The sequence below is a fragment of the Streptomyces sp. NPDC001407 genome (assembly GCF_042895325.1).
GTDB lineage: Bacteria > Actinomycetota > Actinomycetes > Streptomycetales > Streptomycetaceae > Streptomyces.
Window position 1 is genome coordinate 229,597 of the sequence record NZ_JBIAWF010000003.1, and the last position, 230,686, is coordinate 460,282.

Here is a 230,686-nt window from a genome sequence, read left to right on the forward strand (position 1 = left end):
GCGCCCCTGGAGACGATCGTGCTCGACGACCGCCGGGTGCTGCACGGTGTCTCGCCCGTACGCCCCGCGCCCGGCACGGACCGCGGCGTCCGCGACATGCTGCTCGTCGACTTCTTCCCGGGGGCCGGGCAGGAAGCCGTGTGAAGGCCGGGCGGCGGCATTCCGCCGCCGCCCGGGAAAGCGCCGTTCAGTCGACGGTCTGGGCTATGACGTCCTCGATCCGGGGGGAGCGGATGACGTGCAGGACGCCGATGTCGCTGTAGCGGCCGCTGATGTTGCTCCAGTGGTAATTCCCCCGCATGCACGCACGGTTGGCGTCGAGGAAGCGGTGGGTGTTCTCGCGCTCCTCGCCGGAGAGACCGAAGGCGTCGCACAGCCGGTCGACCTCGTCGACCAGCTGCTGGAAGCGGCGGGTACGCCGGCGCACCATCTCCTGGAGCCTGGCGATGGCCTCGTCCTGTGAGCAGGAGTGCTCCCTGCTCAGCAGCAGGACCGCGTTGTTCGGGTCGCCGTTGGCCTGGTCCTTCTCCAGGGAGTGGAGGTCGTTGGTGAGGGTGACGACCTCGGCGGTGATGTCGCGTGCCTCCAGCATGCACATGCTCTGGTGGATCTCCGGCGGCGCCTCGAAGTGCCCGCAGCGCTCGGAGACGTCCAGGACCACCTGGCTGCCGATCCCGTCGCGGCGCAGCTTCATGTACGAGTCCATGCCGAGCGCGGTGCCGCTCTTGCGGTTGACGGCCTCCGAGACGTAGGTCAGGAAGTATTCCTCCCAGTGCCGGACGGTGCGGGCCCGCCAGGCGGCCGACATCCCCTGCTGGGCCCGGGCCCACAGGCTCGACCACACCCGGGCCAGGGGGAAGGTCGGCACGACGGCGGGCTTGCCGGAGCCGGATCCCTGCCGTGCGAGGGCCGCCATCTCGTGGCAGATCTCGTACGTGGCCGCGGGGTTGTGGCCCAGGGCGCCGTCGAAGAGGTCGTCGAAAAAGAAGAAGAAGCTCTGCACGGCGAGGCCGAAGGTCAGTTCCCGTTCGGAGACGTCGGGCAGGAATCCCGCCGCGAGCAGGGCGATGTTCCACGACCGGTAGCGCTCGATGTTCTGCTGGCTGCTGAGCAGACCCGCTGATATCAGCCATCGCTCATTGCGAGCGGCCACGGCGTCCACGCGCGGATGCGTCTTGGTGGGGAACGGTATGTCCAGGGCGATGTCCTGTGGCATCTGGGGCCGGCCTCCTTCGGGCCAATCCGAGCCGAACTCGACGTTGCGGTACGGGGTGCTCGGGCCGGGCGAAGCCCGTCTGGGTGTGCGGTTGGTGCCCTCGGCGGAGCGGAAGCCGACCCTCCGACGGGTCGGCGCGAAGAAGGAGGGGAACGCCCTGCACGCGTTCCCTCGTGGCGCGGTGCCCGCGCCGTGTCCCCCTGGAGGGTCGCTTCCAGGATGGAATCACTGCCCTCCCCCTCGTCCCCCCGTGGCGGGCCGTGCGTCCGGGCCCCGTCTCCTCCCCGGTCGGGGCCTGGCAAGAGGGTGCCCTCTAGACGCGAGCGTAAAAACGAAAACCATACATTCGATAGATGTATTGGGGCACACGGCGCACTCGCTCCGTGCTGCATAGGCAAACGTCCTGGTCCGTGCGCCACGCGCCCCCTGATGCGGCTCAACTGCGGTGCGGGGCAACAGCGTAGTGATCCGGACGCCGCGGGGAGGGGGTACCGTGAACGTAGGGCCGGGCTTCGCGAGCCACCCGCGACACGCCCGGCACTCAGGAACGCAGCAGCGCCAGTGGGCGCCGGTACGGACCTGGCTACGCGTCCAACGGCATATGGTGACGGCATATCGGAGTGACCAGAATCCGTACCCTCGCACAGCCGTCGAGCCCCCTCATGGGAGAGCCGCGCGCGTTCGTTCGCTCACCTGCCCGAGCCGCACACCGCCTCGGCGCCGTCCCCGACCGGCTTCGCATCGCCGGCTCCTGCCGCGAAGGCGCCGCCTCTTGGGAGGGCCAGGGCGAGCAGGCCCAGCAGCGCGCCGAAGAACAGGAAGACGGCCGCGTCGGGCCAGCTGTCCAGCAGCGCGCCGGCCAGCGCCGAGCCGAGCGGTGGCGTGGCCATGAACAGCAGCCCGATCACGCTGTTCGCCCTGCCCTGCAGCCGTTCCGGGGTGCGCAGCAGGCGGGCCACCGTCAGCACCGAGCCGGACACCGACACGGCCAGGGCGCAGCCCGCCAGCAGCAGCGCGCGGGGCGCGGCGCCGCCGGCGAGCGCCATCGCGCCGACGAGCAGGGCGCAGACCACCTCGGTGACGAGCAGCACCCGGGCCGGGGGGACGCGCTCCCCCACCCGGGGCGCCAGCAGCACCCCGGCCGTCGCGCCCACCGCCGAGGTGGCCGTGAGCGCGCCGACGGACAGTCCCGGCGCGCCCTGCCGCGCGCAGCTGACGACGACCGCGAGGTAGACCCCGTCGAGGACGAAGTTCTGGGCGGACGCGAGCAGCGTCAGCTGCCGCAGGAGCCGTTCGCGCCACAGGAAGCGCAGCCCCGTGGTGAACGACCGCCACCACCCGTCGTGTTGCCCCGCCGGGGTGTACAGCGCGGGGCCCAGGGCGAGGACACAGGCCGCGGAGACGACGAAGGACGCGGCGTCCAGCCAGAACGGCGCGCTCGGTGACGCCTGGAAGAGCAGACCTCCGATCAACGGTCCGAGCAGATAGGCCAGTTGGCCGCGCACCTGGTTGACGGCGAGCGCCGTGCTCAGCTTGTGTTCCGGCACGACTTGCCGGACCGACGCGAGCCCGGCGGCGTTGAACGGCGCGGTCAGGAAGCCGAGGAGCACGCCCGCGGCCAGCAGGAGGGCCGGCGTGGCGCGGCCGGTGAGGACCACCGCCGCCAGGGCCGCGCTGGTCAGGGCGCGGCCCGTTTCGCAGGTCAGCAGGACCGTACGGCGGTCGAGGCGGTCGACGAGCGGCCCGGCGGGCAGGCACGCGAGCGCGAGGGCGCCGGTCCAGGCGGCCTCCACCGCGCCGGTCCACAAGGGCGAGTGCGTCAGGCGCAGCACGAGCAAGGGCAGTGCGATGCCGGAGGCACCGGTGCCGAGCATGGACAGTCCCTGTCCTGCGCACAGGAGTTGGAACCGGCGGTTGTGGCGCAGGCTCCCCTCCCGCCCGGCCTCGCCGCTCCCCCTCATGGGCCCGTGTCCAGCAGCGGCAGCGCCGCCCGGCGGCCGGAGCCGTCGCCCAGCGCGGCGTGGAGGGCGAGCAGGACACCGGCTGTGCCGGTCACGAGGTCCGTCGAGAGCCGGAGCAGACCGTCCAGGGCGAAGGCCCGCCCGCCGGAGTGGCGGACCGCGTGGAGTCCCAGACTCCGCAGGTGCGCGTTCACTGCGGAGTCCGGGCCGCCGAGGTGGGCGAGGCCGTACAGCAGCCCCGCCTGGCCGGTGAACAGGCCGGGGGAAAGCAGGAGTTCGGTGTCGAGCCCGGTCCGGATCCGGTCGCGCGCCAGGGCGAGGAGTGGGGCGTCGCGGTGCCGGAGGTATTCGTGCAGGGCGATGCCGATGCCCGCGCTGCCGCCGTCGAGGGCCGACAGCCGCCTTGCCCCGTCCTTGACGTGCAGCCGCTCGCCGCCCGGGGTGCCGCAGTGCGCGAGGTCGCGTCCGAGAGCGGTCCGGGCGTGCCGGAGGTGCCGCGAGTCCGCGGTGGCGCGGAAGAGGTGGGTGAAGAGCAGCGCCGGGCCCGACCAGCCGTGCAGCAGCCCGGCCCGGTCCCCGCCGGGCAGTCCGTCGCCGTCCAGGGCGCGTACGAGACGGTCGGCCAGCCGCAGCGCGGTGTCCGGGCGGCCGAGGCGCAGAGCGGCCAGGGCGATCCCGGACAGCCCGCCGAACAGGCCCGCCCCGCAGCCCCGCAGGTCGAAGGCGGCCAGCCGGTCGAGGGTCCCGCGCGCCTCCTCGGGCCGGCCCAGCGCGTCGAGGACGTACGCGATCCCGGCGAGCCCGTCGTAGAGGCCCGGCCGTGGCCAGCGGGTCTTCCCCGCCGCCCGGACCAGCCACTCGACGTGTGCGCCGAAGCCGGGCCCGTCGGCGCGCCCGGTGGCGTGCAGGGCGTGGAGCACGCCCGCCGCGCCGAACGCCAGGCTCGCCCCCTGGTCGTCGAACTGCCGCACGTCGCCGGGGAACAGCCGGTCGTCCCGCTCCGGTGTCGCGCTGCGCAGGATCGCGTCCCGCAGGGAGTCGAGGACGGCACCGGCGTGGGCCGTGCGGTCCCGGGGCCAGTCGTCGGGCACGGTGCCGCCCCCGGACGTGGGTGGTGCGAGTTCCCGGCGCAGCCGGTCGCCGAAGCCGGGCGGCAGGGGAAAGCGGGCCTCGGTCCAGGCGATGAGCTCTTCGTGCTTCCGGTCGTCGAAGCGCAGCAGCGGCGTGAGCGGGCAGAACAGCGCGAGCGCCAGGCAGCCGAGCGCGTACGCGTCGACGGCCGGGCCCGAGCGGGCCCAGGAGGCCGCGAAACCCGGGGTCGCCAGGGCGGGGGCGCGGCCCTCCGCGGCGGGGCGGGCCGTTTCGAAGTCGACGAGGCAGACGCTGCCGTCCGGGCGGACCATCACGTTTCCCGGCTGGAGGTCGCCGAAGACCACGCCCCGGCCGTGCAGGGCGCCGATCGCCGCCTCGACGCGGGCGAGCACGTCGCACGCCCAGCGCGTGTACGCGGCGAGACGGTCCTCGTCCGGGTCCGGCCGCAGGAGGGGGTGCCGGCGGCCGACCGCCTCCTGGAGGGTCTCCCCCTCGACGAACTCCTCCACGAGATAGTGGTGCTCCCAGTGCCGGGTGCGGGTGAACAGCCTTGGCACGCACGGCAGTCCGGCGAGCAGGCCGAGCGCGGTGTGCTCGCGTTCCAGCCGGGCGACGGCGTCCGCTCCGCTGTCGTCGAGCCCGGCGTGCGGCCGGGCCTCGCGGAGCACCACGCGCCGCCCGGTGCCCCGCTCGACGGCGCGGTAGACCCCGCCGCCGTTGGAGAAGTGCAGGGCCTTCTCCACGCGGTACGGGAACGCCGTGGCGCCGCCCGCGCGGGCGGCGCGGATCCGCGCGTCGAGGAACGGCGGGACCGTCACCCAGGGCGGCACCTTGAAGCCCGTCCCCCGCACATCGGGGACGAGCCGGCCGTCCGGCCCTTCCATGGCGGGCACGTACTCGCCCGCCGGGGAGAAGCAGTACGCGACGTCGAAGGCGCCGTAGCGCACGTACAGCGGGCCCTCGTCCCAGCGCAGGTCGCTCAGGATGTACGGGCCCTCGATGCCGCGCAGCAGTTCCGCGAGGGCGGTCAGGGTCCGCTCCAGCTCGCCCTCGTCGGCGGGGTAGACGGTGACGAGCTTGCCGCTGGCCGCCCTGGGGGCCTGTTTGCTGTTCATCAGCCGGTGCACGGCGGCGCTGCGCAGGAACTTGAAACACAGGCCGTGCCGGACGCAGTGGTCCCAGACCGTGCCGATCACCTTGTCCGCCGCGTCCGGGGTGGCCGACGCGTGGATCTTCCACCCCTGGCGGGGCAGCCGGGCGGTGGGGTCGTGGAGGTGGATCCACCCGCCCCGCTCCGTGCGGAGGCGCCCCGGCGGCGCGGGGACCCCGGTGTGGGTGAAGCGGCTGTCGGCGTCGTCGAGGCGGTCGAGCGTGTCGACGAAGTGGTCGGACATGCGGGCTCCTTGTGTGCGGCTTCGACTGCGGTGGCGGGGCCGGGGCCCGGGCCGGGCCCGCACTGCCGGCCGCCGGTGCTGGAACCGGCGGCCGGCAGTCCCCCGTGCGTGTGACCGGCCGTCAGACCACGCCGCGCGCGCTCTCGTAGCTGTTCGCGCAGGGCCACAGGGCCGGGGCCTCCTCCTCCATCTCCTGGAGCTCGAGGATCTCTGCCATGTCGTTCACCTCCTCTCTCCTTCCGTGCCGGACAGGGTCCGCGGGTCGAGGTAGGGCAGGACCGGGCCGGTCCCCTCGAACGCGGAGCTCAGGGCGAGCAGGACGCCCGCCGACCCGGTGGCCAGGTCCGCCGCGAGGCGGGCCGACCGGAAGCCGGGGAAGGCCAGATGGCCGCGGTAGGAGCGGGCGTGCCAGGCCAGGCGGTGGATCTGGGTGCGGACCGCCGCGGCGTCCCCGGGCCCGCCGAGTGCCGCGAGCGCCGCGATGCCTCCGGCGCGGCCCCGGACCAGCCCGGAGTTGCGTACATACAGCGCCCGGCAGGTGTGCAGGAGCGTGCGGAGCGTGGCCGCCCGCTCCGGGTCGGGACGGTGCGCGAGGAGGTGGCGCAGCGCGAAGGCGAGACCGATGCTGCCGCCGTGCAGATAGGGCAGCCGGTGGGTGCCGTCGAAGAGGGTGAGGTGGCCGTCGGCGCCCACGGCGCACCGGTCGAGGTCGTGGCCGAGCGCGATGCCGGCGGCGTCCAGCCAGTGCGGGGCGCGGGTCTCCTCGTACAGGCGCAGGAAGAGCAGGGCGATGCCCGCGCCTCCGTGCAGCAGGCCGTACGGCGCGGGCTCGCCGGGCCGTGCGGCGGGCGGTCCGGCCGCGACGCGGTCGGCCAGCTTCTCCGCCGCCCGGACCGCCTCGTCGCGCAGCGACGCGTCTGCCGTGACCCGGGCGAAGCGCAGCTGGTTCAGGGCGATGCCCGCGGCGCCGTTCGCGAGGCCGGGGCAGGTGACCTCGGCGGCGGCCGCGCGAACGCGGTCCAGAAGCTCCAAGGCGTGCTCGCGATGCCCCAGTTGATCGAGGGTCAGGGCGATGCCGTGCAGGCCGTCGTGGAGGCCGGGGCGCGGCGCCGGGTCCCGGCGGGCGGCCGCGATCAGCCACGCGGTGTACTCCTCGGGGACCTCGGCGCCCACCCGGTGCAGCGAGTGGAGGACTCCGGCCGCGCCGTAGGCGAGGGCGGGGCCGCCGATGGCCGCCGGGCCGGTGGGTGTGCCGGGGAAGAGGCGGTCGGCACGGCCGGGTGTGGCCATGGCGTGGATGCCGGCGACGAGCGAGTCGCGGATCGCCGGCCAGTGGGGTTCCGGCGCTGTGAGGAGGTCCGCGGGGTGGTCGTGCGGGCCGGTCCGGCCCGCCGGGCTCAGGCCGGTGAACAGGGCCGTGCCGAAGCCCGGGGGCAGCGGGTAGGTCCGGTCGACGGCCGTGGTGAGGGTGCGCAGCCCCGCCGGGCCGTCGTACGGGAGGGGCAGGAACAGCCACAGGCGCAGGAGGTTCAGCAGGTGCGCGGTGGCGTCGGCGCCGCGAAGGCCGTCGGGTGCGGTGTGGCCGGGGCCGCCCAGGGCGGGCGCGCGGTCGTCGGTGAGGCCGGTGGCGGTGGTGAGGGCGATGAGGACGAGGCGGCCGTCGGGGCGGACGATCACGTCCTTGGGGTCGAGTTCCCCCAGGCGCAGTCCCCTGGTGTGGAGTCGGCGCAGTGCCCGGCCGAGGTCGTCCAGGACCGCGAGGGCCCAGGTCGCGTACGCGGGGGCTTCCTTCTCGGCGCGTTCCTCCGAGGTCAGCGGGAGGGCGCGGGCGGCGGCCTCGGCCAGGCTGGTGCCCGCGATGTGCTCGACGGCGAGGAAGTGGTGCTCCCCGAGGACGTGGTGGCCGAGGAGGCGGGGTACGCAGTCCAGGCCCGCGAGCCGGGCCAGGGCCGCGCGTTCCCGGACGAGCCGGGTGACGGCGTCCTCGCCGTGCCGGTCGAGGGCGGCGTGGGGGCGGGCCTCGCGGAGCACGACGCGCGCGCCGGTCTCCCGGTCGGTGGCGAGGTAGGTGCCGCCGCCGTTGGTGAGCCGCAGCGCGCGCCGTACGTGGAAGGGGAGTTCACCCGTCGGCGGGGCGTGCAGGGCGGCCAGGGCGGGGCGCAGCACGTCGGGCAGCGGCAGCCAGTCGGGGCAGCGGAAGAGGGGGCGGCGGTCCTCCGGGACGAGGGTGCCGGCGGGGGTCCGCAGCGTGCGGTCGGTGCGGTCCGGCGTGGCCGAGGCGGCGTACCGCACGTGGAGCGGGCCCGAGCGGTGCCGCAGGGCGCCGAGGACGTAGGGGCCGGGGGTGCCGTCGAGCAGGGCGGTGAGCTCGTCGAGGGACCGGGCCAGCGCGGTGTCGTCCGTCGGGTGGAGGATGAGGAGATCGCCGCTGGTGAGCCGGTCGGCGCGGACGCCGTTGAGGGCGCGCGCGGCGGCCACGCTGCGGATGAGGTCGACGGTCATGCCGTGCCGCAGGGCGTGGTCCCGGACGGCTTCGGCGGCCCGTGGCAGGTCGGCCGGGGTCACCGAGACGTGGATCTTCCAGCCCTGTCCGGGCAGGCCGGTGCCGTCCGGCCGCAGGCGGACCCACCAGCCGTGTGCGGTGCGGGTCCAGCCCGGTGGCGGTTCCCGGGTGACCGCGGCGAGCCGTTCGCCGTCGTCGGGGAGGTTCTCCGGGAGCTCGAAGAGGACGGGGTCGGCCAGGGAGAAGCGGTCGTGGTCGTGGAGTGTCGTCATGGCGGGCGCCCTCTGCCGGATTCCGGTGGGATGTCGGTCACTTCACGGTGGTGAGGAATTCCGGTGGGTCGAGCCGTACGGTGCGCCGGTCCAGGCGGGCCCGGTCCTCGGGCGAGGCGAAGTGGCGGTCCATCTTCCGTACGGCTTCCGCCCATTCCTCGACGGTGTGGACCGCCGAGAGCGTCTCGACCACGAAGGGGTCTTCCAGCCGGGCGAGCGCGCGTTTCCACAATTCCCTCGCCGGGACGTCGAGGAGATTGCCCACGGTGCCTTCGTAGGCGGGTATTCCGCGTACCGCGCCGTCCGGTTCCACCTGCATCACCTGGGTGTCGACGCGCTGGGCGACGCGTTGCGGATTCATGACGAGGTTGAAATTGTCGGTGGTGAACACCGTCACGGTCGGCGGGGCGAGTTCCCGTAGCCGCCGGAGTTGTTCCTCGCTCGTCAGGTGGACGACCTGGGCGTGGTCGAGCAGTTCGTTCCGGCAGAATTCCGGGCGGCTGGCGAGTCCTTCGGGCACGGCGGCGTTGAAGGCGAGGGTGTGGAGTTCGGGGAACCTGGGGGCGATGTCCGAGGCGAACCGCTCCAGTTGGCCGATGTTGGAGCGGATCACCACGCAGTCGATTCCGAAACGCAGTCGCCGGGCGCCCTCGGTCCGGCGCCGGCGTGCCACGTCGTCGAGCTTGCCGAGGGCGGCCATGGCCCGGGCGAAGGAGCCCGCCCGGCCGCGGATGCGGTCGTGCGTCGCGGCCGTGGCGCCGTCGAGGCTGACGACGACCTCGTCGAACGCGTCGGCCAGGCGTTCGGCGACCGACCGGCTCATCACCCACCCGCTGGTGTTGACTGAGGTCTTCACCCCGGCCCGCCGCAGCCGCTCCGCGACCTCGAAGACGCCCGGCACGACGAGCGGTTCGCCGCCGGAGAGCGCGACGACCCGCGGCCCCAGGGAGATCAGGGCGTCGGTCACCCGCAGCATGTCCGGGAGGCGCAATTGCCGCGTCGGACGCCGCCCGGATTCCGAATAACAGTGCGAGCATCGCAAGGGACACGCATAAGTGGTGTCCCAGATGACCACCTCGGGACCGGCGGAAAGACTCATCGAAACCACCCGCTCTCGGAAATCCCACTCGCCTCACCGAAATCACCTTCCCGGGCCCGCCGGGCGGGAAGGAGACCACTCGAGTCTGCGGCGCCGGGCGTTTTCGGGGGAGCCGGGCCGCCCCCCATCTCCCTGGAGGTTTTCCGCCACCCGGAACGGAGGCCCTCTTCCTGGACGGCCGCGGCGCGGCCCGCCGATAATGCGAGGGTGACGGCCAGGAACGGGTGGATGCGGGTGGCCGCGTGGGGCGGGGCTCCCTGCCTGCTCTGGGCGACCGTCATCGGAACGACCCAGTTGCAGAACCGCTATACGCTGCCGTGGATTCTCGGATCCGTACTGCCGTGTTATTTCGCGGGCCTGTTCAGCTGGTGGCACGCGCCGGCCAGTCCGATCGCACGGCGCCTGCTGCTGATCGGGGTGGGCCTTTCGGCGACCATCGCCCTTCGTTATACCGAGACGCTGCTGACCATGACGTTCGGCTGGCGCCTGCACCCCCGCACCGGCCACCCCTCCCTCGTGGGGTATCTCTGCCTGGTCTCCGGCCAGTTGGACGACATGGCGGTCAGCCTCCTCATCGTCCGGCTGCTGGCCCTGCTGCCCGACGGCAACCCCCGCTTCGCCTACGAACGCCCTCTCCTGCGCGCCTTCTGGGCCCTGCTGGCCCTGCCGCTGGTGCTGCCGCTCAGCCCGGTGTCCGACCGCGTCGCCCACGGCCTGGTCTTCTACTACCCGGAGGCGTGGCTGCCCGCGGTGGGCGCGGTACTGCTCGTGGTCCGGTGTCTGCGCGCCAGGGCGGCCGGGCGGCGTGACGTCGCCGCGCTGCTGCCCTTCGCCGTGCCGGGCGCGGCCGTGCTCCTGGCGCGCGCGGCGTCCAGGCTGTTCCGCACCTGGCAGGGCGACCACGGCTACCTCTACTTCATCGGCGCGCTCCTGGGCGCGCTGCCCTACGTCCTGATCTCCCTCCTCGTCGTCTACGCCGCGTTCCGGCACCGGCTGCTCGGAGTGGACATCCCCGTCAGCCGCACGGCCGTGCACGGGGCGCTCTGGCTCATTGTCAACAGCTGGTACCTCGGGATGGCGATGACGCTCGGCCTCACCGCCGGGCAGTACCTCCCGATCGGGCTGGCCGTGCTGATCGCCGTCACCGCGACGGCCCTCTTCCAGCCGCTGCGGACCCGGCTGAACCGCCTGGTCGAGCGGCACGTCCTCGGCAAGCGCCTCACCAGCTTCGAGCTGCTCGTGCAGTTCGGCAGCACCCTGGAGCACGCGTACGACCTCGACCGGCTCGCCCCGCGGCTCGCCGCCGGGCTGCGGGACGGCCTCAGCCTGCGCTGGGTGCGCGTGCGCCTGGGCGGCGACGGGCTGCCCGTCTCCCTCGCCGAGGCGGGCGACCCCTCGGGCGGGCCGCCGGACGGCTCGTTCCCCCTCCGGCACGGCGACGAGGTCCAGGGGCTGATCGAGTACGGGCCCAAGCTGGCGGGCCGGTTCACCCCGGAGGACCACGACGTCGTGGAGACCCTCGCCGGTCCGGCCGCGCTGGCCGTGCACAACGTGCGGCTGGCCGCCGCGCTGTCCGCGAAGGTGGCGGAGGTCCAGCGGCAGGCCGCCGAGCTCGACGCCTCCCGCGCCCGCATCGTGCACGCCCAGGACAGCGAGCGGCGCCGGATCGAGCGGCGGCTGCACGACGGGATCCAGCAGGAGCTCGTCGCGCTCGTCGCCCGGCTGGCACTCGCCCGCAACCGCCTGCACCGGGGCGCCGACATCGACGCGGCACTCGTCGCGATACAGGACGACGCCTGCCGGGTCATCGACGAACTCCGCGAATTCGCCCACGGCATCCACCCGCCCGTCCTCACCGACCAGGGGCTGGTGGCGGCCGTGACCTCCTGCGCGCGCCGGATGCCGCTCCCCGTCACCGTGCACAGCGGCGACGGGGTCGAGGCCGTACGGTTCGCGCTGGACGTCGAGGAGTCCGCGTTCTATCTGGTCTCCGAGGCCCTCACGAATGTGCTCAAGCACGCCCATGCCCGCCATGTGACGATCCGCCTCGCGCGCGAGGACGGCTGGCTGCTGGTCGAGGTGCGCGACGACGGGACGGGCTTCCCCGTCGACGCAACCCGCGGGTCGGGCCTGACCGGCATGCGGGACCGCATCGAGGCGGTCGGCGGCGAACTGGGGATCACCGCGGGACCGGACGGCACCACCATCCGCGCCCGGCTGCGGGAGCACGTCAGAGAGGAAGCCCGTGCCTGAGACCCTGCGCGTCGTCATCGCCGAGGACCACTACCTGGTCCGCGAGGGCACGCGCCGCCTGCTGGAGGACACCGGGGAGGCCGAGGTCGTCGCCGCCGTGGGAACCGCGGAGGAACTCCTCACCGCCGTCGGCCGGCTGCGGCCCGAAGTCGTCATCGCGGACATCCGGATGCCGCCCGGCCACCACACCGAGGGGATCGCCGCGGCGCACGAGATCCGCGCCGCCCACCCCGGGATCGGCGTCGTGATGCTCTCCCAGCACGCCAACGAGCACTACGCCTTCGACCTCTTCCGCCGGGGCACGGACGGCCTCGCCTATCTGCTCAAGGAGCGCATCGGCGAGGTCGACGAACTCCTGCGCGCGCTGCGGGAGGTGGCCGCCGGGCGCTCGGTGGTCGACCCGCGCATCGTCGAGGTGCTGATGGGCAGCCACGTCCGCGCCTCGGACGCACCGCTGGCCGCACTCACCCGGCGCGAACTCGACGTCCTGCGGCACATGGCCGAGGGCAAGACGAACCGGGCGATCGCCGAATCCCTGACGCTGTCGGAGTCCACCATCGAGAAGCACGTCAACTCCACCTTCGCCAAGCTCGGCCTCGCCGAGGTCCCCCAGCTCCACCGCCGCGTCAGCGCCGTGCTCGCCTACCTCCGTCACGCCCCCTCGGGCCCGCCCGGCCCGGGAGGGACGCGGTGATGGCATCATCGGCGTGGCGGGGCCCGGTGGACCGGTCCCCGCACGCCACCTCGCACAAGGAGCAGCATGGACGTCGAACAGCGCACCGCCGGCCCGGCCCCGGTGGGCAAGCTGATCGAGAAGGTCGCGTGGATCCGGCTGGAGAACGGCCGGGTGCTCACCGCCCGGAGCCACGGCAAGCCCGCCTTCTACCTCCCCGGCGGCAAGCCGGAGGCCGGTGAGAGCCCACAGGAGGCCCTGGTCCGGGAGGTCACGGAGGAGCTCGGCGTCACGCTCGACCCCGCGACGATCGCGCACGCGGTGACCGTCGAGGCAGCGGCCGACGGCAAGGCCGCGGGCACGGTCGTGCGGATGGTCTGCTTCACGGCCGAGGGGTCGGGAGTCCCGGCACCGGCCGCCGAGATCGCCGAGGTGGCGTGGCTCGGGCCCGAGGACCGCGACCGGGTCAGCGCCGCCACGGCCATGGTCCTGGACGAGCTGGTGTCGGCGGGGCTGCTGTCCCGTGCGTGACGCCACGCGGCTCCACCGCGCGGCCCGCTAGCCGATGCTCTCCACCAGCTCCCGGTAGAAGCGGCCGGCCGCCCTCGACTCGTCCTCGTACGTCGCCACGACCCGCTCGCGGCCGCGCTCCGTCAGCGCGACCTCCCAGGTGCTCGAGGCGGCGCGGCGCAGGGAGTAGAACTCGGAGGCGGGTGCCGCGGGGTCGTGGACGTCACCGATGCGGTAGAAGTCGTCGGGGACGCCCGCCTCGCGGAGCTCGGCGCGGACGGAGTGGCGGTCCACGTCAGGCCGTGCCGCGGTGGGACGGGCGAGCGACGAGCGCTTCGCCGCGGCCTTGCGCGTGGTGGGGTTCTCCTCCAGGTACTTGTTGTCCAGGAGCCATTTGACGTTCACGTCCTTCGGGAGGTTCTTGTCGACCGCCGCGTCGAGCTTGAACTGCGTGCCCTTACCGGGCTGGCCGAACCAGGGGGCGATGGCGCCCTGGTACACACTGAACGCCTTCTTGACCGTGTAGACGTGGTAGTTGCAGGTCGCTCCGCCCGGGTAGGTGCGCAGGTTCGACGGCGGGATGGCCCGGGCGGCGTACGAGGCGTCCGTGGGGGCGAGGAAGGTGCCCGTGGGCTGACCGAAGCGGTCGACCTTGGTGCCCGCCTTGAGGAGGCCGGCCACCTTCTTGCCGTCGAAGCCGTCGTTGCCGGGCCACTTCCAGTCGTCGCCCTTCGGGGTTCGCCACTCCTTGAGGAAGACGTCGGGGGCCGGGCTGCCCTTGCCCGTGCGGACCCAGTTCTTCAGCAGGGGGCCGAGCGGTGCCTTGCCCGGCAGGTCGGCCGCGCCGAGCGTCCAGTTGCTCTGGAACGGGGTCGCGCAGGTGCCGTCGGCCGCCGGCTGCGGCGCGGCGGGGGTCTGCGCGTGCGCCGTGCCGGTGAGGGTGGTACCTGCCAGCACGGTGCCGCATATCGCCGCTGCTATTCGGGCCTTGGTCGTCATGGGACGCTCCGGGAGTTCGCTGAGTGACGGGAGTGGCAGTTGGCCACCACCGCACACTGCAACACCCGGCACAGCGGAGGAAGCAGGTATCAGGACGCCCTGTTCAGGCCGGAAATCGCAGGCAGGTCCGGCCGTTCACCCGGCACGGGACGATCAACTCGGTCCAGCCGCTCGGGAGCCGTGGGTAACACCCCGTCAGCCGTCGGCCTCGCCCGCCGCGCGGGCGGGCTCCGTGATCCGGCCGAAAACCGTTCAGCCCCGGATCAGGTCCGCGGCCTTCTCCGCGATCATGATGGTGGGGGCGTTGGTGTTGCCGCGCGGGATCACCGGCATGACCGAGGCGTCGCACACCCGCAGGCCCTCGACGCCGCGCACCCGGAGCGCGGCGTCGACCACCTCGCCCATGGCGCAGGTGCCGACCGGGTGGTAGACCGTCTCGGCGCGGGCGCGCGTCCAGCGCTCCAGCGCCGCGCGGTCCGTGCCCTCCAGCGCGTACAGCCCGGCGAGGTGGCCGGCGAGCGGGCGGCTCGCCCCGATCTCCAGCGCCAGCTCCAGGCCGTCGACGAGACGGGCGAGGTCGCCCTCCCCTGTGCCGTAGCACGGGTCGATCACGGGGGCGGCGGCCGGGTCGGCGGAGCGGAGCGTGATCCTCCCCCGGCTCGTGGGGGTCAGCAGGGACACCCCGATCGTGAAGCCGGGGCACGGCGGCGGGGTCAGGCCGTGGTTGTCGAAGAGCACGGGGGCGGCGTGCAGTTGCAGGTGCGGCGGGGCGCCACCGGCGGCGACGAAGGCGCCCGCCTCGACCACGTGCGAGGCCAGTGGTCCACGGCGCGCGAGGGCGTAGCGCAGCACGTTCGCCGGGCGCGGGGCGGATTCCAGGGTGCGGATGCCGCGTACCTCCCAGCCCGCGCCGATGGTCAGGTGGTCCTGGAGGCCGCGGCCCACCCGCGGGCTGTCGGCCACCACGGCGATGCCGAGCGCGGTGAGCTCGGCGGCGGGGCCGATGCCGGAGAGCAGGAGCAGCCGGGGCGAGCCGATCGCGCCGGCCGCCAGGATCACCTCACGCCGGGCACGGAACTCCCGTGGATTCCCGCCGAGTTCGGCGCTCACCCCGACCGCGCGCCCGCGCTCGACGAGGACGCGCCGCACGGTCGCCCGGGTGCGCACCGTCAGATTGCGGCGCCGCGCGGCGGGCCGGAGGAAGGCGCGCGCCGTGCCCGCGCGGCGGCCGCGCCGGACGGTGGCCTGGTAGAAGCCGACGCCGTCCTGCCAGGCACCGTTGAAGTCGGGGTTCGCGGCCAGCCCCGCCGTGCGTGCCGCCGCGTGGAACGCCTCGCTGAGCGGGTGCCGGTCGCGGAGGTCGGAGACGGCCAGTGGGCCGCCGGTGCCGTGATGGGCGTCGGCACCGCGTGAGTTGTCCTCCGAGCGGCGGAAGTACGGGAGGACGTCGCGGTGTCCCCAGCCTTCGAGGCCCCGCTCGCGCCAGCCGTCGTAGTCGGCGGCGTTCCCGCGTATGTACACCATGGCGTTGATCGAGGAGCCGCCGCCGAGGACCTTGCCCGCGGGCCAGTACAGCTGCCGGCCGTCGAGTTCGCGCTGGGCGCCCGTGCGGTGGTTCCAGTCGACCTCGGTGCGAAAGAGCGTGGAGAAGGCGGCGGGCACGGAGATCGCGCGGACGGCGTCGTCCCGGCCGGCCTCCAGGAGCAGGACGCTCGTGCCGGGGTCGGCGCTGAGCCGGGCGGCGAGGACGCAGCCGGCCGATCCGCCTCCGACGATCACATAGTCGTGCTCCGCCTGGTCGCGCACGCTCACTCCCGGTCGTGATGGCAGACGGCTTCGAGGAGGAAGCCGTGGGGGTCGGTCCAGAACGCGGCGTAGTACGGCGGCGGGTATTCGGGGAACTCCCTCGGTGCGTGCACGAGTTCACCGCCCCCGGCGACCGCGGCCGCGGCGGCCTCCCGGACCCGGGTGCGGGTGCGGACCATGAAGGCGAGATGCTGGAGGCCGGTGCGGTGGCGGGAGAAGGCGCCGGGCTCCGCGCTCGCGTACAGGAAGAGGTAGGTGCCTCGCTTGCCGTCCGCAGGCCGGTAGGCGTGCTGTGTCGCGTCGCCGAAGTAGGTCTCGAAGTCCAGCAGGGGCATGATCCGGTCGTAGTACGCCACGGCGGCCCGCAGGTCGGGGACGTTGAGGCCCAGGTGCCCGATCACGTGATGCCGCCTTTCGCGGGGGTGCGCGCGGGGCGCGGCATGGCGGCCAGCACCAGCACGGCCGCGACGAGGTCGCAGACGGCGGCGACGCCTATGGCGCTCTGGATGCTGTCCGCGAGCGCCCGGCCCGCCGGTTCCAGGATCGCGGTGCGTGCCGCGGGCGGCAGCCCGGAGACGTCGGGGCGGCCGCCCGAGGACAGGCGGTCGACGATGCGGGCGCGCCCGCCGTCCGGGAGCGCGAGGTGGGCCAGCGCGCCGGGCAGCTTGTCGCGGAAGTGCTGGATGACGACGGTGCCCAGGACGGCGACGCCCAGGACCCCGCCGATCTGCCGGGAGGTCTGGACGGCCCCGGCGCCCATGCCCGCCCGGTTGTCCATGACGGCGGCGAGCACCGCGATGGTCCCGGGCGTGACGGCCAGGGTCGTGCCGAAGCCGATGAGGACGAACGGGCCGGTGTATTCCAGGAATCCGTCGTCCATCGGCACCCTGGTCAGGGCGAGCAGGCCCAGCCCGGAGACGGCGCAGCCCGCGGCGAGCGGCAGGCGGGCGCCGTAGCGGCCGGTCACCCACCCGGCGACGGGCGCGGCCACGGCGGTCGCCGCGGTCAGCGGGAGGAAGCGCAGCCCCGTCTCGTAGGCGGAGAGTCCCTCGAAGGACTGGAAGTGGACGGAGAGGAACAGCAGGACGCCGAACATGCCGAAGAAGGTGACCATGCCCGCGAGGTTGGGCAGGGTGAAGGCCCGGTCGCGGAAGAGGGTCATCGGCAGGACGGGGGCGCGGGTGCGCAGTTCCCAGCCGGCGAAGCCCGCGAGGAGCAGCGCGGCCAGCACGAGGACGCCGAGGACGGCGGCGGAGGTCCAGCCCCAGTCGTTGCCCTGGATGAGACCGAGAGTCAGGGAGCCGACGCCCGCGGAGAAGAGCACCATGCCGACGGTGTCGATGCGGCGGCCGTCGTGACCGCGGCCCCCGGTGATGAACCGCAGGGCGGCGAGCGCGGCGAGGAGCCCGATCGGCACGTTGACCCAGAACACGCTGGCCCAGCCGAAGTGGGTCACGAGGAGGCCGCCGACCAGCGGGCCGCCCGCGAGCCCGAGGCTGCCGACGCCGGACCAGATGCCGACCGCGGCGGCCCGCACGCGCGGGGTGCCGCCCTGCGCGGTGATCAGGGACAGCGAGATCGGCATGATCACCGCCCCGGCGGCGCCCTGGAGGCCGCGGGCGGCCAGCAGTACGCCGATGTTCGGTGCGAGGGCGCACAGCGCCGAGGCGGCGGTGAAGCCCAGGATGCCCACGAGGAAGACCCGTTTGTGGCCGAACACGTCACCGAGGTCACCGGCCACGAGCATGAGGCAGGCGAACGTCAGGGTGTAGGCGTTGACGACCCATTGGAGGCCGGTGAAGGTCGTGCCGAGGGAGTCCTGGATGTCGGGCAGCGCGACGTTGACGATGGTCGTGTCGAGCCAGACCATGAACAGCCCGGTGCAGAGGATGACGAGCACCGGTGCCATGGACCGCAGCGTGACCGCGTTCCGGGCGGCCCCGGGCGCGTCCGGCCGGCTCAGCCTCTCCGCCTCCGTCATGCTCCACGCCTCCTCGGCCCCGGGGGCCTACCGGCTCACGGCTGAGATCCGGCAGTTCAGGTCGGCCGGTGCGGTGCGGCACCGGTGGGCGAACAGTTGCTCCCCGGGCGGGGCGGCGCTGGCCACGAGACGGTCGGGGCGCGAGCCCGCGAAGGCCTCGGGGGCGACGGCGTCCGGACCGAAGAGGGTGCGGGCGAGGTGGTGATGGGCGACGTCGACACTCTTCCACCGCCCGTCGTCGTCCCGGACGTCGAGCCAGGTGTGGTCGCAGACCTCCGGCCCCACGAGCCAGCCGGTGCGGCCACGGACCTCGTATCCCGCGGCGGTGAGCCGCCGCGCGAGCGCGAGCGTACCACTGACGCAGTCGACCAGCCCCCGCTGTGCCATCCACGCGGCGTCGGCGCGGACGGCGGCGGGCATGCGGACGTAGCGCAGTGGCCGGGCGAGTTCGTCGGCGGTCTCGGCGCGCAGCCGCGGGGACACCAGACGGGCGTGTACGCCGCGGGTCCGCACCCGGTGGCAAAGGGTGTGGACGGCCTCGGGGCCGGACCAGCACCGGGGCCCGGCGCCGGTGGCGGGTGTGTCGTACGGGACCGGTGGCCAGGCCCGCCAGTGTCCCTCCCCCTGGTGGCGTAGGCAGGTCAGGGTGGTCCGCAGCTCCCAGTCGCGCGTCCGTGACCAGTGACGGGGGTCCTGCCGGGCGAAGCGCAGGGCCAGCGACAGGGCGACTTCGGGTACGGAGGCGCGCGACCCGGAGTGGACGGCGAGATTGAACAGGTCACGGCTGTCGTAGCGTTCCCCGTCCGGCGCGGGCCGGCCCGGCAGCCCCCCGGCGGTGAGGTGCTCCCACACCGGGGGCGGGCAGCGCAGCAGGTGGCGGGCGCCGGCCGCGTCCAGTTCGGGCCGGGCGTGGGCGGCGGGCACGGGCACGAAGCCGTCGAGGGCCGCCCGCCAGCCCGCCTCCACGTCGGCGGGTCCGCTCATGTCTTCGCCACGAAACGGCCCACGACGGTCTCGAACTCCTCGGTCTCCTCGATGAAGGGCATGTGCCCCGCGCCCTCGATGACGTGGCCGGTGGCGTCGGGGATCAGGTCCGTGGCGTCCTTCAGGGTGGTACGGGACCACAGGTGGTCGCCGTCCCCGATCAGCAGCAGGACGGGCCGGGTGAGCCGTGCGAGCAGGGCGGGGTCGCCGGAGGCCTCGCGAAGTTCGGTCACGCACGCGCGGACCTGCGCCTCGGAGTTGAGGGCGAGGAAGTGTTCGCGCAGGGCGAGGTAGGTGGCGCGGCCGCCGCGTTCGATGGCCTTGTCGGTGAAGACCAGCGGATAGAGGTAGTCGAAGACGCCGGCCGCGTGCGTGGAGTCCAGGCGCTGGAGCCAGTCCCTGGCCATGAGCCGCATGCGCAGCGGGCCGTACGGGGAGAAGGCGGGGCCGGTGAGGACCATGCCGCGGACGCGTTCGGGGTGGCGGAGGGCGAAGTCGCGGCAGATGAGGGTGGAGGCGGAGGTGCCGATCAGGTGGACGGCGTCGTGGCCGAGGTGGTCGAGGAGGTCGCGCAGGTCCCCCACGTGGTCGTCGAAGTGGTGTTCGCCGGGGCCGGGGCTGGAGACGCCCTGGTTGCGCAGGTCGTAGGTGACGACGGTGTGGTCGCGGACGAGGCGTGAGGTGAAGTTCCGCCAGGCGGGGGCGACGATGAAGAAGTTGTTGAGGCAGACGACGGGCGGCCCGCTGCCGACGCTCTCGTAGTAGAGCTCGGCGCCGGTGGCCGTGGGGCAGCGGCCCTGGCCGCGGTAGCGCAGGTCGAGGGTGGTGGGATCGGCGAAGTCAAACACGGGCGGCCGCCTTCCGCAGGGCGCGGACCTGTTCGGCGGCACCGTCCTTGAGGTAGCGGGTGATGAATTCGCCGATGCGGGCGGGGCCGAGCGGGACGGTGAGGAGGTCCGCGCAGTAGCGCCGGGCCCTGGACGCGTCGAAGACCTTGTCCTGGAGCATGTAGGCGCCCTGGAAGTCGAGGCCCTTGTTGAACGCCGCGTCGATGGAGGTGAGTTCGGCACGGTCGCCGACCCAGCGCGGCGCGCGGATGCCGAGGGCGCCGGTCAGGGCGGCGAGGGCCTCGCCGAGGCGGGTGGGTTCGCTGTTGGTCAGGTGGTAGACGCCGCCGGGCGCCCCCACGGCGCCGAGGCGCACCGCCGCCGCGGCCACGGCGTCGACGGGGACGAGGTTGCCGCGGGTGGTGGGGTCGCCGAGGATCGCCACGGAGTAGTGGTCGAGGTAGTTGCCGAGCCGGGGCTCGATCAGGGCGCGGAAGGCGGTCAGTTCGTCGACGAAGCTGTAGAGGCCGAAGGTGGTGGGCGCGGCGAGGGTCTCGCTGTGGCCGATGACGATGCCGGGGCGCAGGATGCGTACGGTCTCCACCGGCACCCCGGCCACCAGGGCCTCGGCGGCCATCTTGGAGCTCTCGTAGGCGTTGTTGGCGCGGCGGTCGGCGGGGACGGGCTCCTCGGTGAGCAGTCCGGTGCGGTCGCCGACCACATAGGCGGTGCTGACGAGGTCGAAGGTGTGGGCGCCGAGCCGTACGGCCAGTTCGGCGACGTTGCGGGTGCCGGTCACGTTGTGCAGGTCGATCTCCGCGCGGTCGCGGTCGCGGAACTTCAGGGAGGCGGCGGCGTGCCACACCTCGCCGGCCGCCGGGGGCAGCAGGGCGTCGGGTATGCCGCAGCCGGGGGCGGTGACGTCGCCGGGCAGCACCCGGCAGCGGGTGGCGATCTGCCCGGCGACGTCGTCCATGCCGTAGTCGGCGGCCATGCGGGCGAGCAGCCGCGGGACCCGGCGGGCGGCGGGTTCGTGCCGGCTGTCGCGGGCCAGGCACAGGACGTCGGCGTCGGTGCGGCGCAGCAGTTCGAGGACGATCGCGCCGCCGACGAGGCCGGTGACGCCGGTGACGAGGGCGGGCGGTGCGCCGGACGGCGTCATGGAGCGTGCTCCCTGTGGGCGGGCCGGGTGGCCGGGGGTGCGGTGCGGTCGTCGATGTGGCGGGCGAGCGCCGTGAGGGTGGCGAAGGTCTGGGGCGGGGTGTCCTCGTCCCAGGTGAAGGCGAATTCGGTCTCGATGCGGACGAAGAAGTCCACCAGGACCATGGAGGGCAGCCCGAGGTCGCGCAGGGGCGCGGACGGGTCGAGGCGCGTGGTGTCGAGCGGCTCCGGGCCGAGGCGGGCGAGCAGGTGGACGAGCCGGCCGAGGGTGCCGGCGGGCGGTGCCGCGCTCAGCCTGCGGCAGAGGTCCTGGACGTCGCCGACGGTGAGGAGGGTGGTGAACTCCTCGACGGCGAAGCCCTCTTCGTCCGCGCCGATGTCCTCGCTGATCCGGGCGGCGAGCGCGACCTTGGCCAGCGAGTCGAGGCCCAGGTCCTCGCGCAGCCGGGCGGCGGGCACGATGGTGGCGCGGTCCGCCCAGGGCGGCAGGGTCTCGGCGATGAGGGCGACGGCCCGTGCTCCGGGGTCGTCCTCGGGTGTCCGCCGGGTCATGGCGTCTCTCCCGTCCTGGGTGCGGGTGTGGTCGTGGGGAGGGGCGCCGGGGTGAACAGGCGGTTCCCGAAGCGGGCGGCGATCGCGGCCCGGTCCGGCTTGAGGGTGCGGGTCAGCAGTCCTTCGGCGGCGGTGAACGCCTCCTCGGTGCAGAACAGACGGGCGATCCGGGCCGGTTCGGGCAGAGTGCGGTTGAGGTCCTCGACGGTGCGGTCGAGCAGGGTGCGCACCTTGTCGTCGGCCGGGCCCGACAGGGAGACGACGGCGGTCACCACATGGGCGTGCTCGCCGCCCAGCAGTACGGCGTGGGCGACCCCCGGCAGTCCGGCGAGGGCGCGCTCGGCCGGTTCGGGCTGGAGCTTGTAGCCGGACCGCGTGATGATGACGGCCTTCTTGCGCCCGGTGAGGTGCAGATACGGCCCGTCGAAGTGGCCTAGGTCGCCGGTGCCGGTCCAGCCGTCGGGGCGGTAGGTGCCGTCGTCGCGATCACCGTAATAGCCCACGCTGCGGGGCGGGTCGAAGCGGACGAGTATCTCGCCGTCCTCGGCGGTCCGCACGGTGCCGGGGAGCAGCGGCCGGCCCACGGAGCCGTGCCGGGTGCGGCCGAGCAGGTTCCAGGAGATGACGCCCACCTCGGTCATGCCGTAGAACTCGTGCAGCGCGAAGCCGAGTTGTTCCATGAGCCGCAGGGTGGCCGGCCGGGCGGGGGCCGAGCCGGTGAGCAGCAGCCGCGCCCGGCCGCCCAACTGGGCGTGGGCGTCGGCGAAGAGCCGTCGGCGCAGGCGCTGCCGGACGATGCGCAGGGGGATCAGGCCGGTCAGCCGCCGCAGCCGGTCGGCCCGGCGGCGCTCGGCGGGGGGCAGGGCCAGGTAGCGGTTCTCGACGGTCTCGAAGAAGGCCGGGGGGCCGACGATGACGGTGGGGGCCATCGCCTTGAGCGCCGGGTGCAGCCGGGGTACGTCGGCGAGCCGGATGTCGAAGCCGCGCCAGACGGCGAGGTAGACCATGAGCCGCTGCGGGAAGGCGGTGAGCGGCAGCACCACGAAGATCGCGTCGCTCGCGTCCAGGCGCAGCTGGACGGCGTACTCCTCCAGGGTCGCGACGGTGCCGGGAGCGCTCATCATGGCGCACTTGGGCCGGCCGCTGGACCCGGAGGAGAACACCAGGGTGAAGACGTCGGGTCCGGGGACCGCGTGGGCGCCGCCGGGTGCGACGGCGGCGGCGCCGAGGTCGTCCAGCGGTGCCGTCCAGGACGGGCCGGGCGCGCGCCGGGTGTGTTCGCTCCGGGACATCAGCAGCAGCCCGAGGCCGTACGCGGCGCGCAGTTCCTCCGGCGGGGTGTCCCGGTGCGTCTCGACGGGCAGGGCGACGGAGACGGCCCGCAGCCGGATCAGCGCGAGGTCGGCGACGATCCACTCGTAGCTGTTCCCACCGAGGATGCCCACGTGCGTTCCGGCGACGACACCGGCGCTCTCCAGCGCGGCGCAGGCGGCGAGGACGTCGGCGTGGACCCGGGCGTAGGAGTGGCGGACGATTTCACGCCCCCGGTAGCACCACAATTCGCGCCGGGGATATTCGGCGAGGTGATCGACCAGCGTATGGAATTCGGAATTCTCATTTCCGTCGCATGCTCCGGGCGGCTGCCCCTTACGGCCCGGAACGCGCATGGACGATCCCCCCGTCGACCCCGATGGTCCATGACCACTGGACGCAGTCGACTTTAGGAGCGCACCGTCTACGCGACGTCTACGGGGCGTCCGCCGGGCGCGGACCGATATGCCTGCCGAGCCGGTCAGGGAGTTGCTACTCTCACGTAAGCGCTCCCCGATACGCGGTGACCCCCGATCCGGCTCCGGTGCGAGTCTTCGCTTGATCGCCAAATGGCCGGTTCCCCGCCTCATCCGGAGTGCCCTCGAACTGACTACAATCCGCGCGACCGAAGCGTCGCCCGGAGTCGGCAGATCCATCGGTGACCCGCTGCCGTTCCGGCGTCCACCTCTGCGTCCCGGGGGAACCGTGAAATTTCGAGTTTTGGGATACCTGGAGATCCGTACCGCTGACGATCACGTTCTCGATATCACACAGCCCCAGCAGCGTGCCCTGCTCAGCATCCTCCTGCTGCACGCCAACCGTCCCGTGCCCAAGCACCGGCTGACCGACCTGATCTGGGGCCCCGGTCCCCCCGCCTCGGCCTGCGGCATGCTGCGTACATACCTGTGGAAGGCGCGGACCCTCTTCGACGACCCGGGCAGGCTGCGGACCCACCCCAGCGGCTACGCCCTCCACGTGGAGCCGGGCGAGCTCGACCTGCACGACTTCCGCCGCCTCGTCGACGTCGGCGAGCAGCTCCTGGAAGAAGACCCGCACACCGCCTCGCTCCTTCTCCAGCAGGCGCTGGCCCTGTGGCAGGAGCCCGTCCTCGGCGACCTGCCGCCCACGGCGGCGATGGAGGCCGAGGCCATTCACCTGATGGACCGCCGCAGGCTCGCCGAACGCTCGCTGGTGTGGGCCGAGTTGGCGCTCGGACGGCACCACGAGATCGTGCCCCGGCTACGGGCCATGGCCGCGGCCGACCCCTTGGACGAACACGCCTGGGCGCAGCTGATGCTCGCCCTCTACCGCAGCGGCCGCCAGGCCGACGCCCTGATGACCTACACCCAGGTCCGTACGCTGCTGGCCGACGAGTGCGGGGTCGAACCCGGGCCCGAGCTGCGCCGGCTCCACCAGCGGATCCTCGACGAGGACGACACCCTGGGCTGCCGTGGCGCCGAGCCGGCCCTGCCGGAAGCCCCCCGGCCGGGCGAGCAGGCTCCGGCGCCGCACCAACTGCCGCCGGACATCCCCGACTTCACGGGACGCGAGGCCGAGACCGCCCGGCTGGTCATGCTCCTCGAAGCCGCCGGGACCGCCGCCGCGCCACCCGTCGTCCTGGTGTGCGGCCAGCCCGGCGTGGGCAAGACGGCGCTGGCCGTGCACGCCGCCCACCAGCTGCGCCACCGCTTCCCCGACGGCCAGCTCCATGTGCAGCTCGGGGCCACCTCCGACAGCCCGAAGGGTGTCCACGACGCGCTCGGCGAGCTGCTGCGCTCGCTGGGCGTCGCCTGCCCCGCCGTGCCCGACTCCACCGACGAACGGGCGGCGCTGCTCCGTACGCGGCTGGCGGGCCGTCGCGTCCTGATCGTCGCCGACGACGCTGCGGGCCCGACGCAGGCGCGGAGGCTGCTGCCGGGCATGGCGGGCTCCGCGCTCCTGCTGACCAGCCGGATGCGGCTGGCCGCGCCGCCGGGGGCGACCCTGATCGACCTCGACCCGCTCTCCCCCGCCGACTCCCTGCTGATGCTTGAGCGCATGATCGGCCGACGGCGGGTCGCCGCCGAGCCCGAGGCGGCGGGTCGGGTGGCCGCCGCCTGCGCGGAACTCCCGCTCGCCCTGCGGATCGCCGGGATGCGGCTGGCCGCACGGCCCAACTGGCCGCTGCGCACCTTCGCGGAGATCATCGGCGACCGGCACAGCCGCCTCGACGTGCTGGAGGCCGACGACGAGGGTGTACGGGCCCGGCTCGCCCCGAGCTGCGCCGCACTGGACCCGCGCGCCCTGCGCGCGATGCGGCTCCTCGCCCACGGGGAGCTCGACGACTTCGCGTCCTGGGTCGTCGCGGTCCTGCTCGGCGGGCCGTACGCCGAGACCGTGGTCGGCACCCTGGTCGACCACTGCCTGCTCACCCCGGTCGGCGTCGACGCGACCGGCGAGCCGCGCTACCGGCTGCCGGAACTGCTGCGGCTGTACGCGGCGGCGGGCCACGACGGCACCCCCGAGGAGGCCGACGCCGTGCGCGAACGCCTTCTGGACGCCTGGCTGTTGCTCTCCCGCGCCGCCGACCGCGGGCTGGCCCGCCCGCCCCGCCTGCCGCGCGCCGGCGACACCCGTGGCGACCGGCCCGACGCCCTCGCCGCCGTGATACCCGGCCGGGTGGCCACCCGGATCACGGTGGACGCCTCGGCGTGGTTCGCGGCGGAGTACGCGAACCTGCGGCGCGTCATCGACCGCGAGTGCCCCGCCCGCCCCGCGACCGCCGCCAGGCTCGCGGACCGCCAGTTCGCCTGGCAGCAGCAGCACGGACTGCTCGACGACGCGGAGCGGATCTGGCGGCGGATCGCGCGGTGCGCGGAGCGGCTGGGGCAGGCGGGGACGGTGTCGCATGCGCGGTATCGGTTGGCGTGCGTGTCCGCTGCGCGGGGTGCGGGGAGGGTGGCGTGTGTTGTGGGCGGTGGGGGTGAGGGGCGGTAGCTGTGGCCGGTGCGGGTGGGTGGCACCTGCGGCGGGCTTTTTCCCCTACCCGCCCCTTCCCGAACTGGGGGCTGCGCCCCAGACCCCGGTCCTCAATCGCCGGACGGGCTGATGGTGCGGACCGTAACCAGCGAATTCAGCCCGTCCGGCGTTTGAGGACACCCGGCGAAGCCGGGTTGGGGTCCGGGGTCTCCCCGGTTTCGGGAAGGGGCGGGGCTGGGGAACAAAAAGCGCCGCCCGCAGGGCGTCAGACCGGGTCCACCTCGATCGCCACCGCCTTCACCCTCGTATACTCCCGCAACGCCTCAAACCCCTTCTCCCGCCCGAAGCCCGACTGGCGGTAGCCGCCGAAGGGGAGTTCGACACCACCGGCCGCACTGTACGTGTTGACGAAGACCTGGCTGACGCGCAGCGCACGGGCCACCGCGTGGGCCAGGCCCACGTCGCGGGTCCATACCCCGGCGCTCAGCCCGTACGTGGTCGCGTTGGCCAGGGCGACAGCCTCCGCGGTGTCGCCGAACGGCGTGACGCACAGGACCGGGCCGAAGATCTCCTCCTGGGCGACGGCCGCGTCGGGCGGAACGTCGTCGAAGAGCGTGGGTTCGACGAAGAAGCCCCCTGCCGCGACGCTCGGCACTCCCCCGCCGACGACGAGCCGGGCGGCCTTGCGGCCGCCGTCGATGTGGTCGAGTACGGTGCCGCGCTGGCGGGCGGAGATCAGGGGGCCCAGGTCGGGGTCCTGGGCGCCCGGCCCGATGCGCAGTCCCGCGAACGCCTCGGCGAGGGCCGCGCTCACCCGCGCGTGGACGCTGCGGTGGACCAGGACCCGGGTGCCCGCGGAGCAGTTCTGCCCGGCGTGCTCGATGACGGAGGCGACGATGCGCGGCACGGTGGTCGCCGGGTCGTGGTCGGGGAAGACCAAGTGGGGTGATTTGCCGCCGAGTTCGAGGGTGACGGGGACGATGCCGCGGGCGGCGGCGGTCATGACGGACCGTCCGGTCCGGCGGGAGCCGGTGAAGGCCAGGTGGTCGAGGCCGGGGTGCTCGGCCAGGGCGGCCCCGGCCTCCGGGCCGGTGCCGGGGACGGCGTTGAGTACGCCCGCGGGGAGGCCCGCCTGGGTGGCGAGTTCGGTGATGCGCAGCGGCGTCAGAGGGGCGTCCTCGGCGGGTTTGAGTACGCAGGTGTTGCCCGCCGCGAGCGCCGGGGCGAGGGTGCGGGCGGTGATCTGCATCGGGTAGTTCCAGGGGATGATGTGCCCGCACACGCCGTGCGGTTCCTGGAGGGTGTAGGCGAGCAGGTCGGGGTGGTCGAGCAGCGTGCGCCCGTGGAGGGCCTCGATGCTCCCGGCGTAGAAGTCGAAGTAGCGCGCCGCGACGTCCGCGTCGGTGTACGCCTGGCCGATCGGTTTGCCGGTGTCCAGGCACTCCAGTTCGGCGAGCTCGCGGCGGTGGGCGCGCAGGGTGTCGGCGACGGCCCGGCAGGCCGCGGCGCGGGTGGCGGCCGTGGTGTGGCGCCAGGTCGTCTCGAAGGCGGTACGCGCGGCCGTCACCGCCCGGTCGATCTCGGCGGGCCCGCAGCGGCTCACCCGGGCGCAGGGCCGTCCGGTGGAGGGGTCGAGGTCGGCGAAGGTGTCGCGGGCCGGGACGCGCCGCCCGTCGATGAACGCCTCGGCCAGCGGTAATTGACGCTCCGTCATATCAGCACCGCCGTTCCATGGTCGAGCGACCGGGCGAGGATGCCGGAGAGGTGCGAGCGGTCGACGTCGCGCGGGCAGCAGGCCAGCAGCCGCTCCTGGCGGGCCGCGCCCTCGGTGAGGGCGGGGATGTCGCGGGCGGTGTAGCCGAAGTCCGACAGCCCGCGGGGTCCTCCCGTATCGGCGACGAGGTCGAGGAGGGTCTGCGGCAGCAGGTCGGCGCCGTTGCGCACGGTGGTCCCGCCCAGGCTCGCGCCGAGGAGTTCGGCGGCGCGCAGGTGCCGCTCCGGGGAGGTCGCGTAGGTGAAGGCGAACGCGGCCGGGGCCGTGACCACGACGGACTCCCCGTGCGGGACCAGCGGGTGGTCGACCCGGTAGTCCCGGGGCCGGTAGTCCGTGACCAGGCCCGCGATCGGATAGGCGCAGGCGTGCGGTATGTGCGTGCCGGCGTTGCCGAAGCCCATGCCCGCGAACAGCGCGGCCCGGCTCATCCCGGCCCGCGCCTCGATGTCGTACGGGTTGAGGACGGCCCTGCGCAGATACCGCCCGACCAGGGTGAGTGCCTGCTCCGCCCAGACGTCGCTGATCGGGTTGGCGCCGACGTAGACGGGACGGACGCCGGGCGAGGCGTACGGGGGCCGCCGGTCGAAGGGGCGCGCCGTGTACGACTCGCAGGCGTGGGTGAGGACGTCGTAGCCGGAGGCGGCGGTCACGGCGGGCGGCATCGTGACCGTGTTCCACGGGTCGACGACGGCGGCGGTGGGGCGCAGCCGCGGGTCGGATATGCCGGTCTTGACGCGCTCGGAGACGACGCCGAGCGCGACCATGCAGGTGCACTCGCTGCCGCTGCCGGCCGTGGTCGGCACGGTGATCAGCGGCTTGAGGAGGCGGGGCACGGGCGCGCCGTCGCCGATCGGCCGGTTGAGATAGCGCCGGACGCCGCTCTCCGGACAGCTCCGCAGCAGGTTGATCATCTTGGCGGTGTCCATGGAACTGCCGCCGCCGAGACCGATGTAGCAGTCGAACTCCCTCTTGCCGAGGGAGGCCGCGGCGGCCTCGCATCCTCTGTCGGTGGGCTCGACCTCGGCTTGGTCGAAGACGGCTGTCTCCACCCCCTCCCGCTCGACCAGCGCGCGCACACGCTGCGGCAGGCCCAGGCGGGCCAGGTTGGGGTCGGTGACGATGAGGGCCGAGCGGGCGCCGAGCTGCCGGATCTCGTGGCCGATCTCTTCGGTGGCGTGGAGTCCGTAGCGGATGGGTGGGGCGGCCCAGGTGATGACGGTTTCTTGGGTGCGGGTGGTTGGCACGGTGGGCTCCTTGTCGTGAGCGGCTGGTGGGGCGGGGGGTTTTCCCCTACCCGCCCCTTCCCGAAACTGGGGCGCGTGCCGCAGACCCCCCGAACCGCGCTCCGCGCGGTGTCCTCAAACTCCCCCAGCTACCGCTGGGGGAGTTTGAGGACGCGCCCGAAGGGTGCTGGGGTCCGGGGTCTCCCCGGTTTCGGGAAGGGGCGGGGTAGGGGAACAAAGCCCCGCAGGGCCCCCGACCGAGTCAACCGTCGAGCTCAGCCATACGATGCACCGGATATCGCTCACCCACCGCCCGCGACGGAGTCACCGCCTCCCCCACCGCCCCCAACTCCTCCTCCGTCAGAGCGAGCCGCACCGCCGCCACGTTCTCCCACAGATGACGCGATCTCTTCGTCCCGGGAATCGGCACGACGTCGTCTCCCCGCGACAGCACCCAGGCCAGGGCGAGTTGGGCGGGAGAGACCCCGTGCCGGCGGGCGATGTCGCACAAGGGCTCCACCACTCGCAGGTTGGCCGTGAAGTTCTCCCCCTGGAAGCGGGGGCTGGTGCGGCGGTAGTCGCCCTCGGCGAGCGCGTCCGGTGAGGTCAGGGTGCCGGTGAGGAAGCCGCGCCCCAGTGGGCTGTACGCGACGAAGCCGATGCCGAGTTCGCGCAGGGTCGCGAGGAGGCCGTTCTCGACGTCGCGGGACCACAGGGAGTATTCGCTCTGGACGGCGGTCACGGGGTGGACGGCGTGGGCGCGGCGGACCGTGGCGGCGGATGCCTCGGACAGACCGATGTGGCCGATCTTCCCGGCGGTGACGAGTTCGCCGAGCGCCCCGACGGTCTCCTCGATCGGCACGGCGGGGTCGACGCGGTGCAGGTAGTAGAGATCGATGCGGTCGACGCCGAGCCGGCGCAACGAGGCGTCGCAGCACTGCCTGGCGTAGCCGGGGCTGCCGTCGATGCCGAGCCAGGTGTTGCCGGGGCCCCGCCGGAGCCCGAACTTGGTGGCAACGGTGACCTGTTCGCGGAGTCCGGCGACGGCCTTGCCGAGGAGTTCCTCGCCGGTGTGCGGGCCGTAGACGTCGGCCGTGTCGAGGAGGGTCACGCCCAGGCCGACGGCCTCGCGGACGGTGCTGACGGCGGCGTCGGGGTCGGCGGCGCCGTAGAAGTCGGTCATGCCCATGCACCCGAGGCCCAGCGCGGAGACCTCCAGGGTCCCCAGGCGGCGGGTGGGCAGCGGCTGGGTCATGAGGCCGCGCTCACCTCCTCCAGAACCTTGGCGAGGGTCTCCATGCCCTGGTCGATCTGGGCGAGCGTGGTGCTGGCCGGGGGCACGAAGCGCAGGACGCTGCCGCCGCGGCGCACGCTGAAGATGAGGCCGGCCTCGAAGCACCGGCGGCCGATCTCGTTGCCCGCCTCGAAGGCGGGTTCCTTGGTGTCGCGGTCCTTGACGAGTTCCACGCCCACGAGCATGCCGCGCCCGCGGAGGTCGCCGATGATCTCGTACCGCTCCATGAGCGCGGTCAGGTGCTCGCGCAGGCGGGCGCCGAGCGCGCGGGCCTTGGCGGGCACGTCCTCCTCGACGACGATGTCGATGCTCGCGGACCCGGCCGCGCACAGCAGCGGGTCGTTGCTGTGCGAGCGGGTGACGGTCAGTCCGGTCTCGACGACCTTGTCCTCGATCGCGTCGGTCGTGGTGACCGAGCTGATGCCGACGCCGCCGCCGAGGTGTTTGGCGAGGGTGACGATGTCGGGGACGATCTCCTCGTCGGTGAAGCCGAACATCGTGCCGAGCTTGCCGAGACCCGTCTGTTCGTCGTCGACGACCAGCAGCATGCCGCGTTCGTGGCACAGCTCCCGCAGCCTCGCCAGCCAGCCCTTCGGCGGGTCGATGACGCCGCCCGCGCTGAACAGCGGTTCGGTGATGACAGCGGCCGGCTGGTCGGTGGCCTGGGCGTCGACGAGTTCGAAGCTCGCGTCCAGGCAGGCGAAGCCGCAGGAGGGGAAGGACTTGGCGAGCGGGCAGCGGTAGCAGTACGGGGCGAGGAGCGCGTAGGAGTCGCCGGAGAGCGGGCCGTGGCCGCGCCGCCAGCCCGCGAAGGTGACCGAGCGGGCGCTCGCGGACAGGCCGTGGTAGCTCACGTGCGGGCTGAAGACCTCGCGGCCGCCGGTGTAGATCCGGGCGAGCAGCAGGGCGAGCTCGTTGGCGTCGGCGCCGGACTCGCCGAACAGGCTGCGGGTGAGCGGGTCGGGCAGCAACTCCCCCAGCTTCGCCGCCAGTTCGATCTCCTTGACGTTGAAGTGACTGCTGTGGGCGTGCAGCATCGTCTCGCACGCCTCCTGGATGGCGGCGAGGATACGCGGGTGGTTGTGGCCCAGCGCGGCGCACATCTGGCCGGAGTTGAAGTCGAGGTAGTCGTTGCCGTGCAGATCGGTGACGACGGAGCCGCGCGCGGACGCGAACACGGGCCCGGAGAAGGCGCTCGTATCGATGCGGCCGCGGAAGCTGTACCGCTGAGCGGTGTCCAGCAGCTCGCGTTCGCGCAGGCCGGGGTCGGCCGCGCCCGCGGGCCGGCCGGAGTGCTCAACTGTGGTCATCACGATCTCCTCGTTCTGTCGGGCCTGCTGCCGTTTCGAGGGCGGTCTCGCACACCGCCGCCAGTTCGGACACGTGGGTGGAGAACAGCGTCCAGTGGTCGCCCGGCACCTGGACGGCACGGAACCGGCCGCCGGCCGCGTAGGGGCCCCACCCGTAGTCCTCCGGGCCGGTGCCGCCGGTGCCGTGGGTGCCCTCGCGGGTGTGAATGAGCGTCATGTCACCGTCGTAGGGCGGGGGTTCGTAGCCCGACAGGGCGCGGGCGTTCTCCAGGTAGACGGCGGCGAAGCGGCGCACCTGGTGCGGGGTGAGGCCGGTGCGCTCGCCGCCGGCGCGGCGGCAGATCTCGGCGGCCGCGGCGTCCACCTCCTCGTAGGGCGCGGTGACCGGCGGGTCCTGGCCCAGGGCGCGGGAGACGAACTCCACGGCCCGGGCGCGGATCGCCGGGATGTCGGGCGGGCGCAGGTCGCAGTCCAGGAGCAGCACATGGCCGACCCGCTCGCCCCCGGCGGTGAGGGTGGCCGCCATCTCCAGTGCCACGGCCCCGCCCATGGAGTAGCCGCCGAGGAGGTACGGGCCGTGCGGCTGGACGCGGCGCATGTGGCGGATGTAGCGGGCGGCCATGGCGGGGACGGTGCGGTCGGCGCGGGCGGCGTCGTTGCGGCCGACGGACTCGAAGCCGTACGTCCTGACGCGGTGTTCCAGGCGGCGGGCGAGCCGGCCCAGCACCAGCACGTGGCCGCCCATGCCGTGCACGCAGAACAGCGCGGGACCCCGGCTGCCGGGCGGCGCGAAGCGGACCAGGGTGCGTTCGGCGGCGTCCTCGGGGGCGCTGGTGGTGATCCAGTGGGCCATGCGCCGCACGGTCGCGAACTCGGCGGCGCCGCGCCGGGGCAGCCGCACCCGCAGGTCGCTCTCGACGCTGGCGACGAGTTCGGCGGCGAGCAAGGAGTCGCCACCGAGGTCGAAGAAGTTGTCGTCCATGCCGACCGGGGTTCCCAGGACGCGTGTCCAGACGTCGCCGAGGGTCTTCTCCAGGCCGGTGCGCGGCTGCCCGGCGGGGTGCTCCCCCGTGGTGGCGGTCATCCGCGGACCGCCCCGAGCGGTGCGGGTACGCGTGCGATCTCGTCGAGTCCGCCGTGCAGATAGGCGTCCTTGGCCGTACCGCGGCGGATCTTGCCCGCGCTGGTCTTGGGCACGGTGCGGCGCCTGATCAGGACGAGTTCGGACAGCCGCAGGCCGCACGCGCGCACGACGGCCCGGCCGGCGGCCGCGCCGACGGTGGTGGCGGCGTCGGGCGTGCCGTCGTACTCGGCGACGGCGACCAGCCGGCTGCCGCCGTCCGCGCCCTCGGTGTCGAAGGCGGCGACGCAGCCGGGCCGCAGCCGGGGGTCGGCGGACCAGACGGCTTCCTCTATGTCCTGGGGGTAGTGGTTGCGGCCGTGGACGATGATGACGTCCTTGATGCGCCCGGTGACATAGAGCTCGCCGTCGCGCAGCAGGCCGAGGTCGCCGGTGCGGAGGTACGGGCCGGTGCCCGGCGCGTCGGCGGGACGGGCGGCGAAGGCGGCGGCGGTGGCGTCCGGGCGCCGCCAGTATCCGGCCGCGACCCCGGGCCCGCGGACCCAGATCTCGCCCTCGGTGCCGTCCGGGCGGGTGCGCAGGGTGACGGGGTCGACGACGCGTACCTCGGTCCCGGCGACGGCGCGGCCGACGCCGACGACGTGTGAACCGGCGTGTGCGGGCAGGGAGATGACGCGGGCCCGGGTGCCGGGGTCGGGGCCGGACACCATGAGGGTGGCCTCGGCGAGCCCGTATCCCGGGGCGATCCGTTCGGCGGCGAAGCCGGAGCGGGCGAAGCGCTCGGCGAAGCGCTCGATGGTCGCCCGGCGCACGGGCTCGGCGCCGTTGACGGCGAGCCGCCAGGCGGACAGGTCCAGGGTGGCGGCCCGTTCGGGGGTGGCCTTGCGGACGCACAGGTCGTACGCGAAGTTGGGCGCGGCGCTGAAGGTGCCGCCGAAGCGGGTGAGGTTCTCCAGCCAGCTCAGCGGGTCGACCATGAACTCGAACGGCGAGGAGAGGACGGCGTCCGTGCCCGAGCAGAGGGGCAGCAGGATGCCGAGGATCAGGCCCATGTCGTGGTAGGGCGGCAGCCACGAGACCAGGCGGTCGTCGGGGGTGAGGCGGAAGCGGTCGGTCATCGCGGCCATGTTGGCGAGCAGCCCGGCGTGGGTGACGACCACGCCGCGCGGGTCGCCGGTGGAGCCGGAGGTGTACTGGAGGAACGCGATGTCACCGGCCGCCGCGGCGCGGTCCGGTGCGGTCGCGGCGCTGTCGTCGACGGTGTCGGTGGCGAGGCCGGGGAGGTCGCGCAGGGCGGGGGTGCTCCGGTGATCGGCCAGGTGCGCGGTGTCGGTCGCGAAGAGCGCGGGTCGCGCGTCGCGGACGATCGCGGCCACCCGGGCGGCGCCCGCGGGGGTGTCCGGCGGGTTCGCGGGCACGGCCACGACGCCCGCGTGGAGGCAGGCGAGGAACGCCGCGACGTATTCGGGACCGTGCGGGTGGAGCAGCAGGACGCGGTCGCCGGGCCGCACCCGGGAGCGCAGGGCGGCGGCGAGGGCGCGGGCGCGGGTGTCCAGCGCGGCGTGGGTCACCGCGAGGGTGTTGCCGGGGGCGTCCGGGTCGCGGGAGTCGAGGACGAAGCGGAAGGCGAGCGCTTCGGGGGTCCGCCGCGCCCGGTCGCGCAGCAGCGTGTCCAGCCCGGCGGCCTGCGGCCGGGGCATCGAGCCGATCGACATGTCGTGTGCAGTCCGTTCTGTGCGCGCCGGGTGCGGCGGATCGCGGCGGGATGTGCGGGATGCGGCGGAATGCAAAGAGGTGGCGGTCATGCGGGCCGGGGCCGCGCCTCGGGGGCGAGCCCGGCGAGCGCCGCGTGGAGGATGCCGGTCCCGGCTCTCAGTACAGCGTCGCGCCAACCGGGGTCGTCCGGGTAGAACGCCGCGCTCATCCGCCGTCCGATGTCCTCCGCGAGGGCGGGCCGGTGTCCGGGGTGGAGCCACAGCCAGTTGTCGGCCCGCAGCGCGGTGAGGACCTCCAGGCCCGTGGTCGTGCCGAGCTCCAGGGTGATCGCGGTGAGCCGTGCTCCGTCGCCGAGGACGTCGGCGACCAGGCCGGCGGTGTTGCCGGTGATGGGGGTGGAGCTGGAGGTGCCGTCCTCGGAGACGGTGAGCGCCGGGCCGTACCAGGCGCGGGCGCGGTCCAGGGCGCCCGCGTCGCGGCCGCCGCGGAAGATCGGTTCGGCCTGGGCCGGTGCGCCGAGCCCGGTGTGCAGGTCGAGGTAGGCGACGGCGCGGGCACCGGCCGTGTACGCGGTGACGACGTCACGCAGCACCCGGTGCGACCAGGTGGGGGCGGTGCCGCCGTAGAAGAGCCCGTCGGGGTGGGTCCACTGGCCCTGGGTGACGGTCCGCTGGAGGGCGCGGGTGCCGTGGGCGGCGGCGAACGCGCCGAGGGCGGCGTCGCCCTGACGGTGGGCGGGGCCCTCCCAGTCGTCGGGGACGAGGGCCGTGTGCAGTTCGGCGTAGCGGGCGTTGACCGGGGGCCGGGTGTGGTCGACGAAGTTGCGGTTGAGGTCGGTGTTGTCCTCGTCGACGCGGCGGCGGTGGGCGAAGCCGAAGGGGTTGAGGGCGTGCACGGCGACGAAGGCGACGTCGCGGACGCCGTAGGGGTAGCCGTCGGCGACGATCGCGGACTGCAGGGCGGAGCCCGCGTACCCCTCGATGCCGTGGGTGCCGCTGACGCACAGGACGACGCGGCGCGCGCCGGGCGGCCCGAAGCGGACGACGTCGGTGCACAGGGGTTCGCCGCCGGGGCCGGTGGCGCGGTCGTTGCGGTACGAGCGTGGGGTGGCGCCGCGGGCCCTCGCGCGGGCGAGGAAGGTGCTGCGGGCCGCCGCGTAGGTCTCGCGGAAGTGCTGTGCCGGGTGGTGGTTCATCGGCCCGCTCCCCGGGCCCGCGCCGCGCTCGCGTGGAAGGCGCGCAGCAGGGCGTGCGAGCCGTCGCGGCTTCCCGCGTCGAACACGCACAGGACGCGGTCGCCCGGGCGGGTGGTGCGGGCGAAGTACGCGTTGACGCCGGCGTCGCGGCACAGGGGCCGCTCGGGATAGAGGTCGGCGGGGACCCCGATGCCGGAGATCACCCCGGTCCTGGGGTCGAAGGGGTGGCCGGGCGAGAGCAGCGCGGCGATGTCCTGGGCGCGTGCCATGTGCGCGGGGTCCTGGGGTGCGCCCGTGCAGTCGGGGTAGAGCGAGGTGCCGGGGATCCGGGTGAAGGTCCGCAGGCCGATCAGGACGACGGGGTTGTAGGTCTTGAGGGCGATCAGGCGCGGCAGGTCCTCGGCGGTGCGGCCGAGCGCGTCGAAGTGCGCGCCCCAGCTGGAGCGGAGGACGGCGGTGTGCCGCAGCCCCTCGGCGACGAACTGCGTGGTGACGTGGAGCAGTTCGGCCCCGTCGGGGAGGCGGTCGGTGCGGGAGGCCAGGGCGCCGACGGCGGCGCCGGTCGCGGGGTCGACGGCCACGGTGACCAGGCCGGCGGAGCGGAACATGTCGCGGCGGTGTGCGAAGAGTTCCCGCATCCGCAGGGCGGGCAGGGCGGCGGTGAGGCCGTCCGTGAGCCACTCCTCGCGCGCCGCGGTCAGCTCCCCCGGTGGCCTGAGGTGTATCAGTGCCACGTCCGCGCGGTCCCCCGTGACCGTCATCGTCTCTCCCCCGTGCTCGCGTGCGTTCCTTCTCCGGTCCCCGTCCGGTGCTCGTTCCGGTCTGTCGGGCCCCGGCCGTCTCATGCCTCGACGGGGGCGGGCAGGTCCAGGCGCCGCGAGGGGTCGACGGTGAGGCGGTAGAGCTCCAGGAAGTACAGCTGCCAGAGCTGGTAGATGTCCTTCAGGTGGGCGAGGGTGCGCCGCTCGTCGTCGGGGGTGCGGACCAGGCCGGCCAGGACGTCCCAGACGAAGTCGTCGTGGTCGTCGTCCAGGTCGGTGCCCACGTGGGCGCGCTGGCCCTTGATCTTGTCGCGGCCGAGGGTCTTCTCCAGGTTGTCCAGCCAGGAGGGCTGGGTGCGGGTGGTGGTGTACTCCACGAAGTAGACGCTGGCGACCAGCGCGAGCGGGCTGTCCTCGTACTCCAGCCCGTACTGGAGGTAGCCGGTCAGCAGCTTGGTGGAGAGCAGGGGCTCGGTGGCGTAGATCTCCTCCTTGGTGACGCCGACCTTGGCGAGGTCCGCCGCGAAGAGGACGTCGTGCAGCATCTCGTCCTCGGTGTAGTGCGCCCACTTCTTGGCCGTGGCCGGGTCGGTCTTGGTCCAGTGGCGCAGGGCGAGGGCGTCGAGGGTGCGCTTGCGGCGCAGCCGGAGGATGGTCTCGATGTTGTGGCGCTTGTAGTAGGCGAGGTCGATCTCCTTCGACTCCAGCTGGTGGCGGGCGAAGGGGATGGTCTCGTAGAAGTCCTTGATGCACAGGTCGAGGTACGCGTCCACCCGGGTGCGGAACCCCGTGTTCTTTGTCGTCATCGCCGGTCCTCTCGTTGTCCGTTCACCGATGTAATGACTGACCGTCAATGACAGCCGCACCCCGGCGCGTTCGTCCTCCTGATGCGGCGCCGGGCACCGCCGGCGCCCAGCAGGACCCGGTCGGCGCCGTCCACGACGGCGGATCCGGGGCACAGGAAGGTGAGCGCGAAGCGCGTGAAGGGGGTCAGCCCCAGGCCGAGGTGCAACACGCCGTTCGCCGCCCCGTAGACCTCGTTGAGCCCGCAGTTGGCGGGGACGGTGTCCATCTCCGTGTGGATGCCGAAGCCGAGCTCCCACACCGGCCGGTAGCCCGCGTCGGAGTCCAGGAGCGTCTCCAGTGCCTTCGCCGCGGCCGCGGCGCCGGGGTGGCCGGTCCCCGGGCGGCAGGCGGTGACGGCCCCGGCGGTCACGGTGATCACGACGGGGTGCCGGTGCAGGGGCAGCAGCTGCCGGAAGAGGGCGTCCTGGGCCGCGTCGAGGGCCCGGTCGTAGCCCGCGTGCACGATGGGCCAGCCGCGCAGGGTGAGTTCGCCGTCGAGGGCGAGCCGGCGGTCCGCGTCGAAGCCGGTGATGGGCATGGGCAGCACGCTGATCTCGCCGCTGGGGGCGATCTGCTGCTCGCCCGGCGCGAGGACGCCGGCCTGGAGGTTGATCTCCAGGTCCGGGTCGTCGAGGCCGAGGGCGCAGGTGGTGCCCTGGGCGGCGTCGACGATGCGCAGGGTGTCCGCCTGCTCCAGGCCCGCGAAGAACCGGTCGGCGCGGGCCGCCTGTGCGTCGGGGTCGGTGCGTTCGAGGACGGACAGGAAGTACCGCAGGTGCTCCCGCTCCACGGGCGTCGAGCCGCACGGCATGACGGCGATGCGGCGGCTGCCGACGGCGGCCGGGGCGGGTGAGGTGACGAACGCGCCGGGGCGGACGACGAGCACGTCGGCGGCCTCGGGGATCCGGGTCGCCAGGAGGTCCTGGAGCGTGTCGCCCGGGCGGGCGGCGACGATCAGCGCCCCGTCGTGGCCGTGCGGCTCCTCGATGACGACGCCATGGGCCAGGGCCTCGTCGGTGACCAGGCAGAAGGCGCCCTTGGGGGCGGCGAACTGCCGGTACGCCGCGGGGCGTACGACCAGTGGGGGCGCCACGGGATTCCTCCTGGGTCGGCGTCGGGGATGTGCCACGCTGGGGTTCGGCGGGTGGGCCGGGCATCAGCCGGCCCACCCGCCTCCTGACGCGGCGGGGACGGCCGCGGGCCGGGCGCGCGCTCGGCCCGCCGTGCGGCCGGTTCCGCCGGCCGGGCCGGGTCAGCCCAGAAGGGTGCCCAGGTAGTTGCTGTTCTTCTTGACCTTGATCTTCTTCTCGGTCTGCTGCACGGCGGATCCTCCTTCCGGACAACTCGGTGGCGTTCTCCCATGCGGGAGTTCATGGGGTGGCGGGGCCGGGGGAACCCGCCGCGGTGGCGGCGACACGGTCCTCGGTGTAGCCGCCCTCGACGCCCAGGACACGGGTCCCGGTGTCGGTGTGGACGGTGGTGCCGGGCGCGATGATGTCGAGGTGGTACTGCGTGTACGGCGTGAGGCCGAGCCCCCAGTGCAGGCAGCCCTGTGTGCCGCCGTACACCTCGTTCATCGCGTGGTTGCCCGGGAGCAGGTCCAGGCTGGTGTTGAGGGCGTGGCCGATCTCCCAGACGATGCGGTAGCGCGAGTCGACGGCGAACATCGCCTCCAGCATCTCCACCGCCGGCCGCGCCCCCGGGGTGTCGGCCCGCAGGTGCGTGATGGCCCCGGCCTCGACGCGCGCGACGACGGCGTTGCCGGTCATCGCCGCGAGCCGGCCGTGCACGCGGGCCTGGTCGCGGCGGGTGTACGAGGGGGTGCCGTTGTGCAGGATCGGGTATCCGCTCAGGACGATCTCGCCCTCCAGGGGCAACCGCATGTCCTCGTGGAACTCGGTGATCTCCACCGGCAGCACGCTGATCTCACCGGAGGGCACGATCTGCTGCTCACCCCACTCCAGCGGGCCCGCCTGCTGGTTCCACTCCAGGCCGTCGGCGAGATGCTGCAGGACGGCCCGGGTGCCGCGCCGGTCGTCGCGGTAGACGAGGTGTTCCGCGGCTTCGAGGTGCTCGAAGAACGCGTCGGAGAAGGCGCCCTGTTCGGCCGGTGAGGTGCGCTCCATCACCCGCAGGAAGTGCCGGACGGTCTCCAGCGAGGTGGGCGTGGAGTTGCAGGCCATCGCCATCAGCTTGCGCCGCGGACCGAGATCCTCCGGGCGGGGCGAGGCGAAGAAGGCGTGCGGCGAGATCGCCAGCACGTGGGCGGGCTCGGGGATCCGCTCACGCAGGACCTCCTCGAACGTCTCACCCTCGGCCATCGGGACCATCAGGTGGTCCTTGTACGCGCCGGTGCGCACGATCTCGATCCGCTGCGTCAGTTCCGGGTTCGTCACCAGGCAGAACACGGCTCCCTGCGGGGCGCCGAACTGCTGGAGCCGCTCGGGATCGACCATGATGACCGCGCTCATCGGTGACCTGCTTCCTGGCGGGGTGCGCGCTGCGGGGCTGCGGCAGTGCCGATGCCTGCAACGTAGGCGCAGCCGGGTCTGCGGGGTGTCTACGGGACGTCCACCGCTCGTACGCCGGGCCGGTGCGCGGCGCCGCGCCGTTGCCAACAGCCCCCGGATCCAGGCATGTTCGGTGCGGGGATTCCCAGCGGTACGCGGTTCGAGGGGGCGCGCGTGGAGCGGACACAGCCGTCGCATCAGGACACGGAGGTGCTGCGCGGTGCCGCGGCCGAGTGGGCGGCACTCCCGGTCGCCGGGAGGCTGGAGCTGCTGCTGGCGGCGCGGCCGCGGATCGTCGCCGTGGCGGACCGCTGGGTGACGTGGTCGTGCCGGGCAAAGGGCGTCGCCCCGAGTTCGGCCGCCGCCGGGGAGGAGTGGCTCACCGGTCCCTATCCGCTGCTCCGCTACGTCGACGCGCTGGCCCGCACGCTCACCGCGGTCCGTGACGGGCGCGATCCGCTGCGGGGTGCCCGCTTCACCACCCGGCCCGGCGGGCGCACGGCGGTCCGCGTCCTGCCGTTCGACAGCGCGGACCGGCTGCTGATGCACGGCTACCGGGCCGAGGTGTGGCTGGCGCCCGGGGTGGACGAGGCGCGAGCCCGCGCCAGTGCCGGGCACGGCGCGCGGCCGGAGGGCGGCGGGGTCTGCGTCGTCCTGGGCGCGGGCAACATCAACTCCATCGCGCCCCTCGACGTACTGCACCAGCTGTACGCCGCCGGGACGGTGGTCCTGCTCAAGCTCAATCCGGTCAACGACTACCTCGCGCCGCTGCTGCGGGAGGTCTTCGCGCCGTTCGTCGCGCGCGGGTTCGTACGGATCACCACGGGCGGCGCGGCGGTCGGGGCCGCGCTGGTGAGCGACCCGGCGGTCACGGCCGTGCACATCACCGGCAGCGCCGCCACGCACGACGCGGTCGTCTTCGGTCCGGGCCCCGCGGGCGCCGCCCGCAAGGCCGCCGGGCGCCCCCTGCTCGACAAGCCGGTGACCAGCGAACTCGGCGGGGTCGGTGCCGCGGTCGTGCTGCCCGGCCCGTGGCACCGGGCGGACCTGCGCCACCAGGCGCGGCACCTGGCGGCGCAGAAGCTCAGCAACAACGGCTTCAACTGCGCGGCGGTGCAGGTGCTCGTCCTGCCCGAACACTGGGACGCCCGCGCGGAGTTCCTCGACGAGCTGCGGTCGGCGCTGCGCACCGCGCCCGCGCGCCCCGCCTACTACCCGGGGGCGGCCGAACGCCAGGCGCGGGCGGTCGCGGGCCGCACGCGCGTCGAGCTGCTGGACTCCGCCGAGGTGCCGCGTACGCTGCTGCCCGGCATCGCCCCGGACGCCGGCGACCCGGCCTTCCGCACCGAGTTCTTCGCGCCCGTCCTCGCCGTCACGGCGCTCCCGGGCCGGACCCCGGCGGAATTCCTCGACCACGCGGTGGAGTTCTGCGACACCGCGCTCGCGGGCACGCTCGGCGTGAATCTCCTCGCCCACCCCCGGACGCTCCGCGCCCTCGGCCCCCGCTTCGACGAAGCCGTGGCCCGGCTCCGGTACGGGACGGTGGGCGTCAACTGCTGGACGGCGGTGGGCTACGCGCTGCCGCGCGCGGTGTGGGGCGCGTACCCCGGCCACACGCCGGCCGACGTCGGCAGCGGCATCGGGGTGGTCCACAACGCGCTGCTGCTGCCGGGCGCGGAGCGGACGGTCCTCACCGGCCCGTTCCGGCCGGCACCGCGGGGGCTCTCGCCTGTCCCACCGTGGTTCGTGCACAACCGCACGGCGGACGGGACGGGGCGGTTGCTGTTCGCGTATACGGCGCGGCCGGCGCTGCGGGGGTTGGGGGCGGTGCTTTGGTCGGCGCTACGGGGGTGACGGGGGCACGGGCGCCTGCGGCGGGCTTTTTTCCCCAGCCCCGCCCCTTCCCGAAACTGGGGCTACGCCCCAGACCCCGCAACACGGCTTCGCCGCGTTGTCCTCAAACGCCGGACGGGCTGTTGTGCTGGTCACGGTCCGCACATTTCAGCCCGTCCGGCGTTTGAGGACGCGGCCGCAGGCCGCTCTCCGCCGCAGGCGGCAACGGATCCGCACGTCGGGGTCTGGGGCAGAGTCCCAGTTTCGGGAAGGGGCGGGGCTGGGGAACAAAACAGCCCGCCCGGCGACTGAGGGCGCCCCCCGCCGCAGCAAGGAGCGCCCCAAGGTCACGCAGAAGCTCAGCCGTGCCGCGCCGCCCGCGCCAGGGCCGGGACGAAACGGGCCGCGTCGACCGTGCCGACGCCCGTCGCCATGTCGTAGCCGTCGACCGCCTTGTAGCCGGTGACACCCTGGTAGCTGTTGTCCGTACCGTCGTTCACGTCGACGATGCCCGTGCCGGGGCGGCCGTCCGCGGCGCGGTCGTACAGCGTGTACAGCGCGTCGTGGATGTTGCCCAGCCGGTGGCCCGCGGCCTGGTCGGCGAGGGCGACGATGCCGGAGAAGAGGGGGCTGGACTCACTCGTGCCGCCGGAGACGTCCCAGCCGGTGGCGGCGGGGTCGTAGCTGGAGTACACCCAGGCACCGCCGTTGACCGCGGCGGCCATGGAGATGTCCGGGGTGCCGCGGCGGTCACCGACGACATTCGCCACGCCGTCCTGGAAGTCCGGGCGGCCGAAGACGTGCGACTGGCCGCCGCCGCCCGCGCCGTTGTCGTTGTAGACGCTCTCCGGGGCGGTGCGCTCACCCTTGTCGTTCAGGTGCAGCTGGGTGCCGCCGACCGAGGTGACCAGCGGGTCGGAGGAGGGCCAGGAGTTGACGCGCTCCTTGTAGTAGCCCTTGCCGTCCGCGGTGTTGTCGGTGGCGCCGCCGTCACCGGAGGAGGCGAGGACGGTCACGTTCTTTCTCGCGGCCGCCTTGAAGGCGTAGCGCAGGTTCTTGATGCTGGAGAAGTCGCCCTTGTCGAAGCCGGGGAAGGTGTTCTCCGTGGCGCCGAAGCTCTGGGTGATGACGTCGCCGACACCGTGGTCGATCATGAACTTCTCGGCGTCCATCATCTCCGGCAGGCCGGTGACGCCCTCGGTCTCCGCGACGGCCGTCTCGACGAGCACGATCTTCGCGTCCGGCGCGATGGCGTGTGCCATCTCCACGTCGAGGGTGGTCTCGCCGGCCCAGCCGGTCATGTCCGTGTTCTTGGGGTCCCAGGCGGGGACGTTGCCCCACTTGACGACCTTCACCGGGGTGCTGGCCATCCCGAACTGCTTGCTGTAGACGTCCAGGTCGTGCTGGATCGTCGGTGAGCCGAAGGAGTCCACGATCACGATGGTGCGGCCCTTGCCCGTGATCCCCGCCTTGTAGAGAGGGTCGAGGTTGTACGCCTTGCGGTACTGCAGCGGGTTGTAGCAGGCGATCTTACACTTGGCCTGGCACTCCGTGGTCGGGACCGGGCTCGCCTGGCCGTGGACCAGCTGGTGGCCGGCGACGGCCGGGACCACCTTGGTGTGCGGCACGGCGGCCGCGGCCACCGTGCCGGCCTGCGGAAGGGCCGCCGCGGCCAGGGCGGCGGTACCGGCGGCCACGGCGAGAACGCGGAGCCGGGGGCGGGCTATGTGCATGGAGTCTCCCTCTGTGGGGGCGGGGCCGCGAGGAGCGGCTGTCGCGATCCCATCGGGCGATCATGTGCAGAACAAGAGCGTTTGTCCCTTGATGCCGAATGCTTTACCTGGCGCCGAAACCTTGGATTTTTTATGGACGTTCCATGAGGAAGTCGCGGTGTCTCGCATACCTGTTCGATGCTCGGCGCGCCCAGGGAACCGTGCGGGGAGACACTTGGGGGAAGGGCCTCGGGAGGGGCCGGGGGCGGACGGGACACCGACCACCGGACACCCCGAGAAAGCAGGCACCACCATGGCTTTCCGCAGCAGAAACCCATCCGCCGAGCCCGCGCTCGGCACGTCCGCGACCGCGTTCTCCGCGGGGATCCTGCTGCTGCGCCTCATGCTCGGCCTGATCATGATGGCGCACGGCTCGCAGAAGCTCTTCGGCTGGTTCGGCGGCCCGGGCATCAGCGGCACGGGGAAGGCGTTCACCGAACTCGGCTATCCCGCCGGCAAGACCATGGCCGTCGTCGCGGGCCTCAGCGAGGGACTCGGCGGCGCGGGGATCTTCCTCGGGCTGCTCACCCCGCTCGCCGCGGCCGCGCTCCTCGGCACGATGATCAACGCGCTCGACGTGACGTGGGACGGCGGGTTCTTCGCGCCGAAGGGCGTGGAGTTCACCCTCCTCATCGCCGTCACCGCGGCCGCCCTCGCCCTCACCGGCCCCGGCCGCCACGCGGTCGACCACTACCTCCCCGTACTGCGCCACCACCGGCTCGCCTACGGCGTCGCGGCGATCGTCCTAGCGGCGGTGGCGGCCTGTGTGGTCCTGCTGATCCGGCACTGACCCCGGGACTTGCCCTCACGCGCCGGGACGGGCCTCACGCGTTGAGATAGGCGAGCACCGCCAGGACCCGCCGGTTGCTGTCGCTGTCCTGCGGCAGCATCAGCTTGGCGAAGATGTTGGAGATGTGTTTGGCCGCGGCACCCTCGCTGACACAAAGGCGTTGTGCGATGGCCATGTTGGAGCAGCCCTCGGCCATCAGCTCCAGGACGTTCCGCTCCCGTGCCGTGAGGGCGCCCAGCGGTTCGTCCCGCGCGTGACTGACCATCAGCTGGGCGACGACCGCGGGGTCCATGGCGGTGCCGCCCGCCGCCACCCTGCGGATGGCGTCGATGAACTGGTCGTTGTCGAAGACGCTGTCCTTCAGCAGATAGCCGATGCCGCCCGTGCCGTCGGCGAGGAGCTCCCGCGCGTACATCTGCTCCACGTTCTGCGAGAGCACGAGGATCGGCAGCCCGGGGATCTCGCGCCGGGCCCGCAGGGCAGCCTGGAGGCCCTCGGTGGTGAAGGTCGGGGGCAGCCGGACGTCCACGACGGCGATGTCCGGCCGGTGCTCGGCGAGCGACGCGGAGAGGTCTTCGCCGTTGTCGACGGCGGCCACGACCTCGAAGTCGTACGCCTCCAGGAGCTGGATGAGCCCCTGCCTCAGGAGGAAGAGGTCTTCGGCGAGGACAACACGCACGGTATCTCCATCTTCGTCATGGTCGGACCACCCGCGGGGCTGCTGATGTCCAGGGTTCCGTCGAAGGCCGCCAGCCGGCGGCGGATGCCTGTCAGGCCGGTGCCCTGCCCGGCGTCGGCGCCGCCGCGGCCGTCGTCGGTGACGCGGGCGTGCAGCACGTCGCTCTCGTGCCAGACCGTGACCTCGACGTGGTCGGCGCCGGAGTGCTTCAGCGCGTTGGTCAGCAGCTCCGACACCGAGAAGTACACGGCCGACTCGACCGGTGCGGGCGGCAGTCCGGGGATGTCCGCGGTGACCTCGACCTGGAGCGGGCTGGCGATGCCGAGGGCGCGCAGCGCGTCGGCGAGGCCGCGTTCGGCGAGCACGGGCGGGTGGATGCCGCGGACGAGGTCACGCAGCTCCCGCAGGGCCAGGACGGAGGACTGCCGCGCCTCCAGCAGCAGGCGCCGCGCCTCCTCCGGCTTGCGGTCCAGCTGCCGCTCGACCGCCCCGAGCGTGATGCCGAGGCCGACGAGCCTGGCCTGGGCGCCGTCGTGGAGGTCCCGTTCGATGCGGCGCAGTTCGGCGGCCTGGGTGTCGAGCGCGGTGGTCCGGGTCTCGGCCAGGTGCCGCACCCGGGAGGCGAGCAGGGTGCGCTCGGTGGGGCCGAGCAGGAAGCGGGTGAAGTAGGCGTGCGTCTTGAGGATCAGCGGGCTCACCCACAGCCAGGCGAGGAACACGCCGATCGTGGGCACCAGGGCCAGCAGGGCCGTCGGCCAGCTGTCCACGGTGACGAAGCAGTACCAGCGGCCGTGGCCGGTCGCGTCGAGGATGGGCTTCCAGAGGCCGAGGGCGACGGCCAGCCCCTCCAGGGCGTAGTAGAGCACCGCGGCGGGCAGCAGGCCGATCATGCCGACGCCGGTGTTGAGCAGCAGCCACAGCAGGTCGCGCCAGGTGGCCGGGTCGGTGAGGATCCACTTGCAGCGGCGCATCCACCCGACGATGTCCTTCTCGAACTCCTGCGGCTCGGGCACGTAGGGGACGTTCACCTGGACCCCGGACCGCCCGGCGGCGCGGCGGTTGGCGTTGCACAGCCAGCGCACGCCCTTCGTCACGATCGGCAGGGCGACCGCGCCGATGCCGATCACGAAGAGGATCACGAAGTAGGTGGTCGTGAGGAATAACCCCAGGGCCGCCAGCGCCCCGGCCGCGATGGCCACTCCGACCACCGTGTCGCCGACGGCGCGGCGGGCCCGGGCGCGCCATGCGCCGATGCCGTGGGTCACGTTCCCGGTCGTCCTCATCAGGAGTAGGTGGTCTCCGCTGGTCGCATGCTATGTGAAGCCGTCCGGTGTCCACAATGCGACTATGCGTGCCGCTTGTTGTGGGTGCGCGTCCCTTGCCGCCCGCGGTGGGAGCGGGCTGGACGGCGCGCCCTCGCGAGGGCCGGACGTGCCTTTCCCGGGCGGCTACGGGGGCACCGCCCGGGAAAGACGTTCGGGGGACGGCGGCCGTGCGGGCCGCCGTCGGTCAGGCCGGCTTGGTCACCGTCTCGATCGGGGGGTTGCGCATCCCGCGCCACGAAGGCACCAGCGTCGCGCCGAAGATGAGCAGCAGGGCCCCGCCGATGATGGCTAGGTAGATCCCGATGGAACCGGCGGGCATCGGGGAGTCGTTCTTCACCAGGCTGTACGGCACGATGGTCGTGGCCGCGGCGATCGTGCCGAGCACGGTGCCGATGACGGCGACCAGGCCGCCCTCGACGCTCAGCATGCCGATCACCTGGGCGCGGGTCGCGCCGGTCAGCCGCTGGAGGCCGAACTCCCGGCTGCGCTGGCGGGTCACCGCCACCAGGGCGTTGATCACGGTGATCGCCGCATAGCCGACGATCATGGCGACGATCGTGTAGTTCGCCGAGACCAGGATCTGCTGGATCTGGTTGTTGTGGCTGGTCAGGGTGGAGCGGCCGGCCACCTCCACGCCGGGTCCCGCGGCCGCGAGCCTGTCGAGCCGCTCCCGCAGTGCCGCCGGGTCGGCGCCGTCCGCCGCACGGACCATGATCTGCGCGGGCAGCCCGTCGGTGGTGTGCGGGGCCAGCAGGCTCGACGGCAGCAGGATGTACTGCTGCTTGGGGTTGTCGGTGTAGAGCGCGACCACCTTCGGCTCGACGCGCGAGCCGTCACCGAGGCGCAGCGGCAGCGGGTCCCCGACGCGTACGCCGTACTTCTCGGCCTGCTTGTCCGACAGGGCCACCGTGTCGTCCCGCAGGTTCCCGAGCGAGCCGGTGACGGGGGCGACCGCGAGGGTCTTGGTGACGCCGTCGGCGGAGACGCCGCGCAGGGCGATGTCCGAGCCGCCGGACTTGTCCACCTGGCCGGTGGAGGTGACCAGTTCGGAGGCACCGGCCACGCCGGGCACGCCGCGCACCTCCTCGACGGCGCCGGGTGCGAAGCCGCCGGTCTTCGAGTCGAGCACGTAGTCGGCGCGCACGTCCTTGGCGTAGCTGCGGGCGGAGACGTGGTCCTCCGTCGACTGCATGTAGAGGGTGCCGGTGGCGATGCCGATGAGCAGCACGATCGGGGCGACCGCGCCCGCCATCCGGACGTTGCGGGTGGCGGCGTTGTGGAGGGCGAGTTCGCCGGAGAGCCCGGTCAGCAGGCGGACGGGCCAGCGCAGTGCCGCCACGATGCCCTTGGTGATGCCGGGGGCGAGGAGCGCCAGGCCGATCGCGAAGAGGACGGAGGCGGGTCCGGCGGTGCTCGCGAGGGAGGGGCCGTCCTCCATGACGGTGACGGTGAGGACCGACAGGGTGATGCCGTTGGCGAAGAAGAACAGGGCGAGCAGCAGGCGGGGCACGGTGAACCAGCGTGCCTGGAGCGTGCTTTCGGCGAGTGCGGCCACCGGCTTCGTCCTGGCCGCGCGCCGCCCGGCGAACATCGTCGCCCCCAGGGCGGCTGCGACGGCCGCGACCGCGCCGACCACGACGGGGATCCAGCCTTCGTGGAAGGTGATCGCGTCCGAGACGACGCCGTGCCCGGTCAACTGGCCGAAGAGCAGCTTGCCGAGGAGCTGGCCGGGCAGGATCGCGAGGGCGGTGGCCACCACCGACAGGACGGCGGTCTCCCCCAGGATCATCCGGCGCACCTGCCGGGACGTGGTGCCGATGGCGCGCAGCAGCGCCATCTCGTGCTGCCGCTGCTGGAGCGAGAGCCCCAGGGTCGAGGCGACGCCGAACATCACGATCAGCACCGCCCAGCTGCCGAAGATCGCCGCCAGGATGGTGACCGTCGTCTGGCTGGCCATGGTGCCGGGAAGTTCGGCGAGCCCGCGCCGCTCTCCGGTGTACACCGTGGCCTTGCCGCCGACCGCCGACTTCACGGCCGTCCCGAGCGCGGCCACGTCGGTGCCGGGGGCCGGCAGGACGCCGATGGAGTCGATCTTCCCGCCGGTGGCGGCGAGCCGCTGTGCCTCGGCGCCGGAGAAGAACAGCGCCGACTTCGCGTCCCGGCCGCCCTTCCGGGTCGCGATGCCGGTCACCGCGTACCGCTGGGTGGTGCCGTGCGCGGTCAGTTCGACGGCCGAGCCGACGGAGGCGCCCGAGCGGGCCGCGAGGCCGGAGTCGAGCACCACGTCACCGCCGCGCGCGGGGGCCGCGCCCTTGGTGAGGTCGTACGGGGTCAGCCGGGCGCTGTCCCAGGCGTGGCCGTAGGAGTCGGACTCGCCGGTGGCCGGCTTGCCGTCGGTCAGCACGGTCGCCGGGAAGGAGACGTCCGCGACGGCCTCGCGCACCCCGGGCACGGCGCGGACGGTGTCCACCAGGCCGGGGTCGATGCGGTTGCGCTCGGTCAGTGCGGTGGAGCCGTCCTTCTGCTGACCGGTCACCACGACCGGTGCGGCGGCGAGCCGTTGGGGCGGCGCCGCCATCCGGATGCCGGTCTCCAGCAGCCCGCCGCAGGCCATGACGATCGCGGCGCCGAGGAACATCGCGAGGAAGGTGGCGATGAACCCGGTCTTACGGAACTTCAGCGTACGGAAAACCAGGCTCCACATCAGTGCAGGCCCCCAGCCACCGTGGTGGTCTCGTAGGGCTCGTCGTCCCACGCGCCGAGGCGCGTCATCCGGGCGGCGACCGCGTCGGCGGTCGGCCGGTGCAGCTCACCGGCGAACTGCCCGTCCGCGAGGAAGACGACGCGGTCGGCGTACGAGGCCGCGACGGGGTCGTGGGTGACCATCACCAGCGTCTGCCCGATGGAGTTCACCGACTCGCGCAGCAGGGTGAGCACCGCGCCTGCGGTACGGGTGTCCAGCGCGCCGGTGGGCTCGTCGGCGAAGACGACGGCGGGCTTGGTGACCAGGGCGCGGGCGATCGCCACCCGCTGCTGCTGGCCGCCGGAGAGCTCACCGGGCAGGTGGTTGATCCGCTCGGCCAGGCCGACGCGGTTGACGACCATCAGGATCTGGCTCTTGTTGGGGCGCTTCCCGGCCAGTTTCAGCGGCAGCGTGATGTTCTGCAGCACCGTCAGCGCGGGGAGCAGGTTGAACGACTGGAAGATGAAGCCGATCCGCTCCCGGCGCAGCTTCGTCAGCTGCACCTCGTCCAGCTGGGCGAGGTCGGTGCCGCCGACCGTCACCGACCCGGACGTGGGCTGGTCGAGCCCGGCGGCACAGTGCAGGAACGTGCTCTTCCCGGAGCCCGAGGGGCCCATCACGGCGGTGAAGGTGCCGGTCCCGAAGCTCATGCTCAGCTTCTTGAGCGCGGCCACCTGGTTGTCACCCTTGCCGTAGATCTTCTCGACCGCTTCCAGCCGTACCGCTGTCGCTGGCTGAATGTCATCTCGTGTCTGCACCGAGGCTCCCCACCGGACTGTCACGCACCTCGCGCGATCTGAGGACAACGCTAGAAGCCGGGCCGGGCCGAAAGAATGACGTTGATGGGTGTCTTGGGGGTAGAGGTTTCTCTACCCCCGCAGGCGATTTCCCTTCCAGGTGAAGTCAAGTCAGCCTGGTTCCACACTGGGTCACTGATCGGTAGCGTCGAGTGCGGCGCCCTGTCCTGGTGCCGCTCCGTCTCTGCCGGGAGGATCCATGGTGTTGCGCGCGCTTCGGCGATCGGTCCGCGAAGTGAAGGACCTGCCCCCATGGCGGCGCTGGCCCCAGCGGATCGTCTTCTCGCTCGCGCGGGGCAATCCCCTCCTGGGCCCGAACCTGCGCCGCGAGGCGCCCACAAGCGTCAGGGCCGACCGCTCCCTGAAGGTCCGCGTCCTGGCGGACGGCCGGCTGGAGCTCTTCTCGCCCCGCACGGGCGTCCACCACCACTGCGGCCCCACGGGTACGACGATGTGGATCGCCTTACAGCAGCACGGCTGGGAACCGGCCCGCGCGGCGGCGGCGCTGGCTCCGCACCTGGGGATGCCGGCGGAGGACATCCGCGCCGATGTGGAGGCGTGGGTCAGGGAGTTCCACGCGGCGGGGCTGGTGACGGTGGTGAGGAGGTGAGGGCCGCCGCTCGGCTGTCCCAGCGCAGCTCGAACGGCATCCCGAGCCGGCGGACCCGCTCGACGAGCGCGGGCGGCGCGCCCTGAGCGACGACCCGGGCGGGGGCGTGCGAGGCGAGCCAGGCGTTGAGCTCGCCCACCACCGCTGCCTCGTTGTCGTAGAAGTACCACCAGTGGAACGGGAGTCGGTCGCCCTCCAGCTCGTACACCCACCCCTCGACGGCGTCGAGCAGATGCCGGTCGGCGACGGGAGACCTTCGGGACTCCCATGCGGCGAGCCAGGGGGTCACCGTGCCGGATGCGGTGACGCATATCTCGAACACGTCGGGGGCCGGTTGCGACGCAGTCCCGAGGACGTGGTCCCACCACGCTCGCAGGAACTCCGAGACAGCCGCGGACTGCTCCTCGGGCCAGTCGTGCCATCCGGCCCGCTTCAGCGACAGGCCGACCTGCTCCGTGTGCAACGCCTCACCCCGGGCCAGGGCCTCGGTGAGCTGCGGCAGGACGCGCCGCATCACTGCCGCGTGATCCTGCCAGTCCGGTACGGACCAGGTCCGGTGGAGCAGGTCGGGGTCGAGCACCACATCCGGGATCTTGAGCAGGGCGAGCTCTTCGCGGCTGCCCCAATGACACTCGCAGTTCGATTCCCAAGGACAGGCGGTCATGCCGCCGAAAACGTTGCGTACGCGCTCCAGTGCGCGACAGAGCCGGGCATCGGCCGCGGTGGTGGAAGGCAGGTCGCCTCCTGAAGGACTCCGATGGGGTCTCCCCTGTCGAAGATCGCGATGCTACACGGCCGGCCGGGCAGCAGGCACACCGGAATCGGCAGCCTCCGTCAGCCACCCCTCGACCGCCGCCGCCGTCGCCACCGCGGAATCCTCCAGCAATGTGAAGTGATTTCCCGGCACTTCACGCAGCGCGTGTTCCCCAGGCCACGACGCGCGCCAGTCCTCCGTGCCCTCCCCCGTCGCGAAGGACGACTCCGGGCGCACGAACAGCACCGGCGCCGACAGCGCGCCCGGCATGCAGTCGACTATCAGGTCGCTGTAGCGGCTCATCGCCGCCAAGCGGGCAGCGCTGAAGTGGCCGAAGGTGGATTCGCGGTCCAGCATGCCCTCGAACATCTGGCGCCAGAGTGCGCTCTGGTCGTCGTCGCCCGGGAGGTAGGTGTCCACCAGGACGACCGCCAGCGCCGGAGTGCCCGCCTTTTCCAGGGCCTCAGCCGCCGCGTGCGCGAACTGGCCGCCGGACGAATAGCCGAGCAGGACGAAGGGCTCGCCCGCGGCAGCGGTGCGTACGCCTTCCGTGAAAGCCTCCACCGCCGCGTCGACCGACAGGGGCAGTGGGTCGCCCTTGCCGAAGCCCAGCACAGGTGGGACGACGACCTCGCGGCGGCCGCGGAAGTGGGCGGCGAAGCGGGCGTATTGCTGGGCGCCGCCAAGTGCCATCGGAGAGGGGAAGCAGATCAGCTTGGGGGCATCGGAGCCCTGCGCCAGGCGTACGGGTTCCGGGAGGCCGGTCAGTTCGGCCGTCGAGGAGAAGCCGGGGAGGATTTCGGCGACCGCGTTCAGGAGGGCCATGCCCTTCATCATGTTTCCGTCGGCGGCCGCCTTGCGCAGCAGGCCGCTGATGGCATCCGGTGCCTCGGGCTCGTCCTCCGCGAGCCGCGCGCGGAGATGGGCCGCCAGTTCCGCCGGTGTGCCGTGCTCGAAGACCAGGCCCGCCGGCAGGGTCAGGCCGGTCGCGGTGGCCAGCGCGTTGCGGAGTTCGGCCGCGGACACCGAGTCCATGCCGGCTTCCAGGAAGCCGGCGTCCGGGTCGACGGCGTCGGGTCCCGTGTGGCCGAGCACGGCGGCCGTGCGGGCCCGGATCAGCCCGACGAGGAGTTCCTCCTGCTCCGCCGGGGACGCGGCCGCCAGCCGGTCGCGCGGGGGCTCCTCGGGGACGGGCCGCTCCGGGACGTCGAGCGAGCCGACCGTCAGGGCGACCTCCGCGTCGAGCCAGTACCGCTGCCGCTGGAAGGCGTACGTCGGCAGGGGCGCCCGCGCGGTGCCCGGGTGGAGCGCCTGCCAGTCGGGGGCGCCCCCGTCCGCGTACAGCCGCGCGATGCCCTGCGCCAGGGCCGTCGTCTCCGAGCCGTGCCGCCGGCCCAGGGCGATGTACGCGGCGGAGGGGTCGGCGCTCTCCTGGGCCATGCCGGTCAGGACGGCGTCGGGGCCCAGCTCCACGAAGCGGTTCACGCCCGCGGCGGCGAGCGCCCGTACCCCTGCCGCGAAGCGGACCGGCTCGCGCACATGCCGCACCCAGTAACCCGGGTCGCACAGCAGGTCCTTCTCCGCGAGCTGCCCTGTCACGTTCGAGACGATCGGGAGCCGGGGCTGATGGTACGTCACATTCGCTGCCACGCCCGCGAATTCGTCGAGCATCCCCTCCATCAGCGGCGAGTGGAAGGCATGCGAGACAGCAAGCCGCTTCGTCTTCGCGAAGCCCTCCGCGATCCGCAGCACTTCCGCCTCGTCGCCCGAGAGCACGACCGACGTGGGGCCGTTGACGGCCGCCAGCCCCACCCGCCCGGTGAGCAACGGACTGATCTCGTCCTCCGTGGCCTGGACGGCGACCATCGCGCCGCCCGGCGGCAGTGCCTGCATCAGGCGGCCGCGCGCGGCGACGAGAGTGCAGGCGTCCTGGAGCGAGAGGACGCCCGCGACGTGCGCGGCGGCGAGCTCGCCGATGGAGTGTCCGGCGAGGACGTCGGGGCGGATTCCCCACGATTCCAGCAGGCGGTGGAGCGCGACCTCGTAGGCGAACAGCCCGGTCTGCGCGTACAGGGTGTGGCTGACCCGGTCGGCATCGGTGCCGTGGAGGACGCCGGAGAGGCCGAGGCCGAGGGCGGCGTCGATCTCGTCAAAGGTGTCGGCGAACACCGGGTAGTTCTGCCGGAGTTCGGCGCCCATTCCCAGGCGCTGCGCGCCCTGGCCGGTGAACAGGAAGGCCGTCCGCCCGGCCTTGCGTGCCCGGCCCGTCACCAGGGCAGGCGAGCTGTCGCCCGTGGCCAGGGCCCGCAGGCCCTCCAGCAGTTGTTCGCGGTCGGTGCCGACGACGGCGGCCCGGTCGGCGAGGGCGGCCCGTCGGGTGCCCAGTGAGCGGGCGACGGCCGCCGGTGCGAGCTCCGGACGTTCCTCGATGAACGTCCGCAGCCGCTCGCCCTGGGCGGGCAGCGCCGCCTGGCCGCGCGCGGACACCGGCCAGATCACCACGGGCGGTACGGCTTCGGGCTCCGGCTCGGGCTCCGCCGGTGCTTCTTCGATGATGGTGTGGGCATTGGTGCCGCTGATACCGAAGGAGGAGATCCCGGCCCGGCGGGGGCGCTCGCCGGCCGGCCAGTCCTGAGGCTCGGCCAGCAGCCGGACATGGCCCGCCGACCAGTCCACCTGCGTCGACGGCTCGCCGGCGTGGAGAGTCCTGGGCAGCACCCCGTTCCGCATCGCCTGGATCATCTTGATCACACCCGCGACACCGGCGGCGGCCTGGGTGTGCCCGATGTTGGACTTCACCGAGCCGAGCCACAACGGCCTTTCCGCGGGCCGCTCCTGACCGTACGTCGCCAGCAGTGCCTGCGCCTCGATCGGGTCGCCCAGTGTCGTGCCCGTGCCGTGCGCCTCCACCACGTCGACGTCGGCGGCGGTCAGGCCCGCGCTCGCGAGCGCCTGGCGGATGACGCGCTGCTGGGAGGGGCCATTGGGGGCGGTGAGGCCGTTGGAGGCGCCGTCCTGGTTGATCGCGCTGCCGCGGACGACCGCGAGCACCTGGTGGCCGTTGCGGCGCGCGTCCGAGAGCCGTTCCACGACGAGTACGCCGACGCCCTCGGCGAAGCCCGTGCCGTCCGCGCCCTCGGCGAAGGACTTGCAGCGGCCGTCCGGCGACAGCGCGCCCTGGCGGCTGAACTCGACGAACGTCCCGGGCGAGGCCATGACCGTGACCCCGCCGGCCAGGGCCAGCGTGCACTCCTCCTGGCGGAGGGACTGGACGGCGAGGTGGAGAGCGACCAGTGAGGAGGAGCACGCCGTGTCGATCGACAGCGTCGGTCCTTCCAGACCCAGCGTGTACGCCACCCGCCCCGAAACAATGCTCCCGGACCCGAAACTGCCGAAGTAGTCGTGATACATCACCCCCGCGAACACACCCGTCCGGCTGCCCTTCAACGACCCCGGATCGATCCCCGCACTCTCCAGCGCCTCCCACGAACCCTCCAGCAACAACCGCTGCTGAGGATCCATCAACAACGCCTCACGCGGACTGATCCCGAAGAACCCCGCGTCGAACTCCCCCGCGTCGTGCAGGAACCCGCCTTCGGCGGTGTAGCTCCTGCCCTCCTTGCCGGGCTCGGGGTCGTGGAGGTGCTCGTCCCAGCCGCGGTCGGCCGGAAAGGGGGTGATGCCGTCCCTGCCGTCGGCGACCAGCTTCCACAGGTCGTCCGGTGAGGCCACCCCGCCGGGATAGCGGCAGGCCATCCCGACGATCGCGACCGGCTCCCGCAGTGCGGCGGTCAGCTTGCGGTTGCGTTCGCGGAGCCGGTCGGTCTCCTTGAGCGAGGCGCGGAGCGCTTCGAGCATCCTGGCGTCCGGATTTCCGGGCTGGGTCACGTTCCCACTCCTTGTCACAGCGCGTCCTCGTCCCGGGCAAGGCCATCGGTGAGGCCGTCGAGGGCCAGGCTGATCAGGCTCTCGGCGTCCATGTCGTCGATCGACGCCCCGATCTCGTCCTCCGGTGCGGCATCCGGCTGGGGGCGCACGCCCGCCAGTTCGAGCAGCCCGTCCAGCAGCCCGGCCTCGCGCAGCGCGGCCAGCGGGATCGCGCCGAGGGCGCGGCGGACCGCCTCCTCCTCGGTGCCGGCGGCGGAGCGTTCGGCGGGCGCGAGTTCGGCGGCCAGGTGGGCCGCCAGCACCTGCGGGCTCGGGTAGTCGAAGATCAGCGTGGCCGGCAGCCGCAGGCCGGTCGTCCCGTTGAGCTGGTTGCGGAACTCCACCGCGGTCAGGGAGTCGAAGCCGAGCTCGCTGAACGCGCGGTCGGGCTCCACCGCGTCGATCCCCAGCACTCCGGCCGCCTGTTCGCCGACCACGTCCAGGAGCAGCGTGGCGCGCTCCTGCGCGGGCAGTCCGGCCAGCTTGTTCCGCAGCGTGGCGGAGGCCGTCGAGGCGGCGCGTGCGACGCGGTGGGAGGGGCGGACGAGGCCGCGGAGCAGCGGGGGGATCCGGCCGGAGCGAGCCATGGCGGCCAGGTCGAGGCGGGCCGGCAGCAGCACGGTCTCCTCGTGGGCCACCGCGGCGTCGAGGAGGGCGAGCCCTTCCGCTTCGCCGAGCCCGGCCACGCCGGCCTGGGCGAGGCGGCGGGCGTCGGTGTCGCCGAGCCGGTCGGCCATGCCGCCGCTGCCGGACCAGGCGCCCCAGGCGAGCGAGGTGCCGGGCAGGCCGTTGGCCGCGCGGTGCGTGGCCAGGGCGTCGAGGAAGGCGTTGGCGGCGGCGTAGCTCGCCTGGCCGGGGCTGCCGAGCAGTCCGGCGGCCGAGGAGAAGAGGACGAACGCGGACAACGTCCGGTCCTTGGTCAGTTCGTGCAGGTGCCAGGCGGCGTCGACCTTGGGTTTGAGGACGGCGTCGAGCCGCTCGGGTGTCAGCGAGTCGAGCATGCCGTCGTCGAGGACGCCCGCCGCGTGCACGATGCCGGACACGGGGTGTCCGTCGAGTACGCGTGCCAGGGCGTCGCGGTCCGCGGTGTCGCAGGCCACGAGGGTGACGTCGGCGCCCAGAGCGGTGAGTTCGGCGTGCAGCGCGTCCGCGCCGGGGGCGTCCGGGCCGCTCCTGCTGAGCAGCAGCAGTTCCGTGATCTGATGTTCCGTCACCAGGTGCCGGGCGACGAGGCGGCCGAGCGCGCCGGTGCCGCCGGTGATCAGGACGGGTCCGGTCCAGGTGCCCGGCACGCCGTCGGCGTTCCGTGCGGCCCTGACGAGCCGCGGGGCACTGATGACGCCTGAGCGAAGGGCGAGTTGGGGCTCGCCGGTCGCGAGGGCGGCGGGCAGCAGGGCGTACGCGTCGGGGCCGGTGTCCTCCACGTCGATCAGGACGATGCGGTCCGGGTGTTCCGACTGCGCGGAGCGCAGCAGGCCCCAGGCCGTGGCACCGGCCAGGTCGCCGATGTCCTCCCCGGCGGTGCTGACGGCGCCGCTGGTCACCACGGCGAGGGTGGCGTCGGTGAACCGGTCGTCGGCGAGCCAGGACCGCACCTGCCCGAGGAGCGCGCCGACGCCGGCGCGGATCGCCTGGGGTCCGGTGCCGCCCGCGAAGGGCAGGACGACCACGTCGGCCGGGCCCGCGAGTTCCGGTCCGGCGGCCGTGTGCACGGCCGTGACCTCTCCCGTCAGGGCGTCGGCGATGCGCTGCCCGTGCGGGCCCGTCACGGCCCAGCTGCCCGGGACGGGGTGGGCGTCGGCGGGTGCCTTGACCCATTCCAGGGCGAACAGCGAGTCGTTCCCTGCGGCGGCCAGGCGCTCGGCGGAGAACTCACGGAGCGTCAGGGAACCGACCGAGAACACCGGCGTGCCGAGCCCGTCGGTGGCCTCGATGCGGACGGCGTCGGGGCCGTCCGGGCCGATCCGTACGCGCAGGGCGGTGGCGCCCACGGCGTACAGCTCGACGCCGGTCCAGGCGAACGGCAGCGCCATGCGCTCGGCCGCGCCCTCGCGCAGCCCGATGGCGTGGAGTGCCGCGTCGAAGAGGGCGGGGTGGATGGCGAACCGGTCGGCGTCCAAGGTGAGTTCGACCTCGGCGAACACCTCGTCGCCCTGCCGCCAGGCCGCGCGCAGCCCCTGGAAGCCGGGGCCGTAGCCGGCGCCGAGCTCGGCGAGCCGGTCGTAGGTGCCGTCCAGGTCGAGCGCCTCGGCTCCGGCGGGCGGCCAGGGCACGGGCGTGAACGCCGGCGCGGCCGGGCCGGGACGCAGGGTGCCGGTGGCGTGCGCGGTCCAGGGGTCCCCGGCCCTGGCGGCGGAGTGGACGTGGAAGGTGCGGGTGCCGGAGGCGTCGGGCTCGCCGACCGCGCACTGGATCCGTACGGTGCCGTCCTCGGGCAGGACGAGCGGTTCGGCGACGGTCAGTTCCTCGACCGTGCCGCAGCCGACGCGTGCTCCGGCGGCGAGCGCCATCTCCACGAAAGCGGTGCCGGGCAGCAGCACCACTCCCCCGACGGCGTGATCGGCCAGCCATGGCCTGCTCTGGAGCGACAGGCTTCCGGTGAACAGCATCCGGTCCGTGCCCGCGAGTTCCACGGCGGTGCCGAGCAGCGGGTGGTCCGCGCTGTCGTGACCGGTGGCGTCGCTCGCCATCCAGTAGCGGCGGCGCTGGAAGGCGTACGTCGGCAGGTCGGTGCCGCGGCCGTCGGGCAGCAGCCGCGTCCAGTCCACCGTGCCGCCGTGGGTGTGGAGGGTGGCGAGTGCGGCGACGACGGCGGCCGCTTCGTCCCTGTCCTTGCGCAGCAGGGGGATCAGGGCGGCGTCGCCGGTGAGGCACTCCGCGGCGGCGGCGGTCAGCACGCCGCCGGGTCCGATCTCGGCGAACTGCCGGGCGCCGGTGGCTTCGAGCGCTGCCACGGCGTCGGCGAAGCGGACGGCCGAGCGGGCGTGCCGGACCCAGTGGTCCGGCGAGCCGAGCTCCTCCGGGGTGGCCTGGCGGCCGGTGAGCGTCGAGACGACCGGGATGCGGGGCGGGTGGTAGGTGACGCTCTCGGCGGTCTGCCGGAAGGCGTCGAGCATGGGTTCCATGAGCGGGGAGTGGAAGGCGTGGCTGACGTTGAGTTCCTTGGTCCGCGCGAAGCGGGCGGCGACGGCCCGTACGGCGTCGGCCCGGCCCGAGATCACGACGGAGGACGGTCCGTTGACCGCCGCGATGCCCACCCCGTCGGTCAGGAGCGGGGTGATCTCGTCCTCGCGGGCCTGCACGGCGATCATGGTGCCGCCCTCGGGCAGGGCCTGCATCAGCCGGCCGCGGGCGGCGACGAGCGCGGCGGCGTCCGCCAGTGACCAGACGCCCGCCACATGGGCGGCCGCGTATTCGCCGATGGAGTGTCCGGCGAGCAGGTCCGGGCGCACGCCCCACGACTCCAGCAGGCGGAAGAGAGCGACCTCGACGGCGAAGAGGGCGGGCTGGGTGTAGGCGGTCCGGTCGAGCAGGTCGGCGGAGGCCAGGGCCTCGCGCAGCGGCCGGTCCAGCAGGGGGTCGAGGTGGGCGGCGACCTCGTCGAGGGCGCGGGCGAAGGCGGGGAACGCCCCGGCGAGCTCCAGGCCCATGCCGGCGCGCTGCGAGCCCTGCCCGGAGAAGAGGAACGCGAGCTTCCCGTCCACGGCGGTGCCGGTCACCAGGGCCGGTGCGGTGCCGCCCCCGGCCAGGGTCCGCAGGCCGCGCAGGAGTTCCTCGCGGTCGGCCCCGGTGACGGCCGCCCGGTGGGTGAGCGCGGTCCGTGTGGTGGCGAGCGCGCCCGCGACCCGGTGCGGGGCGAGGTCCTCGCGGTCGGTCAGGTGGGAGAGCAGCCGGGCGGCCTGGGCGCGCAGCGCGGCCTGGTCGTGCCCGGACAGCAGCCACGGGACGGCGGTGGGCAGGGCGGGCGCCGGCTCCTCCGCGGGGGCTTCCGGCTCGGGGGCGGCCTCGATGACGACGTGGGCGTTGGTGCCGCTGATGCCGAACGAGGAGATGCCCGCGCGGCGCGGCCGCCCGTGGTCGGGCCACTCGCGGGACTCGGTGAGCAGCCGGACGGTGCCCTCCGACCAGTCGACGTGCCGGGACGGCTCGTCGACGTGCAGGGTCCTGGGCAGGACCGCGTGGCGCAGGGCCTGCACCATCTTGATGACACCGGCGACGCCGGCGGCGGCCTGGGTGTGGCCGATGTTGGACTTCACCGAGCCGAGCCACAGCGGGCGTTCGTCGGTGTGCTCCTTGCCGTAGGTGGCGATGAGGGCCTGGGCCTCGATGGGGTCGCCGAGGGTGGTGCCGGTGCCGTGGGCCTCCACGACGTCGACCTCGCCGCCGGACACGCCCGCGGCCGCGAGCGCCCGGCGGATCACCCGCTGCTGGGCGGGGCCGTTGGGGGCGGTGATGCCGTTGGACGCGCCGTCCTGGTTGACGGCGGTGCCGCGGATGACCGCGAGCACCTGGTGGCCGTTGCGGCGGGCGTCGGAGAGCCGCTCCAGGAGGAGGACGCCCGCGCCCTCGCCGAAGCCGGTGCCGTTCGCGTCGTCGGAGAAGGGGCGGCAGCGGCCGTCGCGCGACAGGCCGCGCTGGCGGCTGAACTCGACGAACGTCCCGGGCGTGGCCATCACCGTCACGCCGCCCGCCAGGGCGAGGGTGCAGTCGCCCTGGCGCAGGGCCTGCGCCGCGAGGTGCAGGGCGACCAGGGAGGAGGAGCACGCGGTGTCGACCGACAGGGTCGGGCCCTCCAGGCCGAGGGTGTAGGCGACGCGGCCGGAGACGACGCTGCCGGAGCCGAAGCTGCCGAAGTAGTCGTGGTACATGACGCCCGCGAACACGCCGGTCGCGCTGCCGCGCAGCCCGGCCGGGTCGATGGCGGCCCGTTCCAGGGCCTCCCAGGAGGTCTCCAGCAGCAGCCGCTGCTGGGGGTCGGTGACGAGGGCCTCCTCGGGGTCCATGCCGAAGAAGGCGGCGTCGAAGTGCCCGGCGTCGTGGAGGAATCCGCCGTGCTTGGCGTAGCTGGTGCCGGGGCGGTCCAGGGTGGGGTCGTAGAGCGACTCCAGGTCCCAGCCGCGGTCGGCCGGGAACTCGCCGATGGCGTCGGTCTCCCCGGCCACGAGCCGCCACAGGTCCTCGGGCGAGTCGACCCCGCCCGGGTAGCGGCAGCTCATCCCGATGATCGCGATGGGCTCGTCGTCGGCGGCGACGGTGGGGGCCGCCTGCTCGGGCGCCGCTTCCAGGCCGTCGACCAGTTCGGTGAGGAGGTAGCGGGCGAGCTCGGCCGGGGTCGGGTAGTCGAAGACCACGGTCGCGGGCAGCCGCAGGTCGGTGGCCGCGCTCAGGCCGTTGCGCAGTTCGACGGCGGCGAGCGAGTCGAAGCCCAGCTCGCGGAACGCCTTGTCGCGCTCCACCGCTTCCGCCGACCGGTAGCCGAGCACGGCGGCGACGTGCGTACGCACCAGGTCGGTCAGGACCGGTTCGCGCTCGGGGCCGAGGAGGCCGGCGAGCCTGTGCCGCAGGGAGTCCGCACCGGCGGCGGGCCGTCCGGCGACGCTCTGCCTGCGGTACGGCACGAGCCCGCGGAAGAGCGGTGCCAGGGCGTCGCCCTGGGCCCGCAGCGCCGCGAGGTCCAGCTTGACGGGGAGGACGGCCGGGTCCTGGGCCCGCAGCGCGGCGTCGAAGAGGGCGAGTCCCTCCGCGCTCTCCAGCGGGGCCACGCCGCCGCGGGAGATGCGGGAGCGGTCGGTGTCGTCGAGGGCGCCGGTCATGCCGCCGGTCTGCGCCCACAGGCCCCAGGCCATGGAGGTCGCGGGCAGTCCGAGGCCGTGGCGGTGGGCGGCGAGCGCGTCGAGGAAGGCGTTCGCGGCCGCGTAGTTGGCCTGGCCCGGGGAGCCGAGGGTGGCGGCGGCCGAGGAGAACAGGACGAAGGCGCGCAGGTCCAGACCGGCCGTCAGCTCGTGGAGGTGCCAGGCGGCGTCGACCTTCGGGCGGAGCACCGCGTCGAGGCGCTCGGGTGTGAGCGAGGAGAGCACGCCGTCGGCGAGTACACCGGCCGCGTGCACGACCGCGGTCAGCGGGCGGTTCGCCGGGACGGCGGCGAGCGCCTCGGCGAGGGCGTCGCGGTCGGCGACGTCGCAGGCGGCCGTCGTGACCTCGGCGCCGAGGGCGGCGAGGTCGGTGACGAGCGCGGGGTCCGCGCCGCGCCGGCTGAGCAGCAGGAGGTGCTTCGCACCCCACTCGGTCACGAGGTGACGGGCCATCAGTCCGCCGAGCGCACCGTTCGCGCCGGTGATCAGGACGGTGCCTTCGGCGTCGAGCTCCACGGCCGCGTCGTCGGCGGCCTCGGCGCGGGCCAGCCTGGGCACGTGGACGGCGCCGTCGCGGACCGCGAGGTGCGGCTCGCCCACGGCGAGGGCCGCGGGCAGCAGTTCCTCGGCCGCGGGGGTGCCGTCGGTCTCGACGAGGACGATCCGGCCGGGGTTCTCCGACTGGGCCGACCGCACCAGGCCGGCGACGGCCGCGCCGGCCAGGTCGGGGCCTGCGATCACGGCCAGGGTCGCGTCCGCGGCGAGCCGGTCGCGCAGTGCGTCGAGTACGGTCTCCACGGCCGCCCGCACCGCTTCGGCGGTGGTCCCGGCGGGCGCGCGCAGGATCTCCGCCTCCGGAGCCGTCTCCGTGGCGGGTGCCGGTGCGGGGGTCCATTCCACGCGGTAGAGGGAGCCCGCGCGGGCCGACTTCGCGGCGGCGGCGAGCTGTTCGGCGGGGATCGGCCGCAGGGCGAGGGAGCCGACGGTGGCCACGGGCGCGCCGGTGGCGTCGGCGAGCGTCAGGGACACCGCTCCCTCCCCGGCGGGCCGTACGCGCACCCGCAGTTCCGTCGCCCCGGTCGCGTGCAGCTGCACGTCCGACCAGGCGAAGGGCAGCAGCGCGTCGTCCCCGGCGACGGCGGTCAGGCCGACGGTGTGCAGGGCGGCGTCGGACAGGGCCGGGTGCAGGCCGAATCCGTCGGACTGGCCTTCGAGGCCCACCTCGGCGTAGACGTCCTGGCCCAGGCGCCAGGCCGCGCGCAGGCCCTGGAAGGCGGGCCCGTAGCCGAGTCCGGCCTCGGCGAGCTGCTCGTACAGCCCGTCCAGCGCGACCGGTTCGGCCCCGGCGGGCGGCCAGACGGCGAGCTCCGGCCCGGCCGGGGGGCCGGCCGGGGCGAGGGCACCGTCGGCGTGCCGGGTCCAGGGCAGCTCGTCCGCGTCGCTCTCGGCGCGGGAGTAGATGGTGACCGGGCGGGTCGGGCCTTCGGCGGCGCCGACGACGACCTGCAACTGCACGGCGCCGCGCTCGGGCAGCACCAGGGGCGCGTGCAGGGTGAGTTCGCTGACGCGCCCGCAGCCTGCCTGGTCCCCGGCGCGTACGGCGAGTTCGAGGTAGCCGGTGCCGGGGAAGAGCAACTGTCCGCCGACGACGTGGTCGGCGAGCCAGGGGTGGGTGCCCAGGGCGAGGCGGCCGGTGAGGACCACGCCGTCGGTGTCGGCGCGGGTCATGGCCGCGCTCAGCAGCGGGTGGTCGGTCGGCGCGAGTCCGGCGGAGGTGACGTCACCGGTGCCCGAGGCGCTGTCCAGCCAGAAGCGCTCGTGCTGGAACGCGTACGCCGGCAGGTCGACGCGGGTCCGCGGGCCGTCGAACAGCGCCGTCCAGTCGACGCGCACGCCGTGGGCGTGGGCCTCGCCGAGCGCGGCGACGAGCCGGTCGCGGCCGCCGTCGTCGCGGCGCAGCGAGCCGATGGCGGTGACGCCGTCGTCGGTCTCCTGGATGCCGACGGTGAGGACGGGGTGCGGGCTGGACTCGATGAAGACGCCGTGGCCCTTGCCGACGGCCGTCCGGGTGGCCTGCTCGAAGAGCACGGTGCCGCGCAGGTTGGTGTACCAGTAGGCGGCGCCGAGTTCGGTGGTGTCGATGGCCTCGCCGGTGACGGTCGAGTAGAAGGGCACGTCGGAGGGGCGCGGGCGGACGTCGGCGAGGTCGGCGAGCAGCCGTTCGCGGATGGTCTCGACCTGCGCGGAGTGGGAGGCGTAGTCGACCGGGAGGCGCTTGACGCGGATGCCCTCGTCCTTGAGCCGGCCCTGGAGGAGGTCGAGGGCGTCGGTGTCGCCGGAGACCACGACGGATCCGGTGCCGTTGACGGCCGCGAGCGAGAGCCGTCCCTCCCAGGCGGCCAGCCGCTCGGTGATCTCGTCGGCGGAGCGGGCGACGGACATCATGCCGCCCCCGCCGGAGAGGTCCTCGGCGATGGCCTTGCTGCGCAGGGTGACGATGCGGGCGCCGTCCTCCAGGGAGAGTGCCCCGGCCACACAGGCGGCGGCGATCTCGCCCTGGGAGTGGCCGATGACCGCGGCGGGGCGGACGCCGTACGCGCTCCAGGTCTTCGCCAGCGACACCATCACGGCCCACAGCAGGGGCTGTACGACGTCGACGCGGTCCAGGGTGCCGCGCAGTTCGGTCAGCGGGTCCCAGTCGACGAAGGGGGCGCAGGCCGCGGCGCATTCGGCCATGGCGGCGGCGAACACCGGGGAGGTGTCGAGGAGTTCGGTGGCCATGCCCTGCCACTGCGAGCCCTGGCCGGGGAAGACGAAGACCGGGCGGGCGGTGCCGGTGGCGATGCCCTCGGTGAGGCCGGGGGCGGTGGTGCCGTCGGCGAGCGCGGCGAGGGCGTCGCGCAGGGCGGTGCGGTCGGTGCCGGTGATCGCCGCGCGGTAGCCGAAGTGGGCGCGGGCGGTGGCCAGGGAGAAGCCGATGTCGGCGGGGTCGAGCTCGGGGTGGGCGTCGAGGTGGGCGAGCAGGCGTGCGGCCTGGTCGGGCAGGGCGGCCCGGGTCTTCGCGGACAGCAGCCACGGCACGGCGCCGCCGGGGGCGGCGGGCGCGGGCGCCGGGGTGGCCGGGGCCTGCTCGATGATGGTGTGGGCGTTGGTGCCGCTGATGCCGAAGGAGGAGATCCCGGCCCGGCGGGGGCGGCCCGCCTCGGGCCACTCGCGTGCCTCGGTGAGGAGCTCGACGCTGCCCGCGGTCCAGTCGACCTGGTCGGACGGCTCGTCGACGTGCAGGGTCTTCGGGAGCACTCCGTGGCGCATGGCCTGCACCATCTTGATGACTCCGGCGACACCGGCGGCGGCCTGGGTGTGCCCGATGTTGGACTTCAGGGAGCCGAGCCACAGCGGCTTGCCCTCGGGCCTGTCCTGGCCGTAGGTGGCCAGGAGCGCCTGTGCCTCGATGGGGTCGCCGAGGGTGGTGCCGGTGCCGTGTGCCTCGACGGCGTCGACGTCGGCGGCGGTCAGTCCGGCGTTCTCCAGCGCCTGCTGGATGACGCGTTGCTGGGAGGGGCCGTTGGGGGCGGTGAGGCCGTTGGAGGCGCCGTCCTGGTTGACGGCGGTGCCGCGGACGACCGCGAGCACCTGGTGGCCGTTGCGGCGCGCGTCGGAGAGCCGCTCGACGACGAGGACGCCGACGCCCTCGCCCCAGACCGTGCCGCCCGCGGAGGTGGCGAAGGCGCGGCAGCGCGCGTCGGCGGCGAGGGCGCCCTGGCGGCTGAACTCGACGAAGGTGTCGGGGGTGGCCATCACGGCGACGCCGCCGACCAGCGCGAGCGAGGACTCGCCCTGGCGGAGGGACTGGACGGCGAGGTGGAGGGCGACCAGTGAGGAGGAGCACGCCGTGTCGATCGACAGCGTCGGGCCCTCCAGACCCAGCGTGTACGCCACCCGCCCCGAAACAATGCTCCCGGACCCGAAACTGCCGAAGTAGTCGTGATACATCACCCCCGCGAACACACCCGTCCGGCTGCCCTTCAACGCCCCCGGATCAATACCCGCACTCTCCAGCGCCTCCCACGAACCCTCCAGCAACAACCGCTGCTGAGGATCCATCAACAACGCCTCACGCGGACTGATCCCGAAGAACCCCGCGTCGAACTCCCCCGCGTCGTGCAGGAATCCGCCGCGTCGTACGTAGGTGGTGTCCGGCCGCTCCCCCGTCGGGTCGTAGATGCGGTCGGTGTCCCAGCCGCGGTTGGCGGGGAAGTCGGTGATGGCGTCCGTGCCGTCGGTGACCAGCTGCCAGAGCTGGTCGGGCGAGGTGACGTCGCCGGGGTAGCGGCAGGCCATGCCGACGATCGCGATCGGTTCGTCGGTGCGGGCCGTCGTGGTCCGGGCGGGCCTGCGCCTGCCGGGGCGTGCGGCGGTGTCGCCCGCGGTCCTCTCGGCGAGGTGGGCGGCGAGCGCCTGGGAGGAGGGGTAGTCGAAGACGAGGGTCGCGGGCAGCCGCTGCCCGGTCTCGGCGGAGACGGCGTTGCGCAGTTCGATGGCGGCGAGGGAGTCGAAACCCAGGTCCGTGAAGGCCCGTTCGGGGTCGACGGCCTCCGGGGTGCTGTGTCCGAGGACGGCGGCGACCTGGGTGCGCACGAGGTGCAGCAGGGCGTCCGAGCGCTCGGTCTCCCCGAGGCCGGCCAGCCTCTCGGCGAGGGTGAGGCCGGCGCCCTCGGTGGTGGCGGCCTCACGGCGGACGGTGCGGCCCGCGAGGGTGCGGAAGACGGGTGCGAGGGCTGTGCCCTGGGCGCGCAGCGCGGGCAGGTTCAGCCGTACGGGCGCGACAGCCGCGAGGTCCGTGCGGCGGGCCAGGTCGAAGAGGGCCACGCCTTCCCGCGGGGACAGTTCGGTCATGCCGCCGCGGGAGATCCGGGCGCGGTCGGCGCTGTCGAGGCCGCTGGTCATGCCGCCGGCGGGCGACCACGGTCCCCAGGCGAGGGAGAGCGCGGGGGCGCCCTGCGCGCGGCGGTGCGCGGCGAGCGCGTCGAGGAAGGCGTTGGCGGCGGCGTAGTTGCCCTGCCCGGGGGCGCCGACGACACCGGCGACCGAGGAGAAGAGGACGAACGCCCGCAGGTCGAGACCGGCGGTGAGCTCGTGGAGGTTGAGGGCGCCGTCGGCCTTGGGCCGCAGGACGGCGTCGACGCGCTCCGGGGTCAGCGAGGCGACCACGCCGTCGTCGAGCGTGCCGGCGGCGTGGACGACGGCGGTGAGCGGGTGCTCGGCGGGGATGCCCGCGATGACCTCGGCGAGGGCGGCGCGGTCGGCCACGTCGCAGGCGACGGCGGTGGCCTGGGCGCCGAGCGCGGTGAGTTCGGCGACCAGTTCGTCGCCGCCACCGCTCCTGCTGAGCAGCAGGAGCCTGCGGGCGCCGAGGGCGGACACCAGGTGCCGGGCGAGGACCGGGCCGAGGCCGCCGGTCGCCCCGGTGAGCAGTACGGTGCCGTCCGGGTCGAGCTCGGCGGCCGCCTCGGTGGCGAGTTCGGCGGCGGTCAGCCGGGCCGCGTACGCCTCCTCGGCCCGCACGGCCACCTGCGGCTCGCCCGAGGCGAGGGCGAGCGGGGCGTGGACGGCGGCGTCGGCCCCGGCGTCGAGGTCGAGGAGGACGAAGCGGTCGGGGTTCTCCGACTGCGCCGAGCGCACCAGGCCCCAGACGGCGGCGCCCGCGAGGTCGGGGACATCCTCGCCCGCGACGGAGACCGCGCCCCGGGTGACGACGACCAGGGGGCGGGCGTCGTCGTCCTGGAGGGCGGCGAGCGCGGCGCGGGTGGCGGCGCGCACGGCGTCGGCGTCGGCGCCGGGGGCGCTGTCCAGCGTGCGGTACTCGTCGGCGGCGGGCGCGGCCGGGGCGAGGGGGCTCCAGGTCAGGTGGTGGAGCGCGTCGGTGGAGGGCTCCTGCGCGCGGAGGTTGGTGAGCGGGCGGGACGCGAGGGTGGTGACGGTGGCCACGGGCGCGCCGGTGGCGTCGGCCAGGTCGACCGCGAACGCGTGGGCGCCCGTGGGCGTCAGCCGGGCCCGGAGCACGGAGGCGCCCGCGGCGTGCAGGGAGACCCCGGCGAACATGAAGGGCAGGCGCGCGGTCTCCTCGTCGGAGCCGTCGCCGAGCAGGGCGAGCGCGTGCAGGGCGGCGTCGAAGGCAGCGGGGTGCAGGCCGAAGCGGCCGGCGTCGGCGGCGGGCCGCTCGGGCAGCCGCACCTCGGCGAAGAGTTCGGGGCCGCGCCGCCAGGCGGCGGTCAGGCCCTGGAAGACCGGGCCGTAGTACAGGCCGGACGCGGCGTGCCGCTCGTAGAGGCCGGTGGTGTCGAGCTCCTCGGCGCCGTCCGGGGGCCAGGTGGTGAGGGGCTCGCCGGGGGGCGTGGGGGCGGCGGTGAGCAGGCCGGTGGCGTGGCGGGTCCAGGGCTGTTCGGCACTGGCGTGCTCGGGGCGGGAGTGGACGCTCACCGCGCGGCCGCCGCCGGTGCCGGGGGCGCCGACGGTGACCTGGACGCGGACGGCGTCGCGCCCGTGCAGGACGAGCGGGACCTCCAGCGTGAGTTCCTCGAGGTGGCCGCAGCCGACCTGGTCGCCCGCGCGGACGGCCAGTTCGACCATGCCGGTGCCGGGCAGCACGACCGCGTCACCGACGACGTGGTCGGCGAGCCAGGGGTGCGTGACGACGGACAGGCGGCCGGTGAGGACGGCACCGTCGGAGTCGGCGAGCAGGGTGGTGGCGCCGAGCAGGGGGTGGTCGGCGGAGTCGAGTCCTGCGGAGGAGACGTCGCCCGCGGAGGCGGGGACGTCCGCCCAGAACCGCTCGCGCTGGAAGGCGGTGGTGGGCAGTTCGACGCGCCGCGCGCCGTCGAAGAGGGTGCTCCAGTCGGGTGAGAAGCCGCTGTTGTGGAGCTGGGCGACCGCGGTGAGCAGGGTCTCGGTCTCGGAGCGCTCCCGCCGGGTGGCGGCGGCGAGCACGGCGGTGTCCTCGGTGGTGAGGCAGTCCCGCGCCATGGCGGTGAGCACGGCGTCGGGGCCGAGCTCGAAGTACCGCGTGACACCGGCCTCTTCGAGGGCGCGGACGCCGTCGTGGAAGCGGACGGCGTCGCGGACGTGGCGGACCCAGTAGTCCGGTGAGGCGAGTTCGTCGGTGGCGGGCCGGCCGGTCACGTTGGACACGACGGGGATCGTGGCCTTGCCGTACGTCAGGCTCGCGGCGACCGTGCGGAACTCCGCGAGCATCGGCTCCATGAGCGGGGAGTGGAACGCGTGGGAGACGGGCAGCCGCTTGGTCTTCCCGAAGCGGGCGGCGAGCTCCGTCACGGCCGCCTCGTCGCCCGACACCACGACGGCCTCGGGTCCGTTGACGGCCGCGATGCCCACCCGTCCGGACAGCAGCGGGGTCACCTCGGCCTCGGCCGCCCGCACGGCGACCATGGCGCCGCCTTCGGGAAGGGCCTGCATCAGGCGGCCGCGCGCCGAGACGAGGGCGGCGGCGTCCGCGAGGGTGAGGACGCCCGCCACGTGGGCGGCGGTGATCTCGCCGATGGAGTGCCCCGCGAGGTAGTCGGGCCGCAGCCCCCACGACTCCACGAGGCGGTACAGCGCCACTTCCACGGCGAAGAGCGCGGCCTGGGTGCACGCCGTGCGGTTCAGCGGCGCGGGGTCGGTGCCGAAGACGGTCTCCTTCAGCCCGCTGTCGAAGTGCTCGCACACCTCGTCGAAGGCGCGGGCGAAGACGGGGAATTCCGCGTACAGCTCCTTGCCCATGCCCGCGCGCTGGGCGCCCTGGCCGGTGAAGAGGAAGGCGGTCAGTCCCTTGGCCGTGCGGCCCTGGAGCACCCCGGGCGAGCCCTCGGCCAGTGCGGTCAGGCCGCGCGTCAGCTCGTCGCGGTCGCGGCCGAGCACGACGGCCCGGTGCCGGTAGGCGGTCCTGGCCGTGGCCAGGGAGAAGCCGGTGTCGACGGGGTCCGCCGCGGGGTCCAGTGCGGCCAGGAGCCGGACGGCCTGGGCGCGCAGGGCCTCGGCGGTCCGGCCGGAGACGGTCCAGGGCACGACCGAGGGCGCGGTGGCGGGGGTGCGCTCCGCCGCTTCCTCGGCGGGCGCCTGCTCGATGATGGTGTGGGCGTTGGTGCCGCTCGCGCCGAAGGAGGAGATCCCGGCCCGGCGCGGACGGCCCGCGTCCGGCCACGCTTGCGCCTCCGTCAGGAGGCGTACGTCGCCCGCCGACCAGTCGACCTGGGCGGAGGGCGCGGCCACGTGCAGGGTGCGCGGGAGGACGCCGTGCCGGATGGCCATGACCATCTTGATCACACCGGCGACGCCGGCGGCGGCCTGGGTGTGCCCGATGTTGGACTTCACCGAGCCCAGCCACAGCGGGCGGCCCTCCGGGCGCTCCTGGCCGTAGGTGGCCAGCAGGGCCTGCGCCTCGATCGGGTCGCCGAGTGTGGTGCCCGTGCCGTGCGCCTCGACGGCGTCGACGTCGCCCGTGGACAGCCGCGCGTTGGCCAGCGCCTGGCGGATGACGCGCTGCTGGGAGGGGCCGTTGGGCGCGGTCAGGCCGTTGGAGGCGCCGTCCTGGTTGACGGCACTGCCGCGGACGACCGCGAGCACCTGGTGACCGTTGCGGCGCGCGTCGGAGAGCCGCTCCAGGAGCAGCATGCCCGCGCCCTCGCCCCAGCCGGTGCCGTCGGCGTCGTCCGCGAAGGACTTGCAGCGGCCGTCCGGGGCGAGCCCGCGCTGCCTGCTGAAGGCGATGAACGAGCCGGGGGTGGACATGACCGTGGCACCGCCGGCCAGGGCCAGGGAGCACTCCTTCTGCCGCAGCGCCTGCACGGCGAGGTGCAGGGCGACCAGGGCGGAGGAGCAGGCGGTGTCGATGGTGACCGCGGGGCCCTCGATGCCGAGGGTGTAGGAGATGCGGCCGGAGATGACGGCGGCGAGGCTGCCGGTGCCCAGGGCCGCCTCGGTGTCCTGCGGGAGCTTGGCGAGCAGGTCGCGGTAGTCCTGGCCGTTGGTGCCCGCGAACACCCCGACCTGCGCGCCGCGCACCGAGTCCGGTGCGATCCCGGCACGCTCCAGCGCCTCCCAGGAGACCTCCAGCAGCAGCCGCTGCTGGGGGTCCATCGCGATGGCCTCGCGGGGGCTGATGCCGAAGAAGTCGGGTTCGAAGTCGCCCGCGTCGTGCAGGAACCCGCCCCGGCGCACATAGCTGCGGCCCGCGGCGTCGGGGTCCGGGTCGTAGAGCGACTCCACGTCCCAGCCCCGGTCCTCGGGGAAGTCCGTGATGGCGTCGGTGCCGTCGTGGACGAGCCGCCAGAGCTCCTCGGGGGTGCTGACGCCGCCGGGGAAGCGGCAGCTCATCCCGACGATGGCGATCGGTTCCTCGTCGCCGCTCTCCACGTCGCGCAGCCGTCGGCGCGTCTGGTGCAGATCGGCGGTGACCCTCTTGAGGTAATCGAGCAGCTTGTCATCGTTGGTCATCGGGTGTCGCCACTTCTGTGCGGGAAGAGTCTGCTGCCGGTGTGCGGGGCGGGGTGAGCGGCTCCGCTCACGTGGTGCCGAGCTCGTTGTCGATGAACGCGAAGACGTCGTCGGCGGAGGCGTCCTCCAGCCGTCCGGCGACCGACGGGCCGTCGTGCGCGGCCAGCGTCGCGGTCAGTTCGCCCAGTACGGTCTGCAGGCGCGCGGTGATCCGGCCCTGCTCGATGTCCTCGGCGGAGAGCTCGCGGAGCCTGGCCTCCAGCCGGTCGAGCTCGGCGAGCACGGAGTCGGCGGAGGCGCCGGAGCCGCCCAGTTCGCCGTCGAGGTGCGCGGCCAGCGCGGCGGGGGTCGCGTAGTCGAAGATCAGCGTGGCCGGCAGGGTGACCCCGGAGGCCGTGGTGAGCCGGTTGCGCAGGTCGACGGAGGTCAGTGAGTCGAAGCCGAGGTCGCGGAAGGCCGTCGTCGGCTCGACCGAGCCGGCGCCGTCGTAGCCGAGGACCAGCGCGGCCTGGCCGCAGACGAGGTCCACCAGCGCGCGCTCGCGTTCGCCGCCGGTCAGCGCGGCGAGCCGCTGGGCGAAGTCGTCGGGCACGGGCGCCTGGCCACCGGCCGGGGCGATGTCCCGGACCTCGGGCAGGTCGGCCAGCAGCGCGCTGGGGCGGGCCGAGGTGAAGGCGGGCACGAAGCGGGTCCAGTCGACGTCGGCCACGGTCAGGGTGGTCTCGCCGCTCTCCAGGGCGCGGCGCAGCGCGGTCAGGGCGCGGGCGGGGTCCAGCGCGGAAATGCCGAGGCCGCGGCCCGCGTCGCGTACGTGGTCGCTGTCGGCCATGCCTTTGCCGCCCCAGGGGCCCCAGGCGACCGAGGTGGCGGGAAGGCCGGCGGCGCGACGGTGTTCGGCGAGCCCGTCGAGGGCGGCGTTGGCGGCCGCGTAGTTGGCCTGGCCGGCGCCGCCGACGGTGGCGGTGAGCGAGGAGAACAGCACGAACGCCGTCAGGTCCAGGTCGCGGGTGAGCTCGTGCAGGTGCCACGCGGCGTCGGCCTTGGGGGCGAGCACGCCGTCGAAGCGCTCGGGGGTGAGGGCGTCGAGCACGCCGTCGTCCAGGACGCCGGCCAGGTGCAGCACGGCCGTCAGCGGGTGTTCGGCGGGCACCGTCTCCAGCAGGGCGGCGAGGCTGTCGCGGTCGGCCACGTCGCAGGCCGCCAGCGTCACCTTGGTGCCGGTCGCGGCCAGCTCCCGTATCAAGTCGTCGGCGCCCGGGGCGCGTTCGCCGCGGCGGCTGGTGAGCAGGAGGTGTCCGGCGCCCTCGGCGGCGAGCCACTTGGCGACCTCGGCGCCGACGGCACCGGTGGCGCCGGTGACCAGCACGGTGCCGGTGGGCTGCCAGGGGGTGCCGGGCCGGGCGGGCGCGTGCTCCAGGCGGCGGCCGTACGCCCCGGAGGCGCGGACGACGATCTGGTCCTCGTCGCCGGCCGCGGTGAGCAGGGTCGCGAGCCGCGCGAGGAGGTGCGGTTCCAGTGTCTCCGGGAGGTCGACGAGGCCGCCCCACAGGTCGGGGTGTTCCAGGGCGGCCACCCGGCCGAGTCCCCAGACGGCCGCCTGGCGGAAGCCGGCGAGGGTCTCGGTGGGCTCGTGGGCCACCGCTTCCCGGGTGACGCTCCACAGCCGGGCGGTGCCCTGGGTGTCGGCGAGCGCCTGGACGAGGGCGGCGGTCGTGGTGACCGGGGCGGTGAGCGCCAGAAGGTTGAGGACGCCGTCGACGCCGGTGCGCCCGGCGAGCAGTGCGGCGAGCGCGGTGCGGTCCTGGGCGCCGGCGGGCACGGCGAGGGTGTCGAGGGCGAGGCCGTGTCCGGCGAGCGCGGTGAGCAAGGAGTCCACCCACGCGTCGCGGTCCTCGGGGACGACTGCGAGCCAGCGGCCCGCGGCGGGCGGGACCTGCGCCGGGGGCAGCATGCGCCAGCCGGTGCGGTAACGCCAGCCGTCCACCGTGGAGTTGGCCTGCCGGTCGCCGTGCCAGGAGGCCAGGGCGGGCACGAGGGCGGCGACCGGGGCGGCGTCGTCCAGGCCGAGGGTGGCGGCGAGTGCGGGGACGTCCTGGTCCCGTACGAGCTGCCAGAACTCGGCGTTCTCGTCGACGGGCCGGTCCGCGGTGAGCGACGGGGCGTTCTCCCAGTGGCGGTCGCGCCGGAAGGGGTAGGTGGGCAGACCGACCTTGCGGCCGCCGGGGAAGAGCGCGGTCCAGTCGGGGCTCAGGCCGCCGGTGTGCAGGCGGCACACGGCGTCGATCAGCGCCTTGACCTCGTCCTGGTCGCGGCGCTGGGTCGCGACGGCCTGCTCGGCGGTGTCCTGGGCCATGCCGGTGAGCACGGCGTCGGGGCCGACCTCCAGGAAGCGGGTGGCGCCCTCGGCCGCGAGGGCGCGGACGCCGTCGTCGAACCGGACGGCCTCGCGGACGTGCCGGACCCAGTATTCGGGCGAGGTGAGTTCCCCGGCCGGGCGGCCGGTCACGTTGGAGACGACGGGCAGGCGCGGCTCGTGGAAGGTGAGCGACTCGACCACCTCGCGGAAGGGCTCCAGCATGGGGTCCATGCGGTGCGAGTGGAAGGCGTGGCTGACGCGCAGCCTGGTGGTCTTCTCGAACCGCCCGGCGACGGCCAGCACCGCTTCCTCGTCGCCGGAGACGACGACGGCGCGCGGTCCGTTGACGGCGGCGAGGTCGGCGCCCTCGGTGAGCAGCGGGGCGACCTCGGCCTCGGTGGCCCGGATCGCGACCATGGCGCCGCCCTCGGGCAGTTCCTGCATCAGGCGGCCGCGCGCGGCGACGAGGGTGACGGCGTCGGGCAGGGAGAGGACCCCGGCGACGTGCGCGGCGACGATCTCGCCGATCGAGTGGCCGCCGAGGAGGTCGGGCCGGATCCCCCAGGACTCGAGCAGGCGGAAGAGCGCGACCTCGAAGGCGAAGATGCCCGCCTGGGTGAACCGCGTCTGATGCAGCAGCTCCGAGCCGGGGTCGAGGACGACGTCCCGCAGCGGCCGGTCGAGGTGTCCGTCGAAGGCGGCGCACACCTCGTCGAAGGCGCGGGCGAACTCGGGGAAGGCGGCGTGCAGTTCGCGGCCCATGCCGGGGCGCTGGGAGCCCTGGCCGGAGAAGAGGACGGCGAGCCGCCCGGGCCCGGCCGCCGCCACGGGCACCTCATGGCCCTCGGCGATCGCGCGCAGCCCGCCGAGGAGTTCGTCGCGGTCGCGCCCGGTGACGGCGGCCCGGTGGGTGAACAGGGAGCGGGTGGTGGCGAGCGAGAAGCCGGTGTCGTACGGGTCGTGCTCGCCGGCGGTGTCGAGCAGCCGGGCCGCCTGGGCGCGTACCGCGTCGGCCGTGCGGGCGGAGAGCACCCAGGGCACGACGGGCAGCGTGCCGCGGGGCCGGTCGTCCGGTTCCTCGGCGGCGGGGGCCTGTTCGATGATGGTGTGGGCGTTGGTGCCGCTGATGCCGAACGAGGAGACGCCCGCGCGCCGCGGCCGTCCCTCGGCGTCCCAGTCCCGCGCCTCGGTCAGCAGCCGGACGTCGCCCGCGGTCCAGTCGACGGCGGTGCTGGGCCGCTCGGCGTGCAGGGTCGGTGGCAGGACCCCCGCGCGCATGGCCATGACGACCTTGATGATGGCGGCCACACCGGCGGCGGCCTGGGGGTGGCCCATGTTGGACTTGATCGAGCCGAGCCACATCGGCCGGCCCTCCGGCCGGTCCTGGCCGTAGGCGGCGATGACCGCCTGGGCCTCGATGGGGTCGCCGAGCGTGGTGCCGGTGCCGTGCGCCTCGACGACGTCGACCTGCTGTGGGGCCAACTGCGCGTCTGCGAGGGCCTGTTGGATGACCCTGATCTGCGCGGGGCCGCTGGGCGCGGTCATGCCGTTGGAGGCGCCGTCCTGGTTGATCGCGCTGCCGCGGACCACGGCGAGCACCTCGTGGCCGTTGCGGAGCGCGTCGGAGAGCCGCTCGACCAGCAGGACGCCCGCGCCCTCGGCCCAGGCGGCGCCGGAGGCGTCCTCGGAGAAGGAGCGGCAGCGGCCGTCGGGCGACAGGGCCCGGCGCTCGCTGAACTCGACGAACATCTCCGGGCTCGCCATCACCGCCGCGCCGCCGGCCAGGGCCAGCGAGCACTCGCCCTTGCGCAGCGCCTGGACGGCCATGTGCAGGGCGACCAGCGAGGAGGAGCAGGCGGTGTCCATGGTGACGGCGGGGCCTTCGAGGCCGAGGGTGTAGGCGATGCGTCCGGAGACGATGCTGCCGGAGATGGTGCCGCCCACGTAGTCGTGATGCATCAGGCCGACGAAGACGCCGGTCGGGGTGCCCTTCACGGACGCGGGGTCGATGCCGGCGCGCTCGAATGCCTCCCAGGAGGTTTCGAGGAGGAGGCGCTGCTGGGGGTCGGTGCCGGGCGCGTCCTTGGGGCTGATGCCGAAGAAGGCGGGGTCGGACTCGGCGGCGTCGTGCAGGAAGCCGCCGTGCCGGACGTAGCTCTTGCCCGGCCGGCCCATCTCGGGGTCGTAGAGCGCGTCGATGTCCCAGCCGCGGTCGGTGGGGAAGCCCGAGACGACGTCGACGCCGTCGGCGACGATCCGCCAGAGGTCCTCGGGTGTGCGGACGCCGCCGGGGTAGCGGCAGCCCATCCCGATGATCGCGATCGGCTCCCGCTCGCGGTCCTCCAGCTCGCGCACGCGGCGGCGGGTCCGCTCCAGCTCGGCCGTCGTCCGCTTGAGGTAGTCGCGGAGCTTGTCGGCGGTGCCCGGCTGTTCCATCACTGGACTCCCAGTTCGTTGTCGATCCTCGCGAAAAGCTCTTCGTCGCTGGCGCCGCCGATGTCCTCGGCGGGCCCGGTGGCGCCGGTCGCGCCGTGGGTGTCCTGCCAGGTCCGCAGGAGGGCCTCCAGCCGTGCCGTGATCCGGGCGTGCGAACCGTCCTCGTCGGGCAGCGCGGTCAGCGCGGCCTCCAGCCGGTCGACCTCGGCGACCACCGACCGGGCCTGGTCGGCGGGCCCGGGGACGAGTCCGGCCTTGAGGTACGCGGCCAGGGCGGCCGGGGTCGGCTGGTCGAAGGCCAGCGTGGCGGGCAGCGCGAGACCGGTGGCCGCGGCCAGCAGGTTGCGCAGTTCCACGGCGGCCAGGGAGTCGAAGCCCATTTCCTGGAAGGCACGTCCGGCCGCCACCGACTCCGCGGAGGCGTGCCCGAGCACGGCGGCCACATGGGTCAGCACCAGCTCCAGCAGCAGCCGGTCCCGGTCGGCGTCCGGCAGCGGGGCCAGCCGCTCCCGCCAGGGCGTCGCGTCCGCGGTGCCGCCCGTCGCCGCGGCGGCCCGCCGGGGCGCGCCGCGGACCAGGCCGCGCAGCAGCGCGGGGACGCCGTCGGCCCTGACCCGTACGGCGGCGGTGTCGAGCCGGGCCGGGACGACGAGCGCGTCCTCGGTGTCCAGCGCCGCGTCGAAGAGCTCCAGGGCCGCCTCGGTGGACAGCGGCGGCAGGCCGGCGCGGTGCAGGCGTTCGAGGTCGGCCGCCTCCATCCGGTCGGAGAGTCCGCCGGTGTGGTCCCACAGGCCCCAGGCCATCGACACCGCGGGCAGCCCGGCCGCCCGGCGGTGGGCGGCCAGCGCGTCCAGGAAGGTGTTGGCGGCGGCGTAGTTGGCCTGGCCGCCGCCGACCAGCAGGCCGGCGGTGGAGGAGAAGAGGACGAAGGCGGTGAGGTCGCGGTCCCGGGTGAGTTCGTGGAGGTGCCAGGCCGCGTCGACCTTGGGCCGCAGCACCCGCTCCACGCGGTCCGGGGTCAGGGCGGCGAGCGTGCCGTTGTCGACCACACCGGCGCAGTGCACGACGGCGCGGACGTCGTGCCGGTCGAGGAGGGCGGCGAGCCGGTCGCGGTCGGCCGCGTCGCAGCGGGCCACGGTCACCTCGGCGCCCGACGCCTGAAGATCGGCGCGGAGTTCGGGCGCGCCCGGGGCTTCCTCGCCGCTGCGGCTGGTCAGCAGCAGGCGCGTCACGCCGTGGGCGGCGACGAGGTGGCGGGCTATCAGGCCGCCGAGGCCGCCGGTGCCGCCGGTGACGAGCACGGTGGTGCCGGGCTCCCAGCGCGGCGGGCCGCCGGGCTTCCCGCGGGCGAGCCGGGGTGCCAGCAACGCACCGTCGCGCACGGCCACTTCGGGCTCGTCGCAGGCCAGTGCGGCGGCCAGACCGTCCGTGCCGTCGGTGTCGACGAGCAGGAAGCGGCCGGGGTTCTCGGCGGTGGCGGCGCGCACCAGTCCGGCCAGCGGGGCGTGCGTGAGATCGCCGGCCCGGGTCACCACGGCCAGCCGTGACCGCTCGAACCGGCCGTCGTCGAGCCAGGTCCGCAGGGCGGTCAGCGTGCGGCCGACCGTCTGCCGTACGGCTGCGGGCACGTCGGCCCCGCCGTCCGCGGGCGGCACCGGCAGGACGACCACGGCGGGTGCCGGGCCGGCGAGCGCGTCGAGGCCGGTGTGGGCGGGCGCGCCCAGGCCGAGGTCGTCCTCGCCCCAGACCGCGAGGCCCGGCGCCGGGCCGGACGGTGCCGGGACCGGCGCGAGTTCGACGCGGAAGAGCGAATCCCCCGGCCCGCCGGACAGCTGCCCGGCCGCGACCGGTCGGGCGACGAGGGCCCGTACGGAGGCGACGGGCGCGCCGGTGGCGTCGGCGATCTCCAGTGACACGGCGTCCGCGCCGGCCTTGGCGATGCGGATCCGCAGTTCGGCCGCGCCCGCGGCGTGCAGGGTGACGCCGCTCCAGCTGAACGGGAGCACCGCCTGGCCGGGGCCGAGGTCGAGGAGGTTGGCGTGCAGGGCGGCGTCGAGCAGCGCGGGGTGGACACCGAACGCCCCGGCCGTGGCGCGGGCGCCCTCCGGCAGGGCGGCCTCGGCGAAGAGGTCGTCGCCGCGCCGCCACACCGCGCGCAGGCCCTGGAAGACCTCGCCGTAGCCGTAGCCCGCGGCGGCCAGCCGGGGGTAGAGCTCGTCGAGGCCGATCTCCTCGGCGCCCTCGGGCGGCCACGCGGTCAGGCCGGCAGGCGGCGCGTCGGCGCCCTTCGCCAGTGTGCCGGTCGCGTTGCGGGTCCACGGCGCGTCGGGGGTGTCCGCGGGCCGGGACCACACGGTGAGCGGACGGCGGCCCGCGTCCTCGGCGCCGACGGCCACCTGCACCGCGACGGCGCCCTCTTCGGGCAGGGTCAGCGGCGCCTGGAGGGTCAGTTCCTCCACGAGGTCGCAGCCGGCCCTGTCCCCTGCCTGGACGGCGAGTTCGACGAGGGCGGTGCCGGGCAGCAGGACGGTGCCGTGCACGGCGTGGTGGGCGAGCCAGGGCTGTGCGGACCGTGACAGCCGGCCGGTGAGGAGAATCCCGCCGGAGTCGGGCAGCTCCGTGACCGCGCCCAGCAGGGGGTGATCGGCCGTCAGCTGTCCGAGGCCGCTGGCGTCGCCGCTGTTCCCGGCGGAGTCCAGCCAGAAGCGGGTGCGCTGGAAGGGGTACGTGGGCAGGTCGACCCGGCGGGCGCCGCTGCCGGCGAACAGCGCGGCCCAGTCGACGCTCACCCCGCTGACGTACAACGTGCCGAGGCAGCCGAGGAGTTCGCGCTCCTCCGCGCAGTCGCGGCGCATCGTCGGGGCCGCCACCGGTTCGCCGCCCACGCTCTCCGGCGCCATCGCGGTGAGCACGGCGTCGGGGCCGAGCTCCACGAAGGTCCGTACGCCCAGGCCGTCCAGGGCGCTCATCGCGGAGCCGAACCGTACGGTCTTGCGGACGTGGTCCACCCAGTAGTCCGGCGAGGTGAGTTCCTCGGCCGTGGCAAGGGTGCCGGTGAGCGTCGAGACGATGGGTATGCCGGGCGTCCCGTAGGTCACTTCCTTCGCCACCTGGCCGAAGTCCGCCAGCATGGGCTCCATCAGCGGCGAGTGGAAGGCGTGCGAGACGGTCAGCCGGCGGCTCTTGTCGAAGCGGGCGGCGAGCTCCGCCACCGCGTCCCCGTCGCCGGAGATCACCACCGACCGCGGTCCGTTGACGGCGGCGAGGCCGACCCCGTCGGACAGCAGAGGTGCCACCTCGGCCTCGGTCGCCCGCAGCGCCGCCATCGCGCCGCCCGCTGGCAGCCGCCGCATGAGGCCGCCACGCGCCAGGACGAGGGTGACCGCGCTCTCCAGCGACAGCACGCCGGAGACGTGGGCGGCCGCGAGCTCGCCGACGGAGTGCCCGACGAGGAAGTCCGGGCGCACGCCCAGCGATTCCAGCAGCCGGAACAGCGCCACCTCGACGGCGAAGATCGCGGCCTGGGCGTAGTCCGTGCGGTTCAGCCGCTCCGCGTCGGACTCGATGACCCGGGTCAGCGGAACGTCCAGCTCCGGGTCCATCAGCGCGCACACCGCGTCGAAGGCGGTGGCGAAGGCGGGGAACGCGCGGTACAGCTCGCGGCCCATGCCCAGGCGCTGGGATCCCTGGCCGGTGAAGAGGAAGGCGAGCTTCCCGCCTGTTCCGGTGCCGCCGCCGGCCGAGGCGAGGCCGGAGAGCAGCTCCTCGGTGTCCGCGCCGACGAGCACCGCGCGGTGCTCCCAGGAGGAGCGGGTGGCGGCCAGCGAGAAGCCGATGTCGAGGGGGTCCGTGTCCGGCCGGGCGGCGACCCAGGACCGCAGGCGGCGGCCCTGTTCGGCGAGGGCTTCGGGCGTGCGCGCCGAGAGGATCCAGGGGACGGCGGTGAGCGCGGTCGCCTGCTCGGGCTCGGGCGAGGACTCGCATCCCTCGTCCGCCGGGGCCTGTTCGAGGACCACGTGGGCGTTGGTGCCGCTGATGCCGAACGACGAGACGGCCGACCGCCGGGGCCGCTCGGTCTCCGGCCAGGGGCGGTGGCCGGTGAGCAGTTCCACCGCGCCCGCGTCCCAGTCGACCTGCGTGGAGGGCTCGTCCACGTGCAGGGTCCTCGGCACCTCGCCGTGGCGCATGGCCATGACCATCTTGATCACCCCGGCGACACCGGCGGCGGCCTGGGTGTGCCCGAGGTTGGACTTCACCGAGCCCAGCCACAACGGCCGCTCCGCCGGGCGGTCCTGACCGTACGTCGCCAGCAGGGCCTGCGCCTCGATCGGGTCGCCGAGCGTGGTGCCGGTGCCGTGCGCCTCGACCGCGTCGACGTCCGCCGGGGAGAGCCCGGCGGACGCCAGGGCCTGGCGGATCACCCGCTGCTGGGACGGACCGTTGGGGGCTGTCAGCCGGCTGCTGGCACCGTCGGAGTTGACGGCGCTGCCCTTGACGACGGCCAGCACGCGGTGGCCGTTGCGCTCGGCGTCGGAGAGCCGCTCCAGAAGCAGCATCCCCGCGCCCTCGCCCCAGCCCGTGCCGTCCGCGCCCGCGGCGAACGCCTTGCAGCGGCCGTCGGGGGACAGTCCGCGCTGGCGGCTGAAGTCGACGAACGTCTCGGGGGTCGACATCACGGTGACACCGCCGGCCAGCGCCAGGGTGCACTCACCGGCCTGGAGCGCCTTGACCGCCCAGTGCAGGGCGACCAGCGAGGACGAGCAGGCGGTGTCGACGGTGACCGCGGGGCCTTCGAGGCCGAAGGTGTAGGCCACCCGGCCCGAGGCGATGCTGGCCGCGCTGCCGTTGGCCAGATAGCCGTCGAGGCCGTCGGGCACGGAGTGGAGCCTGGTGGCGTAGTCGTTGTACATCACCCCGGCGAAGACACCGGTGCGGCTGCCGCGCAGCGTCGCGGGCACGACGCCCGCGTCCTCGAACGCCTCGTGGGAGATCTCCAGCAGCAGCCGCTGCTGGGGGTCCATCGCCAGGGCCTCGCGGGGGCCGATGCCGAAGAAGTCGTGGTCGAAGTCGGCCGCGTCGTGCAGGAAGCCGCCGGTGCGGGCGTAGGTCCGGCCGGGGCGGTCCGGGTCGGGGTCGTAGAGCGCCTCGACGTCCCAGCCGCGGTCGGCGGGGAAGTCCGACACCGCGTCGGTGCCGGCCGCCACCAGTTCCCAGAGCTCCTGGGGGGTGGTGACGCCGCCGGGGTAGCGGCACGCCATGCCCACGATCGCGACGGGTTCGTGCGCACGGTGCTCGGCCTCGCGCAGCCTCCGTCGCGTCTCGCGCAGATCCGACGTTGTCCGCCTGAGGTAGTCGAGCAGTCGGTCCTCGTTGTTCACCAGCGCAGCCGTCCGATCGAAATCGAAAGAAGCCTTCGGAAGACGCGGGGCTCCCGGGCTCCTCGGTCCGCGCCCCCCGCCATTCGGAGGCTATGGAGCGCCGGACGGCCCGGCCAACCCCTATACCCCCCAGCACGGGCAGGGGGTGCGGCGGCGGAGCCGGGCAGGGGCCGAGGTGGCCGAAACGTCCGGCGTGGCGTTGCCGGCGTCGGCCGACGACCCCTCAATACAGTGGCCTCGAAGGGAACTTCGGGGGTCGAGCCGGTGTTTGACACCGGTTCGAAACATTACGTAGGTTCCGTATTCATATTTCGCTGATGTCCTGGATTGACGAGGTCCATCGAGCGCACCACACCCCCGGGGAAGCAACATTCACCCAAGTTCTAGGGGTTTTCGGGTGTGCCGTGCGCTGGACTGCCTGGATCGACACCTCTCTCCACCACCGGCCCGGGGTGCGCGTCCGGCGCGGCCGCTCGGTGGAGGGGGGTTCTCGGAATGCTGACCGCGGGGGCGATTATGCGTTTGTTCGACCGGCATGAAGAACTGGAAGCCTTGAGCGAGGCGTTCGCCGACTGTGTCGGCGGTACGGGACAGCTCGTGATCATCAGTGGGGGGCCCGGCTCGGGCAAGACCGAGTTATTGCACGAGTTCGCCAACAGAGCCGTCGGGGCCGGTGCCCTGCTGCTCGCGGCCACCGCCTCGCTCACCGAGCGACTGCGCCCCATGAGCACCGTGGGCCACTTGCTGCACAGCGGTGAGGTGGCGGCCCCGGAGGCGCTCGACCATGTCACCCGCTGCCGCACCACCGACGGCGCGGCCTCTGCCGCACCCGGTCAGGACAGGGCGACGCGCATCGCCCGCGCCGTCCAGGACGCGGGTCAGGCCGTGCTGGACCTGGCGGACGAGCGGCCGGTGGTCGTCGCCGTCGACGACTGCCACTACATGGACGGCGAGTCGCTCCAGACCCTGCTCGGGCTGCTGCGGCGGATCCGCACCCGGCGGATCCTGGTGGTCTGCGCGGGCTGGGAACAGTCCGGGCTCGCGCACCCGCTGGTCCACACCGACCTGCTGCGCCGCCCGCACCGCCGGGTGCGGCTCGCGCCGCTCTCCGAGCAGGGCGTCGCGCTCATCCTCGCCGCCCGGTCGCCTGGCCCGCTGCCGGACGGCGCCGGCGCCGCGTACCACCGGATGACCGCGGGGAACCCCGCCCTGGTGCACGCGCTCCTCGACGACACCACGCGCCTGGGCGCCGAGCCCGGCGCACCCGTCGCGAGCGGCGGCTACCGGCAGGCGGTGCTCGCCTTCCTCCACCGCGCCGAGCCCGGCCACCTGCGGATCGCGGGGGTGCTGGCCGCCCTCGGCGACCTGGCCTCCGCCCGGACCACCGCGCTGCTGGCCGAGGTCCCGCCCGACGCGGTGCGGCACGTGGCCGAGGGGCTGGGCTCGATGGGCCTGCTCGACGGCTACCGCTTCCGCCACCCCGCGGCGGCGGCCGCCGTCCTCGGCGACCTCGGGCCCGCCGACAGCGCACGGCTGCACGGCGCCACCGCGCGGCTGCTCTATCTGGAGGGCGCGCCGCCGGCCGACGTCGCCGGGCACCTGCTGGCCGCCGGCGAGGTCACCGAGTCCTGGGGGCCGTCCGTCCTGCGGCTGGCCGCCGAACAGGAGCTGGCCGAGGACGACATCGAGCAGGCGACCGCCTGTCTCGGTCTCGCCCTGCGGGTCTGCGAGGACCAGCGGGAACGCGAAGCCCTGTCCGTCACGCTGGCCCGCGCCGTCTGGCGGGTCAACCCCGCCGCCGCGGGGCCGCACCTCGTGCCCCTCTACGACGCGGCGAGGACCGGCACCCTCGCGGTCGAGGAGACCGCCACCGTGCTGCGCCACATGCTGTGGCAGGGCGACACCGAGCTCGCGGCGGAGACGGCGGCCGCGTACACCGGCTCCCGGACCGTGGCCGACACCCACGCCCTGGCCGAGATCGACTTCGTCAGGAACTGGTTCTACGGTGTGCCGCGCCCGGCCGGGCAGCGTGTGGACCTCGCCAGGGTGGCCGCCCTCGAACCCGCCGCCACGGACCGCGCGGCCGGCCTCTGGGCGAAGGTGGCCATGCTGGCCGGAGGGGTCGTCACCGACGAGTCCGTCGCGCGCGCCGTCGAGGCGCTGCAGACCCACGGGCCCAGCGACCTGCGGCTCGAACTCAGCACGATCTCCCTGCTCCTCATCGCGCACGCCGACCGGGCGGCGACCGCCGCCGAGGCGTGCGAGGCGATGCTGGCGGAGGCCGGGCGGCGGGGGGCCACGACCTGGCAGGCGGTCCTCGGCGCGGTACGGGCCGAGATCGCCCTGTTGCAGGGGGACGTGGAGACTGCGGCGGCGAAGGCCACCGAGGCGCTCGCGCTGCTGCACCCGCAGGGGTGGGGCGTGCTGGCCGGACTGCCGCTGGCGACGGCGCTGTCCGCGTACACCGCCATGGGCCGCCACGAGGCCGCCGCCGGACTGCTCGCGCGCAAGGTGCCGGACAGGATGTTCCAGACGGGCTTCGGCGTGCAGTATCTGCGCGCCCGCGGCCACCACTACCTCGCCACCGGCCGGGCCTTCGCGGCGCTCAACGACTTCGAGACCTGCGGTCAGCTGATGCGCGACCGCAACCCCGACCTCCAGGAGCTGATCCCCTGGCGCACCGACCTCGCCCGCGCGAACCTGCGGATAGGCAAGGCCCGGGTGGCCAAGGAGTGGGCGCAGAAGCAGCTCAAGGTGCGCGGCGGCATCGGTTCGCGGACGCGTGCGATCACGCTGCGCGTGCTGGCCGGCGCGAGCCAGCTGCGGCACCGCACGGCGCTGCTGCGCGAGGCGATCGACCTCCTCCAGATCTGCGGCGACCGGCTGGAACTCGCGCTCGCCTACGCCGACCTGTCCGCGGCCCACTACGAACTGGGCGAGTACGCGCGGGCCCGGCTCCTGGCCCGCCAGGCCGCCCAGGAGGCCGAGGTGTGCCGCATCGAGTCGCCGGTGGGCAACCGGCTGGAACGGGCGGAGCCCACCGAGGCGACGGCGGCCGGGGCCGGAGCCGCCGCGACGCTCAGCGACGCCGAGTGCCGGGTCGCGGCGCTCGCCGCCCTCGGGTACACCAACCGTGAGATCAGCAGCCGGATCCACGTCACGATCAGCACGGTCGAGCAGCATCTGACGCGGGTGTACCGGAAGTTGAACGTCGCCAGCCGGACGGAACTGCCGTCGAAGGTCATCGAGCACCGGATCCCGACGGTGTCGGAGGCGGTGCGGCAGTAACCGCTCGCCCTTGGAGCGCGGGCTCGAACGCGCGCCCGCACCGGGTCGGCCGGGGGTCCCACGGGACCCCCGGCCCTTTCCTTGTTCAGTTGTACGACTCCAGCTCGTCGTCCAGGATCCCGAAGAGCTCGTCCGCCGTCGCCGACTCCAGGCCCGGTCCCGCGTCCCGCGGTTCCGGGGCCGCCGGGCCGGCCGTCGTCCACTTCGCCGTGAGAGCGCGGAGGCGCAGGGCGACCCTCGCCCGAAGGTCGTCGTCCATGGCCACCGCGTCCAGCAGGGTCTCCAGCCGCATCACCTCGGCCTCCGCGTCGGGGGCGGCGGGGTCCGCCGCTCCGACGAGTTCGGCGTGGAGGTGGTCGGCGATGGCGGCCGGGGTCGGGTAGTCGAACGTCAGCGTCGACGAGAGCCGCAGGCCCGTGTCCCCGCTGATGCGGTTGCGGAGTTCCAGGGCCGCGAGGGAGTCCACGCCCAGCTCACCGAAGGCCCGCTCGGGGTCCACCGCGTCCGCGTGGGCGTGGCCGAGGACGTCCGCGACATGGCCGCACACCGTCTCCACCAGCAGCTTCCTGCTGTCGGCCGGGGGCAGTTCCGCGAGCCGCCGCGGCAGGCCGACGGCCTCGGCCGGCTCGGTGGCGGCCGGTCCGGGCCGGGCCGTCCGCCGGGCCGGGGTCCGGCCGAGCGCGCGGACCAGCGGCGGCGCGTCCTCGGTCGGCCGCACCCGCATCGGCAGGAGCACGGCCCGGTCCGTGCCCAGGGCCAGGTCGAAGAGCTCCAGCGCCCGGCCGGCCGGCAGCGGCTCGACGCCGTCGCGGGCCAGCCGCCGCAGCTCGGTCTCGCCGAGCGAACCGGCCATGCCGGAGGCGGTGTCCCACAGCCCCCAGCCGAGCGACAGCGCGGGGAGCCCGGCCGAGCGGCGTACGGAGGCGAGGGCGTCCAGGAACCCGTTGGCCGCCGCGTAGTTCGCCTGCCCGGCCGCGCCGAGCGCGGACGCGGCCGAGGAGAACAGCACGAACGCGCTGAGGCCGAGGTCCCGCGTGAGCTCGTGCAGGTGCCAGGCGGCATCCGTCTTGGGCCGCATGACGGCGTCGAGACGGTCCGGCGTCAGGGACGGCAACAGGCCGTCGTCCAGCACTCCGGCGGCGTGCACGACCGCCGTCAGCGGGTGCTCGGCGGGGATGCCGGCGAGCAGCGCGGCCAGCGCGTCGCGGTCGGCGGCGTCGCAGGCGGCGACGGTCACCGTCGCGCCGAGCTCGCGCAGTTCGCCGAGGTCCCCCGGGTCGCCGCCGCGGCTGCTGAGCAGCAGGTGCCTGACGCCGTGCCGGGTGACGAGGTGCCGGGCGAGCAGGCGGCCGAGGCTGCCGGTGCCGCCCGTGATGAGCACGGTGCCTTCCGGGCCTGGCCCGGCGAGGCCGCCGGTGCCGCCGGCTTCGGCCGCGATCAGCTTCGGTACGTACGCCTCCCCCGCCCGCAGGGCGAGTTCGGGCTCTCCGGTGGCCACGGCCGCGGGCAGCGCCGCCAGGGAGGCGGGGTCGTCGTCGAGGTCGACGAGGACCAGCCGGCCGGGGTATTCGACGGCGGCGGACCTGACGAGGCCCTGGATCCCGGCCTGCGCGAGGTCGGGGTCGCCCGCGAGGGCGGCCGCTCCCCTGGTGACGACCACCAGCGGGCCGTCTCCGGGCGAGGGGTCGGCCAGCCGTTCCTGGAGCGTGGTGAGCATGCCGCGTACGGTCTCCCGTGCCGCGGTGGGCGCGTCCGCGGCGGTGGATCCGGGCGCGAAGAGCACCGCGTCCTCGTGGAGTCCGGCGGGTGCGGCCAACGGCACGGGGGCCCAGGTCAGTTCGTAGAGGTCGCCGAGGGCGGGCGCGCCCAGCTGGTCCGCGGTCACCGGGCGGATGCGGAGCGAGGACACCGCGGCGACGGGTGCGCCCGCGCCGTCGAAGAGGTGCAGGCTCATCCGCTCGGTGCTGTGCGGGGTGAGCCGCAGCCGTACCGCCGAGGCGCCCGCCGCGTACAGCGACACGCCCTCCCAGGCGAACGGCAGCGTCATCACGGTCGGGTCCTGGCCGTCCACGAGGTCGATCGCGTGCAGCGTGGCGTCGAGCAGCGCCGGGTGCAGGCCGAAGCCGGCCGGTCCGGCGTCCTCGGGCAGGGCGAGTTCCGCGTAGACCTCCTCGCCGAGCCGCCACGCGGTGCGCAGGCAGCGGAACAGCGGGCCGTAGCCGTAGCCCTGTTCGGCGAGGTGGTCGTAGGTGCCGGTCAGGTCGACGGGCACGGCTCCGGCGGGCGGCCAGGCGGCGAGGGCGGCGGGTTCCGGCGCGGGCTCCGGCGCGAGGACGCCCGTGGCGTGCCGGGTCCACTCGCCGGCCGCGTCCTCGTCGCGCGCGTGGACGGTGACCGTGCGCCGCCCGGCCTCGTCGGGGGCGCCCGCGACGACCTGGAGCTGGAGCGCGCCGTGCGCCGGCAGCGCCAGCGGCCGCTCGATGGTGAGTTCCTCGACCTGGGCGCAGCCGGCCCGGTCGCCCGCCTGGACGGCCAGTTCCACGAACGCGCTGCCCGGCAGCAGCACCACGCCGGCGACGGCGTGGTCGGCGAGCCAGGGGTGCGTGGTCAGCGACACCCGGCCGGTCAGCGCGACGGAGTCGGCGCCGGCCAGCCCGAGCACCGCGCCCAGCAGCGGGTGGTCCGCGGGCGCCTGGCCCAGGCCACCGGCGTGGGCGGGGGCGGACGGCCCGTCGTCCAGCCACAGCCGCTGCCGCTGGAAGGCGTACGTCGGCAGGTCGGCCCGGCGCACGCCCGTCCCGGCGGTCATCCCGCGCCAGTCGACGTCGACGCCGCGTACGTGCAGGGTCGCGAGGGCGGTGGCCAGCGCGACGGGTTCCTCGCGGTCCCGGCGCAGCGCGGGGACGAGCACCGAGCGCTCGGGGTCGGTGAGGCAGTGGGTGCCCATGGTGGACAGGACGGCGTCCGGGCCGAGTTCGAGGAAGGTGCGTACTCCGGCGGCTTCCAGGGTGCGGATCCCGTCGCCGAACCGGACGGCCTCGCGGACGTGCCGGACCCAGTACGCGGGTGAGGTGAGTTCTTCGTCGGTGGCCCGCTCGCCGGTGAGGTTGGAGACGACCGGCACGGCCGGGGGTGCGAACCGCAGCTCCCGTGCGACCTTCTCGAACTCCTCCAGCATCGGCTCCATGCGCGGCGAGTGGAAGGCGTGGCTGACGCGCAGCCGCTTCGTCCTGCGGTCGGCGAAGGCGGCTCCGACGGCGGCCACCGCGTCCTCGTCGCCGGAGACCACCACGGCGGACGGTCCGTTGACGGCGGCGATGCCCACCCGTGCGCCGAGGTGCGGGAGCACCTCCTCCTCGGTGGCGTCGACGGCCAGCATCGCGCCACCGGCGGGCAGCGCGTCCATGAGCCTGCCGCGGGCCACGACCAGGCGGGCGGCGTCCTCGAGGGTGAGGACGCCCGCGACGTGGGCGGCGGTCAGTTCGCCGATGGAGTGCCCGGTGAGGAAGTCGGGGCGGATCCCCCAGGACTCCAGTAGCCGGAAGAGCGCGGTCCCGATCGCGAACAGGGCGCTCTGGGTGTACGTCGTCCGGTCGAGCAGCGCCGCTTCCTCGCTGCCCGGCTCGGCGAGGATCACGTCGCGCAGCGGGCGGTCGAGGTGGGTGTCGCAGTGCCGGCAGACGTCGTCGAGGGCGCGCCGGAAGACGGGGTGCGCGGCGTACAGCTCCCGGCCGGCGCCGGCGCGCTGGGCGCCCTGCCCGGTGAAGAGGAAGGCGACCTTCCCGGCGACCGGCCTGCCGCGTACGACGGCGGGTGAGGCGGCCCCGGTCGCCAGGGCGGCGAGCCCGGCGGCGAGTTCGTCGCGGTCGCGGGCGATCACCCCGGCCCGGTGGCCGAGGGCGGCGCGGCCGGTGGCCAGGGAGAAGGCGAGGTCGGGGAGCGGGGTGTCCGCCACGGCCGTCAGGCGGCCGGCCTGCGCGGCGAGGGCTTCGGGGGTGTGGCCGGAGACGAGGACGGGCAGCAGCGGGGGCACGGTGGCGTCCGCGGGTGCGGTCTCCTCAGCGGGTTCGGGGGCCTCGATGATGGTGTGGGCGTTGGTGCCGCTGATGCCGAAGGAGGAGATCCCGGCCCGGCGCGGGCGGCCGGTCCGAGGCCATTCCCGTGCCTCGGTGAGGAGTTCCACGCTGCCCGCCGTCCAGTCCACCTGGGTGGACGGCGCGTCGACGTGGAGGGTGGGCGGCAGGACGCCGTGGCGCATGGCCAGCACCATCTTGATCACTCCGGCGACCCCGGCGGCGGCCTGGGTGTGGCCGATGTTCGACTTGACGGAGCCCAGCCACAACGGCCGGTCCTCGGGCCGGTCCTGGCCGTAGGTGGCCAGCAGGGCCTGTGCCTCGATCGGGTCGCCGAGGGTGGTGCCGGTGCCGTGCGCCTCGACCACGTCGACGTCCGCCGCGGACAGGCGGGCGCTCGCGAGCGCCTGGCGGATGACGCGCTGCTGGGACGGGCCGTTGGGCGCGGTCAGGCCGTTGGAGGCGCCGTCCTGGTTGACGGCCGAGCCCCGGACGACCGCGAGGACCTGGTGGCCGTTGCGGCGCGCGTCCGAGAGCCGCTCCAGCAGGAGCATGCCCGCGCCCTCGGAGAGCGCGGTGCCGTCGGCGCCGTCGGCGAAGGACTTCGCCCGGCCGTCGGCGGCGAGGTTGCGCTGCCTGCTGAAGTCCACGAACGTGTCGGCGGTCGACATGACGGACACGCCACCGGCCAGCGCCAGGGTGCACTCCCCCTGGCGCAGGGCCTGGACCGCCAGATGCAGGGCGACCAATGAGGACGAGCACGCGGTGTCCACGCTGAGGGTCGGGCCCTCCAGGCCGAGGGTGTAGGCGACCCGGCCGGAGGCCACGCTGCCGAGGCTGCCGTTGCCCAGGTAGTCGCGCACGGACTCGGGGGCGTTGCTCAGCCTGCTGCCGTAGTCGTGGTACATCACGCCGGTGAAGACGCCCGTGCGGCTGCCCCGTACGGCGTGCGGGTCGATGCCCGCGCGCTCCAGCGCCTCCCAGGAGACCTCCAGCAGCAGCCGCTGCTGGGGGTCCATCGCGAGAGCCTCGCGCGGCGAGATGCCGAAGAAGTCGGGGTCGAAGTCGGCGGCGTCGTGCAGGAATCCGCCCTCGCGGGTGCTGCACCGGCCCGCCTTGCCGGGCTCGGGGTCGTAGATCCCCTCCAGGTCCCAGCCGCGGTCGGCGGGGAAGGGCGACATGCCGTCCCCGCCCGCGGCCAGCAGCCGCCACAGCTCCTCGGGGGTGCTGACGCCGCCGGGGTAGCGGCAGCTCATCGCGACGATCGCGACGGGTTCGTCGGCCTCGGCCGCGGGCTCGGCCCGCTCGGCGTCGGCGGGCGCGTCCGGTCCGACGAGCTCGTCCTTGAGGTGACCGACCAGGGTCTGGGCGTCGGGGTAGTCGAAGACGAGGGTCGCGGGCAGCCGCAGGCCGACGGCGGTGGCGAGCCGGTTGCGCAGTTCCACCGCCGTCAGCGAGTCGAACCCGGCCTCGCGGAAGGCGCGTCGGGGGTCGAGCACCATGTCCACGCCGTGTCCGAGGACGGCGGCGACGTGCGTGCGGACGAGTTCGTGGAGCAGCGCGTCGCGGTCGGCGGGCGCCAGGGCCGCGAGCCGCTCGCGCAGCGAGCCGTCCGCCGTGGCCGTGGCCGCCGTGCGCCGCGCGGGTGCGCGGACCAGGCCGCGCAGCACCGGGGAGAGCGTGGCGGCCCGCCCGAGCGCGGGCAGGTCGAGGCCGATGGGCAGCAGCAGCGGGGCGTCGGAGGTCAGCGCGGCGTCGAAGAGGCCGAGCCCCTCGGCCGTGGCGAGCGGGCGGACGCCGGAGCGCGCCATGCGCTCCACGTCGGCGTCCGCGAGGTGCGCGGTCATGCCGGTGCGCTGTTCCCAGAAGCCCCAGGCGAGGGAGGTGGCGGGCAGGCCGCGTGCGCGCCGGTGGTGGGCCAGCCCGTCGAGGAAGGCGTTGGCCGCGGCGTATCCGGACTGGCCCGCGCCGTCCACGGTGCCCGCGGCCGAGGAGAAGAGCACGAACGCCGCGAGGCCCATGTCCTCGGTGAGTTCGTGCAGGTGCCAGGCGGCGTCCGCCTTGGGCCGCAGCACCGCGTCGAGCCGCTCGGGGGTGAGCGCGGTGGCGAGGCCGTCGTCGAGGGCTCCGGCGAGGTGGACGACGGCGGTCAGGGGGCGGTCGGCGGGCACGCCGGCGAGGAGTGCGGCGAGCTGTGCGCGGTCGGCCACGTCGCAGCGGGCCACGGTGACGTCCACGTCCAGGCCGGTGACGCCGTCGGCCGCGACGCCGCTGCGCCCGGCGAGCAGCAGGTGGCGTACGCCGTGCTCGTGCACGAGGTGACGGGCTATCAGGCCGCCGAGCACGCCGGTGCCGCCGGTGATGAGCACGGTGCCCTCGGGGTCGAGCGCGGGGCTCCGGTCGCCGTGCCCGGCCCTGGTCATGCGCGGGACGTGGACGACGCCGTCGCGCAGGGCGAGTTGGGGTTCGCCGGAGGCCGCCGCCGCGGCGACCACGTCGTCGAGTGCGGCGTCGGGGTCGGCGTCTACGAGGACGAAGCGGTCGGGGTTCTCGGCCTGGACCGCGCGCACGAGGCCCCAGGCGGCGGCCGCGGCGAGGTCTTCGACCCCTTCACCGGCCACGGCGACGGCTCCCCGGGTGAGCACGAGCAGCCGGGCGGTGGTCGCGTGGTCGTCGGCGAGCCACCCCCGTACGGCCTCCAGGGCCTGGCCGGCGGCCGAACGGGTGCCCGCGAGGGGGTCGCCGGTCGCGCCCAGCGGGAGGACGACGACGTCGGGCAGCGGGCCGGAGGCGGTGGTGTCGTCGAGCAGCACGTAGGGGACGGCGGGGCGTTCGGCCGGGGGCAGGGCCGGCCAGTCGAGGCGGTAGAGGTCCTCGGTGCGGTCCGCCGCGGCGAGCGCGGTGGGGTCGACGGTGCGGGAGGTCAGCCCCTCGACGGTGGCCACGGGAGCACCGGTGGTGTCGGCCAGATGGAGCGTGGTGACGTCGGTGCCGGTGATGCGTACGCGCAGGGCGGTCGCCCCGGTCGCGTGGAGCGAGACGCCGCTCCAGGCGAAGGGAAGCCGGGCCGGGCCGTCCTCCGGCTCGCCGAGTCCCACGGCGTGCAGGGCCGCGTCGAAGAGCGCCGGGTGAAGCCCGAAGTGGTCGGCTTCGACGGGGAGTTCGACCTCCGCGAAGGTCTCCTCACCGCGCCGCCAGGCGGCGCGCAGGCCCTGGAAGGCGGGCCCGTAGTGGTAGCCCTGCCCGGCGAGCCGGTCGTAGACGTCGCCTGCGGGAATCGGCCGGGCCCCGGCGGGCGGCCAGGCGGCGAGGTCGAACCCGGCGTCGCCCGGGTCCGGCTCCAGCAGGCCGGAGGCGTGTCGGGTCCAGTCGCCGGTGCCGCCCTCGGGGCGGGAGTGCACGGCGAGGGGGCGGCGGCCGGTGGCGTCGGTGTCACCGACGTGGAGCTGCACCTGCACGGCGCCGCGCTCGGGCAGCAACAGCGGTGCCTCCAGGGTGAGTTCGGCGACGCGGCCGCAGCCGAGCTCGTCCCCGGCCTTGACGGCGAGCTCCACGAACGCGGTGCCGGGCAGCAGGACCGTGCCGCCGACGGCGTGGTCGGCGAGCCAGGGGGTGGTGCCGGTGGAAAGACGGCCGGTGAAGAGCGTGCCGCCGCCCTCGGCGACGGTGACGGCGGCGCCGAGCAGCGGGTGCCCGGCGGCCGTGAGACCGGCGGCGGTGACATCGCCCGCGGCGGGCGAGCGGCCGAGCCAGAAGCGTTCGCGCTGGAAGGCGTACGTCGGCAGGTCGGCCGGCTGTGCGGGCGCGCCCTCGAAGGCCGGCCGCCAGTCGACGGGGACGCCGCGCACGAACGCCTCGGCCAGCGAGGTCAGCCAGCGCTCCCGGCCGCCCTCGTCGCGGCGCAGCGAGCCGAGGGTGAGCACGTCCGCGCGGACGGCGTCGGCGGTCTCCTCGACGCTGTGCAGGAGCACGGGGTGCGGGCTGCACTCGACGAACACGCCGTAGCCCGCGCCGAGCAGCACCCGGGTGGTGCTGTCGAAGAGCACGCTTCGGCGGAGGTTGGTGTACCAGTATTCGGCGTCGAGGCCCCGGGTGTCGAAGAGCGCGCCGGTGACGGTGGAGTAGAACGGCACGGTCCCGGACTCCGGCCGTACGGCGGCGAGTTCGGCGAGGAGCCGTCCGCGGATGGTCTCGATCTGGGCGGAGTGCGAGGCGTAGTCGACGGGCAGCCGCTTGGCGCGGATCCCGTCGGCCTTGAGCAGGTCCTCCAGTTCGCCGATCGCGTCGGTGTCGCCGGAGAGCACCACGGAGGCCGCGCCGTTGACGGCGGCGACCGAGACCCGGCCGTCGTAGGCGGCGAGGCGTTCGCGGATCCGCTCCTCGGGCAGGGCGACCGACAGCATGCCGCCGCGGGCGGAGAGTTCGTCGGCGATGGCCTGGCTGCGCAGGGCCACGACGCGGGCGCCGTCGGCGAGCGAGAGCGCGCCCGCGACGCAGGCCGCGGCGATCTCGCCCTGGGAGTGGCCGATGACGGCGCCGGGTTCGATGCCGTACGAGCGCCAGAGCTCGGCCAGCGACACCATGATCGCCCAGAGTGCGGGCTGGACGACGTCCACGCGGTCGAGGGGGGCCGCGCCGCGCACGGTGGCCAGGAGGTCCCAGTCGGTGAAGGGGGCGAGGGCGTCGGCGCACTCGGCCATCCTGGCCGCGAACACAGGCTCGGAGTCGAGGAGTTCCGCCGCCATGCCGGCCCATTGGGAGCCCTGCCCGGGGAAGACGAAGGCGACGCGGGACTCGCTCACCCGCGCGCCCCGCACCACGTGCGGTGCGGCCTCCCCCTCGGCGAGGGCGGTCAGCCCGGCGAGGAGGGCCGGGCGGTCGGCGCCGATGACGACCGCGCGCTCGTCGAGGGCGGCCCGGGAGGTCGCCAGCGCGTGGGCGACGCCGGGGAGGGGCGCGTCGGCCGCGAGGTGGTCGAGCAGCCGGCGCGCCTGCGCCTCCGGCCCGCGCTCGCCCTTGCCCGTAAGGACCAGCGGCACGGGTCCGGTCAACTCGACGGCAGAATCCACCTGTTCGGGCTCGGGAACGCCTTCCAGGATCACATGGGCGTTGGTGCCGCTGATGCCGAACGAGGACACGGCGGCGCGCCGGGGCCCGTCGGTCGCGGGCCAGGGCCGGGCCTCGCCGAGCAGCTCGACCGCGCCGGACTCCCAGTCCACCTGCGGGGTGGGCTCGTCCGCGTGCAGCGTCTTCGGCAGGACGCCGTGCCGCATCGCCATGACCATCTTGATCACACCGGCGACACCGGCGGCGGCCTGGGTGTGCCCGATGTTCGACTTGACGGAGCCCAGCCACAGCGGCTCGCCCCCGGGCCGGTCCTGGCCGTAGGTGGCCAGCAGCGCCTGGGCCTCGATGGGGTCGCCGAGCGGGGTGCCGGTGCCGTGTGCCTCGACGGCGTGCACCTGGTCCGCGCGGAGCTTGGCGCCGGCCAGGGCCTGGCGGATCACCCGCTGCTGGGACGGGCCGTTGGGCGCGGTCAGGCCGTTGGAGGCGCCGTCCTGGTTGATGGCGCTGCCCTTGACGACGGCCAGCACGCGGTGGCCGTTGCGCTCGGCGTCGGAGAGCCGCTCCAGCAGCAGCATCCCGGCGCCCTCGCCCCAGCCCGTGCCGTCCGCGCCCGCGGCGAAGGACTTGCAGCGGCCGTCCAGGGACAGGCCGCGCTGGCGGCTGAAGTCCACGAAGGTGTCCGGGGTGGACATCACGGTCACGCCGCCCGCCAGCGCGAGCGAGCACTCGCCCGAGCGCAGCGCCTGGACGGCGAGGTGCAGGGCGACCAGGGAGGAGGAGCAGGCGGTGTCGACGGTGACCGCGGGGCCTTCGAGGCCCAGGGTGTAGGAGACGCGGCCGGAGGCGACGCTGCCGAGGTTGCCGTTGCCGAGGTAGCCCTCGACGCCCTCGGGCACATCGGTGAGCCAGCTGCCGTAGTCGTGGTACATCACCCCGGCGAAGATCCCGGTGCGGCTGCCCCGGAGCGCGTGCGCGTCGATGCCCGCCCGCTCGAACGCCTCCCAGGAGGTCTCCAGCAGCAGGCGCTGCTGCGGGTCCATGGCGATGGCCTCGCGGGGCGAGATGCCGAAGAAGCCGGGGTCGAATTGCGCGGCGTCGTAGAGGAATCCGCCCTCGCGCACATGCGTCTTGCCGGGCGCGTCCGGGTCCGGGTCGTAGAGACCCTCCACGTCCCAGTCGCGGTCCGCGGGGAAGTCGCCGATGGCGTCCACGCCGTCGGCCACGAGGCGCCACAGCTGCTCGGGGGAGGTGACGCCGCCGGGGTAGCGGCAGCTCATGCCGACGATCGCGACGGGTTCGTCCGCCGCGGCCGTGATCCGCGCGTTCTGCTCGCGCAGCCGCTCGTTCTCCAGCAGTGACTCGCGCAGCGCCTCGACGATCTGCTCGACAGATGTGTCCACGGTCCGTGTCGCTCCCTGGTTGTTACTTGGCGTCACTGCGGTCGAGTGCAGCTCGGACGAGGTCGGCGACATCCATGTTCTTGATGTCCGACAGGGTCTTGAGGCCGGCGGCCGGCCCGCCGTCCGGGCCGGCCGGTGCGGTCGGCTCGGTCGGCTCGGTCGTTCCGGACAGCTTCAGAAGGCTGTCCAGCAGGCCCGCTTCCCGGATGCGGGCGACCGGGATGGCGGTCAGCAGGTCGTGCAGCCGGGCGTCGTCGGCTTCCTCGGGCGGTGTCCCGGCCGACGGCCGGTCGGGGACGAGCCGGGTGAGGAGATAGGCCGCGAGGGCCGCCGGGGTGGCGTAGTCGAAGATCATGGTGGAGGGGAGCCGCAGCCCGCTCACGGCGTTCAGCTTGTTGCGCAGCTCCACCGCGGCGAGGGAGTCGAAGCCCAGCTCGGTGAAGGCGCGCTTGGGTTCGACGGAGGCCGGGCCGTCGTGGCCGAGCACGGCGGCGACCTCGGTGCGCACCGCCTCGAGGACGGCGTGCTCGTGGTCGGCGGGCGGCAGGGTGGTGAGCCGCTGGGCGAGCGAGGTGCCACCGGCCGTGGCCCGCGCGGCGGGTGCGGCGCGGCGAGCCGGGGGCCCGGTCAGCGCGCGCAGCACGGCGGGGACGTCGTCGCCCCGGCGGCGGAGCGCGGCGAGGTCGAGGCGGACCGGTACGAGCGTGGGGCGGCCGGTGCGCACGGCGGCGTCGAAGAGGGCGAGCCCGTCGGCGGGTTCGAGTGCGCCGATGCCCGCGCGGGCGATGCGCTGCCGGTCGGCGGCGTCGAGCCGGCCGCCCATCCCTCCGGCCTGGTCCCACAGACCCCAGGCCAGGGAGACGGCGGGCAGTCCGGCGGCGCGGCGGTGCTCGGCGAGCGCGTCGAGGAAGACGTTGGCGGCCGCGTAGTTGCCCTGGCCGGTGGCGTCCAGGGTGCCCGCCGCCGAGGAGAACAGGACGAATTTCGCGATCTTCTGACCCTTCGTCAGCTCGTGCAGGTGCCAGGCGGCGTCCGCCTTGGGCCGGAGCACCGTATCGATGCGCTCCGGTGTGAGCGAGCCGATGAGGGAGTCGTCGAGGACGCCGGCGGCGTGCACGACGCTGTGGACGGGGTGCCCGGCGAGCAGCGCGGCGAGCGCCGCGCGGTCCGCGACGTCGCAGGCGACCACGTCGGCGTGCGCGCCGAGGGCGGCCAGTTCCTCCGTCAGCTCCCGCACGCCGGGCGCCTGCGGGCCCCGGCGCCCGGCGAGGACCAGCCGGGTGACGCCGTGGCGCCGCGCGAGGTGCCGGGCGACGAGCGCGCCGAGCCCGCCGGTGCCGCCGGTGACCAGGACGGTGCCCCAGTCGTCCGTCTCGTCGGCGCGAGCGTCCGCGTCTGTGCGGACCCGGGCGAGGCGGGGCACGAAGGCCGCGCCGTCGCGGAGGACGACCTCGGGCTCCGCCGCGTCGAGCGCGGCGGCCAGCGCGGACAGGGACAGCGGGCCCTCGCCGAGGTCCGCGAGGACGACCCGGCCCGGGTCCTCGGCCTGCGCCGCGCGGACCAGGCCGCGTACGGCGGCGTCGGCGAGCCCGGCGCCGGTGAGGACGACGAGCGTCGACGCGGCGTACCGCTCGTCGGCCGACCAGTCCCGCACTGGGCCGAGCACGGCGTGCAGGGCCGAGCGCACGGCCGTCGGCACGTCGCCGGAGTCCGCCCGGACGGGCAGGAGGACGGTGTCGGGCATGTTCTCACCGAGTGCGGCGAGGTCCGGGCAGGTGGGCAGGCCGAGCCCGAGGTCGCCGTCACCCAGGACCACGAACTTCCGCTGTGCGGTGGCGGGTTCGCCCTGCGGGCAGGGCGTCAGCTCCACGGCGAACAGGGCGTCCTGCTCCGCGCTCAGCTGGTCCGCCGTGACGGGCCGGGTCACGTAGGACCCGACCGTCGCCAGCGGCGCCCCGGTGCCGTCCGCCAGCTCGATGCGTACGCTCCCGGCGTCGGCGCGGGTGAGCCGTGCGCGGGCGGCCGAGGCGCCGACGGCGTGCAGGGCGACGTCGTTCCAGGCGAAGGGCAGCCGTGTCCCCTCTTCGGCCGCGTCGTCGTCGAGGAGCGAGGTGACGTGCAGGGCGGCGTCGAGCAGGGCGGGGTGCAGGCCGAACGCCGCGGCCTCGGCCTGTGCCGACACGGGCAGTTCGAGCTCGGCGAAGACCTCGTCGCCCCGGCGCCAGGCGGCCTGGACGCCGCGGAAGACGGGCCCGTACGCGAAGCCGTCGGCGCCCAGCCGGTCGTAGAGCCCGCCGGTGTCGACGGGAACGGCGCCCGGCGGCGGCCACTCGGTGTGCGGCGCGGGCCTCTCGGCGGGCCGGTCGGTGAGGAGGCCGGTCGCGTGCCTGGTCCAGCCCGCGTCGGCGGCGGCGTGCTCGGGGCGCGAGAAGATCTCCACCGCGCCGTCCTGACCAGCCGTCACCTGGAGCCGCACGGCCCCGCGTCGCGGCAGCACCAGGGGCGCCTGGAGGGTGAGTTCCTCCAGGACCGGGCGGCCGACGAGGTCACCCGCCCGGATCGCGAGGTCGACGAGCGCCGTGCCGGGAAGCAGCACGGTGCCGAGGACGGCGTGTTCGGCGAGTGCCGGGTGGGTGGCCAGGGAGATCCGGCCGGTCAGCATGACGCCGTCGGAGGCGGCGACGCGGATCTCCGCGCCCACGAGCGGGTGGTCGAGCGGCGCCTGGCCGAGCCCGCCCGCGTCGCCCTTCGCCGGGGGGACGTCGAGCCAGAAGCGCTTGCGCCGGAAGGCGTACGTCGGGAGGTCGACCCGGTGTCCCGTACGGCCGCCGTGGAGCGCGGACCAGTCCACGTCGGCGCCGCGGGTGTGGACCCGCGCGAGCGCGCCCAGCAGTTCGCGCACCTCGGGGCGGTCCTTGCGGGAGACCGAGGTGAAGACCGCTTCGGTGGCGCAGTCCTGGCCCATGGCGGTGAGCACGGCGTCGGGCCCGAGTTCCAGGAAGGTGGTGACGCCCTGGCCGGTCAGGGTGGTGACGGCGTCGGCGAAGCGCACGGTGCGACGGACGTGCCGGACCCAGTAGTCCGGGGAGCACAGCTCCGCCGCGGTGGCCGGGCGGCCGGTCAGCGTGGAGACGAGCGGGATCGCCGGCTCGGCGGGGGTGAGTGCGGCCATGACCTCGCCGAACTCCTTGAGCATGGCGTCCGTGCGGGGCGAGTGGAAGGCGTGGGAGACCCGCAGCCGCTTGGTCCGGGCGAAGTTCGCCGCGACGGCGAGGACGGCTTCGGTGTCGCCGGAGACGACGACGGAGTCCGGGCCGTTGACGGCGGCGATGCTCGTCCGCTCGTCGAGCAGGGGCAGCACCTCCTCCTCGGTGGCCCGCACGGCCACCATCGCGCCGCCCTCGGGCAGCGCCTGCATCAGGCGGCCGCGCGCGGAGACGGCCCTGGCCGCGTCCTCCAGGGACCAGACCCCGGCGACGTGCGCGGCCGCGAACTCGCCGATCGAGTGGCCCGCCAGCCAGTCGGGCCGCAGCCCGAAGGACTCCAGCAGGCGGTAGAGCGCCACCTCCGTCGCGAAGAGCGCGGCCTGGGTGTAGGCCGTCTGCTCCAGCAGGTCCGCCTCCTGGCCGAAGAGTACGTCGGCGAGGGGCCGTTCCAGGGACTTGTCCAGCAGGGCGGCGACCCGGTCGAAGTGCTCGGCGAAGACGGGGAAGGCCGCGTACCACTCGCGGCCCGCGCCCAGGCGCTGGGAGCCCTGGCCGGAGAAGAGGAAGGCGAGCGAGCCCTCGGTGACCGCGCCGGTGACGAGGTGGGCGGCGGGGTTCCCGGCCGCGAGCGCGGCGAGGGCCGCGTCCGCCTCGGCCCGGTCGGCGGCGAGGATCACCGCGCGGTCCCGGTGCGCGGTGCGGTCGGTGGCCAGGGCGAAGCCGATGTCGGCGAGGCCCGGGCCGGACTCCTCGGAGACCAGGGGGCGCAGCCGCTCGGCCTGGGCGCGCAGGGCCTCGGGGCCGCGCGCGGAGACGGGCAGTGCCACGAGGGGCTGGGGCGGGGTGGTGGCGGGCGCCGGATCGGGCGCGGTCTCTCCGGTCACGGGATCCAGCTCGCGTGCGTCCCCTTCGGCCACGAGGCCCCGTGCGGGCGCGGCCCCTCCGGTCACGAGATCCGGATCGGGCGTGACCTCTCCGGTCGCGAGGGCCGGATCGGGCGTGGCCCCTCCGGTCACGAGACCCGGTGCGGGCGTGCCCTCCCCCGTCACGAGGTCCGGCCCGGGCGTGGCCCCTTCGGTCACGAAGTCCGGCCCGGGCGTGACCTCTTCGAGGATCACGTGCGCGTTCGTACCGCTGATGCCGAAGGAGGAGACCGCGGCCCGGCGGGGCCTGTCGTCCTTCTCCCACGGCCGGGCCTCGGTGAGCAGGTCCACCGCGCCGGCCGTCCAGTCGACCTGGTCGGAGGGGGCGTCCACGTGCAGCGTCTTCGGCAGCGTGCCGTGCCGCATCGCCATCACCATCTTGATCACCCCGGCGACACCGGCGGCGGCCTGGGTGTGGCCGATGTTGGACTTGATGGAGCCCAGCCACAACGGCCGGTCCTCGGGCCGGTCCTGGCCGTACGTGGCCAGCAGCGCCTGCGCCTCGATCGGGTCGCCGAGGGTGGTGCCGGTGCCGTGCGCCTCGACCACGTCGACGTCGGCGGTGGTGAGTCCGGCACCGGTGAGCGCGGCGCGGATGACGCGCTGCTGGGACGGGCCGTTGGGCGCGGTCAGGCCGTTGGAGGCGCCGTCGGAGTTGATCGCGCTGCCCTTGACGAGGGCCAGCACGCGGTGGCCGTTGCGCCGGGCGTCGGAGAGGCGCTCCACCACCAGGACGCCGACGCCCTCGCCCCAGCCGGTACCGTCCGCCGCGGCCGCGAAGGACTTGCAGCGGCCGTCACCGGCCAGCCCTCGCTGCCTGCTGAAGTCGACGAACGTGTCGGGGGTGGACATCACCGTCACTCCCCCGGCCAGCGCCAGGGAGCACTCGCCCTGCCGCAGGGCCTGGGCCGCCAGGTGCAGGGTGACCAGCGACGACGAGCAGGCCGTGTCGACGGTGACGGCCGACCCCTCCAGCCCGAGCGCGTAGGCGACCCGGCCGGAGACGACGCTCCCGAGGTTGCCGTTGCCGAAGTACGCGGCGACGTCCTCGGGTACGTCGGTGAGCCAGCTGCCGTAGTCGTGGTACATCACCCCGGCGAAGACGCCGGTGCGGGTGCCGCGGATGGCGGCGGGGTCGATGCCGGACCGTTCGAGCGCCTCCCAGGAGACCTCCAGGAGGAGGCGCTGCTGGGGGTCCATCGCCACCGCCTCGCGGGGGCTGATGCCGAAGAAGTCGGCGTCGAACTCGGCCGCGTCGTAGAGGAATCCGCCCTCGCGGGCGTAGGTCTTGCCGGGGGTGCCCGGCTCGGGGTCGTAGAGCCCCTCGGTGTCCCAGCCGCGGTCGTCGGGGAAGGCGCCGACGCCGTCGACGCCGTCGGCGACCAGCCGCCACAGCTCCTCGGGGGAGCGGACGCCGCCGGGGTAGCGGCAGCTCATGCCGACGATGGCGATCGGCTCGTCCCCGAGGGCGGCGGCCGGCGCGGGCCGCGCCTCCTCGCGCCGCTCGGCACCGAAGAGGGTGTCGCGGATGTGGGCGGCGAGGATCTTCGGGGTGGGGTGGTCGAAGACGAGGGTGGCCGGGAGGCGCAGGCCGGTCGCGGAGTTGAGCCGGTTGCGCAGTTCGACGGCCGACAGCGAGTCGAAGCCGGTCTCGGTGAACGCGCGGCCCGGGTCGACGGCGGCGGCGCCCTCGTGCCGCAGGACGGCGGCGACCTCGGTGCGGACGAGTTCCAGCAGCGCGCGGTCCCGCTCCGCCGGGGGCAGGGCGCCCAGGGTGCCGGCGACGGCGGGCCGCGGGGTCTCGCGGGCCGCGACGGCGCGCCGGGTGACCGGCCGCACCAGGGCGCTGAGCAACGGCGGGATCCCGTCGGGGCGGGCGCGTACGGCGGCGGCGTCGATCTCGACGGGGGCCACCCGGGCCGCGCCGGAGCGGACCGCCGCGTCGAACAGGCGCAGCGAGCGCGCGGCGTCGAGGCCGGGCAGTCCGTACCTCGCGATGCGGGTGAGGGCGCTCGCGTCGAGGTCCGCGCCCATGCCGGTGTCCGTGGCCCACAGGCCCCAGGCGAGGGCGGTGGCGGGCAGGCCGAGGGAGGCGCGGTGCTCGGCGAGGGCGTCGAGGGAGGCGTTGGCGGCCGCGTAGTTGCCCTGCCCGGCGCCGTCGAGGACGGCGGCGAGCGAGGAGAACAGCACGAACGCCCTCAGCTCCCGGTCCCGGGTGAGCTCGTGCAGGTGCCAGGCGCCGTCGGTCTTGGCCCGGAAGACCTCGTCGAGCATCTCGTCGGTGAGCGAGCCGATCACGCCGTCGCGCACGGTCCCGGCGGCGTGGATCACGGAGTCGACGGGGTGCGCGTCCAGCAGCGCGGCCACTGCCTGACGGTCACTCACATCGCAGGTGGCCACCGTCACCTCCGCGCCCAGCGCGGTGAGTTCGGCGGCCAGCTCGGGCGCGGATCCGCGCCGGCTCGCCAGCACCAGCTCACGGACGCCGTGTTCGCGCACCAGGTGCCGGGCCAGCAGGCCGCCCAGGCCGCCGGTGCCGCCGGTGATCAGCACGGTGCCCCACTCCGGCGGGGCGTTCCGTACGGGCTGAAGGACCGTCAGCCTAGGGGCGCGGAATTCGCCGTCGTGCACGGAGAGTTCGGGCTCGCCGGTGGCGAGGGCCGCGGTCAGGTCGCGGTCGGGCAGCGGGCCGTCGTGCTCCAGGAGGACGAAGCGGCCGGGGTTCTCCGCCTGGGCCGAGCGCACCAGGCCGCGGACCGGCGCGTGGGCCGGGCCGGGCGTGGTGACGACGACGAGCCGTGCGTCGGCGCAGCGGTCGTCGGCCAGCCAGTCCTGGAGGAGCCGCAGGACGGCGCCGGTCGCGGTCCGTGCCACGGCCGCGGGCAGGCCGTCGTGGTCCGGGACGCGGTGGACGACCACGTCCGGCACCGGCTCGGCCAGTTCCCCGAGTCCGCCGTCGAGGGTGGTGACGCGGGGCTCCGCGGCCGCCGTGGGCCTGGGCACCGGGAGCGGCCGCACGGTGTGGAGCGTCTCGGTGTCGGGCACCGGCCGGGATGTCAGCGCGCCCACGGTGGCCACCGGTGCGCCCGTGGCATCGGCGAGCCGGAGCGAGAGCGTGTCCTTGCCACCGCGGGAGATGTGGACGCGCACCGAGGTGGCGCCGGCCGCGTGCAGCGCCACATCCGTCCAGGCGAACGGCACCAGCACCTCCGCGCGGGGCGCGGCGCCGAGGTCGGCGGCGTGCAGGGCGGCGTCGAGCAGCGCCGGGTGCAGGCCGAACGCGGCCGCGTCGGCGGCCGCCTCGCCGTCGAGTGCCACCTCGGCGTAGACGTCGTCGCCGCGCCGCCACGCGGCGCGCAGGCCCCGGAAGGCGGGGCCGTAGCCGTAGCCCTCGTCGGCGAGCCGGGCGTAAACGCCGGTGAGGTCGACGGGGTCGGCGCCCTGGGGCGGCCAGGCCTCCTGCCGTACGGGGGCGGCCGGTGCGGTGGCGGGCGTGAGGACGCCGGTGGCGTGCCGGGTCCACGTCCCGGCGTCCGCGGCGTCCGGCCGGGAGTGGACCGTGAGCGGGTACCGCCCCGACCCGTCCGGCTCCCCCACCGCGACCTGCACCGCCACTCCCCCGTCGGCGGGCAGCACCAGCGGGGCGCCGAGGGTCAGCTCCTCCAGCGTGCCCGCGCCGACGTGGTCGCCCGCGCGCAGCGCCAGCTCAACGAACGCGGTGCCGGGGAACAGCACCCGCCCGGAGATGACGTGATCGGCCAGCCACGGGTGGGTACGCAGCGACAGCCGTCCCGTCAGCACCACGCCGTCGGCACCGACGGCGACCACCGCGCCCAGCAGCGGGTGTCCGGCGGGCAGTTGGCCCAGGCCGGTGGCGTCGGCGGTGGCCCAGCCCGGTTCCAGCCAGAACCGCTTGCGCTGGAAGGCGTACGTCGGCAGGTCGATCCGCCGGGCGCCGCGGCCCGCGTGGAAGCCCGCCCAGTCGACGCGCACGCCCCGCCCGTACGCCACCGCGAGCGCGGACACGGCCTCGTGTGCCTCGGGGCGGTCGCGGCGCAGCAGCGGGACGAAGGCCGGGTCGTCGCCCTGGGCGCTCTCCTCGCCCATCGCGCAGAGCACGCCGTCGGGCCCGAGTTCCAGGAACGTGCGGACACCCGCGCCCTCCAGCGCGCGCACGCTGTCGTGGAAGCGGACCTGGGCGCGGACGTGCTCGACCCAGTGCTCGGGGTCGCACAGCTCGTCGGTGGTGAGGGCGCCGGTGACGGTGGACACGACGGGGAGGGCGGGCGGGGCGTAGGTGAGCACCTGGGCGACGCGGCGGAACTCCGCGAGCATCGGCTCCATCAGGGGCGAGTGGAAGGCGTGGCTGACCCGCAGGCGCTTGGTGCGGTGGCCTCGCTCCGCGAGCGTCGCGGCGATGCGCAGGACGTCGCTCTCGTCCCCGGAGAGCACCACCGAGGCGGGGCCGTTGACCGCGGCGATGCCGGTGCGGGCGGTGAGCAGGGGCGTGACGTCGGCCTCGGTGGCCTGGACCGCGACCATCGCGCCGCCTGCCGGGAGTTCCTGCATCAGCCTGCCGCGGGCGGCGACGAGGATCGCGGCGTCCTCCAGGGACAGCACCCCGGCGGCGTGCGCGGCGGCGATCTCGCCGATGGAGTGCCCGGCGAGGTAGTCGGGCCGCACGCCCCAGCTCTCCAGGAGCCGGAACAGCGCGACCTCGACGGCGAACAGCGCGGGCTGGGCGTACGCGGTCTCGTGCAGCCGCTCGGCCTCGGGTGTGCCGGGGTCGGCGAACAGCACGTCGCTCAGGGGCGGTTCGAGCTGCATGTCGAAGCAGGCGCACGCGTCGTCGAGTGCCTCGGCGAACGCCGGGAAGGCTTCGGCGAGTTCGCGTCCCATGCCGATGCGCTGGCTGCCCTGTCCGGTGAAGAGGAAGGCGAGCCCGCCGGGTGCGGCGACGGTCGTGGGGGCGGTGCCGGAGGCGAGGTCCGTCAATGCCGCGCGCAGGGCTTCGCGGTCGTCGGTGACGATGGTGGCGCGGTGCGGGAGGGCGGCGCGGGTGGTGCCCAGGGAGTACGCGAGGTCGGTGAGGGGCGCCTCCTCGGCGAGGGGCAGCAGGGCGGCCGCCTGGGCGCGCAGCGCCTGTTCGCCGCGTGCGGTCAGGACGAAGGGCAGCGCGCCGGGGGCGACCGGCTGCCCGGTGGCCTCCGGTGCCTCTTCGTCGTCGGGCTGCTCCAGGATCAGGTGGGCGTTGGTGCCGCTCACGCCGAACGAGGAGACGCCGGCCCTGCGCGGGCGTCCCGCGTCGGGCCAGGGCGTGCCCTCGGTGAGCAGTTCGACCGCGCCCGAGGACCAGTCGATGTGCGGGCTGGGGGCGTCCACGTGCAGGGTCCGGGGCAGGTGGCCGTGGCGCATGCTCAGGATCATCTTGATCACCCCGGCCACGCCCGCGGCGCCCTGGGTGTGCCCGAGGTTGGACTTGACCGAGCCGAGGAGCAGCGGTCCGCCCTCGCCCCGCTCCTGGCCGTAGGTCGCGAGCAGCGCGTTGGCCTCGATGGGGTCGCCGAGGGTGGTGCCGGTGCCGTGCGCGTCGACCGCGTCGACGTCGGCGGGGGTGAGGCCGGAGTTGGCCAGGGCCTGGCGGATGAGGCGCTGCTGGGCGGCGCCGCTGGGGGCGGTGAGACCGTTGCTGGCACCGTCCTGGTTGACCGCCGAGCCGCGCACGACGGCGAGCACCCGGTGGCCGTTGCGCCGCGCCTCGGAGAGGCGTTCGAGCACCAGGATGCCGACGCCCTCGGCGAAGCCGGTGCCGTCGGCGGATGCCGCGAACGCCTTGCAGCGGCCGTCCGGGGCCAGTCCGCGCTGCCTGCTGAAGGCGGTGAAGACCCCGGGTCCGCCCATCACGGCGACGCCTCCGGCCAGGGCCAGCGAGGACTCGCCCTGGCGCAGCGACTGGCAGGCCAGGTGGATGGCGACGAGGGAGGCCGAGCAGGCGGTGTCGACGGTGACCGCCGGTCCCTCGGTGCCCAGGACGTACGCGACGCGTCCGGAGATGACGCTCGGCGCGTTGCCGGTCATCAGATAGGCGTCGAGTCCGTCGGGGGCGTCGTGCAGGCGCGGGCCGTACTCCTGCACCTCGGCGCCGAAGAACATGCCCGCCGCGCTGCCGCGCAGGCCGGTCGGGTCGATGCCAGCGCGCTCCAGCGCCTCCCACGCGGTCTCCAGCACGAGCCGCTGCTGGGGGTCCATCGCGGGGGCCTCGCGCGGGCTGATGCCGAAGAAGTCGGCGTCGAACTCGGTGGCGGTGCCGAGGAATCCGCCGGTGCGCACATAGCTCTTGCCGGGGGCGTCGGGGTCCTCGTCGAAGATGCCGTCGAGGTCCCAGCCGCGGTCGTCGGGGAAGGCCGAGAGGACCTCGCCGCCGTCGACGAGCAGCTGCCACAGCTCCTCCGGCGAGCCGATCCCGCCGGGGAAGCGGCAGCCGATGCCGACGACGGCGACGGGCTCGCCCAGGGCGTCGGCCGCGACCGGTGCCGGTGCGGGCCGGGCGGCGGCGTCCCCGAGGGCCCCGGTCAGCAGCCGCTCGGCGAGCGCGACGGGGGTGGGGTATTCGTAGGCGAGGGTGACCGGCAGGTCGAGGCCGGTCGCCGCGCTCAGTCTGCGGTGCAGGTCGACCGCCGCCAGTGAGTCGAAGCCCAGTCCGGCGAAGGGGAGCGTGAGGTCCAGGCTCGCGGGGGCGTCGGGGCGGGCCGCCCGCAGTGCCGCCGCCGCGTGGGCGTGCACGAGGTCGAGCACCACTCTCCGGTGTTCCGAGGGCGCGGCGGTGGCCAGCAGCCGTGCCAGTGCTGAATCGGAACTGGACTCGTTCATCCGCGCATCTCCACTTTCGGCCGAGACCGTTTTCCTGTGACGTTAGTGAGGCACCGGGAAGGGCCACACCCTTAAGCACCCCTAGGGCCGAGTGCTTTCTTGCGGGGTGTGCCGGTGAGCGTTTCGGGGTCGAACTTCCGGCGCATGTAGGAAAGGGACTCCAGCAGTTCGCCGGAGGTCACGGAGCGGGCCCCGCCCGTCCCGACCACGCCGGACAGCGGCAGCCGGCCGATGTCCGCCCAGCGCAGCCGCCCCGAGCCGTCGATGTAACTCCTGCTGCGCCCGGCGTTGTCCGGGTGCAGGCAGTAGGGAATGTCGAGATATCCGCGCCGGAAGGCCAGCAGCAGGGCCTGGCCGAGATCCGGCGCCATGTTGAGCACGGCGGAGATCAGGGCGGCGGCTTCCGCGTAGGTCTGGGAATCGGCGTCCGGGGGTGCTCCGGCGGGCCGGGCCCGGGCCGCGGCGGCCGCCGCGTATTCCAGCGCGCTGATGTTCTCCTCGACCGTGGGAATCCGCAGGGATTCGGCCTCGGTCTTCACGATCAGCCGTTCCGAGCCGGTCGTCGCGGCGAGTTCCGCCGCCGCGCCGAGCAGTCCGTAGGCGCCTTCCGGTGACGTCGGATAGACGCCCATGTAGGCGTAGATGACGACGTGCCAGTCGGTGTCGGGCAGGAGCTCCGCGCACAGTCTGCGCAAGGCGGCGACGGCTTCGGCGTCCTGTTGCGGATGCGTCTGCTGGGCGTAGCTGACGGAAATGCTGCGCAGTCCGTGCTGGTGGAAGAAGAGCGCTTCGAGCACGCTGAGGGCCACCAGCTGGCTGGGCGGGCACAGCTGTCCGAGCATGCACCCGCCGAAGGTCTCCAGGTGCGGTTCCATGCCGAAGTCGCGCAGCCGGACGAACACGTCGCACGAGCGCGCCCAGTTGTCCACCGACTCGTGCAGCGGGACGCGCCCGTAGGGCAGGCAGTACGAGACGGGGCCGCCCTCGGACGCGTCCAGGCCCGCGGTCATCAGGGCCCGGAAGATGTCGACGGGGTCGGGCGAGCCGTGCCGGACCTGCACGGGGAAGTCCGGGCCGTGAATGCCGTCCAGGACCCACCGGGTGGTGGCGAGGTCGTGGCTGACGATCGGGTAGCCGTTGAGCGACTCGCCCTCCAGGAGGGCGAGTCCGGCCGACTCCAGGTCCCGGACGCGGGTGTAGCTGTCCAGGGTGATCGTGCCGACGGTGCGTCCCGCGGCGGCCTTGGTCGCCCTCAGGCCGGCCCGCATCCGGTCCGGCTCGCTCATGCCCATCCGGGGCTGCACGACGAGCTCGCCCTCGGCGCGGGCCCGGCGGACGAACGCGCCGAACCCCGCTCCGCTCACGCCAGCGCCCGCTGCGGGAGCGTGTCGAGCAGCCGCCGGAAGGAGGCCATGCCGTCGGCGCCGTCGTCGAAGACGGCGTCGTATCCGGCGGTGACCAGGGCGGCGAGCTGCTCGGCGCTCTGCGGTCCGGCGATCCCCAGCTTCCCGCCGATGACCGCGGGCATGCCGGTCAGCCCGCCCTGCCGGCGCAGCCTGTTGATCAGCCGCATGCCGTCGCGGTAGCCGTGGCCGTTGACGCTGCTGACGACGAGCAGGGCGGGGCCGCGGGCCAGGCACTCGGCGACCACCCGTTCCTCGGGCACGCAGGGGCCGAGGTTGACGACGTCGAAGCCGAGTTCCTCCAGCAGCAGTTGCAGGAAGACGAGGTTCCAAGTGTGCGAGTCGGAGGTGACGCCGGTGACGATGACGGTCGCGTCCCGGCCGGCCGGGGTGTTTGGCCGGGCGGCGGCGCCCGTCGTGTCCGGGGTGGTCATCGCGTCCCCCGCCCGTACTCGTAGCCGCGCGTGTGCTGGATGCGGGAGGCCGAGAGGACCTCGTCGCCGCGGACGACGACCTCGACCGGGGCCGGTCTGCCGAGGAACATCAGCAGGCTGGCCGTGGGGCCGTACGCGCCCGCGTTGGGGACGGCGACGACGTCGCCGGGTGCCAGCGCGGGCAGCTTGATGTCGCGGCCGAGGATGTCGCCGGGGGTGCACAGCGGGCCGACGAGGCTGGCGATCTGCTCGGGCGGGGCGTCCGTCCCGTGCGGCTCCACGGAGACCGGGAGGATCCTGCCGAGGCCGGACATCCCGCCGAAGGTGTTGATGCCGCCGTCGACGATCGCGAAGCGGCGGCCGCGGCTCTCCTTGAGGTTGACCACCCCGACCAGGAGGGTGCCGCTGTCGCCCACGAGATAGCGCCCGGACTCGCAGGCGACGCGCGGGGCGCCGGTGCGCCAGCCGGGGAAGTGCGCGTCCAGCGACTCCGCGAGGGCGGCGCGCAGGGTGCCGTAGACCGGCCGCTCGCCGGCCACCGCGTACGGCGCCGCGAATCCGCCGCCGATGTCGAGGAAGCGGAAGGGGATGCCCAGCTCCTCCTGCAACTGCGCGGCGACGCCGATGGTGTGCCGGAATTCGGCGATCAGGCTCGCCTCGTCCTTGGCGTTGCTGAGCGGGAAGAAGTGCGCGCCCGCCACCCGCGTCCCGGCCACGCCGACGAGCTCGTCGCGCAGGGCGGGCAGCGTCTCGCTGTCGAAGCCGAACTGCGAGGGCACGCCGGTCATGCGGATGCTCGTCGAGGCGGTCGCGGAGGCGCTGTTGACCCGCAGCAGGCAGTCGGCGATCACCCCGAGGCGGTCGGCGACCGCGCCGACGCGGCGCAGGTCCCCGGGTGACTCGACGGAGAACAGCCGGACCCCGTGGGTGAGCGCCTCGGCCAGCTCCTCCTCGGTCTTGCCGGGGCCGGTGTAGAGGACGTCGGCGGGATCGGCCCCGGCCTCCAGGACGGCGGCGAGTTCGCCGACGGAGCTGATCTCCGGCCGGCAGCCGCGCCCTTCGCCGCCGCACATCTCGCGGACGAGCTCCGGGTGCGGGTTCGCCTTGGCCGCGTAGAAGAGGTGGAGCTCCTCGGGCAGCGCGGCGAAGAGGTCACGCTTGGCGGCGGCGACGCGGTCGAGGTCGTAGACGTAGGCCGGAGTGCCGAAGCGCTCGGCGAGCTCGGTGTAGCGGGTCACCGGGAATTCCCTTCAAACAGCAGTGCGAGCTGCTTGCGCTCGTGCTTTCCGTGCAGGGTGAGGGGCAGCTCGTCGACGACCCGGCACAGGCCGGGCACCTTCGCGGGCTCCAGCCGGCGCGCGAGTTCGCGCAGCACGGTGTGCGGGGCGACGTCCCCCACGACGCACACCGCCAGGTCGCGGTCCTCGCCGGGCGGCAGGGCGGCCGCGGCGCGGACGCCGGGGATGTCCATCGTGGCGGCCTCGATCTCGGTGGTGCTCATGCGCACGCCCTTGCGCTTGAACATGTCGTCCCGGCGGCCCTCGTAGTAGAGGAAGCCGTCGTCGTCCAGGTGGCCGTAGTCGCCGGTGTGCAGGCGGAGGGCGCCGGTCGCGGCGTTGCGGCGGAAGGTCCGCTCGGTGATCTCCGGGGCGCGCCAGTAGCCGGGCATCACGTGCGGGCCCTCGACCACGATCTCGCCGGTCTCGCCGGTCGGCAGCTCGGCGCCGTCCGGGCCGAGGACGAAGACCTTCGTGCCCGGCAGCGGGCGGCCCACCGAGTCGCGCTTGGTGTCCTCGAACTCCGGGGGCAGCACGGAGATGCGCTTGCACTCGGTCTGGCCGAACTGCCGCACCACCTCGGCGCCGGGGAAGGCCGCGCGCAGCGCGTCGGCCGTCGGCCGGGGCAGCGCGGCACCGGTGTTGGTGAACATCCGCACCCGCGAGGTCCCCTCGGGGGCGGGCTCGCGTTCGGCCAGGGAGCAGATCATGGTGGCCAGGGAGGGCACGATGGGCACCACCGTCGCCCCGGACTCCCGGATGCGCTTGAGCAGAACCAGGTCCGACTCCCCGTCGGCGAGGACGAGTTCGGACCGGCCGAGCGCCGCCAGCAGGATCTTGTAGAGCCCGTAGTCCCAGGAGATCGGGAAACGGCAGAAGACCACGTCGTCGGGGCGGTAGCCGAGTTCGAGCTGGATGGCGTACGAGGCGAAGAGCATCGGGCCGTGCGGGCAGATGACGGCCTTGGGCGCGGCCGTGCTGCCGGAGGTGTAGACGAGCGCCGCGATGTCCTCGGCGCCGACCTCGGCCGGGGCGGCGGCCCGGGCGCCCTTCTCGTGCAGGGCGCTCACGTCGCGCCAGAACTCGCCGGCTCCGAGCACCGGTGCGGGCGAGAACTCCGCCACCCTGTCCACCGCCGCGTCGGCGGCGACGACCAGGCGGGGCTCGGCGTTGGCGAGCACGGAGCGGAGGTGGAAGTCCTTCATCCCCGGGTTGAGCGACACGAGGACGGCGCCGCGCCGCGAGACCCCGTAGAACAGCGCGACCAGCTCGCGCGTGCTGGGCAGTTGAGCCAGCACCCGGTCGCCGTGGCCGACGCCCCGCTCCTCCAGCCAGGCGTCGACGGCGTGGCTGTGGGCGGCGAGTTCCCGGTAGGTCCAGCGTCCGGTGCCGTCGGTGACCGCGACAGCGTCGGGTGCGGCGTCGGCCGCGGCCTCGTCGAGCAATGCGTGCACCAGCTCGGGCGGACGGGCGTCCGATGTCGATTGACGGTTCACTGCGCCCCGTATGACCTTTCATCAGAGCCCTCGTGTGCAGCCGGGAAGCGACCGTCTCAGTCGACTGTCGGCGCGGCCTGGAGGGCGAGCTTCTTGCGGTCTATCTTTCGGTTCGGATTCAGCGGGAATTCCGTGAGGTGCACGTACTTCTTGGGCACGATCGCCACCGGCAGCACGCCGCGCACCTCGCGGGCGAGCCTCGCCGGGTGCACGACGGCGCCGGTGTAGAACACCACCAGCTCGGCCGTGCCCTCCGCGGTGACGGCGACGGTGACCGCGTCCTGCACTCCGGCGCAGGACCGCACCGCGGCGTCGACCTCGGCGAGTTCGACCCTTACGCCGTGCACCTGGACCTGTGCGTCCTCGCGGCCGAGGTAGAGGAGCTCACCGTCGTCGGCGCGGCGGACCCGGTCCCCGGTGCGGTACCACCGCAGGCCGTCCTTGTGGAAGAAGCGGCCGATGTCGTCGGTGGGGTCGAGGTAGCCGGGCGTCAGCTGCGGCCCCGCGACGCACAGTTCCCCCTCGGTCGCGCTCTCGGCACCCGTGGGGTCGAGCAGCAGGACGTCGTGCCCGCCGTGCACCGTGCCGATCGGCACGACGCCGTGGAGTCCGCGCCCGGCGGTCCACCGGTGGGCGGAGACGGTGATGGTCAGCTCGGTGGGGCCGTAGAGGTTCTCCAGGGTGGAGTCCGGGGCGGCGGTGTGCCAGTCCTCGGCGTCCTGGCAGCCCAGTGCCTCCCCGGCGAAGAAGCTCCACCGCAGCGACGGCATGGCTCCGGGCCGCAGGCCGCCCATGCGCCGGATCAGCGCGATCGCGCTGGGCGTGGAGAACCAGACGGTCAGCCCCTCGGCGGCGGCGAATTCCGGCATGTCCCTGAACGCCTGGGGTGGTGGCACGGTCAGGGTGGCACCGGCGCCCCAGGCGCAGAAGAGGTCGAAGACCGCGCAGTCGAAGTTGAGGTCGAAGTTCTGCGAGAAGACGTCCTCGGGCCCGAAGTCGTACCGCTCGTCGAGCAGGCGGAAGTAGTGCCGGGCGTTGGCGTGCGTGACGGGCACGCCCTTCGGCCGGCCCGTCGAGCCCGAGGTGAACAGCACGTACGCGATGTCCGACTCCCGTACGCGCACCGGCCCTTCGAGGACGGCGGCCGCGTCGACCGGCACGGCCGGCATCGGCTGGCCCGCCGGGGGGAAGAGCACCGGAAGATCGACGCCCAGCTCCCACAGTCCGGTCAGGGCGGGCAGCGCGTCGTCGTCCGCGAGGATCGCGCCGACCCCGCTCGCCTCGATCATCTGCCGGGTCCGCGCCGCCGGGAAGGCGGGTTGCAGCGGGACCATGGTGATCCCGGTGTACAGCCCGGCCAGGACGGCCGCGTACGCCGAGATGCCCTTGCCCGCCAGCACGCCGATCGCGGCCGGGCGCGACGGCAGCCCGGCGAGCAGCGAGCCCGCCAGGAGCAGCGCGCGCTCGTGCAGTTCGCGGTAGGTGAGCCGCGCGCCGCCGGAGCGGACGGCCGGGCGGTCCGGCGAGCGGGCCAGGCCGCGCAGGAAGCGTGCCGGGAGCACGGCTTCCATGGTGTCGTGGGTGTCGTCGTCCATCGTGGTGTCCCCGGTCCCGGCTATCCGGCCGCGGTGGGCAGCAGGCTCTCCACGGTCTTCCAGAGGATGCCGGGGTTCTCGAAGTTCTCCATGGCCAGCGCGCCGTCGAGGAACCTCACGTCATAGGCGTGCTCGAGGTTCCCGAGGAGCTCGACCACGCCCAGGGAGTCGAGGCCCAGGTCGCGCAGGCAGGTGCCGGCCTCCAGCGGCTCGTCCGGCCCGAGGAAGGGCAGGAACTTGCGCAGAAGCTGTTCGAACTGGTCGTCCCACATGCTGGATCCCAATCGTCAAGGGTGCTCAGGCGGCGCCGGCCCGGCGCCGGGGTGTCATCGCCAGCCGCGGATGGGCGGGGATGACCTCGAAGTTCTTCGTCGTGCGGCCGACCCGGCCGAACAGGCTGTCCGGCCCGGCCACGCAGACCCGCTCGACACCCGCCTTCTTGAGTGCGTCCACGACGGACGGCCAGTCCAGGGGGCGGGTGAAGCTGTCCAGGAGCATGGTGCGGATGCCGTCGGCGGTGTGCAGCAGGGTGCCGTCCTGGTCGGCGACCACCGGCAGCCACGGGTCGGCGAAGTCGAGGGTGGCCAGCACCTCCCGCTCGACCTGCTCGCGCAGGGGCGCGAACGCGGCCGCGTGCATGGGTGGCCGCATGGTGTAGAGCGACATCCCGCCGACGGCGCGCAGCCGTTCCTGCATCCACGGCACGCGGCTCTCGGCCAGCGAGACCATGAAGAAGTCGTCGTCGATGTAGCAGGAGACGGCGTGCCATTCGCCCTCGGCGTCGAGCTCGGCGAGGATCTCGTCGAGCCGCTCGCGGGGCGTGCGGGTGAAGGAGAGGGTGACAATGTCCCGGTGTTCCTCGGCGAAGTAGGCGTCCATGCGGCGCGCGAGCTCGGCGGTCACGCGGACGGCCTCGGCGACGGGCAGGGCGCCGGAGAAGGCGATCGCCGCCTTCTCGCCGAAGCTCGGCCCCACGCACAGGCCGGGTTCGATCCCCAGCCGCTGCCGCGCCCACTCGGCGGACGCCAGGCAGTTGACCAGGAAGGCGACCTGTGCCGCTTCCGAGTAGTCGCCCTCGGCCTCGCGGAAGGCGTCGACCAAGCAATAGCCGAGCACGTCGTCGGCGAGGGCGACCAGCTCCCGGGCGCGGGGGTTCACCACCATGAACCGGCCGACGTCACCGAACGCGGACGGTCCCATGCCGGGAAAGACGATCGCCGTGTTGTTCGCCATGGGGTGCCAGGGCCTCTCTTCCGGTCCGGTCTCTACAGGCTCTTCAGGAAATCGGTCAGCACCTCGGTGAACCGCTCCGGCTCCTCCAGGTGCGGCACGTGGCTCGACTCCTCGAAGACCTCCCAGCGCACGTCCGGGATGCGGTCCTGGAAGGGCTGCATGGTCACCTGGGTCGCCTCGTCGTGGCGGCCGTTGAGCAGCAGCGTGGGTACGGCGACGGTGTCCAGGTCGTCGATGACCGACCAGTCCTTGAGAGTGCCGATCACATGGAACTCGTTCGGCCCGTTCATCGTGTAGTAGACGGTCGGGTCGTTGTAGATCTCCATGAACGAGGAGAGGAAGTCCCGCGGCCACGGCAGGGTCCGGCACACGTGGCGGTCGTAGAAGACGCGCATGGCGGTGAAGTATTCGTCGGTGTCGGTCGTGCCGGCCGCCTCGTGCCGCCGCAGCGTGTCGTCCACGCCGGGCGGGAGCGCGGCCCGGAGCACGTCCATCTCGTCGAGCCACAGGGGGTACGAGGCGGGCGAGTTGGCGATGACCAGGCCGCGCAGCCCGGCCGGGCGGGCCGCGGCGTGCTTGGCGGAGAGCAGGCCGCCCCAGGACTGCCCGAACAGCACATAGTTACCGGCGACCCCGAGCCGGCCGAGCAGGTTGTCCAGCTCGCCGAGGAAGAGCCCGGGGGTCCAGAAGTCGGCGCCGCGGTCGGGCAGATGGGTCGATCCGCCGTTGCCGAGCTGGTCGTAGTGGACGACCGGCCAGCCGGCCTCGGCGAGTGCGGTGAGGCTCAGCAGGTAGTCGTGCGTGCTGCCGGGGCCGCCGTGCACGACGACGAGGGCGGGCCTGTCCGTGTCGAGGTCGCCGGTGATTCGGTACCAGGTCTGGTACTCCCCGAAAGGGACGGTTCCCTTCGCGCTGGGGTCCGCGGACACGGTAAGCACCTCACTCCGGGCTGCGGTTACGTGTTCCGGCTCCGACGCTAACGGGGCGACCGGCGCCACTTGGACCCCTAGGAGCCCCTAACCGCACCCCCCGGGTCCGCACGGCGTTCGGATCTTGCGAACACTGTGCGGATATATGTACAGTGTTCGCAGAGAGAGCCCGACGAGAGACACCGGCAAGAGGAGTGACCCCGCCATGACCTTCGATCTCGCCCACTGGCAGGCACGGTTCGACGAGCTGCGCGCGGCGCACCACGTGCCCGGCGCGACGCTGGCCGTGCTCACCGGAGGGGACGTCCACGAGCTCGCCAGTGGCGTGCTGCACCGGGGCACGGGCGTGGAGGCGACCACCGACTCGGTGTTCCAGCTCGGCTCGATAGCCAAGGTCTACACCGCCACGCTGGTGATGGGGCTCGCCGAGGACGGCGCGCTCGACCTGGACGCCCCGGTGGTGGACGTCCTGCCGGAGTTCGCCGTCGCCGACCCCCGGGCCACCCGGGCCATCACCACCCGGCAGCTGCTCTCCCACACCAGCGGCCTCACCTGCGACTTCACCCACGACACCGGGCGCGGCGACGACTGTCTCGCCCGTTACGTCGAGGCCGCCCGGGGCGTGGCGCTGGACTGCCCGCCCGGCACCGCCGTCTCGTACAGCAGCGTCGGCTACAACGTGCTGGGCCGCATCGTCGAGGTGCTCACCGGGCTGACCTGGGACGAGGCTCTCAAGCAGCGGCTGCTGGCCCCGCTCGGGCTCGACCGGACGATGACGCTGCCCGAGGAGGCGCTGGCGTTCCGGGCGGCGATGGGGCACCTGGGCGAGCCGGGCCAGGACCCGGAGCCGGCCCCCGCGTGGGACATGATGCCGCGCTCGGCGGGCCCGTACGGCCGGGTCATCGCCTCCGCCGCCGATGTCGTGCGGCTGGCCGCGATGCACCTCGACGGCGGCAAGGCCCAGGACGGCACGCGCCTGCTCTCCCCCGGGACGGTGGCGGCGATGCAGCGGCGCGAGGTCGACGTCCCCGACAAGTGGACGGTCAGCGCGGACGGCTGGGGGCTGGGCTGGACGCTGTACGACTGGGACGGGATCGCGGGCTTCGGCCACGACGGCGCGTCCATCGGGCAGTACGCCTATCTGCGGGTGGTGCCGGAGGCTGGCGTGGCCGTCGCGCTGCTGACCAACGGCGGCGCCGCGCGCAAGCTCTACGCCTCGCTGCTGCGCGAACTCCTCGCCGAACTGGCCGGGGTGCGGATACCGGACTCCCTCGCCCCGGCGGAGCGGCCGCCCGTGGTCGACATGGCGCCGCTCGTCGGCACCTACCGCCGCGAGGGCGTGGTCATCACCGTCTCCGAGCGCGACGGCGCGCCGCACATGGTCTACGAGTTCGTGGACGGCATGAAGGACTTCTCCCCGCCGCTCGACATCGACCTGGTGCCGGTGTCCGCGACGGTGTTCGCCGGGACGGGCGCGGGCCCCTCCTTCAGCGAGGACTGGATGCCGGTGGTGTTCTCGACGCTGGCCGACGGCACCGGGTGCGTCTACGTCGGCATGCGGGCCGCGCCGAAGACCGGCCGCTGACTGGGGCCGGTAGGGGTACGTTCCGCGGGCCGCGGTGTCTAGCGTGCGAACGGCGGTCGCAGGCACGCCGCTCCGGGCGCCGGTCCCCGTGCCCGCCCGTACGAACAGTCGAGTGCGAGAGGGCACCATGACGCAACCCGCCGAGCAGGCGCACCAGCACCCCGCGTTCCCGATGGCCCGCAGCTGCCCCTTCGGCCCGCCGGAGGAATACGCCAAGCTCCGCGCCGGCGAGCCGGTCTCCCGCGCCACGCTCAAGGTCAACGGCAAGCCCGCCTGGCTGATCGCCAAGCACGAGCACGTCAAGAAGGTGCTCGGCGACTCCCGGGTGAGCGCCAATCTGAAGCTGCCCGGCTATCCGCTCCAGGTGCCGGTGCCGGAGGAGATGCTCCAGGCGGTCCCGCTGACGTTCCTGTCGATGGACCCGCCGGACCACACCGTCCAGCGCCGCATGCTGGCACCCGAGTTCAGCGTCCGGCAGATGCGCGCCCTGCGGCCGCGGGTGCAGCAGATCGTGGACGCCCGGATCGACGCGATGCTCGCCGCGGGCGGCCCCGTCGACCTCGTCACCGCGCTCGCCCTGCCCGTGCCCTCCCTCGTCATCTGCGAACTGCTCGGCGTCCCCTACGAGGACCACCCGCGGTTCGAGATCTGGGCCGGTCAGATCATGAACCGCGACATCAGCGACGAGGAGCGCGGGCAGGCCCACTACGAACTCGACCGGTACGTCGACCAGCTGGTCACCGCCAAGGAGAGCGAGCCCGGCGACGACATGATCAGCCGGCTGATCGAGAAGAACCGGCAGGAGCCCGCGGTCGAGCACGCCGACATCGTGAGCATGGCCAGGCTGATGCTGGTCACCGGCCACGAGACGACCGCCAACATGATCGCCCTCGGCACCCTGGCCCTGCTGGAGCACCCCGAGCAGCTCGACGCGGTCAAGAGCGACGCCGGACTGCTCCCCCGCGCCGTCGAGGAACTCCTGCGCTACTTCAGCATCTCCGACTCCGGCACCGCGCGGGTCGCCCTGGAGGACATCGAGATCGGCGGCGTCACCATCCGGGCCGGCGAGGGCATCCTGCCGCTCAACAACTCCGCCAATCACGACGAGGCGGTCTTCACCGACGCGGACACCCTGGACATCCACCGCGAGGAGGCCCGCAGCCACCTCGCCTTCGGCTACGGCGTGCACCAGTGCATCGGGCAGAACCTCGCCCGCCTGGAGCTGGAGATCGTCTACGGCACCCTCTTCCGCCGCATCCCGGGCCTCCGCCTCGCCGCGCCCCTGGACGAGCTCCGCTTCAAGGACGACGCCATCGTGTTCGGCGCCTACGAGCTGCCCGTCACCTGGTGACCCGTCCGCACCCGCACCGAGTCCTACCGTCCGAAGGGGCACCATGACGCAGTCCGCCGACCAGGCGCAGTACCCGGCCTTCCCGATGACCCGCACCTGCCCGTTCAGCCCGCCGGAGGAGTACGCCAAGCTCCGCGCCGGCGAGCCGGTCTCCCGCGCCACGCTCAAGGTCAACGGCAAGCCCGCCTGGCTGATCACCACCTACGAGCACGTGAAGCAGGTGCTCGGCGACTCCCGGGTGAGCTCCAACCTCAAGCTGCCCGGCTATCCGCACCAGTTCCACATCCCCGAGGAGATGCTCGCCTCCGTACGGCTGATGCTGCTCTCCATGGACCCGCCGGACCACACCGCCCAGCGCCGCATGCTGATCCCCGAGTTCACCGCGCGCCGGATCCGGGCGATGCGCCCGCGGATCCAGGAGCTCGTGGACGCCCGGATCGACGCGATGCTCGCCGCGGGCGGCCCGGTCGACCTCGTGACCGCGCTCGCCCTGCCCGTGCCCTCCCTCGTCATCTGCGAACTGCTCGGCGTCCCCTACGAGGACCACGCGCGGTTCGAGGAGTGGTCGGCGATGATGATGAACCACGACGCCGGCCCCGAGGAGTACGGCGCGGCCGTCCAGGCCCTCGACACCTATCTGGACTCGCTGGTCACCAGCAAGGAGAACGCGCCCGGCGACGACCTGATCAGCCGGTTCATCGAGAAGAACCGCACGGAACAGGTCGCCGACCACACGGACGTCGTGACGATGGCGCGCCTGATGCTCGTCGGCGGCCACGAGACGACCGCCAACATGATCGCCCTCGGTGTGCTGGCGCTGCTGGAGCACCCCGAGCAGCTCGACGCGGTCAGGAGCGACCCCGAGCTGCTGCCCAAGGCGGTCGAGGAGCTGCTCCGCTTCTTCAGCATCTCGGACTCGGGCGCGGCGCGCGTGGCCCTGGAGGACATCGAGGTCGGTGACGTCACCATCCGGGCCGGCGAGGGCATCCTCCCGCTCAACAACTCCGCCGACCACGACGAGAGCGTCTTCCCCGACCCGGACACCCTCGACATCCACCGCGAGGAGGCCCGCAGCCACCTCGCCTTCGGCTACGGCATCCACCAGTGCATCGGCGCCAACCTCGCCCGCCTCGAACTCGAGATCGTCTACGGCACCCTCTTCCGCCGCATCCCCGGACTCCGCCTCGCCGCACCCCTGGACGAGCTCCGCTTCAAGGACGACGCCATGGTCTACGGCGTCTACGAGCTCCCCGTCACCTGGTGATCCACTCCCGGATCATCCGCTCCTGAATCGAGGTCCATCGCCATGCGTGTCAGCGTGGAATCCCACAGGTGCGTGGGGTCCGGCCAGTGCGTGATGCTCACGCCGGACGTCTTCGACCAGGACGACGACGGCCTCGTCGTCCTGCTCCAGGAGGCACCCCCGGAGGACGTGCACGACGACGTCCGTCAGGCGGCCATGACGTGCCCGACGCAGGTCATCCGGCTCGACGAGTGACGCGAGTGGTGCCAGTGACGCTGGTGGCGCGGCCGGGCGCAACGGATTCCCCCATGGTTCGTTGAGGTCAGGGGGGCCGAGGCCGAGGGAGCGCGATGCCCGCACCACCGCCCGCCCTGAGCGTGCGCGACGTACACAAGTCGTACGGATCCCACGAGGTGCTGCGGGGCGTCTCGCTCACCCTCGCCCCCGGCACCCTCGCCGGGCTCGTCGGGGAGAACGGCGCGGGCAAGACGACGCTGCTGCGCATCCTGTGCGGGCAGCTCCCCGCCGACTCGGGGACGGTGGAGCACCTGGGGGCACTGGGCTACTGCCCCCAGGAGACGGTGCTCAACGACTTCCTCACCGTCGAGCAGCACGTGCGCTACTTCCGCTCCGCGTACGACCTGGACAATGTGGACCGCGCGGAGGAGCTCCTGGAGGAGCTCCACTTCGCGGAGTACCGCCACACCCGGGTCGACGCCCTGAGCGGCGGCACCCGGCAGAAGCTCAATCTGACGCTGGCCCTGATGCACGACCCGCGGGTGCTGCTGCTGGACGAGCCCTATCAGGGCTTCGACTGGGAGACCTATCTGCGCTTCTGGGACCTCGCCGCCCGGCTGCGGGACCGCGGCCGGTGCGTCCTCGTCGTCTCCCACCTGGCCTGGGACACCGAGCGGCTGGACGAACTGCACGAGTTGCGCGACGGCGTCGCGGGGCCCGGGGCGGGGCGGTGAGCCGGGCCCGGTCGCGGCTCGCCACGGCCATCGGCTTCGCCCTGCTGGAACACGCCCGCAACCGCTTCGCGCTCGTCCTGGTCGTGTTCTACATCCCGCTGTGGCTCACGCTGGAGCACTGGTTCGTCACCTCCGATCCCGCGACGTTCCTGCTGCGCGCGACCGGGGCGCGGCTGACCGTCGACGGCGGCCATCTGACGATGGTGTCCGGGGCGGTCAACACGGTCACGCTGATCGTCGGATTCATGATGTTCATGACGACGTTCAAGTCCCTGGCCTTCGACACCCGGCTGGTGCTCGCCGGCTATCCCCGGTTGCATCTGCTGATCGCCAAGGTCGTCGCGATGACACTGGCGGCGGCCCTGATCGCGGGCTACGCCACGGCCGTGGTCTGTTACTACTGGGACCCGGTGCGGCCCGCGCTGCTGGCGGCGGGGCTGTTCACCGCGGCCGTCGCCTACGGCGGGATCGGCATCCTGCTGGGCGCGTTCCTGCGGAGCGAGCTGGCGGGGATGTTCGTCATCATCATGGTCAGCCTGCTGGACACGATGCTCCAGAATCCGATCAGCAACCCTGCGGCGAGCAAGGACGGGGTGAACCTGCTGCCGGAGTACGGGCCGACGCAGGTGAGCGTAGCGGCGGGCTTCACCCACTCGGTGCCGTGGGAGCAACTGCCGCTTGGTCCCCTGTGGTTCGCGGGGTCGTGGCTGCTGGGGACGGCGGCTTTCCATCTCCGCACGCGCGATCATCGGCTGACCGGGGGTGCGATCCGCGGGCGCGGGCCGTCGGTCCGGGCGTAGGCCGTCTTGTTCCCCTACCCGCCGCTGCATGTGATGTGCGGCTCCGCCGCGTGGGGGGCTGCGCCTGCGGCGCTTTGTTCCCCTACCCCGCCCCTTCCCGAAACTGGGGCTTCGCCCCAGACCCCTGACCGCGCTCCGCGCGGTGTCCTCAAACTCCCCCAGCTAACGCTGGGAGGTGCCCCCAACGGGCTGGATGGTGCGGACCGTAACCAGCGAATTCAGCCCGTCCGGCGTTTGAGGACGCTCCCCCAGACTTCGTCCGGGGGGACCCCCAAGGGCGCTGGGGTCCAGGGTCTCCCCGGTTTCGGGAAGGGGCGGGGTAGGGGAACAAAGCGCCGCTGGGGGCACCTCCCAGCGTTAGCTGGGGGAGCACTCCAGCCGCACCCGGGCACGGGTCCGGGGCGGAGCCCCGGCCGCGGCGGAGCCGCGCATCAGATGCTGCGGGAAGGGGCGGGGCTGGGGAAGAAAAAACCGCCGCCGTCAGGCGTCCCCACCCGCATCACCCAAAAGCTTTGCCGCCCGCATCAGCAACTCCTCATACACCGCAGGCCGATCCTCGTCGATCACCGGCGCCCCGACCCCGAAGTCCCCGTTGACCCACCGCGCCGAGACCCCAGGATTCGCCGACTCCGTACCGTCGTACAGGAAGACATGCGGACTGCACCGCACCCTCCCGTCGCACGCAGCGCGGTACTGCTCGAACACCGCCCGCCGCGCACTCCCGTCGTCGAGCGCGTCGGCGAGGGCGTCGACGTCCACGACCCCCGTGGCGCGCGCCGTGTCGAGGATGACGTGCCTCATGGAGATGCACCGGCCCTCGGCCCAGAAGGCGCGCCGCAGGGCGAGGTCGAGTTGTTCACTGGCCTGCCAACTCTGGGCCTTGGCCGCCTCGACCGCCTCCAGCGCGGGCAGTGTGGTGACGGGGTAGGTCCAGTCGGGGCCCTGCCACAGCCGCCAGCCGGCGTCCGGTTCCAGTGCGCCGAGCACGGAGATCTCCGAGTCGACGCCGGGGCGGGCGTTGACCTCTTCGTTGAACAGCTCCAGCGGGAAGGCCCGCAGGTCGAACCAGACGCGGCCCTCCAGCCCGAGCCGGCGCCGCGTGGTGTGCAGGCGGTGCACGGCGACGTGCGCGAAGGAGCAGTTCAGGTCGGTGAAGACGACGACGGTGTCCGGGCTGTCCGGCAGCCGGGGATCTCTGCCGGCCGCGGTGTTCGGTATCTGCTTCACATCTCTCCTCACGGGGAGTCGCCTGGAGCGGGCCCGGCCCGCGGCCGTGCCCGCTCCAGGCACCTTGTCACGGCGTCCGGCGCGCCGTCACGGTGTTTCGGTCACACGGAGCAGTCCCCACCAGCCCTCGCAGACTCCCCAGTGCAGATTGCCGGTGCGGTAGGCGTAGTCGCCGGGGTAGTTGGCGCGGAAGCGGACGGTGCGGGTGCTGCCCGCGGCGAGGGCGCCGATGGTCGAGACGTACGGGCCGCGGCCGGTCCCGGAGCTGTCCCAGACCTGGCCGTGCACGGTGAAGCACTGGTTGCGGCTGCGGGCTCCGCCGATGGCCAGGTGGATCGCCACCTGGTCGCCGGCCCGGCACCGGAGCAGCGGGGTGGGCGGGGCGGGGTCGGCCAGCACGGGGTGGAGCGGGTGCAGGGCGGCGGTGCGGTAGTTGAACGCCTTCTGCCCGTCGTCGTCCCGGCTGTCGGAGAACAGGTCGGCGACGGGCTGGGTGAGGTCGCCGTCGTGGAAGAGCCGCAGCCCGTCCTGGCTGACCAGCACCAGTTCGTGCACCGGCTCCGCGTTGAGCCTGCGGACGACCGCCTGTTCGCCGGTCCAGCACTGCGCGCCGGAGTCCGGGTCGTAGGGGGTGGCGTCGGCGGCCTCCACGACGAGGGCTCCCACGAGGCCGCGGCGCATGTGGGAGACCACGTCGGCCTGGTCGCGGAGCAGGGCGACGCCGGGCTCGGCGGCGTACCAGTGGTAGGTGCGCGAGCCACCGGGCTTGACGGTGCTGTCCTCGTTGTATCCGGCGTGGGCTCCGTCGTCGGTCCGGACGTCGTAGCGCAGGCGGGTCGGGTGCAGGGAGACGCGGCCGGAGATCACGCGGGAGGCGGGGTCGTCCTTGGCCAGCAGCGGCGGGTCGAAGGCGCTCGCCGGCGGGGGCCCGTCCAGCTCGTTGACGAGGGTCACCTCGACCCACTCGCCCTCCCGGCAGCGCAGCACCAGCGGGCCTTCCTGCCGGACGCCGTCGACCTCGTAGACGAGCCCGTACGGGTCGACGCGCTTGTCGCTGTAGAGGATGTCGCGGGCCTTGGCACGGACGGTGAAGCGGCGGACCCGCTGCTTGGGCGGCAGATGGCCGAGCACCGGGGAGGCGGCGGGCAGGGCGGGCAGGCCCTCGCGAGGGCTGTCGTGCAGGCGCAGCAGCCCCCAGCAGCCCAGCCACAGATCGTCGGTGGCCCCGAACGACCAGAGGTGGTCGCCCGGCCCCTGCCGGGGGTCGAGGTCGAGGTCGCCGACGTTGGAGATGCCCAGGGTCAGCTGGTCGCGCCAGGGGGTGTCGGGGCGGCCACGCCACTGGCGCCAGCGCAGCCCGTTGGTGGTGAAGCTGTGCTGGAGGTCGTGGGAGCCCTGGAGGACATGCAGCCGGATCCGCTCACCGGGGTAGGCGTGCAGCAGGGGCGTGCCGGGGTCGCCGTGCACGCTGCTGGCGAACCAGTCGGCGGGGTCGCCGCCGCGCTCGGAGAGGGGTTCGCAGCGGTAGTTGACGGCCATCACGCCCTGGTCGTCCGGGGCGCCGGGCGTCGGGGGCGGGTTGATGGGCCCGCCGCCGTGGCCGCCGGGCATCTGCGCGCCGGCCATCTGCATGTGCTCGACGAGGGGGACGAAGTCCGCGACGGCCAGCACGAATTCGCGGAACTGGCCCTCGGGGCGTTTGATCACGGCCTGGGTGCCGCGGCGCAGCGGTGTCGTCGCGTCGGCGGGCTCGTACCACTCGGCGTCCTCCGCCTCGGCGACCATCGCGCCGAAGAGGCCGTGCCGCTGGCGGTAGTTGGCGAGCAGGTGGTCGTGGAAGAAGACGGTGCCGAACTCCTCGTTGACCCACCACCGGTAGGTCCAGGAGTGGTAGCGGCCGAAGTCCTCTGTGCCCTGGTCCACGGTGGTGGTGCCGGAGATGTAGTTCCAGCCGATGCTGGAGCCGTCGGAGATGAGGGGGTCGTATTTGACGAGGTGGGTGTGGAGCCCGCACTCGGGCTGGAAGGGCAGCGCGGGGTCGAAGGCGTTCTCCTTCTGGGGGCCGGTGGGCAGCGCGTTGGTGAGGGTGAGTTCCAGGATCTCGCCCTTGCGGGCGCGGATGACCAGGGGCTCGATGGTGCGCTCGCCGGCTTCGAGCTGCCGCCGGAACTCCTCGAGCCCGCCCGCCTCCTCCAGTTCCTCCGCGAGGACGAAGAAGTGTCCGCGGTGGTCGTGCCAGGTCACGGCGTGCTCGGCGGTGGGGTCGCCGTGGTAGTAGACGGTGCCGCTGGCGGCGACCAGGTGGTAGCGGCGTACGGGCGCGTCCGGTGGGCCGATCTTGGTGAACGCCTCGCCGGGCTGGGGGTCCTGGCAGAAGGCCGCGGCCTCCAGCGGGGTGGGCTCGCGGCCCATGCCCAGCGGCTGGTGCGGGGTGCGCGGCGGCCGGGGCGACTTCTGCGGATAGGCGGCGGCTTCCCGCATGAAGTTCGGGAAGCCGGGCTTCTCGGGCGTGGGCAGCGGCGGCGGGGCGCGGTGCGGGAGCGGGGCGAGGGCCGTGATCGGGGTGCCGTCGGGGTAGGTGCCGGTGCCGTCCTGGAGGGTGTCGAACATCCGGAAGAGGCCCCACATGCCCATGTGGAAGTGGACGTACATGTGGCAGTGCCAGATCGCGTCGCCGACGGCGGCCTGCGCGGAGCCGAGGCCGCCGATGAGTTCCAGGGTGAGGCCCTCCTGGGGGCTGATGCTGACGGAGTCCACGATCGGGGACTCCGGGTCGCCCGGGTCGCTGCGCCACTGGTGGAGGTGGGTGTGGAAGACGTGGGTGTCGCGCATGCCGCCGTGCACGAGCCGGATCACCGCGGGGTCGCCCTGGTAGCCGCGCAGCACGGGGGTGGCGGGGTCGCCGAACATCCATGAGCTGTGGTGCATCTCCTCGCCCGTCTGGGCGTCGCGCACCGGGTCGAGCTGTCCGCTGTCCAGCATCTGCTGGTAGCGGTACATCCGCCATTCCATGGGCTCGATGCGGAGGTTGACCGGCAGCATGGCGTTGTTGGGCGGGGTGAGGTCGGCGAGGGTGTCCGGGCCGCCCCGGCGCGCCCTGGCGGCCACCGACGGGTGGGTCATGGGACTGACCGCGTCCATGCCGGCACCCGTGCCGCCCGTCGCACCCATGCCACCCATGCCGCCCATGGGCATCACGGTGGAGAGGTCGGCGGGGTTGTCGTTGCTGGGGTACTCCATCATGAAGATGACGAACTCGCGGAAGCTGCGGTCGGGCAGGTGCACATCCGCGTAGAGCCCGGAGGCGAGGTCGCTGCCGGTCTCCGGGTCGGTCCAGGTGGCGTCCTCCGCCTCCACCACGAGCGCGCCGATCATGCCGTGGCTCTGGCCGCCCTCGCCGCGCGGGTCCGCCATGTCGCCGAAGTGGAAGACGCCCTCGTGCTCGCACACCCACTCGTAGACGCGGGTGCCGCCGGGCGGGACGCTGGTGTCGGGGTTGCGGCCGACGGCCAGTCCGTCCTGGGCGCGGGCGTCGTACTGCACGCCCTGCATGGTGATGCCGGTGGGGCGGTCCAGTTCGTTGCTCAGGCGCACGCGCAGCCGCTCGCCGCGGCGCACCCGCAGGACGAGCGGCCGGGTCAGCGGGTGCGGCTTCGGGACCCGGTCGGGCTCCTTGAGGTAGTCCGGGAACGGCGAGGGCCAGGCGGCGGCGACCGCCCGGAGCTCCTCGGCGTCCTCGGCGAGGGTGTAGAGGGCGCCGTTCGCGTCGTAGTCCCCGAACCCGTTGTAGGCGATGGGGACGTGCAGGGCGACGACGTCGTACGTGCGTGTGGGTGTTGCCATCAGTTGTGCTCCCCCGTGATGTCGTACGTGCGCGCTTGCGATGGGATGTGGGAGGTGGAGGGTTTGGGCATCGGGCCCGTCAGGCGGCGGTGCTGTGCGCGAACCGCGCGATCTCCTCGCCGCTGGAGAGGATCCGGCCCTCCCAGCGGTAACTCTGCTGGAAGGGACCGCCCTCGCCCGCCCCGCCGTTCCGGGTGAAGGTGAGGACGACCCGGTCGCCGCGCCGCACGGCCACCTGGTTCTCGATCGGCAGATAGCAGTGCTTCCAGCTGTCGGAGGCGGTGCGTTCCGCGATGCCGTCGCCGGAGATGTCCAGGGCCACGGTGTCGGACAGGGTGGCCACGAAGTAGCCCTTGAAGCCGCTCAGCACGCCGTCCCGGTGCACGGTGAAGACGAGCGGCACCTGGTAGGTCGCGGACGGTTCGGCCTGCTCCAGGTCGTAGACGCGCACGATCCGCGGCGCGGCGAGGTGGCCGTCCAGCGGCAGGACCACGTCGTAGTAGAGGTCGAAGGGGCCGCGGGCGCCCCGGCTGCGCAGCAGTTCGGCGAAGTGCCCGGCCCCGCCGCCGTCCTGCGGCAGCCCCGCGCGCACCTGGGCGTGGGCGCGGGGGGCGGTCACCGGGACGAGGTAGCTCTCGACCCGGCGCGGGAGCATCGTGCCGCCGGGCGCGAGGAAGCGGCGGCGCGCGTCGGCGAGGATCGCGGCGAAGCCCTCGTTGTCGGCGAGGTTGCCCATGATCTCCGAGATGACGACGTCGGCCCGCTCGGGCAGCTCCACGTCGAAGGAGAGGCCGTGGACGGGCCGGAAGCGGTCGCCGTGACCGGCGGCCGTCACCCGGTCGCGGGCGGTGCGCAGCACCTCGGCGTTGAGCTCGATGCCGTAGACCCGGCGGGCGCCCGCCTCCAGGGCCCACTGGGCGAGGATGCCGGTACCGGTGCCCAGGTCGAGGACGGTGGCGCCGGGGCGTACGGCCTCCAGGACGGCGGCGCGGAACGCCTCCATACGCAGGTCGTCGCCGAGCATCAGGTCGTGGAAGGCGAAGTCCCAGTCGGTGAGCCGTTCGGAGGCGGGCAGCCAGACCTGTTCCGCGGTGTACGGCGCCGGGCCGTCGGTGGTGGCGGTCACTGTGGCTCTCCTCGCGTTTCTGCCGGGGCGGTGCGGTCGTCGCCGCCGGCCTCGCGCCCGGCGGGCCGGACCGGGAGCGGGCCCGCGCAGGGGCCCGAGACCTGACGGCCGGTGACGAGGTCGAAGGTGGAGCGGTGCAGCGGGCAGGTGATGCGCAGGGTGTGGGCGCTGACGTAGCCGTGGGCGAGCCGGCCCTTGCGGTGCGGGCAGGCCGCCGCGATCTCGTACGCCCGGCCGTCGACGGTGACGCGCACCCACTCCCCCGGCAGCGGCTCGACGATGGGTGTCTGGTCGGTCACGCCGCCTCCCGGGCCCGTTCGACGGCCGCCTCGAAGGCGGTGCCGATGAGTTCGGAGACGAGCAGGGCGCCGGTCCACAGCCGGGTGGGGTCGAGGCCGTGGGCGGACTCGTACTCCCGGATGGCCACCTGCATCTCCTTGCGGTGGAAGGTGTCGATGTGGAGGTGCTCGGTGTAGTACCGCCCGTTGGCGATGCCGAGCCGTTCGCAGGCGCGGGCCTGGACGGTGAAGGCGGACGGGATGCTGGCCTCCAGATAGGCGAGGCCGCCGAGGAAGTGCTCCATGTGCGGGGCGCGCTGGGTGAGCCAGTAGAAGACGTCGAGGAAGGCGTAGGTCTCGTCGCTGGTGCGGTCCAGATAGGCGTCCAGTTCGAGCGGGAGACCGAGTTCCGCGAGGAGGTTCACGTAGAGCTGGGAGTGGGCCTGCTGGAGGTTCCCGCAGCCGAACTCGTCGATGATCACCCGCATCACGGCCATCTGCGCGCGCAGCGGCAGGCGTGGTATCGCGGGGAAGAAGTTCTGCGCCTCGGTGAGCCCGTCCGGCGCGAACTCCGCGACCACATAGGCCATTTGACCGATCGTCGCCTCCTCGGCGAGGTAGCGCCCCGCCGGTGTGCCCTCGCTCTCCTTGGCCAGCAGGTCCTCCAGCGCCGCGACCCAGTCGGCGCGGGAGGCGAGCGGTGGTGTCGTCTCCTCCAGGTGGGCCACGCGGGCCACCACCCAGTCGCGCTCGATCCGCTCGATCTCGGCGAGGGTCCGTACGTCGGGCAGGGAGCGGTTGTGGACGAACAGCCGCTTGAGGTCGCTGTCCGTCGGCGCGGTCCTCATGTGCGGCTCCCTTCCGGTGCTGCGGTCCGGTCGGTGCCGAGCACCTGGCGGCGGTGGAGTTCGGTCTTGAGCGAGCGGTACCAGTCGGGCCGGTCCAGACCGTACCGCTCGCAGGCTTCGCGCACGGCCGCGTCGTACACCGGCCGGGCCTCGAACGCCGTTGCGCACAGGGCTGGTTCGGCGTTGGCGAGGGACATGACCCAGCCGTCCACCTCCCCGCAGACGCCCACGAGGTGCTCCAGGCCCTGGAGGACCGGCACGCCGGGGCGTGCGGCGAGCAGGGCGCGGGTGGCCGCGGGGTCGCCCGCGGAGTCCTTGACGGCCACCACGCCCGGCAGGGCGCAGATCCTCAGCAGGGTGTCGTGCTCGACGGTGTTACGGGAGATGCCGGACTCGTGGTAGACGACGACGGGCAGTCCCGCCTGCGCCACGGCCGCGTAGTGGTCGTACATCTCCCGCTGGGTGACGTCCGGCCCGTACGGCGTGGTGGTGACGACGGCGGTGGCGCCGAGGCGGGCGGCGGTTTGGGCCAGCGCGGTCACCTCCGCCGTGCCGGGCCGCTGGATCCCGGCGAGCACCGGCAGCCCGTCGGCGCAGGCCAGCGTGTGGGTGACCATGTCCTTCCATTGACGGTCCGTCAGCGCCCAGCCCTCGCCGGTGCTCAGGGCCGGGAGCAGGGCGGTGGCGTGGGGCCGCACCGAGGCGACAAGGGCTGCGACGTCCGCCCGGGGCACCTCGCCCCCGGCGGACAGCGGGGTCACCAGGGGGACCGTCACTCCGTGGAACATCCGTCCTCCCCCCACAGGAGTCCGTGCGGGATCCGCAGGGCGAGCGAAGCTCGGTAGAGCTTCTCCAGGCCCTCGGGGAAGGGGACTTCCGGTCCGGCTTCGGGCGGGTGGACGGTCAGGGCCCGGCAGGCGCGCAGGCCGGGGCTGACCGTGCAGAGGACGCCGCCGTGGCGCAGCACCATGCCGGCCAGCAGCCGCTCGTGCACGGGCAGTCCGGCGGTGGCGTCCGCGCCCAGGCCCGCTTCGATGTCCTCGCGGGTGTAGCCGAGGCGGTCGATGCGCATGTCGGTGTGCAGGTGGTCCATGAAGGGGTAGTAGGCGTCCTGGAGTTCGCGCGGGAAGCGCCACACCAGGTCGTCGCAGCGGCCCACCTGTTCCCAGCTCATCACGACCCGGCCGTGGAGCCGGGTGGCGAAGAAGGACTTGCAGGCGATCCGTGTCGCCTCGTCCGCGCTGTTCATGCCGAGGAACAGCGCGGCGTCCACATAGGTGGTGCGCACGGGGTGCTCGTGGCCGGCCGCCTCCCGGTGCGGGCGGCCGGTGCGCAGCTCACCGGTCATGGCGTTCCAGCGCGGCGGTGAGGCGGGTCATCGCGGCGGAGAACATCCGCGGGTCGCGGGCGAGTGCGATGCGCAGATAGCGCTCGCCCTTGCCGGGTTCGCTCCAGTAGAAGTAGCGGCCGGGCAGCAGATAGAGCCCGTCGGAGGTGAGGTCGCGCTGGAGCTCGGTGGCGGTCAGTGTGGGGTGGTCGATCCTGAACCAGGCGACACTCACGTTGACCACCGGCTCCTGGTACTCCAGGATCGACCCGTCCAGCGCCTTGCGGGCGGTCTCGCGGTTGCGGGTGAGGACGTCACGGACCGAGGAGAGGTCGTCCTCGATGGAGTCCTCGATGTACTCGGCGAGCATGTTCAGCACGAACGGCGAGACATTGAGCAGAACGCTGGTGTGCAGGTTGTATACCGCCTCATGGATATCGTCGCTGACGGTGAGCATGGCGCATTTCGCGTCCTGCACCGGCCAGGTCTTCCCGGTGTCCTCGATCGCCATGTAGCTGACGCCTGAATTCTCCAGGAGCTCGTACATGTCGAAGCGGGCGACGTCGGGGTCGAAAAGCGTGAAGGAGGCGAAGCAGAAATCAATCACCAGCAGCTTTCCGTGGTCCTTGCAGAACCGGACGACTTCCTCGAATCCCTTCCGGCCGTGTTTGAGCAGGCTGAAGCCGGTGGGGTTGTTCGGGTCGACCAGGAACAGGGCGTCGGTACGGACCCTGCGCGCCAGCTCCGCATAGATCCGGTCGGGTTCGGCGAAGGCCGATTCGTCCACCGGGTAGAGCGGCACGCCCATATTGGCCAGCACGTCGTAGAGATTGTCGAAGCACGGCTCGATCAGCGAGACCGCCATCCGCCGGCGCTTGAGGTACATGCCGACGACCATGGTCGATATGGACGCGGCGTAGGAGAGCATGGTCTTCTGCCGCGCCCGCGCGGTCGGCTGCCGGTGCAGGCGGAAGAACGCGTCGGTGAACCGCTGTTCGTAGGTCTCCTGGAGCCCCTCCTCCGCTTCGTACCACAGCTCCGGGAGCCGGGCGACGATGCGGCGCTGGCTGGCCGACTGCCGCTGGTGCGTATGGGCGTCCGCGAGGTTGAACTCGGTCCGCAGGGCCTGGATCTCGTGCTGGGTGAGGTCGACGAGAGCCCCGTCGGTGAGGATCTCGGGTGAACTGGTGCGGGTGCCGCTGTGGTTCATGGTTCCTCCCGTGCACACGGTCGGTTCTCGGACCTGCCGGGTCCGGCGCGGTCCGTGGTGCTGCTCCGCTCACCCGGCCACGCCGCCGAAGGCACTTCGGCGAGGCCGCCGGGACCATCCCTGGGGACGCCCCGCACGCCGTGCGCGGCACTGTGCCGGCGCACCGGCGGGCCGGAGCGTGGAAGAAATTGCGCGGCCGCGTATTTATCCGCGGCGCGGGCGCAATTCAGCTGATGTGGTGCTGCCTTGAGGTGTGGGGCCACACGGTCGTGCCGGGCCGGTGAAGCGGCTCGGATTTCCTTGTGGCGCGCCGACGGCTACGCGTGCCCGGACCGGGCCACTCTGTGCCCGTCGGCTGTCCGGGCGTCGCCCGGAATTAAGTGATCCGCAATGTGGTGATCTTCTCGGCCGCTCGCCGATGCCCCGATCACGAGCTGTCTCCCGCGTCGGTCGGCATCTTCATGCGAACACGGTCGGATTTACTCGCCATGTTCCTTCTCCCCCGTAACGGACCGCAGTCCGACGCGCAGGACTATGCCATACCCGCAACACCGCGGGCAAGCGTTCCCATAGCCCCGATTTACTTGTCGGAAATAAATCAAGATCCATTCATATGCCGCTGGACAGCGGGTAATTGAGAGAGATCCATTCCGGACCGCGTACAAGCGGAATGGCCCGCCGGACGTCCGTGAAACGAAAGGCGGGCATGGCACAGCGCCCCGCACGCGGTGCCCGAAGAGGGCCACGGCGTGCGGGGCGGTGCGGTGTGCGGGCGCGGGTTCAGCTCTCGCGGATCGTCTCGATCTCCAGCGTCAGCTCGATCTCCTTGGAGACCAGGATGCCGCCGGTCTCCAGGGCCATGTTCCAGGTCAGGCCCCAGTCCTCGCGGTTGACCTTGCCGTGCGCCGAGAAGATCGCGCGGTCGTTGTTCCACGGGTCGCGGGCGTAGCCGAGGTAGTCCACGTCCAGGGTGACGGAGCGCGTCACGCCCTTGATGGTGAGGTCCCCGGTCATCTTTCCCTTGTCGCCCTGCCAGGTCACCGCCGTCGAGGCGAAGGTGGCCTTGGGGTGCTTCTCCACGTCGAAGAAGTCGCCCGAGCGGAGGTGGTCGTCACGGGTGCGGTCGCCGCTGTCGACGCTGGCCATGTCGATGACCGCGGTGACCCGGCTGTCCTCGGGCCGCTCACCGATCTCGACGGAGGCCTCGACGCCGGTGAACCGGCCGCGCACCTTGGTCAGCATGAAGTGCCGTCCCAGGAAGCCGACTTCGGCGTGGCCGGGGTCGACCTTCCAGGTGCCGGCGGACGGCAGCTCGACGCCGTTCACCTGGCGGGTGGGGGAAGCGGAGGTGCTCATGAGGTGTCGCCTTCCTTTCAGGCGGTCCTGCTGGAGGGCCCGGTCTCGGTCGGCAGCCCGGCGTCGATCCAGTCCTGCTTGCCCTCGCCGTATTCGTAGACGTTCGCGTAGCCGAGCTCGGTCAGGCGCTTCGCGGCGATGCCGGAATTGCCGCAGGGCTCGTTGGCGCAGTAGACGATGATCTCGGCCTGCTTGTCGGGCAGCAGCTCGGGAGCCAGCTTGTCCACCGCGTCGTGCGGCAGGTTGAGCGCGCCGGGCAGGTGCGCCTCCTCGTAGTACGAGGCGGGCAGCGCCTCGATGACCGTCACCGCACCGCTGTCGATCTTCTTCTTGACGTCGTCACGCCCGATGTTGCGGACCATGCCGCCACCCCTTCGAGGTTCGAGTTTTCCGTGCGTTCGCACACACACTACCAAGTGCGTGCGGACGCACACAAGGGCCGATATACTTTCCCCGTGAGCAAAGGGGATGTGGGCATCGAGGCATGGCGAGCACTGCTGCTCGCCCACAACACAGCCGTCCGCGCGATCGAGAGCGACGTGCAGCGCGAGGGCCGCGTCCCCCTGACGTGGTACGACGTGCTGCTGGAGCTCAAGGCCGCGGGCGAGCACGGACTGCGGATGCAGGAGGTCGCCGAGCGCGTGGTACTCAGCCGCACCCGCGTCAGCCGCCTGGTCGACGAGATGGTGCGGGTGGGCCTCGTCCGCAAGGACGCGGACGGTGCGGACAAGCGCGTGGTCTGGGCGGTCATCACAGAGGACGGCCTGGAAGCGCTGCGGGCGACCGCGCCCGCCTACATGCGCGGCATCCGCCGCCACTTCTCCGCCTACCTCACCGACGAGGAGACCGAGGTGGTCGCCGAGGCCCTCACCAAGGTGGCCCGCGGCGAGCTCGTCGACACGGTGGACGCCCCGCGCCGCCGCGGCTGAACGCTGCTCAACTCCCGGACGGGCGCGGACCGCTGACGGTCCGCGCCCGTCCGTGTGCCGGTGGTGATGCACGGCTCCTCCTCACCAACCCTTTGCCGTTCGTTCACGGAATGGCCCCTGCCGGTCAGCATGCTGGCGAGTGACGATTACCAGCCGGTAAGTACGGCGTCGGGGCACCACGGGACGGTGGTCCGGCGCCGAGGGCTGTCCCCCACGGAGTCAGGAGCACGCGGCATGCCCGCATACAGCAGACGTCAGTTCCTCACCGGCGCCTCGGCCGCGGCCGCCGGAGCCGCGCTCGCGCTGGCCGACAGCTGGTACGCGTCCGCGGCCGTACGCGACCGGGCGGTGGCCGCCTCCGCCGCCAGGGCGGTCCGGATCGGCGGCACCACCCTGGAGCAGGTGGCCACGCCGACGGGCACCGGCCCGTACAAGCTCTTGCGCTCCGGCCCCGGCTGGCCCCTTGTCGTACGCACCGAACTCGCCGCCGCCTCCTCGGCGCGGGACGCCAGGCGTACGGCGCTCGCGTCCTTCGTGCAGTTCACCGACCTGCACCTGGCCGACACGGAGTCGCCCGTACGCTTCGAGTTCCTCGCCCCGCACAACGACAGCGCGCACCGCCCGCAGGAGGTGCTGACCGTACGCGGCGCCTCCTCGCTCGTGGAGCGGGTGAACTCCCTGGTCGGCGGCCCCTGGACGGGACAGCCCTTCTCCCTGGTCATGGCCACCGGTGACAACACCGACAACCACGAGCTGATCGAGCTCGACTGGTACCTCTCCGTCATGAGCGGCGGCCGCGTCACCCCCAACAGCGGTGACCCGGCGCGCTACGAGGGCGTGCAGAACTCGGGCAACGCGGCCTTCTGGCACCCGGAGTCCTCCTTCCGGGACTCCTACAAGGGCCGGGGCTTCCCCGAGATACCCCGCTTCCTCTCCGCCGCGGGCAGTTCCTTCACCGCACCGGGGCTGCGCACCCCGTGGTACTCCACGGTCGGCAACCACGACGACAGCATCGAGGGCACGCTGCCCGACCTCGGCCTCCTCCATTCCCTCTACACCGGTGACCGCAAGCTGGAGGGCTGCGACCAGGCGGAGGCCGCGAAGCTGGCGGACGCGCTGCGCAACGACCCGGCGCAGGCCGTGCTCCGGCTGGCACACCTGCTGAAGAACTCGGGCCCGGTGCGCCACATCACCGCCGACGAGCGGCGCGCCCCGTTCACCCCGAAGGAATTCGCCACGGCCCACCTCGACCCGAAATACACCGGCCCCGGCCCCGTGGGCCACGGCTTCACCGCCTCGGCCGCCGACAGCGGGAAGCTCTACTACACCTTCCCCGTCTCGGAAGGCGTGCTGGGCATCAGCCTGGACACCACCAACCCGGCCGGATTCGCCGACGGTTCGGTGGGCACCGCGCAGCTGAAGTGGCTGGAGTCCGTGCTCCAGGCCCACAGCGGACACTGGTACGACGGCGACGGCCACGTCGTCAAGGGCGGGACCGGGGGAGCGCTGGTCGTCCTCTTCAGCCACCACACCAGCACGAGCATGGGCAACCTGCTGCCGGACCCGCACCACCCCTTCGAAGGACGGCACGACGGCGCCGCCCTGGTCGCGCTCCTCCAGCGCTATCCCAACGTCGTCGCCTGGGTCAACGGCCACACCCACGAGAACCGCATCACGGCCCACGGCCACACCGTGCCCGAGCGCGCCTTCTGGGAGATCAACACCGCCTCCCACGTCGACTTCCCGCAGCACGCGCGGATCATCGAGATCGCGGACAACGGCGACGGCACGCTGTCGCTCTTCACCACGCTGGTGGAGTCGGCCGCTCCGTACACGACCGACTTCTCCGACACCTCCGAGGCCGGCCTCGCGGCCCTCTACCGCGAGCTGTCCTACAACGACCCCTATGCCACACCGGACCGGAAGCTCGGTGCCCCCGTCGACCACAACACCGAGTTGCTGCTGACGAAGCCCCGGGGCTGACCGGGCCACGCGGTGGTCCGTCCCGGGCCCGGGACGGACCATCCGGAACCTCATGTAATATTTCTTCCGCGCCGCTAGCTCAGTTGGTCAGAGCGGCTGACTCTTAATCAGCAGGTCCGGGGTTCGAGTCCCTGGTGGCGCACCACAGGCGAAGGCCCCCGCTCCGGCGGGGGCCTTCGCCGTCTTCCCCGGGCTCAGGAGGAGAAGAGCCTTTCCAGGAAGGGACTTCGGAAGACTCCGGCAGGGTCGTGGCGGTCGAGTGCGGCTGCGGCGTCCTCCCAGCGTGTGCCCGCAGGCTGGCCAGTCCGGAAGGCGCCGGGCCAGGTTCTGCCGAGGAGCGCCGCGTCGGTCCAGGCGCCGCCCGGGCCATAGGCCCAGCCCTTGGCCCACTCGGGGCGGATCGCGCACCAGCCGGTGAAGTGGGTGACCATCCACTGTTCGAGGTCGCGGTGGAAGGTGTGCTCCCCCGGTGTGCCGGGGAAGGTCGTGGAGTTCAGCCAGACGACGGTGTCCCACTCGGGGTGGTCGGGCCGGGGCCGGGCCGGTGAGAGCCACGGGCCGTCGGGGGCGGGCGCGTCGACACCGGTGATCCGCACGTCGACGGGGCCGTTGACCGGGTACTCCCCGCGCGCCCGGTGCGCGTCGAGCACCTGCTGGAAGCGGGACCAGAAGCCGTGCAGCACGCGCTGCACGTCCGCTCGCGCGCAGAGCACCGCCCAGCCGGCGAACACATAGCGCAGCGTGGTGGGCCGCATATAGAGCACCGTGTTCTTCGACCAGCCCCACAGGTCCCAGGTGGCGGTCGCGGTCAGCCCGAGCCTGATGCCCTCCGCCAGCCCGGTGGTGAGCACGGGCGTCAGCGCGGTGGCGCCCCGCATGATCTCGGCCGCGAGATCGGACAGTTGCCGGGGGATGACGTCGTAGAAGACATAGGGATAGGGGGCGTCGGTCTCCCGGGACGTGAGCGGCCGCCGGGGCTCCTCGGACCAGAGCTTGAGCCAGGCCCGCTCGGTGTACGGCAGCCACAGCACCTCGACGCGCCCGCTGCCCGCCAGGGCGCGGTCGAGCGTACGGCCGGGTCCTCCGGGCGGGCCGAAGAGTTCCGCCATGGGGATGTCGTACGAACTGACGCACCGCAGCCGGACGTTCGCGGGCACCCGGAGGGTCGCCTCCGCGACGAACGCCCGGCCGAGGTGCAGGAGGAACGCCGCGGTGTCGGGCTCGCCTCGGTGGAACGTCCGCAAGGCATACCGCCCGGCCGCGGCGTCCCAGACCACCGCGGTGAGTGACTCCACCAGATCGCTGACGGTCGACGCGAAGGCGTGCCCCGCGCCGGGAGCCGGCACGCCCGTGCCGTGGCCGCCGATGGCCAGGGCTCCGGCCACGGTCAGATCTCCGATGGCGGGGACGCACGTCAGCCCGTGACCGGCGGCCTCCAGGACGGAGTGCACCGCGTCCATGGTGGCTCCGGCCTGCGCGATGACGGCCGGGGATCCGCCGCGGCGGAGCGCGATCGCGGTGAGGTGTTCCGTGGAGTCGACCAGGACGAGCCGGCCGGTGGCCTCGCCCCGGCGGGCGAGCAGGGGCGACCAGCTGTGGCCGCTGCCCTTGGGGCGCAGCCGCCAGCCCTGGGCGCGCGCCCAGTCGGCCAGCGTGACGACATCGGCGGGGGTCGCGGGGAGCGCGGTCCACACCGCGTCCAGGGCGACCTCGCCGGACCAGTTCCGAAAGCCCTGGCGGACGAGGCGGATGCCGGGCGGGAAGGACGGCGGGGCGCTCATGCCCGCGGCGTGCGCGTCCAGCCGGAAGGCCGGGGTCCAGCCCATGGCCGTCCCCGCGGCGGTGGCGGCGGCTGCGGTGAGCACCCGGCGCCGGCCCGGCGCTTCCTTGTCGGTCACTTCGTCAGCCTTTCTGTCATGGCTGCTACGGCAGTTCGCCCCTCATGGCGTGCGGTAGAGCGGGCCCGGGGATTCCGGGCCGGGCGGCGCCTGGATGATGGGCACGGGTTTGTTGTGCGGCCAGCCGTCGGAGGCGTCGTCGAAACTGAGCTCGCCGCTGGCGGCGGGCACGGGGCTGGCGTCATGGAGGTTGGTGATCTGGTTGTAGACGTCCTGCACCCCGGGCGCTTCCTTGCCCGTCTGGCCGGTGACGATGCGCGTCGCCCAGACCGCCGTCAGCACGGCGTCGTGATGCATGATCGCGTATCCGTCGCCGAGCTCGGTGTCGGGGAACTTCAGGTCGTGGAAGCTCTGGTAGAAGGGCTTGAAGCCGCTCGGCGCCTGGATGCCCTTGATCCACTGCTCGGAGCTGCTCGCCGACGCCTCCAGGATGGTGATCGCGCTGTCCTTGAGCAGTCCCTTCACCTCCGCCGCCTGCTGGACGGCCCCGGTCGAGCCGGTCACGACCGTGACCGGCTTGTCGTGCCCGCACTGGCCGCGCGTCGACAACGCCCGTACGAGATCGGGCAGATCGCGTCCCCGGCCCGCGTAGAAGACCAGTTGTGCCTTGGTGAGACAGATGTTGTTGACGGCGTTGAAGAACAGTTTGGGTATGCCTTCCGGGTTGCGCCCTGTGGCCCCGACGAACGATACGCGCCGCTTGTCGATGTAGTCGGGGAAGACGTCGTCGTACGCCTTGCGCATGGTGCGTACGAAATTGTCGTCCCTGCTGTCGAACACGAGGTAGCCGCGTCGCTGTTCGGCGGGGAGGCGGTCGAGCCGGGCGCGGAGGGCCTTGGCGTAGTCGGGGTTGGAGGGCGAGACCTTGAACAGCCGCTCGGAGTTGAGGTTGGTGGCGGTCAGGACGGCGCCGATCGCGGGGATCCCGTCCTTGCCGAGCGCGTCGGCGGCGCTCTGGGTCTCGGGGATGCTGACGCCCATGCCGGTGACGGCGACGAGGGGGTGCGGGCCGCCGGTCAGCCCCGCCAGCCGGTCCACCGCCTGGCGCCAGTAGGTCTGGTTGCGGCCCTCGCTGGCCAGGACCAGCTGGATCTGCGGGGTGCGGCCCTGGATGCCGGTGGCGGCCGCCTCGGAGAGCGCGGGGCAGGCATTGGCCCGGCACTGCGCGGCGTAGGCGCCTTCGAGACTGCTGCGTATCTCCTCTATCGGCAGGGCGCTGGTGTCGCTGTCGGTCATCGGGCCGAGCACGGCGACCTTGACGTACGGGACGGGGGTCCTGCCCTCGGCGGGCTTCTCCCACTGGTCGCGGACGCGCTGGTTCTCCTTGGCGATCCGCTCGGTGATCTCCTTGAGCCGCGGGGCGAAGGCATAGGCCGTCTCGTCCATGACGCCGACGCACTCGCGCTGCGCGCCGGAGCCCGCCCACTCCAGGCCGGGCGTGTCGTCGGCGCAGCTGTTGTCCGCGTCGTCCGGCCGCAGCAGCCACACGGCGCCCCCGGCGACGAGGGCGAGGACGAGGACGAGCGCGGCCACCCCTCGCCAGCCCTTCCACCACGGTGGCAGTTCGTCGGGTACCGGGTTCGCGGGCATGGCTGTCTCCCTTGCCGGGTGGGTGGGCTCCGCGCGGTCAGTGGTATTTCGCGGCCTCGTGCCGGAGGCCGGCCCTGCGGGGGTCGGAGTGCAGGGCGAGATCCTGGAACATCGAACCGATCGTGAGATTGAGCTCCGGGCTCGCGCCGGGCAGCCGGTTGCGCGGGTCGGCCGCCAGCCACAGCGCGGTGACCAGGAGGGTCATGGCGCGGTGGGCCACGAAGGAGCGGGGGGCGAGGCCGGCGGCGAGCTGGTCCACGCGGTGGGTCGCCGACCGCTCGGGCACGACCGGCTCGCGCAGCGGGGCGGCGGTGATCGCGTACAGCTCGTACAGCCAGGTGTCGGTGTCGGGCACCTCGACGAGGTTGTGGGCGAGGTGGTCGACGACGTCGTCGAGGCGGCCGCGGGCCAGCGCGTGGTACATCACCTCGGGCGTCCGGCCGCGCAGCCGGTGCCAGCTCTGCATGGTCTCGTGCGTCTCGTCCCACCGGTCGGGGTCGCGCGCCAGGGCCTGGAGGAGCAGCAGGCGCAGCCAGGGGTGGAGGACGGGGGTGCCGGGGACGGGGCCGGGGTGGACGTGCTCCAGATAGCCGGAGCCGCGGCCGCCGCGCGCGGCCGCGTCCTGGGGCACCGGGTCGACGAGCCACAGCCCGGTGCCCACCACGCGCGCGAGGGAGTTGCGGGTGTGGAGGGAGAAGGAGTCGAGCAGGCCCGCGTCGCAGGCCGCGTCGAAGGCGCGGGCGGCGCTGCAGGTGACGAGCGCGGCGCGCTGATCGGGCGTCAGCGCGTGGAGCAGGTCGAGCAGGACGGCGCGGTCCAGGGGCGGTCCGCCGTCGGGCGAGCCGTCGGCGGGAGCTTCCGGCAGGGAGAGGATGCCGCGCAGCGCGGTCTCGTGGTCCCCCTGGCCCGCGCGGCGTCCCACGGTGTCGAGGAGGCGGACCACGCTCCACGGGTGGCCGCGGGTCAGCCGGTGCACCAGCGCGGGCGCCTCCGGCAGCCGCGCGGCGACCCCGGCCCCGAGCTGGGCCACCTCGCCCTGCGTCAGGTCGCGCAGCTGCACGCAGTACCAGCGCCACGACAGGTCGGGCGGCGGCGACGGGATCGCCCGGACCCAGTCGGCGTACGAGGCCTCCTCGGGTGTGCGCACGCGCACCCCGGCCGGGCCGCGCGCGAACGGTCCGGGGATCCGGCCGGTGTCGGAGGCGGTGGCGACGACCAGCAGCGGGTCGGTGGCGGTGCCTGCGTCGCGGAGCTGGAGCAGCAGGTCGACGAACTCGCGCCCGCCGTCGGCGTCGATGTTGTCCAGCAGCACCACGCAGTTGCGGTCGCGACGGCGGCGGGCGAACTCGCCCCGGAGGTCGGCCAGGAACGCCTCGCACAGCCTGCGGTCCACGGCGGCCCGGTCGTCGGGGGCCTCGCTCTTGCTCAGCTGGTTGAGGGCGACTAGTTCGGCCAGCGGCGTGTGGGGGCCCGCGTACCAGGAGAACCCAGTGCGCCGGGCCAGGGCGAGCGGGAGCTTGGGCGGTCGGCGGATGAGGCCCGCGAGCAGGCCGACGCCGGGTATCTGGACGAGGCTGAGGTCCTGGAGCAGCCCCGCGAAGTCGGTGGCGCGCTCGGCCGCGACGGTGTGCTCCTGCACCTCCTGCAACGCCCGCCGCAGCTGCTGGCCGGCCCTGCGGGCGTCGTTGGCGTCCAGCGAGAGCCCCGGGTCCACGACGACCAGGCCCAGGGTGAGCCGGGGGAAGCGCAGGGAGGGCTGGCGGGGGAAGCGGTGGGAGAGGCCGTAGGCGAGGCGGCCCGCGATCTCGTGGGGTCTTCGGCGGGCGGCCGAGCCGAAGTCGTAGTACGCGTGCGGGCGGTGCGAGCCGAGATAGCCGAGCCACTTCAGGGCCGTGGTCCTGCCGCTGCCGCGCGTCCCGACGAGCACGGTCACGGGAAGGCCGGGCCCGGCCCCGTCCGCGCGGCCGTCCTGCACCCGGCCGCGGCACTCCTGGTAGAGCGTTTCGATGCCCTGGATTCCCACCGGGCGAGTCATCGGTTCCGGCACTCTGCTCCGCCCCCCTCGAACCGGCTCTGGGCTCCCGGCTCGTCCTGGCATAGTGCCACGGTCCGTGTGGCGTGGGACACGGTTCCGCGGGCTCGCCCGTACGGAGCCGACGCTGTACGAGTACAACCCTGTTGCCCCTGCGCCGCGTTCAGCCGACCGACGGCTTGCGCGCCACGCAGAGTGCGGCCAGCGGAAGGGGCCCGCTCCCCTCCCCCGCCCGGAGGAACCCGGCCACGGTGAGCGCGACATGCCACCCCAGCGGGGTGAGACCCGCGCTACGGAGCATCGCGTCGGCCTCCCCGTGGGTCCGTATGCGTCCGCGCTTCCGCACCGCCGCGAACACGGCCCGCAGCCACCCGGTGGCGAAGTGATCGGCGATCAGGACGTGCCCTCCCGGCCGCAGCACGCGGCTGATCTCCGCCAGCCCTCGCCCCTGGTCGGCCCAGTGATGAAAGGACAGCGTGCTGAGCACGAGCGGGAACGAGGCGTCCGGGAACGGGAGTTGCTCGGCACGCCCCACCACGTACGCCCCTCCGTCGACTGCGGCGCGACGGACCATCGAGGAGGCGGGGTCGACTCCGGTCGCGGCGGCGCGGGGGAAGTGCGTACGGACTTGGCGCAGCAGCGCGCCTGTGCCGCAGCCGATGTCGAGGATCCGCGAGGGGTCCGGTTCCACGGCCGTTGCGTGACGCAGCAGGGCGCGCTGGACGGGCCGGAAGTAGCGCTCCTGGAGCAGGCTGTCGTCGTAGGTGGCGGCCCACCGCTCGAACTGCTCCACGTCCCGTCGCACGGCTCCGGTTGTACCGGTGGGGGGTGGCGGTGGGGGGTGGTTCACGGCGGTGTGCGGGGCGGGTTGGGGCGGGGGGTGCGCTTGGACGGGCAGTGTGCGCTGGGGGCGTGCGCGCGCGTCAGCGAGAAGCCCCGCCCATACGGCTCATGGTGAGGGCACGGACGGGTCTCGGTCCGAGCGCGGGACTGCCGGCGACGTCGAGCGTGTGAAGGCGCGGCGGTAGGCAGTGGGGGTGGTGTCCAGTGCGCGCCGGAAGTGCAGCCGCAGGTTGGCTGCCGTGCCCAGCCCGCAGTCCCGCGCGACCTGTTCCACCGAGCGGTCCGTGGTTTCCAGCAGTTCCCGCGCCCTGCCGAGCCGGGCGTTGAGCAGCCACTGCAACGGGGTCGTGCCCGTCTCCTCGCTGAACCGGCGCATGAAGGTGCGCTGCGAGAGGCCCGCGTGCCGGGCAAGCACGCGCAGCGTGAGCGGCTCGCCGAGCCGCTGCAGGGCCCATCCGCGCGTACCGGACAGCGACGCCTGACCGGCCACCGCGACAGGGACGGAGCGTCCCAGTTCCGCGGGCTTACTGACCTTTTCAGATCGGTGTCGGGTCGTGGCGGCGGGCAATCCCTGCGGTATGCCACGTCCATGCGGTACGCGCAGGGCGGAGGCCTGACCGCTGAGCGGCAGGCTGTCCGTGAACGGGTCCGGCTGGAGGCCGGGGAGCGGTTCGCTCGTGGCGAGAAGACGGCAGTGATCGCCAAGATCCGCGGGTGAGCGTGCGTTCGGTGGAGCGGTGGCGCCGTGTGTGGCGTGAGGGCGGCAGTGTCGCGCTGAAGTCGGCGGGGCCGGCGAAACTGCCGGAGTTGTCCGATGCGCGGTTCACCCAGCTGGAAGAAGAGCCGGCCAACCGTCTTTGAGGACGAGGGCGGGTTCTCGATGGGCTCAGTCAAGATTTCCGTGAAGGGGTGACGTTGCGTCACCTTGGTGGCATGGTCGGTTGTGTGTGACGACTTGCTCGGCATGGTGTTCCCGCATCTGGAGAAGGTGCTGGTGGAACGGGTGTGGGCTGAGGACGGCGTGGTGCGGGTCAAGGCCCGCACTCGGGAAAATGCATTGCCGTGTCCCGACTGCGGCGTTTCCTCGTGCCGGGTCCACAGCCGCTATAAGCGGCACCTGGGCGACATGGCGGTCGGCGGACGCCCAGTGGTCATCGACCTGTCGGTGCGGCGGTTCTTCTGCGACGCGGCGGGGTGCGCGCGACGCACCTTCGTTGAACAGGTCGAGGGGCTGACCATCCGCTACGGGCGCCGCACTGCTGGGCTGCTGGAAGTAGTGCAGGCGATCGCCCTGGCGCTGGCCGGCAGAGCCGGCGCACGGCTCGCCGGAATCCTCCACATCCTCGTCAGCCGGGTCACGTTGCTGAACGTGCTGATGGCGCTGCCCGACCCGTGCCTTCGCTCGCCTCGGGTGCTGGGAGTGGACGACTTCGCCACCCGGCGCGGCCGGAAGTACGGAACCGTGCTGGTCGACGTCGAATCGCATGCCGTCCTGGATCTGCTGCCCGGCCGGGAGAAGGAACCCGTCGCCGCCTGGCTGGCCCGGCATCCCGGCATCGAGGTGATCTGCCGGGACCGGGCCGGCGCCTATGCCGAGGCCGCCCGCGCCGGAGCACCGGGCGCGCGGCAGATCGCCGATCGATGGCATTTGTGGGACAACTTGACCACAGCTGTCGAACGCACTGTGATCGCCCACCGCCCCAGTCTGCAGGCCCCCGAGCCCAACGATGCCGACACACGCCGACGCACAGCCACGGCGCCGCCCTCGACGCTCAATCCGGATACCGGCATGGAGAAATGGCTGGTCACCCGGACACGGGAGCGACACAAAGCGGTCCACCGGCTACTCGCCCGGGGCTGGACGATCAGCGCGATCGGACGGGAGCTGGGGCTGGCCCGGCACACCGCAGAACGCTATGCACACTGCAAGAACCTCGACGGACTCATCGACCGGTCTCTTCGCACCACGCGCCTGGACGACTACAAGCCCTACCTCATCCGGCGCTGGAACGAAGGATGCACCGACGCCGCCCAGCTCTTCCGGGAGATCTGCGCCCAGGGATACCCCGGCCGCACCCCGCAAGCGGTCCGCCGCTACCTTCGCCCGCTGAGGACCGGACTCGGGACGATCCGGTCGCCGGCACCCGCCCTCAAACCTCAGCAGGTCACCAACTGGATCACGTGGAATCCCCAGCACCTGCGTGCCGACGAGGAACACCAGCTCAGCGAAGTACTTCTCCGATGCCCTGAGTTGACGGCAGCCCGCAGTCACGTGCATGCCTTCGCGCGGATGGTCTGCGACCTCCGCGGAGACAACCTCACCGCGTGGACAGCCGCTGTCCGCGCCGATGACCTGCCCGCCTTCCACTCCTTCGCCGACGGACTGCAACGCGACCACGACGCCGTCACCGCGGGACTGACACTGCCCTGGAGTTCCGGACCCGTCGAAGGACACGTCAACCGGATCAAAATGCTGAAGCGACAGATGTACGGACGCGCCGGACTCCCTCTACTCCGAAAGCGCGTCCTCCTGGCACAACCACCCTCACGCTCAGTCACCCCTTCACGGAAATCTTGACTGAGCCTCTCGATGACGCCGCCACGCGCCCGCACCTGGGGCCGATGCGGGCACACCCCTGTCGTGAGGGTCTGCGGACGGTCCCGACGCCGGATCTCCGTCGCGGCGATGTGCCGCTACAAGCCTGGCGAGAAGTCCCGGCTGATCTATCGTCCATGCTTCCACCTGCCCTGGAATCGACGGTTGCCTCACCGAGACCGGACTCACCTTCGCCTCACACCAACCGACATGAGCCCAGAAAGGTCAGGAACGAACGATGCCGGGAGCGGGTGCGTGGCTGTCGTCACCCTCGGTGAAAGCAGGCTGCCGGGCGGGGGCCGCCGTGGTCAGACCGCCGGGCGGGCGGCGTGGCCGCGCCCGGAGCCGGCGCGGCGGACGTCCCGGGCGGCCAGGACGATCATGACGGCGGGAATGAGGACGTCGTTGGCCAGGATGCCGCCCGTGTTTCCGGCGGCGTGGTCACCATTGGCGAACCACTGGTAGACGTGGCCGATCGCGGCTCCCCACAGGAACGCGGCGGCCGCCAGCCCGCTCGTGAGGCGCTCGCGGGGCGACGCGGACGCGCCACGGAAGCCCAGCACGGCGAGGCCGAGGTTGGCGAAGGCGATCTCGAACTGGAACGGCGAGTGGGCGAAGCCGATGGCGTCGGCCATGGCCTTCGGGACCGCCAGGAACGAGAGCGTGATCCACAGGCTTCCGACGCCGAGGGCGCCGACGGCCCACCAGCGCTGCCAGATCTCCGCTGCTGCCGGCCGGTCCGGGCCGCGGCGACGACAGCTCAGCAGCGCGCCGAGGCCGGGCACCAGCATGAAGAGCAGCGGAAACGTGGTCTGAACGGCGTAAGGGAGGGTGTCCATGGACTTGAGTGTTGCATGGTTAATATTAACGACGCAAGAGTCGGGTAGGCTGGACGCATGGACGAAGGACTGGCAGAGCTCCTGTACCGCGTGGTCATGCTGATGGGCGAGGCGGCCCGGCGCCGTTCCGGTCCGGATCAGCGCCTCTCCCACAGCCAACTGCGGCTGCTGGGCACCCTCGAGGAGATCCAGCCCGCCACCCAGCACCAGCTCGCCGAGGCCCTGGCCCTGTCCGACCCCGCCATCAGCCGCGCCCTGCGCCCACTGGAGGCGGAGGGGTACGTGACGATCAGCGTCGACCCCGCCCACCGGCGCCGACGCCTGGTCGCCCTCACCCCCACGGGCCAGGCCACCTTCCTGGCCGAGGGCAAGCCCCTGGAGGAAGAACTCCGCACCGTCCTCCTCAAGGCCGGCTTCCCCTTCGACCGCTACCTCGCGGACACCCACCGGCTCGCCGCGCTGCTGACACCCGCGGAGCCACGGCGCGGAGCCACGGCCCGGCAGCCGAACGGCACACCGGAACCGGATGGAGCGGGGCCGGTGTGAGGTAGCCGCGCGAGTGTCTCCGTGCAGCCAGTGCCGGGCCACGCGCGTGGGGAAGGTTCTGGAAACCGCCGTGACCACCAGGGCCAAGCGCCTGGCCATAAGCGGCGGATTCTCCGCTCCCTCTTGGGGAGAGATGCTGCCTGCAGGTCACCGCCCGCACGGGTCAGTCCGACGCCATCAATGTCCACGGCACCAACCGGAACGGCGCCTGGGTCAGCACGGACTGGCCCAACACGCCCAGCCCCAGGCCCGCGCGGCCCGCCCGTGCCACCGCGCCTACATGAGGCCGGGACGATGGCCGAATCTTTGTGGCTTCTGCCAGTACGCCCGCCTGCCGGAGTACGGAGAGACTGCCCGCCAGAAGCTGCGGCGTGTCCTCCGGAACGGGGGCCGATGCCAAGGGACATGACGAAGCGCCAAGGAGGACAGCACGGTGAGCGGGCAGCAATATGACGAGAGTCCTTCGACGTCGCCACGGGGGTCCAGCTGCTCAACTACGCCGAGGACATCGCTGCCATGGAGCGGATGTGCCGCAACGTGCACCGGAGCCTGAAGCCCGGCGGCGAGTTCTTCGTGCTCGCCCAGACGCCCGACTATCGTTTCGACGGTCCGTCCTTGGCCAAGTACGGCTTTCTCTGCGAACCGACCGGCGAGGAGATCGAGACCGGACCTCGGGTGCGGGTCACGGCGCTGCTCGATCCACCGATCTCGTTCGTCGGCGCCTGCCCGCGCCGCGAGGTCTACGAAAAGTGTCTGCGGGCAGCCGGATTCCACGAGGTGACCTGGGTCCCACTGGAGGTGTCCGACGCCGGGGTGCACGAGTTCGGTGCGACTTTCTGGGAGGACCTCCTCGCCAATCCCCCGCTGGAGATGTTGCGCTGCCGCGCCTGACGAAGACGACAAGCCGCCCGGCCAGGACCGCACGACGTAGACCGAGGCCGAGGAATCCGGTGGCGGGTCATGGCCCGCGGCTGCTTGGATGCCACCGTGCTCACCGACCAGCTCGCCCAGCTCGAGGCGTACTACGACGCAGTCCCCCGCACCGGTGCGCGGGCCGAGGACTTCGGACCGCTGACCCTGTTCGTGCAGGAGGGCCGGGGAAGCTGGCCGTATTACGCCCGCCCGACCCTCGGCCGACCCGGCAGCGTCGGCCCGGGGGACGTGTCCCGCGTCCGCGCGCGACAGCGTGAACTGAGGGTGCCGGAGAGTTTCGAGTGGGTCGCCGAGACCACTCCGTCCCTCCGTACCGCCGCCGAAGCGACGGGGCTGGTCGTGCACGAACATCCGCTGATGGTGCTCGGCCCGGATGTCCCCTCCCCCGTCACGGCCGAGGGCGTGACGGTCCGCACCGTAGGCCCGGACGACCCGGTGCTCGCCGACGCCCTCGCCGTGGCCCACCTCGCGTTCACCGAGCCGGGCACCGCCATCGGTACGACGGGGTCAGCACAACTGGCCGAGCAGGCACGCGCCCTGACCGAGGACGGCTCGGTGGCACGCCTCGCGGCTCGCCTCAGGAGTGGCACGTCCATACTCGTCGCCGCTCTGCGTGACGGTACGGTGCTGTGCTCCGGACAGCACCAGCCCGTAGGCCCGGTCAGCGAGATCGTCGGCGTCGGCACCCTGCCGACCGCACGACGGCGCGGCCTCGCCCTCGCGGTCACCACAGCCCTGGTGGCGGACGCCCGGCACCGCCGGGGCGCACAGACCGTCTTCCTCTCGGCAGGTGACGACGACGTGGCTCGCGTCTACACCCGGGCGGGCTTCCGCCGCGTCGCCACCGCACTCATCGCCGGACCGGCCGACCGCACCTGACACAGTGCCGGGGGCCAGGGGGCCGGAACGGCACCGATGCCGCGTCTCGTTGAAGCCGGTGCGCGTCTTCAGATCCGGTTCGCGGGCTCGTCCAGCCACAACTGATGTGTGCCGCCGGGCGTGATGCTCATCCCGTATACCGGGTGATCCCGGGGCACCCCCGCTCCTCCCACCGCGAGCGGGCCGCCAGGACCGCGTTCCACAGCGACCTCGGCCCCTGCTGAAGGACGCTGTCGGCCTCGTCCCAGCCGTCGCAGCACACGGACGCGAACGACTCTTTGCCGTCCCACAGCAGGATGCGGCAGTCCCTCTCCCCCGCGTCGCCGGACTCCAGGGCTGCGTTCATGGCGCGCTCAAGCGCGCTCAGCGCAAGGTCGATCTTTCCCAGACGGATGGCAAGATGTCCGGCCAATTGCAGCGCCTTGCCCAACGCGGCCTGTCCTGCGGCTCGTTCGTCCACGTCCCCTACAGCGGAAGCGAAGCGGGCGTCAGTGATGATGCCGGGCAGCACGTCCATGAGCCGCCCGAAATCGGCCTCGTGGTGCAGAGTCCAGCTGTCGGAGATCTCGCGTCGCAGAAGGAGCGCGGTCAGCCGCCCCGGGCCGTTCGGCTCAGGGGGCGGGGCGAACAGCGGAGGCATGATCGCGCGGCGCAGGGCAACCAACCGAGGCGGATCGGCTTCGCCGGTGGACGGCACTCCGGGCGGGTCGCCGAGGAGGGCCGTCAGTTCGACGCCCAGCCCCCGGGACAGTGCGTGCAGGGTCGGCAGGCGCGCACTGTGCTTCCGCTTCTGTTCGAGCTTGCGGACCACGTCCACGGACACGCCGGACCGCTCGGCCAGCGCCTCTTGGGTGAGGTCGGCCAGCCTGCGGAGCCTGCCCAACCGGTCACCCAGGTGCTCCGTCACCATGGCCCCACGCTACCGCTCCGTACGCACGGCGAAAGCCCCCCGACGATCACCCAGCGCAAGCCGCAGCGTTCGGGCGCCCCGGACATCATCGGCGGCACCGACTGCGGCCGTCCAGCGTTGGATCGGCGACTTCTCGTCCGCCCACAGCGCCAACGCCCCTCCGGCGGCTCGAGATACAAGCCCACCACGTCATCGTCCACGGGAGGCTACCGATGGGTGCAAATCACTCACCGCCAAGCCGAATTCAGCCAACCTGCGAGTCTCTCCTGCCACGCATGTGCTGACCGGCCACATTGAGCCTCCCCCGTCGGGCAGTGAGACCAAGTGCCGACCGACATCGTCAGTGGCGCCTGCTATTTCTCTTCGCACGGGTCGTGTCGGGCGACTCGTATCGAGCGAAGGAGAGGCTCATGGCGGAGCGGATTCCGGACGGGTATCACAGGGTCCGTGAGCACATCAGGCGCAACCCCAGTCCACGGCGCCGCAAGCAGATCAGCGGATGGGGCCTTCTCGCTGTCGTCGCAGTGGTCTTGTGGCTATGGGCCAAGGGAAACGAGGGCTCTACGAGTGGAGAGCCTCCTTCCGCTCCCACGCCGTCGGTGAGTGCTTCCGCATCGGTGGCCGGGCGGTGAAAGAGCGCACTTTCCCACGACCCCGGATGCCGCGGGACAACGCCGAGTGGATCGCAGCAGCGGTACTTGCAGCCGTGGCTGCACTGTCCGTACTACAGGTGGCAGGGGCGATCGGTCGGCTGCTTGCACGAGGGTGGCCCCTGTGGGCGTCTCTCGCCATGCTCGCGGCAGGATTCGGTGTCGTCAGGTGGCGGCAGAGGCTCCTCGACAGCCGGGCGAAGGCGAACCGGGTGCGTCGGCTGAGCTATGACCTGGCGGATCTGGACGCGATGTCGGATCAGGAGTTCGAACTGGCGGCCCGCGACCTTCTGCTCCGGGACGGTGTGCATGCCCGGCACGTGGGGCGGCAAGGGGATCAAGCGGCGGACGTCATAGGTGAGGATCGGCGGCGCGGCCGCACAGTCGTGCAGTGCAAACACACACGGGTGGGCGGCAAGGTGGGCTCGTCGGTGATGTATCAGGTGAAGGGCACAGCAGGGCCCGTGCACGGCGCGGACCACGCGGTCGTCGTCACCAACGGCGCCTTCACCCGGGACGCCCGCATCTGGGGGGATCGTCACCATGTGCACTGGGTGGACCGGGACCGTCTACGGCTGTGGGCTGCGGAAGGCCGCACGTTGTACGAGGTGATAAACCTCCCCTCCGCCCGGCCCCGAAGCCGGGCCGGGGCGGCTCAGCCAGGTCAGAGCGGGACGGAAGCTGCTCGAGGCCAAGCATGATGGACCGGCCTCTTCACAGCGCGGCGTGAACGCCGGAATGCAGTACGGCCGGGAGCCACGGCCTGTAAAAGCGGCGGCAGCTCAAGCGAGAGGCCGCCGCTTCCGCTGGATACAGACCTGCCTAGCTCCCTACGAGTTGCACTCGGGGATTAGCAGACGGCACGTCGTCCGGAAAGCCATGCCTGTCCAAGGATCCGCCGAGCCAATCCGCAAGAAAATTCACGATCCCGCCGGAGAACTCCCACCAGTCATGGTTCCTGCCACTGACTGACCAAGCGAGAAAGCCCCCGCCCGTGCGTCTCATGGAGAGCACGAACGGGGCACGGGCGCGGCCGCCTACGGATGCTTCTCGCTCTTCTCCTGTACGCAGTCGAGACAGACTCATCCCTTACGGACCACGAGCTGTGTCCGCTCCTTCAGATGCTTGCCGCACCACTCGGAGGGCCCGGACCGATCGGGCAGATCGCGCTTGATCAGCGTCCCGATCATGAACCGGTTGTTCGGCGGCTCGTCCGGGACGGACGCATACGCGTAGGCGGGGCTGAGCGGGCGGGGCATCAGCACGACGACCTCCCGGGCTTCGTCTCCACGGTGTACGGGCCGACCTGGAAGACCCGGCGGGGCCGGGTCCGCTCGGGAGCGTCCAGCAGTTCGCTCTCCTCAACAGGCGGGAGACCGGCCGCACTCCGGTCGTGTCGTACCTCAGTGTTCTTTGCGGGTTGCCCCTGCTTATGCTCTCTCATGGCTGCCTGCTCATCCCTTTCAGGTGGTCCGCGCCCCCGGGCCGGTGGGACGGTCGCCGGGGTACTTGCGTCAGTCCATGATTGAGGTTGCGATGCTCACGCGGGAGGTGACCAGGGTTGACTACTCTGGAGCCCCGCCGGTCAACCCGCAGAGGTTCACGATGAGTGATTTTGCTGATCTCGCACGTAGGGCGATCCGGGACAGCGGCTACTCGATGAAGGCAGCCGCGCGTGCCATGAATTACGACCCGGCTTACCTGTCACGGGTGTTCAGCGGGAAACAGAAGCCGTCGGCGAACTTGGCCGCATCGCTGGACGCTCTTGTCGGAGCGGACGGTGCACTAGCGGCGACAGTGCTCAATGAAGACGAGGAGTCGAGGGTCGCTCGCAGCGCCGCCAACCCCTCCCGCTTGGACGCGGGAACCGTCGATGCACTTGCTGGAGTGCTGGCCGCTTACCGCCGCTTGGACGACACCGTGAAGCCCGAGTCGGTAATCCCCGCAACCGTGACTCAGACCAAGGAAGTTACCCGAATGCTCCGGGGCGCCCGAGGGGCCTACAGGGACCAACTTGCGGAAGTCGCATCGGAGTGGGTCCAGTTCTCGGGGTGGCTGTTCGCCCAAGTCCGCAAGGATGCCGCGGCGGTGGGGCTCCTCAACGACGCTCTGGAGTTGGCCGACGAAATCGGCAATGGAACGCTTGCCGCACAAGCGCTCAACTTCAAGGGTTACATTGCCCGCCAACAGAACAGGCACCAAGGAATTGCCCGTTGGTTCTCCGCTGCCGCCAACACTCCAGGGGCGCACCCTGCCCAGCGGATCGGAGACTTCCTGCAAGCGGCAGCCGGAATGGCAGCCATGGGTGAACTCGACTCGGCTCTTCGTATGGTTGAAGAGGCAGAGGGCCTTACGGACAAGGCAGCCGCTCTCCCTCCACCGGAAACCGCCTATTGGCTGACGCCCGCGTTCAATCGCCTGAATATGGGCCTCTGCACTCTCGAACTCGGGCGCTACCGCGAGGCAGCCGACCATTTGAGGTCCGGGCTCGCCGGCCTGCCCGAAGAGCTTCGGGACGCCCCATGGTCGTGGGAGCACAAAGACGCACTGCGTAGGGCTGTGGCGGCTGCCTAGAACGCGCGGAGGCCGCGCAGTCCCAGACCGCTGAGCACCGTCACAAGGTGGGGCATCGCCGCCCGCCCCCACCCCTGCCGTCAACCGCGCCCCCGACGATCACCCCACCACGCCGATTCCCGAAGCATCCGCAGCCCGTTGAGCCCCACGATGACCGTCGATCCCTCATGGCCCAGCACACCGAGCGGCAGCGGCAAGTGGCCGGCCAGGTCCCAGATCACCAGGCCCGAGATGAAGACCGAGGCGATCACGAGGTTCTGCACCACCAGGCCGCGGGCCCGGCGGGAGAGGGTCACCAGCTGGGGGACGGCGGCGAGTTCGTCGCGGACGATGACGGCGTCGGCGGTCTCCAGGGCGAGGTCGGAGCCGGCCCGGCCCATGGCGATGCCGGTGTGGGCGGCGGCCAGCGCGGGCGCGTCGTTGACGCCGTCGCCGATCATCAGCACCTTCCGCCCGGCGGCCCCCCGCTCCCGGACGGCGCCGGCCTTGTCCTCGGGCAGCAGACCGGCGCGTACGTCGGCGATGCCGACCTCGGCCGCGAGGCGGGCGGCGGCGCGTGGGTTGTCGCCGGTGAGCAGCATCGGCGCCGTACCGGCCAGGTCCGTCAGCGCGGCGACCGTTGTGGCGGCGCCGGGCCGGAGGCGGTCGGCGATGCCGAGGACTCCGGCCGGGAGGCCGTCGCGCCGCACGAGCACGGCCGTGCGGCCGGCGCTCTCCAACTCCTCTGCCACTGCCGCCGCTTCGGCGGATACGGGATCCCCGGCGCCGTGGAGCAGCCGGGCCGGGGCGCCGACGGCGACCGCGTGCCCGTCGACGGTGGCGCTCACGCCGATGCCGGGGGCGGAGGCGAAGCCGTCGGAGAGGGGGATGTCCAGCTCCCGCTCGCGGGCGGCGCGTACGACGGCCCGGGCCAGCGGGTGCTCGCTCGGGTGCTCGGCCGCCGCGGCCGTGGCCAGCAGTTCGTCCGCGTCCAGGCCGCTGCCGGTGAGCGGGCGGACGTCGGTGACCCGGGGAGTGCCCTCGGTCAGCGTGCCGGTCTTGTCCAGGGCGACCGCGTCCACCCGGCCCAGGCGCTCCATGACCACGGCGGACTTCACGAGCACGCCGTGCCGGCCGGCGTTGGCGATCGCGGACAGCAGCGGCGGCATGGTGGCCAGCACGACCGCGCACGGCGAGGCGACGATCATGAAGGTCATCGCCCGCAGCAGCGAACCGGTCAGGCCGGAGCCGAAGGCGAGCGGTACGGCGAAGACGGCGAGCGTGGCCAGGACGATGCCGATGGAGTACCGCTGCTCGACCTTCTCGATGAACAGCTGCGTCGGCGCCTTGGTCTCCGACGCCTCCTCGACCATGGCCACGATCCGCGCGACCACGAAGTCGCAGGCGTCCCGTTCGACCTTCACGCGCAGCGCGCCCGTGCCGTTGACGGTCCCGGCGAAGACCTCGTCCCCCGCCTCCTTGACGACGGGCAGCGGCTCGCCGGTGATGGTGGCCTGGTCGACCTCGCCGGCGCCGTCCAGCACCCGGCCGTCGGCGCCGATCCGCTCGCCCGGCCGGACGAGGACGGTGTCGCCGGCCACGAGGTCCGCGGAGGGGACGGTCCGCTCCTCGCCGTCGTCCAGCAGGAGGGTGGCGGTGTCCGGGGCGAGGTCGAGCAGGCCGCGCACCGAGTCGGCGGTGCGGGCGGTCGCCAGTGCCTCCAGCGCCCCGGAGGTGGCGAAGATGACGATCAGCAGCGCCCCGTCCATCACCTGCCCGATCGCCACCGCCCCGAGCGCGGCGACGATCATCAACAGGTCGACGTCGAGGGTGCGTTCCCGCAGCGCCTGGAGCCCGGCCCAGGCCGGCTCCCAGCCCCCGGCCGCGTACGCGACCGCGTAGAGCGGGCCCCAGGCCCATGCCGGGGCGCCGGTCAGGTGCAGCGGCAGCGCGGTCAGGAAGGCGAGCGTGGCCGCTGCCGCCCAGCGGGCCTCCGTCAGCGCGAAGACCCGGGTGCGGCGCCGCGGCACGGGTGTCGCGGTCGCGGGGACCGTGCGTTCGGGGCGGCGGAGCAGGGTGGAAGGCATGGGGGGACAACCCTTCGCGGACGGGGAGGGGCGACACCACCACGGTACAGGAACGAATGAACAGGTCTTCATTCATCGTCGGTAGGATGGCCATATGGGTCATGGAGCCGACAAGAGCGAAAACCACGGCGAGTACGCGGCCACCACGCGCGAGCGCCTGGACGCCGTCGGGACCGCGGACGTCGCCGCGACGCTCCAGGCCCTGGCCACCCCCTCACGGCTGCGGATCCTCGCCCGCCTCCAGGAGGGCCCCTGCGCGGCCGGCGACCTCGCCCAGGAGGTGGACATGGAGCAGTCCGCCTGCTCCCACCAGCTCCGCCTGCTGCGCAACCTCGGCCTGGTGACCGCCGAACGCCGGGGCCGCTCGGTCATCTACGCCCTCTACGACCACCACGTCGCCGAACTCCTCGACCAGGCGCTCTACCACGTGGAGCACTTGCGGCTCGGCCTGCGGGACGCCCCTCCCGCGGAGCGGGTGGCCGGCGGCCGGGCATTGTGAAGAGCCTGCGGGCCGTCAGGGAGCCATGAAGGCGCCCCACTTCACACCTTCGCCAGCGCGTCCCTCAGCCACCCGACCCAGAAGGTCTCCAGATCGATCCCGCCACGCAGCACCAGGTGGCGCAGCCGGTCGCGCTCGTTTTGCGGTTCGGCCGGGAAGTCCCGGCGCTCGATCGCCTCGTACTCCGCCAACTGCGCCTCGTGCAGGGCGAGATGGCGGCGCAGCTCCTCGGTGAGGCCCTCGGCGCCCACCACCCCCGCCGCCCGCATCCGCAGCAGGAGCGGGTCCCGTACGGGCTTGGGATCCTCGGCGGTGGCGACCCAGGCGGCGAGTTCCTCGCGGCCCGCGGGCAGGACCTCGTACTCCTTCCTCTGCCCGCGGGCCGGCTGGGTGGTGGGCAGCGCGCGGATGAGGCCGCGGTCCTCCAGCCTGCCGAGTTCGCGGTAGATCTGCTGGTGCGTGGCCGACCAGAAGTAGCCGATCGACCTGTCGAAGCGGCGGGTCAGCTCCAGCCCCGACGACGGCTTCTCCAGCAGTGCGGTGAGGATGGCGTGCGGCAGCGACATGGCGGCATCCTATCCGCGCAGATCGGACACGCAGTTCAGACGCACAGTTCAGACGGTCGCCGCGAGCTCCGTGCCCTGGCGGATGGCCTGCTTGGCGTCGAGTTCGGCGGCGACGTCGGCGCCACCGATGAGGTGGACGGTGTGCCCGGCGGCGCGCAGTTCCTCGTACAGGCCGCGGCGCGGTTCCTGTCCGGCGCAGAGCACGACGGTGTCCACGGCGAGGGTCGTGGCGGTGCCGTCGACCGTGAAGTGGAGTCCAGCGTCGTCGACGCGGTCGTACGTCACTCCGGCGGTCATGGTGACTCCGCGGTGCCGGAGTTCGGTGCGGTGGATCCACCCGGTGGTCTTGCCCAGTCCGGCGCCGACCTTGCTCGTCTTGCGCTGGAGGAGGTGGACGGTGCGCGGCGGCGCGGGCCGTTCGGGGGTGCGCAGTCCGCCCGGTGCGCGGTAGTCGGTGTCGACGCCCCACGTACGGAAGTAGGTCTCCGGGTCCCGGCTCGCCCCGTCGCCCGCGTCGGTGAGGAATTCCGCGACGTCGAAGCCGATGCCGCCCGCGCCGATGACCGCGACGCGCTCGCCGACCTCGGCGCCGTCGCGCAGGACGTCGAGATAGGTGAGGACGCTCGGGTGGTCGATGCCGTCGATGGCGGGGGTGCGCGGGGTGACGCCGGTGGCGACGACGATCTCGTCGTACGCGCCGGGGGCGAAGGTGTCCGCGGTCACCGGGGTGTTGAGCCTGACCTCGACGCCCAGGCGTTCGAGCCGCACACGGAAGTAGCGCAGGGTCTCGTCGAACTCCTCCTTTCCGGGGACCTTGTTGGCGATGTTCAGCTGCCCGCCGATCCGGTCGGCGGCGTCGTACAGCGTCACCGTGTGGCCGCGCTCGGCGGCGGACACCGCGAAGGCCAGACCCGCGGGCCCGGCGCCGACGACGGCGAGGCGCTTGCGCAGCCGGGTGGGCGCGAGGACGAGCTCCGTCTCGTGGCAGGCACGGGGGTTGACCAGGCAGGAGGTGATCTTCCCGCTGAAGGTGTGGTCGAGGCACGCCTGGTTGCAGCCTATGCAGGTGTTGATCGTCTCGGCGCTCCCCTGCCGCGCCTTCGCGACGAAGTCGGGGTCGGCGAGGAAGGGCCGCGCCATGGACACCATGTCCGCGTGGCCGTCGGCGAGCAACTGCTCGGCCTTCTCCGGGGTGTTGATGCGGTTGGTGGTGACGAGCGGGATCGACACCGAGCCCATCAGCTTCTTGGTGACCCAGGCGTAGGCGCCGCGCGGCACCGAGGTCGCGATGGTCGGGATGCGCGCCTCGTGCCAGCCGATGCCGGTGTTGATGATGCTCGCGCCCGCCGCCTCGATGTCCTTGGCGAGGGCGACCACCTCTTCCAGCGAGGACCCGCCGGGCACGAGGTCCAGCATGGAGAGCCGGTAGATCAGGATGAAGTCCGGGCCGACGTGCTCGCGGACCCGGCGGACGATCTCCAGGGGGAAGCGGACGCGGTTCTCGTACGGTCCGCCCCAGCGGTCGGTGCGGTGGTTGGTGGCGGGGGCGACGAACTCGTTGATCAGATAGCCCTCGGAGCCCATGATCTCGACGCCGTCGTAGCCCGCCTGCCGTGCGAGCCCGGCGGCCCGTACGAAGTCCTCGACGGTCCGCTCGATCTCGGCGTCGGTCAGGGCGTGCGGGACGAATCCGGAGATGGGCGCCTGGAGGGCGCTGGGCGCCACGAGGGAGGGGTGGTGGGCGTAGCGGCCGAAGTGCAGGATCTGCATCGCGATCCTGCCGCCCTCGCGGTGGACGGCGTCGGTGACGACCCGGTGCCGGGCTGCCTCCTCCTCGGTGGTGAGCGAGGCGCCGCCCGCCCAGGGGCGCCCCGCCTCGTTGGGCGCGATGCCGCCGGTGACGATCAGCCCCACGCCGCCGCGCGCCCGGGCGGCGTAGAAGGCGGCCATCCGCTCGAAGCCGTTCTCCGCTTCTTCGAGGCCCACGTGCATGGACCCCATCAGCACCCGGTTGGGCAGCGTGGTGAAGCCGAGGTCGAGCGGGCTGAGGAGGTGCGGATACGGATTCACGGCGGGGCCCTTCGCTGCGTGCCAGGTCCTGGGGGGACAAGCCTGTTTTCCGGGAGCGTATGACCCGCCGGCTCATTGTGCAACCAGTTGCATAATGGCCGGGCCCTTGGCGTACGAATTCACGCCCCCGCGCCGCCTCCCGTACGCCGCGTCCGCACACGTCAAAGCGGGGTCCGCGGCGCCGCGGACCGTGGTGGCACGCAGTGCCGTCGCGAATGGCTCAATAGTCCCTCTCCCCATGATCCGGGCGGCCGACTAGCGTGCCTCGGCGCGGGGGCCAAGTCGGCCGAAGGGATCAACGATCTTGTTCTACTTCGCTTTCAAAACCGTGGTGTTGGTGCCTTTGCTGCGGTGGCTGTTCCGGCCGCGCGTGGAGGGGATGGAGCACCTGCCGCAGTCCGGTGCGGCGATCATCGCGGGCAACCACCTGTCGTTCTCCGACCACTTCATGATGCCGGTGATGGTCCGGCGCCGGATCTCCTTCCTGGCGAAGCAGGAATACTTCACGGGGCCCGGCCTCAAGGGCCGGATCGTCGCGGCCTTCTTCCGGGGCATCGGGGCGATACCCGTGGACCGGTCGGGCAAGGAGGCCGCGCAGGCCGCGGTCGACACGGCACTGGGTGTCCTGGAGCGGGGCGAGCTGCTCGGCATCTACCCCGAGGGGACGCGCTCGCACGACGGGCGGCTCTACAAGGGCCGGGTCGGCGTGGCGGCCATGGCGCTCCGGTCGGGCGCGCCCGTGATCCCCTGCGCGATGATCGGCACGTTCGAGGCACAGCCGACGGGACGCCGCCTGCCGCGCCTCGTGCCGATCACGATCCGCTTCGGGGAGCCACTGGACTTCTCGCGCTACGACGGGATGCAGGACCACCGCGCGGTGCTGCGCGCCGTGACGGACGAGATCATGTACGCGATCCTCAAGCTCTCGGAGCAGGAGTACGTGGACACGTACGCCACCGAGGCGAGGGCGGCCCTCGGCGCGAACCGGCCGCCCGCCGACACGGGTGCCCGGACGTGGAACGCGCGCCCCGTGGCGGAGCGGCCCGCGGCGGCGTGAGGGGAGCGGCGGCCGGGCGGAGGCGTGTTTCCGATTGCCTCACGGGGTCACCCGCGAAGAAACAGGCCGTAAGAACCGGCCGTATCCATCGGGCAATCGAATTGAGCGTCACGTGAATTGGCGACAGCACGCCGCGTGCAGAGACGAAGACCCCGAGCTGTTCTTCCCCATCGGAACGCGCGACCCCGCCCGCACACAGGCCGAAGCGGCGAAATCCGTGTGCAGACGGTGCCCGGTCGTCGAGCAGTGCCTCACCTGGGCCCTGCGCTCGGGTCAGGAATACGGGATCTGGGGCTGTACGACGGAGTCGGAACGCCGGGCCCTGCACCGCGCCCGGCCGGCCGCGGGCCCGGCGCGTCCGGGCCGGGGCGTCCGCTGAGGACCGGGTGAGGACCGGGGCCCGGGGCAGCGCCCCGGAAAAGGCCCCGGTCACCCGCCTCTAGCGGCCGAGGTCCTTCTTCGCCTTGGCGACGGCTTCCTGTGCCTTGCCGGCCACCTTCTCCGCCCGGCCCTCGGCCTCCATCCGCTTGTCGTTCGCGGCCCGCCCCGCCGTTTCCTTCAGCTGGCCCTTGGCCTGCTTGGCCTTCGCCTTGCCCTTGCCCATGACCGGGTCTCCTCGTCTGTGAAGAAGGGTTCTGTGAAGCAGGGATCCCGGATCCACCCTGGGGTCGGCCCGTGGGGTCCGCAACCGCACCCGGAACAGCGGGCCGTACGGGCGGATTCACGGCGCCCCGGGTTTCCCCGTCCCGCGACGGGTCACCCGTAGCGGGACCCCGAAACGGAAAGGACCACCCGAATGCGCGTCGCGTTCCTCACGGCACCGGAAGGTGTCGAGCAGATCGAATTGACCGACCCGTGGCAGGCGGTGCTCGACGCCGGCGGCACGCCCCGGCTGATCTCCACGAAGACCGGCCGGATCCAGGCGTTCCACCACCTCGACAAGGCCGACACCTTCGCCGTCGACGGCGTCCTGGACGAGGCCGGGCCCGGGGAGTACGACGGGCTGGTGCTGCCCGGCGGCGTCGCCAACCCCGACGCCCTGCGGATGGACGGGCGTGCCGTGGCCTTCGTGAAGGCGTTCTTCGACGCGGGCAAGCCCGTCGCCGCCATCTGCCACGCCCCGTGGATCCTCGTCGAGGCCGACGTGCTGCACGGCCGGACGCTGACGTCCTGGCCCAGCCTGCGCACCGACATCCGCAACGCGGGCGGCACCTGGACCGACCAGGAGGTGGTGCGCTGCGCGCAGGGCCCCAACACCCTGATCACCAGCCGGAAGCCGGACGACCTCAAGGCGTTCTGCCCGGCCTTCGTCGAGGAGTTCGGCGGGCCTGCGTGACGCCCCGAGCGGAGAGGACCTCCATGCGCAAGCTCATGCCCAGGACCGGCCCGGCACGGCGGTGGCTGCGGTGGCGGGACCGGCCCGTCCTGCGCATCCCGCCCGGCGCGGACGACGTGGAGAACGCCAGCCGCCGGTTCCTGATGTACGGGGTGCTGCCGCTGTGGTTCGTCCCGAGCGTCGCGGACTGGATCATGCACCGGCGCACCCGGATCGAGGAGACCAGCGGCGTGCGGGAGTCGGCGGTGCACGCGCTGATGATGACCGAGGCGGGCGTGCCGGTCGTCACGGCGCTCGTGGCGAAGGTCAACCCCCTGGTCCTGTCCCTGATGGGCGGCGCGGCCGTGGCGCACGGCGCGACCGCCTTGTGGGACGTCACCCTGGCCTCCCAGGAGCGGGAGCTGCGCCCGGTCGAGCAGCACATCCACAGCTTCCTGGAGGTGCTGCCGCTCTCGGCGGCCGCGTTCACCGCGTGCCTGCACTGGGACCAGGTCCGGGCCGGGCTGCGCCGCGGCGAGGGCACGCCGGACGACTGGCGGCTCGTGCCCAAGGAACAGCCGCTGCCCGCGGGCTATCTCGCGGCGATCGCGGCGGCTGTGGGAGCCTTTGTCGTCCTGCCGTACGCGGAGGAGATGCTCCGCTGCATGCGTGCCGAGCGAAGGGTGTGACGCGTCGATGGCACTGAGGCCGACGGCAGGGAAGCCGCCCATGGAACCAGTGGTCTGGCGGCCGCCGCCGCGCCCCCGCGCGGCGGCGGGCCGTCGCACCACCATGCCGGCCCCGCGGCTGCTGCCGATCGGCGGGGAGGGACCGGAGCACCTCGCGCTCGACGCGTCCGGGAAGCTGCTCACCGGGGTGGCGGACGGCCGGATCCTCCGGGTGGACCCTGACGGCGGGCACGTGGAGCAGGTGGCCCGGACGGGCGGGCGGCCGCTGGGGCTGCACGCGCTGCCGGACGGGCGGGTCCTGGTCTGCGACGCCTACCGCGGTCTGCTGCGGATCGACCCGGCGAGCGGGGCGGTGGAGACCGTGCTGAGCGAGGCGGCGGGTGAGCCGTTGCGCGTGTGCAGCAACGTGACCGTGACCCGCGACGGCACGGTCTATGTGAGCGACGCCAGCCGCAGGTTCCCCCTCCATCTGTGGAAGGGCGACCTCCTGGAGCACTCCGGCACGGGCCGTGTCGTGCGGTGGGTGCCCGGGAGCGAGCCCGAAGTCGTCGTGGACGGGCTGCAGTTCGCCAACGGCGTCTGCCTGGCGCCCGACGAGTCTTTCCTGGTGGTCGCGGAGACCGGGTCCTACCGGCTGCGGAGGCTGTGGCTCACGGGGCCGCGGGCCGGTGCGGACGACGTGTTCGCCGACAACCTGCCCGGCTTCCCCGACAATCTGACGACCGGTGGGAGCGGCCTGATCTGGGTGGCGCTGGCCTCGGCCCGGGATGTCATGGTCGATCTGCTGCACCGCCATCACCCGGCCCTGCGCAAGGCCGTCTGGTCCCTGCCGTCCGCGCTGCTGCCGGACGCGCGCCGCACGGCGTGGGTGCGGGGCCTCGACGCCGAGGGCCGTACGGTGCACGACCTGCGGCGCGACGGCCGCGCCTACCACATGGTCACCTGCGCCCTGGAGGACGGCGGCCGGCTCCACCTCGGCAGCCTGGTGGAGCACGCCGTCGCCACGGTGCCCCTGCCCCGCGCGGCGTGATCCTCGCCTGACACACCCTCACACACACCGCAAACCGCCACATACAAGACATACGCTCACCGCGTGATCAATGTGACGGCGCTCCTCAAACGGCTGGCCATCGGCCGCGCGATGCGCAGCGAAGAGCTCCAGGAGACCCTCCTCCCCAAGCGGCTCGCGCTGCCGATCTTCGCGTCGGACCCGCTGTCGTCGGTGGCCTACGCCACGCAGGAGATCCTCCTGGTGCTCACCCTCGGCGGCCTGGCCTATCTGCACTTCACGCCGTGGATCGCGGGGGCGGTCGTGGGCCTGATGGCCGTGGTGGTGCTCTCCTACCGGCAGGTGGTGCACGCCTACCCCAGCGGCGGCGGGTCCTACGAGGTCGTCTCGACGAACCTGGGCGCCTCGGCGGGGCTGGTGGTCGCCGCGTCCCTGCTGGTCGACTACGTGATGACGGTGGCGGTCTCGGTCGCCTCGGGCGTGGACAACATCATCTCGGCGGTGCCCGCGCTCGCCGACCACCGGGTGCTGATGGCGGTCTGCTTCGTCGCGCTGCTGACCGGGGTGAACCTGAGGGGGATGCGCGAGTCCGGGCGGGCCTTCGCCGCCCCGACCTATCTCTTCATCACCGGCGTGCTGATCATGGTGGCGACCGGGCTGCTGCGCTATCTGCTGGGGCACGCGCCGGTCTCCGAGAGCGCCTCGTTCGGCGTCGCGGCGAAGCCCGCGGACGCCGGCCTCGCGGGCTTCGCCCTGATCATGCTGTGCCTGCGGGCCTTCTCCAGCGGCTGCACGGCGCTGACGGGCGTGGAGGCGATCTCCAACGGCGTACCGGCGTTCCGCAAGCCCAAGTCGAAGAACGCCGCGAGCACCATGAGCATCATGGGCACCATCGCGGTGGTGATGTTCGTCGGCGTCACCGCGCTCGCGCTGATCACCAAGGTGCACATCACCGCCGACTCCTGCCGGCTCACCGGGCTGCCGGGTGACTGCGGTTCGTACACCCAGCGGACCGTCATCGCCCAGCTCGCGGCAGCCGTCTTCGGCGGCGAGCACAGCGTCGGGTTCTACTTCGTCCAGGCGGCGACGGCCCTGGTGCTGATCCTGGCGGCGAACACCGCCTTCAACGGCTTCCCGCTGCTGGCCTCCATCCTGGCCCAGCACCGCTATCTGCCGCGGCAGTTGCACAGCCGCGGCGACCGGCTGGCCTTCTCCAACGGCATCCTCGCCCTGGCCGTCACCGCGGGCCTGCTGCTGTGGTTCTACAAGGCGGACGTCACCAGCCTCATCCACCTCTACATCCTGGGCGTCTTCACGTCCTTCACGCTGTCGCAGACCGGGATGGTCCGGCACTGGAACCGTGAACTGCGCGACCCGGCCACCGAGGCGGAGACGCGGCGGCACGGCCGGGTGGCCCGGGTCATCAACGCGCTCGGCGCCGTGGTCACCGGCCTGGTGCTGGTGATCGTGCTGGTCACCAAGTTCACCCAGGGCGCATGGCTCGCGGTCGTCGCCGCGACCTTGCTGTGGCTGATGATGCGGGGCATCCGCCGCCACTACGACACCGTCGCCGCCGAGCTCGCCGTCAGCGACCCGCGTGCCGAACTCGTCCGGCCCTCAAGGGTGTTGGGCATCGTGCTGATCTCCACCCTGCACAAGCCGACCCTGCGCGCCCTGGCCTACGCCCGCGCCTTCCGGCCGGACGAGCTGGAGGCGCTCACGGTCGCCGTGGACCGCGAGGAGACCGCCCGCTTGCAGGAGCAGTGGGCGGCCCTCGACCTCGACATCCCTCTGAAGGTGATCGACTCCCCGTACCGCGAGATCACCCGGCCGGTCGTGGAGTACATCCGCTCCGTGCGCCGGTCGAGCCCGCGCGACGTGGTGGGGGTCTTCATCCCCGAATACGTGGTGGGTCACTGGTGGGAGCACCTGCTCCACAACCAGTCCGCGCTGTGGCTCAAGAGCCGGCTGCTCTTCACACCCGGCGTCATGGTCACCAGTGTCCCCTGGCAGCTCACGTCCTCGGCCAGGGCGGACCACCCCGCGGCCCGGGCGCCGGGCGCGGTCCGCCGCGGCGAACCCCAGCCGCACACCCGCCCGTGACGTCCGCCGGGCGGAGCTCCTGGCGGGGCGTCAGTCCTTGAAGGCGTCCTTGGCCTTCTCCTTCGCCGCGCGCAGGTCGCCCTTGGCCTTCTCGCCGCGCCCCTCGGCCGTCTTCCGCTCGTTGCCCACCTTGCGGGCGACTTCCTCCTTGGCCTTGCCCTTGAGCTGCTCGCCCTTGGCCTTGGCCTTCTCGTCGGCGCTCATGGCGTACCTCTCTTCGTAGACGTTTCCTCCGGCCTCGAATCGCGTGCCCGCCTCTCCGCGCACGAAACAGCCGACGCCCGGGCTGCCCCGCGCCCGCCGGGCTGCTAGACCTGTCTGGACACCCCTTCCCAGGGAGGTTCCGTGACCGTACTGACCAGCGGCGGCCCCGGCACCGCCCGCCGGACCCGGGCGCGGCGCGCGCTCCTCTCGGGGTCGGTGGGCAATTTCATCGAGTGGTACGAGTTCGGGGTGTACGGCGCCTTCGCGTCGGTCATCGCCGCCGGGTTCTTCGGCGGCGGCCCGGGGAACGGCGCCGAGGGGCTGGTCAAGACGTACGCGTCGTTCGCGCTGGCCTTCTTCTTCCGGCCGGTCGGCGCGGCGCTGTTCGGGCGCGTCGGCGACCGGCTCGGCCGGCGGCCCGCCCTCGTCCTGGCCCTGCTGCTGATGACGGCCGCCACCACCGCGATCGGCCTGCTGCCCACCCGCGCCACCCTCGGCGCCGCGGCCCCCTGGGTGCTGACCTGCGTGCGCGCGCTCCAAGGCCTGTCCGCGGGCGGGGAGTTCGGCGGCGCGGTGTCGCTGATGACGGAGTCCGCCCCGCGCGGCAGGCGCGGGCTGTACGGGGCGTGGCAGTCGTTCACGGTCGCGCTGGGCCTGCTGGCCGGGGCGGGGCTGGCCGCCGGGACGGCGACGGTCCTGGGCGAACGGGCGCTGTACGCCTGGGGGTGGCGGGTGCCGTTCCTGCTGGCGCTGCCGCTCGGTCTGGCGGCGCTGTGGCTCCGGCTGGGCACGGCCGCAGCGGAGCCCGTACGCCGGACGGAGGCGGCCGCGACGGCCGCGCCACGCGAGGTGCTGCGGGCCGTCGCGCTGGGCGCCGGGCGCATCATGGGCTGGTCGGCGGCCGGTTACACCTTCCTGGTGGTCCTGCCGACGTATCTCCAGCACACGCTCGGCGCCACCTTTCAACAGGCGCTGACCGCCACCTTCCTGGCCAACCTCGGGTTCGCGCTGTCCATCCTGCCCGCGGGCGCGCTGAGCGACCGCGTCGGCCGCCGCCCGGTGATGGCGGCGGGGGCGGGGCTGGTCGTCCTCCTCGCCTTCCCGCTGCTCAGGGTCGTGCAGGGGGAGGGCACGCCGACGCCGGTCAAGGGGCTCGCGGTGCTCCTCGCCGGGGCGGTGACCGGGCTGATGGCCGGGCCGGGCCCGGCGATGCTGGCGGAGATGTTCCCCGCCCGGGTGCGCTGCACGGGCCTGGGGCTGGCCTATGCGCTGGCCAACGCCGTCTTCTCCGGCTGCGCCGGGCTCGTCCTCACCGAGCTGCTCGACCGCACCGCCGACGCCGACATCCCGGCGTACTACGCCATGGCGACCTGCGCGGTCAGCGGTGCGACGCTGTTGACGCTGCGCGCCGACGACCACCGGCGCGACCTGCGCGACTGAGAGGGAGGCCACCGGGCCATGCGCGTGATCGGGCTGATGTCGGGCACGTCGTACGACGCGGTCGACGCCGCGGCGGCCGACCTGCGCCTCGACGGTGACACCCTGCGCCTGACGCCGCTGGGCGCGCTGGGCCAGGCGTACGACGAGGGGCTGCGCGCGGAGCTCGCCGCCGCGCTGCCTCCGGCGACGACCACCCTGGAGACCGTGTGCAGGCTGGACACCGGGGTCGGGCGGGCGTTCGCGGAGGTCGCCGCCCGCGCCGACCGCGAACTGTGCGAGGGGCGCGCGGAGCTCGTCGCCTCGCACGGCCAGACCGTCTTCCACTGGACGGAGAACGGCCGCGTCCACGGCACGCTCCAGATCGGCGCGCCGTCCTGGATCGCCGAACGCACCGGACTGCCGGTCGTCTCGGACTTCCGTTCCCGCGACGTGGCGGCGGGCGGCCAGGGCGCGCCGCTGGTCGCGCTCTTCGACACCCTGTGGCTGCGCGGCCGGCCGGGCCGCCCGGTCGCCCTCAACCTCGGCGGGATCGCGAACGTCACGGTGGCCGACGGCGGCCGGGCGTACGACACGGGGCCCGGCAACGCGCTGATCGACGCGGCCGTCCGGCATGTCACCGGGGGACGCCGGGCCTACGACGCGGGCGGCGCGCTGGCCGCCCGCGGCAGTGTGCACCTCCCGCTGCTGGACCGGCTGCTCGCCGAGCCGTACTACGCGCGGCCCGCGCCGAAGACCACCGGCAAGGAGCTCTTCCATCTGCCGTATCTGCTGGCCGCGTCGGCGGGGCTCGGGCCGCTGCGCGCCGAGGACGTGGTGGCCACGGTCACCGCGCTGACGGCGCGCACCGTGGCCGGTGCGGTCCGGGACTGCGGGGGCACGGAGGTCGTCGCCTCCGGGGGCGGCACGCGCAATCCGGTGCTGATGAGCGCGCTGGCGGCGGCGCTGCCGGGGGTGCCGGTGCGTACGTCCGACGAGCTGGGCATGCCGTCGGCGGCCAAGGAGGCGTACGCGTTCACGGTCCTGGGCTTCCTGACCGCGCACGGGCTGCCGGGCACGGTCCCTGCGTGCACCGGGGCCCGGCACGCCCGCGTCCTGGGCTCCCTCACCCCCGGTGCCGCGCCCCTGTCGCTCCCCGCTCCCCCGCCCGGGGCCCCAGCCCGCCTCCGCCTGGCGCCCGACCCGGGTGACGGCGCCCGGGATGCGGCGCCCGGAGCGGTCGCCTAGCCTCGAAGCCGCGGCCGTGCCCGGCCGGGGGGTGAGCGCGAGGAGTGAGGCGGCGTGGAGGTCTTTCCCCCGATCCCGCTGGCCGAATGGCAGGCTTCGAAGGACACGCTGCACCGGTTCGCACAGTTCGTCGGGAAGATCCGGCTGGCCGGGAGCACCCGGCGGAACCACTGGTGGAACGTCCCCTTCCATGTCACCGGGTCCGGCATCACGACCCGCCCGATGGGGCTGCTCGACGGCAATCCGGTCTTCACGATCGACTTCGACTTCGTGGCCCACCGGCTGATCGTGCGCGCCCTGGACGGCGGCGAGCAGTCGTTCTCCCTGCTCGGGCAGTCGGTGGCCTCGTTCCACCACAGGACGCTTGAGGCACTGCGGGCGATCGGGGTGGAGGTGACCGTCGAGCATCCGCACCCGTTCGACCTGCCCGACGCCGGGCGTCCCTTCACCGAGGACACCGAGCACGCCTCGTACGACCCGTTCTGGGTCAACCGGTACTGGCAGGTGCTCAGCCAAGTGGCCCTGGTGCTGGAGGAGTTCTCGTCCCGCTACTCCGGCAAGATCAGCCCGGTGCACCACTTCTGGCACACCTTCGACCTCGCGGTCACCCGCTTCTCCCACCGCCCGGTCGAGCCACCGCCGGAGGCCGACCCCGTGACCCGGGAGGCGTACTCCCGCGAGGTCATCAGCGCGGGCTTCTGGTTCGGTGACGACGCGTTCCCCCGGCCCGCCTTCTACTCCTACGCCGCGCCGGAACCCGCGGGTCTCGCCGGGCGGCCGCTGCGGCCGGAAGCGGCACGGTGGACCGAGCAGCGCGGCAGTCATCTCGCCACACTGGCCTACGACGACGTGCGCGGGGAGCCGGACGCCGTGGCGAAGGTGCTGGACTTCTACGAGACGGTGTACCAGTCCGCGGCCGCGCTCGCGGGCTGGGACACCGAACGCCTCGCCTGCCCCGGAGGCGTCACCGACCCGCGCGCGACGGCCTGACGGCATGTCATGAGAAGGGTGCTGGAAGGCGCCGCCGACCGGCTGTTCCCCGGCGAGGGCAACACCCACGGCGCCCTGCCGGCCGCGCTCGTCCTGCTCACGCTCGTCACCGGCTTCGTGGACGCGGTGAGCTACCTCGGCCTCGACCACGTCTTCGTGGCCAACATGACCGGCAACGTCGTCTTCCTTGGCTTCGCCCTGGCCGGGGCCCGGAGCCTGTCGGCCTGGGCCTCCCTGCTGGCCTTCGGCACGTTCATGGCGGGCGCCTGGGTGGTCGGGCACCTCGGGCGGCGGGTCCCGCACACCGGACGGCTGTTCGCCGTGGTCACCGCCGCCCACGCGGCCCTGGTCACGGCCGCGCTGGTGGTCACGGTGACGGCGGGGCACGGGACGGCCCCGGCGAAGGCGGCGCTCATCGCGCTGCTCGCCTGCGGGATGGGCATGCAGAACGCGGTCGTCCGCGCGCTCGGCGTCCCCGACCTGACGACCACCGTGCTGACCCGCACCGTCACCGGCCTCATCGCCGACGAGCCGGGCCCCGCGACCGTACGCCGCCTCGTCTCCCTGGCCACCATGTTCGTCGGAGCACTGTGCGGCGGCGCCCTCTTCCTGCGGGCGGGAGCGCCGCACGCGCTGGCCGCGGCGGTGGTGCTGCTCGTCCTGGTGACGGGTGCCGGGGGCCACTCCCGGACGCCTGCCGAGTGAACTCCCCTGCGAATCAAGGGAGTCAGGGGCTGGCGATGAGCTCCGTGAGGCTCGTGGCGAGCCACGGCCTGCGGCCACCGGCCCGGATCCGGCCGCGCGCGACCGCCTTCCAGAGCGGGACGCGCCGGAAGCCGATCAGCAGGAACGTGACCGGCGCCGCGGTGATCCGGCAGTCGTAGGCACGCGGCGGGGCGTCGCGGGTCACCGTCGCGGCCCCGTCCTCCACGACGACCGCCAACCGGGGGCCGCCCTTGAGGGCGACGTCGAACGCGATGCGGACCCGGCGCGCCCGCTCCACGTCCAGGGCCATCGGCATCATCGTCGGGAACGCCTGCCCGATGACCAAGCGCGCCTCGTCCGGCGGTATCACCCACGGCAGGCGGGCGCCGCGCGCGACGTCGAGGCCGTGGACGAGCGTCTCGCTGAGCAGCAGCCCGGTCGCGGCCGCCAGGGTGAGCACGATCCTCTCGCCGTACCAGGGCGTCGGGACGGGCGTGTCGGGCGCGAGCCCCTCGGTGACCCGGAGGAACGCCTCGCCGCGCTCGGCGACGAAGGCACCGGCGCCCGCGCGCGCCTCCTCGGCGAAGACGTCGACCGCCTTGGCGTTCACGGCCGTGATCCGCTCGACGAACGGCCCGTCACCGGGCGGCAGTACGTCGTCCCATCCGTCGAACTCCCCGGTGAACGCGGAGCAGTACGCCAGATACACGGCGGACAGGTGCGCGTCGACGTCGCTCACCGTCCACCCCGGGAGCCCGGAGGGCACGGCCCCGTCCGGCACCTCCCGGAGCAGCCCGGCCAGGCGCGGAACCGCGGCGCGCAGCGCGGCACGGGTCCGCTCGTGCTCGACGACGGGATCGAAGCCGACGGCCACAGATCACCCCTCACAGCGAACGAAACCGCAGGTTACCGTCGGTAGCCCAGCGGCGGAAGGCGTCGGCGTGGCCCTCCTGCGCGGGAGGCGGGCGCAAGGGGATGATGTCAGCGGATGTGATGGTTGAAGGAAGGAACAGGGCGTCCGTGGGCGACGAGCCCGCTGCGCGCGTTTCGAGACGAGACTTTCGAAGACAGGACGGCAGCATGCCTCTTGAGGGCGAGTACGAGCCGAGCCCGGACCAGCGGGCCCGCGAACAGGTCGAGCTCTACGAGAGCTCCGGCGGCACGCAGGGGACGACGATGAGGGGCATGCCCGTCGTCGTGCTCACGACCCGGGGCGCGAAGAGCGGCAAGATCCGCAAGACCCCGCTGATGCGGGTGGAGCACGGCGGCAGCTATGCCGTGGTCGCCTCCCTGGGCGGCGCGCCCAAGCACCCCGTCTGGTACCACAACATCGTGGCCGACCCGCGCGTCGAGCTCCAGGACGGGCCCGTGCGGCAGGACATGACGGCCCGTGAGGTAACGGGCGAGGAGAAGGACCGGTGGTGGGAGCGCGCAGTCGCGGCCTATCCCGACTACGCCGACTACCAGAAGAAGACCGAGCGCGAGATCCCGGTCTTCGTCCTTGAGGCGACGCCTTCCGGACACTGACCCGCGTACGGCCGGCCGGCTCGCCCGGCCGGCCGATCACGGGAGTGACACACAGCGTTCACGGTGCGTGACCACAAGTGCCGCCAAGAGCAGCACCGTCGCGCAAGCACAAGGCCCGGACCCGGTTCCCCTTTCCCCGGGGCGCGGGATATCCCTGGTGGTGGGCGGCCGGTGGGCGGGCGCGGCGTGTGAGGAGTCGGGCAATGGGTGTGGAACGGTTCGCGGGCGACTGGCACGTGGACGAGCGGTGCACGAACTGCGACGTCGCGCGGCAGCTGGCCCCCGGCCTGGTCGGGGAGGCGGACGGCCGGTCGGTCATCCTCCGCGCACCGCGCGACCAAGCCGACGTCCAGGCGCTCCACGCCGCCGCGCACGCCTGCCACACGCGGTCGATCCACCCGCCGGAGGGGCGGCTGGGCACGGCGCTCGACCCCTTCCCGATGGCCCTGGACGACGACGTGTACCTGTGCGGGCACAACTCCACGCACACCGCGGGCGCCAACTCCTATGTGCTGCGCCGCCCCGACGGCACCACGATGATGATCGACACCCCGCGCTGGAGCGCCCCGCTCGCCACGCGGTACGAGGCGCTGGGGCCCGTCACCGACGTCCTGCTGACCCACCGCGACCACGCCGCGCACGGCCGCCGCTACGCCGACCGCTTCGGCGCCCGGCTGTGGATCCACGAGGGCGACCTCGACGCGGCCCCGGACGCCGACCGCGTGCTCCGCGGCACCGAGGCGACGCGGATCGCCGACGGCGTGGTCGCCCATCCCCTTCCCGGGCACACGCGCGGAAGCGTCGTCTACATCGCGGACGAGCGCTACTGCTTCAGCGGCGACAGCTTCTACTGGTCACGCACGACCGGGGACATCGAAGTGGCGGACAGCGTCACGTGGTACTCCATCGAGGTGCTGGCCGCCTCCCTGGCCCGGACCGCCGCCGGGCTGCGCTTCGCGTGGCTGCTACCGGGCCACGGCGACCGGCGGCACCTCCCCGCCGACGACATGGCCGCGCGCATGCGGCGGCTGACGGACCGTACGCGGGAACTCCGGCCCCGCCCCGTCGACTTCACCGCCCTGCGCTGGTGACCGGGTCGGCCGGGGTCCAGGCCCGCCTGCGGCTCAGCCGACCGTCACCTTGACGACGCGGCCGGACGCCTCGGAGACGAATAGCTCGCGCCGCCCGTCGTGGCCGCCGAAACCACGGGGCACACGGACGCTGGTGGGCGTCCGCAGCCCCGACACCAGGACGCAGGACCGGCCGGTGGCCGGGTCGACCCGGATGAGTTCACCGTCGCGGAAGCTCGCGACCACCAACGTGCCCTCGAAGGCGGTGAGGTCGTCGAGGACCTTGGCCTTCAGCGGATTCCGGCTGAGTTCGACGACCGTGGTGTGGGCCGCCGGATCGTTCAGGGGGACCCGTACGACCGGGGACGTGGTGTCGGTGATGACGCTCGCGTACAGCTGGTCGCCGACGATCTCCAGGCCGTTGGTGCCGAAGATGTCCGCCGCCCGGGTCCACTTCTCGTCCGTCGTGCCGTCCGGCCGGATCTTGAGAATGCCGGTGGCCAGCTCGCGGCTGACGTAGATATTACCGTCGGAGTCGACGGCCAGGCCGTTGACACCGGACAGCCCGTCCACGAATTTCCGCGCCCGCGGAGCGGCAGCGGTCGGGTCGAACCGCACGATGCCACCGCCCGTGGCCCAGGAGGTGAGCGGATTCACGCCGTAGTTGACGTACATCATCCCGTCGGGGCCGCGCCGGATCCCGCCGGGACCGCTCACGGGGACGCTGGCCTTGAGCGTGCCGTCCGGGGTGTAGCCCTCGACGCGGTTCTTGGTGAGGTGCGAGACCCAGAGGGTGCCCTGCCCGTCGAACTCCAGGTTCTCCTGCCAGTCGAGCAGCGGCACGCCGCCCTCGTGGAAGACCTCGACGCCCGCCTTCTCCGTACAGGCGGCGAGGGACCGGGAACCGGATGCCTGAGCCGCGGCGGCGGGCAACTGCGAGCCGCCGACCAGCAGCGCGGACACCAGACTCGCGGCGAAGGCCGCTCTGCGTAAGCGCATCATGACGGGTGGGTCCCTTCGGAGGGGTTGTGCGACGCGGCCAACTGGCTTTGGCGGTACGTAAGTTACCCGGGAGTACAGAAACGGGCCAGAGGGGAGCTCCCGGGCGCCGTCGAAATCAAGCCGGGATCGAACGTCTCGGCGATGGACGGAACAGTTCGATTGCCTCGACCGGGAGACGCTGATAACGCACCGACCTGCGAGGTAACGGGCTTCTCAAATCCACGGCCCAACTGTTGTTAGGCAAGCCTTACTTGGCTTAATGTCGGCGGTCGCCTCCCCCCCCACTTCTCCGCTCTCCCCACCACGGAGGCCCCGCGTGTCCAGCTCGAACATCGCCCTGCTCGGCGCCGTCGCCGGCTTCACCATCTACCTCGGACTCCCCATAGGCCGTCTGCGCCGGCCCACCCCCCGCCTGAAAGCCGGCCTGAACGCCACGGCCATCGGCATCCTCGTCTTCCTCGTCTGGGACGTCCTGAGCCACGCCTGGGAGCCGGTCGACCAGGCGCTGACCGACCACAAATGGGGCACCGTCGCCTCCGGCGGGACCGTCCTCGCCCTCGGGCTCACCGCCGGGCTGGCCGGGCTCGTCTCCTACGACACCTGGACCGCACGCCGTCGCGCCGCCACCGCGCACCGGCCGGACGGCCCCGGCGCCGCCGTCGCCGAGCCGGTGCGCGAAGCCCGTACGCAGGCGGGCGAGCTGGCCCTGATGATCGCCACCGGCATCGGACTGCACAACTTCGCCGAGGGCCTGGCCATCGGCAACTCCGCCGCCAAGGGCGAGCTCTCGCTCGCCGTGCTGCTCATCGTCGGATTCGGTCTGCACAACGCCACCGAGGGCTTCGGCATCGTCGCCCCACTGGCCGCCGCGGGCGAGCGCCCCTCCTGGCTCGCCCTGCTGTGGCTCGGCCTGATCGGCGGCGGCCCCACGTTCCTGGGCACCCTGGCCGGCCAGCGCCTGGTGGACGACACCCTCTCGATCGCCTTCCTGGGCCTGGCCGCCGGCTCGATCCTCTACGTCGTCATCGAACTGCTCGCCGTGGCCCGCAAGGCGGCCGTGAAGCGGCTCACGACGTGGTGCGTCCTGCTCGGCCTGCTGCTCGGCTTCGCCACGGACGCCGTCGTCACGGCGGCGGGGGCCTGACCCACGACGCCGGGACGGGCCACTTGAACCCGGCCCCTCCCGGCCTCACTCACTCACAGGCGTCCCGTCGCTCGACACCGGGCAACAGCTCGTCCCACTGCTTGTCCGGCATCGGTGTACTGCGGACCGAGCACAGAGTGCGGGTGAGCTGGTCGAAGTCGGTGCTCACCACGAGACCTTTGCCGCCGAAAGCCTTGAGGACGCTTCCCCCCTTGGTTTCCAGCAGCAGATCACCGGTGGAGCTCACGCCGAGGACCGTCACGCCCTGCTGCCCGTCGGACATCACGAGCTGTTCGTCGTCACCACCCGGCTGAGCACCGTCCGGAGCGGAGACACGCCACAGCCCGAGAGCGCCCTCGGAGTTCGAGGCCACCAGCAGCCGACGGTCCCGGGCGGTCTTCAGGTACTGCATCTTGGCTGCGGCGCCCAGCAGCGGAATGCCGTGCTCCCGCGGCTTCCGCAGGTCCCACAGCATCGGCCTTCCGGCCTCGTTGAGGGTGGCCAGGGTGCGGTCTGTGGTGAGCTCCGAGGTGAAGCTGGACCCTGCCCAGTCCTTGCTGGCGACCGAACCGTTCAGCTGTGTGGTGCCGTCGTCCGCAACAGCCCAGATATGCGCATTGAACTCCTCACCCTCGCGCGCCCTCGCCTTGCTCAGCAGGAAGGATCCCCGAGAGCCGCCGAACATCGCCGACGGCCGTTCCTTCACCGTGTTCGCCAGGCGGGGGTGCCGGGGGTCGCGTACGTCCCACAGCTGGGTCGCCAGCGGGGTCATCAGCACCAGCAGGCGCGACATCTGAAGGCCGATCACCTTGTGTCCGTCGCCCTCGGGCCAGGGCAGCTTTCCCACCTGCTCCGGGTGGTCGATGTCGCGGATGTCCCAGATCCCGACCGTGCTCCCGGACGTGCCCCGCAGCGCGAGCAGCGTCCCCTTGTCGTCCACCGTGTATTCCGCCGGATTGTCGTCCCGCGCCGTTCCCCCGCCCAGCGCGAACTCGTACCCCGGTCGCAGGCGACCGTTGTCGAAGTGCCACAGCTTCAGGCGGGTTCGGTCGCTGTTCTGGCTCACCAGGAACCGGCCGTCTGCGACGAACATGGCCGCGGTCCACGGCTGAGGCAGTTCGGCGGCCTGCTTCGGGGCGGCGCGCACGCCACCGACGTCCCAGATCCGTGCCGGACTCTTCTCGGCGTAGCCACCTGTCGTCACCACGTGGCGCGTCCCCGCGTCGAACGCCTCGCCCGGTGAGTCACCCGGGTCCTCGATCTGCTGCGGAACGGATCGCGGCGGCGGCTCGCGCAGGGTGATGTGTCCGGCGTCGTCGCCGACGGCGATGCCCCGGCCGTCCGGCTGGTAGGCGATGGAGCCGGCCTTGTCGCCTACCGGCACGTCGCCGTCCAACGAGGGGCCGTGGCCTTCGGCGAACTCGAAGGTGTGGAACGACTTGTCCGACCCGCCCGCCGCCGCCACGAACGCCCCGTCGGCACGGAAGGCGAGCGACATATAGATGCCGTTGGCAAGGCTGTACCCGATGCCGTCTTCCTGAGCCCGGGGGTGAGCAGGGTCCGTCGTGTCCCACGTCTTCAGCTTCTCCATGGCCCCGCCGACCAGCAGTCGACTGCCGGGCTTGAAAGCCAGGGAGAGCACCGAGACGTCCTTCAGCGTGGCGAGCGGCTTGAGCGTATGCGCCTGGCTCGTGTCCAGCAGCCGCAGGGATTCGTCCTGGACCGACGCGGCGAGCACCCGGCCGTCAGGACGGTAGGCGACCTCCCCGACGATCTTCCTCTCCCCGTCCTCGGCGATCTGGACCACGGAGGACACGGGGTGGGCGGGGTCGCTCACGTCCCACAGCCATACGCGCCCGCGCTCGGCCGGTACCGCGAAGGACCGGCCGTCCGGACTGAAGGCGACCCCGCTGGAGATACCGCCCGTCGCGGCCGGCACCCGGGCCACCTGGCGTGGGTGGAGGGGGTCGTTGGTGTCCCAGACGAAGAGGGCCTCCCTGGTGGCGCCGATGAGGTAGCGCCCGTCGGGGCGCCAGGCGGCGGTCACCCCCTGGCCGGTCCTCAGCACGGCGCCGGCGGCCGGGTGGTACGGGTCGCTGGTGTCCCACAGCCGCACGGTGCCGTCCTTGGACGAACTGGCCAGCACCTTCCCGTCCTTATGGAACGCGATCTTCCGCACCGCGTCGGTGTGCCCCGTCAGCCGGAGGTTGACCGGGGCCATCGCGCTCCGGAGCAGGCTCGTGCGGGCCTCGACCGTGTGTGCCGCGCGGTACGCCGCCAGGCTCAGGTCGAGCGCCGCCCCCGCGTCCACCTGACGCATGGCCTCCGCCTGCCCGGCGATGAGCTTGGAGTCCAGCACCGCCGCCCGCTGCTGCGACCGGCCCCGCTCGATGACGGCGAACGTACCGACGCCGGTGAGCAGCAGCGCCAGGCAGGCCGCCACAGCGGCGATGAGCACGCGGCGGCGCCTGCGGCGGCGTGCCGCGCGTACTCCCGCCTCGGCGAAAGCCCGTTCCGTCGCGGTGAGCGCGATGGACGGACCGGCGGCCTCGGTGGTCAGCCAGGGGCGGATCCGCTCCAGGCGGCTGCCGGTGTAGAGATAGCCGGAGTCGCGGCCGTTCTCCTCCCAGGCCGTCGCGGCGTCGGACAGCTCCTGGTGGGCGAGGAGTTCGGCCCGCGCGTCGCGGATCCACGCGCGCAGCCGGGGCCAGGCGCGCAGCAGCGCCTCGTGGGATATCTGCGCGCCGTCCTGGTCGACGGTGACCAGGCGGGCGGCGGCGAGGCGGTCGCAGACGTCCCCGATGAGCTGCCGGTCTCGCTCCGGGCGCTCGGCGAGCAGGCCGGGGAGGTCGACCCGGCGGCGTACGGGCTCGGCGTTCGCGGTCAACTGGATCATGCGCAGGAGGAGTTCGCGCAGGGCCTGGCGCGCCGGCTCGTCCAGTTCCTGGTAGAGAGCCTCGGTGGTGGTGGCGACGGACTCCCGGATGCCGCCGGTCGCCTGGTAGCCGGCCAGGGTGAGGAGGGCGCCGGAGCGGCGCAGCCAGGTCTCGCGGAGGGCGTGCGCGAGGAAGGGCAGCGCGGTGGCCTCCGGTGCCTCGTCCGCCGGGTCGTCGCGTCCGGAGTCCTGCCGCAGATCGGCCATGAGGCGGTCGGTGAGGCCGTCCTCCAGGGCGAGTCCGGCGCGGAGCGCGGGCTGTTCGACGGCGGTCCGCAGCGCCTCCTCACCCATGGGCGGCACGGTGAACTGGCCGTGTTCCAGGGCGCGTACGAGCTCCGGGTGGGCCAGGCAGCTGCCGTAGTGGTCGGCGCGCAGCCCGAGGACGACGCGGGGGCGTGCGGGTGCGTCACCGCCGGTGGCGCACAGCAGGCGTACGAACCGGGTGCGTTCCTCCGGGTCCGTGCAGCGGGTGAAGGTCTCCTCGAACTGATCCACGATCAGTAATCGGCAGGCCGGGAAGCCCGGTCGTGGTGCGGGGAGTTCCCCGCCGGCCGCCAGCGACCGGTGGACCTCGTCGGCCGGGTGGCCGGTCGCGCGGGCCCAGCGCTCGGCGAGGGCGCGCAGCGGGTGCGGTCCAGGAGCGGGCAGCAGCAGGGCGGGCCAGGGCGTGCCGGGGCGGCCGGCTCCGTGCCGGTGCTCCAGGCCCGCGAGCAGCCCGGCCCGCAGTAGCGAGGACTTCCCCGCGCCCGAGGCACCCACGAGGACGAGCGGGTGGCTGTCGGCCGCTGGGTCGCAGACGGCGTCCAGCAGCCGTCCGGTGGCCTCCTCGCGCCCGAAGAAGTGGGCGCGGTCCTCGGCCCTGAAGGGTTCCATGCCGGGGTAGGGGCAGGGCACGTCGGCCGGTGGCAGCGCGGCCGCGGGGCGCTCGGGGCGGTACGCGCGGTTCGGGGCGACGACCAGTGCGCCGAGCGTGCCCCCGCTCTGCCGGTGCGGGCGCACCGGGCCGTCCCGGAAGGCCCGGTCGAGGTAGGCGTGGACGTCGTCCATCGTCAGCAGGGGCGGGCCGGCCGGGTCGCCTTCCTCCAGCAGCCGCAGCAGGCGGCCGCCGAAGAGGGTGTGCCGCTCGCCTTCCGGTGCGTAGGAGACGGCGAAGTCGGAGGCGGAGGTGAGCAGGAAGCTGCCGTCGGGGAGGGCCGAGTCGTAGACGCGGTGGTGGCCGCCGGGAGCGGCGGCGCGCCCGGAGAAGCAGCAGTCGAGGACCACGACGCTGCCGCCCGTGGCTCCGCCGAGCAGGTCCTTGACGACGGCGTAGGGCACGCCGTGGGAGATCGTGTCGTCGGACAGTGAGCCGCGGGTGGCGAGGTAGAGCTGGTCGCCGGGGCCGAGGAGGCCGTGGCCGGTGTAGCAGAAGAGCACGGTGCCGGTGGCTTCGGCGACCGCTTCTTCGACGGCGCCGAGCACCTGGGCGGCGGAGGCGTCGGCGGGCACCCGGCGGACGTGTTCTTCCGGCATTCCGCACACGTCGTGGAGGGTCCGGGCCAGGTCGTCGAGGGTGGTGTCGACGCCGGGCAGCGCGGGGAGCGCCGATCCGGGCGCGTGTCCGCCGGTTCCGACGAGCACGGCCCGGGCGCCCGGCGCGGCCAGGCCGGTCGCGGGGGCCGTCGTCGCGCCGCTGGTCATGACGCGGGGGGCGCGGCGGGGGGCACCTCGGCGCGGCCGTCCTCCAGGGTGGCGGCCAGCCGCTGGGCCAGCTCGGCGGCCTGCTGGGCGTCGAGCCCCTTGACCTCGGTGGTGCTGACGGTCAGCCGCGTGCCGTCGGGCCGGGTCAACGTCACTGTCTGCGTGCCGCGGCGCGTCCGCACCCAGGCGACCACGGCCCCGGCGAACGCGGCGGCCACTCCTCCTGGTTCGAGCACCGCCAGCACGACGTCCCCGGCGGCCCCCATGGTCCCCGGCAGCGGCCCGTCCGTCTGTCTGCGGACCCTGCCGCGCAGCGCGGGCTGCCCGCCGAGCCAGCGCCTCAGGTCATCCGGCCCCGCGTGGCCGTTCACACTCTCCACGGTGATGGTCACCTGCATGGGGGTGAGCGTAGTGAAGGCAAGGGGCGCGCGGGGGCGGTTGACGGGAACGGTTGCCCGAGAAGCGGCGCACCACCCTTTATCGAACGTAACTTCGAAGGCATCCGCATCGGAGCGCCGCTCCCCCATGCGCAGCGGACGCCCAAAAGGAGCCATATAGCCATATTGCACGGATATGATGCACATCATGGGCAAGCCTGGACAGCAGCGTCTCCACCGACCCCACCGCCGGTGGTCCCCGGTGCTGCTGTCCCCGGTGCTGCTGACGGCCGTCATCGCCAGCCTGGCGTACACCACACCCAGGAGCATGGCCTTCAGCCGCATCCTGCCCGCGGCCCCCGCCCTCGCGGCCGCCATGTGGCCCGTGCTCCCCACGGTGCTGCTGGGGACGGTCTGCTTTCTGCTGATGATCGGCCTCGGCATCGTCTTCCCCGACCTCGGGACGGGGTACACGGCGGCGGGGATCGTCGCGGTCACCGTGGCGGCGGCGTACGGCAGCCACGTCCGGCTCCAGCGCGAGCAGTCCCTCTTCCAGGTCCGGCTCGTCGCCGACGCCGCGCAGCAGGTGGTCCTGGGCCCGATGCCGCGCTGCTACGGAGGCATCGAGGTCGAGTCGCTGTATCTCGCGGCCGCCGCGGAGGCCCGCATCGGCGGCGACTTCTACGAGGTGGCGGACACGGGCTTCGGGATCCGGCTGCTCATCGGCGACGTACGGGGCAAGGGCCTGCCGGCCGTGGGCGCGGCCGCGGCGGTGGTCAACTCCTTCCGCGAGGCGGCCTACGACGAGCCCGACCTCGGCGGCATCGCCCAGCGCCTGGAGGCCAGCAGCACCCGTTACAACGCCGCCTTTCCCCCCGACGACCTGATGGAGCGCTTCACCACCGCCGTCCTCGTCGAGATCCCGTACGAGGGCGGCGTCATCAGGATCCTCAACTGCGGGCATCCCCCGCCGCTGCTCCTGACCCGGCAGGGAGTGCGCGTCCTGGACCCGACCGCTCCCTCACCGCTGCTCAACCTCGCGGATCTGATCGGCGATCAGTACCAGACGGACACCTTCGCCTTCGCCCGCGACGACCAGCTGCTCCTCTACACCGACGGCGTCACCGAGGCGCGCGACCGCGCCGGCGAGTTCTTCCCCCTGGCGGACTGGATGAACCGCCAGCCCCTGGCCCACCCCCGCGAACTGCTCGACAGACTCCACCGCGACCTCCTCCTCTACAGCAACGGCGGCCTGGACGACGACATCGCGGCCCTCGCCGTACGGTCCCGTGAGACCCCGTCGTCCGTCTCACCCCTCACGGCACACCCTTAGTAAGATCCACCCGTTCCAGGGGGAGGACGGGATCGGCATGAGCATGCTGGGTGGGGGCGTTCCGACGCACATAGGGCCGTTCCGGACGGTCGGGGTGCTCGGGCAGGGTGGGATGGGGCAGGTGCTGCTCGGGGTGGCGCCCGACGGGCGGCTCGTGGCCGTCAAGCGGGTGCACGCCGATCTGGCGGAGGACCCCGGGTTCCGTACGCGGTTCCGGCGGGAGGTGGACGCCTCGCGGCGGGTGTCCGGGGCCTACACCGCCCCGGTCGTCGACGCCGATCCGGACGCGCCGACGCCGTGGCTCGCCTCCCTCTTCCTGCCGGGGCCCTCGCTGAGCGAGGCGCTGGACGCGGACGGCACGCTGTCCGAGGAGGCCGTACGGCTGCTCGCCGCCGGGCTCGCCCAGGCGCTGGACGACATCCACCGGGCCGGGCTCGTGCACCGCGACCTGAAGCCGTCGAACGTGCTCCTGACGGAGGACGGCGTACGCGTCGTCGACTTCGGCATCGCCCGCGCGGCCGACCACGAGACGAAGCTGACCCACACGGGCGCGGTGATCGGCTCGCCCGCGTTCATGTCGCCGGAGCAGGTACGGGGCGAGCGACCGGGCCCGGCGAGCGACGTGTTCTCGCTCGGCGTCACGCTCGTCACGGCGGCCACGGGCCGCAGCCCGTTCGCCGGGGACTCGCCGCTCGCGCTCATGCACGCCGTCGCCCACGACCTCCCCGACCTCGGCTCCCTGGCGCCCGGGCTGCACCGGATCGTCGAGCCGTGCCTCGCGAAGGACCCGGCCGCGCGGCCGGCCCCCGGGCAGCTCCTCCAACTCGTCGGCCCGCTCGCCCCTTCCGCCCGGCCCTGGCCGGAAGCGGTGTACGAGCGGATCGCGGAACGCCGGACCTGGGCGACGCGGCTCGCGGCCGCGCCGGGCACGGTGGCACCGCCCGCCGCGCCTCCCGCACCCCTCGTACCCCTCGTACCCCCCACACTCCCCACGGTCACACCGCGCCGCCGCTCCCGGTGGCTGACCGCCGCGATCGCGGTGGGCGCGGTGCTCGCGACGGCCGCGGTCGCGGTCCTGGCGATCGGCCCGGCCAACGTCTACGACACGCTCTTCCCGGAGGCCGTGCCGACTCCCGGTTCGGTGCCGCTGGCGCAGGTGCGGGACAAGTACACCAAGACGGTCCCGACCTGCGTGCAGGTGCGCCGCAGCATGAAGGTCCCGTCCGGCTTCGGCGACCCCACGGGCAACTTCCCCGACACCGTGTGGCAGGCCCGCGACGGCGAAGGGCACACGCATCCGCAGACCTCCTGCTTCTGGAACACCCACTCCGGCGATCAGATCAACGTCATCTGGGACCTCTTCCCCTCCCGCACGGGCGGGCCCACCGGCGCCGAACTGGCGAAGGAGCATTACGAGGGCTTCCACACGGGCTCCCACACCCCGCGCGACTCCGGGCTCGGCTTCGTGGAGGAGGGCATGTGGCTGAAGGAATCGACCGGGACCGGCTGCGTGCTGTACGCCCGGGACGTCAACCTTTCCCTGTTCATCCAGGTCAAGGGCGTCCACTATCCGGCGGGCGCGTGTGAGGATCTCGCGAAGGACATGGGTCGCCAGAGCGTGAGAGCGGTGGCCTCCCTGTGAGCGCGTCGCACCCGATACCGTCGCACCCGCTGCCGGAGAAGGCGGGGCCGTACGTCCTCCTCACCGAGCTCGGCCGGGGTGGCATGGGCCGGGTCCTGCTCGGTGTCGCGCCGGACGGCCGGCCCGCCGCGGTGAAGCTGGTCCACGCCCGGCACGCGGCCGATGACGGCTTCCGGGCCCGCTTCCGGCGGGAGGTGGCGGCCTCGCGGAAGGTGTCCGGCGCGTACACGGCGGCCGTCCTCGACGCCGACGCGGACGCCGAACTGCCGTGGCTCGCCTCGGTGTTCGTGGCCGGTCCTTCGCTGGGGTCGGCCGTGGAGCGCGCGGGCGCGCTGCCGGAGCCCGCACTGCACCGCCTGGCGGTGGGCCTGGCGACGGCCCTGGAGGAGATCCACCGGGCCGGTCTCGTCCACCGCGACCTCAAGCCGGAGAACGTGCTGCTCGCCGAGGACGGCGCCCGGGTCATCGACTTCGGCATCGCACGGGCGGCACAGTCCGGTGAGGCGACCGAACTCACCGGCACCGGCTGGGTGGTCGGCTCACCGCCGTACATGTCGCCCGAGCAGGCACAGAGCCAGGAAGTGACCAGCGCGAGCGACGTGTTCTCGCTCGGGTCGGTGCTCGTCATGGCGGCGACCGGCCGCAGCCCCTTCTCCGGCCCTTCCGCACTCCAGACGCTCTACAACGTCGTCCACACCGAACCCACCCTGAGCGGTGTCCCCCGGTCCCTGCACGGGATCGTCACCCGCTGCCTGGCCAAGGCTCCGGCCGACCGGCCCACGCCCGCCGAACTGCTCGCCCTCCTCGGCCCGGTGCCCCCGGCGGCCCGGCCGTGGCCACCCGCCGTGCACCGGATGGTCGACGAGCAGCGGGCCCGCGTCGGGGGCCTGCTCGACGGCGTCCCCGGGCGCACGGGACCCGCGCCGGGGTCCGTCGCCCCGGGGACAGCCGTCCTCACGGCGTACGACACTCCCGCCGCGCCGCCGACGGCCGTGCTCACCACGTATGCCACCCCCGCCGCACCATCCCGCCCCCGGCGTGCCGTCACATGGGTGGCGGTGGGCGCGGTGCTCGCGGCTGCGGTCGGCGGGGGTGCGTATCTGCTGCTGCGTGACGACGGTGGCGGCAGCAGCACACCGGACAAGTACGTGACGATGCCGGTGTGTTCGGAAGCCGTGACCAGGCTTCCGCTGCGGGAGGAGCGGAGGAAGGACAAGGACGTCGCGTACGAGGACGGGGACACAGCGCGGACCGAGTGCTCGTGGTTCGACAAGGACCAGCCTCAGCCCGACGGCTGGAACTACTCCCGCAGTGCGGCCGTCTCCTGGGAGCTGTACCGGTCGGGGGACCCCGGCAACGGCACGGTGAAGGCACGCGAGGAATTCGCCGTCAAGGGCGTGCGCGGCGAGACCGGCTTCGGCGACGCCGCCTATTGGACCGCGTCCGCCAAGGACCACAAGACCTGCCAGCTCAACGTCCGCGACGGAAACCTCGTCGTACGCGTCTTCCTGGACGGCACCAAGCACCCCTCCTGCGAGGCGGAGGCCAAGGACATCACGAAGGCCGCGCTCGCGGCCATGCCGCCACGGGAGAAGTGACGGCCGGTTCAACCGGCCGCTTGTTGTACGCGGTAATGGGGATTCTCAAGGCGGCGGCGCGACCGGCAGCCCCGCCCTGTCGGCTCCGCGACGCAGCACGTCGCGGAGCATCTCGGGTGTCAACGTCCGCGTGAACAGGTTGCGTTGGCTGGGGTGGTAACTGCAGATCAGGCACAGGCCCCGTTCACCGTCGGGAGTGACGGTCCATGACTCGGCGCCGTGCCCGAAGGCCGGGCGCGGGCGGGGCAGTTGCCATCCCGCGCTCGCCAGCACGGGCGGCAGCGCCTGCCAGGCGAAGGCGCCGAGCACGACGATCGCCCGCAGTGAGGGTCGCAGCAGTTCGAGTTCGCGGGTGAGCCAGGGGCGGCAGGTGTCCCGCTCGGCGGTGGTCGGCCGGTTGTCCGGCGGTGCGCAGTGCACCGGCATGGTGATCCGCACCCCCGACAGCTCCATCCCGTCGCCGCGGTGTGTGGCCGTCGGACGGGAGGCCAGGCCGAGGTCGTAAAGCGCGGCGAACAGCGCGTCACCGGCCGGGTCCCCCGTGAAGACCCGACCGGTGCGGTTGCCGCCGTGCGCGGCCGGGGCCAGTCCGACGATCGCCAGCGGGGCGTCCGGCGGGCCGAAGCCGGGGACGGGCCTGGCCCAGTAGTCCCAGTCCTGGAAGGCCCTGCGCTTCACGCGTGCCGCCTCCTCCCGCCAGGCCACCAGCCGCGGGCAGGCCCGGCAGGTGACCACCGCCGCGTCCAGATCCCGGACCGTGCTCGTCCGGGGAGCGGTCGTCGCGGGGAAGTCCTGCATGCTCACGCTCCTCTTCATAAAATGGATGAATCGGAAGTCGTCTGCCCGCTGCGCGGTCCGGAGGGTGCCGGTCATGGCCACACAGATCAGCTACCGGCGAGTCTACGAGGAGACCTCACCCAGGGAGGGGCGGCGCGTGCTGGTCGACCGCGTCTGGCCGCGCGGCATGCGCAAGGAGGACGCGCACCTGGACGAGTGGCTGCGCGACGTGGCCCCCTCCACGGAACTGCGCCGCTGGTACGCCCACGACCCCGGCCGCTTCCCCGAGTTCCGCCGCCGCTACCGCGCGGAACTGCGCGACGCCGAACACCGGCAGGCCGCCGAGCACCTCCGCGACCTGGCCACGCGCGACAGGCTCACGCTGCTGACCGCGACGAAGGATGTCGACCACAGCCAGGCGGCGGTCCTGGCGGAGTGGCTGGGCGGGAAGGGCTGAGGCGAGCGCGTCGGCCCACCGACCGCCGGAGCCGGTCCCACCGGAGAGAATGCCGCCATGAGTGAGTCTTCTTCTTCGCAGCGCCCCGGTACGGGTCAGGATCTGTTCGTCGCGGTACTGCTGTGGGTCCTGGACGCGATCGTCGGCGCCTTCGTGCTGCTGGCCGGCCTGGGGGAGGCGGACTACAACATCTTCGAGCCGGATCCTCACGCGTCGATGTCACCGGTGTTCGAGTACGTGGCGGTGTTCGCGGGGGTGGTGCTGCTGTCGGCGGCGGCTCTGTACCGGCTGGGCTACCGGGCGAGCGTGGGGGCGCAGGTGGCGGCTGGGGGCCTGCTGCTGCTGTTCTGCGCGACCGGCGCGAACGCCGGTTGAGTCTCCCGTGGCCCCTACCTCTCGTACTCCCCCAGCCGGTGGACCTGACCCGTGCCCAGTGTGATCCGGGCCCGGGGGCGCATCGGGCCGTCTTCGCGGCGGGAGAGCAGGGTCACCTCCTCGACCTCGGCCGTGAGCGTGCCGAGCCGGGCCGCGCATTCGGCGGCCAGGTGCCGTGGGTCCCGTGTGCGGCCGAGGGAGAGGTGCGGGGTGAAGCGGCCGCCGCAGAGCGGGAAGCGCAGGCCCAGCGCCCGGTGGAGGCGGGTCCACGGGGGCAGGCCGGCCGCGGCCGGGTCGAGCCACACCGTCGCGTCACGCCGGTGCCTGAAGTACCGCACGCCGGCCAGCCGCGCCGTGAACGGCGCGCTCTCCGCCGCCGCGGCGGCGAGCAGCGGCAGAGCCCGTACGAACTCCTCCTCCGGCACGAAGCCGAAGAGCAGGTTCACATGGGGTGGCCAGCGGCGGACCTGCGGATCGTGCTCCCAGCGGATGTCCTGGATCGCGGGCCGGAGCTCCCACGGCGGCAGCCACGCCACGGCCGTACGGGCCGTCGGCGCCACGTCGAGCACGGCCGGCGGCTCGGCCCCGCCGAAAGCCGGGTTCCCGTCCACACGTCCATCGTCCCGGCCGCGCCCGCGTCGCACGAGTCGAGGACTCCTCGCTCAGTCCGCGGCCATCTCGGCGTGTACCTCCTCCCGTGTCGTCTCCCGCAGTTCTCCGTCCAGGCGGAGCCAGCGCGTCACGCCGACGGACTCCAGGAAGTGGAGGTCGTGGCTGGCGACGACGAGTGCGCCCTCGTACGACTCCAGGGCCGTCGTCAGCTGCTTGACGCTGGCCATGTCGAGGTTGTTCGTCGGCTCGTCGAGCATCAGCAGTTGCGGGGCGGGTTCCGCGAGCATCAGCGCCGCCAGGGTGGCCCGGAAGCGCTCGCCGCCCGAGAGGGTCGCGGCTCGGCGGCCGGCCCGGGCGCCCTTGAACAGGAACCGGGCGAGCCGGGCCCTGATCTCGTTGTCGGTCGCCTCGGGCGCGAAGCGGGCCACGTTCTCGGCGACGGTCAGTCCGTCGTCGAGGACGTCGAGCCGCTGGGGCAGGAACCGCAGCGGCACATGGGCCGTCGCCACTCCGGAGAGCGCGTCCAGCTCGCCCGCGACGGTGCGCAGGAGTGTCGTCTTGCCGGCGCCGTTGCGGCCGACGAGCGCGATCCGCTCGGGGCCGCGCAGCTCGAACTCGCCGTCCACGCGGGCTCCGTAACGCAGCCTCAGTTCGCTCAGGGTCAGCACCGAGCGGCCCGGCGGCACGGCCGTGTGCGGGAGGTCGACGCGGATCTCGTCGTCGTCGCGCACGGCCTCGGCCGCCTGGCCGAGCCGCTCCTTCGCCTCGGCGAGCTTCTCCTCGTGCATGATGCGGTGCTTGCCCGCGGAGACCTGGGCCTGGCGCTTGCGCGCACCCATGACGATCTTCGGCTCGCGCTTGCTGTCCCACATCTTCTGGCCGTAGCGCTTGCGGCGCGCCAGTTTGACCTGGGCGTCGGCCAGTTCGCGCTTCTGCTTGCGCAGATCGGACTCGGCGACCCGGACCATGCGTTCGGCGGCCTCCTGCTCGGTGGCGAGCGCCTCCTCGTACGCGGAGAAGTTGCCGCCGTACCAGGTGATCCCGCCGGCGCGCAGGTCGGCGATCTGGTCGACGCGTTCGAGCAGTTCACGGTCGTGGCTGACCACGACCATGACGCCCGACCACGCCTCGACGGCCGCGTAGAGCCGACGGCGCGCGTAGAGGTCGAGGTTGTTGGTGGGCTCGTCGAGGAGGAGGACGCCGGGACGGCGCAGCAGCAGTGCGGCCAGGCGCAGCAGGACCGACTCGCCGCCCGACAGCTCGCCGGTGGTGCGGTCCAGGCCGACGTGGCCCAGGCCCAGCCCGGCGAGCGTCGCCGTGGCGCGCTCCTCGACGTCCCACTCGTCGCCGACCGTGGCGAAGTGCTCCTCGCGCGCGTCGCCTGATTCGATGGCGTGCAGGGCGGCGCGCGTGCCGGTGATGCCGAGGACGTCCTCGACGCGGAGCGCGGTGTCCAGTGTGATGTTCTGCGGCAGGTATCCGATCTCGCCGGCCACGCGCACGGTGCCCTCGGTCGGCCGGAGTTCCCCGGCGATCAGCTTCAACAGGGTTGATTTTCCGGACCCGTTGACGCCGATGAGCCCGGACCTGCCGGGCCCGAAGGCGGCCTGGAAGCCGTCGAGGACGGTGGTGCCGTCCGGCCAGGCGTAGGAGAGGGACGTGCAGGTGATGGAGGCGGGGGAAGGGGTGGGTGACATGGGCATACGGGCCTCGCGGGGTCGCTTGAGGTGGGAGGTGGCCAGGAAGCGCACGGGACACCGCGGGGCGACCGCGAGGGAGCGGGGGATCCGCAGAGGATCCCCGCACCGACGGGAGGACGGCTGGAGCGTCGAGGTCGCACACGGAACGCGGGCAGCGGATGCCGGGGGGCATGGCTGCGCGGCGCGGTGTCTCAGGACCTCAGACGAGCAACGTCCTTCTCCGATCGACGGCAACAGGGACGTCACCAACGTACGGAGGATGCCGGTGGTGCGTCAACGTATTTATTGACGGACACGCTCCCGGAGGCCGTGCGTCACGCCTCCGCGACGGCCTCCAGCGGGCTCAGCGCTGCTGCCCGGCGGGCCGGGACCGCCGCGGCGACCGCGCCGATCGCGAGGGAGGCGAGGCACACCAGGAGCAGCGTGCCCCAGGGCATCGCCAGGGAATACCCCTCCATCGCACCGTTGGCCAGCGAGCCGACCGCCCAGGCGCTGAACAGCCCGCCCGCCAGGCCGAGAAGGGTGCCGAAGGCGGCGACGGTCACCGATTCCAGGCGGATCATCCGGCGGATGCCGGCGCGGTCCATGCCGATGGCGCGGAGCGCGCCGATCTCGCGGGTGCGTTCGGTGACGGACATGGCCAGGGTGTTGACGATGCCGAGCGAGGCGATCACGACGCCGATGGCGAGCAGCCCGTACATCAGGGTCAGCAGGTCGCCCATGGTGCCGGCGGCCTCACGGACGATCTCCTTGCGGTCCTGGACCTTGAGCAGCGGGTTGTTGCCCACGGCGGTGCGCAGCCGGTCCTCGGTGTTCCCGGAAGCGGCGCCGTCGGCGGTGCGGACGAGGATCCGCTGGACGGAGTCGGGCATGTAGCTGTTCCGCTGCACTTCGGTGCGGGCACCGAGGACGTCGTGGGCGACGGGGTTGTCCTTGTAGACGGCCGCGACGGTGTATTTCGCGAACTCCTGGTTCCGGCCGATGCGGGCGTTGACCTCGTCGCCCGCGCGCACGCCGTGTTCCCGGGCGACGGTGCCGGAGAGGGCGATGCGGCCCGGCCGGAGATCCGCGAGGGAGCCGCTGGTGAGGTCGAGCTTCATGACGTCCTTCACGGTGGCGGGGTCGACGCCGGAGATCTCCCGGACGCTGCCGCCGATGAAGAGGGTGGAGTCGGCGACCGCGGTGGCGGTGCGTACCCCGGGCGTGGCGGCCACGCGCTGCGCGGCGGCCGGGTCGACGCCGTTCATGTTGCCGCGGGTTCCGATGACGTAGTCGGCGCCGAGGCCGGCCGCGGCCTGGTGGTCGAGGGCCTGCGAGGTGGAGTTGCCGAGGACGGCGAGGCCGGCGACCAGCGCCGTGCTGATCATCAGGGCGGAGGCAGTGGCCGCGGTGCGGCGCGGGTCGCGCAGCGCGTTCTCCCGCGCGAGGTGGCCGACGACCCCGAAGCGGCGGGTCAGCCGTCCGGTCAGCCGGATGACGGGGGCGGCGAGCAGCGGTGCCAGCACGATCATGGCGACGACGAGGACGGCGCAGCCGAGCATCGCGTTCTGCAGGTTCTCCTCCGAGGCGTCCTTCGCCCCCGTGAGGGTGATCAGCCGGCCGGCGCCGAGGGCGAGCAGGGCGAGCCCCGCCACGGCGCGCACCCGCGACCGGCCGGCGGTGGGCGGCTGCCCGGCCGCGCGCATCGCCTCGACGGGCGCGACCTTCGCCGCCTTGCGGGACGGCAGCCACGCGGCGAGCACGGTGACGCCCACGCCCACGCCGAGCGCCGCGACGACGGAGCGCGGGCCGATCACCAGGGGGCCGTTGGGCAGGGGGTCGCCGCTGGTGCCCAGGATGCCGGGCAGCACCGAGGCGATGCCCAGGCCGAGGACGAATCCGGCCGCCGATGCGACGAGGCCGACCAGGAGGGCCTCCCACAGGACGGAGCGGACGACCTGGCGGCGTGTGGCGCCGATCGCCCGCAGCAGCGCGATCTCGCGGGTGCGCTGGGTGACGAGCATGGTGAAGGTGTTGACGATGAGGAACGAGCCGATGAACAGCGAGACCCCGGCGAAGATCATCGGCAGCTTCTCGAAGCCCCGTGTCCGCATGTCGACGTTGGTGGCCTGCTGGGCGGCCTGGGCACTGCCGCTGGTGGCCTCGGCCCGGTCGGCCGGGAGCACGGCGGTGACCCGGGCCGAGAGGGCGACCTGGTCGGTGCCGGGCGCGGCGGACAGGTCGATCCCGGTGTAGTGACCCGGGGTCGAGAACAGGCGCTGGGCGGTCGCCATGTCGAACAGCGCGAGGGTGCCGCCCGCGGTCACCCGGGTGTCCTTGGTGGTGACGATGCCGACGAGTCGCTTGGTCATCACCGGGCCGTCGGTGGCCAGCGTGACCGTGTCGCCGATACGGAAGCGGCCCGCGGCGGCGGTGCCGCTGTCCACGGCCAGTTCGCCGCCGTTCGCGGGGGCGCGGCCCTTGACCAGCGGGTAGCGGCTGTCCTTGCCGTCCTTGCCCGGTACGTAGGCGGCGGCCGGGTGCGCCCATGCCTTGTCGGCCCGCAGCGGGCTGCCGTCGGAGGCGTTCAGGGTGGCCACGCCGTCGGCCGCCGGCCGCACGGCGGCGACTCCGGGTATGCCGGCGAGCTTGCGTACGAGCGTGTCGTCGAGCACGTCGGCGTGCTCGTTCACGGCGGTCCCCGGCGGTGGTGCCTTCGGGCTCACGGTGACCGCGATGTCCGCGAAGTTCCTCGACGCGGCGGCGCGGTGGGCCGCGGCGGAGGAGTCCGCGAAGACGAGGGTGCCGCAGACGAACGCGACGCCCAGGCAGACCGCGAGGACGGTCATGACCAGACGGGCCTTGTGCGCCAGGACGTTGCGCAGGGCTGTTCTCAGCATGGGGAGCTTTCGGAGCGTGGCGGGAGGGGGATGTGCCGTGCGGGCGCGGTCAGTTGACGCGCGCGCGGGCGTCGGGTCCGGCGGTCCGGGACCCCGCGGCGGAACCGCCGGTGTCACCGCCCCCGGAAAGGCGCAGCATCCGGTCCAGGACCCGCTCCGGGGTGGGGCGGGTCATCTCGTCGGCCAGGCGGCCGTCGGAGAGGAAGAGCACGCGGTCGGCGTAGCCGGCGGCGACGGGGTCGTGGGTGACCATGACCACGGTCTGGCCCAGTTCGCGCACCGAGTCGCGCAGGAAGCCGAGGACTTCGGCTCCGGCGCGGGAGTCGAGGTTGCCGGTGGGCTCGTCGCCGAAGATGATCGCGGGCCGGGAGACCAGGGCGCGGGCCACGGCGACGCGCTGCTGCTGCCCGCCGGAGAGCTGTGCGGGCCGGTGGCCGAGGCGCTGGGAGAGGCCGAGCATGGAGACCACGCGGTCCAGCCACTGCCGGTCGGGGCGGCGGCCGGCGATGGCGAGCGGCAGCGTGATGTTCTCCAGCGCCGTCATCGTCGGCAGCAGGTTGAACGCCTGGAAGATGAAGCCGATGCGGTCCCGGCGCAGTTCGGTGAGCTGCCGGTCGTTCAGCGTGCTCAGTTCGGTGGTGCCGACGCGCACGGAGCCGGAGCTGGGCGCGTCTAGCCCGGCGGCGCAGTGCATCAGGGTGGACTTGCCGCAGCCGGAGGGTCCCATGATCGCGGTGAACTCGCCTTCGCGGAAGGCGATGCTGACCCGGTCCAGGGCGGTGACGCGCGTGTCGCCGCTGCCGTAGACCTTCGACAGGTCGACGGCCGCGGCCGCGATCCCCGTCGTCCGGTTCGGCGCGTAGGTGGCAAAGGGGTCGGGGGTCACGGGGAACTCCTCTTCGGGTGCGCAAGGGTGCACTTCGAAGGGTGTCCGGGGAACGTATCGGGGGCCTGGGCCGGCGTGTATCGGCGGCCGCTCCGGTTCGTAGCGGTTCTGTAGCGGCGCGGTTCTGTAGCGGCGGTTCTGTAGCGGTCGGCGTCAGGCCGGCAGGCGCAGGGTGGCGACGGCTCCGCCGTCCGGGGCGTTGTCCAGGCGCAGTTCGGCGCCGAGCAGCCGGGCCTGGCCCAGGGCGATGGTCAGGCCCAGGCCGTGGCCCGCGCCGCGTTCCGCCGCGCCGGTGTGGAAGCGGCGCGGGCCGTCGAGCAGCAGGTCCGCCGGGAAGCCGGGGCCGTGGTCGCGCACGACGACCGTACGGCCCTCGACGGTGACCCGCACCGGGGCGGCTCCGTGCCGGTGGGCGTTGACGACGAGGTTGCCGACGATCCGCTCCAGGCGGCGGGGGTCGGTCTCCACGGTCGTGGCGTCGTCCGCGACGGTGACCTCGGCGCCGTGGCCGGTGCGCGCCACGGCCTCGGAGACGACCGCGCCGAGCGGGACGTGGGCACGTACGGGCTGTTCGGCGCCCGCGTCCAGCCGGGAGATCTCCAGCAGGTCCTCGACCAGGCCGCGCAGGTCGCGGACCCGGGCCCGGAGCAGGTCCTCCGTCTCACCGGGAGGCAGCAGGTCGGCGGCGGCCAGCAGGCCGCCGACGGGGGTGCGCAGCTCGTGGGCGACGTCCGCGGTGAACTGGCGCTCGGTGCGCAGCCGTCGGCCGAGGCTGTCGGCCATGGTGTCGACGGTGGCGGCGATGTCGGCCACCTCGTCGTCGCCCTTGGTGGGGCCGGTGCGGGCGTCCAGGTCACCGGCGGAGATCCGGCCCGCGGTCTCGGAGACCCGCCGCAGCCTGCGGGCGAGCAGCCCGGCGCCGTACGCCGCGAGGGGCACGGCGGCGGCGACCGCGACCAGTGAGGCGACCACCATGGTCACGTCGAGTTGGCGCAAGGTGTAGAGCTCGCTGCTCATGTTGGCCCGCACGGCGAGGACGGGGCTGTCCGGGCCGCCGGTCCGCTGGGCGGCCCAGACGCTCGGTCCCACGTTTCCCTCGACGTGTCCGTCGTAGGCCGTGTGCCGGTCGCCGTCGGCCGGGTGGCGCAGGGCGGCGGGCAGGCCGGCGGGGTCGAGCTCGGCACCGTCCGCGAGGGTCCCGGTGCGCCGGTAGACGTTCATGGCCGAATACACGCTGTTGAAGGCCCGCGCCTCGGCCCGGGACCGGATGTCGTTCGCGATCCACACGTGGACCAGTACGCCCACCGCGACCGCGACCAGGCAGGCCGTGGCCGCGGCCAGCGCGGCGATCTTCCAGCGCAGGGACGCGCGGGCCGGGCGCAGCCGGCGGAAGGGGCGCACGGGCCTCAGCGCCTGAGCTTGTAGCCGAAGCCGCGGACCGTCTCGATCCGGTCCCGGCCCAGCTTCCTGCGCAACCGCTGCACGCACAGGTCCACGACCCGGCTGTCGCCGTCCCAGCCGTACTCCCAGACGTTGCGCAGCAGGGTGTGCCGCTCCAGCACGGTGCCCGGGTGGGCGGCGAACTCGAGGAGCAGCTTCAGCTCGGTCGGGGTCAGGGCCACCGGGCTGCCGGAGACGAAGACCTCCATGCCTGCGGTGTCGATGGTCAGGTCGCCGAAGGTCAGCGTGTCCCCCTCGGACGGTGCCGGCCCCTCCCCCGCGGCGTGTCCGGGTCCCGGGGCGGCCGCGTAGGTGGCCCGCCGCAGGAGCGAGCGGATGCGTGCCACGAGCACGTAGGTGTCCACGGGCTTGACCACGTAGTCGTCCGCTCCGGCCTCCAGACCGGCGACGACGTCGAGCCCGTCGCCGCGGGCGGACATCATCAGCACGGGCACCAGGCTGGTCTCCCGGACCCTGCGGCACAGGCCGATGCCGTCCAGACCGGGCAGCATCACGTCCAGGATCAGCAGGTCGAAGTCCTCGTCCCGGAAGAGCTCGAGCCCGGTGAGCCCGTCGGCCGCGGCCTTCATCTCGTAGCCGTAGCGCTCCAGGGCGACGGTGAAGGACCGGCGCATCAGGTCGTCGTCCTCCACCAGCAGCACGCGGACGGGGCGCGGGGAGGCCGGAGCCGGGGCGGACGGGGGCACGGCGGATCGCTCCTGTTCCGTCTGGTCGGGGGACAGTGGTCCCGGCCGCACGCGCGGCCGGCGACCTGAGGGGAACGATACGGCGGACCACGCGCTCCGGCCGCCCGTGACCCCTTCACCGTGGGCCGTCGCGCCGATTCGATGGGCAGTGGAGCGCTTGCTGATACGCGGCGGATACAAAGGGGGCGCCACACGCACCGGATACAAGAAACAAAGGGGTCGCCCTGGCGCTGCCCCGCCGGGGTCCGGGCGGAAAGCCGACGGGGGCGCCGCTCAGATGAACCGCTCGGGGAATCTCCGGATGATGCCGTCGGACAGCGTGTCGGCCATGCCCACGATCTGGTGGTGCACCTCGTCGAAGTCGGCGATGTCCTGGGCATAGTGGCCCTGGAGGCGGTCGGTCGCCTCCTTGAGCGTCAGGTCGAGGTGGTTCTTCATCATCGTGCGCAGGTCCGCGTCGGGCCAGGCGCCGGGGTTGAGGGCGTGCAGGAAGTCGGCGATGTCATCGGCGTTGGCGTACCACACCTTCTCCGCCGCCGCGAGCTTGGCGGTGTCGCCGGCCTTCGCCGCGGCCAGGATGTCGACCGCGGTGAGGATGTGCCTACGCAGCAGGGCGGTGAGGTCGTTGCCGGCCTTGGTCCCGAAGAAGGGTTTGAACGCCTCGCCCAGATCCGTCTGGTTGCGCAGCAGTCGTTGCTCGGTCGGCTGGAGGTCGGGCAGGTTCCCGGCGAAGCTGATGATCGCGAGCCGGGTGTAGGTGATGTGGTCGTCCCACAACTCGCGCATCTGGTCGTGGAGTCGTTGCGCGCGAGGGGAACGCGGGGCGGGGGCAGCGTGGGACTGGGCGGAGAAGCTCTGCTGCACGCCTCCCCCGAGCGCCGTCAACGACAGGGCCAGGGCCGTCACCACGGCGCCGCGGCGCACCGCTCCCGGGCGGAACGTCCGCGCCGCGCGGCGCGGCGGGCGAAGACCGGACATACGCGAACCTCCCGAGCACGGCGAGAAACGGTGCGAGCCTGGCACAGCGGGCTGTTGGGCAGTAGAGCCGCGGGCCCGGATTACCCCGGACGGCCCAAGCGGGATCCGGCCGTGCCCGTCCAGGGGAGACCGAGACGGTGCGCGGCGCCTGCCCGGCAGTCCGGGCCGCCCTCGGCCGGGACACCGGCGGCGTCACACCACAAGGCCCGCCGGGCTCACTGCCCGGCGGGCCCTCGCCCCCCCTCTCTCCCCCCGTCACCTCGTCGCGAGCACCTGCTCCGCGTACGCGATGGCCGCCGGATCCATGCGCAGCACCAGGTGGCTGGTGGCACAGTTCACGTCACGCCAGGCGCGTTCGAAGAGGCCGTCGGCCGTCTGGCCGGAGGTGCCGGTCGCGCGGAAGACGCGGTTGACGGCGGTCAGCAGCAGCTCGGAGGCGAGGGCGCAGTCCCGGGCGCCGCGTGCGGTCAGCATGCCGGTGACCGCGCCCTCGTCCGCGGTGGTGGCGACCCGGTGGACCAGGAGCTCGGCGGCGTCCAGCTCCCCGGCGGTGCGGGCCAGCACGTCCCGGAAGCCGGCGTCGCGTACGGCCTTCGCGGCTTCGCCCCCGCCCGCCCTGGCCGCTCCCCAGTCGGTCCACTCGGTCAGCATGCCGCGTGCCGCCCCCAGCACCGGAGCGACGAAGGACAGTCCGTTGACCGCCTTGAGCGGCACCCGGTGGCAGGGGGCGGGAGACAGCGCCCCGGTGCCGTCCATCGCCCGGTCACGGGCGAACGACATGCGGGCCGGCACGAACACCTCGTCCAGGACGAGGGTGTTGCTGCCCGTGCCGCGCATTCCGACCGAGAACCAGGTGTCCAGCACGGTGCAGGCGGAGCGGGGCACGGCGAAGTAGCGCGCGTGCGGCGCGGTGTCGTCACCTGACTGCGTGGTCGCGCAGACCAGCGCCCACTGGGCGAAGTCCACGGCGCTGATGAACGACCACTTGCCGGACAGCCGCCAGCCGCCGGGCACCGGCTCGGCCCGGCCGACCGGCATGAGCGCCCCCACCAGCAGGGCGTCCGGCCCGTCCGCCCACACCTCCCGCTGACCGTCCTCGGGCAGATGGGCCGCCATCCGGGAGACGAACGCGCTGAGCGAGGCCACCCAGGCGGCGGACGCGCAGCCGGTGCCGGTCGCCGTGACCGCGTCGACGAGTCCGGCGAAGGTGCCGGCGTCGCCGCCCCAGCGGGCCGGGACGAAGTGCCGGGCGAATCCGGCGTCCACGACGGCTCGGACGACGGCGGGGTGGGGCTTGCGCTCCCGGTCCATGGCCTCGGCGTGCTCCGAGGCGATCCGGGCGACGTCCTTCGCCGTTGCCGCCAACCTGTCGGATCCGCCGGTCACTTGTCCGTTCTTCCGTTCGGTCGTACCGGTCCGTGTCATCGCTTCGCCTCCTCGCCCGCGGTGAGGGCGTCGACGACGGCGAGCCCGAGTGCGCCGAGCAGGCTGAGGTTCTTGAAGAACTCGTGGCGCTGGGCGTGCCGGCGAGCGGGGTCCTGCTGCCGCCAGAAGTCGTGCACGGTCATGGTCGTAGGGATCAGGCACGCCGCCAGCAGGCCGCCACTGAGCGGGGGCCGGAACCCGGCCCCGAGCGCCACCCCGCCGACGACCATGCCGGCCGCCGCGCAGCGGGTCGCGGCCTCCGGCAGCGGGACCCCGTGGCGCTCGGCCAGCGCGGGCAGCGGTCCGGGGTCGCGCAGCACGCCGTACCCGCCAGTGACGAAACTGGCGGCCAGCAGCGGCCGGGCCAGGCCTCGTACGGTCTTCTCCGCCGTCCTCATGTCATTCCCTTCTCCGTGGTGACGGTGATCCGGCGGGCGGTCAGGCGTACCCCCTGACCCCACAGCCGGTGTGCGTGGCGGCCGTCCAGACCCCGGCCGTCCGGGCCCGCCGCGTCGAGCAGCGTGAACAGGCCGATTCCGCAGGCGAGTTGGGCGGGCGTGGCGCGTTCGGCCGGGCCGCCGTGGCCGATCACCAGGTGGTCGCGGAGCGGTGTGCCCAGGTCGCGGACGGAGAGCACCGCCCGTCCGTCCACCCGCCAGCGGACCGTGCCGCGGGACCGGTCGAGGCCGATCTCCAGGAGGTGCGTGCGGTCGGGGGTCCGGTCGGCGACCGGGACCAGGCAGGTGAACGCGGCGTACGGCGCGCCCGGCGGGCGCAGCCGCTCGTACACGGCGTGGATCCGCCGGTTGGAGACGAAGAAGTCGAAGACCAGGCCCGTTTCCCGGTCGATGGCCAGCAGCGCTCCCGCCCCGAGCCTGGGGTCGCCCTCCGCGTCGGTCACCGCGTCACCGAAGGGGTGTCGCCCGGCGTTGAACACGCGCGCGGCCAGCTCCCCCCGGACGACCAGTTCACCGGTGGCGGGCGCGTCGAAGCCGGGCAGGCCGGAGGTGGCCGTACGCGCGGCCAGGGCGCACCACTTGATGTGGTCGTCGCCGGCACCGGGCCGGAAGGCCGGGGTGCCGGTCTTGGGGTCCGTGGCCTCCGGCTCGACGACCAGCCCCGCCGGGGTGGTGCGCACGGTCGCGTCGCCGAGAGGCAGGGTGCCGACGGGCCTGATCCGCCAGTCGGGCCGCGGGCCGGTGGTACGGAAGCCGGCCGCGCCGCGCCAGTCGAACAGCGTGGCCCGTGTCGCCTGATGCATCGTCATCGCGCTCCCTCAGCCGTGCCGGGTGTCGCGTCCGGAGGCTGGCGGCCGTGGCTCGAAGGCCGCTCGACCCACGGTGGACGCACGGCTCGACCTCCTCTCGACCCGGATTCCAGCCGGCCCGCTGACCGTGGGCCGCCGGAACGAGCGATGCGGAGGAATGCGATGGCAGTCGGCGGCAACGGTGCGGAGCGCTGGGTCCTGGTGCTGGGGGCGACGGGCCGGCAGGGCGGTACGGTCGCCCGCCACCTGCTCGAACGGGGCTGGGCGGTCCACGCGTTCGTGCGCGACCCGGGCAAGGCGGCCGCCCGGGAACTGGCCTCGCGGGGGGCGGTGCTCGTCCGGGGTTCGCTCGACGACCCGGCCTCCGTACGCAAGGCCGTGGCGGGCGCGTACGGCGTGTTCAGCGTCTTCACGCCCACCCACGGCAATGGGCTGGACGGCGAGGAGCGGCACGCGGCCCTGGTCGCCGAGGCCGCCCGGGAGGCCGGGGTGGCCCACCTGGTGCACAGCTCGGTCAGCGGCGTGGAGAACCCCGGCGGCGTGGGGTGGCGGGAGACCAAGCTGAAGGTCGAGCGGACCATGCGGTCGGCGGGGCTGCCGACGACGTTCCTGCGCGCCGTCTACTACATGGAGAACTTCCTGGACCTGCCGCCGGTCCTGGACGCGGAGGGCGGGCTGGTGCTCAGCCGCGGCCTGCTGCCCACCACCACACTGCAGATGATCGCCTCCCGGGACATCGGCCGGTTCGCCGCCGACGCCTTCGACGACCCGGCCCGCTTCATCGGCCGGGAACAGGAGATCGCCGGGGACGAGTTGACGGGCCCGCAGGTGGCGGAGGCGTTCGCCCGGCACACCGGGCGCCCGGCGCGCTTCGTCACGGTGCCCATCGAGGAGATCGCCCGGAAGGACCCGTGGATGGCCAAGTCGTTCGTCTGGTTCAACGAGGTCGGCTATCGGGCGGACATCCCCGCGCTGCGCTCCGCCCATCCGGGCCTGCTGACCTTCGACGCGTTCCTGCGCCAGTCCGGATGGACGCCCCAGGAACCGCGGTGACGCCCGCGGCGACCGGACGTCTCCCCGCGCTCCCCTCGCTCACCGGGATGCGCTTCCTGGCCGCCGCCGCGGTCTTCTTCTCGCACTCCTTCTTCCAGTTCGTGCCGAGCAGCTGGGGGTCGGACACCGGAACCGGGTTCTTCTGGAGCAAGGCCGGGTCGGCCGGGGTGTCCTTCTTCTTCGTCCTCAGCGGCTTCGTGCTCACCTGGTCGGCCCGGGCGGATCAGCCCGCCCGGGCGTTCTGGCGCCGGCGGGCCTGCAAGGTCTACCCCAACCACCTCGTCACGGCGGCGGCCGCGGTCCTCCTGATCACCTGGCACGGCGGCACCGTGTCCGCCGGACAGCTGCTGCCGAACCTCGCGCTGCTGCACACCTGGCTGCCCATCGGTCCGGTTCTGAACGGGGTCAACACGGTGAGCTGGTCGCTGTGTTGTGAGGCGTTCTTCTATCTCTCCTTCCCCTTGCTGCTGCGCGCGCTGAGGGCGGTGCCGGAGCGGCGGCTGTGGTGGTGCGCCGGAGCCCTGGTGGCGATGGTGTGGTGCGTACCGCTGGTGGCCCGGCTGCTGCCGGGCGAACCGGCTCTCTCGCCGCGCATGCCGTACTCCGAGGTCCAGCTGTGGTTCGTGTACTTCTTCCCCGTCACCCGGTGCCTGGAGTTCCTGCTGGGGATGGTGCTGGCCCTGCTGGTCGCCCACGGCCGCTTCCCCCGGGTGCCACTGCCGGCGGCCGGGGCGCTGGTGGCCGGGGCGTACGTGGCGGCGCTGTACACACCCGGGCAGTACGGGACGGTCGCGGTGTGCGTGGCACCGCTCGCCCTGCTGATCGCGTCCGGCGCCGTGGCCGACGCCCGCGCACACCCGTCCGTGCTGCGGCGGCCGGTGATGGTGTGGCTGGGCGAGGTGTCCTTCGCCCTGTACATGGTGCATCAGCTCCTGATCGACGAGGTCGCGCGCCGGCTGGGCATCGACGTCGCCCACAGCCTGAACAGCTGGTCGGCCGCGGCCCTTTCCCTGCCGGTGCTCGGTGGCGCCCTGACGCTCGCCTGGCTGCTCCACCGCGGTGTCGAGCAGCCGGTCATGCGCAGGTGGAGCCGCCCGCGCCGGCACCTCCTCCTGAAAGTGGGTGAACTGTCGTGAGCTCCCCCAAAAAACCCTCCGCCCACGACCAGCTGTTCCAGCTGGCCTTCAACAGCGCCCCCTGGACACATCAGACCCTCTATGTAATGGCCCGGCTGGGCGTGGCCGACCTGCTGGCCGACGGCCCGCGGGGCAGCGACGAACTCGCCGCCGCCACCGACAGCCACCCGGACGCCCTCTACCGCTTCTGCCGCGCGGCGGCCGCCCTGGGGCTCTTCCACGAGCATCCCGGCCGGGTCTTCGCGCTCGCCCCGCTCGGCGAGGCCTTCCGCACCGGCGGCGTGGCGCAGTTCGTCACCCTCAACGGCGCCGAGAACTTCCGCGCCTGGGTGGACGTCCTCTACAGCGTGCGGACCGGGAAGCCGGCGTTCGACCAGATCTTCCACATGGCCGCCTTCGACTTCCTCGACCACAACGACGAGATGCGCAAGGTGCTCCACACGATGGTCGGCCGGGGCACCGTGCCGCCCGCCATCGACCTCTGCGACTTCTCCGCGGACACCACCCTGGTGGACGTCGGCGGCAGCGTGGGAACGCTGGTCGCCCACGTGCTGCGAGCCAACCCGGAGCTGCGCGGCGTCCTCCAGGACCTGCCCACCGTGGTGGACGGGGCACCCGAGGTGCTGCACCGCCAGGGCGTGGCCGACCGGGTGGAGATCGTAGGGCGGAGCTTCTTCGAGGCGGTGGCACCGGAGGGCAGCACCTATGTGCTCTCGCGGGTGCTGCACGACTGGGACGACGAGCAGGCGCTGCGCATCCTGGGCCGGGTCCGGGATGCGATGGGGCCAGGCTCCCGGCTCCTCGTCGTCGACCAGGTGATCCCCGCGGGCGACGGCTTCCACCCCGGCAAGTTCTCCGACCTCCAGATGCTGGTGGTGCTCGGCGGCCGGGAGCGGACGATCGAGGAGTTCCGCGAACTGCTGCGGCGGGCCGGGCTGACGATCAGGTCGGTGCGGGGGCCGGAGGCGATGCCCACCAGCCCGCGCACCGAGGCCCTCATCGAGGCCGTGGCCTGACCGCGGCCCCGGTTCGTCAGCCGGCGGGCGCACCGTGGGCGCCCGTCTCGGCGGCCTCCGCGACCTGGGAGGCCGCCGCACGCCGCTCCAGCGCCGTCATCAGCACGGCCGGCAGGATGGCGACCAGGGCGGCGGCCAGCACCCAGATGAACGTGGTGCCGAAGCCGGACGCCTGATCGCCCGGCCGGCCCGCGGCGTCGTCGAGGTGCTGCTGGAGCACCACGACGAACAGCGCGGTGCCGATCGAACCGCCCACCCTCTGCAGCATGTTGAGCTGCGGGGTGGCATCGCCGATCTGCTCCGGCCGCAGGGCACGGAAGGCCGCCGTCATGGCGGGCATGCCGGCCAGGCCGATGCCGAACCCCCGGACGACCATGGCCAGGCTCAGCAGCCAGTAGGAGGTGGTGGCCCCGATGAGCACGAAGGGCACGGTCGCGGCGACGCAGACGACGCCGCCGATGACGGCGGTGAGACTGCCGATCTTCTCGAAGAGCCGCCCGGAGAGCCACATCGCGACCGCCGCGCCCAGCCCCTGCGGAGCCAGCAGCAGGCCGGTGTGGACGGCGTCCTCGTGCCGGACCACTTGGTAGTACAGCGGCATCAGCACCATGCCGCCGAAGATGGCCGCGCCCATGGCGAAGGTGGCGAAGGAGGACGCGGCGAACATCCGGTTGCCGTAGAGGCGCAGGTCCAGCAGGGGGCGCTCGATCCGGACGGATCGCAGCACGAAGGCGGCGGTGAGGGCGAGACCGGCGAGGAAGGGCACCACGACCTGGCCGTCGAGCAGATCGCCGCGCTGTCCCGCCTGGGCCAGCCCGTAGGTGATCCCCACGATGCCCGTGGAGACGAGGAACAGGCCGATCGCGTCCAGCGGTCCCGCGTCCTCCCGCCGGTCGCGCGGGAGGAGACGAAGGGTCAGATAGAGGGCCAGCGCGCCGATCGGCACATTGATCCAGAAGATCCACTCCCAGCCGGCGTGGTCGAGCAGCAGCCCGCCGACGGTCGGGCCGAAGACCGGTGTGAGCACCATCGGCACCCCGATCGCGCTCATCACCCGGGCCAGCCCCTGGGGCCCGGCGGCCCGTACCAGGATCGCCTGGCCGACGGGCACCATCAGGCCGCCCCCGATGCCCTGGAGCACCCGGAAGGCGATCAGCTGCTCGGCGGAACCGGCGAGCCCGCACAGCGCGGAGGCGACGGTGAACACGGTGAGCGCCACGGCGTAGAGGGTGCGGGAGCCCCACCGCCTGGCGGCCCAGGCGGATATCGGGGTCACCGCGGCGAGGGCCAGCAGATAGCTGGTGACGACCCACTGGACGGTGTCCAGCGAGGTGTCGAAGTCGAGGGAGAGGTGGCGCAGGGCCACATTGACGACGGTCGAGTCGAGGAAGGCGAGGATCGCGCCGAGCAGGACCACGAGCACTGCCTGACGTACCTCACGGGTGAGCCCGGGCCTACGCGTCTGCTCATCTTGTGCAGCCATACCTCCATGCTCATCCCGTCGAATGACTCTGTCAACCACCCGGATGATTGATTAGAGTGTCCTCATGACGACGAAGAAGGCCGGTGCCGCGGCCGCCCCCGAGGACACCCCCGCGACAGCCGCTCCCGAGGACACCCCCGCGCGGCCCCGGCCGCGCCGGGCCCCCCGGGCCGAGGAGCGGCAGCGCGACGCCGAGCGGTCGCGCGCGCTGCTGCTCGACGCGGCGCTGGAGGAGTTCGCCCGGCACGGGCTGGCGGGCGCCCGGGTGCAGGACATCGCCGCCCGCGCGGGCGTCAACAAGCAGCTGATCAGCTACTACTTCGGGGGCAAGGACGGCCTCTACCGCGAGCTGCAGCGCGGCTGGGCGGAGCAGGAGGCCATGTTCACGGAGGAGAACACCCCGCTGGAGGAGGTCGCCGTCCAGTACCTCGAGCGCGGCCTGGCCGACCCCAGGCCGGCCAGGCTGGCCGTCTGGCGCGGGCTCGCGGGCGACGACCAGCACACCCCGGAGGAGGCGTCGGCGATCGGCACCGACCTGGAGCGGCTGCGACGGGCCCGCGAGCGCGGCGAGATCTCCGACGACCTGGACACCGGCTTCCTGCGGCTCGCGGTCATGGGCATGGTGATGGCCCCCATCGTGATGCCGCACACCGCGCGGGAGGCGACCGGGCTCGACCCCTGGTCGCCCGAGTTCCGGGAGCGCTACAGCGAGCAGATCCGGCTGCTGCTCCGGCAGTTGGCTACCACAGACCCCGGGTCAGCTCGCGGAAGCGGGTGAGACGGGCGATCTCCGCGTCCGCCCCGCCCACCCCGCGCCGGTTGGAGAGCGTGATGTGCGAGGCCCCGGCGCGCCGCCAGGTCTCCACCCGCTCCACCCAGTCGCCCTCGGGCAGCAGTTGCAGCGGGACGCGCGCCTCGATGCCGAACCGCCCGGGATCCCGGCCGTGCTTCTCCACGAGCTCCCGCAGCCGCCGGACCACTTCGAGCCCGGCGTCGACGTTCCGCATCAGCGGGCCGAACATGCGGAAACCGTCGGCGATCCGGGCCATCCGGTCGAGGACGACCGGGCGGGGCACCCCTCCGCCCTCGAAGTCGCCACCTCCCATCCACACCGGAATCGGCTTCTCCGGGCGGGGGTTGACGGCCACGTCCTCGATCTCGATCAGCTCGCCCCGGTAGGTGAGGAACGGCTCGGTCCACAGCAGCCGCATCACTTTCACCTGTTCCTCGAGCAGGCGGCCGCGGGTCGCCGGGTCGGCGCCCAGAGCGCGGACCTCCTCGCGGTTCCAGCCCACGCTGACGCAGAGCCGGAGGCGTCCGCCGGAGAACAGGTCGATCTCGGCGGCCTGTTTGGCCGCCATTCCCGCCGAGCGCAGCGGCAGCAGCACCGACGGCGCGATCTCGACGCGCGAGGTCAGCGCCGCCACGAACGCGGCATGGGTGAACGCCTCGTGCCACGGGTCGCACGGAGACAGGTCCGACGGCCAGTTCGGCGCCCGGGCGGGCAGCACGTGCTCACCGAAGGCGAGATGCTGGTAGCCCAATTCCTCGAACGCCTGCACGTAGTCATGGAGTTCCTGTCGGGCGCCGAAGTAGGGCAGGTCGCCACCGACCCTGAGCGGGCTGGACACCTCGTCAACCTCCGCGATGAATGGGTGAGTTGTCATTCCCTACCGTATCCACGATGCCACCGGGCAGGGTGGACCGCCACCACCGCGTTCCGGGCAACGCCCGCGCGATTGCCGGTTTCCAGGGAACTTCGAGGCCGGCTCCAGTGACGCGCACCAGCATCCGCGGCAGCCCGCGGCGCACGGCGGAAGAGAGCGGGAGAAAAAGGAGAGAAAGGGGAGCCGGGATGAGCAAAAGCACCACCGGAAGCGACATGCCCACCGGTGTCAGCCTGACGGCCGTCGGCATCGCCATCGGCCGGGCCGTGGAGAGCGACCGTACGGACGCGCTGTTCGAGGACCCGTACGCCCAGCCCTTCGTGGACGCGGTCGGGGCGAGCGCCGTGGCCGGCATGGGGGCCTTCAGCGGGTACGTCGCCATACGCACCCGCTTCTTCGACGACTATCTGCTGAGCAGCGCGGAGCGAGGCCGACGTCAGGTGGTGCTCCTCGCCGCCGGGCTCGACACCCGCGCGTTCCGGCTGCCCTGGCCGCCCGGGACGCACCTCTTCGAGCTGGACCTGCCGGAACTGCTGGCCTTCAAGGAGGAGGTGCTCTCCAGGGAAGGAGCGACCGCCTCCTGCCGGCGCACGGTGCTCGCGGCCGACCTGCGCGAGGACTGGACACCCGCGCTGCGCGCGGCCGGCTTCGACCCGGCGCTGCCCACGGCCTGGCTGGCCGAGGGCCTGCTGCCCTATCTCTCGGCGGCGGACAACGACCTGCTGGCCGACCGCATCGGCCGGCTCTCCGCCGCAGGCTCGGAGCTGGCGCTGGACCACCTGGACGCGGAGACCAGGCGGGGCAGCCTGGCCGGGACGTCCGACACCCTCGACGGGCTGGGGGCCTCCTGGCTGTCCACGCTCGACGACCCGGCCGGATGGCTGGCGGGCCACGGCTGGACCGTACGGGACGCCCCGAGCCGGGCGGCGCTCCTGAAGCGCTACGGCCGCGGCGGTCCGGCGCCCGCCCCGGACCAGGACCGGCCCAGCGGACTGGCCGCCGCCGCCAGGGAGGGCTGACGGTGGAGACGTCCTTCGCGGTGTCCCTGATCTGCCGGGTCCACACCGAACCGGACGGCGACGACCACACGATCCCCTACACCCTGCGCTTCACCGCCACCGCGCCCCGACCGGCGCCCACGGACGAGGAGTTCTGCGTCGTCCTGGCGCCGGAGCCGATCACTTTCAGCCCCCGGCTCAGCAGTGGCATCAGCGATATCGCGCTCCGCTTCGCCACGCCGGCCGGGGCCCGGGTGCGGGGATACGCGCTCACGGGCGGCGACGCGTCCACCGTGGGCGCCCGCGTCGCGCCGACGGCCACAGGCGTCCTCCTGCGCGTGCCAGGCCCGTTCGATCCGGGCACGCCGTTCACCCTGCCCGGGCTGCGGTGGACGCTGCGGGCCGACCGCGACGCCGTCGTACGCATGGGGCTCGCCGGGTCGTCGTTCGACGACCCGGCGTGGAGCTACCGCTGGGCCCGGCACTCGGACGGCAGGCGGGGCACGGTCGTGGGCCACCCCGACCGGTCCCCGCTGCTGACGTTCACACCCGGCGGACCGCCCTCATGACGCCACGCCCGCAAGCTCGAGCGCCTCGGCCGCCGCACGCAGGATCCGGACACGTCCGTCCGGCGTCGCGGCGGCCGCCGACGCCATCACCCCCAGCGTGGTGACCCCCGCCCCGGCATAGGCGATCATCCGCTCGGCCAGCCTGGGCACGGGGCCGGCCAGGGCGGTGCGTTCAATGAACTCCTCCGGCAGGGCGGCCGCGGCGCCATCCCGGTCACCGGCCGCGAGCCGCTCGCGGAGCAGGCCGACGGCAGGGCCGTAGCCGAGCCGCCGCGCCAGCCCGCAGTGCACGTTCCGCTCAAGATCGCCGATCCCCAGCAGATACACGTACTGGCCACGGAGAGAGTCCACCGCGGTGCCCACGTCGTCGGCGACCGCGACCGGCAGGCTGAGCAGCACGTCGTAGCCCGCCATGCCGAGCCCGGTGAGCCGCCTCCCCTCCTGGATCGCGGAGACCGCCCCGGCGACCGACTCGGGCGGGGTGAACACCCCGATCCAGCCGTCCGCGATCTCACCGGCCAGGCGCAGGACGCGCGGACCGACGGCTGCCAGATAGACGGGGATACGCCGGTCGGGCCGCTCCGTGCGCAGGTGCAGTGGCGCGGCCCCGCTGCCGGCGGGGCCGGGCAGCCGGTAGTGCTCGCCGTCGTAGGTCACCGGCCCGCCGGCCAGCGCGCGCCGCACGATGTCGACGTACTCCCGCGTGCGGGCCAGCGGCCGGTCGAAGGGCACGCCGTACCACCCTTGCGAGACGTCGGGGTCGGACACCCCGAGGCCCAGCCGGAAACGGCCGCCGCTGAGGGCGTCCAGGGTGGCGGCGGTGAGTGCCGTCGCACCGGGCGGGCGCGCCGGGATCTGCATGACGCCCGAGGCGAGGCCGATGCGGCGGGTGGCCCCGGCGAGGAGCCCCAGCACGCTGACGGCGTCGGAGCGGTAGCCTTCAGGCGCCAGCAGGACGTCGTACCCCAACTCCTCGGCTGCGTGTGCGAGTTGAACTGCTCCTTGGTACGGGATGGTGGCGCCGAGCCGCATGGTCCCTCCTCCGTCGGGCGGGTTCCGTCAGATCAGGTGGGCGCCGCCGTCGACCAGCAGCACCTGCCCGGTGGTGTACGCGGCACCGGCCAGGGCCAGCACGGCCTCGGCGACGTCCTCGGGCAGGCCGACGCGCCGCAGCGGGGTGCCCTGGCGCACCTTCTCGGCGATCGGCGCGAAGAACGCGTCGTCGCGGGTCCAGGCCGTCTCGATCAGGCCGGGGGCGACGGCGTTGACGCGGACCCGGGGGCCCACCGTGCCGGCCAGCAGGCGGGTCATGTGCTCGATGGCCGCCTTGCTCACCGCGTAGGGGATGGAGCTGCCCGCGGGCCGGCTGCCGGCGACGGAGGAGATGTTCACCACCGCCCCGTCACCCGTCCGCGCCAGATGGGGCATGGCCGCCACGGTCGTCTGCCAGGTGCCGACCACATTGAGCCCGAGGATCTCCCGCCACACCTCTGGCGTGGCCGCCTCCAGGTCGGCGTGGGGGATGACACGGGTGCGGCCCGCGTTGTTGACGAGGAGGTCGAGGCGGCCGTAGTGCCCGACCGCCGACGACACCAGGCGGCGTGCCTCGTCCTCGTCGGAGACGTCGGCCCGGATGTAGACCGCGTCCGGCAGGGACCGGGCGACCTTCTCTCCGGCCTCGGTGGAGTGGGCGGAGTTGACGACGATCCGCATTCCCTCGGCGGCGAGCCGGCCGGCTATGGCCTGGCCGATGCCCGAGGAGGAGCCGGTCACCAGGGCGACGCGCGCGGGTTCCGCCATCAGGAGTTCCCCCGTCCACCGCGGATGTCCATGGCCCGCGCGGTCACGGCCGCGGCGTCGTCGGCCCCACGTCGCGATGCACACAACTCCGTTACGCTTCCCTCGAGTTCGACTTTGTCGCGAGCACCGGTATGGACACGGGCTCCCCATCGGGCCGGCCGGTGGCCGGTCTTCTTGCCGATGCCGTCCGTCGCTCCGGTCACCAGGGCCACGGGTGTTTCCGTCTCGCTCATGCGTCTGTCGGTCCCGTCTTCTCGTGGGTGTGCTCGGTCCGGTCGACGCGAGGGTCGGCACGCCGCCTAGAGCTCGGGTGGACACCGGGTGGAGCCCGGGGGCCCGCACCTTCGAGGGGGCTTCGAGGCCGCGCCACCAGTCTGGGCGGCGGCCCCGTACCCCACTTCCGAGGAGCACCGATGAGCGCGACCGTCGTCGACACCGAGGTCCACGCGCGGATCCAGCACTTCTACGCACATCAGATGCAGGCCCTGGACGCGGGCCGGTTCGAGGAGTACGCGCTGACCTTCACGGAGGACGGCAGCTTCCAGCACTCCCCCGCCGTCGAGCCGGCCCGGGGCCGGGCGGCGATCGTCGCCGAACTCGTCGCGTTCCACGAGCGGTTCGCCGGGGACCCGGTCCGGCGCAGGCACTGGTTCGACCACGTCGCCCTGACCCCCCAGCCGGACGGCAGCGTCCACTCGACGGTGTACGCGCTGGTGGTCACCGTCCGGCCGGGTCGGCGGGAGCCGGAGATCGGCCCGAGCTGTGTGGTGCGCGACGTCCTCGAGGTGGACGGTGAGCGCGTCCTCACGCGTTCCCGGAGCATCTCCCACGACCACCTCGACTGACACCCCGCCCTCAGGCGGGCCGCCCCTGCGCGTACGTCCGCTCCCCCTCCAGCTCGGGAGCGCCCGACAGCACCGCGCAGTGGAGCCGCTGGAGGCGGGCCGAGGGCTCGACACCCAGCTCACGGTGGAGGCGGCCGCGCAGCTCCCGGAACTCCTGCAACGCCCGCCACGGGCTGCCCGACCGGCACAGCGCCGTCATCAGCTGGGCGCAGAAGTTCTCGTGCAGCGGATGGCGGGCGACCAGGGTGCGCAACTCGCCCAGCAGCACGGCGTGATAGCCCAGCCGGAGGTCGGCCTCGATGCGTTCCTCCAGTGCCTGCATGCGGGTCTCCTCCATGTACAGGATCTCCAGCCCCAGCACGCGCCCGGCCGGGACGTCGACGAGGGCGGGGCCGCGCCACAGGGCCAGGGCCCGGGTCAGATGCGCGGAGGCCGCGCGTGCGTCCCCGGCCATGAGGGCCCGGTGGCCCGGCGCCGCCCACTGCTGGAACTGCGTCCAGTCGCAGCTCCCCGGGGTGACCGCCATGCGGTATCCGCCGTAGGCCGTCGCGAGGACGTCCTTCGCCGAGCGGTCGCCCGCGGCCGACGACTGCCGCAGGGCGGCTGCTATGCGTCGGCGCAATTGAAGTATGTACGTCTGCAGCGTGGTGGCGGCGCTGCGGGGGATCTCGTCGCCCCACAGCTCTTCCATCAGCGTCGTCACCGGGACGACGCGTCCCGACCACAAGGAGAGCAGAGCGAGAACCTGCCGTGGCTTACCGGCACTGGGCACAATGGATACCCCGTTCTCGTACATCGCCAGCTCCCCCAGCACTTCGATGTCCATGTACGCCTTCCGATCAGGTGGGATCCCAGGGTGGAATCGGCTCCTGGCCCGAGACTCCCACCGCGCACCGGCCGCCGGACAGTGAGGCCGTCACCGGGTGGGTGGTGAAACCAGCACGCGCATGTGAGGAATTCACAATTCCGCGCTTCGGAATCATCCGGAGGGCGGTCTCCATTCAACTGCCATTGGGTTAAGGTCGGTTCGCCTTGCCGGGGAGGAGACTCCCCATGTGCCGGAAGAACCCCTGGAATGTCACTCGACGGGCAGGACGCATGGTGGTTACGACCAATGGTGAACCGCCGCAGTGGTTCACCACGTGCATCATTCTCTCCGTACAGTCCGCCATGGGCACTCTCGCCTTCCTCAACCTCCTGACCTCGCACCCCCCTGCCTCCCACACGGCGCTGTATCTCGTGGGCTTCTTCCTGGTGCTGGGGCTCCAGGCCGTGCACTGCGCCGAACGGGCGGCCAGGATCAGGGCCCGCGCCGGACGGTGGACCCTCGCGCTCCAGGCCGCGCTCACCTATGGCCTGCTGCCCGTCCTGGGGCTCCCCTGGGCCGGGATGCCGGGCTTCCTGGCGGGTTCCATCCTGCTCGCCCTCGAACTGCCCCTCTCGGCCGTGCTGTTCTGCGCCGCGGCCGGCTTCACCGGGGCCTACGCCTGGCTGGTCAGTCAGCACCTGCTCGGCATCGGACTCGGGATACTCTCCTGCGTGGTGAACGGCCTGATGGTGTACGGAATGACCCTGATGGCCTCGTGGAGCGTGGAACTGAGGCGGGCCAGGGACGAGATCGCCCGGCTCGCGGTGCAGGAGGAGCGGCTCAGGGTCGCACGGGACCTGCACGACCTGCTGGGGTACAGCCTCTCCGCCATCACCCTCAAGGGAGAGCTGACGGGCCGTCTGATCCAGGAGGGCAGCGAGGGGGAGGCCGGGCGCGCCCGTGCGGAGCTGCGGGAGATGGTGGACATCTCACGGCAGGCCCTCGCCGATGTGCGGTGTGTCGCCCAGGGCTACCGAAGGCTCTCGCTCACCGCCGAACTCACCTCCGCGGCACGGGTGTTGGAGGCGGCCGACATCACCGTACGGATTCACGACGCCCGGCCGTCCCAGCAGGAGGAGACCGGCACCGTCCTGGCCACCGTGGTCCGGGAGGGGGTGACGAACATCCTGCGCCACAGCGCGGCGCACGAGTGCCGCATCACGGTCGTGCCGTCGGGGGCGAAGCTGGTGCTGACGCTGTGGAACGACGGCGCGCCGGGCGACGCCCGGCGGCGCATGGCTCGCCGCCGTGACGGCGGGCTGGGCAATCTGGCCCGCCGGCTGGAGGAGGCGGGGGGCGCCTTCCGGGCGGGCCCCCAGGGCCGGGGCCGGTTCCTCGTCCGCGCGGAATGCCCGGTGAAGCCGGTCCGGGAGCTCAGCGGATCCAGCCCTTCTCCTTCGCGATCCGGACGGCGTCCAGCCGATTCCGTGCGGTGAGCTTGGTGACGGTGGACGTCAGGTAGTTCCGCACGGTGCCGGTCGACAAGTGCATGGCGCGCGCGATCTCGTGGGCGGAATTGCCGTCGGCGGCGAGCTGCAGGACATCGGTCTCCCGCGCCGTCAGCGGACTGTCCTTGGCCTGCGCGGCGGCGGGACAGTCGTCGTTCTCCCAGGCGGTGGGGGGTATCCGGGAGTCGATCACGCGCCTGCCCGACACCACCGTCCTGATCGCGGCGGCGAGTTCGGCGGGCGGCGCGTCCTTGGGCAGGAAGGCCCTGACCTGGGCGTCGAGCGCCTTGCGGACGGTGCCCCGCTCCTCCAGGGCGGTGAGGATGACGACCTTGCACTCGGGCGCCACCTCGTGCATCCGCCGGGCGGCGTCGAGGCCGCTGGCACCCGGCAGATGGATGTCGAGGACCGCGACGTCCGGCCGCAGGGTCAGCACCGCGGGCATGATCCCCCTGCCGTCCGCGACCTCGGCGACGACCTCGAAGTCCGGTTCGAGACGGAGCAGCGCGACCAGCGCCCCCCGGACCATGTGCATGTCCTCGGCCAGCAGGATCCGGATCACCGTTCCCCCGTGATGCTCGCGCCCTTGACCCGCGTTCCGCCGAACACGGCCCACTCGCTGCGAGATCCAGCGTACGGTTCCCCTACCCGAACAATCGTCCCTTTCTCGCCATCTTCTTCTGAATTCAGGCGCGTTGGCGCCAGAGCGGCTACGGGGGCGCCGCCGCCCTCCGCCGGGGCGCTCATCGTCACCCACAGCGACATCAGGCGGCTGGGCGGCCGGTTGACGCACCGTCAGCGCGTGAGCATGTCCAGCGACGTGTAGCCGTAGCCCTGGTCGCCGATCGCCTGGATCAGGTGGGGCAGCGCGGTGGCGTCGACGGTCAAGGGATCAGTGGGGCTGGTGGTTCCCACGTGCATCAGGACGATGGCGCCCGGAGTGAGGGCCTTCATGACACGGGCGATCACGGTGTCGGTGGTGGCCCCTCCGGAGGTGCCCTTCCAGCCACAGGTGTCGACCGTCCAGCGCACGCACACGTATCCCTCGTCGTTGACGTCGGCGATGCACTGCCGGTCGACTTCGCCGAAGGGGAAGCGGAAGAGCGGTACGGGCCTGCGCCCGGTCGCCTGCTCGATGGCCTCGGCAGCCGACCGGATCTCCCGCACCCGCTGCTCCTGGGAGAGCTGAGGGAACGCGGGATGGGTCATGGAATGGTTGCCCACCGGATACCGGTCCGCGATGTGGCGGGCGGTGTCCGCACTGGCCTTGGCGAAATTCCCGGTCATGAAGAAATTCGCCGGGAGCTTGTGCTCCTCCAGGGCCGCCAGCACCTTGTCGACGCCGTCCGGGGTGCTTCCACAGTCGAAGGTCAGGGCCACCTTCTTCGCCGTGAGCGGCAAGGTGGTGACGTCCACGCCCGTCATGCGCCCCGGCGCGGACGACCGGGCCACCGCCCGGACGGGCCGGGCGCCGAGCGTGCCCGCCGCCGCCAGCACGCCGACGGCGGTCCCCAGCCGCAGCACGTCACGTCTGGCGACGCCGCCGTGGGCCGAACCACGCTGCTGCCGGGCCTTGTTCACATCGTTCTCGGTCATCGCCGACCTGCGCGGCCTCCTGGCGGGGCCGTGACCGCCCCTGCCGCCCGAGACCGATCGGCTCGTTAGAGTCGGAGGCATGACGACATCCCTTGCCAGCAGTGCTTTCGACTCGCTCCGCCTCGACGCCGTGCCCGACCAGGAGGCGCTGCGCCGGGTCTACGAACCCCCCGGCGCCGCGGCCGTGCGCAAGCAGATGACCGAACTCACCGAACAGACCCGGCGGTTGATCGGATGCTCATCGCTGGTCCTGATCGCCAGCGCGGACGCCGAGGGCAACTGTGACGTCTCCCCGCGCGGCGGCCCCGCCGGGTTCGTGGCCGTCCTGGACGAAAGGACGGTGGCGATACCGGACGCGACCGGCAACAAGCGTCTGGACACCTTGCAGAACGTCATCGCCACCGGACGGGCCGGGCTGCTGTTCGTCATCCCGGGGCGCACCACGACGCTCAGGGTGAACGGCCGGGCCTGCGTCTCCACCCGCCCGGAGCTGCTGTCGCAGCTGACCGCCGTGGGCAAGCCGCCGGCCAGTGCGCTGGTGCTGGGGATCGAGGAGGTCTATCCGCACTGCCCCAAGGCGCTCCTGCGCAGCGCGGCCTGGAAGCCGGAGCAGTGGCTGCCGGCGGACGCGCAGCCGACCTCGGCCGAGGTGACGCTGGCCCAGCTGCGGATGCCGGAGCTGACGATCGCCGACATCGAGCAGGTGGAGGCGGACTCGCTGAAGTACCGGTACGAGTGACGGACCCGGCCTGCGAGCGGACACCACCCGCCCGGGAACCCCGGCCGCTCCGTGAACGGCCGGGGCGAGGCGGCCGGCGGACGTCGCGCGCCTACCGGAGGGAGCCGCGGACCGTGCCGTCGTGGAGGGTCACCACCTGCGTGTGGGGCCTGCGCATCCAGGCGACGATCGCGTGGAAGTCCTTCCACTCGGCGGCGGCCTTCTTCCAGTGCCTGCCGATGTCCGCGCTGGTCCGGTAGCACTCGTCGAGCGCGTAGACGGTCCTCCCGGTCGGTGCCGAGGCGGGATCGAGGGGGTCGGCCCGCTCCGGGCCCTTGGCCAGGGCGTACGTGACGAGGAACGCCTTGTGGCTGCGCTTCATGCAGGCACGGTGGCTGTCCCAGAGCCGGTCGCCGTCGGCCACGTTCCGCTCATCGGTCGTGACCACGATCGTGAGCTTGTGGTAGCCCTGCTCGCAAGGGTTGGCGGGCGGCGCGGCTACGGCGCTCCGCGCGGACGGCTCCGCCGCGGTGGCACCCTGCGCCAGAGGACTCACCACCCCGGCCACCGCCACGCACCCCAGCACCGCCACCAGCCGGAACCGGTTCAGCCTCTTCGGCAGCGGAATCCCCTTCCCCGGACAACGCCCATGCCCAGTCGGCGACTTGGTACTCGACAGCACTGTCCGTTCCCCGGCCCGCTTCGGGACATACGACGACACGCCCCGAACCCACCGAAGGAGTGAGCCGCGCCCCGAACGACGACCCGCGCGGAAACCGGGCCGCCCGGGCCGGCTGTACGTCGGCACGGGCGGCCCGGTGCGCTTCAGGAGATCAGGGCTTCACCACCTTCCAGCGCTCGGCCAGGATGTCGTTGCAGGAGGCGAGGCGGACCGTGCCACGGTCGGCGTCGGGGGCCAGCAGGCAGAGATGGGTGGCTTCGTTGCGGTAGCGGACGGTGCCGTCCGCGTAGATCTCGGCCAGCCAGCGCTGGCCGGCCGCGTCGACGCCGCGCGCATCGGCGCACGACCGCACCATGGCGTCGGTCTCCTCGGTGGCGTGCTCGTCGCGGACACCCAGGCAGTATTTGTTGCCGAACACGCTCTCGATCCGGACCAGGTTGTCGCCAGGGCGAATGCGCTGGATGTTCCAGCCGAAGTCCAGGCGCTCCTGGCGCAGCCAGTAGATCCACCACCACCTCGGCGGCGTGGGCCCGGTACGGATGCCGGTCCCGGGATAGCCCCCGGTCATCATACGGCCGCCCAGGAAGGCGGACTCCAGGCGGATGTTACCGGTGGCCGTCGGCCAGTCCTTGGGCAGCGCGGCCGCGTTGTCCCACCAGCGCTGGGCGATGCCACCGCCGCACGGCGCCGCGGTCACCTGCTTGTCGGACGGCGTCAGACAGAGCTTGGGGAAGGCCACGTTCCGCCACAACTGCGGTCCCCCGTTGTCCTGGTTCCACCCGGGATCGGGCCGCGGATCGGTGAGCGTCCACTGCGCCCGCGGGTCGTCGCACGAACCGGCCACGACCGGGGAGCCGGACGCGTCCCGGCGCACCTTCGGCGCGATGGAGACACAGCCCGCGGCGTACCGGATGGTGTGCGTGCCCGCCGCTGTGGTGGACACCCGGGCGGTCTGGTTGTTGTCGTGACGGGCGGCGGCGACCCCGAACGAGCCGTCCTGGTTCGCCTGCATCACGGTGCCGTTGGCCGTCGCCATTTCGGTGGCGTAGGGGTATGCCGGGACGGTCGGCTGGGCCGGCGGCGGCGTCCGGTTGTAGTGCACCGGTGTGTGGTCGGACCCGCCGGCGCCCGGGATGTTCGCGGTGAAGCCGCTGGGCAGACCGTGGGTGATCGTGAAGTCCAGCTCGCTCGGCTCGTCGCTGTTGATGTACGTGGGCCGACCGGTACGCAGCAGGCTCTCGTCGGCGTTCAGGCGCAGCGACTGGTGCGCCTGGGCGGTGGTGCGGTTGAGGATGTTCACGTTGAAGTCGCCGGTCAGCACCCAGTTCCGGCCGCGCTGGTCGTACCTCGCGGCGAAGTTGCGCACTGCTGTCAGCAGGCCCTGGACATCGCCTCCGCGCGCGTGGATGTTCCAGTACCAGGTGTTGCCGAACCGCAGGCCGAGCAGCGGGCGTGCCCGGTACTGGTTGCCCGGGGCGTTCGGGTTGGGGTCGTAGGCGGGGTTGTCCAGCACGCGGACCTCGGCGGCCGGGGTGTCGGTGATGGTCGCCAGGTTCACCCGGCCGCCGTCCCAGGTGTCCTGGTTGGTCCCGTTGATTCTGCGGGGGTCGGTCTGCATGAAGTACACGTAGCGCTCGACGCCCCCGGCCATCCAACGGCTGAACTGATAGGAGCTGGGCTGGCCGTGGGGGCGGGTCCTGCCGATCCGTATGTCGCGGACGACGTTGTCCACCGGTGCGGGTGGGCCGGAGCCGACCTCTTGCAGTGCGACCAGCGGGACGCGTTCGACCAGTGACACGATCTCATTCGTCCACCGGGCGCCGTTGTCGGAGCCGCGCATGTTGTACGAGGCGAACGGCGAAGTGCCGTCCTGGCTCACGGCGTGTGCCGGCGCGGCGGTCAGCGGAACGGTCAGCAGGGCCGCCACCGCGCTCAGGACGGCGAGCACAGCGGTGATCCACCGCGGCGACGGTAATCGCGTTCGTGTGCTCCGCAGGGTCGCCATGGCCTGCGGACTTTGGTATCTGTTCAACGATCAAACCTCTCCCGTGAGTTGTTGACCCTTCCATCACAGGAGACAGGAGATCGCGCTGATGTGGTGCGGACCTCCATCGATATCCGGCCCGTCCCCCGCACCACCTCCCATGCCGATTTCCGGTCGACTGACCAGCGTGAATGCGGGCGCCAAGTTCGCACACCCGCTCGCTTCGGCGGACCGGCGGCCCGGCCCCTGATCGCCTCGGGAAGCCGCCGCTGCCTGGTGTTACACCGCACCGGGCCGAACTCCCGTAAGTCGACGCATCGTTGTCCTTAACAGGGGCCCTGGAGACACAGGGGCCCTGCTCCTGTTCGGCGCCTGCGCTCGCCGCCAAGGTCTGCGTCGCCGCCAGACGACGCGCCCCCCATTTCGAGCCAAGTACCGTGATATTCCCGCGTGTTGAGGTGGACCAGGAGGACCATCTGAGCCGCCACGGGGTGTCCGTGGCGTCAGTGGTCCCCCGGGGCGCCGAGCCCACGGGGGCCGAGGCGAGAGGGCGGATCAGTGAGGAGAAAGAACGATGTGACGGCGCGGGGCCGCAGGCGGCGGTGGACGGCCGCGGTGGCCGCCGTCCTGGCCGTACTGGCGACGCTGGCCACGAACCTGACACTGAGCGTCACGGTGGCGCAGGCCGTGAACAACGACGGCACCTCGCCGTTCGTTACGTACAACATGCACGGCTCCGACAACGGCTCACGGTGGACGTCGGAGATCCGGGCGCTGGCCGCGAACAATCCCCTGGTGGCGTTGCAGGAGGCCGGTGCCGGGCCGCCGCTGCCCGCGCACGACGACGACCGCAACGAGTTCCGCCAGATCCGGCTCACGCCGAACCGTTCCCCCCAGCCCAGCTCCGTCCAGCGGGTGACCTGGGCCGGCGGTCCGAACGGAAGCAACCGCTACGTGTACTACCTGCAGACCGACCCGCGCCGGGTCGCCGGTACGAACCTGGACACCTGGGACGGCGGCCAGATGAACCTGGCCTTCGTCACCGACACCCAGGCCAATGACGTCCGCGTGCTGGAGAACCCGGCCTACAACCCGGACCCGAACGCCCCGAACAACCGCTACCGGGCGCGCCCCCTGCTCGGCCTGCGGTTCGGCAACACCTGGTACTGGAACACCCACGCCCGCGGCGAGGACGTACCAGGGCTGCTCGCCGCGGTCCGCACCTTCGCGGCCACCGACCACCGCAACTGGGTGCTGGCCGGCGACTTCAACGTGAACATCCTCAACCGCAACAACGACCAGGCCCGCAATTCGCTGCACCTGGGTGCGGGCGAGACCCTGCTGCGCACCGGCCAGCCGACGTACATCAACGGCGACCACCCCAGCGAGCTGGACTACGCCATCACCCACGGTCTGCCGGGAGGGTTCACCGCGAACCGTCCGGGCGGCGCCGGATCCGACCACGTGCCGGTGCTCTTCGGCCGCACCCCGCCGCCGGCCCAGCAGCCGCTCCCGTCCCATGTCTTCCGCACTTCGCTGGCCACGCCGACCGGCGCCACACTGCGGGAGAATCCGAACGGTACGGTCGCGGTCGGGCCGGCCCGGTACGGCAGCAACGAGACCTTCCAGATGTTCACCAACGGCGGCTCGCTCACCCACTCCCTGCGCAACGTCGCGACGCAGCACTGCATCTCGCTCGCGCCGAGCGTCCGCCGGGATGCCTCCGCCGCCCCGATCGTCGCCGGAAGGTGCGACGACCCGCGCGCCCAGTGGACCATCGCCCACCTCGATGACCCGCCGGCCTGGAACGACGACAACGGCGGACCGCAGCGCTGGCAGAACGTGGCCGTACCCGGCCTCTGCCTGACGCCCACCGGCACCTCGGTGACCGCCGCGCCGTGCACCGCGAGCCCCGCCCAGCTGTGGTGGGACAACGCCACATCACCGCCCACCGGCTGGCAGACCACCGGCGACAACATCCGTCTGGAATCCTCGTTCCTCGGAGGCCGGCTGCGACGGGCCGGCAACGTCCCCGGGACCGATGTCTACACCCAGCCCACGCCGCCCAGGTCGTGGTGGATCTACTGGCTGCTCTGGGAGAAGAAGGACTTCGGCTGGAACATCCAGCGGATCAGCCGGGACGACAACCTGGTCCGGATCCAGAGCCTGGACGGCACCGACCAGTGCCTGGGCGGCCAGGACGTCCACGCCACCACACACACCCGCGCCATGCTCTACAAGTGCGACGATGCCCGCGCAGTCGCCGGGGCCGGCCAGCGCTGGCTGGCCGAGGCATACCCGAACGGGAGCGTCCGGTACCGCAACGAGGCCAACCACCTGTGCCTGCTGGCACCCGACGGCGACCACGGCTGGGTCAGCCTCTACAAGTGCCAGGACATCCCCGCCGAACGCTGGAACGTGGTGAAGCCCTGAATCCCACCGGGCCGCCTTGACCTGCTGAGACGGATGAAGGGCCGGCCGCTGACTCCTGGTCAGCGGCGGGCAGCACCACCACCGGTGCGGGGCGCACGCCGCGCTGCCCGGGGACGGGGACACCGTCCGGTCCCGTACTGACGTGCCCCGGCCCTCGCCCTGGCCGGCAAGCAACTGGGAACCCCCGCCGTGCTGTGCGGTCGGGGCCGGGTCACCGCAGTGGTGAGGCGGGGGTGGGGTAGCGGCGGATCTCGTCGTACACGGTGCTGCTCCAGACTCCGTGCGAGGGTGGTCAGTCGGTGACGGTCAGGACGAGCTTGCCGCGGGTGCGGCCCGCCTCGCCGCGGGCGTGGGCCGCGCCGGCCTGTTCGAGCGGGAAGGCCTCCTCCACCTCGACGGCGACATGGCCGGCGTCGATCAGCCCGGCGATCGTGGTCAGCGCGGGACCGTCCGGCTCGACCAGGAACGGGGTGACCCGCACCCCGGCCGCCTCGGCGGCGTGGGCCAGCTCCGGGGAGACGCCGGCCGGGATCGCGACCAACAGGCCGCCGGGGCGCAGGGCCTTCAGCGAGCGGGTGCTGGTCCGGTCGTGGGCGTCGCCCACCAGGTCGATGACGACGTCGGCGTCCTGGGCGGCGTCCTCGAAGCGGGTGGTGGTGTAGTCGATGGTCTCGTCGGCGCCGAGCTCCTTGAGCCAGGTGTGGCGGGCGGCGCCGGCGGTTGCGATCACGTGGGCGCCCAGATGCCGGGCGAACTGGACCGCGAAGTGGCCGACCCCGCCGGCGGCGGCGGTGATCAGGACACGCTGGCCGACCTGCACATCGGCGGTGTCGACCACGGCCTGCCAGGCGGTCAGCGCCGCCAGCGGCACGGCGGCGGCGTGCACGTGATCGACGGTGGCGTGCCTGCGGGCCCACTGACGGGCCGGGGCGGTCACGTACTCGGCGTAGGCGTTCGCGGCGCGCGGGAACCACGGCATGCCGTACACCTCGTCGCCGGCCTCCAGCGTGGTCACCCCGAAGCCGACCTCCTCCACCACGCCCGACACGTCCCAGCCCAGGGTGAACGGCAGCTCCCCCAGCCGGCCGGCCATTCCGGTGCCGCCGCGGGTCTTCCAGTCCACCGGGTTGATCCCTGCGGCGTGCACCCGCACCAGCACCTCGGTGAGCAGCGGAACAGGCCGCGGCACCTGCTGGACCCGCAGCACCTCCGGGCCGCCGAAGGTGTCCTGGACGACCGCGCGCATCGTGTCCGCAGACATGCGTCATCTCCTCAAACCACGGGCTGCTCCGGCGTGGGTGGGCCGTTGCCGTACGACGGTGGCACGTGTCGGGTCCTCGCCCGTCGGGCGGCCGGAGTGGGCCGCGCATGACCGGCCGTAATCCAGGTGAACGGAGACGCTGCCGCTGTTAACCTGCGGTCATGGCACGAGGTATCTGGTCGCAGAAGGTTCGTTCGGCCCGCTGACGGCGGCGCCTTCTCCTTTCTGTTGAAGCTGAATCTGCGCTCGCCGTTCCGGTTCCCGCCGGGCGGCCATTTCGTGTTGCCCGGCTCCACTGCGAGCTGCGGAGCATCCGTTGAACCTCAACCCCACCCCCGAAGCCATGTCCCTGCCCGTCGAGGCGGGCGGCAGCGCACACGTCCGCGCCGAGCGCATCACCCTCACCCGCGGGTCCCGGCGTGTCCTGGACGACGTCTCGGTCACCGTCTCCGCCCGGTCGCGTCTCGCCGTCGTCGGCGAGAACGGCCGCGGCAAGACGACGCTGCTCCACGTCCTCGCCGGACTGCTCACGCCCGACGAGGGCACCGTGCACCGGGCCGGCACGATCGGCCTGGCCCGCCAGGAGCTGTCCGCACGGGACGGCGAGACCGTCGGTACCCTGACGTCCGAGGCGCTGGCCGCCTCGCTCACGGCCCTCGCCGCGCTGGACGAGGCGACAGTCGCCATGGCCGAGGGCGATCCCTGTGCCGACGACCGCTACGCCGCCGCACTCGAGGCCGCCACCCGGCTCGACGCCTGGGACGCCGAACGCCGCGTCGACGTCGCCCTGGCGGCCCTCGGCGCCTGCACCGACCGCGACCGTCCGCTCTCGACGCTGTCGGTCGGGCAGCGCTACCGGGTCCGGCTGGCCTGCCTGCTCGGTGCGCGGCACGACGTCCTGCTGCTCGACGAGCCGACCAACCACCTCGACGCCGGCGGACTGGACTTCCTGACCCGCAGGCTGCGTGAGCACGACGGCGGAATCGCCGTCGTCAGCCACGACCGGGCACTGCTGCGCGACGTCGCGGACCACTTCCTCGACCTCGACCCGACCCGCGACGGGAGGCCTCGCCTGTACGCCGGCGGTTATGACGCCTGGCAGGACGCCCGGCGTCGCGAGCGTGAGCGCTGGGAGCAGGATCACGAGGAGCAGCAGGCCGAGCACCGGCGGCTGCGGGAAGCGGTCTCGAAGGCCCGCGAGCGGCTCTCCACCGGCTGGCGCCCGGAGAAGGGGACCGGCAAGCACCAGCGCCAGTCCCGCGCACCGGGCGTCGTGCAGGCCCTGAACCGGCAGCAGGACGCCCTTCAGGCGCACCGGATCGACGTGCCGGAGCCGCCGCGGGCGTTGCGGTGGCCGGACCTGGGCATCCGGCCGGGGGCGCCGCAGCTGCGGGCGTACGGCATCGCCGTCGACGGGCGACTGGCCGGGCCGGTCGACCTCGCCCTCGACGGTGGCGACCGGCTCCTGGTCACCGGACCGAACGGCGCCGGGAAGTCCACGCTGCTCGCGGTGCTGGCCGGTGCGCTCGAGCCCACGCACGGGCAGGTGCGAACGGCGAAGGGGGCACGGGTTGTCCGGGTCACCCAGGAGACCGCGGCGCAGGACCCCTCACTCACGGTCCACGAGGTCTACGCCCGCCACGTCGGCCGGCTGGTCGCCCACGGGTTGCTCCGCGACGCCGACGCCGTCCCGCTCGGGGCGCTCGGCCTGCTCGACTCCGACGCGATGCACACGCCGGCCGGGCGGATGTCACAGGGGCAGCGACGGCGCCTCGACCTGGCGCTGGCGCTGGCCGGGCGGCCCGGGCTGATCCTGCTCGACGAGCCGACCAATCACCTGTCGTCGGCGCTGGTCGACGAGCTCACCGACGCGATACGCGACACGAGCGCCGCCGTCGTCATCGCCACGCACGACCGGCAGTTGCTGCGGGACTGCGCACACTGGCCACGTCTGGAGGTGGACGGACCTCCGGCACGTCGCGTCCGGTCCGGCGCGCCCCGCTCGTCAGGCGGGTGAAAGCACGACCGATTCCGGAAGGACCGGAGCCGTAGCACTGCCTGGACTACACGGGTGCTCGGCCTGCTCTACGCGACGCCGCTGGGCGAGCGGTCAGAGCCGGGCACCGGACGAGGCATGACTGCGATCCGCTGTCGCGGCCGCCAGGTGCGGCAGCGGATCTCTCTTGAGGCACCTCGGGGCTTTGGCCTTGAGGCGCCTCTCGCCTCCCGGTCGGTCAGGTGGTCGGGGCGTCCGCAGGGGACATGGGGGCGGAGCGTGGACGTGGGATGAGGAGGAGGTCTTCGTAGGTGTGGTGGCGGCGGGTGGTGGTGCGGTGGTGCAGGAGATGGGCCGCGCGGTCGGGGCAGCCGGCGTCGACGAGGGCGCGGGCAAGGGTGTCGTGGACGATCTCGCGTTCCACGCGTACGCCGCCGAGACGTTCGGTGCGGTGGCCCAGGGCGGTGAGCAGATCGACGGCATTGCCGGGCAGGCCCGCGGTGAGGTGGGCCAGGGCTTCGGCGACGGGGGCCAGGACGCCGGCGTAGTCGTGCCGGGGGTCGGCCGCGGCCCTGCGGGCGAGGGCGGTCAGGGCGTCGCTGTCGGCGATGACGGCCAGGGCGAGGGCGAGTTGGAAGGTGTGGAAGACCTCCGCCCAGCCACCGGGCTCGGCCAGCAGCCGGAGCACCTGCTCGCGTTCCGTGCCACGGGCGGGGACCTGCCCGGCCAGCAACAGGCGCCAGTTGGTGGCAGCGCGCATGCCGACGTCACCGTCGCGGAGCTCGGAATCGGCGCGGCGGCGGGCGTCGGCGAAGTCTCCGGACGCGATCGCCTGGAGAGCGGCGTGCCATTGCAGATGCGGGCGTTGCAGGGCGCGCGGGTCGCCCTGCAGCCAGGAATCGATGAAAACAGTGGCGGCCGGGCCGGCGCCCTGGTCGTGTTCGGCGTGAGCGCGGGCGTGAGCGGCAGGGCCGCTGCGGGGGTTGAGCCGGAGCGCGTGCTGGGCGAGGTTCCAGGCCTCGTCGGTGCGGCCCTGCTCGGCCCGGGCGGCGGCCAGCCAGGAGGCCCATGCCCAGGACTCGGGCCCGGCCAGGGCGTACTGCTGCTCGGTCAGCTGCTCTCCGTACTCACGGTATTCCACCGGTCCGGCCAGAGCGAAGGCGCCCAGCATGCTGCCGGCGATCTCGTCCGCCGGGAACTGCGCGAAATGCACCACGAGGTGGTCGGCGGCAGCCCGGTACTGCCGGTGGGTGTACAGGTGCACGGCGTGGATCAGCGAACGGTCCCGCGCACCCGAGCCGTGGGCGTCCCGGTGCGCGGTGACCATCTCGGCGCGGAGCCGCCCGTCGTCCCAGTCCCCGCTCTGCACCAGCGCGGCGACCGCTCGGGCCAGACCGCATCGCGGCTGGTCCCGCACGAGCCGACGGACGGCCGGCACCGCACATCCGGTCATGGCCAGGTACTCGCGGACGGCGGCATCCCGCGCTGCCGCTTCGCCGGGCATCTCCGTCAGCAGGCCGGCTGGCCGTTGCCGAGGCCGATGATGCCCTCCACCCCGCCGATGGTGCCGCACACCAGGCACGTGGCGCCGCTGTTGCCGCCCGGGTTGCGCTGCACGTCCGGCAACTGGCCGTCGTTCCCGCCGAGCATCCCGCTGCCGACAACCGTGCTCGCACTGCTGCCGTGGACGGCGGCCGGGGCAGCCCCGAGGGCATGCGCCTGAACCGGTGCCAGAACCGCCACGCCCACCGCCGCAGCCACGAACACCACCCGCCGGCGCACCCGGCGCCCGCCTGTCCCGCCCTTGTTCTCCATCCTCACACTCCCCCTTCTCGAACCGTGCCCGACCGTCACGGAACTCCCTTCCACAGCTGCCCCGTCCACCGCCGGCGATACCCGACGACACCCGCAAGCGGATGCGAAGCAATCCATGGGCAGAGCAAGCCCGCACCACTACGCGCCGGTTCACGCCCCACCCCTCGGTGGCGGGGGCTTCGCCCTGCCCAACCACAGCAGCCCCTTGGGGCGCTGCACCGTCTCGAACCGGACCCGCATGCCCTCTTCCACGCGCCAGTCCCTCGACCCCGAGCCCTGCACAGGGCGGACGTCGAAAGAGCTGCGGTCGAAGAACACGGGCACGACGCACTCGTGTTGCCGATCACGTCACCGGCACGGGAGCACACGGCGTGGACGCCTTCCGGGGGTTATCGGGTCCTGAAGTGGCGGTAGAGGTTTCGGGCCACGTACACGCCCGGTCCGCCGAAGCCGACGATGTCGGCGCGTCCGTCGCCGGTGATGTCGGCGAGGAAGCGGGGGTGCTTCTTGCCCGTCCAGCCCTGGTCGACCCCGAAGTCGTCCAGGATGTACAGAGGGTCGGGGAACGTGCCGTCCGACTTGACCGGTCGCCCGGGTCCAGCCCCTCCCGCTGCTGCGCTTGTTCTGCTCTTCACCGGGAGAGGGGTGCATGGGGCCTGTTATTAGGAAACAAGAGGCTGGCCGAGTACGCCGCAGTGCGGAGCCTGCGGCCAGTTGTCCTGCCTCGCTCAGGGCAACGCGGCGGGCGAGCGTCACACCCTCGTCGAAGTATGGCGTGAACCGCTCCTTGAACAGGTAGGGGCGGTCGCCTTTGCGCACGGCCGCGCGGATGCCGATCCTGCGTAGGACGTCGACCAGCTCGGGCAGCCGGTCGGCCTCGCGCAGTCCCGCCGCCTCCGCTTCGAGGCCCGGCAACATGCCGAGAAATCCGTCCCGCATTCGCCGGGTGGCGACTGCCCGTCGTACCGAGCCTTGGCCACATCCCCGCGACGCTGATCAGCAACGGCGCCGTCGACCGCAGCGTCTACGGCTGGATCGCCGACGGGGTGGGCCGCTCCTCGGTGAAGAACAGCCTGGCCGTGCTGGTCCGGGTGATGGAGCAGGCCAAGCGCGACGGCATCATCACCGTCAACCCGGCACGGGTCAACGGCTGGCAGGCCGAGTACAAGAAGGCCGAGGACGAGCTCGACGACCCGCGCTCCCTGGCGCTGTCCGACTGGGACACCCTCGTCTCCCTCGCCGACGCCCTGGTCCGGCGGTCCCACGGCCAATACCTGGGCTGGGGCAGCGTGGTGACCTTCGCCGCCTGCACTGCGGCCCGGATCGGCGAGGTCTCCGGCGTCAGGGCGCGCGACATCGATCCGGTGAACTGGATCTGGACCGTACGAAGACAGACCACCCCTGGGCCGGGCGGCCTGATCGACAAGGGCACCAAGGGCAAGATGGCCCGGCGCATCCCGCTCATCGAGGAAGTACCCCCCCTGGTCGCCCAGCGCCTCCTGGCCGTCGGCCACAGACCCGACGCCCGCCTGTTCACCGGGCCGCGCGGCGGACGCATCACCACCGCCGTCCTGCGGGACGCCACCCACTGGGACGAGGTCGTCGCCGAGCTCGGCTACGAGCACCTGCGACGCCACGGCCTGCGGCACACCGGCCTGACCTGGATGGCCGACGCCGGCGTCCCCCTGCACGTCCTGCGCATCATCGCCGGTGACGGATCGCTGCAGACCACCCAGCGCTATCTCCACCCCGATCTCCGGGCCCTGGTCGCCGCCGGCAGGTCCCTCAGCGGCCACCTGCGGGGCGCTCCGGCACCGTCCCGACCGCTGGCCGCCCCTCTCCAGGCATTGTGAGAACCACACAAACACCCCAAAGCGCTCATGATCTTAGCCCCCAGCGAAACAGGGCCTGATCAGGGGTTTCTTCCGAAGCGTGGCCCCCAAGCGGTCCCCGGGCGCCTGACGCCGCATCAGGTGAACGCCGAACCCAGAGAACGACAAACGCCCCCTGACCTGGGGTTTCTCCCAGATCAGAGGGCGTTTTCACGTGTCGGGACGGCGGGATTTGAACCCACGACCCCTTGACCCCCAGTCAAGTGCGAGGCCGTCATATCCTCGACAACCAGGGCAAATCGCTGCGACAGTTCATTCGGTAACGTTCCGGTTGTCCAGTTACGTGCGTGACGTGTGGTCCCCAAGTGGTCCCCAGGATCTCCACCACCTCGGCCGCCTCCCTCAGTTCAGGGATTGTCAGCTGGCCACAAAGCCAGCGTAACGCCACCCGAGACAAACCGTCGAACGCTGGCATCAGACGACGGCCTCCACGGTCAGCGAGGATCTCGTACCCTCGCCGAGCCGCCCCTCCCCCGGCTGTCGGCTGCTTTTTGTCCGTGAGTTGGCGCAGCGCATGGGGCCTGTTATTGGCTTTCAGCCTGACTGACTCACTGGTCGGCACTCGGATTCCGGGTATCCGTCGTCAGGCGAGGCCCCGGGAGTGTCCGCCGAGCCAGCGGTGTCGGCCCGCAAGGCGCAGCCGAGATCGAGAGGCTCGCGGCCTCCGATCACGATCCTGCGGTTCACAGGGCCTTGGCGGATCCACCATGCCTGCCCTCTCCCGACCCGCAGCCGGCCATCAGCAATCAGCGCCGATGTCAGAAGTCCCGCCCGCCACGGTCATGGCCTTGCGGGGCGCCCCAGAACTGGAAACGGGACTACCAGCGCACCAGCAGCTCGGTCATGCGCTGCAAGACGGTGCCGGGCTGGAAGCTGTTTGCAGCGACATTGCTGTCGAGGTGCAGGTGGGGAAAGCAGGTGAGCAGGGAGCGGAAGGCGATGTCCAGTTCGGTACGGGCGAGGTGCTGGCCGAGGCACTGGTGGGGGCCGGTTCCGAATGCCAGGTGGCGGGGAGACGCCTGCCGCGGGCCCAAGGCGCGGGGTGCGGCGTAGGAGGCGGGGTCGCGGTTGGCGAGGGAGAGGGAGAGGGAGAGGGAGACGACGATGCCGTCGCCGGCGCGGATCGTGTGGCCTTCGAGTGGTGGCTGCCGCCCACGCGGTGCCCGGCAGGTGACTGGATGCCCTGCGGAGCGGCACTACCAGGACATCGCGAGCGCGCCGTTCGCCACCCGCTTCGACGGCGCGCTGTTCGGGCTGGGATCGTGTCCCTCGTCGTGGTGTTCCGGATCAACGGGACGTCGTGTTCGGGGTGTTTGGTAGTGCGGGGGCGCTCTCGGGGAGTTCGGGGTAGAGCTCGTCCATGCTGCCTTCGGGGAGGTAGCGGCGGGGGAAGGCGATCCATTCGTCGTGCATCTCGAAGAGCACGGCGGTGACCAGTCGCAGCAGGGCGTCGTCGTTGGGGAAGACCTGGACGACGTCGGTCCGGCGCTTGATCTCCCGGTTGATCCGTTCCAGCGGATTCGTCGATTGGATCTTCTTCCAACCCCTGGGCGGGAAGTCGGCGAACGCGGTCAGATCCTCTTGCGCCTCCAGGAGCATGGCTTTGACCTTGGGAAACTTCTGGCCGAGCATGTCGGCGACGGTGTCGAGCTGGGTGCGCACGAGTTCGGCGGTGGGCTGCGTGAAGATCGTGCGGATCGTCGCGGCGACCAGCTCGCCGGAGTCCCGGTCGATCACATTGAAGGCATTGCGCAGGAAGTGAACCCTGCACCTTTGCCAGGCGGCGCCGAGCATGACCTTGCGGACCGCGGCGACCAGGCCCAGGTGCTGGTCGGTGACGACCAGGCGGACGCCGGACAGGCCACGTTCTCGCAGGGAGCGCAGGAACTCCTTCCAGAACATCTCGCTCTCGCTGTCGCCGACCATCAGCCCGAGGACCTCGCGGTTGCCGTCCTCGGTGATGCCGGTGGCGACCACCACGGCCCGCGAGACGATCTGGTGGTTCACCCGCGCCTTGCAGTACCTCGCGTCCAAGTACACGTAGGGGAAACGGGCATGACCCAGCGGGCGGGTACGGAACGCGGTCAGCGGCTCATCCAAGGCCGCGCAGATCCGCGAGACCTCGGACTTGGAGATGCCGCTGTCACCGCCGAGGGCTTTGACCAGGTCATCGACGCTGCGAGTGGAGACGCCGTGCACATATGCCTCCATGATCACGGCGTAGAGGGCCTGGTCGATCCGGCGGCGTCGCTCCAGCAGCGACGGGAAGAAGCTGCCGGTGCGGACCTTGGGGATCTCCAGGTCCAGGTCGCCGGCGAGCGTGGTGAGTACCTTCTCGCGGTGTCCGTTGCGGATGTTCGCCCGCGTCGGCGTGTGCTCGTTCCACTCCGTCCCGATCTGCGCGGTCGCCTCGGCCTCGATCAGCTCCTGCACCATCCTCTCGGCGATGGCGCGGATGAGCTCGATTCCATCGGTCGAACGTAGTGACTCAAGCAGCCGTATCAGCTCAGACTGAGACAGGGCCATCGCGCATTCCTCGTGGTTGAACTGGCAGTTCACCAAGGAGAGTTACGCGGTGGCCCGCGCCCTATGCTCAGGGAGCGGTACCCACCCATGGGAGTGCGCCCGCACAGACGCCCGCGCACTCCCGCCCGTTGATCCCGAACACCACGACGAGGGACACGATCCGGGCTGGTCCTGCGTCAGGACGAGGAGGAGGGCGCCGAGAGGGCGGAGCTCCACCCGGACGGGCGGGACTTCCACCCGCTCTGGGACGGCAGTTATGAAACGTGTTTGCACATGATGCAACCACCGTTGCGGCGCGCGAGGTTGCCCTAGATTCCTTGCGCGCGGCGTAACTACGGTGCACCTTAGGAAAGTTGATTTGGGGGATTCCGTGAACGGAAAGCTTGCGACAGCCGGACTCGCCGCGGTCGCGGCGACTCTGTTGGCCGGAGTGGCGCTGGCCGCCCCGGCGTCGGCCGCCACTACCGCGCCAGACCGGGGAGTGGTGACGGCGGACTCGTCCACCTACTACGTCTACGTCACCGGGGTCAGCAGCTCTCTGGACGGCGCCCGGGCGAACGCGGACTACAAGCTCCCGCACAACTGCTACCCCGCGGGGATCGTGGCCAGTGGCACCACCCCCGACAACAACATTTGGGTAACCGTCCTGGGCATCTGCTCCGGGAGCAGTGACCAGGGGACGGGACCCGCGCAACGCTGACCCAGCACTCGCGCAGTAGTGACCGAAGGGCGCCGACCCAACCGGCGCCCCTCGGGACTCTAAGTGGGCATTTGATGTTGATTCGCGCTGACCGTTTCAGTGTGGTTTGCGATTATTCATCACTAATGCACATGGCCTGAGTTGCCTGGAAACTCCCTGCAAGTAGGGGCCTTCCGCCCTATTCCTAAGCCAGACGGAATCTGAGCCCCATGTGCGAACCAAACGGGTAACTGGGTCGACGCGCCGGTGGGCGCGAGCAGATACATCCGAGGTAAATCGCCCCAAAAGGCGCTGCCCGCAAAGGGGTGTATAGCGTCAGGAACCTTCCCTTTACGCCCACTAAGAAACCATCCAGGCCGTCGCCGCGATCTTGACCGCAAGCAAACCGCCGACTTGACACCGACCGCCATCGGCCCCCGACGGTCATGATGACCAGAACGCCATATCACGGTCATGACACCCCAATCACAACCAGCACGAGGTCGTAAGCCCCTGAGATGCCTCTCTGGTCTCTTCTCGGTGCCGCCCTGAACCTCGACGACGGGTGGGTACCAGCCCCCTGACCGGGCGTTGATGCCTTGTCCTCGTGGCGGGTCCCGGAGCGCATGCCGGTGTACCGACCGGCGTGTTCGGGTGCGCGGTGGTGCGGTGGCAGTGTTTATACGTCTATTGAGCGCTGGCGGTATGCGCCTTCCTCACCCTTGACGCAGGGCTCAACTATGAAGTGGAGGGCGGTGACCTGTTTCCGTCCTTAGGTGTTCACCGTGCTGGTGGAGCGTTCCGCGGAGATCCGCGTGCTTTTCCCCGGCGCGGCCTCCTTCGTCAGAATCCCGCCACGCGCATGTCGGCAGTATTCCTCATTCCTCAGCTGGGCTTGGTGTGGCGGGGGCACCGGTCATCGGAGCCTCCCGGTGGCCGTCTCTATCCCTGTACCGCCTGCGACCGCAGTGTGGTGAAAGCCGGGCCGTTATGACGTACTCCACTTTTCCTTCAGCTCCTGTTGCGGGGTTTGGGCCTGTTCCGGTCCCGGGGGAGGTGTGGGTGGCCACCGAGATCCGGCGCCCTGACGGGACGGTGGTGCCGTGTCCTGCTGCGCCGTTGCTGGCGGGTGCGGGCGGGCTGGCCGGTCGCGGCTTCCGGGTCCGCACGGGCCCGGTGCAGCTCTTGCCGGCGGGAACCCCCAGCGACTTCCGGCTGGTGACGGTATCTGACCAGCCGGTACCACCTGGCAGGACTGCTGCCGGCGGCGCTGCGGTGGTGCTGGCGGCGGGCGCGATGGCATCCGCCGGGCTGCTCAGGGCAGGCGGGCCGGTCCAGGCAGTGCTGGATGACTGGGCGTGGGCGGTGCGTCCGCGCCGGCTGCTGCTGGCCTCTCCGCGGTCGTTGTGTGCTGGAGTGGAGCGGGCCATTGAGGTGGTCGAGGCCCTGCTGAAGCGGCACGCCGGCGGGGGGCCGGTGTTTGTGCGCAAGCAGATCGTCCACAACACCCATGTTGTCCGGGATCTGGAGGAGCGTGGTGCGGTGTTCGTCCAGGAGCTGGACGAGGTCCCGGACGGCTCCCTGGTGGTGTTCTCCGCGCACGGCGTGTCCCCGGCGGTACGGCAAGAGGCCGCGGACCGTGGTCTGGAGGTGGTGGATGCGACGTGTCCGCTGGTGACGAAGGTGCATGCGGAGGCGCGCCGGTTCGCTGCCCGCGGTGACACCGTGGTCCTGATCGGGCATGCGGGGCATGAGGAGGTCGAGGGCACCCTCGGTGAGGCTCCTGGCGCCACGGTCCTGGTCGAGACGTCAGAGGATGTTGCCCGCCTGGAAGTGCCGGCGTCGGCGCGGGTGTCGTACCTGACCCAGACCACCCTGGCCCTTGATGAGACAGCTGAGGTGATCACGGCTCTGGAGAGCCGTTTTCCCGGTGTGCGGGGGCCGGGGTCGGACGATATCTGCTATGCGACGACCAACCGCCAGCATGCCCTGAAGGCAGTGGCCGACCGGAGCGATGTGGTGCTGGTGGTGGGGTCGGCGAACTCCTCGAACTCGGTGCGGCTGGCCGGACTGGCCCGGCGGGGCGGCACCCCGGCATACCTGATCGATGACGCCGGGGACATCCGCCCGGAGTGGATCCAGGCCGCGGACACGGTCGGACTGACCGCCGGGGCTTCCGCCCCGCAGAGCTTGGTCGACGGCGTGGTCGCCGCGTTCGGAGGCCTCGGACCGGTGACGGTCACCGAGCACACCACGACGACCGAGACGGTCACCTTCGGGCTGCCGGCGGCGGTGAGGGCCCGATGAGCACACGTCCCACCCGCCCGCCTCATACGGAACCCAAGCCCCTCACCGTATCCCCGGCACCAGCCGACCGGGCTGCGCCGGTCACCGGCCCCGGTGTTCCGCCCGCGTACTTCCCCTCCTTGTCCGCCCTCACCGCCCCGGAAGGCCTGCGCAGTCTCACGCAGGGAGGCCTGTCAGCGCTGGCGGGGGAGATCCGCGCGTTCTTGATCGGCACCGTGTGCGCGACGGGCGGGCACCTGGGGCCGAACCTCGGTGTGGTGGAGCTGTCCATAGCCCTGCACCGGGTCTTCGACTCACCCCGCGACACGGTGCTGTTCGACATCGGCCACCAGGGGTACGTCCATAAGCTCCTCACCGGCCGTGCCGAAGGTTTCGACCGGCTGCGCCAGGCGGGCGGCCCCTCCGGTTATCTCTCCCGGGCGGAGTCCGAGCATGACGTGATCGAGAACTCCCATGCCTCGACCGTCCTGTCGTATGCCGACGGCCTGGCCAAGGCCCGCCACCTCGCCGGTGAGAGAGACCGGGCGGTGGTCGCCGTGATCGGCGACGGGGCGCTCACCGGCGGCATGTGCTGGGAAGCCCTCAACAACCTCGGCGGAGCCCCCGGCCGGCCCGTCGTGATTGTCCTGAACGACAACACACGCTCCTACGCCCCTACCGTCGGCGCCCTCGCCGACCATCTTCAGCACCTGCGCGATAGCGGACCCGACAGCCTGGACTGGCTGCTCAAAGCCGAGAAGCGTACTCACGCAAGGACCACCGGCACCGGCCGGGGTGCCGGAAGCCACGGAGATCCGGACACCCGTGACGACCACGACGGGTCCGGCAGCGCACGGCTCGGCGCCGACGTGAAGGACGCCATGCTGCCGGGTCCGCTGCCAGTGGCCCGCAACCTCTTCCACCTCCTCGGTTTCGCCTACCTCGGCCCCGTCGACGGCCACCACCTGCCCTCCCTCGAAGAAGCCCTGACCATGGCCCGGGACCTCCACCGCCCGGTGGTGGTGCACGCGGTGACGGTCAAGGGCCGCGGTTACGCCCCGGCCGAGGCGGATACGGCGGACTGCATGCACGCCGTCGGCATCCTCGATCCCGCGACAGGCCGCCCCAGCACAGCGGGCAGGACTCCGTCGTGGACGAGTGTGTTCGCCGGTGAACTGTGTGAGCTGGGGGAGCGGCACCAGGAAATCGTTGCGATCACAGCGGCGATGCCGGGCCCGACCGGGCTGGCCCGGTTCGCCGAACGGTTCCCGCACCGGTTCTTCGATGTCGGCATCGCCGAGCAGCACGCGGTCACCTCCGCCGCCGGCCTGGCCCTGGGCGGCCTCCACCCCGTCGTCGCCATCTACGCCACGTTCCTGGGCCGGGCCTTCGACCAGGTCCTCATGGACGTCGCCCTGCACCGGCTGCCGGTCACTTTCGTCCTGGACCGGGCCGGGGTCACCGGCCCTGACGGGCCCTCCCACCACGGGATGTGGGACCTGACCCTCCTGGGCACGGTCCCCGGCATGCGGGTCGGCGTCCCCCGCGACGCCGCCCGCCTGCGCGAGCTCCTGGCCGAAGCCGTCACCCACACCACCGGCCCGACCGCGCTGCGTTTTCCCAAAGCCGTTGTCACCGGCGATATCCCGGCCCTGAAACGAGAGGGCCACCTTGATGTTCTGCACCGGTCCCGGACCCGGGACGTCCTGCTGGTCGCGGTCGGTCCATTGGCCGGGCCGGCGGTGGACGCCGCCCGCTACCTGGAAGGGCAAGGGATCGGTGTCACAGTGGCAGACCCCCGCTGGGTCCTGCCCGTCCCTCCCGAACTCGCCGAGCTCGCTGTCGCACACCGGCTGGTAGTGACGGTGGAGGACAACACCCGCGCCGGCGGCGTGGGTACCGCCGCAGCTCGCGCGATAGCCGATACGGGCTCCCGTACGCCGGTACGCGTCCTCGGCCTGCCGGGACGGTTCCTCGCACACGGCACCCGCACCGACATCCTGGCCGCCGCCGGGCTCACTGCCCAGGGGATCGCCTACTCCGTCCTGCGTGCCCGCGCCAACCGCCCCGACCTCGAAGGGGGGCAGTGATGTTCACCTGGCCCGCCTTCCTCCGCACCCCCACCCGCTCCACCCGGCCACCGGCTCACCGCCCCCCTGCACCCGCCGCTGTTACTGACGCAGTAAACACCACCACCCCACTGCACCCCGGGCCCTCCGGCCCCACGGGGGATGATGCACAGAGCACGTACGCATCCCTTACCGCTGCGCCTGGGTCCGTGATGTCGGAGCGGGTGCGGGGGCATGCGCGCCAGCACGGCGCTTCCCAGCCGGTGGCCTCCCGTGTCCTGGACGGGAACAGTGAGGTGCGGTCGGTCGTGGTCCTGGGGTCGACGGGCTCGGTCGGCTCCCAGGCAATCGACGTCATCACCACGCACCCGGACCGGTTCCGTGCCGTGGCCCTGGCCGCGGGGGGAACCCACCCTGGGCTGCTGGCCCGTCAGGCGCTGCGGACCGGCGCCCGGATGGTGGCCGTCGCCGACCCGTCCGCAGTCAGCAGCTTCACCGATGCTTTCACCACCCTGGCGTGGGCGGAAGGCACACCCCGCCTCCCCTTGCCGGTGGTCCTCCCGGGGGCCGAGGGGCTGCTGGCGACGGCAGGCTGGCCGTGCGACGTCGTGCTCAACGCGCTGCCCGGCGCAGCGGGCCTGCCGGCCACCCTCGCCGCACTGGAAGCCGGGAGCCTGGTGGCCCTGGCGAACAAGGAGTCCCTTGTCGCCGGGGGCCCGCTGATCGCCCGGGCGGCGGGGCCCGGGCAGATCGTGCCGGTGGACTCCGAGCACAGCGCCATCATGCAGTGCCTGCCGGGCTGGGCCTACGCCTGCCCCGTCCCCGGCATCCAGCGCCTCATCCTGACCTGCAGCGGCGGCCCCTTCCGCACCCACACCCGAGCACAGCTCGCCACGGTCACCCCGGCCCAGGCCCTGACACACCCGACCTGGAACATGGGCCCGCTCGTCACCGTCAACTCCGCCACCCTCGTCAACAAGGGCCTGGAACTCATCGAAGCCCATGTGCTGTTCGGCCTGGGCCATGACCGCATCACCGCCGTCATCCACCCCCAGTCCATGGTGCACTCGATGGCTGAGTACAGCGACGGCTCCACGCTCGCCCAGGCGGCGCCCCCCGACATGCGCCTGCCTATCGCGGCAGCCCTCGCCTGGCCGCAGCGCCCCCCACCCCGTGTGATCACACCGTGCGACTGGACGGGGTCTCACACCTGGACGTTCGAGCCGGTGGATACGGACCGGTTCCCCGCCATCGCCCTGGCCCGCCACGCAGGCCGCCTCGGTGGCACGGCCCCGGCCGCCTACAACGCCGCCAACGAGGAAGCCGTCACCGCCTTCCTCGCCGGCGCTATCCCTTTCCCCGCCATCACCCAAGCCATCGAGCACGTCCTCGGCCACCACATCCCCGTACCCGACGGTGACCTCACGCTCGAAGCCGTCAACGCGGCCGACGCCTGGGCACGCCACCACACCCGAGAACACCTCCATACCAACCCGGTCCCCGGCCACCGCCCTGCCCCGAGCCTTGAACACCGCACCAGGAAGGGGGCCTGAAGATGCCCGCCATCGACCTCGGCCTCCCCACCCCGCCCCCCACCGCTCCGGTGCGCCGTCGCACCCGGCGAATCCATGTCGGCGATGTCCCCGTCGGCGACGGCGCCCCGGTCTCCGTCCAGACCATGACCACCACCCTCACCGCCGACATCGACGCCACGCTCCGGCAGATCGCCGAAGTCACTGCCGCCGGATGCGACATCATCCGCGTCGCCGTCCCCACCCAGGATGACGCCGAGGCCCTGCCCCGCATCGCCGCCAGGTCGCCGATCCCGGTGATCGCCGACATCCACTTCCAGCCCCGCTACGTCTTCGCCGCGATCGACGCCGGCTGCGCGGCAGTGCGGGTGAACCCGGGCAACATCAAGAAACTCGACGACAAGGTGGGCGAGATCGCCCGGGCCGCCTTGGCGGCGGGGGTGCCGATCCGGATCGGGGTGAACGCCGGCTCGCTGGATCCGCGCCTGCTGGCCAAGCACGGCCAGGCCACTCCGGAAGCCCTGGTCGAGTCGGCGCTGTGGGAGTGCTCGCTGTTCGAGGAGCACGGTTTCACCGACATCAAGATCGCAGTCAAGCACCACGACCCCCTCGTCATGATCACCGCCAACCGGCTGCTGGCCGAACGCTGCGACTACCCGCTCCACCTGGGCGTCACCGAGGCCGGACCGGCCTTCCAGGGCTCCATCAAATCGGCGGTCGCCTTCGGCATCCTGCTCGCCGAAGGCATCGGCGACACCATCCGTGTCTCCCTCTCCGCGCCGCCCGTCGAGCAGGTCAAGGCGGGCTGCCACATCCTGCAGTCCCTAGGGTTGCGGCCGCGGAAGCTGGAGATCGTCTCGTGTCCCGGCTGCGGCCGCCTCCAGGTCGACATCCACCGCCTCGCCGCCCGGGTCGAAGCCGCCTTCGACGGCTTTCCTCACCCGCTGCGCATCGCGGTGATGGGCTGTGTGGTCAACGGACCCGGTGAATCCCGCGAAGCCGACCTCGGCGTCTCC

At 73.0% G+C, this 230,686-nt stretch carries 156 protein-coding genes, 1 tRNA gene and 4 pseudogenes (2 of these 161 running past the window's edge); 63 read left to right on the forward strand and 98 right to left on the reverse strand.

The window, feature by feature from the left end; all coding sequences use genetic code 11:
* Window positions 1-144: the 3' end of a 2OG-Fe dioxygenase family protein gene (locus ACFY1P_RS06575; protein ID WP_390749908.1), read on the forward strand. Its footprint begins 612 nt before the window's first position; only the last 144 of its 756 coding nucleotides appear in the window; the start codon falls outside the window, past its left edge; its stop codon occupies window positions 142-144.
* A 43-nt stretch (window positions 145-187) separates the two neighbouring features.
* Here the strand turns inward: ACFY1P_RS06575 and ACFY1P_RS06580 are convergent, their stop codons facing one another.
* The 5 genes from ACFY1P_RS06580 to ACFY1P_RS06600 form a co-directional block, all read right to left on the reverse strand.
* The gene (locus ACFY1P_RS06580; protein WP_390749909.1) at window positions 188-1,216 is read right to left on the reverse strand and encodes a terpene synthase family protein; all 1,029 of its coding nucleotides are present in this window, start codon (window positions 1,214-1,216) and stop codon (window positions 188-190) included.
* Window positions 1,217-1,905: 689 nt separating this feature from the next.
* Window positions 1,906-3,177, reverse strand: coding sequence for an MFS transporter (locus tag ACFY1P_RS06585; protein WP_390749910.1), 1,272 nt, complete (start codon window positions 3,175-3,177; stop codon window positions 1,906-1,908).
* On the reverse strand, window positions 3,174-5,663 hold the full coding sequence (gene lanKC / locus ACFY1P_RS06590; RefSeq protein ID WP_390749911.1) for a class III lanthionine synthetase LanKC: 2,490 nt from the start codon (window positions 5,661-5,663) through the stop codon (window positions 3,174-3,176). Before lanKC (ACFY1P_RS06590) ends, ACFY1P_RS06585 begins: the two co-directional genes overlap by 4 nt.
* 222 nt (window positions 5,664-5,885) lie before the next feature.
* Window positions 5,886-8,438 (reverse strand): class III lanthionine synthetase LanKC, encoded by a 2,553-nt coding sequence (gene lanKC, locus ACFY1P_RS06595; protein ID WP_390749912.1) that lies wholly within the window; start codon window positions 8,436-8,438, stop codon window positions 5,886-5,888.
* A gap of 37 nt (window positions 8,439-8,475) precedes the next feature.
* On the reverse strand, window positions 8,476-9,537 hold the full coding sequence (locus ACFY1P_RS06600; protein ID WP_361525928.1) for a radical SAM protein: 1,062 nt from the start codon (window positions 9,535-9,537) through the stop codon (window positions 8,476-8,478).
* 207 nt (window positions 9,538-9,744) lie between these two features.
* Here ACFY1P_RS06600 and ACFY1P_RS06605 point away from each other — a divergent pair, with 207 nt between their 5' ends.
* From ACFY1P_RS06605 to ACFY1P_RS06615, 3 genes are all read left to right on the forward strand, one after another.
* Entirely contained in the window at window positions 9,745-11,790 is a 2,046-nt protein-coding gene (locus tag ACFY1P_RS06605; protein ID WP_390749913.1) for a GAF domain-containing sensor histidine kinase, read from the forward strand.
* Window positions 11,783-12,484: a response regulator transcription factor gene (locus ACFY1P_RS06610; protein ID WP_361525922.1), complete on the forward strand. Its 702-nt coding sequence runs from the start codon at window positions 11,783-11,785 to the stop codon at window positions 12,482-12,484. The genes ACFY1P_RS06605 and ACFY1P_RS06610 overlap by 8 nt, the downstream gene beginning before the upstream one ends.
* 66 nt (window positions 12,485-12,550) lie before the next feature.
* Window positions 12,551-12,994, forward strand: a complete 444-nt coding sequence (locus tag ACFY1P_RS06615; protein ID WP_390749914.1) for an NUDIX domain-containing protein — start codon at window positions 12,551-12,553, stop codon at window positions 12,992-12,994.
* Window positions 12,995-13,021: 27 nt separating this feature from the next.
* Here ACFY1P_RS06615 and ACFY1P_RS06620 read toward each other — a convergent pair whose 3' ends face one another.
* The 9 genes from ACFY1P_RS06620 to ACFY1P_RS06660 all read right to left on the reverse strand — a co-directional run bounded on the left by ACFY1P_RS06620 (window position 13,022) and on the right by ACFY1P_RS06660 (window position 22,950).
* Window positions 13,022-13,972, reverse strand: a complete 951-nt coding sequence (locus ACFY1P_RS06620; protein WP_390749915.1) for a TNT domain-containing protein — start codon at window positions 13,970-13,972, stop codon at window positions 13,022-13,024.
* A gap of 252 nt (window positions 13,973-14,224) precedes the next feature.
* Window positions 14,225-15,778 (reverse strand): GMC family oxidoreductase, encoded by a 1,554-nt coding sequence (locus ACFY1P_RS06625; RefSeq protein WP_390749916.1) that lies wholly within the window; start codon window positions 15,776-15,778, stop codon window positions 14,225-14,227.
* A gap of 2 nt (window positions 15,779-15,780) precedes the next feature.
* Window positions 15,781-16,179 carry a VOC family protein gene (locus ACFY1P_RS06630; protein ID WP_361525910.1) on the reverse strand — a complete coding sequence of 133 codons (399 nt, stop codon included), beginning with the start codon at window positions 16,177-16,179 and terminating at the stop codon, window positions 15,781-15,783.
* Entirely contained in the window at window positions 16,176-17,759 is a 1,584-nt protein-coding gene (locus ACFY1P_RS06635) for an MFS transporter (RefSeq protein ID WP_361525907.1), read from the reverse strand. The genes ACFY1P_RS06630 and ACFY1P_RS06635 overlap by 4 nt, the downstream gene beginning before the upstream one ends.
* 27 nt (window positions 17,760-17,786) lie before the next feature.
* Window positions 17,787-18,743 carry a hypothetical protein gene (locus ACFY1P_RS06640; protein WP_361525904.1) on the reverse strand — a complete coding sequence of 319 codons (957 nt, stop codon included), beginning with the start codon at window positions 18,741-18,743 and terminating at the stop codon, window positions 17,787-17,789.
* Window positions 18,740-19,591, reverse strand: coding sequence for an alpha/beta hydrolase (locus ACFY1P_RS06645; protein ID WP_361525902.1), 852 nt, complete (start codon window positions 19,589-19,591; stop codon window positions 18,740-18,742). The genes ACFY1P_RS06640 and ACFY1P_RS06645 overlap by 4 nt, the downstream gene beginning before the upstream one ends.
* Complete coding sequence (locus tag ACFY1P_RS06650; RefSeq protein WP_361525899.1) at window positions 19,584-20,732, reverse strand: SDR family oxidoreductase; 1,149 nt, start codon at window positions 20,730-20,732, stop codon at window positions 19,584-19,586. Before ACFY1P_RS06650 ends, ACFY1P_RS06645 begins: the two co-directional genes overlap by 8 nt.
* Window positions 20,729-21,283: a phosphopantetheine-binding protein gene (locus tag ACFY1P_RS06655; RefSeq protein ID WP_390749917.1), complete on the reverse strand. Its 555-nt coding sequence runs from the start codon at window positions 21,281-21,283 to the stop codon at window positions 20,729-20,731. Before ACFY1P_RS06655 ends, ACFY1P_RS06650 begins: the two co-directional genes overlap by 4 nt.
* Window positions 21,280-22,950, reverse strand: coding sequence for an AMP-binding protein (locus ACFY1P_RS06660; protein WP_390749918.1), 1,671 nt, complete (start codon window positions 22,948-22,950; stop codon window positions 21,280-21,282). Before ACFY1P_RS06660 ends, ACFY1P_RS06655 begins: the two co-directional genes overlap by 4 nt.
* Before the next feature lie 349 nt (window positions 22,951-23,299).
* Between ACFY1P_RS06660 and ACFY1P_RS06665 the strand changes: the two genes are divergently transcribed.
* On the forward strand, window positions 23,300-25,570 hold the full coding sequence (locus tag ACFY1P_RS06665) for a BTAD domain-containing putative transcriptional regulator (RefSeq protein ID WP_390749919.1): 2,271 nt from the start codon (window positions 23,300-23,302) through the stop codon (window positions 25,568-25,570).
* Window positions 25,571-25,817: 247 nt separating this feature from the next.
* Here the strand turns inward: ACFY1P_RS06665 and ACFY1P_RS06670 are convergent, their stop codons facing one another.
* From ACFY1P_RS06670 to ACFY1P_RS06720, 11 genes are all read right to left on the reverse strand, one after another.
* The gene (locus ACFY1P_RS06670) at window positions 25,818-27,266 is read right to left on the reverse strand and encodes an aldehyde dehydrogenase family protein (protein ID WP_390749920.1); all 1,449 of its coding nucleotides are present in this window, start codon (window positions 27,264-27,266) and stop codon (window positions 25,818-25,820) included.
* A complete protein-coding gene (locus tag ACFY1P_RS06675; protein ID WP_390749921.1) occupies window positions 27,263-28,570 on the reverse strand; it encodes a hydroxyacid-oxoacid transhydrogenase in 1,308 nt (435 codons plus the stop codon). The genes ACFY1P_RS06670 and ACFY1P_RS06675 overlap by 4 nt, the downstream gene beginning before the upstream one ends.
* A gap of 241 nt (window positions 28,571-28,811) precedes the next feature.
* Complete coding sequence (locus tag ACFY1P_RS06680) at window positions 28,812-29,804, reverse strand: aldo/keto reductase (protein WP_390749922.1); 993 nt, start codon at window positions 29,802-29,804, stop codon at window positions 28,812-28,814.
* On the reverse strand, window positions 29,801-31,153 hold the full coding sequence (locus tag ACFY1P_RS06685; protein ID WP_390749923.1) for an aspartate aminotransferase family protein: 1,353 nt from the start codon (window positions 31,151-31,153) through the stop codon (window positions 29,801-29,803). Before ACFY1P_RS06685 ends, ACFY1P_RS06680 begins: the two co-directional genes overlap by 4 nt.
* Window positions 31,140-32,237: an alpha/beta fold hydrolase gene (locus ACFY1P_RS06690; RefSeq protein ID WP_361525877.1), complete on the reverse strand. Its 1,098-nt coding sequence runs from the start codon at window positions 32,235-32,237 to the stop codon at window positions 31,140-31,142. The genes ACFY1P_RS06685 and ACFY1P_RS06690 overlap by 14 nt, the downstream gene beginning before the upstream one ends.
* Window positions 32,234-33,949: a fatty acyl-AMP ligase gene (locus tag ACFY1P_RS06695; protein ID WP_390749924.1), complete on the reverse strand. Its 1,716-nt coding sequence runs from the start codon at window positions 33,947-33,949 to the stop codon at window positions 32,234-32,236. Before ACFY1P_RS06695 ends, ACFY1P_RS06690 begins: the two co-directional genes overlap by 4 nt.
* Before the next feature lie 86 nt (window positions 33,950-34,035).
* Window positions 34,036-35,145: a M14 family metallopeptidase gene (locus ACFY1P_RS06700; RefSeq protein WP_390749925.1), complete on the reverse strand. Its 1,110-nt coding sequence runs from the start codon at window positions 35,143-35,145 to the stop codon at window positions 34,036-34,038.
* A complete protein-coding gene (locus ACFY1P_RS06705; protein WP_361525869.1) occupies window positions 35,142-35,906 on the reverse strand; it encodes a hypothetical protein in 765 nt (254 codons plus the stop codon). The genes ACFY1P_RS06700 and ACFY1P_RS06705 overlap by 4 nt, the downstream gene beginning before the upstream one ends.
* An 80-nt stretch (window positions 35,907-35,986) precedes the next feature.
* Window positions 35,987-36,712: an iron-containing redox enzyme family protein gene (locus ACFY1P_RS06710; RefSeq protein WP_390749926.1), complete on the reverse strand. Its 726-nt coding sequence runs from the start codon at window positions 36,710-36,712 to the stop codon at window positions 35,987-35,989.
* Window positions 36,713-36,756: 44 nt separating this feature from the next.
* Window positions 36,757-37,845, reverse strand: coding sequence for a hypothetical protein (locus tag ACFY1P_RS06715; RefSeq protein ID WP_390749927.1), 1,089 nt, complete (start codon window positions 37,843-37,845; stop codon window positions 36,757-36,759).
* Window positions 37,846-38,122: 277 nt separating this feature from the next.
* On the reverse strand, window positions 38,123-39,223 hold the full coding sequence (locus tag ACFY1P_RS06720) for a hypothetical protein (protein ID WP_361525861.1): 1,101 nt from the start codon (window positions 39,221-39,223) through the stop codon (window positions 38,123-38,125).
* Window positions 39,224-39,436: 213 nt separating this feature from the next.
* Between ACFY1P_RS06720 and ACFY1P_RS06725 the strand changes: the two genes are divergently transcribed.
* Entirely contained in the window at window positions 39,437-41,116 is a 1,680-nt protein-coding gene (locus ACFY1P_RS06725) for an aldehyde dehydrogenase family protein (RefSeq protein WP_390749928.1), read from the forward strand.
* A gap of 338 nt (window positions 41,117-41,454) precedes the next feature.
* Here the strand turns inward: ACFY1P_RS06725 and ACFY1P_RS06730 are convergent, their stop codons facing one another.
* Window positions 41,455-42,828, reverse strand: coding sequence for a S8 family serine peptidase (locus ACFY1P_RS06730; RefSeq protein WP_390749929.1), 1,374 nt, complete (start codon window positions 42,826-42,828; stop codon window positions 41,455-41,457).
* 292 nt (window positions 42,829-43,120) lie between these two features.
* On the opposite strand from ACFY1P_RS06730, the gene ACFY1P_RS06735 reads away from it, so the two are divergent.
* On the forward strand, window positions 43,121-43,657 hold the full coding sequence (locus ACFY1P_RS06735) for a DoxX family membrane protein (protein WP_361529188.1): 537 nt from the start codon (window positions 43,121-43,123) through the stop codon (window positions 43,655-43,657).
* A gap of 34 nt (window positions 43,658-43,691) precedes the next feature.
* Here the strand turns inward: ACFY1P_RS06735 and ACFY1P_RS06740 are convergent, their stop codons facing one another.
* The 4 genes from ACFY1P_RS06740 to ACFY1P_RS06755 all read right to left on the reverse strand — a co-directional run bounded on the left by ACFY1P_RS06740 (window position 43,692) and on the right by ACFY1P_RS06755 (window position 49,162).
* Complete coding sequence (locus tag ACFY1P_RS06740; RefSeq protein WP_390749930.1) at window positions 43,692-44,336, reverse strand: response regulator; 645 nt, start codon at window positions 44,334-44,336, stop codon at window positions 43,692-43,694.
* Window positions 44,300-45,619 (reverse strand): sensor histidine kinase, encoded by a 1,320-nt coding sequence (locus tag ACFY1P_RS06745; protein ID WP_390749931.1) that lies wholly within the window; start codon window positions 45,617-45,619, stop codon window positions 44,300-44,302. The genes ACFY1P_RS06740 and ACFY1P_RS06745 overlap by 37 nt, the downstream gene beginning before the upstream one ends.
* A gap of 226 nt (window positions 45,620-45,845) precedes the next feature.
* Entirely contained in the window at window positions 45,846-48,365 is a 2,520-nt protein-coding gene (locus ACFY1P_RS06750; RefSeq protein ID WP_390749932.1) for an FtsX-like permease family protein, read from the reverse strand.
* Entirely contained in the window at window positions 48,365-49,162 is a 798-nt protein-coding gene (locus ACFY1P_RS06755; protein WP_390749933.1) for an ABC transporter ATP-binding protein, read from the reverse strand. Before ACFY1P_RS06755 ends, ACFY1P_RS06750 begins: the two co-directional genes overlap by 1 nt.
* A 238-nt stretch (window positions 49,163-49,400) precedes the next feature.
* Here ACFY1P_RS06755 and ACFY1P_RS06760 point away from each other — a divergent pair, with 238 nt between their 5' ends.
* Window positions 49,401-49,811, forward strand: coding sequence for a PqqD family peptide modification chaperone (locus ACFY1P_RS06760; RefSeq protein ID WP_361529173.1), 411 nt, complete (start codon window positions 49,401-49,403; stop codon window positions 49,809-49,811).
* Here ACFY1P_RS06760 and ACFY1P_RS06765 read toward each other — a convergent pair.
* The 5 genes from ACFY1P_RS06765 to ACFY1P_RS06785 form a co-directional block, all read right to left on the reverse strand.
* Window positions 49,765-50,475: a hypothetical protein gene (locus tag ACFY1P_RS06765; RefSeq protein ID WP_390749934.1), complete on the reverse strand. Its 711-nt coding sequence runs from the start codon at window positions 50,473-50,475 to the stop codon at window positions 49,765-49,767. The two genes, ACFY1P_RS06760 and ACFY1P_RS06765, sit on opposite strands and share 47 nt — an antisense overlap.
* A gap of 123 nt (window positions 50,476-50,598) precedes the next feature.
* Complete coding sequence (locus tag ACFY1P_RS06770) at window positions 50,599-54,453, reverse strand: type I polyketide synthase (protein WP_390749935.1); 3,855 nt, start codon at window positions 54,451-54,453, stop codon at window positions 50,599-50,601.
* A 14-nt stretch (window positions 54,454-54,467) separates the two neighbouring features.
* Window positions 54,468-69,836: an SDR family NAD(P)-dependent oxidoreductase gene (locus ACFY1P_RS06775; protein ID WP_390749936.1), complete on the reverse strand. Its 15,369-nt coding sequence runs from the start codon at window positions 69,834-69,836 to the stop codon at window positions 54,468-54,470.
* 67 nt (window positions 69,837-69,903) lie between these two features.
* Complete coding sequence (locus tag ACFY1P_RS06780; protein WP_390749937.1) at window positions 69,904-74,628, reverse strand: type I polyketide synthase; 4,725 nt, start codon at window positions 74,626-74,628, stop codon at window positions 69,904-69,906.
* On the reverse strand, window positions 74,628-80,006 hold the full coding sequence (locus tag ACFY1P_RS06785) for an SDR family NAD(P)-dependent oxidoreductase (RefSeq protein WP_390749938.1): 5,379 nt from the start codon (window positions 80,004-80,006) through the stop codon (window positions 74,628-74,630). The genes ACFY1P_RS06780 and ACFY1P_RS06785 overlap by 1 nt, the downstream gene beginning before the upstream one ends.
* A 516-nt stretch (window positions 80,007-80,522) precedes the next feature.
* Here ACFY1P_RS06785 and ACFY1P_RS06790 point away from each other — a divergent pair.
* Complete coding sequence (locus ACFY1P_RS06790; protein WP_390749939.1) at window positions 80,523-83,294, forward strand: AAA family ATPase; 2,772 nt, start codon at window positions 80,523-80,525, stop codon at window positions 83,292-83,294.
* Between the two features lie 85 nt (window positions 83,295-83,379).
* On the opposite strand, the gene ACFY1P_RS06795 is transcribed toward ACFY1P_RS06790, so the two are convergent.
* The 10 genes from ACFY1P_RS06795 to ACFY1P_RS06840 form a co-directional block, all read right to left on the reverse strand.
* Window positions 83,380-93,834 (reverse strand): SDR family NAD(P)-dependent oxidoreductase, encoded by a 10,455-nt coding sequence (locus ACFY1P_RS06795; RefSeq protein WP_390749940.1) that lies wholly within the window; start codon window positions 93,832-93,834, stop codon window positions 83,380-83,382.
* A 22-nt stretch (window positions 93,835-93,856) separates the two neighbouring features.
* Window positions 93,857-104,833, reverse strand: a complete 10,977-nt coding sequence (locus ACFY1P_RS06800) for an SDR family NAD(P)-dependent oxidoreductase (protein WP_390749941.1) — start codon at window positions 104,831-104,833, stop codon at window positions 93,857-93,859.
* Window positions 104,834-104,904: 71 nt separating this feature from the next.
* Window positions 104,905-106,197 carry a methylaspartate mutase gene (locus ACFY1P_RS06805; RefSeq protein WP_361530158.1) on the reverse strand — a complete coding sequence of 431 codons (1,293 nt, stop codon included), beginning with the start codon at window positions 106,195-106,197 and terminating at the stop codon, window positions 104,905-104,907.
* Window positions 106,194-106,670 (reverse strand): cobalamin-dependent protein, encoded by a 477-nt coding sequence (locus tag ACFY1P_RS06810; protein ID WP_361530161.1) that lies wholly within the window; start codon window positions 106,668-106,670, stop codon window positions 106,194-106,196. The genes ACFY1P_RS06805 and ACFY1P_RS06810 overlap by 4 nt, the downstream gene beginning before the upstream one ends.
* Window positions 106,667-107,908: a type III PLP-dependent enzyme gene (locus tag ACFY1P_RS06815; protein ID WP_390749942.1), complete on the reverse strand. Its 1,242-nt coding sequence runs from the start codon at window positions 107,906-107,908 to the stop codon at window positions 106,667-106,669. The genes ACFY1P_RS06810 and ACFY1P_RS06815 overlap by 4 nt, the downstream gene beginning before the upstream one ends.
* The gene (locus ACFY1P_RS06820; protein WP_390749943.1) at window positions 107,905-109,443 is read right to left on the reverse strand and encodes an AMP-binding protein; all 1,539 of its coding nucleotides are present in this window, start codon (window positions 109,441-109,443) and stop codon (window positions 107,905-107,907) included. The genes ACFY1P_RS06815 and ACFY1P_RS06820 overlap by 4 nt, the downstream gene beginning before the upstream one ends.
* A gap of 56 nt (window positions 109,444-109,499) precedes the next feature.
* Window positions 109,500-111,014 (reverse strand): AMP-binding protein, encoded by a 1,515-nt coding sequence (locus tag ACFY1P_RS06825; RefSeq protein ID WP_390750026.1) that lies wholly within the window; start codon window positions 111,012-111,014, stop codon window positions 109,500-109,502.
* Window positions 111,015-111,058: 44 nt separating this feature from the next.
* Window positions 111,059-111,310 (reverse strand): acyl carrier protein, encoded by a 252-nt coding sequence (locus tag ACFY1P_RS06830; protein WP_361530197.1) that lies wholly within the window; start codon window positions 111,308-111,310, stop codon window positions 111,059-111,061.
* A 25-nt stretch (window positions 111,311-111,335) separates the two neighbouring features.
* The gene (locus tag ACFY1P_RS06835; RefSeq protein WP_361530173.1) at window positions 111,336-112,271 is read right to left on the reverse strand and encodes an ACP S-malonyltransferase; all 936 of its coding nucleotides are present in this window, start codon (window positions 112,269-112,271) and stop codon (window positions 111,336-111,338) included.
* A gap of 32 nt (window positions 112,272-112,303) precedes the next feature.
* Window positions 112,304-113,200, reverse strand: a complete 897-nt coding sequence (locus ACFY1P_RS06840) for a proline iminopeptidase-family hydrolase (RefSeq protein ID WP_361530176.1) — start codon at window positions 113,198-113,200, stop codon at window positions 112,304-112,306.
* Between the two features lie 205 nt (window positions 113,201-113,405).
* Between ACFY1P_RS06840 and ACFY1P_RS06845 the strand changes: the two genes are divergently transcribed.
* The 6 genes from ACFY1P_RS06845 to ACFY1P_RS06870 all read left to right on the forward strand — a co-directional run bounded on the left by ACFY1P_RS06845 (window position 113,406) and on the right by ACFY1P_RS06870 (window position 119,150).
* Entirely contained in the window at window positions 113,406-114,785 is a 1,380-nt protein-coding gene (locus ACFY1P_RS06845; RefSeq protein ID WP_390749944.1) for a serine hydrolase domain-containing protein, read from the forward strand.
* A 127-nt stretch (window positions 114,786-114,912) separates the two neighbouring features.
* The gene (locus ACFY1P_RS06850; protein WP_361530182.1) at window positions 114,913-116,136 is read left to right on the forward strand and encodes a cytochrome P450; all 1,224 of its coding nucleotides are present in this window, start codon (window positions 114,913-114,915) and stop codon (window positions 116,134-116,136) included.
* 43 nt (window positions 116,137-116,179) lie between these two features.
* Window positions 116,180-117,400: a cytochrome P450 gene (locus ACFY1P_RS06855; protein ID WP_361530185.1), complete on the forward strand. Its 1,221-nt coding sequence runs from the start codon at window positions 116,180-116,182 to the stop codon at window positions 117,398-117,400.
* Between the two features lie 54 nt (window positions 117,401-117,454).
* Complete coding sequence (locus ACFY1P_RS06860; protein ID WP_390749945.1) at window positions 117,455-117,634, forward strand: ferredoxin; 180 nt, start codon at window positions 117,455-117,457, stop codon at window positions 117,632-117,634.
* A gap of 95 nt (window positions 117,635-117,729) precedes the next feature.
* Complete coding sequence (locus tag ACFY1P_RS06865) at window positions 117,730-118,350, forward strand: ABC transporter ATP-binding protein (protein WP_390749946.1); 621 nt, start codon at window positions 117,730-117,732, stop codon at window positions 118,348-118,350.
* A complete protein-coding gene (locus ACFY1P_RS06870; protein WP_390749947.1) occupies window positions 118,347-119,150 on the forward strand; it encodes an ABC transporter permease in 804 nt (267 codons plus the stop codon). Before ACFY1P_RS06865 ends, ACFY1P_RS06870 begins: the two co-directional genes overlap by 4 nt.
* A 480-nt stretch (window positions 119,151-119,630) precedes the next feature.
* Here the strand turns inward: ACFY1P_RS06870 and ACFY1P_RS06875 are convergent, their stop codons facing one another.
* The 10 genes from ACFY1P_RS06875 to ACFY1P_RS06920 all read right to left on the reverse strand — a co-directional run bounded on the left by ACFY1P_RS06875 (window position 119,631) and on the right by ACFY1P_RS06920 (window position 130,727).
* Window positions 119,631-120,368, reverse strand: a complete 738-nt coding sequence (locus ACFY1P_RS06875) for a DsbA family protein (protein ID WP_390750027.1) — start codon at window positions 120,366-120,368, stop codon at window positions 119,631-119,633.
* Window positions 120,369-120,464: 96 nt separating this feature from the next.
* Window positions 120,465-124,220: a multicopper oxidase domain-containing protein gene (locus ACFY1P_RS06880; RefSeq protein ID WP_390749948.1), complete on the reverse strand. Its 3,756-nt coding sequence runs from the start codon at window positions 124,218-124,220 to the stop codon at window positions 120,465-120,467.
* A 79-nt stretch (window positions 124,221-124,299) separates the two neighbouring features.
* The gene (locus ACFY1P_RS06885; RefSeq protein ID WP_390749949.1) at window positions 124,300-125,346 is read right to left on the reverse strand and encodes a methyltransferase domain-containing protein; all 1,047 of its coding nucleotides are present in this window, start codon (window positions 125,344-125,346) and stop codon (window positions 124,300-124,302) included.
* The gene (locus ACFY1P_RS06890; RefSeq protein WP_390749950.1) at window positions 125,343-125,645 is read right to left on the reverse strand and encodes a Rieske (2Fe-2S) protein; all 303 of its coding nucleotides are present in this window, start codon (window positions 125,643-125,645) and stop codon (window positions 125,343-125,345) included. The genes ACFY1P_RS06885 and ACFY1P_RS06890 overlap by 4 nt, the downstream gene beginning before the upstream one ends.
* On the reverse strand, window positions 125,642-126,472 hold the full coding sequence (locus tag ACFY1P_RS06895) for an iron-containing redox enzyme family protein (protein WP_361532451.1): 831 nt from the start codon (window positions 126,470-126,472) through the stop codon (window positions 125,642-125,644). The genes ACFY1P_RS06890 and ACFY1P_RS06895 overlap by 4 nt, the downstream gene beginning before the upstream one ends.
* On the reverse strand, window positions 126,469-127,260 hold the full coding sequence (locus tag ACFY1P_RS06900) for a dihydrodipicolinate synthase family protein (RefSeq protein ID WP_390749951.1): 792 nt from the start codon (window positions 127,258-127,260) through the stop codon (window positions 126,469-126,471). The genes ACFY1P_RS06895 and ACFY1P_RS06900 overlap by 4 nt, the downstream gene beginning before the upstream one ends.
* On the reverse strand, window positions 127,245-127,820 hold the full coding sequence (locus ACFY1P_RS06905; protein WP_390749952.1) for a DUF6190 family protein: 576 nt from the start codon (window positions 127,818-127,820) through the stop codon (window positions 127,245-127,247). The genes ACFY1P_RS06900 and ACFY1P_RS06905 overlap by 16 nt, the downstream gene beginning before the upstream one ends.
* Window positions 127,810-129,009 (reverse strand): pyridoxal phosphate-dependent aminotransferase, encoded by a 1,200-nt coding sequence (locus ACFY1P_RS06910; protein WP_361532460.1) that lies wholly within the window; start codon window positions 129,007-129,009, stop codon window positions 127,810-127,812. The genes ACFY1P_RS06905 and ACFY1P_RS06910 overlap by 11 nt, the downstream gene beginning before the upstream one ends.
* Before the next feature lie 780 nt (window positions 129,010-129,789).
* Window positions 129,790-130,365, reverse strand: a complete 576-nt coding sequence (locus ACFY1P_RS06915; RefSeq protein WP_361532463.1) for a YceI family protein — start codon at window positions 130,363-130,365, stop codon at window positions 129,790-129,792.
* A 17-nt stretch (window positions 130,366-130,382) separates the two neighbouring features.
* Window positions 130,383-130,727, reverse strand: a complete 345-nt coding sequence (locus ACFY1P_RS06920; RefSeq protein ID WP_361532466.1) for a rhodanese-like domain-containing protein — start codon at window positions 130,725-130,727, stop codon at window positions 130,383-130,385.
* Between the two features lie 93 nt (window positions 130,728-130,820).
* Between ACFY1P_RS06920 and ACFY1P_RS06925 the strand changes: the two genes are divergently transcribed.
* From ACFY1P_RS06925 to ACFY1P_RS06935, 3 genes are all read left to right on the forward strand, one after another.
* On the forward strand, window positions 130,821-131,294 hold the full coding sequence (locus ACFY1P_RS06925) for a MarR family transcriptional regulator (RefSeq protein ID WP_361532469.1): 474 nt from the start codon (window positions 130,821-130,823) through the stop codon (window positions 131,292-131,294).
* A 234-nt stretch (window positions 131,295-131,528) separates the two neighbouring features.
* Complete coding sequence (locus ACFY1P_RS06930) at window positions 131,529-133,277, forward strand: TIGR03767 family metallophosphoesterase (protein ID WP_390749953.1); 1,749 nt, start codon at window positions 131,529-131,531, stop codon at window positions 133,275-133,277.
* A 68-nt stretch (window positions 133,278-133,345) separates the two neighbouring features.
* Window positions 133,346-133,422, forward strand: a tRNA-Lys gene (locus ACFY1P_RS06935).
* Window positions 133,423-133,471: 49 nt separating this feature from the next.
* Here ACFY1P_RS06935 and ACFY1P_RS06940 read toward each other — a convergent pair.
* The 5 genes and pseudogenes from ACFY1P_RS06940 to ACFY1P_RS06960 form a co-directional block, all read right to left on the reverse strand.
* The gene (locus ACFY1P_RS06940; RefSeq protein WP_390749954.1) at window positions 133,472-135,175 is read right to left on the reverse strand and encodes a cholesterol oxidase substrate-binding domain-containing protein; all 1,704 of its coding nucleotides are present in this window, start codon (window positions 135,173-135,175) and stop codon (window positions 133,472-133,474) included.
* Between the two features lie 42 nt (window positions 135,176-135,217).
* On the reverse strand, window positions 135,218-136,765 hold the full coding sequence (locus ACFY1P_RS06945) for a hypothetical protein (protein ID WP_390749955.1): 1,548 nt from the start codon (window positions 136,763-136,765) through the stop codon (window positions 135,218-135,220).
* A 37-nt stretch (window positions 136,766-136,802) separates the two neighbouring features.
* On the reverse strand, window positions 136,803-138,800 hold the full coding sequence (locus ACFY1P_RS06950; protein ID WP_390749956.1) for a hypothetical protein: 1,998 nt from the start codon (window positions 138,798-138,800) through the stop codon (window positions 136,803-136,805).
* 160 nt (window positions 138,801-138,960) lie between these two features.
* Window positions 138,961-139,602, reverse strand: a complete 642-nt coding sequence (locus tag ACFY1P_RS06955; protein WP_390749957.1) for a class I SAM-dependent methyltransferase — start codon at window positions 139,600-139,602, stop codon at window positions 138,961-138,963.
* 144 nt (window positions 139,603-139,746) lie between these two features.
* A pseudogene (locus ACFY1P_RS06960) lies at window positions 139,747-140,220 on the reverse strand (helix-turn-helix domain-containing protein); the annotation flags it as partial.
* Window positions 140,221-140,229: 9 nt separating this feature from the next.
* Here ACFY1P_RS06960 and ACFY1P_RS06965 point away from each other — a divergent pair.
* The 4 genes and pseudogenes from ACFY1P_RS06965 to ACFY1P_RS06980 form a co-directional block, all read left to right on the forward strand.
* A complete protein-coding gene (locus ACFY1P_RS06965) occupies window positions 140,230-140,358 on the forward strand; it encodes a hypothetical protein (RefSeq protein WP_390749958.1) in 129 nt (42 codons plus the stop codon).
* The gene (locus ACFY1P_RS06970) at window positions 140,355-140,501 is read left to right on the forward strand and encodes a hypothetical protein (protein ID WP_390749959.1); all 147 of its coding nucleotides are present in this window, start codon (window positions 140,355-140,357) and stop codon (window positions 140,499-140,501) included. Before ACFY1P_RS06965 ends, ACFY1P_RS06970 begins: the two co-directional genes overlap by 4 nt.
* Window positions 140,502-140,604: 103 nt before the next feature.
* Entirely contained in the window at window positions 140,605-142,218 is a 1,614-nt protein-coding gene (locus ACFY1P_RS06975; protein ID WP_390750028.1) for an ISL3 family transposase, read from the forward strand.
* 12 nt (window positions 142,219-142,230) lie between these two features.
* Window positions 142,231-142,374, forward strand: a pseudogene (locus ACFY1P_RS06980) (DDE endonuclease); the annotation flags it as partial.
* 170 nt (window positions 142,375-142,544) lie between these two features.
* Here the strand turns inward: ACFY1P_RS06980 and ACFY1P_RS06985 are convergent.
* Window positions 142,545-143,075: a DUF6790 family protein gene (locus ACFY1P_RS06985; RefSeq protein WP_390749960.1), complete on the reverse strand. Its 531-nt coding sequence runs from the start codon at window positions 143,073-143,075 to the stop codon at window positions 142,545-142,547.
* A 57-nt stretch (window positions 143,076-143,132) separates the two neighbouring features.
* On the opposite strand from ACFY1P_RS06985, the gene ACFY1P_RS06990 reads away from it, so the two are divergent.
* From ACFY1P_RS06990 to ACFY1P_RS07000, 3 genes and pseudogenes are all read left to right on the forward strand, one after another.
* Complete coding sequence (locus tag ACFY1P_RS06990) at window positions 143,133-143,621, forward strand: MarR family winged helix-turn-helix transcriptional regulator (RefSeq protein ID WP_390749961.1); 489 nt, start codon at window positions 143,133-143,135, stop codon at window positions 143,619-143,621.
* Window positions 143,622-144,083: 462 nt separating this feature from the next.
* Window positions 144,084-144,512, forward strand: a pseudogene (locus tag ACFY1P_RS06995) (class I SAM-dependent methyltransferase); the annotation flags it as partial.
* 69 nt (window positions 144,513-144,581) lie between these two features.
* On the forward strand, window positions 144,582-145,433 hold the full coding sequence (locus tag ACFY1P_RS07000; RefSeq protein ID WP_390749962.1) for a GNAT family N-acetyltransferase: 852 nt from the start codon (window positions 144,582-144,584) through the stop codon (window positions 145,431-145,433).
* Window positions 145,434-145,752: 319 nt separating this feature from the next.
* On the opposite strand, the pseudogene ACFY1P_RS07005 reads toward ACFY1P_RS07000, so the two are convergent.
* Window positions 145,753-146,343: pseudogene (locus ACFY1P_RS07005) on the reverse strand (helix-turn-helix domain-containing protein); the annotation flags it as partial.
* A gap of 862 nt (window positions 146,344-147,205) precedes the next feature.
* Here ACFY1P_RS07005 and ACFY1P_RS07010 point away from each other — a divergent pair.
* The gene (locus ACFY1P_RS07010; RefSeq protein ID WP_390749963.1) at window positions 147,206-147,694 is read left to right on the forward strand and encodes a restriction endonuclease; all 489 of its coding nucleotides are present in this window, start codon (window positions 147,206-147,208) and stop codon (window positions 147,692-147,694) included.
* A 381-nt stretch (window positions 147,695-148,075) separates the two neighbouring features.
* Here the strand turns inward: ACFY1P_RS07010 and ACFY1P_RS07015 are convergent, their stop codons facing one another.
* On the reverse strand, window positions 148,076-148,258 hold the full coding sequence (locus ACFY1P_RS07015; RefSeq protein ID WP_390749964.1) for a hypothetical protein: 183 nt from the start codon (window positions 148,256-148,258) through the stop codon (window positions 148,076-148,078).
* Between the two features lie 256 nt (window positions 148,259-148,514).
* On the opposite strand from ACFY1P_RS07015, the gene ACFY1P_RS07020 reads away from it, so the two are divergent.
* Window positions 148,515-149,567 (forward strand): helix-turn-helix domain-containing protein, encoded by a 1,053-nt coding sequence (locus ACFY1P_RS07020; protein ID WP_390749965.1) that lies wholly within the window; start codon window positions 148,515-148,517, stop codon window positions 149,565-149,567.
* Window positions 149,568-149,647: 80 nt separating this feature from the next.
* On the opposite strand, the gene ACFY1P_RS07025 is transcribed toward ACFY1P_RS07020, so the two are convergent.
* Window positions 149,648-151,633, reverse strand: coding sequence for a heavy metal translocating P-type ATPase (locus ACFY1P_RS07025; protein WP_390749966.1), 1,986 nt, complete (start codon window positions 151,631-151,633; stop codon window positions 149,648-149,650).
* A gap of 94 nt (window positions 151,634-151,727) precedes the next feature.
* Between ACFY1P_RS07025 and ACFY1P_RS07030 the strand changes: the two genes are divergently transcribed.
* Window positions 151,728-152,132 (forward strand): ArsR/SmtB family transcription factor, encoded by a 405-nt coding sequence (locus ACFY1P_RS07030; RefSeq protein ID WP_390749967.1) that lies wholly within the window; start codon window positions 151,728-151,730, stop codon window positions 152,130-152,132.
* Window positions 152,133-152,173: 41 nt separating this feature from the next.
* Here ACFY1P_RS07030 and ACFY1P_RS07035 read toward each other — a convergent pair whose 3' ends face one another.
* Window positions 152,174-152,698 (reverse strand): PadR family transcriptional regulator, encoded by a 525-nt coding sequence (locus tag ACFY1P_RS07035; RefSeq protein ID WP_361525079.1) that lies wholly within the window; start codon window positions 152,696-152,698, stop codon window positions 152,174-152,176.
* 48 nt (window positions 152,699-152,746) lie between these two features.
* A complete protein-coding gene (locus tag ACFY1P_RS07040) occupies window positions 152,747-154,768 on the reverse strand; it encodes an FAD-dependent oxidoreductase (RefSeq protein ID WP_390749968.1) in 2,022 nt (673 codons plus the stop codon).
* A gap of 304 nt (window positions 154,769-155,072) precedes the next feature.
* On the opposite strand from ACFY1P_RS07040, the gene ACFY1P_RS07045 reads away from it, so the two are divergent.
* Window positions 155,073-155,825 carry a lysophospholipid acyltransferase family protein gene (locus ACFY1P_RS07045; RefSeq protein ID WP_390749969.1) on the forward strand — a complete coding sequence of 251 codons (753 nt, stop codon included), beginning with the start codon at window positions 155,073-155,075 and terminating at the stop codon, window positions 155,823-155,825.
* Window positions 155,826-155,937: 112 nt separating this feature from the next.
* Complete coding sequence (locus ACFY1P_RS07050; protein ID WP_390749970.1) at window positions 155,938-156,204, forward strand: WhiB family transcriptional regulator; 267 nt, start codon at window positions 155,938-155,940, stop codon at window positions 156,202-156,204.
* A 60-nt stretch (window positions 156,205-156,264) separates the two neighbouring features.
* Here the strand turns inward: ACFY1P_RS07050 and ACFY1P_RS07055 are convergent, their stop codons facing one another.
* The gene (locus tag ACFY1P_RS07055; protein ID WP_361525070.1) at window positions 156,265-156,429 is read right to left on the reverse strand and encodes a CsbD family protein; all 165 of its coding nucleotides are present in this window, start codon (window positions 156,427-156,429) and stop codon (window positions 156,265-156,267) included.
* Window positions 156,430-156,621: 192 nt separating this feature from the next.
* On the opposite strand from ACFY1P_RS07055, the gene ACFY1P_RS07060 reads away from it, so the two are divergent.
* The 4 genes from ACFY1P_RS07060 (at window position 156,622) to ACFY1P_RS07075 (ending at window position 160,941) form a co-directional block, all read left to right on the forward strand.
* A complete protein-coding gene (locus ACFY1P_RS07060) occupies window positions 156,622-157,161 on the forward strand; it encodes a type 1 glutamine amidotransferase domain-containing protein (protein ID WP_390749971.1) in 540 nt (179 codons plus the stop codon).
* A 23-nt stretch (window positions 157,162-157,184) separates the two neighbouring features.
* Complete coding sequence (locus ACFY1P_RS07065) at window positions 157,185-157,829, forward strand: diguanylate cyclase (protein ID WP_390749972.1); 645 nt, start codon at window positions 157,185-157,187, stop codon at window positions 157,827-157,829.
* Window positions 157,830-157,869: 40 nt separating this feature from the next.
* Window positions 157,870-158,859, forward strand: coding sequence for an SMP-30/gluconolactonase/LRE family protein (locus ACFY1P_RS07070; RefSeq protein ID WP_390749973.1), 990 nt, complete (start codon window positions 157,870-157,872; stop codon window positions 158,857-158,859).
* A 111-nt stretch (window positions 158,860-158,970) separates the two neighbouring features.
* Window positions 158,971-160,941, forward strand: coding sequence for an APC family permease (locus ACFY1P_RS07075; RefSeq protein ID WP_390750029.1), 1,971 nt, complete (start codon window positions 158,971-158,973; stop codon window positions 160,939-160,941).
* Window positions 160,942-160,971: 30 nt separating this feature from the next.
* On the opposite strand, the gene ACFY1P_RS07080 is transcribed toward ACFY1P_RS07075, so the two are convergent.
* Window positions 160,972-161,145 carry a CsbD family protein gene (locus ACFY1P_RS07080; protein WP_361525059.1) on the reverse strand — a complete coding sequence of 58 codons (174 nt, stop codon included), beginning with the start codon at window positions 161,143-161,145 and terminating at the stop codon, window positions 160,972-160,974.
* Between the two features lie 150 nt (window positions 161,146-161,295).
* On the opposite strand from ACFY1P_RS07080, the gene ACFY1P_RS07085 reads away from it, so the two are divergent.
* Genes ACFY1P_RS07085 through ACFY1P_RS07100 form a run of 4 tightly spaced genes read left to right on the forward strand, consistent with a single transcriptional unit; the run spans window position 161,296 to window position 165,504 of the window.
* Entirely contained in the window at window positions 161,296-162,585 is a 1,290-nt protein-coding gene (locus tag ACFY1P_RS07085) for an MFS transporter (RefSeq protein WP_390750030.1), read from the forward strand.
* Window positions 162,586-162,603: 18 nt separating this feature from the next.
* The gene (locus ACFY1P_RS07090) at window positions 162,604-163,809 is read left to right on the forward strand and encodes an anhydro-N-acetylmuramic acid kinase (RefSeq protein ID WP_390749974.1); all 1,206 of its coding nucleotides are present in this window, start codon (window positions 162,604-162,606) and stop codon (window positions 163,807-163,809) included.
* 54 nt (window positions 163,810-163,863) lie between these two features.
* The gene (locus tag ACFY1P_RS07095) at window positions 163,864-164,799 is read left to right on the forward strand and encodes a DUF5996 family protein (protein WP_390749975.1); all 936 of its coding nucleotides are present in this window, start codon (window positions 163,864-163,866) and stop codon (window positions 164,797-164,799) included.
* A 9-nt stretch (window positions 164,800-164,808) separates the two neighbouring features.
* Window positions 164,809-165,504, forward strand: coding sequence for a YoaK family protein (locus ACFY1P_RS07100; protein WP_361525046.1), 696 nt, complete (start codon window positions 164,809-164,811; stop codon window positions 165,502-165,504).
* A gap of 22 nt (window positions 165,505-165,526) precedes the next feature.
* Here the strand turns inward: ACFY1P_RS07100 and ACFY1P_RS07105 are convergent, their stop codons facing one another.
* Complete coding sequence (locus ACFY1P_RS07105) at window positions 165,527-166,378, reverse strand: maleylpyruvate isomerase family mycothiol-dependent enzyme (protein WP_390749976.1); 852 nt, start codon at window positions 166,376-166,378, stop codon at window positions 165,527-165,529.
* A gap of 206 nt (window positions 166,379-166,584) precedes the next feature.
* On the opposite strand from ACFY1P_RS07105, the gene ACFY1P_RS07110 reads away from it, so the two are divergent.
* Complete coding sequence (locus ACFY1P_RS07110; protein WP_390749977.1) at window positions 166,585-167,031, forward strand: nitroreductase family deazaflavin-dependent oxidoreductase; 447 nt, start codon at window positions 166,585-166,587, stop codon at window positions 167,029-167,031.
* Between the two features lie 203 nt (window positions 167,032-167,234).
* Window positions 167,235-168,122: an MBL fold metallo-hydrolase gene (locus ACFY1P_RS07115; RefSeq protein WP_361525037.1), complete on the forward strand. Its 888-nt coding sequence runs from the start codon at window positions 167,235-167,237 to the stop codon at window positions 168,120-168,122.
* A 33-nt stretch (window positions 168,123-168,155) separates the two neighbouring features.
* On the opposite strand, the gene ACFY1P_RS07120 is transcribed toward ACFY1P_RS07115, so the two are convergent.
* On the reverse strand, window positions 168,156-169,103 hold the full coding sequence (locus ACFY1P_RS07120; RefSeq protein ID WP_390749978.1) for an SMP-30/gluconolactonase/LRE family protein: 948 nt from the start codon (window positions 169,101-169,103) through the stop codon (window positions 168,156-168,158).
* 316 nt (window positions 169,104-169,419) lie between these two features.
* Here ACFY1P_RS07120 and ACFY1P_RS07125 point away from each other — a divergent pair, with 316 nt between their 5' ends.
* Window positions 169,420-170,247: a ZIP family metal transporter gene (locus ACFY1P_RS07125; RefSeq protein WP_390749979.1), complete on the forward strand. Its 828-nt coding sequence runs from the start codon at window positions 169,420-169,422 to the stop codon at window positions 170,245-170,247.
* Between the two features lie 49 nt (window positions 170,248-170,296).
* Here the strand turns inward: ACFY1P_RS07125 and ACFY1P_RS07130 are convergent, their stop codons facing one another.
* Window positions 170,297-174,865 (reverse strand): caspase family protein, encoded by a 4,569-nt coding sequence (locus tag ACFY1P_RS07130; RefSeq protein WP_390749980.1) that lies wholly within the window; start codon window positions 174,863-174,865, stop codon window positions 170,297-170,299.
* Window positions 174,862-175,263, reverse strand: a complete 402-nt coding sequence (locus tag ACFY1P_RS07135; protein ID WP_361525025.1) for a hypothetical protein — start codon at window positions 175,261-175,263, stop codon at window positions 174,862-174,864. The genes ACFY1P_RS07130 and ACFY1P_RS07135 overlap by 4 nt, the downstream gene beginning before the upstream one ends.
* Window positions 175,264-175,450: 187 nt before the next feature.
* Between ACFY1P_RS07135 and ACFY1P_RS07140 the strand changes: the two genes are divergently transcribed.
* The 3 genes from ACFY1P_RS07140 to ACFY1P_RS07150 are packed head-to-tail and all read left to right on the forward strand — an operon-like array spanning window position 175,451 to window position 179,815.
* Complete coding sequence (locus tag ACFY1P_RS07140) at window positions 175,451-176,575, forward strand: PP2C family protein-serine/threonine phosphatase (RefSeq protein ID WP_390749981.1); 1,125 nt, start codon at window positions 175,451-175,453, stop codon at window positions 176,573-176,575.
* Window positions 176,576-176,612: 37 nt separating this feature from the next.
* The gene (locus ACFY1P_RS07145; RefSeq protein ID WP_390749982.1) at window positions 176,613-178,217 is read left to right on the forward strand and encodes a serine/threonine-protein kinase; all 1,605 of its coding nucleotides are present in this window, start codon (window positions 176,613-176,615) and stop codon (window positions 178,215-178,217) included.
* A complete protein-coding gene (locus tag ACFY1P_RS07150) occupies window positions 178,214-179,815 on the forward strand; it encodes a serine/threonine-protein kinase (protein WP_390749983.1) in 1,602 nt (533 codons plus the stop codon). Before ACFY1P_RS07145 ends, ACFY1P_RS07150 begins: the two co-directional genes overlap by 4 nt.
* A 45-nt stretch (window positions 179,816-179,860) precedes the next feature.
* On the opposite strand, the gene ACFY1P_RS07155 is transcribed toward ACFY1P_RS07150, so the two are convergent.
* Entirely contained in the window at window positions 179,861-180,613 is a 753-nt protein-coding gene (locus tag ACFY1P_RS07155) for a uracil-DNA glycosylase (protein WP_361525014.1), read from the reverse strand.
* A gap of 73 nt (window positions 180,614-180,686) precedes the next feature.
* Between ACFY1P_RS07155 and ACFY1P_RS07160 the strand changes: the two genes are divergently transcribed.
* Together ACFY1P_RS07160 and ACFY1P_RS07165 are read left to right on the forward strand one after the other, a co-directional pair.
* Entirely contained in the window at window positions 180,687-181,049 is a 363-nt protein-coding gene (locus ACFY1P_RS07160; protein WP_390749984.1) for a DUF488 domain-containing protein, read from the forward strand.
* A 57-nt stretch (window positions 181,050-181,106) separates the two neighbouring features.
* Window positions 181,107-181,424 carry a DUF6234 family protein gene (locus ACFY1P_RS07165; protein WP_361525008.1) on the forward strand — a complete coding sequence of 106 codons (318 nt, stop codon included), beginning with the start codon at window positions 181,107-181,109 and terminating at the stop codon, window positions 181,422-181,424.
* Between the two features lie 14 nt (window positions 181,425-181,438).
* Here ACFY1P_RS07165 and ACFY1P_RS07170 read toward each other — a convergent pair whose 3' ends face one another.
* From ACFY1P_RS07170 to ACFY1P_RS07215, 10 genes are all read right to left on the reverse strand, one after another.
* Window positions 181,439-182,035 (reverse strand): 2'-5' RNA ligase family protein, encoded by a 597-nt coding sequence (locus ACFY1P_RS07170; RefSeq protein ID WP_361525006.1) that lies wholly within the window; start codon window positions 182,033-182,035, stop codon window positions 181,439-181,441.
* Between the two features lie 51 nt (window positions 182,036-182,086).
* Window positions 182,087-183,733 (reverse strand): ABC-F family ATP-binding cassette domain-containing protein, encoded by a 1,647-nt coding sequence (locus ACFY1P_RS07175; protein WP_361525003.1) that lies wholly within the window; start codon window positions 183,731-183,733, stop codon window positions 182,087-182,089.
* 317 nt (window positions 183,734-184,050) lie between these two features.
* Window positions 184,051-186,615 carry an ABC transporter permease gene (locus ACFY1P_RS07180; RefSeq protein WP_390749985.1) on the reverse strand — a complete coding sequence of 855 codons (2,565 nt, stop codon included), beginning with the start codon at window positions 186,613-186,615 and terminating at the stop codon, window positions 184,051-184,053.
* A gap of 49 nt (window positions 186,616-186,664) precedes the next feature.
* Window positions 186,665-187,501, reverse strand: coding sequence for an ABC transporter ATP-binding protein (locus ACFY1P_RS07185; RefSeq protein ID WP_361535592.1), 837 nt, complete (start codon window positions 187,499-187,501; stop codon window positions 186,665-186,667).
* A gap of 153 nt (window positions 187,502-187,654) precedes the next feature.
* Window positions 187,655-188,902: a sensor histidine kinase gene (locus ACFY1P_RS07190; RefSeq protein ID WP_390749986.1), complete on the reverse strand. Its 1,248-nt coding sequence runs from the start codon at window positions 188,900-188,902 to the stop codon at window positions 187,655-187,657.
* Between the two features lie 5 nt (window positions 188,903-188,907).
* Complete coding sequence (gene cseB / locus ACFY1P_RS07195) at window positions 188,908-189,648, reverse strand: two-component system response regulator CseB (protein ID WP_361525769.1); 741 nt, start codon at window positions 189,646-189,648, stop codon at window positions 188,908-188,910.
* A 273-nt stretch (window positions 189,649-189,921) separates the two neighbouring features.
* Complete coding sequence (locus tag ACFY1P_RS07200) at window positions 189,922-190,626, reverse strand: hypothetical protein (RefSeq protein WP_390749987.1); 705 nt, start codon at window positions 190,624-190,626, stop codon at window positions 189,922-189,924.
* Window positions 190,627-190,881: 255 nt separating this feature from the next.
* Window positions 190,882-192,051: an acyl-CoA dehydrogenase family protein gene (locus tag ACFY1P_RS07205; RefSeq protein ID WP_361525765.1), complete on the reverse strand. Its 1,170-nt coding sequence runs from the start codon at window positions 192,049-192,051 to the stop codon at window positions 190,882-190,884.
* Window positions 192,048-192,449 carry a DoxX family protein gene (locus ACFY1P_RS07210; protein ID WP_361525762.1) on the reverse strand — a complete coding sequence of 134 codons (402 nt, stop codon included), beginning with the start codon at window positions 192,447-192,449 and terminating at the stop codon, window positions 192,048-192,050. Before ACFY1P_RS07210 ends, ACFY1P_RS07205 begins: the two co-directional genes overlap by 4 nt.
* Window positions 192,446-193,318, reverse strand: coding sequence for a DUF6081 family protein (locus ACFY1P_RS07215; RefSeq protein ID WP_390749988.1), 873 nt, complete (start codon window positions 193,316-193,318; stop codon window positions 192,446-192,448). Before ACFY1P_RS07215 ends, ACFY1P_RS07210 begins: the two co-directional genes overlap by 4 nt.
* Before the next feature lie 162 nt (window positions 193,319-193,480).
* On the opposite strand from ACFY1P_RS07215, the gene ACFY1P_RS07220 reads away from it, so the two are divergent.
* The 3 genes from ACFY1P_RS07220 to ACFY1P_RS07230 are packed head-to-tail and all read left to right on the forward strand — an operon-like array spanning window position 193,481 to window position 196,523.
* Window positions 193,481-194,371: an NmrA/HSCARG family protein gene (locus ACFY1P_RS07220; protein WP_390749989.1), complete on the forward strand. Its 891-nt coding sequence runs from the start codon at window positions 193,481-193,483 to the stop codon at window positions 194,369-194,371.
* Window positions 194,368-195,507, forward strand: coding sequence for an acyltransferase family protein (locus ACFY1P_RS07225; RefSeq protein ID WP_390749990.1), 1,140 nt, complete (start codon window positions 194,368-194,370; stop codon window positions 195,505-195,507). Before ACFY1P_RS07220 ends, ACFY1P_RS07225 begins: the two co-directional genes overlap by 4 nt.
* Window positions 195,504-196,523: a methyltransferase gene (locus ACFY1P_RS07230; protein WP_390749991.1), complete on the forward strand. Its 1,020-nt coding sequence runs from the start codon at window positions 195,504-195,506 to the stop codon at window positions 196,521-196,523. Before ACFY1P_RS07225 ends, ACFY1P_RS07230 begins: the two co-directional genes overlap by 4 nt.
* 16 nt (window positions 196,524-196,539) lie before the next feature.
* Here ACFY1P_RS07230 and ACFY1P_RS07235 read toward each other — a convergent pair whose 3' ends face one another.
* Complete coding sequence (locus ACFY1P_RS07235) at window positions 196,540-198,006, reverse strand: DHA2 family efflux MFS transporter permease subunit (RefSeq protein WP_390749992.1); 1,467 nt, start codon at window positions 198,004-198,006, stop codon at window positions 196,540-196,542.
* A 64-nt stretch (window positions 198,007-198,070) separates the two neighbouring features.
* Between ACFY1P_RS07235 and ACFY1P_RS07240 the strand changes: the two genes are divergently transcribed.
* Window positions 198,071-198,784, forward strand: coding sequence for a TetR family transcriptional regulator (locus ACFY1P_RS07240; protein ID WP_361525745.1), 714 nt, complete (start codon window positions 198,071-198,073; stop codon window positions 198,782-198,784).
* Here ACFY1P_RS07240 and ACFY1P_RS07245 read toward each other — a convergent pair.
* Entirely contained in the window at window positions 198,747-199,673 is a 927-nt protein-coding gene (locus tag ACFY1P_RS07245; RefSeq protein ID WP_390749993.1) for a TIGR03619 family F420-dependent LLM class oxidoreductase, read from the reverse strand. The genes ACFY1P_RS07240 and ACFY1P_RS07245 overlap by 38 nt on opposite strands.
* Window positions 199,674-199,861: 188 nt before the next feature.
* On the opposite strand from ACFY1P_RS07245, the gene ACFY1P_RS07250 reads away from it, so the two are divergent.
* Both ACFY1P_RS07250 and ACFY1P_RS07255 read left to right on the forward strand, forming a co-directional pair.
* Window positions 199,862-200,692, forward strand: a complete 831-nt coding sequence (locus ACFY1P_RS07250; RefSeq protein ID WP_361525740.1) for an SAM-dependent methyltransferase — start codon at window positions 199,862-199,864, stop codon at window positions 200,690-200,692.
* 2 nt (window positions 200,693-200,694) lie between these two features.
* Complete coding sequence (locus ACFY1P_RS07255; RefSeq protein ID WP_390749994.1) at window positions 200,695-201,240, forward strand: hypothetical protein; 546 nt, start codon at window positions 200,695-200,697, stop codon at window positions 201,238-201,240.
* Here ACFY1P_RS07255 and ACFY1P_RS07260 read toward each other — a convergent pair.
* Together ACFY1P_RS07260 and ACFY1P_RS07265 are read right to left on the reverse strand one after the other, a co-directional pair.
* Complete coding sequence (locus tag ACFY1P_RS07260) at window positions 201,235-202,272, reverse strand: LLM class flavin-dependent oxidoreductase (protein WP_390749995.1); 1,038 nt, start codon at window positions 202,270-202,272, stop codon at window positions 201,235-201,237. The two genes, ACFY1P_RS07255 and ACFY1P_RS07260, sit on opposite strands and share 6 nt — an antisense overlap.
* A gap of 27 nt (window positions 202,273-202,299) precedes the next feature.
* Complete coding sequence (locus ACFY1P_RS07265; RefSeq protein WP_390749996.1) at window positions 202,300-203,040, reverse strand: SDR family NAD(P)-dependent oxidoreductase; 741 nt, start codon at window positions 203,038-203,040, stop codon at window positions 202,300-202,302.
* A 413-nt stretch (window positions 203,041-203,453) separates the two neighbouring features.
* On the opposite strand from ACFY1P_RS07265, the gene ACFY1P_RS07270 reads away from it, so the two are divergent.
* Window positions 203,454-203,885 (forward strand): nuclear transport factor 2 family protein, encoded by a 432-nt coding sequence (locus ACFY1P_RS07270; RefSeq protein WP_361525726.1) that lies wholly within the window; start codon window positions 203,454-203,456, stop codon window positions 203,883-203,885.
* 10 nt (window positions 203,886-203,895) lie between these two features.
* On the opposite strand, the gene ACFY1P_RS07275 is transcribed toward ACFY1P_RS07270, so the two are convergent.
* Complete coding sequence (locus tag ACFY1P_RS07275) at window positions 203,896-204,711, reverse strand: BTAD domain-containing putative transcriptional regulator (protein ID WP_390749997.1); 816 nt, start codon at window positions 204,709-204,711, stop codon at window positions 203,896-203,898.
* A 344-nt stretch (window positions 204,712-205,055) separates the two neighbouring features.
* Between ACFY1P_RS07275 and ACFY1P_RS07280 the strand changes: the two genes are divergently transcribed.
* A complete protein-coding gene (locus tag ACFY1P_RS07280) occupies window positions 205,056-206,189 on the forward strand; it encodes a sensor histidine kinase (RefSeq protein WP_390749998.1) in 1,134 nt (377 codons plus the stop codon).
* Here ACFY1P_RS07280 and ACFY1P_RS07285 read toward each other — a convergent pair.
* Both ACFY1P_RS07285 and ACFY1P_RS07290 read right to left on the reverse strand, forming a co-directional pair.
* Window positions 206,128-206,763, reverse strand: a complete 636-nt coding sequence (locus tag ACFY1P_RS07285) for a response regulator transcription factor (RefSeq protein WP_361525718.1) — start codon at window positions 206,761-206,763, stop codon at window positions 206,128-206,130. The genes ACFY1P_RS07280 and ACFY1P_RS07285 overlap by 62 nt on opposite strands.
* Before the next feature lie 233 nt (window positions 206,764-206,996).
* Complete coding sequence (locus tag ACFY1P_RS07290; protein WP_390749999.1) at window positions 206,997-207,797, reverse strand: polysaccharide deacetylase family protein; 801 nt, start codon at window positions 207,795-207,797, stop codon at window positions 206,997-206,999.
* A 79-nt stretch (window positions 207,798-207,876) separates the two neighbouring features.
* Between ACFY1P_RS07290 and ACFY1P_RS07295 the strand changes: the two genes are divergently transcribed.
* Entirely contained in the window at window positions 207,877-208,536 is a 660-nt protein-coding gene (locus ACFY1P_RS07295) for an MSMEG_1061 family FMN-dependent PPOX-type flavoprotein (protein WP_361525712.1), read from the forward strand.
* Window positions 208,537-208,627: 91 nt separating this feature from the next.
* Here ACFY1P_RS07295 and ACFY1P_RS07300 read toward each other — a convergent pair whose 3' ends face one another.
* Both ACFY1P_RS07300 and ACFY1P_RS07305 read right to left on the reverse strand, forming a co-directional pair.
* The gene (locus ACFY1P_RS07300; protein ID WP_390750000.1) at window positions 208,628-209,071 is read right to left on the reverse strand and encodes a hypothetical protein; all 444 of its coding nucleotides are present in this window, start codon (window positions 209,069-209,071) and stop codon (window positions 208,628-208,630) included.
* A gap of 277 nt (window positions 209,072-209,348) precedes the next feature.
* The gene (locus ACFY1P_RS07305; RefSeq protein ID WP_390750001.1) at window positions 209,349-211,145 is read right to left on the reverse strand and encodes a hypothetical protein; all 1,797 of its coding nucleotides are present in this window, start codon (window positions 211,143-211,145) and stop codon (window positions 209,349-209,351) included.
* A 612-nt stretch (window positions 211,146-211,757) separates the two neighbouring features.
* Between ACFY1P_RS07305 and ACFY1P_RS07310 the strand changes: the two genes are divergently transcribed.
* Entirely contained in the window at window positions 211,758-213,614 is a 1,857-nt protein-coding gene (locus ACFY1P_RS07310) for an endonuclease/exonuclease/phosphatase family protein (RefSeq protein WP_390750002.1), read from the forward strand.
* A gap of 292 nt (window positions 213,615-213,906) precedes the next feature.
* Here the strand turns inward: ACFY1P_RS07310 and ACFY1P_RS07315 are convergent, their stop codons facing one another.
* Window positions 213,907-214,875: an NADP-dependent oxidoreductase gene (locus tag ACFY1P_RS07315; protein ID WP_390750003.1), complete on the reverse strand. Its 969-nt coding sequence runs from the start codon at window positions 214,873-214,875 to the stop codon at window positions 213,907-213,909.
* A 316-nt stretch (window positions 214,876-215,191) separates the two neighbouring features.
* On the opposite strand from ACFY1P_RS07315, the gene ACFY1P_RS07320 reads away from it, so the two are divergent.
* Window positions 215,192-216,892, forward strand: a complete 1,701-nt coding sequence (locus ACFY1P_RS07320; protein WP_390750004.1) for an ABC-F family ATP-binding cassette domain-containing protein — start codon at window positions 215,192-215,194, stop codon at window positions 216,890-216,892.
* A gap of 217 nt (window positions 216,893-217,109) precedes the next feature.
* On the opposite strand, the gene ACFY1P_RS07325 is transcribed toward ACFY1P_RS07320, so the two are convergent.
* The 3 genes from ACFY1P_RS07325 to ACFY1P_RS07335 form a co-directional block, all read right to left on the reverse strand.
* Window positions 217,110-218,375 carry a hypothetical protein gene (locus ACFY1P_RS07325; RefSeq protein WP_390750005.1) on the reverse strand — a complete coding sequence of 422 codons (1,266 nt, stop codon included), beginning with the start codon at window positions 218,373-218,375 and terminating at the stop codon, window positions 217,110-217,112.
* Window positions 218,376-218,380: 5 nt separating this feature from the next.
* Complete coding sequence (locus tag ACFY1P_RS07330) at window positions 218,381-218,686, reverse strand: hypothetical protein (protein ID WP_361525692.1); 306 nt, start codon at window positions 218,684-218,686, stop codon at window positions 218,381-218,383.
* Window positions 218,687-219,075: 389 nt separating this feature from the next.
* Window positions 219,076-219,321: a hypothetical protein gene (locus tag ACFY1P_RS07335; protein WP_361525780.1), complete on the reverse strand. Its 246-nt coding sequence runs from the start codon at window positions 219,319-219,321 to the stop codon at window positions 219,076-219,078.
* Between the two features lie 426 nt (window positions 219,322-219,747).
* On the opposite strand from ACFY1P_RS07335, the gene ACFY1P_RS07340 reads away from it, so the two are divergent.
* On the forward strand, window positions 219,748-220,539 hold the full coding sequence (locus ACFY1P_RS07340; protein WP_390750006.1) for a tyrosine-type recombinase/integrase: 792 nt from the start codon (window positions 219,748-219,750) through the stop codon (window positions 220,537-220,539).
* An 857-nt stretch (window positions 220,540-221,396) separates the two neighbouring features.
* Here the strand turns inward: ACFY1P_RS07340 and ACFY1P_RS07345 are convergent.
* The gene (locus ACFY1P_RS07345) at window positions 221,397-221,702 is read right to left on the reverse strand and encodes a cytochrome P450 (protein WP_390750031.1); all 306 of its coding nucleotides are present in this window, start codon (window positions 221,700-221,702) and stop codon (window positions 221,397-221,399) included.
* A 163-nt stretch (window positions 221,703-221,865) separates the two neighbouring features.
* Window positions 221,866-223,104 carry an IS256 family transposase gene (locus ACFY1P_RS07350; protein WP_390750007.1) on the reverse strand — a complete coding sequence of 413 codons (1,239 nt, stop codon included), beginning with the start codon at window positions 223,102-223,104 and terminating at the stop codon, window positions 221,866-221,868.
* Window positions 223,105-223,474: 370 nt separating this feature from the next.
* Here ACFY1P_RS07350 and ACFY1P_RS07355 point away from each other — a divergent pair, with 370 nt between their 5' ends.
* The 5 genes from ACFY1P_RS07355 to ispG form a co-directional block, all read left to right on the forward strand.
* Window positions 223,475-223,804 carry a hypothetical protein gene (locus ACFY1P_RS07355; RefSeq protein WP_390750008.1) on the forward strand — a complete coding sequence of 110 codons (330 nt, stop codon included), beginning with the start codon at window positions 223,475-223,477 and terminating at the stop codon, window positions 223,802-223,804.
* Window positions 223,805-224,845: 1,041 nt separating this feature from the next.
* On the forward strand, window positions 224,846-226,090 hold the full coding sequence (ispH, locus tag ACFY1P_RS07360; RefSeq protein WP_390750009.1) for a 4-hydroxy-3-methylbut-2-enyl diphosphate reductase: 1,245 nt from the start codon (window positions 224,846-224,848) through the stop codon (window positions 226,088-226,090).
* A gap of 119 nt (window positions 226,091-226,209) precedes the next feature.
* Window positions 226,210-228,159: a 1-deoxy-D-xylulose-5-phosphate synthase gene (gene dxs, locus ACFY1P_RS07365; RefSeq protein WP_390750010.1), complete on the forward strand. Its 1,950-nt coding sequence runs from the start codon at window positions 226,210-226,212 to the stop codon at window positions 228,157-228,159.
* A 242-nt stretch (window positions 228,160-228,401) separates the two neighbouring features.
* The gene (gene dxr, locus ACFY1P_RS07370) at window positions 228,402-229,691 is read left to right on the forward strand and encodes a 1-deoxy-D-xylulose-5-phosphate reductoisomerase (RefSeq protein ID WP_390750011.1); all 1,290 of its coding nucleotides are present in this window, start codon (window positions 228,402-228,404) and stop codon (window positions 229,689-229,691) included.
* A 2-nt stretch (window positions 229,692-229,693) separates the two neighbouring features.
* Window positions 229,694-230,686, forward strand: the 5' portion of a protein-coding gene (ispG, locus tag ACFY1P_RS07375) for a flavodoxin-dependent (E)-4-hydroxy-3-methylbut-2-enyl-diphosphate synthase (RefSeq protein ID WP_390750012.1). The gene runs 147 nt beyond the window's last position; only the first 993 of its 1,140 coding nucleotides appear in the window; the start codon lies at window positions 229,694-229,696; the stop codon falls past the right edge of the window.

What these genes read in the sequence shown, in the direction of transcription:
- ACFY1P_RS07140 (WP_390749981.1), top strand. Translation starts at nt 175,451, where the DNA reads ATGGGCAAGCCTGGACAGCAGCGTCTCCACCGACCCCACCGCCGGTGG.
- ACFY1P_RS06615 (WP_390749914.1), top strand. Translation starts at nt 12,551, where the DNA reads ATGGACGTCGAACAGCGCACCGCCGGCCCGGCCCCGGTGGGCAAGCTG.
- ACFY1P_RS06765 (WP_390749934.1), bottom strand. Translation starts at nt 50,475, where the DNA reads ATGACCGCCTGTCCTTGGGAATCGAACTGCGAGTGTCATTGGGGCAGC.
- ACFY1P_RS07215 (WP_390749988.1), bottom strand. Translation starts at nt 193,318, where the DNA reads ATGACGATGCATCAGGCGACACGGGCCACGCTGTTCGACTGGCGCGGC.
- ACFY1P_RS06985 (WP_390749960.1), bottom strand. Translation starts at nt 143,075, where the DNA reads ATGGACACCCTCCCTTACGCCGTTCAGACCACGTTTCCGCTGCTCTTC.
- ACFY1P_RS06775 (WP_390749936.1), bottom strand. Translation starts at nt 69,836, where the DNA reads ATGACCAACGATGACAAGCTGCTCGATTACCTCAAGAGGGTCACCGCC.
- ACFY1P_RS07135 (WP_361525025.1), bottom strand. Translation starts at nt 175,263, where the DNA reads ATGCAGGTGACCATCACCGTGGAGAGTGTGAACGGCCACGCGGGGCCG.
- ACFY1P_RS06920 (WP_361532466.1), bottom strand. Translation starts at nt 130,727, where the DNA reads ATGGTCCGCAACATCGGGCGTGACGACGTCAAGAAGAAGATCGACAGC.
- ACFY1P_RS07075 (WP_390750029.1), top strand. Translation starts at nt 158,971, where the DNA reads ATGCGCAGCGAAGAGCTCCAGGAGACCCTCCTCCCCAAGCGGCTCGCG.
- ACFY1P_RS07090 (WP_390749974.1), top strand. Translation starts at nt 162,604, where the DNA reads ATGCGCGTGATCGGGCTGATGTCGGGCACGTCGTACGACGCGGTCGAC.
- ACFY1P_RS06670 (WP_390749920.1), bottom strand. Translation starts at nt 27,266, where the DNA reads ATGACGGAGCGTCAATTACCGCTGGCCGAGGCGTTCATCGACGGGCGG.
- ACFY1P_RS06680 (WP_390749922.1), bottom strand. Translation starts at nt 29,804, where the DNA reads ATGACCCAGCCGCTGCCCACCCGCCGCCTGGGGACCCTGGAGGTCTCC.
- ACFY1P_RS06905 (WP_390749952.1), bottom strand. Translation starts at nt 127,820, where the DNA reads ATGACCGGTGAGCTGCGCACCGGCCGCCCGCACCGGGAGGCGGCCGGC.
- ACFY1P_RS07220 (WP_390749989.1), top strand. Translation starts at nt 193,481, where the DNA reads ATGGCAGTCGGCGGCAACGGTGCGGAGCGCTGGGTCCTGGTGCTGGGG.
- ACFY1P_RS07330 (WP_361525692.1), bottom strand. Translation starts at nt 218,686, where the DNA reads ATGGAGAACAAGGGCGGGACAGGCGGGCGCCGGGTGCGCCGGCGGGTG.
- ACFY1P_RS07260 (WP_390749995.1), bottom strand. Translation starts at nt 202,272, where the DNA reads ATGCGGCTCGGCGCCACCATCCCGTACCAAGGAGCAGTTCAACTCGCA.
- ACFY1P_RS07245 (WP_390749993.1), bottom strand. Translation starts at nt 199,673, where the DNA reads ATGACAACTCACCCATTCATCGCGGAGGTTGACGAGGTGTCCAGCCCG.
- ACFY1P_RS07180 (WP_390749985.1), bottom strand. Translation starts at nt 186,615, where the DNA reads ATGCTGAGAACAGCCCTGCGCAACGTCCTGGCGCACAAGGCCCGTCTG.
- ACFY1P_RS06760 (WP_361529173.1), top strand. Translation starts at nt 49,401, where the DNA reads ATGGTGTTGCGCGCGCTTCGGCGATCGGTCCGCGAAGTGAAGGACCTG.
- ACFY1P_RS06945 (WP_390749955.1), bottom strand. Translation starts at nt 136,765, where the DNA reads ATGCCCGCGAACCCGGTACCCGACGAACTGCCACCGTGGTGGAAGGGC.
- ACFY1P_RS06730 (WP_390749929.1), bottom strand. Translation starts at nt 42,828, where the DNA reads ATGCACATAGCCCGCCCCCGGCTCCGCGTTCTCGCCGTGGCCGCCGGT.
- ACFY1P_RS07270 (WP_361525726.1), top strand. Translation starts at nt 203,454, where the DNA reads ATGAGCGCGACCGTCGTCGACACCGAGGTCCACGCGCGGATCCAGCAC.
- ACFY1P_RS06915 (WP_361532463.1), bottom strand. Translation starts at nt 130,365, where the DNA reads ATGAGCACCTCCGCTTCCCCCACCCGCCAGGTGAACGGCGTCGAGCTG.
- ACFY1P_RS07205 (WP_361525765.1), bottom strand. Translation starts at nt 192,051, where the DNA reads ATGACACGGACCGGTACGACCGAACGGAAGAACGGACAAGTGACCGGC.
- ACFY1P_RS06900 (WP_390749951.1), bottom strand. Translation starts at nt 127,260, where the DNA reads ATGTTCCACGGAGTGACGGTCCCCCTGGTGACCCCGCTGTCCGCCGGG.
- ACFY1P_RS06710 (WP_390749926.1), bottom strand. Translation starts at nt 36,712, where the DNA reads ATGACGACAAAGAACACGGGGTTCCGCACCCGGGTGGACGCGTACCTC.
- ACFY1P_RS07290 (WP_390749999.1), bottom strand. Translation starts at nt 207,797, where the DNA reads ATGACCGAGAACGATGTGAACAAGGCCCGGCAGCAGCGTGGTTCGGCC.
- ACFY1P_RS06990 (WP_390749961.1), top strand. Translation starts at nt 143,133, where the DNA reads ATGGACGAAGGACTGGCAGAGCTCCTGTACCGCGTGGTCATGCTGATG.
- lanKC (WP_390749911.1), bottom strand. Translation starts at nt 5,663, where the DNA reads ATGTCCGACCACTTCGTCGACACGCTCGACCGCCTCGACGACGCCGAC.
- ACFY1P_RS07160 (WP_390749984.1), top strand. Translation starts at nt 180,687, where the DNA reads ATGGCCACACAGATCAGCTACCGGCGAGTCTACGAGGAGACCTCACCC.
- ACFY1P_RS06640 (WP_361525904.1), bottom strand. Translation starts at nt 18,743, where the DNA reads ATGAGCGGACCCGCCGACGTGGAGGCGGGCTGGCGGGCGGCCCTCGAC.
- ACFY1P_RS06585 (WP_390749910.1), bottom strand. Translation starts at nt 3,177, where the DNA reads ATGAGGGGGAGCGGCGAGGCCGGGCGGGAGGGGAGCCTGCGCCACAAC.
- ACFY1P_RS06750 (WP_390749932.1), bottom strand. Translation starts at nt 48,365, where the DNA reads ATGTGGAGCCTGGTTTTCCGTACGCTGAAGTTCCGTAAGACCGGGTTC.
- ACFY1P_RS07315 (WP_390750003.1), bottom strand. Translation starts at nt 214,875, where the DNA reads ATGTCTGCGGACACGATGCGCGCGGTCGTCCAGGACACCTTCGGCGGC.
- ACFY1P_RS06600 (WP_361525928.1), bottom strand. Translation starts at nt 9,537, where the DNA reads ATGAGTCTTTCCGCCGGTCCCGAGGTGGTCATCTGGGACACCACTTAT.
- ACFY1P_RS06720 (WP_361525861.1), bottom strand. Translation starts at nt 39,223, where the DNA reads ATGAGCGCGGTCATCATGGTCGATCCCGAGCGGCTCCAGCAGTTCGGC.
- ACFY1P_RS07060 (WP_390749971.1), top strand. Translation starts at nt 156,622, where the DNA reads ATGCGCGTCGCGTTCCTCACGGCACCGGAAGGTGTCGAGCAGATCGAA.
- ACFY1P_RS07025 (WP_390749966.1), bottom strand. Translation starts at nt 151,633, where the DNA reads ATGCCTTCCACCCTGCTCCGCCGCCCCGAACGCACGGTCCCCGCGACC.
- ACFY1P_RS06745 (WP_390749931.1), bottom strand. Translation starts at nt 45,619, where the DNA reads ATGAGGACGACCGGGAACGTGACCCACGGCATCGGCGCATGGCGCGCC.
- ACFY1P_RS07235 (WP_390749992.1), bottom strand. Translation starts at nt 198,006, where the DNA reads ATGGCTGCACAAGATGAGCAGACGCGTAGGCCCGGGCTCACCCGTGAG.
- ACFY1P_RS07145 (WP_390749982.1), top strand. Translation starts at nt 176,613, where the DNA reads ATGAGCATGCTGGGTGGGGGCGTTCCGACGCACATAGGGCCGTTCCGG.
- ACFY1P_RS06950 (WP_390749956.1), bottom strand. Translation starts at nt 138,800, where the DNA reads ATGACTCGCCCGGTGGGAATCCAGGGCATCGAAACGCTCTACCAGGAG.
- ACFY1P_RS06580 (WP_390749909.1), bottom strand. Translation starts at nt 1,216, where the DNA reads ATGCCACAGGACATCGCCCTGGACATACCGTTCCCCACCAAGACGCAT.
- ACFY1P_RS06790 (WP_390749939.1), top strand. Translation starts at nt 80,523, where the DNA reads ATGCGTTTGTTCGACCGGCATGAAGAACTGGAAGCCTTGAGCGAGGCG.
- ACFY1P_RS06895 (WP_361532451.1), bottom strand. Translation starts at nt 126,472, where the DNA reads ATGAGGACCGCGCCGACGGACAGCGACCTCAAGCGGCTGTTCGTCCAC.
- ACFY1P_RS06695 (WP_390749924.1), bottom strand. Translation starts at nt 33,949, where the DNA reads ATGTCGATCGGCTCGATGCCCCGGCCGCAGGCCGCCGGGCTGGACACG.
- ACFY1P_RS07240 (WP_361525745.1), top strand. Translation starts at nt 198,071, where the DNA reads ATGACGACGAAGAAGGCCGGTGCCGCGGCCGCCCCCGAGGACACCCCC.
- ACFY1P_RS06690 (WP_361525877.1), bottom strand. Translation starts at nt 32,237, where the DNA reads ATGACCGCCACCACGGGGGAGCACCCCGCCGGGCAGCCGCGCACCGGC.
- ACFY1P_RS07065 (WP_390749972.1), top strand. Translation starts at nt 157,185, where the DNA reads ATGCGCAAGCTCATGCCCAGGACCGGCCCGGCACGGCGGTGGCTGCGG.
- ACFY1P_RS06845 (WP_390749944.1), top strand. Translation starts at nt 113,406, where the DNA reads ATGACCTTCGATCTCGCCCACTGGCAGGCACGGTTCGACGAGCTGCGC.
- ACFY1P_RS07295 (WP_361525712.1), top strand. Translation starts at nt 207,877, where the DNA reads ATGACGACATCCCTTGCCAGCAGTGCTTTCGACTCGCTCCGCCTCGAC.
- lanKC (WP_390749912.1), bottom strand. Translation starts at nt 8,438, where the DNA reads ATGACGACACTCCACGACCACGACCGCTTCTCCCTGGCCGACCCCGTC.
- ACFY1P_RS07325 (WP_390750005.1), bottom strand. Translation starts at nt 218,375, where the DNA reads ATGCCCGGCGAAGCGGCAGCGCGGGATGCCGCCGTCCGCGAGTACCTG.
- ACFY1P_RS06825 (WP_390750026.1), bottom strand. Translation starts at nt 111,014, where the DNA reads ATGGAAGCCGTGCTCCCGGCACGCTTCCTGCGCGGCCTGGCCCGCTCG.
- ACFY1P_RS07280 (WP_390749998.1), top strand. Translation starts at nt 205,056, where the DNA reads ATGGGCACTCTCGCCTTCCTCAACCTCCTGACCTCGCACCCCCCTGCC.
- ACFY1P_RS06685 (WP_390749923.1), bottom strand. Translation starts at nt 31,153, where the DNA reads ATGACCACAGTTGAGCACTCCGGCCGGCCCGCGGGCGCGGCCGACCCC.
- ACFY1P_RS06835 (WP_361530173.1), bottom strand. Translation starts at nt 112,271, where the DNA reads ATGGCGAACAACACGGCGATCGTCTTTCCCGGCATGGGACCGTCCGCG.
- ACFY1P_RS07165 (WP_361525008.1), top strand. Translation starts at nt 181,107, where the DNA reads ATGAGTGAGTCTTCTTCTTCGCAGCGCCCCGGTACGGGTCAGGATCTG.
- ACFY1P_RS06650 (WP_361525899.1), bottom strand. Translation starts at nt 20,732, where the DNA reads ATGACGCCGTCCGGCGCACCGCCCGCCCTCGTCACCGGCGTCACCGGC.
- ACFY1P_RS06800 (WP_390749941.1), bottom strand. Translation starts at nt 104,833, where the DNA reads ATGAACGAGTCCAGTTCCGATTCAGCACTGGCACGGCTGCTGGCCACC.
- ACFY1P_RS06780 (WP_390749937.1), bottom strand. Translation starts at nt 74,628, where the DNA reads ATGGAACAGCCGGGCACCGCCGACAAGCTCCGCGACTACCTCAAGCGG.
- ACFY1P_RS07275 (WP_390749997.1), bottom strand. Translation starts at nt 204,711, where the DNA reads ATGGACATCGAAGTGCTGGGGGAGCTGGCGATGTACGAGAACGGGGTA.
- ACFY1P_RS07110 (WP_390749977.1), top strand. Translation starts at nt 166,585, where the DNA reads ATGCCTCTTGAGGGCGAGTACGAGCCGAGCCCGGACCAGCGGGCCCGC.
- ACFY1P_RS07210 (WP_361525762.1), bottom strand. Translation starts at nt 192,449, where the DNA reads ATGAGGACGGCGGAGAAGACCGTACGAGGCCTGGCCCGGCCGCTGCTG.
- ACFY1P_RS06975 (WP_390750028.1), top strand. Translation starts at nt 140,605, where the DNA reads ATGGTGTTCCCGCATCTGGAGAAGGTGCTGGTGGAACGGGTGTGGGCT.
- ACFY1P_RS06705 (WP_361525869.1), bottom strand. Translation starts at nt 35,906, where the DNA reads ATGACGGTCACGGGGGACCGCGCGGACGTGGCACTGATACACCTCAGG.
- ACFY1P_RS06660 (WP_390749918.1), bottom strand. Translation starts at nt 22,950, where the DNA reads ATGCGCGTTCCGGGCCGTAAGGGGCAGCCGCCCGGAGCATGCGACGGA.
- ACFY1P_RS06700 (WP_390749925.1), bottom strand. Translation starts at nt 35,145, where the DNA reads ATGAACCACCACCCGGCACAGCACTTCCGCGAGACCTACGCGGCGGCC.
- ACFY1P_RS07020 (WP_390749965.1), top strand. Translation starts at nt 148,515, where the DNA reads ATGATTGAGGTTGCGATGCTCACGCGGGAGGTGACCAGGGTTGACTAC.
- ACFY1P_RS07115 (WP_361525037.1), top strand. Translation starts at nt 167,235, where the DNA reads ATGGGTGTGGAACGGTTCGCGGGCGACTGGCACGTGGACGAGCGGTGC.
- ACFY1P_RS06635 (WP_361525907.1), bottom strand. Translation starts at nt 17,759, where the DNA reads ATGACGGAGGCGGAGAGGCTGAGCCGGCCGGACGCGCCCGGGGCCGCC.
- ACFY1P_RS06930 (WP_390749953.1), top strand. Translation starts at nt 131,529, where the DNA reads ATGCCCGCATACAGCAGACGTCAGTTCCTCACCGGCGCCTCGGCCGCG.
- ACFY1P_RS06810 (WP_361530161.1), bottom strand. Translation starts at nt 106,670, where the DNA reads ATGACCACCCCGGACACGACGGGCGCCGCCGCCCGGCCAAACACCCCG.
- ACFY1P_RS07155 (WP_361525014.1), bottom strand. Translation starts at nt 180,613, where the DNA reads ATGCAGGACTTCCCCGCGACGACCGCTCCCCGGACGAGCACGGTCCGG.
- ACFY1P_RS07120 (WP_390749978.1), bottom strand. Translation starts at nt 169,103, where the DNA reads ATGATGCGCTTACGCAGAGCGGCCTTCGCCGCGAGTCTGGTGTCCGCG.
- ACFY1P_RS07100 (WP_361525046.1), top strand. Translation starts at nt 164,809, where the DNA reads ATGAGAAGGGTGCTGGAAGGCGCCGCCGACCGGCTGTTCCCCGGCGAG.
- ACFY1P_RS06880 (WP_390749948.1), bottom strand. Translation starts at nt 124,220, where the DNA reads ATGGCAACACCCACACGCACGTACGACGTCGTCGCCCTGCACGTCCCC.
- ACFY1P_RS06830 (WP_361530197.1), bottom strand. Translation starts at nt 111,310, where the DNA reads ATGTGGGACGACCAGTTCGAACAGCTTCTGCGCAAGTTCCTGCCCTTC.
- ACFY1P_RS07070 (WP_390749973.1), top strand. Translation starts at nt 157,870, where the DNA reads ATGGAACCAGTGGTCTGGCGGCCGCCGCCGCGCCCCCGCGCGGCGGCG.
- ACFY1P_RS07055 (WP_361525070.1), bottom strand. Translation starts at nt 156,429, where the DNA reads ATGGGCAAGGGCAAGGCGAAGGCCAAGCAGGCCAAGGGCCAGCTGAAG.
- ACFY1P_RS06965 (WP_390749958.1), top strand. Translation starts at nt 140,230, where the DNA reads ATGCGGTACGCGCAGGGCGGAGGCCTGACCGCTGAGCGGCAGGCTGTC.
- ACFY1P_RS06910 (WP_361532460.1), bottom strand. Translation starts at nt 129,009, where the DNA reads ATGAACCACAGCGGCACCCGCACCAGTTCACCCGAGATCCTCACCGAC.
- ACFY1P_RS06865 (WP_390749946.1), top strand. Translation starts at nt 117,730, where the DNA reads ATGCCCGCACCACCGCCCGCCCTGAGCGTGCGCGACGTACACAAGTCG.
- ACFY1P_RS07175 (WP_361525003.1), bottom strand. Translation starts at nt 183,733, where the DNA reads ATGTCACCCACCCCTTCCCCCGCCTCCATCACCTGCACGTCCCTCTCC.
- ACFY1P_RS07130 (WP_390749980.1), bottom strand. Translation starts at nt 174,865, where the DNA reads ATGACCAGCGGCGCGACGACGGCCCCCGCGACCGGCCTGGCCGCGCCG.
- ACFY1P_RS07000 (WP_390749962.1), top strand. Translation starts at nt 144,582, where the DNA reads ATGGCCCGCGGCTGCTTGGATGCCACCGTGCTCACCGACCAGCTCGCC.
- ACFY1P_RS07250 (WP_361525740.1), top strand. Translation starts at nt 199,862, where the DNA reads ATGAGCAAAAGCACCACCGGAAGCGACATGCCCACCGGTGTCAGCCTG.
- ACFY1P_RS07035 (WP_361525079.1), bottom strand. Translation starts at nt 152,698, where the DNA reads ATGTCGCTGCCGCACGCCATCCTCACCGCACTGCTGGAGAAGCCGTCG.
- ACFY1P_RS06620 (WP_390749915.1), bottom strand. Translation starts at nt 13,972, where the DNA reads ATGACGACCAAGGCCCGAATAGCAGCGGCGATATGCGGCACCGTGCTG.
- ACFY1P_RS07350 (WP_390750007.1), bottom strand. Translation starts at nt 223,104, where the DNA reads ATGGCCCTGTCTCAGTCTGAGCTGATACGGCTGCTTGAGTCACTACGT.
- ACFY1P_RS07265 (WP_390749996.1), bottom strand. Translation starts at nt 203,040, where the DNA reads ATGGCGGAACCCGCGCGCGTCGCCCTGGTGACCGGCTCCTCCTCGGGC.
- ACFY1P_RS07030 (WP_390749967.1), top strand. Translation starts at nt 151,728, where the DNA reads ATGGGTCATGGAGCCGACAAGAGCGAAAACCACGGCGAGTACGCGGCC.
- ACFY1P_RS06735 (WP_361529188.1), top strand. Translation starts at nt 43,121, where the DNA reads ATGGCTTTCCGCAGCAGAAACCCATCCGCCGAGCCCGCGCTCGGCACG.
- ACFY1P_RS07080 (WP_361525059.1), bottom strand. Translation starts at nt 161,145, where the DNA reads ATGAGCGCCGACGAGAAGGCCAAGGCCAAGGGCGAGCAGCTCAAGGGC.
- ACFY1P_RS06855 (WP_361530185.1), top strand. Translation starts at nt 116,180, where the DNA reads ATGACGCAGTCCGCCGACCAGGCGCAGTACCCGGCCTTCCCGATGACC.
- ACFY1P_RS07200 (WP_390749987.1), bottom strand. Translation starts at nt 190,626, where the DNA reads ATGTCCGGTCTTCGCCCGCCGCGCCGCGCGGCGCGGACGTTCCGCCCG.
- ACFY1P_RS06850 (WP_361530182.1), top strand. Translation starts at nt 114,913, where the DNA reads ATGACGCAACCCGCCGAGCAGGCGCACCAGCACCCCGCGTTCCCGATG.
- ACFY1P_RS06655 (WP_390749917.1), bottom strand. Translation starts at nt 21,283, where the DNA reads ATGACCCGGCGGACACCCGAGGACGACCCCGGAGCACGGGCCGTCGCC.